This window comes from Paenibacillus sp. FSL R5-192 (genome assembly GCF_000517845.1).
Lineage (GTDB): Bacteria > Bacillota > Bacilli > Paenibacillales > Paenibacillaceae > Paenibacillus > Paenibacillus amylolyticus.
Genome location: NZ_ASPR01000075.1, coordinates 1 through 230686 on the forward strand (window position 1 = coordinate 1; position 230686 = coordinate 230686).

Consider the following 230686-nt stretch of genomic DNA (forward strand, 5'->3'; position numbering starts at 1 on the left):
ACGAAATTGTAGCTTGGCAGTTGTCTAAACGGAACGATGTTCAGCTCGTATTGGATACGGTAGAACAATGGACACAAAGAAGAGACGTTTCGGAAGCCGTGCTCCATTTGGATCAGGGCTTCCAGTATACGTCTCAGGCGTACAACACACGATTAGAAGAATTTGGCGTCAAGGGCAGCCACTCTCGCAAAGCAACCTGCCTGGATAACGCATGCATCGAATCCTTCTTTTCACATCTCAAGACAGAGAAGCTGTACCTTAACCAGTGTAATTCAGAAGCAGAGATTCGACAAGCCGTGGAAGATTACATGTACAATTACAACTACCGACGATTTCAAGCCAAACTCAAACAGCGCGAACCGATTGAATATCGATGCGCGCTGGCAGCATAGCTTTTTTCATCTGTCTACTTGACAGGGGTATGACCATGTATGACATGTTTTTTTTGTTTATTCATTTACTCCTGATAGACAACTATACTTACATTAGAATTGTTATCTTCTGGCGTACTTGCTGTAAAAATGACATTATGATCCATCGTGGTGACATTCCACCCGGCCATCGAATTCTCAAATGCAGAACCAATTTTCTCAGCCAGTCCATTTAATGTCTCTGTTCCTGACAATCTTAAACGTTTGGAAACTTCATTCGTACCGTCTCGAAATACAACTCTAATAATCCCTGGCGCGCTGGGGCCAGAATCAATTTTTAAACTTATAGCTTGCTTTACTCCTGCAAAGGTCTCCGATCCTGGTGTAGTAATCGAGCTTGATACCAATCCAATACCTGTTGTCGCTTCCACGATTGCCACGGATAGTTTAGGATTGTTAGCCGAAGGTGCTCGGGCTGTAAATATAACATTTCTATCATTTGACGTAGCGTTCCAATCAACTAAAGACGTGTTAAATGCCCAAGCTATCTTCGTTGCTACTTCGGCAGCAGTTTCTGTACCTATTAATTCAATATCTTTAAGAATGGTTGTGCTACCGTCTGTAAATGTAGCAGTAATCGTTCCGGCAGCTGTAGCCCCTGAATCTATCACTAAGGTAGCCACTTGTGCTTCGCCAGTAGGGTATGGAGCTCCTACGGTTGTTATTGTACTATCTGGCATGCCAATTCCTGTGTTTAATCCCGAAAGTCTCGCCATAGCTTTTATGTTATTCTCTGCCGGAAACTCGGCTGTAAAAATTACATCTGAGCCCCGTGACGAAACGATCCAATTCGGAATCATGCTCCCGAATGCTGCTGCTATCTTGTTAGCAAGATCACTTCCTGTTTCAGGACTTCCCATCATAGACACATAGGCTGTCCACGAGGAGACTCCATCCGTAAATTTGACGCCTATCGGCCCATGATCACTTTCTGAATTGGGAAGACGCAGCGTAATCACTTGGGATGTGTTAGTCGTAAGATTTCCTGGAACTTCAAGTGTACTTGAAGGCGCCCCTACTCCTGATGCTTCCAAAGCGTATATTCGAACATTTTCATTATTAGTACCTGGCGTTTGCGATTTGAAATGTATTCGACTCCCATCAGCTTCTGCACCCCAACCAGCTACAGATGTTCCAAATGCGGCTGCTATTTTAGATGCTACTTCAGCCGCTGTTTCTGTTCCCAAGATGTAGATATTTTTTTGAACTGGCACTCCTCCATCTGTAAAATAAACATAATATGAACCCGGAGCCGTTGCACCGTTCTCTATCACTAGTGTTGCTATTTGTGCTGTACCCTGTAACGGTGCTGTTCCTACAGATGTAATCGAACTATCTGGCATACCAATCCCTGTGTTTAATCCCGAAAGTCTCGCCATAGCCTTTATGTTATTCTCTGCCGGAAACTTGGCTGTAAAAATCACTTCTGAGCCCCTTGACGAAACGATCCAATTCGGAATCGTGCTCCCGAATGCGGATACTATCTTGTCAGCAAGATCACTTCCTGTTTCAGGACTTCCCATCATAGACACATAGGCTGTCCACGAGGAGATTCCATCCGTGAATTTGATGCCTATCGGCCCATGATCACTCTCTGAATTGGGAAGACGCAGCGTAATCACTTGGGATGTGTTGGTCGCAGGATTTCCTGGAACTTCAAGTGTACTTGAAGGTGCCCCTACTCCTGATGCTTCCAAAGCGTATATTCGAACATTTTCGTTATTAGTACCTGGCGTTTGCGATGTGAAATGTACTCGACTCCCATCAGCTTCTGCACCCCAACCCGCTACGGATGTTCCATACGCGACTGCTATTTTAGATGCTACTTCAGCCGCTGTTTCTGTTCCCAAGATGTAGATATTTTTTTGAACTGGCACTCCTCCATCTGTAAAATAAACATAATATGAACCCGGAGCCGTTGCACCGTTCTCTATCACTAGTGTTGCTACCTGAGCCGTACCTACATTGTTATAAATACTACCTGGGACAGTTATGACACTTCCACTCGAAACCACACCTGTCATAATGCTTTCAACGGTGGCTTTAACATGATCGTTGTTAACAGCTGGATTTAATGATGTAAAATAAATGTTTGCACGCTCAGCATCCACATTCCATCCTGTTAGTGCATTATCAAACGCTTGTACGATTTTAGCAGCTACCTCAGTATCCAATTCAGTTCCATCAAGCTCTACGTAAACGGTCACTGGATTGACTCCATCCGTAAATGTGGCACGCAATGAACCTGCCGTATCTGCACCACTTGTTATTGTCAGAGTGGCAACTTGAGATATACCTTGAACGGCTTTGACTCCTTCAGTGGCGATTAATGTGGAGGTCTTCACTCCAGTAGTAATCGAAGGTGAACCGGATCCATTAGATGTAGTGTTTGAATCTGAATTTAAACTCGCAGTAGGTATAGATGGTGAAGGTATATTATCTTTATCTTCACTTTCTGTCTCTTGTTCTTGTTCTTGTTCTTGTTCTTGAATCAAGCTTATCGCTTTATCCAACATCACAACTGCCTCAGCTCGCGTAATTGGAGATGCCGGTTTGAATGAACCATTTGTATAACCAGTAATGATATATTTTGAGAATGTAGCACCTATGGCACCCTTACTCCAATATGTAAACTCTGAAGAATCCTTAAATGCTAAAGCTGCTTTTTCATTACTAGGTAATTTCAGTAAGTCTGCTACAATAACTGCAGCTTCTTGACGGCTTATCGGTTTAGAAGTACGTATAGTTTGATCTTTATAACCTTGTATGTAACCTGCTTTTACCGCTTTTTGCACTTCTAGATAGCTCCAATTTGAAGACGACAAGTCAGTGAAATGTAGTTCTTCTACCTCATTAAAATCAAACTGACGATTAACCAATGCCATAAATTCTCCACGTGTAATTACATCGTTGGGTTTAAGTGTTTGGTCGGAATATCCTTTAATCAACCCTTCTGAGAGCCATTTGCTAAGGGTATACTCGGCCCAATGTCCTTCAATATCTAAATTGGTTTTCTGACCATATGCTACCCCACTCAAGACGGATACCAAACTGGTTGCTAATATGAATGTGCTTACTTTTTGAATCACTTTTCTATAAAACATATACTTCCTCCAGTTCAAATATAAAGCTATTTATTTACTCAATAGAATAGATTAGTCTGTGCCTCCCCTCCAGTTACTCTTCCTTAAAGCGAATTTGAATTAAGGTATAAGCTTCAACCATCCGCCTTTTTCTTAATGCTATCTTATTATATCGGTTTACACTAGTTCACGAGTTATACTTATTACTTATGTTCTTTTACTCAGCACTATTTTTTTCTGAATTAAGCGAGCCTTGTACTCAAATTTGCGTTCTTATAATGAGCTATCTATAGGGTGGTATCAACCGCCCCGGCATTCGTGATGATTAATTTCTTGGCTGAAGCTTGCTCATAATTAAGTTACCGGTTGGGGAGATTGTTGGGGTAGCAATAATCATGCCACCTACCAAATTGTTTATCGTTACAGTGTATTATTCTATTTTAGTAACTACGTTAATTGTAGCGTTGCCCGACTTACTGCCGTTGGCCGTTGAGATCGCGGTGATCGTATAAGGACCAGGTGGAGTATTTGCTGCTACACTCACCAACCCATTCGCATCTACAGTAACATTGTTGTTCGTGTTACTACTGGTCCACGTAACGGTTTGGACTGCTTCACCGCTGACATTCACGTTAGCTGTTAACTGTTCCGTATTGCCCTGCACCACACTCTCACTGGATGGACTGACTGTCACACTGTTCAATACAGGTGCTGAAGTCACTGTAATCGTTGCACTATCGGACTTAGTCCTGTCAAACGTTGACGTTACTGTAATTGTATAAGGACCAGGTCGGGTATTTGCTGCTAATGCTTGATGAAATTGTAACAAGATCAATTTTATTTTTGAAATCCTCAGATCCATTTAACTCCATTTTTAATCTTTATAAAACTATGATGACATCGTCTACTGATAGTGAATTAGATTCAATTCTACGTAAAAACATTATTGTAAGCTCTCTCACTGGCAATATCATTTGTTAGGTAATGTAAATCAACGTTCACCTTGGTTATCTTTATAAAGGGATTGTTACTGTTTGCAGTTCTCCAATCTCTCATCAAATTTAAAACAACACCTAATGAATAATAAATCTCTGTGAGTTTTTTTAATCTTTTCTTCTCCCACTTCTCCCTGTATATTTGGCCTACAGTATCAAATATAATGAAAGTCAAAAATGCTTCCTTGATTTTAGGTAAAAACTCTATGTACATACTGTATTGATTTAATGTGTATTCCTGTCCTATCATCATACTCACCCAGCAAATAGTGTTATAAAAAATATTTGAAAAGATTGCTGATGTAAAACCATCTTATTTGGAATTTTTTTATATTTATGAGAAATATGTTTACTATCTTTTAGCCTCTTTATCCAAACACTTCTTTACGCCCACCTCACTTAATGTTAGATTTTATAACATATCATTATGAAAGCGAGTGGGTTGAAGATGGATCTGCAACAGTTATTGACTATCCCCATTCTCTCCAAAGCAAAGGTTATTACCGGACATCGTGGCCTTGATCGCTTGGTGCAATCGATTAATATTATGGACGCGCCAGATATTGTCCAATTCCTGAAGCCGGGGGATATGCTGCTGACCAACGGTTATATCCTGAAAGACCGCCCTGATGCTCATCTTGCATTCATTACAGACATGCATGCAATTGGTTGTGCAGCGCTTGCTGTCAAGACACAGCGTTTCTCTCTTGAATTATCTCCGCAACTGCTTGAGACAGCCGACAGACTGGGCTTCCCGATCATCGAACTGTCTGAGATAGACAATACACTCGGTGAAATATTTCAACATTCGATCAGTGCCATCCTTCAGAACAAAACCCATGAGCTACACTACGCCTTATCTATTCACAAGCAATTTTCCACGATGGTGATGCAGGGAAAAGGCATACCATCAATCGTAGATACATTGTCTCACTTGCTATCCTCACCTGTACTTCTGCTTGGTTCGAAGAAGCAGATTACGGCAGGCTCCCATTATGCACAACAGATGGATCACCAGTCCCTTGCCGCGCCCATACTGACATTTATTGATGAGCACCCTTCCTTCCACACCGCAATCTCGATCTGTCTGCTTACTGCTGATAAATATCGACACGCCGAGCTTCATCCCATCTTCACGGATCGGCACGAGGGCTATTTAATCGCACTATATGACAGTTCCGCAAGCTCTAAGCTCTCCACTCTGGCACTGGAGCAAGCCGTCAATGTGATCGGCCTGGAGTTAACCAAGAAGCAAGCCGTCAAAGAGCGTTCCCGCCGTTACAAAAATGAATATTTCTCCGATCTCATTCAGGGTTTCATTCGTTCGGAACAAGAAGCGCTGCATCGCGGCAAGAAATATGGGCTGCAAGCCAAAGGAAGTTCCGTTCTGATCATTGCCAAAAAGGATGAATCCTTAGCGGGCATACCTAAACAGAACTCTACTTCCTCCGGGGAAGAGCGATTAATCTCGGAACGAGACGCTAATTATGAGCTGATTAAACAGGAATTCGCCAGATTGGATCTCTCCTTTGTCATGTTCACTAAGAACGACCAGTTCGGCATACTCGTTTTTTTGGCTGAATCGTCTTGGGACGAACACACCGTTGTTCAGCAGCTTGAGCGGATGGCGAGCAATCTGTATACAGAGTCGCAGCTCAGCCTATCCTTCGGCATAGGTAATTCCTACACCAATGTATTGGATATTGGACTCTCCTATAAAGAAGCAGTCAAGGCGCTCCAATCCGGTTATCAGATGCGAAAGACACGCTTCGCTCATTCCTATCAAACCATGGATATAAGCCGTCTGCTGCGCATGATCCCCCACGATGAGATGCTGCAGTTCCATCAAGAAACCTTTAAGCCCTTCAACGACCGAGATCCAAACGAGCGTAACGAGCTGATGAAAACCTTGTCCTCCTTCTATGAGAATCATTGCCAGATCGTTGATACAGCCAAAGAGCTGTTCGTACATCGCAATACAGTGATCTATAGGTTGGAGAAATGCGAGAAACTAACCGGCAGGAACATTAAGGACCCGATGGAGAGCCTGCGCTTTCGACTTGCCTTCGCACTTGAGTCCCTTTTGAATGTTAATCCAGCCCCTAGTGAAACTAATCATACGTCTTAAATCGAGAACGTGTCATGTTTAATGACACGTTCTTTAATTTTTCTTTTCATATTTAATTCATGTTCAATCTTCATTTGTGCATTTTAACTGATTTAATTCTATTTTTATGTTCAGAGTAACTAATGACAATTATGCAAACAGTCTATATGATTAGGAATATATTCATTAATGTCATGTTAATTAACATCAAATTACATCAAGAAACGAAAAAACATCAGGCTGTAGGAAAGGGGCTACCTATCATGGCTATACAGATACAAGGCGTATCCAAATCATTTGTCAGTGCAACTGGAGAAGATATTCAGGTCCTGGCTGAGGTTTCGATGCAAATCAAGAAACAGGAGTTCTTCAGTATCGTGGGACCGAGCGGGTGTGGCAAAAGTACGATTTTCAATATTATCGCAGGTCTGCTTAAGCCAACAAATGGCAAGGTTATTGTCTGTGGCGAAGAGATCGATCAGACCACCGGGCATGTCGGCTATATGATGCAGAAGGATCTGCTGCTTCCTTGGAGAAGCATCCTGGATAATGTCACGTTAGGCTTGGAAGTGAAGGGCATGTCCAAAAAGGATCGCGGCGATATTGCCATGGATTATCTGGATCGTTATGGCCTGGCCTCATTCGCAGAAGCCTATCCCTCCACACTATCAGGCGGTATGCGCCAACGTGTAGCCCTCATACGTACCCTCGTTACCCAGCCCGATATTATATTACTGGACGAACCCTTCTCCGCACTTGATTATCAGACCCGACTCATTCTGGAAGATGAAATCTTGTCCATTCTCAAATCCGAGGGCAAGACAGGCGTTCTGATCACGCATGACATTGAGGAGGCCATCGCCATCTCCGACCGTATTGCCGTTATGAGTAAACGACCAACAACTGTGAAGCAGGTGTATGACATTGGTCTCGCCTCGCAATATGGCTCAGCACTGAAAGCCCGCTCCGACCAGAAGTTCAAACAATATTTTGAATCGATCTGGTCAGAGCTTGATATCCAAATGGGGAGGATCAGCTAATGAAGAGCACATCACCTGAAATTACCCTTGCCGGAAAGCCTGCTGGAGTTACGAAGAGCAAGAGCAAACGCAGACAGTCCACCTTCTCCAAAGAATGGCTGATGACGATGCTGTGGCGGTTCATTATTGTAGCGGTCATCCTGGTGATCTGGGAATCCGCTGTTCGCTTGAAACTCGTTAACGGATTCCTCATGGGATCACCAAGCGCCATTCTTGATGCCGCCATCACCATGGCTAGCTCAGGACAACTGCTTACAGACGCGTTTGCAACGGTAAATGCCACCGTTATCGGCTTTGTAGCCGGAAGCTTAATTGGCTCATTGGCAGGACTACTCATGTGGTATTCCAAGTCCGTTGCCCGTGTGCTCGATCCATTCATTGTAGCGATGAACGGTATTCCGAAGATCGCACTTGCTCCCATGATTATCATCTGGTTTGGTTCAGGCATCGTCTCCAAGATTGCTCTGGCCTCCGTAGCAACATTTATCGTAGCGCTATTATCCGCCTACCAAGCGACTCATCAAATCGACGAATCCCAGATTAATCTGATGAAATCCTTCGGTGCGAAGAAATCACAAATTTTCCGCAAAATTATCGTTCCTTCCTCTCTGCCATGGATCATCTCGGCCTTCCGGATCAATATCGGTTTGGCATTGGTGTCTGTCGTAGGTGGAGAATTCATCTCTTCTGACAAAGGACTTGGACACATGGTATTCGTCGAAGGTAACCTGTTCAACCTTCCGGCCGTATGGGTCGGCGTGTTCATGCTTATGCTGGTCGCCATGCTCCTCTACACCTGTGTCGGTTATATCGAATCCCGTCTCCTTCCATGGAATGACAACAAGACCAGCAGCAAATCCACATCTGTATAGCTGACCTACAACGATTAAAGGGGACTGATGACTAATGCGTACATTCAAAAAGATAGCTTTTCTAGCAACCATGACGGTTATATTGACTTCACTGCTCAGTGCATGCGGCAGCAATGCCACAACTCCTGCGAGTGGCGCAGGTGCATCTGATAGCGGGGGGCAAGCAAATACGCAGGTAGACAAAATTATGGTCTCCGAGGTGTATCACAACCTGCTCTACCTTCCCTTGTATGTAGCGAACAACCAAGGTTTTCTAGAGGAGAATCGCATTGAGCTATCTTCCATCCGTGCTGCCGGAAGTGGCCCAACAGCATTGTCTTCGGTGATCTCAGGCGAGTCTGCATTCTCCTTCCACGGTCCTGAGCATGTCGCATTTGCTAATGCAAAGGGCGGAGATGCTCGCTCACTGGTCCTTCTATCCGGCAGTGCTCCAGTATGGGCAGTTGCGCGAGAAGGAGTAACCGTGAACTCGACAGCGGATTTCAAAGGTAAAACCATCGTTGTGGGCTTGGCACCTACAAGCTCGAACAGCTTACTGCGGAAACTATTCGCTGACAATAACATCGATATCGACAAGGATGTGACGATCACTGAGGTTCAGAATGGCTCCGAGCTTGGTGCTGTATTAGCCGGCAAAGCCGACATTGCCATCGTTTACGAGCCGCAGCTGGATCAAGGCATTGCTGAGGGACTGCATATTGTCCATGATTTTACGAAGGATTATCCTGACTTTGCCTTTGCAACCATGAATACAACTGCAAGCTTCATTGAAAAGAATCCTGATCTCACCCAGCGCTTTGTCACCTCTATTGAGCAAGCTCTGGACTACATTCAATCGAATCCTGAAGGCGCAAAAGCAGTTGCCGTGAAGGAATTTCCGAATCTGGACAAAAACGTCGTGGAGCAAGCGGTACAACGCATGATCGACAGCAAGGTATATCCTGCGGAGGGGCTCATCAATGAATCAGCCTTCGAGACCGCAATCGACATGCAACGCTTCATCGGCAATCTGAAGGAAGACCTCGCTTACGAGGAGATTATCGATTCAAGCTTCACCACCAAATAGAGAGAGAAAGGGTGATTACTCTGAACCAGGACGACTATCTCACACACCGCCGTACAGAAAGCGCCAAATATGCGGACGGAGTTATTACAAGCGAGGAGCTTGCCCTATTTACAGCAGACTTGGAGCTGATTCGAAACTTCAAGTTGCCAGAAGAAGTAGGGCCCAATCCCCCGCATAGGAGCGTGCCTCTGCGATGATTACGAAACCACTTAACGAGCTGACGATTGCTGAAGCCGCAACACTGATTAAAAATAAGTTGATATCTCCTGTCGAGCTTACAAAATCCTATTTGAATCGCATTGAGAAAGTAGAGCATGCTGTGCAAGCCTTCGTTACAGTCACCGCCGAACAGGCTTTGCAGGCCGCAAGAGAGTCTGAACAAAAACTGATGAATGGCGAATATCTCGGTCCTCTGCATGGCATTCCCTATGGAGCCAAAGACATTATCCATACCGCTGGCATACGCACCTCGGCTGGATCAAGTACCTTTCCAGACTTCGTACCTGGAACGAATGCAACTGTAATTAATAAGTTGCAAGCTGCAGGTGCTATCCTGCTCGGCAAGACAACAACGACGGAATACGCCTTTCAGGGAGGAGAACCGCCAACCCGCAACCCATGGAATTTAGAACATACCCCAGGCGGTTCCAGCTCCGGCTCTGCCGCTGCAGTAGCGGCTGGCATGGCTTCCTTCACACTCGGGACACAGACCTTTGGATCTCTGCTTAGACCCGCAGCTTACAACGGATTAACCTGTATGAAACCCACTTACGGCAGAGTTAGCCGTAATGGTGTCATCACAGCCAGTTGGAGCCTGGATCATATTGGCGCATTCACTCGATCGGCACAAGATAACGCAATCGTTCTGGAAACAATGGTCGGACAAGATGAGCTGGACCCCTTCACGCTCCCTCATGGCAAGCCAGATTTAACAAATGCTCTTGAGCATCCTATTTCAGAAATGATGGTCGGGCTACCGAGCAGCTTCTTCCAAACCGATGAACCGGCGATCTTGTTAGCAGTGGAGTCAGCAATCGCTGTACTTGAGAGGCTGGGCATGCAATGGAAGAAAGTTGACCTGCCCTCTTATATGGAAGAGACCATTGCTGCTCATCGTACGGTTATGCGGGCAGAAGCTGCCGCCTTCCATCAGGAACGCTTCGCGGAAGCCTCTGATCGTTACGGCCACACGATGCGGGAGCAGCTTGAACTCGGTTACCAGACGAGTGCCGTTGATTATTTGCAGGCACAACGCATCCGAACGATATTCCGGAGCGAGATGATGATGCTTTTCGATGAAGTTGATGTGTTATTGACTCCATCAACACCCTATGTGGCCCCATACGGCTACAAGACGGGGAGCCCGATTTTTAACGGACCGTTCACCAATACGGGTCTACCGTCCATCACCGTACCCATCGGGTTTGATACCACCTCAGGGAAGCAATTACCTATCGGCATGCAGCTTGCTGGTCCACTCATGCGAGAAGACCGCCTGTTGTCCATCGCTCATCATTATCAGCAGGCTACGAACTGGCATCAGTTAACACCAATCATACACATTCATTAGGAAAGGAATGACCGCTACGATGTCTACCATCATACATGCAAGTGCAGCACCCAAGTTCCCGCTTCCTTTCTCCCATGCTGTCCGCGCAGGAGATTTCCTCTACGTCGCAGGTCAGGTAGGTGTCGATCCACAGACGCTTGAGCCCATTGGCGGCATTAAGGAGCAGACGGAGCAGTGCATTCGTAATATTGAGGTGATCCTGCAAGAAGCCGGACTTACACTCGATCATATTGTGAAGGTAACCACTCATCTGGCCCGAGTCGAGGATCAACCCGAATACAACGAAGTGTATGCGCGAATGATTAAACAACCCTATCCCGCCCGTATTACCGTATTCAGCGGTTTAGGCCCTTATTTAATTGAAATGGAAGTGCTGGCGTATGCGCCTTCCATTCGAGGAGAGTAACACATCACCAAAGAGCACCTGTAGCCATAGATGGGTACAGGTGCTCTTTTTGTTCTAGAAACCCGGTTCTCTTTTGAGAAACGGGTTTCTTTTCGTATTCCTATTTTGTTTTGAAGCGAGATGCTTCTTCGGCAAGTTGTTTGGTCAGTCCATCAATTCTCTGCACCATATCCGTCAAATGTTCCGTCATGCCGGACTGTTCCTGCATTGTTGCTGTGACTTCCTCAACAGAAGCCGACACCTCTTCACCGGAAGCAGACAAGTTCTGTGCCGCCCCAATGACGTCATCCTTATCACGTTCAATGGATTCGATCTCTGTGGCAATAGCTTGAACCTGGCTCATCATCTCATTCATATTCTCGGTGACAAAATTGAATGTCTCCTTGGTCTGGCTAACGCTGCTCTTATGCTGTTCCGCAATCGCTTCAATAGCCTGAACACTTCGGTTATTCTGCTCCACGTGATCAATGGTCTGCATCACAATTCGGTTGATATCCTCCGATTGAGCTGTCGTCTGCTCTGCCAGCTTGCGGATCTCAGAAGCAACGACTGCGAAGCCACGTCCCTGATCACCAGCTCTCGCCGCCTCGATCGAAGCATTCAACGCAAGTAATTTCGTCTGATTTGCGATTTCGGCAATCGTACCTGTAATCTGGTGAATGCCCGAGGAGCTTTCGGCGAGTTGCACTGTAATTTTGGAGATGTTGCCAACTTCAATCTCGTTCTGGCCGTTCACCGCAATGAGTGCATCAATAACTTCATGATTATTTTTGAATGCATCCGTAATTTCATCTGCCTTGAACTTCACTGCCTGCGACATTCCATTCACATTGGCAATCTTGTTACCCACATTCATGAATTTGTCCACAATGGCTTCCGTATCGTTCGCCTGGGACTCCATCGCTCGTGAAATCTCAAATGCTGTTGTCGTTGTTTCGGCAATCGTGGTCGAAGTTTGCTGAGTGGACTGTTCCAGCTCGGATGTACTTGTTTTCAGGATGCCGATGGAATGGTTCATGCTGGAGATCAGCTGTTTATTGCCTGCTGCCATGGTATTGAAGCTGTCCACCAATTGTTTGAATTCTCCGCTATATTTACCTTGAGCCTGCACCGTCAGATCGCCGTCAGCAAGCTGTCTGAACAACACAGTTAGTCTGGTAATTGGTCTGGTTACCAGCAAAGAGATCAGAATACCCGCTACGACGGAAACCGCAATAGCACTAAACAGAACAATATACATCTGTTTTGCCATCGCACGCAAAGGCTTCTGCACATCACTCAGTTTATCTTCAACAACGACGGTCCAGTCCGATCTTGGGATTTTGGAGTAATACGCCACTTTCTCATCTGTGCTAATATCCCCTTGCTGTAGTTCAGCGCCAGGAGCCAGATCTATCAATGATTGGTATTCGCCGGACTCCATCTTCTGGCCTGCCAACTTCTCATCCGCTGAATCGTAGATGACCGTACCTACACGGTCCAGAATGATCACTTTTCCCTCATCATTAATATTGATATTTTGTAGCTGATTAACGAAGAACGAGGTGGATGCCGCTGATACGAGCACTCCCTGTACTTCTTGATTCTCATTGTAGATTGGCATGGCAAAAGCCGTACCTAGTTGTCCTGAGGACTTGGCTACAATCCCTTCGCTAATCACGTTTTTACCCTGAATTGCTTCTTGAAAATATGCCCGATCTCCGCGTTCTGCCTTGATAACTGCCGGATCATTCGCTGCAATAATAATGCCATTCCGATCCAACAAAATCAGACTGTTGTTACCTTCCATACCTGCCAGACTGTCCGCGAGAATACCACTTGCCTTATCCAGCAGTTCATTGTTTTCCGAGAAAAAATTCTCCCCTTCCTGTCCATCCGTATTCCGAATCTCCAGCAAATCCTGGAAGGTCCGATGTGTTGTGATCAAAAAGGTGGATTGTTCTTCCAAACTTAGTGAAGCATACAAACCTGCCCCCACCCGGTCCGAGGTTGCTTTAATCTCATCTTTGCTTTTGTCGAGTGTGATGACAGCCGCTACAGTGTAGGATACTACTGCAGTTACCGCCAGTACGATACACACCAGCAGACTGATCATAAGTGGCAGTTTGACTCTGAACGACATGTTGCGCATGCGTTCTCTTGCCTTGCTAAATACCATGATTACATTCACCATCCATTTTCATTTTCATCATTATGAAGTCCAAATTCTATGTATCTACTTTATATCGGTCGATATCAAATAATCTGTAAGCTGTTTCGCCAGTTATACTAGGTCAAAGGCCACTGCAAACGATTGGAAAATGAAGACTTTGGGTTAATACAAAATATGACATCAACATCGTATAATATATGAAATACATATCGTGCAGGAAGAGGGACAACGCATTGAATCCGAAAATGCCTACTTTATTAAATGTCGAATAGGAGAAGTGATATGGCAAAAACAGCATTACCTACGCTATTAAATGTCGTGCGTATTTTATTGAGTGTGAAACTGATCTACGTGATTGTGTCCTTTATCGTGTTCCTCATTGACTTCAACCAGAACATGGAGGCCTATCTGGGTTTCTTACGTAAAGGAGATGATCTGGCTTACGCCTCTGGCGTAATCTTAGCCAGAATGTTGTTTATCATCGGTCCCAGCCTGCTCGCTGTTATATTCATCACCAAAAGAAAGTTCAAGCTCACCGTGACGTTTCTGAGTCTGGCGCTATTCGTTTCCATTCCAAATGAGAGTAACCTGTTCACCCTGATTCATCTCTTTGCCCTGCTTATCGTGCTCTTGCATCGTCCAAGCAAGTTGTATCTGAAACGAAAGGATACCCCCGTCAATGAAGCCGTAGTTGAACCGAAGAATTAATTCGAAAAGGGGATCACATGATATTGAAGTCCAGATAAACGGTGGAGCGCATAAGATATGATGTCATAATAAAAAAACAAGGACGTTCCTATGTATTACAGGAAGGTCCTTGTTTAATGTGACTCATTATACAAAGTGATTGTGAGATTTACAATTACAATGCAGCTTGATAAATTTGTACTACATCTTCACGTTGCAAGTTTTTGAAGAATCCGAACGGACCAAATCGCATCGCTTTATCAGCCATTACATCAATCTGACTGTCGTCGATGTCATAGTCCGCCAGACGGCTAGGGGCACCAATCGAAGTCCAGAATGTACGCAGCGCTTCAATGCCTTCTTCAGCAACTTGTTTGTCCGACTTTCCAGTAGGATTAATATCAAATACATTAATGGCCATACGTTTGAATCGATCTACATCCACATCCAGATTATGCTTCATCCAGTGTGGGAAGAGGATTGCAAGGCCACCCCCATGCGGAATGTCGTACACAGCCGAAACGGCATGTTCTATATTGTGAGAAGCCCAATCTCCGGCAAGCCCCATATTCAGGACATCGTTAAGCGCCATTGTTCCGCAGTAGAGAATGGTTTCACGCAGTTCATAGTTTTCCGGATCTTTGATCAGACGAGGGGCTGTATCGATAACGGTACGAAGAATCGTCTCACAGAATCCAAGCTGAACCGGTGTATTCGTATCCAGATGGAAATAATGTTCAAACACATGAGACATCATGTCTACCATGCCGTATACAGTCTGATCCAGTGGTACGGTGTATGTGTACTCCGGATCAAGAATGGAGAACGCTGGGAAAGAATACTCGCTGAACCATGCCCATTTTTCCTGCGTGTCCTGATTGGTTATTACTGAACCGTTGTTCATCTCGGAGCCTGTCGCTGCCATCGTTAGAATTGTACCCAGTGGAAGTCCGCCTTCCGGGGTTGCTTCGCGCACAACAACATCCCACATGTCTCCATCGTATTTGGCTCCTACTGCGATGGCTTTCCCGCAGTCTAGTACACTGCCGCCGCCAACCGCAAGAACCAGATCAATGTTATGTGTTCTGCATAGTTCTACACCCTTATGAACCGTAGACAGACGAGGGTTCGGTTCCACACCAGCCAGTTCCGTAACCTCTGCTCCGATTTCATTCAACTGGCTGATTACCTGATCGTACAGCCCGCTACGTTTGATGCTTCCACCACCATATACAAGCAAAATACGCTTTCCGTATTTTGGAACTTCGGTTTGTAGTGCTTGAAGTTGCCCTTTGCCAAAAATCAGCCGGGTCGGATTATAAAACTGAAAAGATCTCATAACGTATGTTCCTCCAAAGAAATCTGAAATTTTGTGCATCCACCATTATAGTTCTCTTTATTCGCAAAAACAAATACAGGCAAGAAGGAGATAACAAATGAGTATGGAGTCTGTCATGGCTAAACACTGTTTTCCTGAACAAAAAAAGCTCCTGCCAGCAAAGTGGCAGGAGCTTACGTGACAGGGATTAAGCATGAACATCACATGATTCATGCTTTCATGACAGGCATGCTATACGTCCCCTCAGATATTAATAATTCGGTACTTAGGTTCTACCCCAGATCGGCAATCCGCTGTCCAATACGCGGAAACAGCCCGAAGGCATTCTCATAGAAGACTTTATCATGATGCTGTTCCGGTACAAGTCGGCGGACAAATTCGGCATACAGATCGATGGGCGCAAGCGGCCAGTCGGTGCCAAACAGCATTTTCTCGTAATGATCCGAATAGACCAAGGCCCGGCGGAAATGATCCATGAACAAAGGCTCGTTCATGAACCGTTCAAAATGGGGCCGATCCCCCACCACAAGACCAGACAAATCCGCATACACATTAGGATTCTTCGCCACCACTTCAGCTGCATCCATCACCCAGGGATCACCCAGATGACAGATCATGAAGTTCACACCGCGTTGCTGCAAGGCTAATTCATCCACCGTCAACGGATGCGAATATTTGAGCAATCCATTCATGGAGTACGTGTCACCCGTATGAATCACGACAGGCAGGTTGTACTTGGCTGCGAGTTCATAGACTGGGGTATAGATTTTGTCGTACACATAATGATGATAGTATCCGGCATAGAGTTTGATTCCGGCTACCTCCGGGGATTGCAGTCTAGCTTCAATCCGGTCAAGCTCGTCCTGAGCGTTTTTACCGTCTAACGCATTGGGATTGATCCCCACACATTCCATGAGGAATGACGGAACCTTCTCTTCCAGATCTAACCCCATCGGGTTAGGGGAACTGGAATCCGGGAACGCTCCCTTCGTCTGCTCCGTAACCCCCATTCCGATACCCATAATGACGTCGTTCTTATCAAACTCCGCTTTAAGACCAGCGGCAGAGTAATCCACTTTAGACAGATCGATCGCTGTTCGGTGAAAGCTGTCGATGTCCGACAGATGAATGTGAATATCAATGATCGACATGTGAAGCCTCCTTTTCATCGGTAGAAGTTACAAAATTCAGTTTGAGAAGGTCATGCACATCCGCTGAACTCAGCGGGATCTGTCCCAGAACCAGATATGTCGGCTCCGTCCAGACCGTCTCCCCCTGCTGGAGTGTCATATGATGATGTACGTTCAGACCCGTCACCTGATTATTGGCAAACCCCCACGCACTCTGATTCGGGTAACGATGGACCGCATGCAGCATGTTTTCACGCGAAACCGATCCTACTCGCAAAAGATCTTCAAGTGGCAGGCCCACATCCACCTTGCCCAGCGGGAATCGATCTTTACCCGGTTGTTCTATCCAACCTTCCGCAAAGACAGATGAAGGCCGGAGGAAACGTTCCTCCGCAAGCGAGTAATCCGTCAGCGTCAGGCCGCTTTCGTTTGTCACGGCAAGTAGCGTGCAGAGTACAGGGACACCCGGCAGCATCAGATAATGCTGGTGGATCGTGATCCCACGATTCGCTTCATGCTTCTCAATCCGGGTAGTCAGCTTTATACCCTTCCAGACGTTGCCGTATTGATCCTTCTGCTCTGTCCAGGAAGCGGCTCTTTGTTCCAACTGGCGGCTGAAACCATTCATGCCTGGAACCCCGACACCCAGCCCGCCATACCACGGATTCCACCACGAGCGTGGAGCCGGTTCAGGGTACGAGCTATCCAGCCATTCTTCTCCTGCATATTGCAGGGAATGTACTACACTCCCGAATACAGGAGCAACAGCGATCGACAACACTCCATTGTCTACAGTGTACAAAGGTCCAGCAGAACCTTCTTCAATCTTCTGCTTCACCTCTGTTCCGCTCTGTGGGAACCAAAGGGCCGTTCGCTCCTGAATCCGATCTTCGCCCCGGTATAGCCCACGAACTTTCCAACCACTCGCGTGCTGGTCTCGGTCCGCTTCGTCTGGTGAGAATGTCAGCTTGGCTGAGTTTAGATTCTGCTCCGGATTGAATTCCTTAGCATTGGCCATAACCTCCGGTTCGCCACCCTGCTGCACATATAGCTCCAGCTTGCCCGCAAGCGGAACCAGTTTATGTTCAGTCAACGTTGCTTGCAGCACGTCTGGGGCAAATGGATTCCCCTCACTCAGTGTCAGATCCAGATGACTGTCCAGCAACGGAATGACCGGGTTACGCTGCTTCCGTGCAAACGCACGGAAATCATGCCATTTGGCAAACGTGTTCAAAGCATATACAGTTGCTTTGGTCCGCACAACGGCTCCTGCGGCAATACGGCCAAGCTCATGCTGCAACCCCAGCGTGTATTCCGGGCGAAGCAGCTTCAGAGAAGGGTCCCAATAGATACCGCTGGCACCATACTCTTCTTTGCAGAACAGCCAGTTCTCCGTAATCTGTGAGCTATTCCAATGGCTCGGATCGCCAGCGTAAGAATCCCCCATATCCACGAAGCGCCCCTGATAAGAAAGGATTAACCTGCTACCATAGAACCCAAAGTTATTCATTAGATACAGGTCCTCTTCCCAGGCGGTATCTCGTGTATTTTCAACCTCATGGTGGAATTCGGCGATTCCATTCGCAGACAGCTTGACCACAGACTTAATCTGCAAGCCAGGGAAATCCTCCGAGTCATACAGTGCTTCAAGAACCTGACGTTCCCCTTCGGGATAAATATTCACTTCTTTTGCTTGTTTCTTGGATAACTCTTCGGCAAACGGCTTACCCAGCTTCGGATAAGTCCACCAGAACGAATGACGGGAGCCCGGGTATTCAATCCACATGAAATTATCATGTTTGTTCATATGAATAGAGAATGCACCATTAACAGCCACCCATTGATCCTCAATCTGCCCACCATATTTCCCTTCGATTCCCTTCATTAATACAGAAAGTTTGCTTGTAAAAGAGATCGCATGGTTGCCCACTGGGACAGCCGTCACTTCTACTTCTTGGGAATAGAGACCATATGAACGCAAGGTGAAAGGTACTGGCACAGACACTTTGCCTTTGGCAGGCACCGTAAAGCGCACCGAACGCTCTGCCCATTCCAGGAATTCACCCTCAGGCAGGTCCAAGCTGAACTCCGTTTCTGCATCCACATTATTTTCCACGTTCAGAACCAACTCAGCCGGAATACCTGGATAGAGTTCCTTCACAGGCAAGATGGTCTTGATCTTGGCCGGGAATTTCGGGGCAATACCTAACCTGAACTCCGCTTTCTTACCGCCGATCAACCAGGTGCTGGCAACCACGGGATGAGTCTTATTGTTATTCTGTTCCTCTGTAATTGGATCAACGTGGAACTCACCTTCCACGATGATGGTTTCTCCCGAAGCCACTGCTCGTGCAACGTCCAGCGCAAATCGAATGTTTTTGTTATCCTCACCCTTGATCTCAACCGCCAGTTCGGACGCAGAATTGTTCTTAATGCGATAGCGAACCTTATAGCTGGAACCGAATACCAGATCATGATCATCGACTTCTGTTGAGATTTCGTAATCTGGTGTTTCGAGGGCAGTCAGCCCGCGACCCGACTTTTCAAATTCAGCCCGCAGGGAGACATCTCCCTTTTTCCACGTGTAGTCAAAGAAATCAAAACCACGCTCCCGTCGGCCATCCGGCTCGACCACGAGTTCACGCGTGCTGTCTGCATACCAATCCAACTCCTCAAAATAAGGAGCGAGTGCTTCGGTCTGCAAGATCGTGGGGATGAAATTCATCAGATGCACATTATCATCTTTTTTCTCCCAGAAGAATCCACATTTCTTGTACATCGGTACAGCCTTTGTATTCCCTGCCCATGTGAACAGATCCAGGCGAGGCCATCCGGCCTCCACGGTCTTGCGCACAGCATTCAGGATCAGGTTACGTCCAACCTTATAACCGTGATAGTCGGGGCGTACGTTAAGCAGCGGTACATATAGCGCTCTCTCGTCATAGCGGTAATGAGCAAAACTGCAGAAGCCAACAACCTCTTTCTCATGAACGGCTAGAAACACATAAAGATTGGACGAACTCTCCATCTCCCGGCGAACTGTTTCCTCTGTTCTAAGGTTGGTGCCCCCTCCCCAGCTTTCATTACTACGATTCCACATATCCGCGAGTGCGGCAGCGTAAGAGGGATCGTATTCAATAATATGGATTTGATCAATAATCGAAGTTACTGTCATATTTGGATCTCCTTATCTTTATCTATAGGATGGTCTTTGTGAACTTTCGATATGGCCTTTGCCCGATAGCCGCAGAGATAATACAGGCCATGTTTGAAGAAGCTAGCGATAGTCTTATCATACTATAAATGGAAGCATTTTCAGAGAATTAAAAATCTTTCTTTCCAACTTATATGTGCCTTTCGGAAGCTCTTGTTAGAAGCGTCAAGGATGGACGAATCTATTTAGGCATGAAAGAAAAAATCCACGTCTTTTAGTTAGACGTGGATTTAGGAATATGATCAGCTACTAATTTTCAATTATGCCAATATAGAACGGACATTGCGTAGAACTGATTTCATAAATTCAGAGGTTGGTTCGGCATGCCCCGCAATTTGGATACGTCGTTGCCGCACATCAAGACTCTTCAACTGATCCGTCAAAACAACACCTGAAAATGGCAGCTCTTCTGGTAGTGTAACTTCAAAAGGATAATCCTTGGCTTGACTCGTTATGGGACATACAACGGCAAAACCCGTTATTTCATTGAATTCAAGTTCCGATAGAACAATAGCCGGTCGTCTCCCGGCTTGCTCGTAACCCGCTTGAGGATCAAAGTCAAGCCATATCAGATCGCCTCGTTTGGGAATAATCAAAGTAACTCGTTCCCTTCAGTACCAAAGTCTATTTCTTCATGTCTTGTATCCCGTTTCACTTTAGAGAGCAAAGTCTTTAGATGGTTACGTAGTTCCTCATTGGACTCTACAGGCTTGGTTTTTGGACGCAACAACAATTCATTATCTTCTGTCACCAAAATCTCGATTTCCGAGCCTTCTTCCAGATTAAGACGCTTAAGCAATTGGTTAGGAATGCGAATTGCACTGCTATTTCCCCATTTGCTAAGTGTGGCTGTAGTCATGGCAATCCCACGCCTTTCGTTTGATTGATGCTCCAATTATACCTCACCTCCCTACAGTTGTATATCTATATGATATACATGAAACAATAAAAGGATACATTGGAGCTATAGTCCCTCGGTAGCTTACCCTTGTATAATGTGCCTTGATCTCGACTGCCAGTTCGGACGCAGAAGTGTTCTTAATGCGATAGCGAACCTTATAGCTGGAACCGAAAACCAGATCTTGATCATCGACCTCTGTAAAGATTTCGTAATCCGGTGTTTCGAGGGCAGTCAGCCCGCGACCCGACTTTTCAAATTCAGCCCGCAGGGAGACATCTCCCTTTTTCCACGTATTCGGTATCCACTTCCGTATGAAGTGTCAATGAATCCATATCAACCTTATGTACGGGTAAACATATCGCCGAGTGTGTCCTGAAATGGACATACATGTGAACTTTGACAAGCTCTATTCGCTATTGTTACTCTTTGTACAGGAGTGTTTCTTTTATATATAAAAAAGATAGATTCATGGAGGGAAAGCATGACAGAATGGATCACGCAATTTATACTCTTTTTTAAAGATTTGTCATACGCAGGTCTGGTCATTGCCTTGTCGTTTGAATTCGTACCTGCTGAACTTGTACTGCCCATGGCGGGATATTGGGTGTATCTTGGGGATATGAAGCTTTGGCTGGCTATTCTGGCTGGTACCGTAGGTGGTACGTTTGGACCTCTGACGTTGTATGCCCTGGGACGATACGGCGGCAGACCGATGGTCGAAAAATTCGGCAAGTATTTCTTGATTCGCCCCCACCATCTGGACGCTTCCGATAAGTTCTTCGAGAAGTATGGCAGCGGGGTAGCTTTCTATGGACGTTTTGTCCCCGGCATTCGGACCGTGATCTCCATCCCATGTGGAATGGCGAAAATGAATGTGTTTAAGTTCAGTATCTTTACCTTCTTGGCCATGCTTCCGATCACCTCATTGTACATCTACTTAGGCTTCAAACTAGGCTCTCAATGGGAGCATGTGGATGAGATTGTTAAACCTTATATCGTTCCGGCAGCGGTGGTTTTCTTAGGTGCTTTTGGATTTTACGTGCTTTTGAAACGTTGGAAAAGAAGAACGGCTCAAAGCGAGTCATAGGCTAGTTGAAGTAAGGTAATGAGATGGGAAGTCAGAGGTGCTTGTTACTCATTGACTGACTGATAAGAATACATGTAAAGCCCCGCCGATCGTGAGAATCAGCGGGGCTTTTGTTCTGGAAAAAAAGAAAAATCCACTATATGCGGATTCCTTTTTTAGCCATTATGGACTTAAAGTCTTGATTTATTTTATTTATATGTTTTTCGTAACCCACCGTACCGAGGTCACCCCTGTATGCCTCACGTATCCTTTTCATTTCAAGCTCCATAGAATGCTCGGCGCCTATCGGTGGTGGAACGATCATTACGCCATCTGACATACTTCACCCTCCCAATATTTCTAAATCAGTTCCTGTCGTCTTTTCAAATACACATACAACACTACTCCAGATGCCGCACAGATCACAGCACATAAACCAATGAATCCATATCCCGCTTGAAGTCCGCGCAGCAGCCCCAACTGAGTCGTTGAACCGTACAAATTCTTCACGCCCTCAATTACCCAGCCAATCACATAGTTACCAATGACACTACCAACCCCCATCAAGGTAACCGTGAACGTAATCGCGGTGTCACTGCCGTTCGGATATCTGCGTGCGATAAACGCCATAACTGTTGGATAGATCATCGCTATGCCCGCGCCAGATATTGCAAAGAAAATCGCAAGACGCTCTCCCCCTGCAAGCGCCACGAACGTACATACTCCCGAGAAAGCCGAGAACAGAATCAGTGACAATACAAATCCGATCCGGTCCGTCAATGGTCCAAGCAGCAGGCGTCCCAGCGAGAACGTGAGAAAGAACGCAGATAATAAGCCGGAGGCTTTGACCGTGTCCCACGTGTAGGCTTTTTCCAGGAAATTAACCAGCCAACCCCCAACCGCCAGCTCCGATACCACGCCAAAAGAAAGAATAAGCACCATCAGCCATAGGGCTGGATCACGTGTTAACGTCTTCAGTGATGTCCGATCTTCATGAGCAAGATCATCCCCCGGGAATTTGCTGCGCAGCGCCGCAATGATCGGCAGCAGACAGAGTGACAACATCACCAGGTACATGCCGCGCCAGTCCAGTTCGTGTCCAAACACTTTCAAGGACATGACACCCGTCGCCAGCAAAGGAGCCACCGTTGAACTCAGTCCATAGAAGAAGTGGGACAGGTTCATCATCGTACCTGTGTTTTTCACAAAGATCCGCGCACCCAGAATCGCCAAAGCAATCTCCAGCATACCGTTACCAATGTACATGAAGAAGTACGATGAAGCAAAGAGTGGATAGGTATGCGACACATAAATGAACACACCCGAGAGGATCATCGATGCAAACGATATGATGCTAACCGCCTTGATGCCCCATTTGCGAACCAGAATAGCCGTAAAGGAGCAGGCGATCAGGTACCCCAGTGCGTTCAGGGACAATAAAGTCCCGAGCTGTTTCTCATCCAGATTGAAGTCGAATTGAATGCGCGGGATGGCTGGTCCCTTAATATTTTCCGATATGCCAAATACGATAAATCCCAAAAAGATCGTTGCCAGTTGCATGGCGTACAGCTTGTTGAACTTTCGTTTGTTCCCTTGCTTACCTGCTTGCTGATTCAAAATAAGTTCCTCCAGTGTGTTCAGGAAAATGATTGCACGTTATAACTACGATTGCAGTACCATCTTCCGACCGCTGTTATCCCTGTATTTTTTTGAATCTTTTCTAAAGGTGAAAATACAGTGATAAAGGCGTTCTTCAGATTGGTTCTGCCCTCTACGTTACCGTGTCAATAATTTGTACATTCGAGGCAGGAAACATGGTTAAGCTTTATTCCTAAAAATAGAATACTCGTAAAAGCTCCTTTTTCCTTTACCACTGCTTCTCAACCACCTGAATGCGGTAGGTCAGGCTCTCCAGCGTCACCGCGACCAGCCCAGTTACATATTCGCGCCGAGTGTCTCTTTGGATGATTAACTCCGGCATGTGCTCCAATGGAATCATTCGATCCAAACAACCTTGCGTCAGGTCATCCCGCATCGCCGGGTCCATCGTATCCCCTGTAACCACAATCGTAGCCGGGTTAATGATCGCGATAATGGACACAAGCGTCTGTACGACGAGTTCCTGCAAACCCTCTGTCGTTTTCAACATGCGCAATTGCTCTTCCCGTGACACGCCAAACGGTAGAAAAGATACCTCGCCCCCAAATTGTGTGTTCCCGGTCAGCGGACGACCATCAATGATAAAGCCTGCACCCGGAAAATGGTTCTCTGGGAAAGTCACCACCGCAAAGTTCTTCTCTTCCTCAAATTGCTGCTGGTTATACAGTCCATAGACCGTCAGGTTCATGTCGTTGCCAATGACCACTTCCACGTCTTCATACTGCTCCTTAAGCCTTGGCCCGAGTGGCTGATACATCAGCTCCGGTACGTCGCAAATCCCAATCACGCCGTTGTGTGCCACACCGGGTATGCCGATACCAATCGCCTGCACATTGTGGTGTTGTTCAATCAGGTTTGCAATTAGATCCTCTACCACCGTTACATTAATCTCTTCCAAAATGAGCGTCTGTTCGTCCGCCATCTCTCCGTTCAGATTGGCATATGTATGTGTGATCGAGTGAATTCCGCCCTCTGTTCGAATAATCAGGCACAGTACGCTGGCGTAGTCCGCATTGAATTGATATCGACTCGCCGGTCTTCCCCCACTCGATTCGTCTGGACCCAGATCGATAATTTCACCCGTTTGGAGTAATTCGTTCAGGATCGTGCCGCATGTCGCTACGCTGAGTTTCGTCAGGTTAGCAATGGAAGCTTTCGTGCCGACGCCCATGGACCGGAGCGTATTCTTCACCAGTTCAACGTTAATACGTTTGACCTGCTGAGTGTTGTGTGATGTGGGTAACATGGTAAGTTATATGCCTCCTTTCGTTCATTTCGAACCATTCAATGAATGTTTTTAAAAGTATTTTAATAATTGAATTTTAGGGGGATTTGGGAGGAAAGTCAATGCTAAATTGAGAGCGAAAAACGTATGAATGGACAGGCAAAAAGACAGTTCAAGATCATCTTGTGTGATCCTGCACTGTCCTTTAGTTAGGGTGGTTTTATGTAGACTGGCTCATTTGATTTGCCAAGATGCTCTTCTCCAGTCGGACTTCAAATAACTTTCGGTTCAGATCCTGTTCCATGGAATGTAAGTGATATGCTGCCTGTTTCACCGTGTCCATGTGTAGCACTCCTGCTCGCTTCGCGATAATGTCCATTGCGTCTAGGATGAGTTTGTTGCATGTAACCAGTTGGTCGACGTAATCGTCTTCTTGTTGGATGAGTTGTGCGTACTGCGAAGACAGCTCTTCACTGTTGGTACTTGTCATGTAACCACTCCTAAAATTGGTACGCATAAGAGTACCAGATATACAAAAAGTATATGGTACGCTCATGCGTAACGTCAATACGATATGGAAAATTCAGGAGTGATTTAGCATGGCAAAGAAAGTCGTTGTTAATATTCATAAGCTCACGGAAAAACATAATATCTCACTGCGCGAACTGGCACGTTTGTCTGATATCAGACACGCTGCGTTAAGTGAGTTGCAGTCTGGGAAACGAGAGAATATCAACTTTGCTCATATTGAACGGATTGCAGAGGCGTTGGGTATTGATGATATTAGGGAAATTATTGAGATTCGAAACATTTTGTAATACTTAATACTAACCATAACCCAGTTCCTTTTGAATTGTGTTGCTTAGATAAATATTCATTTCCAAACTTTAATTATATAAGGCATATTTTAGAATTAGTTAAATGCTTCACCCCGGCCGATAACATTGAAATATAGTATTAAGCAATTAATCTTAGCGTACGGGTTTAGCATCCATCAATAAGCAGGACACTAAATCCCATTAAAAATCATATTCGTTTTTTCAATCTACGTAGCCATGCGCCAGATCTTTGATAAATAAAGACATACCTTTAGCATTTCTCGTAGTGCTAAGGACTTTTTCAAACTGATAGGTCGCGATAATGGGAAATATATTATTTATAAACCACTCTTCGAAAGATGCCTCCAGATTTTCTTTCTCGAAGGCTACTTCGAATTCTGTCTTTTTACACTTAACCTTTATCCTTTGGTGTCACAATCTATAGGTATATTAAGCAAATACTTATGAAAATTTCAGAATATCATTTTTTTTCTTTTCTCGTCCTGTTTGCCCCTTTTTGTTTTCTATTTAGGTCAACCTTATTTTCCAGCTTAATATTTCTAATCATTTCTTTCCAATTTTGAATAATATTTTTTTTAGAATCATTTGACCAAGGTAAAAGAACCATTGCCCATTCTTGACCAAATATTGAAATTGACATTAGCAAAATAAGTACAGCTATATAAATTGCCATAGATTCATCATGTACAATTAAATACACTATAAGAGGAAGGAATCGGGCAACTATATTAAGAGAAATAAAAAGAAAGATTAATTTGACCCAACTTTGCTTATAAGCTCTCTTACTACCTAATTCCGTATCAAATCCAAGCAATTTTGCTAAGAACATCGTTAGTAAACTCCAGAAAAAAATAACCGAATTATATTGATTAATAAATGGCATCCCTTGATCCTTATATTCAATAAAGAATACTACTGGTGCTGATGCAAAAGATAAAATTTGAAAAAAGACAGCCATTACTAAACGAGTTTTTCTAAAATGATTGTACCGTGATCTCTGAAGGTCATGATATAACATCATATTAATATTCATATAAAAAACCAATAAAAAAACACTAATTAATATAATACTACTTACATTTTCAAAACCTTTAGTAAGAATAAAAAGTAATGGCACAAAAGTCACAAAATATTCTAAAGTAATGACCGTACTGCTGTGCAATGCTTCTTCTTTAGTTAATCCACTTTGCAATGAAGCACTATTTGAAATTCTTATTATTTCACTTATTACTACCAATGCTGTAAAGGTTGAATTTGCAGTCACAACTGCTAACCATATGTCTTCATTATGAAATATTACTGCATATCTCATTGTTGGATAGCCTAATTGCAAAGCAATTAAAATAGCTATAATGTAAATCAAAAGAAAACTTAATGTAACACTAGTTTTTATTTTTCTGAAATCTGTTCCAAATATATTGTTGAATAATGCTTGCCCCAGTTTTTTCCCAAAAACAAGATTCATCATTTCACTAATATTATTCATGTTAAATACAAAGGATGTTGAATTAGTTAATTTATCTAGAGGTGAGATTAATCTGTTTAGGCTAATGAAAACACAAAAACCGATTATAAAAATCAGAAAAGGACTAAAAAAAATTTTAATGCCATTAAATTGTTCTATCATTAAAACCAAAAATGCTAGTAAACTATTCGAAATAACTACTGGTAAAAAATGTTTTAAATACTCACTTTTCATTTTCTTATTAATCAGAAATGAGCTTCCCAACAATAAACTCATAATCACCAAAAATGCCAGACCTCTCAAAAACTCCTGAGTCCAATCTAATTTTAGCCCACCATTGTTGGCGATGATTAAAGAAACCGTTAAGAAAATGATAAGTGTAGATTTTTCTATACGTTTTGATTTCACTATTTTTAAAATTCTCAACGAGAAGTCAAGAGTTATTGTCATAACTAACCATATAGCTAGAACAGTGAAAAAAACGTTAAAATTATCATATGATGGTATTGCCGCTATGATTGGGCCAAATAATGCACCCATATATTTATATTTTTCTATAATTTGAAAATCTGATAAGAAGAGAACAAGCAAGATTATAATAAGAAAGAAAAGTTTCTCAAGTGTATTTGAAGAAGCTCCTACAAATATAATGCTAAGTGCAGAAACACAGGCGTATAGTAAGTTTTCAATCATTTTTTCGTTTCCTGAACTAAAAAATCCAATTTTTGTTAGTATTAGAGAAATAATTCGGAAAATAATTGGTATCACAATAAGCAGAATGGACCAAAATTTTAATTGTGAGAGAATTACAAATGGTACAACAGCGATAAGATAAAATATCACTGCTAATATAGCCCCTCTAGTTCCCCATCTTATAATTCTAATTGGATGGTTGTACATAAGCAGAAAAATAGGTAAACATATGGAAGCCAAAATATAAGAATACTGCAAAATAACCACCCTGTTAAAATCCCCTCTCTATAATTTAGACAGTATACAAGTTGTGTAAATTAATTATGTAATCTTCACCTTTTTACGAAGTATGTATTATCGAGGCTTTGAATCAAATCTCTCTCTAACTAGGCCTATACCCTATTGGAATATATCGAATTTTTATACCTACTTCCTAGATTAAATTTTTCAAAAACAAATTAATCCTAAAAACTGCTGAAAGAACCGAACGTAGAATGGAAACATAAATTCCATCTTCGAAAAATTAAAATAATGAAAATTGAAATGTCTGGTGGAAATAAACTCTAAGCATCTCCTAAAACTATTCCAATAAGTTATAGTTAGACTTGCTGTTCCTCATGAACATTGTGAGTTAAAACACTTGTTAATAAGCCTTTTAAAAAATGCTGAAAAACTTCCATTGCTATGATCGCTTAATTATTTATTTACGGATAACAAGCCAAAAAACTTTTGTTAATTCTATTAGCATTTCAAAAAATTATTCCCTCCCCTTTTTTCAATCTGCGACTGTTTGTTCCATTCCCCTAAATATAGGTGCATTATACCTTTTTTTTGATATGTTAGTAAGCTTGTATTTATTGAGATAGTTCGTTTCAACTCTCACAAGAGACTGTAGTCCTCAAGAAAGGGAAAAAGAACCTCTATAATTGAACCCCTAGATAACTTTGACTTTAAACGTTTAGTTAAATTATTTAAAAAAAAGAAAAAAATGGTGACTTATTATTTTGTCACCGAAATGTTAAAGAGTATTTTCGAATGACTGTTAAAGGACAAAAGTTAGAAGGTCAAGGTTGAGATGGAGTTCCTTACACTAATAACATTAAGAAGCGTATTGATAGTGCCGAAGGTGTAGTATATCTAATTATCCCCCATTTGACACCCACCCTCAAAAAGGTCTAACCTAATAACGAACCACCCATTCACTATTAAGGAGTCGTTCCAAATGGTGCAAGCCAAGAAAGACGAAGTCAGGAAAGAGATTGAATACGCGGCGCTCAAGGTCTTTTTTGAAAAAGGCTATGTGGATGCCAAGATGAGCGATATCGCGGAAGAGATCAATATTTCTGTAGGCAATATCTATACTTATTTTAAGAACAAGAAAGAACTCTTCTACGCCGTCGTGCCGCCGGATTTGGTGGATTATCTGAAAAATGTGCTGGTGGAGACGATTCACTTTGATAACCAGACCTTATTCGAGGAAACGGATAGCAAGCGAAAGTCGGCGCTGTTGCAGGAACAGGTAGACGTATTACGGAAATACCGGAATCAGATTGTTATCATCTTCGAAAAGAATAAAGGCACCATCTACACCAACGCCAAGAATGAGCTTGTCGAGCTGATGATCGAAACCAAGAAGGCCTATCTCAAGAATCAATATAAACGATATGAGATTGGCACCGAGGAGAACTTGATCTTACTGAACATTCTCGCACACAATGTGATCGACATGAACCTGGATCTATTGAAGCGGGATATGAGTGAGGACAGCCGGAAGCAAATTTTCGAAGCGTTGTATGTATACAGGCTGTATGGTATGAAGAGTCTCAACGAATAACACTCCATCTCATCATTTATATAATAAAAAGTTGGACGGATGAACGTAATGTTCTCCTCCCAACTTTAAGTATTTGTTCGTCTGCAATCTCTTCGTTCAAAGAATACTATTTGTCTTTCAATTCTACTACCACGCTGTCAATTTGCAAATTTGTATCCCCTAACGCTGTTTGGGAGAATGTAATCTTCAGGCTGCCATTCGTCACTTTTACGGTTTTAGAAATGGTTGTATATTCCTCTCCATGAGGGATAGATACATAAACTGGCTTTCCCCCATAACCCGTTAATTGCATGCGACTGCTTGAGGGGTTACCGGTATTCTGCTTTACCTTGGCGCTAACGGTGTAGGTGCCCGGGTTCAGACCAGAGACCGTTTGGAATACGCTGGCAGTATACGGCTCAGAACCATAAATCCAATACTTACTTCCTTCATAGGCATCATTAGAATCTACGCCATGATCAGCTGTTCCAGTATATGTCCATCCCTGTTGTCCATTCTCAAATTTACCGTTAACCACGTACTCCTTCATTGACGGATCTGTCTCACAGCCCGAATCTTCAGCACTCATATAAATCATATTCCAATACTCCAAGGAAGGGACAGTAACTTTTAAGTATTTTCCATTTCTATCTTTCCCCTTCGTAAAGGCCAACGGTTTCGATCGTCCATCATTGGCATCGGGCGAAGCCAGCCATACGCTGTTTACTTCATTCGAGTAATAATACTTCATTTCGAAGTTGGAGATTTGCTGCGGTGTTTCCTTTTGTCCGTCATTGGCTCTCCAATCCTTCCGGCTTACTCCGAGCAAATTGATCATTTGAACGATCTCATATTGGCTATCTTTCTTGCCATAAGCCCAAATTTTGTTGGCATCTCCATAGGCACTGCTGGCATATGCCGGAAACTCAATACGATTCGTTGTCTCTGTTTGACCATCGCGAAGCAGGTTTTCGTAAGCTACAATGAAGTCATACAACTTGCTTGTGCGATGCTGCAATTCTTCTGTCATGTACAAGTTCTGATCGGGAAAATACTCGTTGCTTAGCATATTGCCGTTATCACCAAGCTCCATCCGTGCACCGCCAGCAGCATACACACTGGCACCTGTCAACATGACGGCCGCTGTATTAAACGGACTGCCTGGGTTCTGCTCACCGTAGTCGTAGCTCATATAAGCGGGAACGACAAGTGATTTCCCTCCGCTCTCTCTACGAGACTGTTCAATTTCTTTTTTTAGAGAGTAATAGGTGTCATACAGCATGCCGTCACTATCTCGGTCCCATGGCCAAATCTCAGCATAAAGTGCATCCACACTGGATTTGTTAACGTTTTCAATCCCTTGTGCGCCGACCGGGTTAAAGACAAGTTTCTTGTCACCTATCGCTTGTTTGGCATTGTTTAAAAATTCCGTGTACGTGTCTTTTACATATAGGGTCTGGTTGTCAGCGGTTTTCATTTTTCCCCATTCGCCCACAGTATCACCATGCCATCCGTCAAAATCAAAGGTCTGAAACACCTTATTCATTTCGCCAAAAATATAGTTCTGCCACCCTGGATTTCTCGGATTAAAAAAATAGAGATGTGTTATACCTGTCGATGTGGAATCCGACATTTTAAAACTGAAATTCCCCTTCCCATTCGGGTTATCATCTGCATAATAGAGGGCCCAATCCCGCTCAACTCCATCTAGGTCATAACCAGATGTCGCAGCATAGATCATATTGTAAGCCATATTGGATATCCCTTTTGCTTTTGCCTGCGAGATGTAACTTTTAATTGTATCTTCGTAAATTACCCGACCTGACCAGTCTTCCCACTGAACCAGGTTCGATGAAACAGGCTTGTGATGCCGGTACTTCCAATCATAATATTGCAAAACATTAATATGATAGTTTTTAAGCTTGTCGATTCTTTCCGTGGTATTGGTATTTAGACTGAAGTCCCAAACATACCCGTAACGAGGGAATTTAGTCCACGTAGAAGATACGTCAACGCCGACCGTGTCCGAGTCAACAATCGCTCCGGCAGCGTCTTTCACGTGCACTTCAATCAGATATCCTTTAAAATCGGACTCCGGGGCAATCCAGTTGGCCATCATCATCAGATCTGTATTGTTATTCAAATTTAATGCCTTCGTTATGGTTTCACCGACCTGCTCCTGTAAATACTTTGCTTTAATCTCTACCGAACCTCCAACAATATTCCGTCCTAATTTGTTTTTCAGATCAATGCGGAGCTCGACCTTCGATCCAGGATCATACATTGCCTTATCTGTCGTTACATCATACAACAGCTTCCCCGTACTTGCTGCTTCACTTATATTCGGATGTAAAGCAATCTGGCTAAAAAGTATAACTCCTATTAATAAAATTATTCGAGGGACTTTAATTCGATTTTTTCTCAAGAAAATCATCCTTTCTTCATTCGTATGTCAAAAAAATGGAAGCGTATTTATAATTTCATAATTAGAAGAAGGGGGCCGATTAAACCTGCCCTCTTCGGATTTCGTTCCTTATTCTTTCACTGATCCGATAACCAATCCAGAAACAAAGTATCTCTGCAAGAATGGATAGATTAACAACACAGGGATAATGGAAACTACAATTTTAGCTGCATTCAGCGTTTTATTCGAAACGGACGCTAGCGATTTTAATTGTGAAGGGTCCGTAACCTTCGTCACATCAACAGTCAATTGCTGAATATAGGTTTGAAGTGGATAGTTAGACGAGCTATTCATATACAGCAAACCGCTAAAGTAATCATTCCAATGACCAACCATTGAGAATAAACCGATCGTGGCCAATGCAGGCAATGAAATGGGAAGGAATATACCAAACAAAATTCTGAGTTTGGATGCACCGTCCATAACGGCAGCTTCTTCAAGCGCATCCGGAATACTTTTGAAAAAATTCATCAATAAGATGACGTTAAAGATCGGTACCGCCCCCGGCAAAATAAGCGCCCATATCGAATCGATTAGTCCTAAACTCTTAATAACCATGAAGATTGGAATCATTCCGCCAGAAAAAAGCATGGCAAATATCATGCTATTCATATACATATTACGTGCATGAAAACTATGCTTATTTTTGGACAATGGATAGGCCATCAGAACAGATAACAATAAATTCAAAGCAGTACCAAGGACTACCCTCTCCACGGAAATAACAAACGAACGCCAAAACTGTGTATCATCGAGTAAAAGCTTATAGGCATTCAGATTAAAATTAACAGGCCATAGACCAACCAGATTGGCTTGGGCAGCTGATTTATCACTAAAGGAGATCGACACCATATTAAGCAGAGGTAAAAAGCATAGTGCGGTCAATAATAATAAAACAATCCATATACACGCATCCGCAAAGCGGCTTCCGAATGTTTTTGATCTCATTGGTCTCTCCCTTCCTTAAAAAATCCGCATTTTCACAAGTTTAATGGATAATTGATTTGCGGCTATAAGCAAGGTAAAAGACACCACTGATTTAAGCAAACCAACTGCAGTCGCAAAACTATATTGTTGTCCAAGCAGACCAACACGATAGACATAGGTATCAATAACATCCCCGGTTTCATAGACAATCGGATTATACAGGGCAAAAATTTGATCAAAACCGGCGTTAAGGATATTTCCTAAGTTTAAAGCTGAAATAAGCATGATCGTAGGCAAGATTCCTGGAAGTGTAATATAGAGAAGTTGTTTGAATCTGCTGGCCCCATCAATTGACGAAGCTTCATAAAGCCCCGGATCAATGCCCGTTAGAGCGGCGAGATACACAATAGCCCCATATCCGAATCCTTTCCATACATCCGTACCAATGATAATTTCTCTAAACCAATCATTGCTTGCCAAGAAAAGAACAGGGTCTAATCCGAATAATTGTACGATTTGATTGACGGGTCCGTTGTAGTCGAATACGTTAATGACAACAGCAGCCACAACCGCCCAGGATAGAAAGTTAGGTAGATACACGATGGTTTGCATCGTTTTTTTCGCCCATTTTAGTCGAATCTCGTTTAATAATAAGGCAAACACGATAGGTACAATGGTTCCAAAGATGATTTTCCCAAGAGCGATTACCACTGTGTTTCTTAGAATCTTCATGCTATCGGGAATCTCGAACATATATTTGAAATTTTCCAAGCCCACCCAAGCTGATCTAAAAAGCCCTTTCGCCGGAGTATAATCTTGAAACGCCATCAGGATGCCAAACATCGGGACAAAGCTAAAGATGATCAAAAAGATAAAACCTGGCGCCATCATCAAATGATACCCAAGCTGTCCCACCACTTTTTTCCCTTTTCTCATACTTTCCCATAACCTTCTTTCAAAAATGTTAGAAGTGGGCACAAAGCTTGACTTGTCCCCACTTCAACCCTATTTATTTATTCATGATGGCCTGTGTAACTTCGTTGGTTATGTCACTTCCCCCGGTTCTGTTCCAAGTATCGACGAAAGTATCAAAATAACTCAATGGCTCCTCCCCCATCACAATCTTAAGAAAGGCTTCATCCTCCAATTTAACCAGGTTCGTCCATTTCAGCTTCATGCTCTTGGTTTGACCAAAGAATACAGGGTGTACATCATTCACCTTTGTTTCCGCCATTAATTTAGCTCCTACCATTCTGGACATGTATCCACTCCATTGATTGGCATCGGCTTTCTCCGGGTCTTTCATGTAACCTACGATTTTATCGTACGATGTTCGGTCATCCAGCGTTAACGTTTCATATTCTTTCTCCCCGTCAACGGTCGCCTTCAAATCCTTGTACATTTGTGCGGTTGCATCGTTATAGTTCACCATAATTCCCAGCGGTTTGCCGCCATCGAATCCACCTTTAATAAATTCGACAACCGGTTCATAGTTCAGATCTTCATTTACCAGCTTGTCATTCAGTGCGCTGGTGAGTTTCGGAAGCAGCTCCGGATGCTCGAACCCTTTTCTAACCACATAAAATTCAGCGGCTGGATTTTGGGTGTATGCCGTTACTTCTCCGCTGCCATCTTTAGAAATAATATAGGGTCTCCAATCCGCATCATTATTTTGGCGTTTGGCATCATTTAGCGGATAATCTGCCGACCACCAAGGACCGAAGAAAGCGCCTGCTTCCCCGCTGATAATTACGGATTCAATGCTATCGCGCACAGCCATTTGCCGATCAATCAAGCCTTTTTTATACCAGTCGGCAAGCAATCCTAAGCTCTGTTTGGTTTCCTCCGTAGTAGACCCGTATACAACTTCCCCATCTTTATCCAGCCATTGGCGAGGGAAGGATTGATAGGTTGCAAAAATATTATCGGCCTGAAATAGTGAGCCGTATAAACCACCGATAGATTTTGCAAGCACTAATCCTACGGTTTTCCCTTTTCCGTTGCCGCCAGGATCTTTTTGTACAAACTCGGTGAGGATCTTCTCCATATCTCCAACCGTCTTAGGTTCGGACAAACCCAGCTTATCAAGCCAATCTTTTCTTACCCATAACATCGTCGGAATATTGGCATTAGAGGTTGATGGCATAGCCATCAGCTTCCCATCAAACGTGGCTGCTTCCAGTACTCTTCCCCCATAGGAAGCATATTTCTCTTTCACGATATCCGAAGTGCTCGACTCATATACTTCTGTTAGGTCAGCGATCATATCATTATCAACCAATTGACGTAATGTTTGCTCGTCTACTGCCATGATGTCGGGTAAATCGTCTGAGGCTACAGCCATTGCTACTTTCTGATCATAGTTATCTCCAGATTGAGCCTCGAATTTATTTTCATTTTGAATATTCAGCGTTTCTTTCAAATACTGTGTAAAGGCATTGTCTTCGTAGCTTTGGCCTCCAGGCAGCTTAGGAATGCCTGGTGTCGATTTTCCGACGGTATAGGTAACGGTTTCAGCATATTTCCCATATGGCGTTAGTTCTTCGGCTGTCGCTGTTGAATTTGCGCCTTCAGGACTGGAACTTGTTGAACACCCCGCCATAAGAACGCTTACAGACATGAACACTGCAGTCGCTGATATCAATATTTTTCTCATTCCATGCTACCCCCAACACTAAGATGTATTACAACAAGGTTCTGATCATTAATTTACACTTCAACAGCAAAAGCTTCGTAAGGATTTAATAACAAATTGGCAAAATCAACGGATTCCCGATCATAGTTGCTGATGATTATGTTCTGGCTTTGACCAAAGTTCGGCATATTCAAAGTCGCCTTTTCTGGACCGAAATTCGCAACTACGGCCCATGTTTGGCCTTGATAATGCCTTAGATACATGAATACGTGCGCTGGTGTATCTACCAATTCATAATCTCCCCATACGAGAATAGGATTAGCTTTCCTTAACTGAATTAGTTGTTTATAACAATAAAAGATCGAATTCGGGTCTGCCAGACTGGCTGTCACATTCACTTCCCGATGATTAGGGTTGACGTGCAACCACGGAATTCCTGATGTGAAACCGGCCTGTTCAGAATCATCCCATTGCATCGGAGTTCTGGAGTTATCCCGCCCCTTAGCATTGATAGATTCAATAATTTCTTCATGTTTGTATCCGCTTTCGAATCGTTCATGATACATGTTAATGCTCTCAATATCCTGAACCTCGTTAATATCCGTTACAGGGTAGTTGGTCATTCCGATCTCTTCCCCCTGATAAATGTAAGGCGTCCCTTTCATGAGATGAAGCAGGATGGCAAACATTTTTGCACTTTCGACCCGATATGCAGAATCGTTCCCCCAGCGCGACACAATCCGTGGACAGTCATGATTGTTCCAAAACAGGCTATTCCAACCTTCGTTCCCTAAGGAGACCTGCCACTTACTAAGAACCTGTTTTAATTCGTTCACATCCAGTGGCTTAAGATCCCACTTTTCCTTCCCTTCTTGTTGATCCAAACCAATATGTTCAAATTGGAAGACCATGGACAACTCGTTGCGCTTGGGGTCCGAGTACAGCTTGGCGATTTCAGGTGTAGCCCCCCAGGTTTCTCCAACGGTTAAGACATCGTATTTCCCAAAGGTTTCTCGGTTCATTTCCTGCAAATAATCGTGCAGCTTAGGCCCATTTCCGGTTACTCCCAGATCGGGGATTTTCCCCACCAAATCGATAACATCCATTCGGAAACCGCCGACCCCTTTTTCCAGCCAGAAGTTCATCATGTCCCATACTTCTTGTCTGACTTTCTCGTTCTCCCAGTTAAGATCCGGCTGTTTTTTACTGAAGAGATGAAGATAATATTGATTGCTCTCCGCATCGTACTCCCATGCACTTCCACTAAAAGTTGAACGAAGGGAGTTGGGGACGTCGTTGTTTAGTGGATCTCTCCAAATGTAATAATCACGGTATGGATTATCCTTGCTCTTCCGAGATTCAATAAACCACTTATGTTCATCTGAGGTATGATTGACAACTAAATCCATAATAATTTTGATATCGCGCTGACCTGCTTGCTCAATTAACTCATCCATATCTTCCATTGTGCCAAACTCTGGCATAATAGCTTGGTAGTCGCTGATATCATATCCGTTATCATCATTAGGAGACTGATAAACAGGACTTAGCCATATAGCCGTAATCCCCAATTCTTGCAAATAATCCAATCGGTTGATAATGCCTCTCAAATCTCCAATACCATCGCCATTGCTATCCTGAAAACTTCGAGGATAAATCTGATATATGACCGCAGTCTGCCACCATTTTTGTTTCAAAGCTTCCACTCCTTACTGTCCATCGTTTTGTGATAATTACTTAAACGTTTAAGTTGACTCAATCTCTCTAAATGTGCTTAAAACACCTTGATTCAACATAATTACCCTACCGAATGAATCCTTTTTAAACTTAAAATAATGTAAATCACTTGGATTTTACGTAAACGTTTACTCTATATTGCAAAAAAAGATTCTCACCTCCAAAGCAGAATTACCTCCGATATTATAGAGCGATTATCTACATACCGGAGCGTAACCATTTGCCTTATTACAGAGTTAAAGTTATGTCTTAGATTTTACGGTTTGTCTTTCCACAATGGAATGGCTGACGATACTGCTAGAAACCTCTCCCTGCTCTTCAATTAATGTTATTAATTTTTCAACAGCAATACGTCCCATTTCAGCCAATGGTTGATGAATCGTTGTCAAAGGCGGGTAAATGATTTTTGCTAAATTTAAGTCGTCGTAACCGATGATAGAAAGCTCTTCTGGAACCTTTATCCCTTTTTCAAAAGCCATTCCCATAGCTCCAATCGCCATTTCATCACTAGCTGCGAAAAGGGCTGTGAAAGGTGGTGCTTCCTCCAATAGCTTCGCCATAGCTGATCTTCCACTTTCCATATGGAAATTTCCGTAAGCTATTTTAGTTTCTTCAAAAGGAATCCCGTGATCTGCAAGAGCTTGTCGGTAACCCTCAACGCGAGGAATACCTGCTACAGTGTCCCAAGGAGTTCCACCGATCATCGCAATGTCAGTGTGTCCTTTTTCAATTAAGTAGGCAGTTGCTTGATAAGAAGCTTGCCGATCATCGACCTTCACATACGGGATTGAGTATTTGGCAGAATGTGTGTTAACCAATACAACAGGCATCTTCATATTTTTCAACTGATGATAGTATTCATCTTTCAATATCTCACTTGTGAATACAACACCATCCACCTGTTTTTCCCGAAGAACCTGTAAATATTTCATGGTCCTTTTTCCATCTGCTGCTGTATTACATACGATTACACTGTAATCCTTCTCATTGGCAGCTTCCTCAATACCATAAAGAATCTCGGACGTGAACCCACTGGACACATTGGGAAACAAAACGCCAATGGTTTGTGTCCTTTTATTGATGAGTCCCCGAGCAATAGCGTTAGGGTGGTATCCAAGTTCTTCAACAGCTTCAAGGACTTTAACCTTTGTTTTATGAGAATAGCCATTTAAATTATGGAGCACTCTCGAAACTGTGGCTACGGATACGTTTGCCGCTTTGGCTACATCCTTAATCGTTGGAGTAATAGTCTCACCCCATTTCTTAAATATACGTCTTACGTAAACGTTTAACTGAAGTATAATTACAACCCTTTCATTTGTCAACGACTCTTGTAAATGGGACAATGAAATCGCATTCACACCAATCAATCCATTGAAGCCCTGAGATACATTGGATATCGGCACACAGATCAAGGAAGTAGATGAGGTACTTAACTCCGTATGGTGAGTCAAGACTGGGATTGGCACGCTCATTATTGGCAACATCCCCTCAGTCAACAAAAAAACATGACCACCCGCCAGATGGGTGGTCATGTTCGGTTCATATTTTCTATTGTTCCATTAATCAAGTTCAAGAACGATTAATGACCCTGTTCTTGTATCTCCGCTTTTTTCTTGATTCGTATCAATGCACTGCGTGTTATTCTGGCATCGTGGTACACAGCGAAGGCTTCGCTGAAATAGTTCAAGTAATCGGACTCGTGGGATTTGGGGGATAGAATAATCATTTTGCGTGCCAATTCGTCACGGTACAGTTCAAATACTTTGGCTTTCCTGCTCTCGTCCAAGGCACTGTCGAATTCATCCAGCATAATGTAGCCCGGATTCGCGTCAATGGTTTTCATGAGTGCCAGTGCAAACAGCAACGAACCTAGCGATTCCTCGCCACCGGATACACCCTTGCCAACCTTGCCGCTTCGACCTTTCATGCTGATCTCTTCCAGTGTACCCCGATGCCCTTGCTTGCGTGCTTTAATATGAAGGAAATACTTAACGTTCCCCTGTTTCTGCTCCTGCATGTCCCAGCTGACTTCACCATCGAAGGAGAACTTGTCCATATAATGCACAAAGCGCTGATGAATTCGCCTTACTTCATAATGAATGGTATTCATCAGCTTTTCCTCCAGGTCCTCCAGACTCTCTTCGAGCTGCTGCAAAAGCGAACGCGCCTCCAGCACCCCCTGAGCTCCCCGGTCATATTCCTGTTTCACTTTCTCATAATTTTCAAGTGCATTCTCATCTATCGCCTCTCTGCAAGCGAGCTGCAATTGCGTTAAAGCCATTTCCTTCTCATGTCGAGCTTCCGCTTCGTTCCATTGCATCTTGACGGGAAAGTCCGGCTGCTCTTCTGTAATAGCTGCAAATACGGCGGGAAGCTGCTCTGCCCAATTGAGATAAAATTGTTGTTCGGCTGCATAAGCTTGCTCCGCTACACCACAACGCTCGCTAACCTGTTTCTTTTCCAGCTTCAGATCGTCCAGAACCCGATTGGTTGCTGTGATAAACTGCGCTTTTTCCCTAAGTCTTCGGGCCGTTGATTCCAGCGCACGCTCCAACTGATCGCTCTCCGCCAGCTTGTCCTCCAACTCGCGCTCTAGCTGTTTAACGTGTGACTTGCTACGTTCCAGTTCATGCCCCAATTGCCGGAGACGCTCCAGTTCCACATTCTGATCACTAGCCTCATGATAAATGCTCATGTATTCTTGCAACGTCTGGAGCTTTAAACGCAGCATCACAATAGGCTGACTTAATGCCTCTTGCTCCAGTTGGAGCTGATCTCTCTTCTCTTTCCATCGTTGGAGTTCATTAACTGTACGTTCCCACTCCTGCTTGGCCCAATCTCTTCGAGCCACATCCGCGATCACACCCTCGGCTGTCCGAATCTGATGCAGTATGGATCGAATCGACTTCAAGCGCTCTTCGCATGTATCATATTGCTGATGGACACCCTCCAGACGTTGCTCCAGCTTGAGCACTTCTTCATCCGTTTGTCTGATTCGGAGCGCAACGCCGCGCGGATTAAGCAGCCACTGCTCTTTTTCCTGCGCTCCCCGGCGGCCCCATGAATCTAGAAGCTGTCCGTCCTGTAAACCTGATTTCTGTTCTTTCACTTGCGAATGCAGAGTATGAATCCACCACAGGGCTTTCTGCGCAGCCGCATATCGTATATCATCCAGTCCCTGCTTGACCCTCAGACCCTGCTCATCTAACACATCGAGCGCTCTTTCGGGTACAACCTCTGGCAATTCGACGTGATACAGATCGGTTGGCGCCCGGAAGCCTTTCCCATTCACAAACAACGTATATTTGACGGGCTCCAGCCTTTTTTCCAGTTCCAGCGGCGAATGCTCATCCATCTCAAGCAAATCCCTCAACGTATACACCGTGAGTCCCCGTTCTTCCAAACTCCGAATCGATGTATCTTGTCTAATGCTTCTGACTTCATCCCTAGTTAATGCTTGTCTCTCCTTACGGAGCAATTGCAGCATATCTTCAAGCTTGCGCCGTTGATCCTGTAATTCAATGCGTTTCTTCTCTAGTTGCTGCGCTTCCAGCTCCAGGCTGCTGCTTGAGCCATACTGCGCAACCATCGCTTCTGCTTCTGTTAGTTTGATCTCATGCTGCCTGAGTTCATAATCAAGCTTGGCCGAAACCTTCGTTAGCGCATCCCACTTTTCATCCGCATGAATATGCGCCTGTTTCTTTTCTATGAGCTCTTGCTCCAGCCGATCAAGTTCAGCTTGATGGATCTGCAATCGTTCTCTTACCTCTGCTTCTGCATAGGGTACATTCTGAATGCGCTCTTGCAGCTCCTGTAGCTGATCCGCTAACTTTCGGTGCTCCAGCACCCGCGCATCATGCTCTTCGTTAAGGTGATTCACCTGGATCTCCAACTCATCCAGTACACAATCCATGACCTCTTTTTCCTGAGTGCGTTGCTTCATTTCCTCGTCATAACGTTTATGGTCACTCTCCAGCTTCACCCATTTGTCTATTTCCTCACTATGACGATCCTCGATCTCTTCCAATTTGTCCTTCAGCCTGAGATATTCCTGTTCATATTTCTCACGGAGTGTAGCAGAGGCCGTTAACGTAAGCTGCAGACCAAGTAAGCGACGTTCATTACGGCTGAGTAAACGTTCCTTCTCCTGCTGCCAATTGCCCAAATTCAGCTTATGTTGATGCTGGTTGCTTTCTGCGGTCTGTAACGCTTGCTGCGCTTCTTTTTGTTCTTCTTTTACACTCTCCCAATGCTTCTGCATCCGGTCAATACCTGTCATTTCGCTGAAGATACGGAATCGTTCCTCCGGACGCATCACCGCGAACTGATTCACGTCCTGCTGATACCAGATGAGATAAAACGTATCCGGGTCAACTTTGTACTTATGTTGCAATTGATGTCGATATTCATGTAGATGGTTGGTGCTATCACCTGTGACATAGCGAGTTTCCTTATCCCAGTTCCACGCTTCTTCTCCTTCGTATATCCAAAACTCTTTCTTAACGGGATCTCCAGGTTTTTGTTCCATATTAAGCCGAAAACCAACATAACCGGCAGCTTCCACTTGATGATTGCCCACATTCTCAAACACCAGTTCGATCGTTGCTCTCCAGACCTGATCAGGTGGCAAGTTACGGGAACGCAAACCATCGACTAGCACCTTTTGAGAAGCCAGCACAGCGCCTATGCAAAAGCTGATTGTCGATTTACCCGATCCATTCGGTCCTCCAATCAGAACATGATCTTGACGATCACCCAGTTCAAGCTGGGTATCCACAAAATCCCGAATGCCGCTAAAACGAATAGCCCAAGGTGTCATGAGTCTGCACCTGCCGTCAGGTTGTAACGTTTGAAGAACTTCAACACATCGTCCATATGAAGCTGCTGAGAATGACTAAATTCGGCAAACCGTTTCAAATACGAATCCGAGAACAGACGACTTCCAATCGTTGTCAGCGCGTAAGCTTCCTCGTTGGAGGGATTCTCGTATTTCACAACTGCCCCAAGTTTCATCAGCGCATCCAGGTTCATCAGAATTTTACGCCGCACGTCCAGCGATTCATGCCCGAAGGCCTCGAGCAGCTGTGCAAATAACGTATATTCATTCTGTAAAACCTCCTGATGATAAAAAATGAACATCAAGAGCGCAAGGCTTTCAGATGAAAGCAAATCTCTGGCCTGTCTGGCTGGGACATGAATCAGGGCCACGATCCGGTCTCTGCGTTCATCATAGACGACCTGAAAGTAGCGGCTAATGGATTGGTTTACCCTTTTCAAAAAAGAAATAAGTCCTTGCTCATCCTCCTGCTTTAACTTCAAAATCTTCATCACCTCACGCTTGGACAATCCAAAACTGTCACTTCGCACGGATGCGGAAGAAGAAAACATAATCTGCACAAACGCATATTCCTCATCCGGGCTCAGTACCGCGGTCAGTCGTTCCATCGCTCCCAATGGAAGCTGCCTGTGTGTTTCCTCCAGTTCGTTGAACGGCATATTTACCCCTTCCTCTCTCTACAATCTCCCATTCTTTGTCCTGAATTGTTCCTTCCGTTAAACTTTCAGGCTGTACTTCTGTACTCTCGTCAATCGATGCTTTCTGAGCACCAGTAAGTGCCGCGACAGCGAGCAACGCATTGACTGCATCTGACCAATGATGCGATCCCGCCTCCAGCAACAGCTCCTGTAATCCCAAACGCTCTTTCTCCTCCAATACACGCTCCACTTCATCCGTTCGAATGTTCGTCTTGGTCATATGCCATTCCACTTCCTGCAACCTAGCTTCCAGTTCCTCTTCCGTCCATTCCTCTGCCTGAATATACTGCGGCTCAGCGTATTCCTGAACGGGCTCCGTAGAAGGAACATAATTCTCCAGATAGTGCACGGTATCGGCCAGTTGACGGTTGGAGATGGGAGAAGCAAACTGAACCGGGACCCACATGCCATCCAGTCTCTCACCGGAAATACGATCCTGCTCCAGAAAGCTCAAAATCTCATGACCACTCGGCAACTCCGAATCTGAACGCTTGAAAAATGATTGAATAATAAATTGACGAATCGCTTGTGGAGATATCTCTTGTCCAACCTCCGTCTGCTGCAAGTGTGAGAATTTCAGAAATTTGTTCAACGTCCCCATCGATACTTGAGTCCCCTCGAACATGACTTCCGTCCCCCTCTTCAAAATCGGCGCAAAAGTAAAACCTTCTTCAAATGTAGAAAACCGTTCCAGACGTTCATCCATCCGGGCATTTAATTCCTGCATAAGCTCCACAATGATCTGAATCTGTGGCAGCGCATGTCGATCAGCGAGAAATTCCAGTTGGCGTTCTTTCAATTTCTCTACAGCATCTTCAACATTACGAATCATGCTTGCAAGCCGATTACCTCCCGAAATGCCTTTGTCATCATAGGCCTCACTTAGGTCCGCATCTCGCTTCGCCTGAAACAAGGAACGGGCAATTTCATCCTGCATGTAATACGCGAGTGAATCATTGGCAAGCCGGATGAGCATGTCCATCATGCGTTTTCCCGCATCCATCATCGTCAAACGTTTCTTGCCGCGAATGATCCAGTTATATTTTTGCAACACATTTAGCAAACGCTCCATCGGAATATTCGGCTCAGTTCCATAACGATTCCGAAAGCGATAAAACAAAGCCTCCAGATCCTCCAATGGCTCGTCCAGTCCAAGGGCTTCACGTTGAATGAGATTCAACATTTTCAGAACCTCTAGCACTTTCAGCGGCTCCTCGAAATATTCACGCAGTTCGGTTAACACACCTGCCAGCTTGACGATATCCCTTAGCGCTTCCTTTTGAAGATGGTCCGGGGTATCAGCGCCCAGAATTGAGATCATACTGTTGCCAACCAACTCATCCAACGCTCCGCACCTCCCATCTCGGCTTCCTGTTCTCCAGCGTGCCCGAGAGCAAGCCTTTTCTCCATTTCGGTCTCGAAAGATGCCCATTGGTGAGCTTCACCTTGAAATTGCTCCCTTTGATTGGCGGACGAGATCGGAAGAATCCATTTGGTGATTAAAGCCGTGTGAGACTGCAACAAGGATTCCACATTTTTCGTGATAACGAATCCCGCATGATCGATGTCACACCAGACTACCACTTGCTCCAAGTGTTTAGAATGTGTTAGCACGTCAGTAATAAATTTGCGGTGTCCACCTCGTAGTTGACCATCTATTCCCAACACCAAACTGTCTGAACGCATCAGAAAATCAGGCTCTGCTACCATTCGTGTAACAACCGCACGATTCTCCACAATCCACAGAACACGACATGTCGTATAGAAATGAGTGCTAAATACCGTCAGATCCGTCGTCGCATGCAGGAAACCCTGTGGATACTGAAATCCACCCGTTCCGCTTAATTGACCTGCAAAATAGACAGGTGTAATCACACCTTGACTGGACAAACCGATGACATGCAACGGAAATCCGAGATTTTGCTCGAATTGCTCCAAAAAAGAGAGCTTGTGTATATCAAAACGTTTGGAGCCACCAATCGTACGATAATGTCGTGCCCCAATCTCTTTCCAGTCAAAAGAGGTCTTGATGGAAACAATCTCGGCAACAGCTATAACGAACTCGACATACAGTAAAAGTTTCTTATGGGTCCAGGCTGAACGATCCATCTCCAAAGAGTCAGCAATTTCGTTCATGCCAGATGTTTGCTTCAATACTGAAACGAACTTCTCCACAAAGCGCCAGAAGGCTTGGCGGTACTCATATATTTGATTCGTTTTCGCTGAGTCTTCTGGGAAAATGTTGGGGTCCTCTTTTACAGCATTCAGTACAGTCGTTAAAGCACTGCACCAATCCTCAACTAACTCCTGGCTTTTTTCTTCTTCTTGCAACTTTTTCAGTTCCAGCAGTTGGTATAACCTGTAGCCCATCCTGTATTCACTTTGTTTTCCCGTCTTTCCGTCGGGTTCATATCGTACAATTCGTAAAATAAAACCTCGGTGCAACAACGCTTGTATATCTGATTCCAGTAATCCGCTTCGCTTCAGATCCGTGTCTGTTTTTCGAACACCTGTGCTGTAAAATAAATGAATTGCCCTCTCTTCTATGTCGCTAAAAGCATTTAGGCTATGATCTTCATCGTCCTCCATCATCATAGCCGTAATTCTAGCAACTCTTTTCCTGATTCTAGCGGATACCTGATAGACATCCAATGCATATATTATTCCAGCGTCTGTGACTGGATTGTCTTCAAGCTCCAGACCTTTCTTCAGATAATGCTTATATATAAACTCTTTCATCTCGGGATTCATGATCCATGCTCATCCTTCATCATTAATATCTTGTATTGTTAACATAACACTGGTATAACTACATGCAAATAAAGTCCGCTAAACAAGAAAGCTCGAACGCTTCTTTACGAATTTGACCAACAAACAGGTCATCGACATGGTGACTCGAACCAATGCGAAGATCCTAGGTATTGATCATGTTACAGGGACGGTGGATATCGGGAAAAATGCCGATCTGATTATCATGGAGCAAAATCCGCTGGAACATATCGAGGCCTTGTCAGACATCGCTATGGTCATGGTCAAAGGAAATCTAATTCAAACACCATCTGTCACAAGAATCAAAGAAGTTGACGATGTTCTATACTCAGTTTGGTAAATTCAGGAGTTAAATCATGCTTGGGATATTGATCAACTGTTTTTCCATTATATGCGGAAGTACCTTTGGAGCCATCTCCAAAAGGTTCATGAATGACGGTTACAAGTCCATACTCAATCAAGTGATTGGGATCAGGGCGCTCATCATAGGCATGAGTACAACCATGAGCAGCATATCGACCAGCCAATATCAGATTATGTTTATCATCTTCCTCACATTAGGCGGGATCATTGGGCAACTGATTAACTTCGAGAACATTTTGTCCAATATCATGACCAAATTCTCGTCCAATGGTTTAAATGAAAGATTAACGGTTGCCATCTCATTGTTGTGCGTGGGATCGATCCCAATTCTGGGACCACTACAAAGTGCATTACAGGGGGGGTAATACCTTTTTGCAAATCAATACGATTTTCTCGGGCATTACGTCATTAATTCTGGCATCCACTTTCGGGATCGGCATCATCTTTTTTATCCCGATCTTTCTGCTGTAACTTCAGCATACTGAGGTCTTTTCATAAACATAAAAAGATATTCAAGTGGCGGCCTTGGTCCTGTTCATCAGGACTGAGGTCTTTTATGTCCAACCTGAGACGGAGAGCACATTCAATCTGGCGTACGATTTGAATCAATGACGAATCACGTAAGATAGAGTTATGAGTTTATGAACAATAATCACTTCAAGACATTGAACCAGAGGAGACATATCCTATGAACAAAATGAAAAAAACAGGTTTGTGGCTTGGCGTTACTACTTTAACACTATCACTCGTTGTTCTTTACTTTGCAACATGGACGCCAAAAATAAAAGGCACAAACCCTATTCATGTATTGGAACAAGTTAAAATCAACGTTACGGGACATGAAATCATGATCAGAGGACAGGATCTGGACAACCCAGTTATCCTTTATTTACACGGTGGACCGGGTGCATCTGAACTTCCGTACGCGAAAAAGCACCAAGATTTATTAGAATCTCAGTTTACGATTGTGAACTATGATCAGAGAGCAAGCGGCAAATCCTATCATTTTTTCGAGGACTATTCCAATCTCTCAGCTGATGTGCTGGTTGAGGATCTACTAGCCGTCACGGATTATATTACTCAACGTCTGGGGAAGAAAAAGGTAATATTAATTGGTCATTCATATGGAACATACATAGGAACTCTTGCTGCGCATCGGGCACCCGATAGATATGAAGCCTACATTGGGATCGGGCAGATGGCAGATACACAACAGAGCGAAACGGACGGATGGAATTACGTTATGGAGCAAGCCCAACTGGCCGATAATCATGAAGACATAAACCAGTTGGAGCAGATCTATGAACCGATCAAACAAGGACAGGCATTCACGCCGCGAGATATCGTTAAACGTTATGGAGGCGCATCAAGGTTGATGGACAGCCCTGACACCAGCTTCCTAGGAATGACGTTCAGCCATGAATATAATATGCTGGATGCCATTCGTTATAATAAAGGAATCATTTATTCGCAAGAAATACTGATAAGGGAAGCCATGAGCCGTCCTTTGCCTTCCTTGATTACGAAGCTGGATCTCCCCTTTTATTTTGTCATGGGAGATTACGACTTTATGACTTCAGCCCATGCCGCCAAGGTGTTTTTTGACCAGATTGAAGGAAAACAAAAGGAATTCATTGCCTATAAAAACTCGGCTCACTACCCACATTATGAAGAGAAGCTAAAATTCTTTGATTGGATGGTAGATACCTTTATCAAGCAAACACCTTAATCAAGCATTCCTTTGCCGTCCGGGTGTCAGTACTTCAAATGCGGCCTGGAAGGCAGGATTCTCATCGAACTGCTGCTGAAGTTCCTCGGGAACAGTGTATCTCTCTGTCTTCTTTTTCTCCACTAGCAGACCTGCTTGTACATTATCTTTTTGCTGGATTAAGATACCATGGGTATTTTTCAACAAAACATCTTTATAAATAGGATGTCACAGTAATCCTTGACGTTTTTCCCGTTCAACGTGTAGCACAGATGTATCCATTTATAGTCTTTGGTCAGCTCCCAATCTCTTTCGATCAAGTACTCTATGCTCTCGGGGGAGTTGAGGGGTGTACTGCGGGTAAGTAGGGAATTGTTCTATAACTTGCCCTTTAGTTTCATGAATTAGAGCAATGGTGTATGTCTTGAATACCACCTCAAGAAAGGATATTTCAATAAAAAAAAAACTAATACCCCAAAAGGATATCAGTTGTTTTTTTACAGCATCATGATTTGATATTTTCAGAAGCTTCGCTAATTTTTGTTCATTGACAGAAACAATCAGATTGTAACCTATATATTCAGAAATATCCTTGGCCTTTATTAAGGATTGGCTACCATATACTTATCGATCCCCGCTTTAACCATTTCAGAATTGGCTGGAGAGAACCCATGGTTAAAGTTCTTTTGTTTAAACCTTAGTGTGGCAGTAGCATCGCTATAACTCACCCAATAACTAATGTTACGATAAGTTTCAAACGATGTTTGTGTTTTCACTCGAACTTTATACAAATAATTATAAGTCCTGTAATCAAACGTTCCTCTAAAATAATCAATTAGAGCACCTGAACCTGTAATCAAAAGACTTGTAATGACCACTGTAGACCATGCGCCTCCAGTGAAAGCGCCCACTATAATGCTTAGAATAGTGGAAACAGCCGTTCCAGCTGTAAAGGTAAATTGATGCGATTCATGCTTAGTCATTGATCCAATTTTTCTAAATAAATAACCCAAATCATCGAAATACCATACCCCAGAACTTCCAAGAAATTTATAACCGTCACCATATACTGAGTCTACCAATCCATCGTCAGTAACAGGTTCATTAACTAGAGCTTGAATTGTAACATCAGATAATTTTTTTTCAACCAGGCTGTTCTGGCCCTGATTTAATGAGTTTTCTTCAATTGCCTTAGATATATGTTCCTCAGGAATGCTAAGGGTTACTTCTTCAACATAGTCATCGAAACGAGACAGTTCCACTGTGCCATCACTTTGAGTGAATGTTACTTGACCAGATTTTAAATCAAGCTTTGTTGCGTCTACAAAGTTCCCATTTGGATCAAAAACCTCCGTATTAACATAATTTGTAGTTTCTACAACTTTAATCGTGTAACCATCATCTGTGATAGCCGTCTCTTCTTTTACAATTTTATTCTCCACATCTGCAAAGATCGTCATAGGAAATATAGCTGTTAACATAGCGATAATTAAGATAATACATAAACTTTTTTTCTTCATTGTAGAGATTCTCTCCCATCATTGAACTTCATATTCTTCCAAGACTCGTTCTCCAGTGACTTCTTCAAACTGACCACTTAGAGGATTGAATTTAAATACAAGAGGCTTATCATCAACATTTAAATAAATATAATAAGTGTGGTTCGTCATTTGCAAAAATGATTCTTTGCCTACACCCAGCTTATCTTCTCTATACATCGGAATCTGAAGCTGAACTGATTTTCCTTTCTGCTTCTCGGCATTCGCCACTTTCTTAGCAGCTTCTTCATAGGTATATTGCGGTAAATTAGAGTAAAAGTATACTGCTGAAATGGTGAAAATGATGATGGAAAAAAAGATTGTCATCCATAACTTTTTTCCGACACTGCCTTTTACAAAAAAGAAAATAAGTAAAGTGATGGCAAGTAACACAATGCAGCTGGTTACATAAAAATCATCAATGTTTAGAATGTTTAAATATCTTTGATTAGGGATCATAAAAATAAGTCTACCTAGAACACAAATTATCAATAGGTACAGAACAACAACAATGCGTAATCGTTTCTCATTTTTCATAACTTAGCCTCCATCAGGTAAGGATCTTTGTAGTAGGTTAGGCCTGTTAAAGGTTTTATCCCCCCTTCTGCCCAAACAGAGCTCCCTACTTATTTGATATGTACAATTAATTCTTGATGAATATGCGTGGGTAACTCTTGTTCGTTTTTAAAGTCCATACTTATATAACGTTTCGCGAGCCGATTACCTAACGATAATTTACAAATTACTAAAGATTTTTTTAAATTTATTATAAAGAACTTTTTTTTCCATATAGAAGGTATAATTGTCATAGAACTTATACTTCAAATTAATTTTAATATTCTTGTTTGGAGGGAGTCTTATGGACAACTGGTTCCATTTATTATTATGCAAATCGCTCTATGAATTAGATATTAGCAAACAAAAGATGATATATCTTTCATTCCACCGCTTTGTTTATTGGGATGTTTATTTAATAACTCATGACCACTCAATTACAGAAGATATAATTCATGACGCCTTTATAAAAATCATCACCAAAGGTTCTGAAATACGTTCTCAGACAAACATCCTAGCTTGGATCAAACAAATTACTCGCAATACTGCTCTCGATCATTTACGGAAATTAAAACGTGAGCATCAGATGGTAAATCACCCGCACAATTATGTTGATATACATAAGGCTTTTTCTGAAAAAAATTGTGTAGCAAGTGAGGTAGAAGCTAAAGAAAAAAGTAAATTGCTCCATCAATCAATTGAAGAATTAAAACCAGAATATCGAGCAGTTTTAATTCTTTTCTATATGAAAGAAAAATCTTATAGAGAAATCCGTCAAGAACTGCATTTGACTGAGTCTGTCCTTACTCAACGGTTGGCAAGGGCACGAAAAAAATTACTTCAACATTTTTTAAAAAAATGGAATCAGGATGATTAACACGAGTTGCAAGACAATAAAGTTTGCAGCAAAAAATCATGAGTGAGCAAAAAAACTTTCAAATTTCAAAGAGAAAAACAATCACCCAAATCGGCCGCTAATATAATCCTGAGTACGCATATCCACAGGCTTGGCGAACATACTCTGGGTAGGAGAATATTCCACGATCTCTCCGCTCAGGAAAAACATGGTCTGCTGGGAACTGTAGGCTGCTTGCTGCATGTTATGTGTAACGATCAAGATGGTATAACTTTCCTCCAGTTTATACACATGCTCCTCAATCTTGAAGGTTGAGAAGAGTTCAAGCGAAGTGGCCACCTCAACCATCAGCAGAATATCGGCTCCACTGCGAGTGCACGAGCGATACAGAAACGTTGCTGCTGCCCACCGGACAGGTTTAACGCGGAACGCCTCAGGTTTTGACTTTTACCTCATCCCACTGAAAAGCGGCACAGAGGCTCACAATCTCTCATATAACTTCTTCTCGTCTCGAATGTCGTGCTGTCTTGGGCCGTAGGCTACGTGATCGTAGATGGATTTTGGAAAATGATTAATCTACTGAAATAACAAATCCTATTTTAGCAAAATTAGACATAACATAGTGTTGATATGTCCTAATCACGTAAAACAATTTCCTTTATCAACTTTCCGTTTATATAAACAACACACGAGCAACGCATAATTTCAACCGTTTTTAGATAAGTAGATTATTATCATATCTTACACATTCAAGTAAAGCATTGGCTTTATACAAACTGTTACTTGCCCGCTAATGGAAAAACAGCAAAAAGCCTCTCGGATTATATCTGAAAGGCTCTCAACTCGTTTAACTCTTAATTTCCCTCAAATATATTGTTATAAGATTAATCATTCAATCCTTTGCCCTCCAGGATCGGCTGCATGCACTTCTCGATTCGTGACACTTTTGTTTTGGATTGCTTCGGTTGTGAGAAATAATAGAGATATGCCCGCTGCCGTCCGGGTGTCAGTGCTTCAAATGCATCTCGGAAAGCAGGGTTCTCATCGAATTGCTGCTGAAGTTCCTCAGGAACGCTATATTCGGCAGTTTTTTTCATTTCCACTTGCAGTCCGGCTTGTTCCACTTCAATCGCTTGCTGGATATAGGCTTTGATCATAGCCTCCTGCTCCTCAATCTGCTCCAGACTGGTGAAGCGAAGCTGGCGTTCTGCCTGTACATTCTCCGTTTGCTGGACCAAAATGCCGTGTGTATCCTTCAGTAGAGCACCTTTGAAAAATAGAATGGCTACGTACTCTTTGAATCCATGGATTAAAACGATGTTTTTTCCATCCAGCATGTAACAAGGGTGCATCCATTTCATATCCTCTGTCAGTTCAAAATCCAGAATAATCTCTCTCAACTTCGTGGACTCTTCCTTCCACGTTTTGAGTTTTTTTAGATAGCCATCAACTTTGCGATTCCCGCTTGTATCGGTCATGGAGAAATCCCTCTCTTTATCTCATGGTTTTATAGGTTCAATTGTACTGGTTTTCAGTGGATTGTACAGCATTGCTTACAGAGCTTTTATTGACTTTTCCAAATGAATTTAAACCTTAATAATAAAGTAGGGGAACCACTCTCATGGCTCCCCCCTTATCGAACCGCACGTGCCCTACTAAGGCATACGGCTCACCAACGTGATTCAACTTGTAATCAATATGTCGCTAAACGTTGTGCGTATTGCATCTTACGGACGAGTTCAGGAGTGTAATACTCTTGCCCTCGTTTCTTTGCTTTTTGCACCTTCCGGGCATGCTTTGTCTTCTGTCTGTTCTTCATGTAGTCGATATAGTTTTCCAGTGTATAACCATACTGCGCATTGTAATATACCCAGAACGCAGGAACGAGTCCAATTCGAGCAAAGAATTCGTTGTTCCATTTCGTCTTCATCGCATGCCCTTTTCTTTGGCTTGGATGGCTGGGAATCATGGCGACTCGCAGTCGTTGTCTTACATACCCGTCCATATCCAAGAGCTGGTTTCTGCATGCATTCAAGAAACAACGACTTTCCTGTCCATATCGTTTGTTTTCCTCTACGGCTTTGTACAGGTTTAGGTAGTAGTTTACCTTTCCATGAATAATCGGATTGACGCGTTCGAGCCATGCTTTCTTGTTCAGCGTTAGTGTTTTCCTCGTTTTAGCCTTAACCTTCTGCTTGAAATCCTTCCACGTGGTGTCCTTTGGCTTTGCGATGAAGTAAGGTTTCCCGTCCTTCTTTCGTTTTCGCCAATGCTCAAACGTGAAGCCCAGGAAGTCAAAGTCGTCTTTCTTGAAGTTCACTGTTTTCGTTTTCTCCATGGCCACTTCCAGTCCAAGCTCTTTCAACGTTTCACGGGTGACTTCTGCCGCTTTCCGGATTTCTTCCTCCGTTTTCGCGAACAACAGAAAATCATCAGCATAACGCACGAATCGAATGCCTTTTTCCTCCAACTTCCAGTCCAACTCATTGAGATACAGGTTGGCTAGTATTGGGGAAATGACACCGCCTTGCGGCGTTCCAGCATCCACTTCATGGTATTTTCCTTCTTCCATGTATCCAGCCTTGAGCCACTGCCAGATCATATCCAACACTGTTCCGTCCGCTATGTATTTCGTTAACACTCCCATCAATTTCTTATGCGGGATATTATCGAAGAAGCCGCGAATGTCACAGTCATAGATAAAATTATGGTCCGTCTCGATGTTCCACAGGATAATCTGGGCGACGCGTTTCGCTCCATAGTTTGGGCGATACCCGCATGACCAACGATGGAATATGCTTTCCTCACACTTTGGCTGTAACACGTTCACAATGGCTTGTTGTACAATCCGGTCTTCTATACCTAGCGGACGCATCTTCCCGTTCTTCTTTGGGATATATCGTCTGCGTACGGGGGATGGAACATAAGCTTTGTCCCGGAGTTTTTGCAAGAGTTCGCTTAGATTTTCGTCTAGCTTCTTCTCATAACTCTCCAAGGTTTCGCCGTCGATTCCACCTGCACCTTTGTTTTCCTTCACTTGTAACCATGCTGCGTGAAGTTTTCGATCAAACAGAATTTGCCCATAAATACTGTGCCATTTTAGCTTCAATTCTTGATTCAAGTCTATCGCTCACCTTTCATCGTACCCATTCCATTCCGTTCGTTCTTACCGCAGTAGCGTGACGGTTGTTCAGCACCATATTCAAGTGTTTGTCCACGAGGTCATTCCCCTTCCGTTCAGCAAACGTTTAGTCATCTGCCTACTTCCGTACTATGAGAACGTCTGAATTCTCTACCATGTCTACAACTTCGGTGAAACCTTATATGTAGCCATCCTGTTTTTTTTTCCAGGGAAGCAGAGAACCTCACGGGGTCATCGTATCTTCCTTCTGAACATGCCCAGCACCTTCACTTGATAAGCCATCGTTGTTCGTCTGGTTCATTGGACAACTTTTTTTCCTAGGCTTCCCGTTATTTACGCACAGTCGCCGACTTATCCTGCCGCTACGTGCTTCACGCTTTCGCATTTGGGTCTGCTCATCCGCCTGCGGGTCTCTCGATTATCCGCATCTCCTTCAGACAAGTACCTCGCGATATTGCCCTAGATTAGGCTTCTCAAGTCGCACCAGAGCGCTTGAGGAGGGACTTTCACCCTCCAGAAAAACATCCTTCCAAGCTCTCGGCTCGTGTTTACCTAAGGTAACGTAGCCGCCACTTTTAACAGATTGCTTATAGCGAATAGTTCGCTAAAGAAACGACTGCCCGTCGCACGCAACAAAGACCATCCTGTTAGATGGCCGATAAATTTAATCCAATCTCATCTAATAAGTTTCAATCGACAGTTTACCATCCCCATAGTAAAATAATGGAATGTCTATTGCCATAATTCCAACATACGAAAGGAAGATTTAAATGAGAGAGTACACAGTCGTTCCAGGTCCGAAAAATGTTCAAGTAAACCGAGGTGATACTCAGGCTGCTGTTAATTTATTTGCGGATATCATTAATCACAAAGCACAATCTGGATGGACCTATCAATCCATGGAGTCGCTATCCGTCACTGAGAAACCCGGTTGTCTCCAGCAACCTGTTACAACGCATCATTATATGCTGATTTTCTACAGAGAGATTTAATAATAGTACAACAATCATGAGAAACTCAGAATCTGAGGAACTGATATATAATAACATGCCATCCGAAGAAGAACTTATTAGACTCTTACATACACATCATGAAAAAAACGACCCTCGAAGCAGTTTCTATATAAGAACTCATGTTATTCCAGAAATCGATTGGTTGAAGTCTTTGCTTAACGTTACACTTGCATTATTCGCAGGTCTAATCATCTCTATGATATGTTTCTATCTCTTGAATCCATTCATTCCAGTATATGCTTTGCTGAGTGCCCAGATTGTTTTCATAGCAAGTATGTTATTCATAGTTCTACGACGTGTTAGAGCAATCCTGATATGGAGTATTAGAATTTATCAACGTTTTGCCCCCATTGAAGTGAGGAACAAATGTCGTTTTGAACCAAGCTGTTCTGTGTATATGATTCAAGCTATTGAGAAATACGGGGCGATTAAAGGTCTTTCCTTGGGCATTCATCGTCTTCGCAAATGTAATATCAACGGTGGAGGATATGATTATCCGTAACAGCAAAAGGTCCATAGACAATCTATGGGCCTTTTGCTTTGGTTAACATTTCTGGCTTAAGCTAATATCCAGTAGTGATAATGTCTCATTTTCCAACATGGAGGAAGCTATCATCATGAAGTCTTCAGCCCCAATTTCAAAATGACCTTTACGAAATGGAAACCCCCAATTGCGATTCCCGCGTGTAAAACTGAGTTGGTCTAACAACGTTGCGATCTTTACTTCTCGACACGGAAGATAACGAAGATCTCGGCGAAAGGGTACAAATGATTCCGACATCTGATATTGGTAGATCCTGTCGTCGGTAATTTGACCAATAGCAGTAAAAGCCTGAAGTGGCTTGCCAGTTGATATGTCTGTGCGTGGAGAATAGTATATCAGCCAATCACCCGCAGACATTTGTCGCAACAGCGCTGACTTGCCATGGCACAACTGCGCAAACCCTCCCTCTACCGCTACATTCACATGAGAAGCAGATACAACGCCAATCCAATATTTGCTGTCCTGATTTGGTTTCATGGATACATCCCATTCCCCTCTCTCGTTTACATTTCCAGATTCGATTTCAATCGATCCAATTGTAAAAAATGATGTCTGTAGTGCATCTCTATCAACAAAAACCACTCCTGAGCATTTAGAGCGCCAAGCCTTGGATGACGTATTTTGTTGTTTACGGACGCTTGGTATAAAAGGGATTCTGTACTCCTCATTCGTTTCACGACCATGTGAAGCCCATCAATCAAGGACTCCATGCTCTCGGATGGTTGCGGGGTATACTGCGGGGAAGCAGGAACCTTAATTGGAACGGGAGGGAATTGTCCTAATTCGAACACTCTCCTACCCAGTTCTGTTTTTTCCTCACCTGAATTTAACGTCGAATCCTCGCTGCTCAAACACTGCTCAATATTATGCAGATGCAAGAAAAGCGCTGATTGAATCAAATGTACATACATCTGTCCAATAGACCATTCCTCTTCACTTTGTTTTTTAAGTAAGCTACCCATATCCAATTTGTTCAGTTCTGCCAAATATCGTTCTACTGCCGTTTCAAATGATTTCAATACTTCCGTTGTACTTCTCATCCTTCAACCCACTCCTCTTGATCTGTGATATATCAAAGTATAAAAAAACACTACTGACAGGTGTATGTCAGTAGTGTTTTAAGATGTTTTTGGCTACTTCCTGCATTCGGAAGCGCAAAGACTCCGGCTCCAAGACCTCGATATCTCCACCCCAGCCAAGTAAATAATGCAAGATTTCTTCCGGGTAGCGGACACGAAAATGAAAAATGACACCTTCCTCTTGCTCCTCAAATGCATCCATATAAAAATGTAGGGCCTCCATAACTTTGTCAGCAATTTCAGGTTTTGCTCTGATTAATACTTGTTCGTTACGGTCGTCAGGAGGTCGATAACTGTTTAGATCAAAATCCGGTGGCAAAAGGAATTGATCCTCCAGCACGGAAAGTTCAGTCATCCGTGACAAACGAAAATGACGGATGTCTTGTCGCATATCACAACGTGCAATTAACATCCAATTCTCCTGAACCAGTGAGAGTCCGTAGGGTGAAACCTCACGCATATTATACCGATTGCCATCCGTTCCTGGCATTTTTTTCAGGTACATAAAACTGATTTTACGTTGCTCCAAAATGGCATTACGAATCTGGTTAAGGTATGTTTTCACCCGTGCTCGGGTTAAAGGTTCAACCGTATGAAGCAGTCGCATCGTTTCCCGAACACGTATTGATTCGTTTCGAACGGCTTCTGGTAAAATCGCTTCAATTTTTCGTTGAGCCGACTTAGCCTCCATCGCGTATTCTGTATCCAATCTCTGTTCGATAAAATCAGCTCCCATGAGCAGGGATACGGCTTCCTCTGCGGTGAAGCTTACCGGGGGCAGAAAATATCCTTCCATGAGGGAATACCCATGACCCGGAGCACCCATAATCGGAACACCAGCTTCGCTTAACGCCTGTATATCTCGATATATCGTACGTACACTTGTCTCAAATTGAGCAGCTAAATCTTCTGCTCGTAGCATCTTTCTTCGCTGCAATTCAAGCGTAATCGCAAGTTGCCGCTCCGTTTTGTTCATTTTCTAGCCCCCACCGTTTCATCATCCAAACCTAACTTATTCTAACACAGTAACTTGTCTTTTCGTTTCGTGAATTAAAGCAATGGCACGTCTCAAATATCATCCAAGATGAGATATTCTTAATCCCCAAAAAAACTGATACCCCAAAAGGATATCAGTTTTTTGTTTACTTTATATCTGCTCTATATACGGTTAATTCTCTTTGTTATTTCTTACACGTACATGGCCAGCAACAAGTTATAGATCATCGTCGCAGCTTCCGCTCGGGTCGTTTCACTTCCTGCACGAACCGTATGGTCCGTATATCCACTCACAATCTTGGCCTGCACCGCTGCATCCAGTGCTTCTTGTGCCCAAGATGGCGTCTGCGATGCATCGGTGAAACTTGGTTTAACGGAGGTATTACCGGACATTCCGGCTTGTGCATCTGAACTTACTTTCAGCGCATTCGCCATCATAACAGCCATCTCGGCACGGGTAATGGTCCGATCAGGCTTAAATGTGTTATCACCGTAGCCGTTCACAATTCCGGCTTGCACGGCTGCGGCAATATCACCTTTTGCCCAGTCTGGCAGACTACCTTGATCTGCAAATGTCAGATCCGACTCCACGGACTTCAATGCCAGCGCCTTACTGAGCAACGTAACAAACTCTGCCCGTGTGATCTTCTTCGATGGTTGGAACGTACCATCTGTGTAGCCTTGAATCACGTTCATGCCCAACAAACGATCTGCGTAGTCGGAAGCCCAGTGTCCATTCAGGTCAGACAGATTCACCGGTGTGTAACTGGACACAACGAATGTACCCAGATGATTAACATTGGCCGTTATGCTTCCTGCTGCATTCATCTTGCCACCGATAAATACCCAGCTCTGACGAGCTTCATTATAGTAATAGATTGCAGGTTGGGTGCCATTAGGCAGCACTGCCGAATCCACATTCAGGCTCAATGCCGCCTGATCATTCAACGTTCTTCCGCCACTGCGGCTAATCTGTACAGCTTGTCCAAGTACATTCAGGGAAGCTGTATTCTGCAACTTGTCCTTGGTAACCACAGACACTTGCAGCGTATCCTTGGAACCAATGGCTCCCGATGGAACATTGAATTGCACGATGTCTTTCAAACCCGTTTGGACCGGCTGATTCACTTCCACCTCTACCTTCACTTCAGTGGATGAATCTGACCCCGTTTCCGGGTTCGTTGGTGTGGTTGGAACGGTAGGCGTTGTTGGTACACTTGGTGTACTTCCTCCAGAATTCCCACCAGAGTTGCCTCCATTACCTCCACCTGAACCCCCGCCGCCATTGCCTGAGCGGGCTTGTACAGTCACGGTACGGATAACTTCCTGTGCCGCATTACCAGCGATATCCTTCACGTTATACCGAAGGGTGTAGATCCCTGCTGCTTGTGTGTTCACCGTGCCATCCACCTGCACGGAACCACGGATGCCGACATTATCAGAAGCCTGTGCTCCAGGCTCGTTGTACGTATCTCCTACGTTCAGCGTCATCTGGCTGCTACCTTGCAGGGTGATGACGGGAATCTCACGGTCTATTTTAATGACCAGAGGTAAAGTATACGTTTGTTCCAGATCGTCTGTTGCTCGGAATAAAAGGTTGTGCTCTCCCGGCTCCGTTACCTCCAAAGGTGTATTCTCTGTATAAAGTTCATACGTCTGCCCTCCATCACGGGACAACTCGATAATTGCGGAAGTAGCAGGCGCGTATACTGCGCTGGTTACACTAACCGTTACGGACTGGTTCGTCCATGTATCCGTGTGATACGGCTGGCCGTCAGCGGTAGTCATGTTGCTTTTTAATACCAGCGCCTGATTATTCTTGCCTTCCACAATGACAGTGAACGTTTTGGGTTGTGACTCCGTGCCACGTTGCACGGTTGCCGTCAGTTCCAATCGCTCATTATTGTCCGGTTGCGTTAGCAGCTTGCCCTCGTTATTCATTAGTTCCGGGTTGGAGCTGGACCAGCTAATCGTTGCACCATGCTTCCCTTCAACAGGAAGGGTAAGATCGGAATGGACCGCGTTCAGATCGCCCAGATCGATTGCTTGAAGTGTATCGGTTACCGCCTGTGCATCACTGTAAGGTGTGGCACTCATGAAGATTGGGTTGGAGTAGAACCACAGATCGCGATAGTTGCTATCGTTAATTTGATTAAAACGGGTCGTTGCATCAGCTGTCGTATTTTTCGGATCAAGTTGTGGTTCACCATTTACAGTCTCACCTGTCACGTTCATCCCCAGATTCGTACCGCGCAGGCGGAAATACTTGTCTTGGTCTGTGGCTTTGATCTTGGTTGTGATGACATTATAGCCTTCGGCATCTGTCGTCCAATCGTTGGATGTGAAGGTAGCCAGTACTTTGGTAGAGTCGTTGGTGTCTTTATTATATGCGGCTGTACCCTTCTGGGCCTTGGCTGTCACATCCCCAGCGATGAGATCAACGTGATCCACCACGGGTACTTGTCCAGCGGACGTACCACTGTTGATTGGATTTTCATAGTTGTTGCTCGTCGTTGGACTCTTGAAGCGAATCTTCAGCTCTACTTCATCGCCTTGAGTCACATTAAGGTCTCCGCCCATCTCAACCTGAGCACCCGCTCCGGAAGCTGTAAAGTCCAGTGCGTTGATCAGGTCGCCGAATACGGAAAATGATTTTCCCGAACGCAGTCCATTCAGAACAGCCTGCATACCTGTACCCTCAACCCACGAATAGGTCTTAGCATATTCGCCAGGAAAATAACCACTGGAATTCGTGCCAATCGTCTTGAAGTGGTAATCCGAATTGCCATAGTTCCAGAAGTGACGTCCTTCTCCCAGCAATGCATCCCATAGCCCGCCAACCTTGGCAACCATATAGTCTACACCGCCGTATGTACGGTATTTGTATCCATCATCTGCGGTCGGATTAGCTACATTGTAGCTTGTGTTGTACCCTCCACGATCCGGTTCCATCTGGTTACCCAACATGCCTTCGATACCAAATACCACTTGTGGAGCCAGATCGTTGAACTCACGGAAGTCCGCGATGGTATATTTGTTTTTGCCGCGTGAAGGATGGTTGATCATCGCATAACTTGTCATTGGATAGTTCGTTGCGAGCCAATTGATAGCGGTTAAGGCATCCTGATGAGACGTGTAAGCACGCCCTCCGTTCTGATCCCATTTCGCTACGTCAGCTGCATTAAACAGATTCGCTGCGCGATTCGTGAAGCGGTACTCGAATTCCTTGGCAGCGTTCAGCGCTTCGGTTGAGTTCGGCTCATCCGTAAGAATCCCCACCCCAACGTGTTCATGTGTTGGCATGTCCCATTCGAAACCGGAGAAGATCGTTTTCCCTGCGTATTTGCCCGCATCCTGAAGGGCCTTGATCTGTGGTACCTGATATTCATTCATCCCTTGGGACATGGGTATTGGTCCACCCGAAATGTCGTTCCCGTTGTGATCTCGCTTGGATAACCGCAAATGATCCGTAAGCGCGATCCAGTCCAGTCCATATTTTGTTAGACCCGCATCGAGTACGTCCTCCAGTGAAACCTGTGCATCATCAGACTCAAACGTATGTACATGCAAATCTCCCGTTTGCCAAGAACCTGTTGCCGAGCTGTTGATTGATGTGTTATCCCCCGCATCTGCATACGTTATCGCAGTAGGGAAAGCCCCCATGACCATCCCTGTAGCCAAGGGTATAAGTGTAAGCATAGCGAGCATTTTCTTGCCTTTATTAATGAACAAAATCATCCCACCACCCGTTCTGAGTTGTTGTGTCGGGAGTAAATATAAGAGACTTTTGGGGGCAGGGTCAACGGCCTGGAAGTATGTATTTAAAATTTTACATATACCTGCATTCTTTCATATTCCCTTAAAGGTTTTTCTAACTTATCCTAACGAAGTTATACTCTATACTGCTCCATATTGGGGGAGTGAATCTAGGGATAACGCTGCAAATAGGAGGTGATACAAAATTCAGAGATTGTTCACGATTCAGGAAAGTTCCACCACTGCTGTGGATCATTAGGAGGAGAATTGGTGTAGGCGAAATGATGAAGTGGAGAAGATAGTGGGTTTTGTAAAAAAAATCAGGGTTACGTATACGCTGAGCATAGAAAAAAAGCACCCACGAACTACAGGCATAATATGCCCTGAAGCCGCAGGTACTTTGGATTGAGCAGGATTTTGTATCAGCCTTTACATCTTTACTTTTGTGAACTGGGGACGAGTTGTTTGTGAAATCCGACCTATCTCCACTTTATAATTAAACTGGAAAAATACGATATATAAACCGATAATGTTGAAGATAGCTAACAACGCAAAGATCATTATTCATTGAAGGAGTTGCACATTTTTGAAAAGATTCTATCTAGGTTTTGGATTAACGATCACCATTATCATTGTACTATTATCAAGCTCTACTCCAACAGAAGCAGCATCGAAGAAAGTAACCTTAAAATTGTCAGATGGAGCGACGTACTATGGTGAAGTTTTAAACGGGAAACCTCATGGTAAAGGAACCGCGAGATGGGGAAAAACCGAAGTTTACTCTGGAGATTGGGTGAGTGGTACACGGCAAGGAAAAGGCAAGTATACATATACATTAGTTGAAGGTGGAGGTGTCCCCTTTGAGGATTACAATGAATCTAATATGGGCCATGGAACAGGTGAATTCACTACAAAAACCTACACCGGATCATGGATTAATGATACATATCATGGTAAAGGAAAAGAAATTACGCAATGGTTAGAAGTACAGTATCTTACTTCTGATGGCAAGGTTTACCCTGTACATGACCGTTACAACAACACCATTAACGATGGAACATTCAATCAGGGCAAGATGTCTCAGGGATATTACGCAATCCACTCTTCAGATACTGTCTCACTAGGATATACTGATCATACAACTACGATTACTCTCAAAAATGATTATTTCAACGAAAAGTTAACCGGGGATAAGGACTTTTTTGACACGATTATCAATTATAACAAGAAACACGGTTCTTCAGAAAAATATATCGGGATTAAACCATCCGAATTCTCCAAAGGCACATTAACTAGTGGCAAATTCACGGGGGTTACGCATCTAATCGATTATAGTGATTCAGTTAGTTATTCTAAGCAAGTCATAATGAACGATAACGTATTAAAAGAGAATCACATAACATCTACAGCCTTTCATAAAGATCGCAAGAAGACCATTAATGAATTCCTGCAAGCTATTAAGCCCTATTCAGTCAAAATCAATACCATCTCTGACGAGATTATGTCATTAAAAGACATTAACTATGAGCAAATGATTCCCTAGGTAGTGGAGGTCACAAAATGAGAAAAAAGCGATGGATTGTTAGTATAGTCATTTTAATTATCATACTTTTCATGAGCGAATTGATGATTTTGTCCTCAGGAAAGGTTGGCGTTCTCAACATAACGCAGAGAGTCATTTCAGGTGCACCTCATGTTATCGTTCAAGGGCAGACACTGTCTTACCAAGGTAAGGTTCATTGGGAGGATATCCAAAGTAGTATCGAAGAATATTCCGCAAGCGATGAAGGAACGGTCTTGTATAAAGCACTAGGCACCCCTGTCCCACCACCTTGGATATATGTGAGAAAAGGAAACCATCAGGGTTTCCGATATAAAATCCCGCAGCTTCCCTGGAAACTATAAAATGATCTGGGAACTTCACGAGCGGACATCACCAGATGTCCGCTTTTGCTATGAATTTGTAGTCTACCTCGCTCAATGGTGACATGTCCTATGGTTCGGGTATCAAATACAATCCACACTATAGAACCTCTCACTTTTCTTCCAATCCGTTAAACTGCCTGAGCATGGCGGTGAAACGCTCCAATTCCTTATCATCCCATCTGGATATACGGTCATAAAAAGCTGACTCCTTCTCCTTGAGCGCAGCAACCGTCGATTGTTGACCAAGTTCCGTAAGAGACAGTAACACCCCGCGCCGATCCTTGGGGTCTTGCTCTTTGCTTACATATCCCGACTTTTCGAGTTGTTTGATTAATCGGCTGACCGAGCTGCGGTCCATTGCATTCGCTTCTGCCAAAGCCGCGGCGCTTGTTGGGCCGTAGGAGTAGAGCCACCGTACCAGTTGAAAAGCGGCAGGTTGCAGGTTCGCATCAAAACGCTCGGCAGATCGAACGTTAAGCGCATGCGATGCACTGATCAGTGCATGAATCTGCTCACCCAGCGCTAGCTCGAGGGTTGCTCTATCTTTGGTTTTGACTGGATTTTCACTCATTATTGTAAACTCCCTCTCCTCGATACATGAAAGTAGACTCCTGAAATATAGTTGACAAATATCAATTAATGTTTATAGTTGATTTATGTCCATTATATAATTCCGAATCTATTCGTGTCAAAAGGAGATCTTCTCATGAAAACTAAACATCCCATTATTGTAATTACCGGAGCAACAAGCGGTTTAGGGCAGCTTGCAGCCATGGAACTCGCCAAACGCGGGGCACATCTTATACTTACAGCCCGAAGCAAGGAACGTGCCGAGGCTACCAGGTACAAAATCAAGGAGATCATGCCTTCTGCCAAAATCGAATTTTTCTATGGAGACTTATCCTTACTGAGTGATGTAAAACGTGTTGGGCTTGAGATTGCAGCCGCTTATCCGCGTATAGACGTACTTTTGAATAATGCCGGACTTCATGCTTTTGAACAGAGAGTCACGTCCGAAGGATATGCCGAGATGATTGCCGTCAACTATTTGGCACCTTGGCTGTTAACGCACACATTGCAATCTTCTCTGATTCAGTCGGGCCATGCCCGTGTCGTCAATATTGCATCTGAAGCTTCGCGGAATTACGGCACTCTGGTGTTGCCAGATGACTTAACGGATATCACTCCTTTTACTGCACGTGGTTCCTCTCCAATCTATGGCAAAACCAAACTGCTCAATATTATGTTTACTGGTGAACTAGCCAGACAATGGCGTGGAACCGGAATTCGCGTAAATGCCTTGAATCCTGGCTTTAATGTTACGGGTCTTGGACGAGAGCTATGGTTTGCAAGTGTGCTTGAACGCATGTTAACCTTTTTGCATATTGGCGACCCGCGCCGGGGTGCGGATATCATTACTCGGTTGGCTGTGGAATCGAAATATGGCGAGGTATCAGGAGGATATTTTAATGTGGGAACTGGAGCATCTATTGTTCCTATACATCCTGGCGGAGATGAGGCCATGCAAAACAAACTGTGGATCGTTACGAAACAACTGATGAAAGATCACGGCGTGCTGGATTAATCAAAAAAGAACAGGGGTGTTCCATAAGCCATAAACACAGCTAGGAACACCCCCTCCTTTTTTCAGTAATTAGATTGCTGCAAATACCTTGTCAAAACCTGCTTTCGTCTTAGCGAACAGTTCACTTGAACTTAGATTCGATGCCGGTGCCAGTACTTCCTGAGCCACCACACCATTGTAGCCAATCGCCTGCAGGTTTCTCAGAAACCCACTCAGATCAATGACCCCTTCTCCGGGATACAAACGCTCATAATCCAATAATTCCTCGATCGGCAAATCATAAGCATCATTGATATGCACATGAACAACCTGTTCTTTCTTCAGCTTCAGCAGATCTTCCATCGGTAAACCATTTGTATGCCAGTGATAGGAATCTACGAGCAAACCTACGTTAGGTGCATGGATCGTCTCAATCCAGTCCAGCGTATCTTCCACACGCCAGATAAACGGATTCTTCCATTGCGTCCGCAAGTGATGGCATCCCACAAACTCCAGACCCAACTTAATCCCGTAAGCGTCCAAGATATCTGCGCAGAGTCTCAAACGTTTCGTAGCCGCTGCCATAAATTGCGCTGCCGGTTGATCCGTTGAGGGTAAAATATACGTGCAACAGCTGTAACAGTCCAACGAAGCAGAAGCTTCTGCCATAGCGACCAACGATTGCAATCCCTCACGGAATTGCTCATCTGTCGTCCGCCACTCTACCGTCAGACCCGATGAACCGATGATCACCTGATTACTCTCTAGCAGATGTTGTGCCTGTTCCTTGCCATACGTTTCAATCAATGAGAGCGGATTCAAATCTACAGATCCGAATCCGTGCTTGGCCGCATCTATGATATATTGTTCATCAGACTCGAGATTGCCCAGTCCCGCATTCGTTAACCCTCTAATCATCCCAATTTCCTCCTGTGACTCGTCTGGAATTGCTGCTTGTGTATCATTTTCTTTATCATTTTATAATAGCAGTACTCTCCGAAAAAGAAACCATCAAAAAAGAGCCGCAACAACGTTATATTGACGTCCTTACCGCTCTATCTTTTTTATCTTACACTCTCTAACGTATACCGGTTACGCGGAATCTCAAGACCCAGATTCTCCCTTAGCATCTCATGTTCATACTCCGTACGGAACAGCCCTCGTTCTTGCAGAACCGGAACAACTAGCTCCACGAAATCTTCCAAGCCATTGGGTACCACGGTACGAACATTGAATCCGTCTGCCGCTTCGCCTTCAAACCATTCCTGAATCTGATCTGCGATCTGATCCGGTGTACCAATGAACGATGTACGCGGGGTAGATGCCAGCAATGCCACTTGGCGCAAGGTCAGCCCCTGTTCTCTTGCCTGCTGCTTGATCTTGTCCGTTGTACTGCGGAAGCTGTTGCTGCCAATCTCCCCAATCTCGGGAAAAGGTTCGTCCAGCGCGTGCTGGGAGAAGTCATAATGATCGAAGTAACGTCCCAGATAATTCAACGCCTGATCAATATTCACCAGTTCGGCAATTTCCTGATATTTCTGCTCCGCCTCTTCCGCTGTTCTACCCACAATGGGGCCGATGCCCGGGAAGATCAGGATATCCTCTGCCTTGCGTCCATAAGCCACCGCACTTGCTTTCACATCGCGGTAGAACTCCTTAGCTTCCTCCAGTGTCTCATGTCCCGTGTAGACGGCATCTGCCGATCGGGCGGCCAGATCTTTACCAGATTCAGATGAGCCCGCTTGGAAAATGACCGGATGACCCTGCTTCGAACGCCCCACATTAAGCGGACCCTGCACCGAGAAGTGTGTTCCCTTGTGATTCAACGTATGTAACTTGGCAGGATCGAAAAATACGCCCTGTTCCTTGTCTCCAACAAAGGCATCGTCTTCCCAGGAATCCCAAAGGCCTTTGACCACATTCAGATGTTCTTCCGCAATTTCGTAGCGTAGCGCATGGTTCGGATGTTCGCCTTTGCCAAAGTTCAGTGCCGAACCTTCCAGAGGCGAAGTAACCACATTCCATCCGGCTCTCCCACCGCTTAATTGATCCAACGAGGCAAATTGCCGCGCAACCGTGAAGGGTTCACTATAGGAAGTAGACAATGTAGCAACCAGCCCGATGTGGGAAGTTGCCCCGGCGAGTGCGGACAGAAGCGTGAGAGGTTCGAAGCGATTGAGAAAATGAGGATTGGACTTCTCGTTGATGAAGAGGCCATCTGCAATAAAGAGCAGATCAAACTTCCCTTTTTCCGCGATACGCACCTGCTTCTTGTAGAACTCCAGACTAACGCTCGCGTTAATGGGAATATCCGGGTGACGCCAAAAGGAAATGCTGTTACCCACTCCGTTCAGATTAGCTCCCAACTTCAATTGTCGTTGCGACATATATATTCCTCCCTATGTTGTGGTGATGACACTGCCCAAGCCGCTCCAAGCAATACAACTCCTGTGAAGAGAAAAATAAACGAAATGCCGATCCATCCACCGAGCAAACCACCGATTAACGGACCGAGCACAATACCGAACTGACTCGCCGTTTGACTCAGACTGACAGCCCTCCCACGAAAATCGTGATCAGCATACTTGATGATCAGCGCATTAAACGCCGGATAGACTGCGGCAAAGAACAAACCATAAACAAATCGCAGGCTGCCAAAATAAATCAGATTATTTGCTGTCATTTGCAGCAGACTGCCAATTCCGCCGCCAATCAGACCAATAAACAGTGTTTTCTCGTATCCGATTCTTCCACCAATCTTCCCCCAGCGCGGCCCCATAATGACGGTTGCCACACCAATCGCCGAGAAGACAATCCCTGCACTAAGTGTTGCACTGCCAACATCTCCGCCAATCTGGACCACATAGAGCGTCAGCACCGGTTCGATGATGAGCACAGAGGTCGAGACTAAGAGAATCAAACCGTAGATTCGCATCAAACCCGGCGTGGAAGCCGCTCTTTTCAAATCCCCTATGATCTTCGTTGGAACGATCGTACGAGCTTGTCGTGACTCCTTAACACCGAGGACCATCATAGCCGCGAGTAATGTAATAATAGCCGATGCAATGAAACATCCCCGCAGTCCGATCCAGTGACTCAACACACCACCGGCCAGAGGACCAAGAATCCCGCCCGCAGCGCTGGCCGTGGAGATCACACCAAGTGCATAACCCACCTGTTTCTCTGGGGTATTGGTACCGATCAGTGTAATCGAGGCGGGATGAAAACCAGCCATGAGTCCCTGAAAGATCCTCACCGCGATAAACGTATATGGATCGTAAACAAAGAAGTTAGCCAGATGTGCAATACCTAGCCCCACTCCTGAACGGACGAGCATCAGTTTGCTGCCATATTTATCAGCCAGCGATCCCCAGAAAGGTGCGCATAATCCACTGATCAGAAAGCTGATGGAGATCGAAATCCCGGACCAAGCTTCCAGGCCACTCTGGATACCTAGATCATTTTGCAGGAATATAGGAAAGAACGGGACGGACAGCGAGTAGGCCATATGATTGAAAAACAGGCCGAACCACAGAATATACAGATTTCTCTTCCATTGTGGCATCTTGGCATTCTCCATACTATATAATTCCTATATAAAAAGTAGGTTATTATCCATATTAGGGTAACGTCATCGGAAAGTATAATAGAAAAGTTCAATAGACCCATTCAAGAATTAAATGAATGGGTCTACTACGTATGGTAATCGTACTATTCCTTCAATTGGACCGACATAAATACATCGACCTCATCTTCACTGTCCAATATAAATCCAAATCGTTCATACAATCGCCGAGCAGGGCTTCCCTGCAAAACATTTAAAATAACACGTTTCCCCTGAACTTCATCCTGTTCCAGCAGGATGTTCAGTACCTGAGTTCCTATTCTCTGGCCTTGATAATCGGGATGTATGTAGAAATGTTCCAATAGATAGGCCTCAGACTTGGGCTTCAATGCTACACAACCCACCATTGATCCTTCAAGTTCAATAATCTGTGTCTGGGCAGGATTGAATGTATTCCGGAAACGTTCACGCACCTTCACATCATCGTACCTTCCCAGTCTGGTTAGATCATCGTATAATACCAAGGCTCGCAAATCAGCGAGTTGCTCTTGGTCTGCCTGTACAGCTTGACGCATTGTTATTGGGTTCATTTGTTGAATTCCTTTCCATTAGAGACACGTTAATTTTTGAATGTCTTATCGCACTATAGAACACTAAAAATCATACCTTTGGCAGCTCACTTGAGCAACATCGGATTTTAGAACGCACTATATTTTTCAAACATACTGAACTCCTCAAAAAAATAAAAAAGCCCAAAAAGGACGGTGCAGTCTTGCTTATACCAATAAGCGAACCTGCAGCCATCCCTTCTGGGATGTAGATTATTGTAGAAAACTATGAAACATGTGAAGCTTGTGCTGCATGTTGCAATGCTTCCAGACCCAATGCTAGCGCACCACACAGGCCTGCATGCTGGCCCAATCCGGGCTGCACAATATATTGGTCGATATGTTGCGTGATTGGGGCAGCATTTACATAACCATTGAGATTCCGCACTACCTGCTCCCGGATCATAGGAAACAGATGATCTTGCTGCATCACACCACCGCCCAAGATGATCTTCTGCGGTGAATGAAGCAAGATGGCCGTAGTAATCGACTCCGCAATGTAAAAGGATTCGATCTCCCACGCCGGATGATCTGCCGGCAGTTCACTGCCAGGGATCTGCCAACGAGCTTCAATCGCTGGACCTGCTGCCATTCCCTCCAAGCAATCGCCATGATATGGGCATAATCCGGCAAAGCGATCGTCTGGATGGCGTCTTGTCCGAATATGTCCACCCTCGGGATGTAACAATCCGTGTACTCGTTTGCCCCCTGCCACAAGTCCGACACCAACTCCTGTACCAATCGTGTAATATACACAGTTGTCCAGTCCTTGCGCCGCTCCCCACGTCACTTCACCGAGCGCGGCAGCATTCACATCCGTATCCCATCCAAAAGGAACCGGAAATTCATGCTTCAAGGTTCCAACCACATTACAGTTTTCCCACCCAGGCTTAGGTGTGGTCGTAATATAACCATAGGTGGGACTATCCGGTTGCAGATCAATCGGACCAAAGGAGCCGACCCCTATGGCTTCCACATCTTTATCCCTGAAATAGTCGATCACCTTGGCAAGAGTGGTCTCCGGATGTTCTGTTGGAAAGCTGATCCGATCTTCAATCTGTCCATGCTCATTCCCTACACCACATACAAACTTTGTTCCGCCCGCTTCTATAGCTCCAATACGCATCGTTTTGGGCTCCTTTCCTTCATTACAATTAACCTTTAGCCTTGGTTGATGATATCTCATAGATATGAAGTGAAGAGAAGACCAGATCTGTATTTTCGGCATGAGCAGAGATGCCTTGGCAATCCGTATCCGGATAGATCAGATCCGTAATAACCGCCTGACCATCATTTGCAAATACCTCCACAGATGAATGATCTACAAAGATACGCAAACTTTGATTTCCGTTCACTTCTTTTAACTCAGCTGTATGACGACTCAGGAAAAGTTCATGAAAATTGCCGATGCCCGATCGACTACGATCAACGTACACTTCACTTCGGATCGAGTCTACACCAACGACCGTTTCGTGATCTGCGCCGCTTCTTAGTGCAAAATGGAACGACTGATCCTGAGTCCACTCTGCATGGATCTCATAGTTCACGAGTTGCAAAGCGTTCAACTGCTCACTCACTTGCTGAATCGAAGCATCCTGTAGGGAAATTACTGGAGTACGGGCTTGCTCAAGTTCACGTGCAGGACGTTGAATCAATATAACTTCTCCCGCTCTTGTCTCCAGTGTCAACTCCCGGGCAATGGTCATTGCTCCACGGTAATCATTGGTTGGCGTCTGGTTGGCATACATCCAGTTGCTCATCCAGCCGATAATGAGGCGTCTTCCATCTTCCTCAGGAACGTCAGACCAACTAACTCCTGCGTAGTTATCCCGACCATAATCAATCCAGCGAATCGTCTGGGATGCCTCGTCTGGGACAAATGTAGTTCCATCAAAATCTCCGGTAAAATATTGTGTTCTGGAGCCTTCAATAAAAGCAGGATCTGCACCGATGCTAACAAGCATCACCCATTTCTCCTGCCCTGAATCTCCATCCACTGCAAGCGGGAACAGGTCGGGGCATTCCCACACGCCATCGTGAGAACCAATCCCGGCGCCAAATTCACTTCCTAGCGTCCAATCCTTCAGATTGGGAGAACGATACAGACATACCGTTTGACCACAAGCGATAATCATAACCCACTCCTTGGTCTGCTCATGCCAGAACACTTTGGGATCACGGAAATCAATAAAGGACTCATGCTTTAATACCGGATTACCCTCGTACTTAGTCCAGGTTCTGCCGTTGTCTTTGCTATACGCCAGACTCTGGGTTTGTATGGCATCACGGTTTTCAACTTCAAGATGATGGGTGAAAATAGCAACCAACCCTGGCTCACCCTCAAAAAATCCGCTCGTACTATTCCAATCCACTACGGCACTTCCCGAGAATATAGTGCCATTCTCATCGGGGAGTAAAGCTATCGGAAGTTCCTCCCAGGAGATCAGGTCCCTGCTCACTGCATGGCCCCAATGCATGGGCCCCCATGTGGTTCCATGTGGGTGATGCTGATAGAACAAGTGATACTCCCCATTGAAAAACACCATGCCGTTTGGGTCGTTCATCCACTTCTCTTTCGGTGAAAAATGGTATTCATTTCTGTAATCTTGTTTAAGAATTGTCGACATTATGGTTTCTCCTCCGTACTTTTCTTTATTTGTTATTACGGTCATATCCCGCTTGTTTAATCTGTAGCCATTCTTGCAATCCAAGGCGATCCAGCTCTTTCAAGTAAGCATCCCATTCCTGATCTATTTTCCCGTTCTGATACCACTCTGTACGCAGACGTAACACGTAGGCGAAGAGATCGGTCTCAATCGTGGACAATCGATCCAGTTCATCGATGGAGAAGAACACACTTGGATATACGTTCTCCGCTTTCATATGCGGAACCATAACCTTGTCGAGAAGTTCCATCCGCCAAGCCGCATCTTCCGGTTTGGTTGTGTATTTGTCATAATAACTGTCGAGTATGGCCAATGGTCCTGCGATACTGGTTTTTTGTCTGAGTTCAACTGGTGCAGAGCCTTCCAGCGGAAGATGCTTCAGCATGCCTTTGGCTTCATCGAATTCAAAAATATTTTGCTGGCTCTCGTCTCCATAGGTACCCCAGTTGTTCTGCACAGATTGGAGCGGATCGTACAGTTGGTCTACCCACTTCGCTGTGGATTCCAGGTTTTTATTGCTACTGGTAATGACCATGCGACCACGATCAAGTCCTATTCCGTTTGTTCTTGTGACATTAACCTCTCCGTTAGGCCCGGCAACCGGAGGCAGAACATCATACGTATCATTCATGCCTGTAATGTTAGCCTTATCCCATGTGAAGTACATGCCGTACTTATTATCCTTGCCTTTCGCAAGATACGTGTTCCAATCCTGCTGGTACGATTCGACATCGATCAGCCCTTCTTTAACCAGCTCATGAATGTATTTAACCGCTTCCTTGTATCCTTCATCAGCTGCCGTGAAGACCACTTTCCCATCATTGGTTACCACGGTATGATCCCAGTTCTCTCCGAGTCCAAATGCCGCAAAGAGAAATGTCAGATCTTCTCCGCCCGGTTTGTTAATGAAAGATAACGGAATTTCGTCGGCCTTACCGTTGCCGTTTGGATCTTGAGTTTTGAACGCGATCAATACTTCTTTCAGCTCTTCGGTTGTCGTTGGCATCTTCAGTCCAAGCTTGTTCAGCCACTCCACATTAATCCAGGGCAAGTTATCCACTGCCTGAATCCGTTGTTTTCCACTTCCGAGTTCTTCAATCCATGGGAATGAATAGATATGTCCGTCTGGGGCCGTGATCATGCTCTTGTATTCGGGAGCTTCCTCCAGCACCTTTTTCAGATTGGGCATGTGTTGTTCAATCATGTCCTCAAGTGGAATGATCGCCCCGTCCTTCGCCAGTTTCAGGAGATCATAGTCCCCGTAACCTGCATCAAAAATGGCATCCGGCAAATCACCGCTGGCAACCGCCAGATTTCTTTTTTCTGCAAACACATCACTCGTATAGTTCTTCCAGTTGATATGCACATTGGTTTTCTCTTCGAGTCGCTTGTTAATCAGCTTGTCGTTTGGATCAGCGGGAGCCAGCGGAGAGCTCTGTGTTATAAAATTCAATGTCACCTTACCATCAGGGGATTGCGCCTCACTTGCCGCGCCGCCTCCACCTCCGCCACAGGCGGTTAAAAAGAGCATTGCAGATAACATGGAAATGGATGCCGTTGTAACGGCTTTTCTGGATTTGTTTACTTTTTTCATAATAATGACCTCCATGAGTTGGATTGGATCAACTTACTGTATCGCAGGCTGTTCACTATTTGAGGGAACCGACCATGACACCTTTTTCGAAATACTTCTGGAAGAACGGATACATGATGATGAGTGGCAGACTCGAAATGACAATCGCTGAGTATTTAATCATCTCGGAGAGCCGTTTCAGTTCTGCCATCGCGAGCTGATCACTGATCATGCCCGGTGCAGCCTGATTCTGAATCAAAATGGAACGCAGAACGAGCTGTAACGGATGCAGGTTCGGATTATCGAGATAGATCATTGCATCAAAATAGGAATTCCATTGCCCAACGAACGCATAAAGTGCGAGTACAAAAATGATCGGTTTCGACAACGGAATGACGATCTGGAAGAAAATCTTCATCTCAGAGGCGCCATCCACGTTTGCAGCTTCTTTCAGTTCTCGAGGGACTCCTTTGAAAAAGGTTCTGGAGAGAATGATGTTCCAGACGTTAACGGCTCCAGGGATGATGATCGCCCACACCGTATCCAGCATGCCGAGATTACGTATGAGTAGATAAGTAGGGATTAATCCCCCGCCGAAGAACATGGTAATGATAAAGATAATCATGAAAAATCCACGTCCCGCGAGCCTATCATCCGACAATGCATAACCTGCAAATATGGATACAGTCACGGTGATCAATGCAAAGGAAACCGAGTACAATACCGCATTTGCAAACCCCCGGATCATGGCTGGATTGGACAAAATCATCTGATATCCGTCCAGACTCCAGTCCGATACATTAAAGGACAGTCCACGATTCAGTAACACCGTGGGGTCCATGAATGAGGCGATAACAATATAAATCAGGGGAACAACCACAACCAGTACAGCACAGGTGAGAAAGATGGCATTGAGTGTGAGGATCAACCGATCCATTCCCGTGTGTTTAACAACCATGGATAATACTCCTTTCCTAATAGAGGCCTTCGCCTTCATTCAATTTCTTCACAATCAGGTTCACCGTCACCAGCAAAATCACATTGATAACCGAGTTGAACAATCCAACTGCCGCAGAATAAGCGTAATCTCCAGACTGTAGTCCCACCTTGTAGACATACGTGGCAATAATCTCGGAGGAAGGCAGGTTCATGGACGTCTGCATCAGATAGGCCTTCTCAAATCCAATGGACATAATCCCGCCAGCTGCAAGGATAAAGACGATGGCCATAATCGGACGAATCGTTGGAAGGTCAATGTGGCGAATACGCTGAAGGAGATTGGCTCCATCCAGATTAGCCGCATTGTGAAGCTCCGGATCCACATTGGCCAAAGCCGCCACGTATATAATGGAAGCCCAGCCCGCTCCGGTCCAGATATCGGACAAAATGTAGATCCAGCGGAAATATTCCGGTTCAGACATGAACATGATTGGCTGACCTGTAATCCATGTGGCTAATTGATTAATCGGCCCTGTCGGTGAGAGGAAGATGAACAGCATACCCACAACCACAACAACCGAGATGAAATTGGGTGCGTACAGAAACAATTGAATATTTTTCTTGATGCCAGCTTTGCGTACCTGATTCAGCATGAGTGCCAGTAAAATGGGCACCGGGAAACTGAATATCAATCCCAAAAAGCTGAGTTTAAGCGTATTCATTAAAATGATATCGAAATTGGGTGAAGCTATAAATTTCTCGAAATGCTTCAGTCCTACCCAATCACTGCCCATGATGCCTTTGATCGGACTGAAATCCTTAAACGCAATGATGGCTCCGTACATCGGAATGTACTTGAAAATAAGAGTCAAAATTAAGGCTGGTGCGAGCAACATATATAAAAAGTAATTTTTTTTGAGCTGCTGTAACCTATGACCGCTTGTCGTCCTCACTTTCAGTACCCTTCCTTCGCCCTTTTTGCTGTCGGCTATGTTATCCAACACGATACCCCCGTTCATTCTAGAAGTTGACAATTGTTTTCAGTAAGGGCTTTCAATATTTACAATTGCCTATTTGATAATTTACAATTTATCAGGTTTCAACGGATTTAGTCAATACGTTTTGTAAAAAAACATTTGTGCATTTGATCATTTCATCTTTGCATTAATGTAACTAAAGAGGATTAAATTTGCATATATACAGCACTGAATCGTTAATACCCGCATAGATATTTCTATATCATTACTGTAATAGATTATCATTGTTACACTAGTTAACAAAACTTCTGGAACAATTATGAACATAGAATTCGCCTATCTAAATGTAAATACAATTGTGCATTTGTAAAACAGAGATTGCTATTTGTCCCGTTCTATTATACATTTGACTTAGAGAAGAATATGGATGACTATTGAGGATTAGAGGTGAAGCATTAGATGGCAAAGGAAAAAGTCACGATACAAGACATCGCTGATGCTTTGGGGATCTCCAGGAATACGGCTTCCAAAGCATTAAATGATAGCGGAAACATCCCGGATGAGACCCGAAATCGTGTAATTAAAAAAGCAATTGAACTTAAATATAAACAGTTTGCCTATATGGACAATGAGCATGTTCTAACCAAGGCTCCGGGCAATATCGCCCTGTTAACTGAAAACCTGCCTAATACATCTCACTTTGGTTCGTTGTTAATCAGCGGTCTGGAGAAAAGAATCAGTGCGGAGGGATACAATCTCTCGATTCATATCGTGCGTGAAGACGATCAAGATACACTTACACTTCCCAACAATTTTGATATAGCCAAAGTGGACGGCATCATTTGCATTGAATTATTTGATCTGGAATATACACAGCTGATTACCGATCTGGGCATTCCCACCATCTTTATCGATTGCGCTTCCAACATATGTTATCCCGAATTCAAAGCAGATCTGCTACTCATGGAGAATGAACATAGCATCTATCAGTTGACCACAAAATTATTTGAGAGCGGCTACACAAGTATTGGATTCGTCGGAGATTACAATCACTGCAAGAGCTTTAATGAACGATGGGTTGGATATCAGCGTGCTATGCTGGAGGCGGGGTTGCAGGTCGACCTGTCCCATTGCATCGTAGATAATGATCGCCTGTGTTTCTCCAAGCCAGGATGGTTGAACCAGCGAGTGGCAGAGCTAGCCTCCCTACCTTCCGCTTACGTATGCGCTAATGACTTTATAGCAGTTGATCTGATCAGGGCGTTAAAAGACAGAAATGTCGCTGTGCCACAGGATATTGCGATATGCGGATTCGATAATGCACCCCAATCTCGAATTATTGAGCCAGCATTAACAACGGTTCATATTTATAGCAATGAGATGGGCATTAAGACTGCGGAGATGCTGTTATCCCGGATTAATAGCCCGACACAGCCGTATCAGGTCTCTCACATTGTGACCAAACCCATCATCAGGGAGTCCACACCAGCAATCATGGCCGATCATTCTCAGATGGTTCATAGTTCTGCAAAATAAAAAAAACGTATGTCTCACGAGTAACAACTCGTGAAACATACGTTTTTTTGTGGTTTCGATTTGGCTGGATGAAAACTCTATCCTATCCATCGTGGCCTAGATAAAAAATCATCTCGCGATTAGATCTCTTTCAAGATGCCTTTTACAAGTCCGATAAAGGTTGTTTTCACTTGCGCAGCCACTTCAATAACTTCATCATGACTTAACGGCTGATCCAGAATACCACAGGCCATGTTGGTCAGACAGGAAATGCCTAGCACCTTCATACCGCCATGAATGGCAACAATGGCTTCAGGTACCGTGGACATCCCCACTGCATCCGCACCCATCGTACGAATCATGCGAATCTCCGCTGGTGTCTCATATGCCGGGCCACTCCACCATGCATAGACTCCTTGCTGCAGGCCAACATTCTGCTCTTCTGCAACCTTAAGGGCAATACTGCGCAGTTCACGATTGTATACCTGTGATACGTCTGGGAAACGAACACCCAGTTCAGCATTATTAGGTCCCATCAACGGGTTATTGCCTACCAGGTTAATATGATCTGTAATGAGCATCAGTTGACCCGGCTCAAAGCTGGTGTTGATGGCTCCGCAGGCATTGGTGATAAGCAATTGCTCGACACCTAGCGCCTTCATGATCCGAACGGGGAAAGTCACTTCGTCCAATGTAAAACCTTCATAATAATGAAGGCGGCCTTTCATCGCTACAACCGTTTTGCCCATCAGTTCACCAATAACCAATTCATTGGCATGACCGATAGCCTCCGATTGGGCGAAATACGGAATATCTGTATACGGGATAACGGTCGCATTTTCAATCTCGTCCGCGAGCGCTCCCAGTCCAGAACCCAGAATCATGCCTACGGCAGGTTTGGTATGGATTCGGTTTAATATGTAATCTCTTGCTTCCTGAATATGTGCGGATTGATGCATAATGATATCCTCCTGATGATCTGAATTGAGTTAACAAAAACTGAGTTAATGAGGTACTACTCATCAAGTGTAATGAACAATGGTCATGATGTAAATGGAAGCTGTTCTATATACAATAAAAAAACGACCCTATGCTCCAGAATCGTTTAAAAACATGGACATACCCTAATCCAATGTATATTTGTTTCTACTTTTCATGTAATCGATAGTCATAATCAGCAACAACATGAATGTAGCAAACATCAGCGGTTTGGCAAAAGTACCTTCTTCAAAGATACAATAGGCAGCGACCAAGTTTCCTGCAAATATTAACAGATAATTGCGGGTGCGATCCATCTTCTCAACTCATTTCGGAAAAGAATATTGTTCGAGATTGCCTTTCTTTTACCCTATCATGAACTTCCATAAAAAGCCATATACTTACACACATACAAGCGTGGTGTTCAATCACGATCGAGATAACCGTACTGTACAATCTATATTGAGTACAGCAAAAAATCGGCCACAACGTGACCGATTCTCTCCACTTATCTGATGTTCAGGACATAGAATTAATGATACGCCAAAATGATTCCTTTGGCTGCAACTGCTGATCAAAAACAAAGGGCCAGTTTTTGCGTCCGCGTACCGGGAAATGGTCTAACCAGGTATAATTGTCCGCTACTCCCCAGAACGTCACAGAGGTAATGGATGATTTATACTCACGGAACAAATTAAAGATTTCTTCATATCGACGCTCCTGTAGCTCAGCCATCTCCGAAGTTGGCGCGGTGAGGTCCGTTCGACGATCCTCATGACGAAACACGGACATATCCAGCTCCGTAACATGCAACTGCACATCCAGTGAAGCATAACGCTCAATAGCCATTCGGATCTCCTCAATCGAAGGACCATGAATATTCCAATGCCCCTGCAACCCAATCCCGTGTACAGGCGCTCCCTTGTCAAGCAAAGACCGAACCAGATTGTAGATCTTCTCCCGTTTGACCGGATCCGTCTCATTGTAGTCATTATAGAAAAGAAGCGCATTGGGATCAGCTTCATGAGCCATACTGAACGCTTGCATCAAATAATCTTCCCCCACCAGCTCTAACCACTTCGTGTCCCGCATGAACAGGTCGGTCTTATCTTCAACAGCTTCATTGACGACATCCCACGCATATATTTGCCCCTTATACCGACCTACTACCGTATCAATATGTTGCTTCAAGCGAGATAATAACAGCTCTCTGGAAGCGGGAGCACCTGAGGTATCCTCAAAGACCCATTTCGATGTTTGATTATGCCAGACCAAAGTATGTCCGCGAACCCCAATCCCTTGGGCAACAGCAAAATCAACAATTTTATCCGCCGCCTCAAATGAATAACGATCCTCTTCCGGGTGAATTTCTTCGAATTTCATCTGATTTTCAGCCGTGATACTATTGAAGTGTTTGGCGATGAAATCCGCTTCGGACTGCAACATTCTGGTATGTACAGCAGCACCTATTTTGAACGTATTAGCGTACGTAGCATGTAATGATGGAATTTCAGTTGGCATTTACAATTCCTCCCTGCCAGTTTTTATCCATCATATCGTTTGTTGAATACGCTTACAATGAACAAATTATACTTCTTCCCCCTCATATTTAACTATTTATGATCCTCGGCCCTGTTTGCACAACAAAAACACCTCCACGTATGTCCGACTGCTCATCTAAACAGAACATTTCTCGGAAGGTGTTTTGTGATCGGGCTGTTCAATTAAATTCAACTCATATACAAAGAGGATATGAAGCGTTACAGCTTGTCCACCTGTAACAAGGTCACCTGTTTCACTGTGCATGCCGGGTTAATTTGCTCCTCGGACAGAATGTTCAGCTTGATGAGGCTTTTCAGCTTATGGCTGTCTACCTTGGACAACAATCGCCAGATGTCCGGGTCTGGAAGAGAAGCATACAGCTTCTGATCATCGTATTCCTTCCGGTTCTGAAGCACTGTTTTCACGGTGTAACCACCAACCTGCGTCTCATAGACCCCTTGTTCTGCACAATACGCGACAATCTCATCTCGTAGTACAGACAACTGCTGCTCAATATCTTTTTGCTGCTGTTTCAGTTCAAAGTAAGTTTGCACTTTCTGCTCCATATCGATCACGCTCCTCTACTATCATAGGTATGCGAGAATCGCTAGTTTAGGACTGACTGTTTATTTTATTCGAAAAAAGTGGTCTTTCTATTACTTAATCGTATACTGTCGTCATTGTGTATCCCCGTATTACGATTACAGCAGATGTTCATTCAAATACGGATTATGGACAGCCATGCTGTGAACCTTTTCCATTACATCTGTCCCCATGGGGACATCCCCAACGCGCTTTAACAGAATCCAGCGAAGACAAGCTACAGCTTCAAAAACCTGCTCCTCTTCCAGCGTGTACGTATAACTTGCAGAACGTGCAAATTGAGCGCGATACATCTCGCCATAACTTTCCCCATTATAGACGGTGATCAGAAACACAGACCATGCCATATCGTACCTTGGATCACCATATTGCCCATTAGTCCAATCGATGATGGTGTAATGGTCGTCCATCTCAAGAATGTTTCCCAGATTATAATCGCCATGAATCAAGCGGTCCTGTCTGATCTGGACCTGCTGGATCAAGTTTGCCAGAAGATCATTTATATCGTCATGTAACTCAATTTGAGGAAAAAAGTATTGAACAAAATCGTACCTGAATATGTATTCTTCATCTTCTCCAGTACCCACTTCATTCACCGGATAACGATGGACCTCCATTAATCGCTCAGCCAAATGTGTCAGTTTGGTCTGTGTTAATTGGGTAATCCGCTCTCCATCATAGCTCGTTAACAGCACTTGATTCTCTTGCTCGTCTAATCCCCAACCGTAGGGTTTGGAAACACGAATTCCACTTTGATAAAGCTTGGACAATAATCGATATTGTTTGGCGATATCCGGTTTGGAATCCTTGTCCCAGACTTTCAATACGTACGACTGATCTTCCATTTCGATTCTCATCACACTCGCTTCCAGTCCAGGTGGCAAGGGAATGATCTGATACTCCTGTTTAATCACCTGCTGAATACGTTCATCCAGTTCTACCCAATTCACCTGGCTAAGTTGAATCGTCATCGTTCTCCTCCTTCCATGATACACAAGATTAGATTATAATCGTTTATCAAATACCTTCTGCCATTTCGTCTCTTCATATCCGATAGCTATATAAAACCGATGTGCAGATTCCCTTTTTCCGTTACAACGTACCCGAATCTTATCAAAGCCGTTAACCCGAGCCCATTCCTCGCATTCGCTCATGATTATCTTACCAATCCCCATCCCTTGATGAATCCCATCCACAACTAGTCCACCAATCTCGGCAAAAGATGGACTCTCAATGGAATGTCTTCCCTGTACATGGCCCCAGCCTACGACCCTCGAATCAATCTCAGCTACACATACATAATGGTCTGGTAAGGAAGAGAGAAGAGTTAGTCTCTCCTTGATTTCTTCAGTTGTGCTGACATAACCCAGTTGATGGGATAATTGGCTCATCACTTCGCCATCCTGAATCGTAGCTCTCCTGCAATGAATCATAACCTCTCCTCCGTTCATTCATGTCATGCCGCTCTCTCCCTGTTAATCAGGTATAATCAGGCCTTTGCCAATGACATTGGCGGATACTGGCTGTTTGCCCAATTCTCTGGCCCATACCGACAGCTGTCCCATATGGTGAATCTCATGGGCGATCACATGTCGCATAACTTCTCCCCATGAATATGTACTGGTCTTGCCAGCTGAGCGATAATCAATAAAAGCTCTTTTTTCCATACTTGAATCCCATGCTGTAACCAATGCCTCCACATCAGGACGTAACTTGCGATCGAGTCGCCTTACCGCCTCAAGATTCTGGTAGTTTGCAAAATCTTCTGCATCATCCGGTTTGCCCTGAAGCAGCTGAAGCCAGCTCCACTCTACATCAATGATATGAAATAATGTTTGTAATATGTTGCCTACTCCGCCCGTGCGAGGCCGAAGCAATTCTTCAAGCGGTACATCTTCACACCACACATACCATTGCTCACGCACCATCCAGTTATAACGAAAGAATGTTTCCATTGGTATATTCCCCTTTATCGATGTTTTTCATAGAGATTTGATCAATTCTGTATGGGCAAAGGTATCCTCCGAATGTTTACACTTACCACTCCGATGACAGAACAACCTTCCGATCGCTGTTATCCCCAGAGTTTTTTGATTCATTTTATAATGGGAAACTCCGGGGATAAGCCTATGCTTCCGATGCAGCTTTCTTTCAGAAAGCTATTAGGCGAACACTTCGCTTCTTCAGTTTTTTTCTGTCCTCTCCGTTTCGTGTAAATATTCAGTTCAATTTATTTAGTTATTTTCTTTTTTATATACAAGATTACATGAATTCCTGCATAAATAAACAGAACATTGAACAAATATAGAAGTACATTTAAATAGATGCCCGATATAAACCAGATAGTTCCCTCAGAATTAGCATAATGATAATCCGTAAAGAATCGGAGCGGGAAACCATACTCTGTTCGGAGCGGTCCATCTTCAGTATGTAAAGTTCCAGGAATACATAGGATGGCTAATACAGCAAGCCAGGCTGATAGATTCATTATTCTTTTGTTAATCGTCAATACATCTCCCCCTTATTCAACACTAACGGTATCTTCACCAAAATACGTCCCTTCCAACTTTTGATCCATAAAGTCTCTTAAGTCCTTTTGATCAAGTATATATTTCGAATCTCTATTAAATCTGCTTTTTGTGGATACAATAATCTGTTTCCGATTGTATTGAATTTTAATTTCAGCGTTATGTTTTAATCTCAAAGCAATTCCTGCACTAATGCTTCCTGTGACATCATCTACTGGTATTTTGGCTGTTTCCGTGGCTGCATTCAGCCAGCCGACTATACGGCTAATGTCTTCTTTACTTAACGTAACATTGTCAATGCTAACGTGTGCTCCACCGTCACCTGTCCTGGTGTACACGACTATGCTCATCTCTGTGCTAATCACTTGATTTCTCGAAATCGGCTTATTTGGATCAGGGTTACTCGTGATTAGAAGATACAGAAACATGATTGCCACACCTATGAAAAACCAGAATCGCCTACGTTTTCCTAGCATTACAGCGCATTCTCCGTATCCACCACGTTGGCAAACAGTCTCAGTACCGTATTGTGATGCTCAATAATCTGCTCCGCTTGAAGTGTCTTTGAATTCCATGTGCTGTGCGCATCTTGAACCAGATTGACCGTGTAACCCAGACTGAACGCTCTGCGGCAAGTCGTGTCCACACATACCTCAGTCTGCATACCCGCGAGAATCAACTCCGTCACGCCATCTTCTTGCAATTTCAGATGCAGATCGGTTTTGTGAAACGAATCCGGTGTCTCTTTTTCGATAACGAAGTCACCAGCTATAGGTGCAATGGACGGATGGATGTCCCACCCCGTTGTTCCTCGTTCCAGTGGACTGCCTGCCCCTTCGCAGTGTTGGATATATATGATGGAATGCCCTGCTTCACGGGCCCTGGCAATTAACACCTGGATCTTCTGAAGCAATCGTTTCCCTTGATATACGGGATCTGCTTCATCAAACATCGCTACCTGTACGTCAATGATTAGAAGTGCACAATGCGTTGTCATTTTGCTTTCCTCCTGACAAATCAATTTAATTCAACTCTTTTTTCTTCGTACCTTTAACAAAACTTCCAATCCCATATCAATCAGTACAAATAGGATAGCGGCAAGAACGCCAAATAAGGTCAGAACTAACGTCTCTTTGAAATCCAAGATTGCTTCTCCTGCGCCCATGACCAGATAATAGATGTACATGCCCAAAACTCCAGCACATGCATAGCCTAATATCCTCGTACTTAGATACAACACATGATTAGGGAATTGTATTCGGCTGAGCAGATAGTCTAACAATATCGATAAAGGTAGCCCGATCAACAGGATCAATGGAGTCGCGTATATCGGATAAATAAGAATGTAAAAATCAAAACTGTAGGTTTCATTCATCGATATGAGACTTGCAGCCAAAGTAAAACAAATGATGGTTAGAACGGTTGTCATCAGCTTTCTTCCCATGTTCATCTCATCACTCCAATACAGTTATCTCTATTCATTGGATGTGCTCATGCGTCAGATTTTGCCGGCTGCCATCCGATTTCTTGAGACCAACGATGTGCTCTCTGTAATATGCTCCACACCATTGGTCCTTTTCCTTCAACATATTTGGGACGCTGATCTTTATACAATGACATGAGTCTGTGCTTTTCTTCTGCATATTTCAAACAATCTTCTGGATGCTCCCTTAAATAGTCTCTGAACAGCAAGGTCATCTGCTCGGAGAAACTGCCTACTTGTCTAACGTGTATATGTATCCTTCTGTTTCCGGGTTCTTCACGAAAGTAACGTTTAGTCTTATCTGGATTTTCTGCTCTGAATACAAATCCGACTGTTTCAATCTCATGTTTGTAGTCCAACAGATTCTCATAATTAGAAACAGATATTTGTATATCTATGATGGGTTTGGCATCTATTCCAACAATTGAAGTGGACCCAACATGGTCAATCCGCACGGCCTTTTTTCCTAACGCTTCTCTTAATTTCGAACCCGTTTCGAGAAACAAATCACGCCATGCCGGATCATACTTTGCAATTCTCCATTGATCCTCCATACAACTCCTCCTTGGTTATTCAATCAAGCTATATAATTAAATAACACGTTCTTTTAACCTTTTGTTACATGTAGATTATTTAGTGATGCCATATAGAGATCATGCAAAATCATCATTGTTTATCCCTAGTTCTATTTGTTTTTGGGATTCAACCATATATTCGTACACATCATCAATTTCTGTTATACCTTTAATATTCTCTTTTAACAGTTCAATAATTAATTGATTATCACTCTCTCGCATCTTTATATCTTCCATATAGTTATCGTTATAGTCGTTCATAAAATCTAATTTGTTCTTATAAAATCGAAATCTCTCCAAAACATATACTTCCTTAAGAATAATAAATAATGCTACAAAATCCTTAAAGTTTCTGGCCACTAACGTTACTTGATTCCCAAATGCCGTAGGTTGAATAAAGATAATAGGCGCTTCTTCCAAATCACTAATGGATCTGTTGAACGTGAAAAAAGCAAAATGGTCACCATCTGCCCCTGTTCTTCCAAATATGATGGCATCATCTGGCGTACAGTAGTATCTATCATCATCATTGTTAAAACTAATATAAAAACCCATATAATCGTCGATGGTTCCAACATGTTGTTCACGTAATTTCTTATCTATTCGAACGATGTCTACTAAGGATTCTGGCATTTTATAATGTACTTGCAAGTTTAAATCCCTCTCTTCTATTGGCATTTATTAATATATCTATATTTTGACACAAATTAAAAAAAAGAGAAGGACCCTTAGGCCCTTCCCTTAACTTCTTAATGATAATCACACTTGAAATTTGTAAACTCAGCTGAAGCATCTTGCCCGCTCGTGTATAACCCAATAAGTACGCCTGTAAAACCTCCTGCCACCTCCGAGGATAGGTATCTCGTCTGTGCCGTGCCCAGCAGAATCTCTTCACCATCTACTTGAAACAGGAAGCTGTAGCGTTCCTGGCTTGAACGGATTACCAGCGTTGCATGCTGTTTATTTCCCAGATCCACTTCATGTTCTCTCGATTTGATATCACCGATGTTTAGACGCTCGATCACCTTATAGCCGTCCTGCTCCCCACGAATAGCCACTTCATAATGATGATTCTCATCCATGTAGATCGTGATCCCAGCTTCTCCAGTCGTCAGACTGACATCGACTGAAATTGTGGCATTAAAGTCTTTTTGACGTAACCCAATGAACGTCGGGGATGCCGGAACGTCCAGCGTTACATCGGTTCCTGTTAGCGTAAGCTTGTCTGATTCAAGCTGATAGTGCTCTGTATTTGGATGACGAAGGTAACACCAGTCGAGGTTCCAGTCTGTATTTTCAAACGTATAATGCTTCTTGTCCTGCTGGATCACCGTGTCCGGGATACGATTAGTCTCAAAACTCGTCAGCGTTGTACCTTCATGCCCGGCTGTAAACCATCCGTCTTCATCAAACGTAATCGGAGTCAGAAATACTTCTCGGCCCAAATGATGGTACGTAGCCCATCTGCCGATCTGTCGGAATCCCAAGTGAAAGAGCCACCAGTTCCCCAGATCATCCTGAACCAGATCACCATGCCCCACGCCCTGGAGCTCATACCCGCCCAGATTGCGATTCGTTAGAACCGGATTGTGCACGTAGGCTTCGAACGGTCCCGAAGAAGAAGTCCCCCGAGCATAGGTAACCATATGACCATATTCGGTGCCGCCTTCAGCTGCAAGCAGGTAATAATAACCGTTCATTTTATAGAGATGCGGACTTTCCAGATATCGTCCACCTGTTCCGTTCCATATCGAACGACTTGGGCTAAGTTTGCGACCAGTTTCAATCTCAAGCTCACACTGGACAATTCCGCCAACGCCTTCATCATCCACGCCATTACTCATAAATAAGGTTTTTCCATCTTCAAAATACAAATCGGGATCAATCCCACCTTGATCCACATAAATAGGCTCAGACCATTCTCCGTAAATATCGTCCGTCCAGACATAGAAGTTCTGATGCGTCGTATCATTCGTTGTGACCATATAAAAACGCCCGTCATTATGCCTGATGGTTGGGGCAAATACACCCCCGGAGCTGTTCACCGTCTCGAGCTGAATCTGGCTTTTACGAGTCAGGCAGTGACCAATCTGCTTCCAATTCAGCAGATCCTTGCTTTCAAAGAGCGGTACGCCCGGAAAATATTGAAAAGAACTGCACACCATATAGTATGTATCGTGCACCTTAATCACACTAGGGTCTGGATAAAAACCTTTTACAACAGGGTTATTGTATTTCATTACTCCACTCCATCTCTTATCATAAAATTCACAAATATAAGAATTCAACTTTGTAACAACTACAAAAATTAAACACCATTGGGTGTGAACTTGCAATGAATCTGGATTGCATCTTGGAGCTAATTTTATTAAATTAATATATGTGTGATTTTAGAAGAGTGAAGATAGGGAGTTGTACAGATGATCAAAGCAAATGGAGAGCCCCAGTTCCTTCCTTTATATGAGGCGCTGGCAAGTGAGGTCAGATGGAGAATCATGGATATGATTGCAGATCGCGAAATGAATGTGAAGGATATTGCCGCAGTATTAGAGCTTAGCCCCTCCATTGTCACGATGCATATTCGCAAACTGGAGGATGCGGGTCTAATTGGGAGCAGGCGAGTTCGGATCAACGGAGGGACGCACAAATTATGTTACCTCAAGCAAAATCAGATTGAGATCGAGTTGCCATCCGCAAGCCAAACTTCACGAACCAGAGAACAGACGATAGCCGTGGGACACTACACTGCTTTTGATATTCATCCTACTTGTGGGCTAGGGACACTTGAGAAAGAAATCGGCGTATGGGATGATCCCCGTTACTTCCTTGATCCCGAGCGGGTACACGCCGCTATCTTGTGGTTTGGGAAGGGCTATGTTGAATATAAAACACCGAACTTTGTCCCTCCTGACCAGACAACCGATGCTATTGAAATTTCGATGGAACTGGCGTCTGAAGCTCCGGGATTGCGAGATCATTGGCCTTCGGATATTCGCTTCACCTTCAATGGCGTTTCTCTTGGAAAGTGGACAAGCCCTGCCGACTTTGGCAGAGCAGCACGCGGCAAATATACACCAGAATGGTGGCATCGTAATGTGAATCAATACGGTTTATTGAAGACCATTCGCATTGATGGTTCCGGTACGTATATGGACGGTGAGTGGATGTCAGACGTTACTCTCGTGGATATTAAGCTTAGCGAACCGTTCTGGACGCTTCGCTTCACAGTTGACGAGGAAAGCCCCAATGTAGGGGGATTAACGATCTATGGTGCCGGTTTTGGTAACCATGATCAGGACATTGTTATACGTGTATTGGGTTAAAGTGGCTAGCTGCACAAGAATTCTCCCTTTCCTGACCTACAGGAGAGGGAGGCATCGAAAATGCTGCTCCTCAGTTACTTTTGAAGCACAAGCCTAATCAATCTTTACCCTCGTTCTTTTAACAGTTCCTTAATTTCCCTTAACTCTGATAATATTTCTTTGGTGTGCTGGCTATTCTTGGAGTTATCTATTCCAACTTTCACAACATAAATACCGAGGAACAGATACACCACCAACATAATGATCATTCCCATGTATATCTCTCCTTTCCAAAGTAGCAGCACATTGCTACGAACGTTCACTATCCTCTCTCTCCAACTGATTCCCATGGAATGCCTTCAAAATAAATGGCAACCTTCATTGTGATTCCTCCTCAGGAATATACATCGTCTGAATCTCCTGCACACCCGGAATAAATCCCAGATTCAGATACACGGACTCCGCATCATTTCCTTGCATCACATACAATCGCAGCACGGGATATTGACCCTTAAGCGCATTCAAAGCTCTCTGTAACATCAGTGTAGCAAGCCCTCTTCCTCTATATGCCGGCCGAACCCCTATGCTATATACAGCAGCCTGATTATCTTGCAAGCACAAGCGACAATTTGCAATAAGCTGTCCCGTTTCCTTGTCGTATACAAGCGTGGACGCTTGGGTCAAAATCTCATTGGTATAATTAGGGTCATCGCTTGGTGTAAAATCTGCAAGCGTGGTATGTTTTCTTCGTGTAGCTTCAAGACTTCCTGCAAAACTTTCTAGGTCACATTGAGCAATCTCATCTTCATTCACATATTTTTTGGTGCCGGTTTCACTTTCAATAATCTCTGGACTCTTCACGGTTACCCTGTTGTCCCATTCGACTTCAAAATGATCTGTAGGCCGCTGCATCCAGCGACATCTGAACTCCACTGGCCAGAATCCAGCTCGTGCGTATAGATCGACTTGGTCTGGAAGAATCTCAAAGGTCAGAATGCGTTTGGTGCGATCCGACCACTGTAATAATTTATGCTTCAGAAGCTTCAATACATCAAAGCACTGCTGGAATGGCGGGACAAAAAACAAATGATACATCCGGTTAGGCTCCATTCTCACGCCACCTATTTTGCTTTCCCCTTTGTAAATCCAGTACGCACTGATCTTGGAAGAACTGAACTCTTCTTCCCTGAAAAATCCGACATAACGCATATCATAATAAACCGTGCAATATAATCCCCATTCGGCAAAATCTGCTTTGCGAATCGAATATTCATCCGACAGATCATATTGAAGAATATCTGTAGACCACTCAGTTAAAACCATACGTAATTCCTCCTCAGTTTTAATTAAATGCCAAGCAATCAAATCATTTTTCTATACGCCACCCCGTGAACATCAAAATACCAGTTTCCCGTTAATTCTTCTTCTCCATGGATCACATCCGTATTGGTCAGCATATCGTACGCACCTGCCAGGATCTCCATGCGATCAGGCTGATCCGTTTCCATTATCAGTTGGTCGATCAATTGCCGCGCGATTCTTTGGTACATATCCATCACAGCCAATAATTCTTCCGTGATTTCTTGGGTTATCGCCTTCACACCTTCATATCCTTATCCGGGTATCCAATTTCTGCAATTTCACCTTCGATATCACTTAATTTCAGTTCATCATTTAATTGCTGTATTAAGACCTCATCGATCGGCTTCATATCAAATACCTGTTCAACCAGATTGATATCCAACGCTATCTCGTAGTAATCCTGTGCCCAAGCATGATAATATTTCGCGCCGCCTACCAAAATCTCTAACAGTTCGTATTCATGATCCCCAAGCTCCTTGCCCGCAGACCACCCTTCCTGATCCGCCACACTCCAGATACAGAACGTCGTCTGATCCATTACAAAAGCCGGCTCTACCACAAAAGTATTAAATGCTTCTGGAACGCTTTTTACCACCTCACTTCTATCAACCTTATGCTGAAGTGTATACTCTTTATCAAAGCCTTTAATAATCAGCCCATTCGGACTGAATATTGCAAAATAATGATCTCCTTGCCCATCTCTCATGGATGCCATTTGCTCATTCGTGTCCCACTGGGAATTATACGAGTAATACCTGTACTCCCATTCCGGCATCAAAATGGCATCCAGCATAGCTGCTGCCTTTAGAATCTGTTTGCATTCACTAATGTGAGGAAGTTTATCGATAAAATTAAGATTACCCATCGTGTGATATTGCCTCCTTCACCCTTTCAAATGGAATAATTAGTTGCCCGACCTTGCTGTTAGCAAAGATAAAATAACGTATCCAAAAAGTTGAACCGCAAATACAATGACAACAAACTCAACCATTATGCTGTTCGCTGCATTAAAATCATTCACAAGATCCACAAAGATCTTCTCAGGTCGGGATAATACATCCCACGAATTCCACCGATTAAATCTCCCAATGTAAACCCCTATACTGCTCAATAGCAAAATAACACCGACAACCATCATGCTAATGTACTTATTTATTAATTTGCTTAACATGCCATGGATTTGAATGATCGAACAAGTCGAGAGCAGCAATCCGATGATCGCTACGGCAAACGTCAGGGTGAGTCCATACCAAAAATCAATATTAACCCAAAATCTAACCTCCCCTTGAGCATCAAAATATCTGAATGAATGCAGAATCTCCGTAAAAAGGTAGGCCGCATTGGGCAGAAAAAAGAGCCATACTCCACACATCAGCCCCATACATATCATGCTCGTTGTGGTTAATTTCTTATTAAATATGTATCTAATGCAGGATGAGATGATGAAGGGTACCCATGCCAGGAACATGTCCCAACTTAAAAATCGATACATATTTGTATCTGATTGGGCACGTAAATACATCACAACACCTAGACAACAAAGAGTAGCCACGAGCAAGGTAACGATGAGTCGGACATCTTGAACCGGATGTTTGTTATCTTTCATTTCTTTGCTTCTACTTCCTTTTCCTTGATGAATGTTATAAGTTATAAATACTTTTTAAATGCCTTGCTGGATTCTCCGTTGTACCCCAATTTCGTATAAAAGTGATGTGCTTCGTTTCTGGATGATCCGCTCGTAAGAAACACCTTCACACAATTTTTCTGCACACATACATGCTCTATATGTTTCATCAATTCAGATCCATATCCCTTGCTCTGCACATGTTCCGTAATGATAACCCGCTCAACTACGCCGAATGGTCTAATTTCCACCAAAGCATCCAGACAAATATGTAAATGAGCCGTGCCGATCACCTGATCACCCAGTTCATACACCAACAAGAAACTGTTTGGGTTATTCCGAACTTCTTCAATCCGTTCTGCCAGTACCTTCGTGTTTAAGTTGTTCGGCAATAATTCTTTATACAGCCTTTCAATAACCGCTGCATCCCTAGCCTCTGCCTCTCTTATCATCAAGCTTCCCCTCCCTGTTACCTCACTTGATAACTTAAAATGATATCACCGTTGTCCTCGAATTCACCCGTGTCCTGAAATCCGCAACGTTTATACAGCGCATTTGCCGCAATGTTAAGTGGAACATGGGATACCCTGATTTGCTGGCAGTCACTTCTCTCTTGCAACATACGAACCACTTCTTGAATGGCAAGTTTACCGTAACCCTTCCCCTGGTACTTCTCGTCAATCATGAAGCGCAGAATCCAGTAATACCCATCATTGTAGATCTCGTTATCAAATAAAATAAAACCAACCATCTGATCCTCTGCCAAAATGCCGTATGGTTTGGACGTAATTTCCTTCGTCGCATGAATCAATGAATCCGCATTGCTTGCGACCAAATCCAGCTGATCTTCCCGTGGTTTAAGGTGGATGCACTCAAGTTCATTTTCTTTGGTTATAGGTCGTAACGTCACTTGCTCCATACCCACAATCCTCTCTCCTTGCAGCTTATTTACTAGATTTTCTTGATCAATATAATCTCCAGAGGTTGTGTATCCAGCAATAGAGCCCCTGCATCAACATACCCCAGCTTTCGATAGAAATGTTGGGCATGTTCGTCTGATTGTGTTGAAGTCATCACCGTATCGAAGCCTTGTTGCTTCATTAAATTTTCCCAGTGATGCACGACTTTTTTGCCATATCCGCCGTTTCGATAGGGTTCATCAATCCAGATCATATTCATGAAGGGAAGGTTATCCCAAAAGTAACCGTACCTCATCCATCCAACTCTTGATCCCTCGTCCTCGTCCCATAGGATGAATATTTCTTTCTCACTAATCTTCGTTTTCACAAGTGGCAGATGGATATGCCGATCTCTTTCAATGATGTAGTCGTAGTCAGCTTCCGTTGCATACTCAATCTTCATTTGTAATACTCCCTTCATTAACTACGTCCATCATAACCCAAAATGTGGTATATGCGAACAGTTCTTTCCTCTTTTTCTCCCATGCCAAAAAACCACGGTTTCCCGTGGCTGCACTCGCTCTATTTTCCTCAATCCGCTGTTGATCCGCTGACCAATTGCCCCTTGTACCATACGGCCTGCCGCGCAGATCGCCGCGCAACGGCTTCCGCCGAACAACTCGCATGCACCAATACAAAACTCGCGGTGTCGCCTACCTTCGGCCATACCTGTTCCCCTTGTGAATCCAGCGGTGTCATACCCCCTGTTACGAATGCCAAAGATTGAGATAAGGACAGTTCGTCACTATATCCGTACAGTTCTGCGAATCGTCCCGCTTTCTCAAGCATATCCCCATTGCCAAAAGGAGACCAATGATCCGTCAAGCTGTCTGTGGCCAGCTTCACGTTCACACCCATACGGCGGAGCATGGGAAGAGGCATCATCGTTCTGCCAATGGGCACCGTGGAAGCAATGCTCATCCCAAGCGAGGCCATTCGCTGCGCCATGTCTTCTGCTTCTTGGTGCTCTGCGCGGGCGAACCAGAACGCATGACTTACCGTAACTTTACCCTGAAGCCCTGCTGCTTCGGTCAGATTTGCGAGTTCCAACAGCGTTTGTTTGCCAGCCTGCCCGCCATCATGCAGATGAATATCGATGCCCGCCTGGTGCTGAACAGCCAGTTCAACCATAGCGTTCAGTGATTTCTCGATCTGTTCGTCCACCGTATGAGGATCAAGTCCGCCCACATGCGTTGCACCTTCCTTCATCGCTTGGCCCATAAGCTCCACTGAATGGGAGCGAAGCAGTCCATGCTGCGGGAAAGCCACGATCTCCGAAGAGATTTTGCCCGAAAATGATTCCAGAGCCTGCCGCGTCGCTTCCAGTCTTTTCAAGCCACTGACAGGTTCAATATTGCAATGACTACGTACATGAGTGGAACCGTACCCCTGGATCAAGGTCAGAATACTCTCCGCTTGACGCTGGGCATCTGGTAACAACTTGGGCAACAGAACCTTTTCTTCTTCAATACGATCGAAAATACTGGAGATACGTTTAACGGCTGTCCACGGCCCATCGTAGTAGGTTTTATCCAGATGAATATGTGCCTCCTCGAACGAAGGCAACAGCAGAAGTCCCTTGCCATCTACTTGTGGTAGATCGCTAGACAGCCGGTTGTTTCCTTCCACAATCTCCGCGATCACTCCATCTTTAATCCGCAGATGAGCGGGGCTTGTCCGTGTCCCCGTCACCTGTTCTCCCTCCCGAACATAACCCCGCTCCACAGTCACGTTTGTTAACCAATAAGCCTGCTTCATCATGTCATCCCTCTTTTCTTACCCGGCATTACGTCCCCCGGATACAGATTGATCTATGATCCATGGTACCATACGGTTTCACAGGGCAAAAATACGTAAAACGTTGGTGTTCCATATGCGGAACGTTTGTATTACTCTACTTAATACATGTAAAAAAACAGGCACAATACGTGCCTGCCCCGTCCACTCACCTTAATCTTCTTGATTACGCGAGTCTATTAAAAATGAAACCGCGCATGTCCTCCATCGGTCACGCCTTCAATCTGTTCGATATCCAGCAGTCTGCGCTTCATCTCCAGGCCTCCACGGAACCCGGTCAGCTTGCGATTAGCCCCAATAATGCGGTGGCAGGGTAACAAAACCGGAATTGGATTGGCCCCATTTGCAGCCCCAACTGCTCGCACAGCCGAAGGTCTGCCAATTGCAGCAGCTATATCACCATAGGTCCGAATTTCACCATAAGGCACACGCCCTAGCTCTCTCCATACCTCTTGTTGAAAGTTTGTTCCAATCAAGTCCAGTGGGATCGCATCTGTATAAGCCATGGATTCTCCTGCAAAATAGGACTGCAACCAGTCCATCATACCTGTTTGTTTTAGAGCATGTTTGTTCTCCTCCAGTTCCACGCCAGGTGCAACCTTCTGTATCCAGCGGTTCCAATCTTCCAATGTTTCGTTTGGCATGACCACTCGGCACAATCCCTGTTCCGTAGCGAGCAGTACCCATGGACGACCGTCCAACTGCATCGTGGTGTACATCAACTTTTTTCTCATTCGTTTACCGCCCTCTCCCTGGTGGAATGCTTAATGCTAGAACTAGGAGGTAATCTGCTTCTTCACCTTACGTTTCATACTGCGGATCATCTGCTTGCTCTCTGGATCCACGCGATAAGATTCCGTGATTTTCTGAAGTGCCTTATTATACGTAAAATCGTCCAGGGTATTATGGTTCAAATAACGCATAGTCACCTCAGGTTGTTTCACATAAGCCATTGAGATGGCCCAAGCAACTGCCATTTTCACATAATACGCCTCGTGCCTAATCTGATCCAATGCAGATAGAACCTGATCGATATATCTCTCATTCAGATAAAAATTCAACAGCATTACCACACCAAACCGGATTTCATATTCCTGATCAGATCTCAGATACGGCTGCAAGAACGCCCACATGGGCTCCGAATGAACCTTCGTATATTTCAGTCCAGCACAGAAGCTGTCACACACCGACCAGTTGTCAATCTTCGGTACAAATGTTTCAATAGCCTTTAACAGTTCGTCCAGATCAGCCTGTACATGCCCAATGACCATCGCTTGCAACATCACTTCTTCAAAATATTCATCCTCTGCCGTTTTCAGATACGTGCGCCAGTCCCCGGCGGCAAGTTGCTTGGCAATTTTTCGTAAGGCTGGCAGCCTTACACCAAGTACATTCGTGATGTTGGGAATAAGTGCGGCCGAGAATTTCTGATACTCCGGCTCAACCATGCTGAGCAATTGTGTTCTGATATCTACTTCCACTAGCGCATGTCCTCCTCGTCTGTTGCTGTACAACAAGTATATCCTTGAAGTGGCTGTTTGTAAGCCCATATCGAATGTTTGAGCAAGATTACAATATCATTTTGGGACTCTCATTTTTTCTCCATTTGTTTAATTCCCAACCCATTTCGTTTAAAAATATGAAGCTGACCGAATAGAAAGGAGTGTCGATATGAACGGACCTCATACCAAGAAAGATTTCTCCGTGGAGGAGATCACCAAACAACTCGTGCAACATGTACAATCCCGGAACCTTCCCGATTTCTATAAATTGGTGAAAGAACTGCATCCCTACGACCTCTCACTTGTATATAAAAAGTTCCCTGAAGAAGAAACCAATCGGTTTCTGCTCCTATTCAAACCCGATGCTCTGGCGGATCTCGCCGAGACCTTGAAGCTGCACGAACAGATTCAACTGTTTGAACGACTTGGGCCGGAACGAACACTTGAAGTCATGCAGCAGATGGACAAAAGTGATTTGATCCGGTTCATGCACGATTTGCCTGCCAAACGCAGAGAAGAATTGCTGTCCAATATGAACCTGGATCACTCTGCCATTATCCGATCCGTGCTTAATTACCCGCCGGAAACGGCAGGACGCATCATGACAGATCAATATCGGACCCTGCTCGCTCATGAGACAGCCAAGGAAGCCTTACGACAATCACAAGGTACCATGCATATCTCAGCCTCCAGTTATCTCTATGTAACCGATAATGAAGGCAAACTGGTCGGTGTCGTGAGTTATCGATCCCTTGCCCTGGCTGACGATAAGACCCAGGTTGAAGAACTGATGACCCGGCGGGTGATCCATGCAACGGTAGATATGGACCAGGAAGAAGCAGCACAGCTTCTACAGCGTTATGAGTTTATTGCACTTCCGGTGGTGGATGAAAATCACAGGTTATGCGGTATCATTCAGATGGATGATGTCATCGATATTATTATGGATGAAGCCAGTGAAGATTTGGCCAAGATGGGGGGCGGTAGCAAGGATATCGACTTTGATACCAAACCACTCGTGGCCGTCAGACGCAGGCTTCCCTGGCTCATCTTGCTTCTATTTATTGGTCTAATCTCGGGAAGTATTGTGGATTTCTTTGAGGATACACTCAATCAGGTTGTGGCATTGGCATTTTTCATGCCGATGATCGCAGGTATGACCGGTAACACAGGAACGCAGTCTCTGGCTGTTGTGGTACGCGGACTAATCGGACGCAAACTCGACAAAGCCACCGTACTCGCACTGATTGGTCGGGAGATCAAGGTAGGCATAATGATTGGCTTGGTATGTGGATTACTGATCACCGTCATCGCTTATTTCTGGCAAGGGGACTGGCTACTGGGCGCCATTATTGGGGTGTCTCTGTTCCTCACTCTGGTCATTGGTACACTGACCGGTACATGCATCCCGCTTCTGCTTAGTCGTTTCAAAGTCGACCCGGCTGTTGCCTCTGGCCCGTTAATCACCACATTGAATGATATCTTGTCCCTGTTTATCTATTTTGGCATCGCCACACGTTTCCTCGATGCCTTAATGTAACTAAGTTGTGCATACAGCAAAACAGACCTGATTCTGAGATCAAGGTCTGTTTTTTCATTTTACCAAGTGTTACGCTGATCTTTTATTTTTATTATAGATATCAAACGCTACAGCGAGCAGCAGTACCAATCCCTTAATCCCCTGTTGCCAGTCAATACCGAGACCAATCAGGGACATCCCGTTATTCAGCACACCCATAACCAAACCACCGATGATGGCACCAAATACCGTACCTATGCCCCCTGAAGCGGAAGCACCACCGATGAAGCAGGCCGCAATGGCATCCAGCTCGAAGTTGGTACCCGCTCTTGGCGTAGCTGCATTCAGACGTGCGGCGAAGATCAACCCGGATACCGCGGCAAGTGTACCCATGTTCACGAAAACCCAGAAGGTTACCTTTTTTGTTTTGACTCCGGACAGACCTGCGGCCTTCTCATTACCTCCAAGCGCATACACATGCCGTCCCATGACAGTACGATTCATAACGAAGGAGTACACAACGATCAGGACAAACAGCAGGACCAGGATATTCGGAATACCTGCATAACTTGCGAGTACAAACGTAAACAGATTTGTCACAACAGCCACCACAATCAACTTGAGCAAGAACAGTCCCTGTGACACGACTTCAAATCCATATTTTCGCTGGGAACGGCGTTCCCGCAATTCATTGACAATGTACCAGACAGTGAGCACAAGACCCACAATGATAGATACCAGACCAAAACCTGAGAATTGAATGTCCGCCAGGAAGCCAGAGCTTATTTTCTGGAATCCACCCGGGAAAGGAGAGATCGATTGTCCCTCCAGCACGATCATCGTCAAGCCTCGGAACAGCAACATACCTGCCAGCGTCACGATAAATGCCGGAATTCGCACATAGGCGATCCAGAAGCCTTGCCATGCACCGATCAAAGCACCAACCAGCAAGGAAGCGATGACTGCAAGCCAAGCCGGAAGCTGCCAATCAACCATCATAATCGCGGCAACGGCACCAACAAAGGCTGCAATGGAACCAACAGACAGGTCAATATGCCCGGTAATGATGACCAGCACCATTCCGATCGCCAGCACCAAAATGTAACTGTTCTGCAAAATCAAATTTGTAATATTAATCGGCTTGAGCAACAGCCCGCCTGTAAGTACCTCGAACAAAAGCATAATCACTACCAAGGCAATAATCATGCCGTATTGACGGATATTATTTTTGAACAGTTTTGTTATCATTTCCATGCTTGCCGCCTCCAGACTTGGTCATATATCTCATCAACGTTTCCTGCGATGCTTGCTCCCGGCTGACTTCACCGGTGATTCGTCCGGCATTCATCACATAGATCCGGTCACACAGGCCAAGAACCTCCGGAAGCTCGGATGAGATTACCAGTACGCCCTTGCCTTCAGCAGCAAGCCGATGAATGATCGTATAGATTTCGAATTTCGCTCCCACATCGATACCGCGGGTAGGTTCATCCAGGATAAGAATATCTGGTCCGGCAAAAATCCATTTGCTGAGCACCACTTTTTGCTGGTTGCCTCCACTTAGATTACCGGTCTTCTGCAAAATACTTGGTGCTTTGATGTTCATGCTTTTCTTCATCTTTTCCGCCACCAGTACTTCTTCACGCTCGTTCACTACTGCGTTTCGCGTCAGCTTGCTCAGACCCGTTAAGGAAATATTGCGCTTGATGTCATCCATCAGAATGAGTCCGTATTCCTTGCGGTCTTCTGTCACATAAGCAAACCCATTCTGAATAGCCTCTGTGACGGTATTGTTGTGGATCGGTTTACCATTCTTAATGAGTTGACCCGAAATATTCCGGCCATAGGATTTGCCAAATATACTCATGGCAAGCTCGGTACGCCCAGCGCCCATCAGCCCAGCAATACCTACAATCTCACCACGTCTGATATTCATATCGATCTGATCCAGTACTTTTCGCTCGGCATGATGTTCGTGATATACCGTCCAGTCCTTTACCTCAAGGATAACTTCACCAATGGTGGCATGACGCTCCGGATAACGGCTAGTGAGATCACGTCCTACCATTCCGCTAATAATCCGGTCCTCCGTCACTTTTTCCTTCTTCATATCCAATGTCTCAATTGTCTTGCCATCCCGTAAAATAGTCACCGAATCGGATACCTTGGATACCTCATTCAACTTGTGTGAGATCAGGATACAGGCGATGCCCTGTTTCTTGAATTCCAGCATCAACTGCAGCAGATTTTCACTGTCGTCCTCGTTCAGCGCAGCGGTTGGCTCATCCAAAATAAGCAGCCGCACCTTTTTGGAGAGCGCTTTCGCAATTTCGACCAGTTGCTGCTTGCCTACCCCAATGCTGGATACCAGCGTGTTTGGATTTTCGCTCAGTCCCACCTTCGAGAGCAGTTCTCGTGTACCTACAAAAGTTTCCTTCCAGTTGACAATTCCTCTGCTCGCACGCTCGTTGCCCAGATATATATTTTCCGCGATTGAAAGGTAGGGAATAAGGGCCAACTCCTGATGGATAATGACGATTCCCAGATCCTCGCTCTGCTTAATATCCTTGAACTCACAATTTTTGCCCTGAAATAAAATGTCGCCTTCATACGTGCCATGTGGATATACACCACTCAGTACCTTCATCAACGTAGATTTACCTGCGCCATTTTCACCACATATGGAATGGATTTCGCCTTCACGGACTTTCAGATTGACATTTTCCAGCGCTTTGACGCCAGGAAAGGTTTTGGTGATGTTTTTCATTTCCAGAATGATTCCGGCCATGGGATGTGCTCCTTTCATTTATTATTTCAGTCCGATCTCTTCCTTCGTGTAATACTGTGTACCAACGATATCCTGCTCCACATTTGTACGGTCCACCGAGATGGGATCCAAGAGATACGCCGGAACAACCTCAATTCCGTTGTTATATGATGTTTTATCATTAACTTCCGCCTGTTTTCCTTGCAAAATACTATTGGCCATCTCTACCGTCTTCTCCGCTAGCTTCCGTGTATCCTTAAACACCGTCTGCGTCTGTTCCCCGGCCACAATCGACTTGATCGAGGCAAGTTCTGCATCCTGTCCTGTAATAACGGGCAGCGGTTTGTTCGAAGTACCATAACCAATCCCTTTCAAGGATGAGATGATACCAATACTGATTCCATCATAAGGAGATAATACTGCATCCAGATTATCACCCGAGTAATACGCACTCAGCAGGTTATCCATCCGTGACTGGGCCAGTGCCCCGTCCCAGCGTAAGGTCGCAATCTGGGCCATCGTCATCTGCTTGCTGCGTACCACCAGTTTGCCGGAATCGATGTACGGCTTCAGCACAGACATCGCACCGTCGAAGAAGAAATAGGCGTTATTATCATCAGGAGAGCCACCAAACAGCTCAATGTTATACGGTCCTTTTCCATCCTTGAGCCCAAGCTTTTGTTCGATGTAGGAGGCTTGAAGCACACCCACCTTAAAATTGTCGAACGTGGCGTAATAGGTTAAGTATGGCGTATTGCGAATGAGCCGATCATACGAGATCACTTGTATCCCTTCGTCATGCGCTTTCTTGATTACATCCGTTAATGTGTTGCCATCCACGGACGCGATGACCATGACATCCACACCTTTGGTGATCATGTTTTCAATCTGTGAAATCTGATTCTCGACCACATCCTCAGCATACTGAAGATCAGTTTTGTACCCCTGCTCCTGAAACAGACGGACCATGTTCTCCCCGTCTCCCACCCATCGTTCTGATGATTTGGTTGGCATCGATATACCGACATATCCCTTTTCTTTACTGCCTGGCCCACTCTCTGCCAGATTGCAGGCCGAAAGCATCAAGGTCATCACCAGAAGCCAGATGAGCATTGCTCCTTTTTTCATATGAAGTTCCCCTTTCCTCACGTCATACGGTTCTGAATGAGTTATAAGATAACGCTTACAATGCATGTAGTGCATCCTGTTGCTTGCTGTTCCTGTCTGAGACTATGGTAGCATTGGAGATGCCGCAAGGTCTTTGCACGTTTTGAACCTTTTTTATAAAAATTTAACTTTTGATGGAAACGCTTAATGTATAAGTGTGATCCACGAGATACCATACCAGAGTCAAAAAAAAAGGACATGCTCCACTTCGCTTCACACGAAGTAGAACACATCCATCTCATTTATCACACGTCTGAATGAACAACTGTATTACGATATTTAATTCGCGGAAGGATGATAAGCCGTCCCCCCGTTTTTTCGATACTGCACAGGCGAAATGCCCATTGTTTTCTTAAATGCAGTGCTGAAATAATGCTGGGTATCATAACCTACACGCTCAGCTATGGTGTGAATCGGCAGTGTTGTTGAATCTAATAACTGTATAGCCTTGCGAATGCGAGCATGCGTGACAAGTGTGACAAAGGAATCATTCAGCTCTTTCTTCAGCACACGGCTAAGATATACGGCAGATACTTGTAGACGGGAAGCAAGCGATTCCAGGGTCAGTTCCCGTTCGGCATATTCTTCGTGAATAAGCTGTCTTGCCCGGCGAACCAGAGGCGACAACTGCACTTCCCCGAATACCCTTTCACGGCAATGACGGTACGTATCTGGCGTTTCTTCCAGTGTCCCTGCATGTGTCTCCACATGAGCATGAATGGCAATATTCAGGCAAGAACTAATCTGCTGTTCCAGAAGGGACTCTATTTCTTCAGGGGCTTCCTGCCACAGACACATGCCGATCAAGCCGCTTACGTCCCGAAACAGGACATGTGGCACGTCCCCCAGCAGTTCACTAATTATATTTTCCACTGCAAACAGAAATAACTGACGATCATTCTCTCTCAGTATCGTCTGACGAGCTTCAGCGGCAGGCCAGCGTACGACCCCGATCTGCACAGGTGGGACGGCGGGCAGCCGTAAAAACACAAGCTGCTCCGTCAGATCCCTCCCTTCAGCCTGCCCCTCCAGCCACTCCAGCATAAATCGCTGGCGAAGCAACGGGATATTACGTTCAATCTGATGAGCTGCCTGTTGTACATATGCCGTCCTCTGGTGCTCTTCAGTAAGTCGCTGATGCAATCGCTCAAGTGCAGCATATAATTGTTCTGCTTGCACAGGTTTCAAAATGTAATCCTCTACGCCAAGACGAACCGCCTCCTGCGCATATGCAAATTCATCATGTCCCGAGATGATCAGGTAACGACAGCCCGGGCACTTCTGCTGAAGGGCACGGATTAGTTCGATTCCGTTCAGGAATGGCATATTCATATCAACGAGAACAATATCCACACCCAAGTCAGCCGCCCGTTCCAGCGCTTCCTCGCCATCTTCCGCTTCACCAACAACCTCCATCCCGAGAGTTATCCAGTCAATGGCATCCCGAATCCCCTCACGAATGATCGGTTCATCATCAGCGATGAGCACGCGGTATTTCTTCGCCACATCGCTATCCGGTGTAATCTCCATTACTGTAGTCAATGCGGATGTCTCATCTGTTTCAGTGGAAGTTGTCACGGCCGATTTCATGAATTTTCCCATTCACTCTCCTGCCTCTCTTCGTTATTGAATTGCTTGGTTGGTGGGAGCTCTCGCATCAACGGATGAATGATGGTCACACTCGTTCCTTCACCTTCCTGGCTCTCCAGTTCAATTCCGTACTCATCACCAAAGGACAGCCGAAGACGGGCTTGCACGTTCAACATTCCATAACTTTTACCTGTTATCCCCGGCGAAGACGCTTCCAAACTTGCCAACGGAGCTTCGAGCAACTGCTGCATCTCGGCAAGCCGTTCGATGGACATGCCTGCTCCATTATCATGAATGGTCAGCAGCAGTCTGTTATGTTCCAATCTGGCCTCCACCCGAATGTGTCCCGGCCCACGCCTGCCCTTGATTCCATGATAGATTGCATTCTCTATCAGGGGCTGAAGCAGCAGCTTTAACACCAAAAGGTCCCGCAGTTCCTCTGGAATATTCAATGTATACTGAAGACGATCGCGGTATCGTGTCTGCTGAATTTGCAGATAACTGGTCATATGCTCAATCTCGGAATGCAGCGGAATGTAATCCTGTCCTTTACTAAGCCCTATGCGAAATAATCGAGATAACGCACCAACCATGCCGGATACATCTTCTGCACCCTCTTTGCGTGCCATCCAATGAATCGTATCCAAGGTATTGTACAAAAAGTGTGGTTTGATATGCTCCTGCAAACTTCGCATTTCAGCGTCGCGCTTCTGCCGCTCCCGCAATTCATTTAGTGATATCAGTTGTCTGATCTGTGCCAGCATTCGGTTATAACTGTTGCCAAGCATGCCAATCTCATCAGCGCGATCGCTCCAGCGGCCTGGTCTGAGATTGCCGGTCTCCGCCCTGCGCATGTAGGACATGAGCCGGAAAATAGGCTGAGCAATTGAACGGGAGAACCATAAAGAGGCGCTCAAGCCAAACAAACACACCACAAATACAAAGCTAACCACGTAAAACTGGATTTGGCGCACTTCGGATATCGAGTCTCTTGTAGGAAATACCCCTACCGTTCTCCAACCCGTAAAGGTAGACGACTGATACATGAATAATAACGTTCCACCTTCTGTATCGGCGGTAAACGTTCCACTCTCACCGGAGGGGAACCAGTCTGTGGGAATGTGTTCTATTAGCGGATGCTCCGGCTTGTATACACTTTGACCTTCTGCATCCGTCACCATCACATAACCGGATTTCCCCAAGGTTACATTACGGGCAGCCTGAGAGACGGACCTAAGTTTAAGATCAATCATAATAACGCCCCGCACACGTCCTGACGCTTCATCCGTTATGGAACGCGCAACCGATACAATCTCATCATCCTTGTACCGTACATGTGTCGTGAGATTACGCTCTTTCGGCTGACCCAACACCGTGAAGATGCCCGGATTGGCCGAAGCTTTTTGATACCAATTTTCCTGAATCAGGCTCTGTTCCGCTCGGGGATACATCTCGTTGCTAATATAGTCACCACTTGCATTGACGAGAACAATCCCGGCGATTTCAGGATACAACGTTGTGAACCCCTGCAAGGTTTGTTTGATGCCATATAACCGATTTTGCTCCGTTTCGGCATTGGTGTCCATGTTCATCGGTTCGATACCTGCATCATCATTCGGTGGCATTTTGTCGTTCATAAAAGCGTCAATCTCCGGGTCAAATGCAATCAGATAGGTCATGTTTTGCAAATTCTCCATTTTGCTGTTCAGAGCTTCATTCACTTTGCCAATCAGTTGCATGGTATGCCCTTCAACCTGTCGTTCAACAACCCGCTCCACCGTCCAGTTCACAAGCAACCCAAGCCCTACGGAAGGTACAATGGCGAATAACAGAAAAAGCAGCATCAGCTGGTACCGAAGGGGCATATTACGCAAGCGTAAACGCCGAATCCCGTTCCTGAAAGTGGAGAGAATTGTTCTCCTGCTCCAAGGCCTTGGACTCTTGAAATATTCCTTGTTATTTGGCATAGTAATCATCCACATCCGAGCGTGTCACCACAGAGATCCCTGTGTCCACCATCACGGGAAGCGGTGCATTTTCACCGGATGAGGATGGGGCAGGAACCGTTAACTGGTGATGCAGATGGAACAGATATTGGAGTGACCAATATCCCATATTCCAGGTTCCCTGTGCAATTGTAGCTGAGATCGTACCGTTCTTGATCATATCCAATGTAGTCTTATTTGTATCAAACGAAATAATCTGCAATGGATGTCTGTCCCCGGCAGTTTGAGCGGCTTCCCCCGCTCCTGCCCCTCCGGTAGCTTCAGTCACAAAAATTCCCGCCAGCTCGGGATGTTCCTTCATCATTCTGATTGTTTCGTCTCTGGATACCATCGCATCACCGTGTCCGTCTGCAACTTCAACAATCTGCATGGAAGGGTATCTCTCCTTGATCGTATCGCGGAAACCCTTCGTGCGCTCTTCATGATTTTGTTGTCCGGGCAAGGTTAATACCGCGACCTCTCCCTCACGACCCAGCAGTTCAGCCATTTTATCGGCAGCCATTACACCCGACTTGTAATTATCTGTCCCAAGAAAAGAATAGGCCTGGCTATCGGGTGCATCCGCGTCAAATAATACAACAGGGATATCTGCGTCGATTGCCTTGTTAATCGCTGGAACTAACGATTGAGGATCGATTGCAGATATAGCAATGCCCGCGGGTTTACGAGCGATAGCCTGCTCGATCACCATGGTCTGCTCCTTCGCATCATACCGGGTAGCCCCGCGATATTCTACGGTCACGCCAAGTGCATCCGCGGCATCCTCGAAACCTTTGAGCGGGCTCTTCCAATACTCCAGCCCGGACTGGAATGTAATCATGATATACGTCTCTCCGATATCACCGCGCAGCCCCCGGTCCTCCCAAGAACTGTTTACCTGACTGGTGTATTCAAACCTCAATACATACAACGCAAATGCTGAGATTAGCAAAATGTAAACAAGTAGCATTTTTTTCATTCCGTTCACTTCCTCAAGTCGTCTGATCACCTTGTACATCGTCTAAATTGTAAACGCAATCATTCAAAAAGAAAACTCCCCCGTATCTTTTAAAAGCAAACTCCTGTTGCTAACGATGCACCCGCTGCAATAATGTACTATATGGTTTCTCCCTCTGGACGTATGATCATGGAACTAAACTACAACCAGAGGAGAGCATCATCCTTATGAATCTTGCATCTTTTTTAATCTACTGTATCGTCGTAACATTTACCCCCGGCCCCAGCAATATCGTAATTCTTTCTTCTACACAGATAGTTGGCGCGCGAAAAACAATGCGTTATGTCTGGGGAGCTACGTTGGCATTTGGTCTGTTGCTTACCGCTTCAGCTTTTCTTAATCAGCTTCTTGCGGGAGTGTTACCCGGAATTCTGAAGGTGATGCAGATTGTCGGCGGCCTGTACATGGTGTATCTGGCGTACCAGATCTACAAGATGGGTACCACCGAGGATGCACCGAAACAAGTTACCGGATTTTGGAACGGTTTCATCATGCAATTTGTGAACCCAAAGGTCGTCTTGTTTACTTTCACTGTCATTCCAAGTTATGTATTGCCCTTTTATCAAAGTTCATTCTCATCGTTTCTGTTCGTGGTGCTAATTACCTTCATTGGATTTCTGGCCTATTCCAGTTGGGTTGTTTTTGGTACGGTTTTCAGAACGTTGCTGAATCGCCACCAAAAATTACTGAGTATTCTCATGGCACTTTTTTTGTTATACTCAGCCATTATAGTATCCGGATTAATCTAAAGCTTGGGAGGTGTGCTGCATGGAACGGTTTAACTATAAAAAGTCGCAAGACGTGCTGGCACTATCCGCCAGCTTTACTGATTTTGCATACAAAAAACATTGCCATGAAGAGTATGCGGTCGGCGTAACCCTGCGTGGCATTCAACAATACAACCTGGACGGACAATATCAGGCATCTCACCAAAATGGTGTCATGTTGTTTAACCGTGAACAGTCTCATGATGGAAGCTCCTATGATAAGGCTGGCATTGACTATGTGATGCTGTATTTGAAGCCTGAATTGGTAGAGGAGATTATAGGCAAAAAGGAATTGCGTTTTGGAAGTCCCATCGTCTATGATCCCGAGCTTGCACGTAAGATCCTGATGCTGAACGATGCCGTTCAACTCAGACAGGACGAAGCCGAGTGCAGCGAACGGGTCTTCGATCTCGTTCACCTGCTGGCTCAGAAGGAAATGGACACCAAGCTCTGGTTGCCTCAGGACAACCTGGTCCGCAAAGCCAAGGAAATCATGTTTTGCAGCACCGAAGATGTGCTCAAGCTGGACAACCTGAGCTCCGAATTTGGCATGTCCAAGTTTCAATTTATCCGTGAATTCAAAGCACAAGCAGGCATATCCCCCTACCAGTTTTTCTTAAACTGCAAAGTGGAGCGTGCCCGTCAATCCATCGAAAAGCAGAAGGACGTATATACTGCTGTTGCCGATTGTGGATTCGTTGATCTGACCCATCTGAACCGTCATTTCAAACGGGTATTTGGTGTCACAGCTTATGAATACATGTTGCAGCTGAACTAGCTGCATCGGATCGATAATCTCGACTCCAAATGGGTGAAATTTTGACGCCACTCCTGAAAATCCCCGTATGGAACGCGGATGTACCTCGACGTTCTTACGGGGATTGACTTGTTTTTCAATCATACAAACCTTTTGTTATACAATCCAACTTTCAATTTTCATCAGACCTGCAATCAGATTCTTTTCTTTCGTTTCCATATCCACACGATTGCCAACGCTGCCAATAAAATGACTCCACCATATAATATGAGTTGGATATATTCACTTCTCCCATCGGTGGTTTCTCCAAAATCTTCTTTACTTACAAGCTTTCCCGCACCCAGCAATTTCAGATCGTCTCCAGCCTGTTCAATTGGAACATTGCCACTGCACAGATTCGTATGAAGCTTATGATCCACTTCATATTGATAAGCATAGATCAGGTAGGATTGATTCTTTTCAAATTGAATGCCACAGGATTCAGATCCACCGTCACTCGCGAGGATTTTCATCTTTTTGGCATTAACCCCCTTCCATGCAGTATCTACATCAAAGGTATACTCTCTTAATAAGCCATCATGCTTCGACTGTTGAGAACGTCCCTTCTCCACCACTTCTCCTGTAAATACAGTTGTGTTTGTCTTCAATCTCTCCTGAACATCACTCTCGACACAACTGCAAGCATACACTCTCTCTCCTGGAAATAGAGCTAACCCAGACGTAACCAACAGTAAGATCAACATGCACATCACCAAACGTCGTTTCATTCCGACCGCTCCCCTCCTACATTCTCTGCTTGAATAAGCGTTGTTAAGGTTACATATTTTTATTGCTGCTATATTTATTGTAAAATTATAGCACAATACAAATATCGTTATGTCCGACATACACAAGGACACAACATACGAAATCAACCATCACGGAGGAACTCAACATTTGATGCACAACTGGAAAAAGAATATCTCCTTCCCGCTGCTCGTTGCAGCGTTATGCATGATCGCCTTTATAAGCATCGCCTTGTCCATCAGCGACAACCAAATTCATCGATTTGATGACACGCTGATCGGCTGGATTCAGGGGTTGGAATCCCCTGGTATGACACAATTCATGCACCTTTTCACCTGGATCGGCAGCGAAATGCCAGTGGTCTTCATTACCATCATCGCCATGATTGTGTTGTACGTTTGCCTGCGACACAAACGCGAACTGCTCTTCCTGGCTTGTGTGCTTGCAGGTTCAACCCTGTTAAATGCATTGCTCAAGCTGGTATTCCAGCGTGCCAGACCTACCATTAACCGGATTATCGAAGTGAGCGGCTATAGCTTCCCCAGTGGGCATTCTATGGCAGCATTTAGCCTGTACGGTGGACTGGCCTTTCTAATCTGGAAACATGTACCCACCGTCACAGGACGTGTGCTGATGATTGTTGCCAGCGCCGTATTTATACTTACCATTGGGATAAGTCGTATCTACTTGGGGGTGCATTATCCAAGTGATATCGTAGGCGGATACTTCTTGAGTGGTTGCTGGCTCTCCACATGTATATGGTTTTATCGGCGGCACTTGGAGCGCATGTCCCAACTGCAAAGCAGAAGGCTGGCATAGGCGGCCCGCTATTGAACTACACAAAGAAATACCCGGCTTTCCTTAACTGAAGGATAAGGATCGCCGGGTATTTTTATATTCATATATTGTAGTCCTGAACACGTTCAGGACCACATGGACCGCTTGTCCCATTTAAGGGAACAGACGGGTCTGGTTTTTTTTAGCCAATTTATAACTCTTCACCATTGGATTCAATGACTTTTTTGTACCAGTGGAAACTCTTCTTCGGTGTTCTGCTCAAGTCTCCGTTACCGTCGTTGTCTTTATTGACATGAATGAAGCCATAACGCTTCTTCATCTCTCCAGTGGATGCACTAACCAGGTCGATACATCCCCACATGGTGTAGGCAATCAGATCTACGCCGTCAGCTACCGCTTCTTTCATCTGTTCAATGTGACCTTTCAAATAATCAATGCGATAGTCATCTTGAATGGAGCCGTCTTCCTCTACCACATCGACAGCACCCAGACCGTTTTCAACCACCATCAGTGGAATCTGATAACGATCATACAGATGATTCAGCGTGTAACGCAGTCCTTTTGGATCGATCTGCCAACCCCAGTCGGAAGCTTCGAGATATGGATTTTTGATACCGCCCAGCAGATTACCTTCTGCTCTCTCAAGGGACTCATCCGCACTTTCAACCAAAGACATATAATAACTGAAGGAGTAGAAGTCTACGCAGCCTTCACGCAAGGTCTGCTCGTCTCCCGGTTGCATCTCGATCTGGATACCTTCTTCGGCGAAGAAACGTTTGGCGAATCCAGGATACGCGCCACGAACCTGTACATCACCGCAGATCATATTGGAGATTTGGTCTTTCTTCTGTGCAAGCAACATGTCGTCCGGGTTACATGTGTTTGGATAGGTGGTCATGAAAGCGACCATACAGCCGATCTGGAAATCAGGGTTAATCTCATGTCCCAGCTTCACCGCTTTGGCACTCGCAACGAATTGGTGATGTAATGCCTGGAAACGAGTCTGAGGATCATCCACTCCGTCGACCAGTGTTTCTTTACCTTCAAACAGAATACCTGCAGCCATATAAGCACCCATCGGCATCGTCAGACAGTTAATTTCGTTGAACGTCAGCCAGTATTTGACCTGATCCTTGTAACGGTTGAACAGGGTTGTACAATAACGGATATAACAATCGATAACTTCACGGGAAGCCCAGCCGTTATACTTTTGTGTCAGACCGAATGGCGTTTCATAATGGGAGATCGTTACGAGCGGCTCAATATTGTATTTTTTCAACTCGGCAAAAACATTATCGTAGAACTGCAATCCCTCTTCGTTTGGCTCCAGATCATAACCGTTCGGATAGATCCGGGACCAGTTGATGGACATGCGGAACATTTTGAAGCCCATCTCTGCCATCATGGCAATATCTTCTTTGTAATGTCCGTAAAAATCAACCGCTTCATGGCTCGGATAATACGTGCCCTCTTCCAATACAGGCGTAATCCGGCGTGGGGTCGTGTGGGTTCCCCCTGTCATCATGTCAGACGTGCTCGGCCCTTTGCCACCTTGATTCCATCCACCCTCGAATTGATTGGCAGCCGTTGCGCCACCCCAGTAAAATCCTTCTTTCATTGTCATGACCAGTTCCTCCTTAATAATTAACTCATTTCGGTATAAAGTGCTTGATATTATGCGAGTAGCCGTTCCGGTCACGAATCGTTCTTCTGATCGCTGTTATCCTCGGATTTCTTTTATTCCCATTTCTAAATGGAAAAATCCCATGATAGCGTTTGCTTCCGAAGTAGCTTTCTTACAGAAAGCTTTTAGCGAACACTTCGTTTTTTCAGAATCGATATCGTCCCCTTCACTACTCCCCAATAAATGAAGAACAAATTATAAATCTGAGTCAAAATGTCTTGGTAAGACTTTTACACCAGTGTACCACCCATACCCTGACACCTGTTGTCATGGTATAATCAGAGCATGGAAAATAACCGACTATTTCGAATGTTGCTTTTGTTATTGGAGAAAAAGAAAGCCACTGCACCCGAACTCGCCCGTATGTTCGAGATTTCTGTACGTACGGTGTACCGCGATATCGATCGGTTAAGTGCTGCGGGCATTCCCGTCTATACAACGACCGGCAAGCATGGCGGTATTCATCTGATGGACAACTATGTCATGGACAAGTCCCTGTTGTCGGAAGAAGACCAGAATGAAATTTTGATGGGACTATACAGCATCAGTGCGATCCCCCATCTTAACAGTGCCCATATGCTACAACGGCTAACCGCCCTTTTTGATCACAAGCTGGATTGGATCGAATTCAATTTCTCACCATGGGGCAGCATCCCTCTGCAGGAGAGAGAGCTGTTCAATCAGGTGAAACAAGCTATATTAACGAATCAACTGATTACGTTTCATTATGTTAATTCGGATGGTGAGAAGAGCATTCCGACCGTGGAGCCACAGAAGCTTATTTTCAAAAACAGTACATGGTACTTCAAAGGCTACATTCATGATGATCCTGATCGGAAAGAATTCGAGACATTTAAGATGAAACGGATCACCCAGTTGACTTTTCTGGCGAGAAAACACGATCACTCTGTTACTGCCGGATCAAACGACCCTGAATCAGAAGCAGCTCCTGTCCTGACTCCTCTTACACTCTCGTTCTCCAGCAATATTGCATACCGAGTGTATGATTTTTTCGAACCCTCCCTCATTAAAAAAGAGCCTGATGGCAGGCTCCGTGTGTCTCTCGAACTGAATGTAGGGGAATGGCTCTACTCCTTCCTGCTGTCGTTTGGTTCCGAGCTGACCGTAATCGAGCCTGTTCATGTTGGACAGGAATTGCTCAGACGTCATATCAAAGCCGTTGAACATTTGCAGAACGTCATGAACAAACTTCCCAACAATGAATGATATAATATAGGCCTATACAACTTTTGATCACAGCTGACTCTCCGTCATCCATCTGACCGAAGGAGGTTTATCCATGCAAGACATTAGACGCAACAATGTGGAACGTTTCAAAGGTTTTGGTACGTTATACGATCAGAATCGACCAGCTGCTCCCACTGAAGTGGTGGATATTCTAACGACATATCTTGGCAGCACTCCACGTATGGTCGCAGATATTGGTTGTGGCACCGGCTTATCCTCGTGGATCTGGCTTAATGAAGCTGAACGTATCATCGGCTTTGAACCCAGCGATGACATGAGGTCTGTAGCTGAATCCAAGTGGGAATCTGCCGGGAAGCCGGATAACCTGCGGTTTGTGTCCGGCTTGTCTCACGACCTCGGACTACCAGATGGCAGTGTGGATGTGCTGACCTGCTCGCAATCGTTTCACTGGATGGAGCCGCAACCCACACTACGCGAGTTTGCACGTGTACTTCGTACAGGGGGCATATTTGCAGCCTACGATTGCGACTGGCCGCCAATGTTAGACTGGCAGTTAGAACAAGCTTATCTGCAGCTGAATAAGGAAGCAGATCAACGAGCAGCCAGTCTGGCTCCCCAGGATAGTCAGGCACACAAATGGAGCAAGGATGGGCATTTGCAGCAGATTCAGCAGTCCGGGCTGTTCCGATATGTTCGGGAAATCGTATTTCATCACCACGAGACATTCACTGCCGATCGATATGTCAATCTCGCCCTGAGCCAAGGCGGCCTGCAAACGGCGTTGAAGCTGGGAGCGGATGATCTATTAACAGCTGCTGACGAGTTCAGAGCGCTGGCTAATCGTGTATTTGATGGAGAATCCAGAAAAGTACTTTTTTCTTATCGCATGCGCCTTGGTATTGTTTGAAAACCGTCCGTTGCTTGTATCTCTCATACATACCAAAATGAAAAAGGAGGTCCTACACGTCATAAACATGATCTGTAGGACCTCCTTTTGTCTACATCCTCAGGAAGAGAATAAGTCACTTAATTGTCGCTCCTGTACATTCAATGCCAACACCAATTTTGTTGGGTCTTGTCTTGAATAGATGATATTAATGATATGACCTTGCTGCACCTGGGGCAGCGCAGATGACAAAATTTCTTTTTGCGTTGTCACATTGAAGGTTTCACCGTTCGTCTTTGTTATACTGAGTTTGAGCTGAAGCTTGATCTTGTTACTGCCTCCACTCCCAAGTGGAGTGACATCAAGGATCTTGGCCATTGCTTTTTCCCCTGTTCTTGCAATATCCATCATTTCAGGTGATACACCTTGCTGTACCATCTTTTCATCCAGCAATTGCTGCATATCTTCCTGTGACAGTTGCCCTTTCAGATCAAGCCCTACCTTGCGCTCATCCTTTACGGAAACCACTAATGGAATGAAACTGCCCGGCTGAAACTGTGCCATGGAAGTCAGCGGAATGACGGTTTTCATCTCGGTATCATATTTCTCTCGCCCTTTAAGCGAAACTGTCAGACCCAATCGAACCTCCGGTTGTTCATTAATATACGTACCCGTCTGTTGTATAGTCTTAATGACCCCAACTGCTGGTAAACCTGTCTTCACTCGACCTACGCCAAAAATATTGCTCAAAATCGCAGGAACAAAGATCAGTGCAAACCCGGCAAAGATCGCCGGAGTGTACCACCATGCCTGCATAATCATAAACGGATCATTCCACAGCTGCTGTGCCAGAAATGGGGAGAACCCCACCCCGAATACCGTTAATACGCCAATGAATCTTAGGAAACCTACCATATGATCCACCCTTTCTTAATCCTTCTCTTAATATCTCTATCAACACCTCGAATAATATATCTATTATTCGTTGTTATATGCATTATTCAATTAAAGTATCACTGTCCTATAACCAAATACCTTCTAGATGGATACTAGACCCATGTAGATCAGCTCGGAGGGATTCGCTGGATTCTGACCCAATCCCACTCGATCGCCTACTCGTGGAATCTGCATTTTGGATACCAGTGTCTCTAATGTTCGCTGATACTGGTTGCCATTCGTTTCTGTCACATCCAATACAAGCACAACAATCGGATCAAAGTTGATCAGTTTGCCTGTATCGGTGATTGTCACCACCGTAGCCGTAGCTGTTAAAGGCAGAGAACCACTTGCCGCCAACTGTGCCTGCTTTGCCGAATCCAGACTTTGGTTGATCGCATCCCGATGTTCCTTTGATACAAAACCTTTCATCATCATGCCAGTGAGTCCTTTATTCATCATTTTATCCGCTTTAGCAATCGCATCTTCCTGTTTGTTCTTTTTACCGAACCATCCCATATCAAGCACCTCATTTGTTTTATTTGTTTTTAGAAGTTGTTCAAAAAGTCCACTTTTGATTACGAATCATGCCTAGCAGCATCATCAGCATCGAATATGAAATTCAGCCGAATAAGCATATGCTTACGAAGTATGTTTCCTTCGGAAACATTTTAGTTGCTCACGTAGGTCTCCTACGCTCCGCTACTCCATTTCTAGCTTCATTCCATCTTCTCGGTACTAAAAACCAGACTTTTTGAACACGTATTTATAATTAAATTATAAACACCGCGGCTTGTCCTTGAATACCCTTCTGGCGGCATACAAAAGAAACGAAAAATCCGGTCATTGAATGACGGGATGATCGCCTCTTTAGTAAGGAATGATGCTAATTCCGCAAAAAAAGATCTGCTAATCCGATCTTCATTTCACGATTGGCGGCCATATTTTGTGCCAAGAGTTTTGGTAATGCACCAAATCATGCCATAATGAGGCTCTTCCAAGCCGATTTCCACTCTATTTTTTGCGTAACAAATATACCAGCTTCCGATAATACATCGCCGCTTCTTTGTATTTCCGCTGATCCTCCGATACTACAGCCATCCCCTCATATAACGGTTCAAGCCGCATGACATGCTGCGCTGATTCAAAATAAGGCAGACACGCAAGTGCCCGCTCCATGAAAACTTCGCGATCTCCATGCGCAAGAGCCAGATGGCTCTGGTAGAAGGTTGCGCTCATCTGCTGGTCCTGTGTTGTTGCACATTTCAAAAGTTGATCTACACTCTGCGCGAGCACGCCCCAGTTCTTCCGTGCCAGAGCCACTTCGCATCGATACACACTGACGAGCGGCTGCATGGCCTGCTGTGTTTCTTCCGTTTCCTGCTGCAATAGCGATTCAAATCGTTCAATCTCTGTCTGTGCCTGATCCAGTTCACCTGTCATTGTTAACATGACAATCCGATTGTTGGCAATCGCCGTTACCAGATCTCCCTGGTTGCCAGCATACACGAGGTTTGCCTCCGCCATGGTTAATGCCGAGAGTGCCTCCTGAACCAGCCCCATCGCAAAACAATAGCCACTATATGCCACATATAACCCGGACAACCGATGGAACATCCGCTGATCATAGACATGACGCATTGTAAGCTCGAATACCTGTTTGGCCTCTTCATACTGTTTGACCTGGATGTAGGCTTCCATCTTGATATTTTGCACAGACAGCCAGAATTCACTGCCAGGAAACGCTAGCTCACTGAGCCTGGTTGCATGAGTTAATACATCCACAAAAGCCATTTTGGAGCGATAATATTGTATTTTATAGAATAAAAGTGCTTTGACTAACGGACGTGGCAGATCAATATCGTCTGGACGACCGTATTTCTCCAGGTAAAAATTGAGGTAGGACGTATGTATATACTCATGAGCCGTTGCATCGTTTAATTGCTGATAATAGACCGCCTTCATCAAGGCCGTTGTCAACTCTACGGTCATCGTGTCATCCCGATCTGCCAGTGCATGCACCGTATCTTCGGATATCGCCGACGCTGGAACAGACATTTGTTCGAAAATAACCTCTGCCCGTTCAAGTGTTTCCTCGTCCTGAGCCGCAGCCTTTAGAATATAGGAAGGGGATACCCCAAGACGCCCGGCGATGGCTTCTGCCAAGTCCTCAGGGAGAGGATAACGATCCGCCAGGATATTGGCAAAGTGGGCCTGCGTGACCAGACCTTCCACAAGGTCTTTACGGGAAATTTGTTTTCTTTTGCTTAGCAGTTCAATGCGTTCCTTCAGCATGGTATCCCTGTCCTTTCTATCCTAACAAGCGAGTACATTCTATTCACATCATCGCAAAATTAGAGATATAACGCCACCCTTCCGGCGAAATCAACGAAACGGTTTCCGTTTCCAAGGTAATTGTTTTACAATAAGGAGGTATGTGTACGAGCATTTTATTGAAATGCTGAAACATGAGCTGAATATGAAAGGATGCAAATAAATGATTATTAAACCAAGAACACGTGGTTTTATTTGTACCACTTCCCATCCTGTAGGTTGCGCTGCGCAAGTGCAGGAACAGATTGATTATGTGAAATCCCAGCCTGAGCTGAAAGGACCGCGTAATGTACTCGTGATCGGTGCTTCCACCGGATACGGTCTGGCGTCACGCGTTGTTTCTGCCTTTGGAGCTGGAGCGAATACAGTCGGCATTTATCGTCCAAGCAGTTCCACAGAGAAACGTACAGCTTCTGCAGGCTGGTACAATTCCGCTGCATTCGAAAAAGCCGCGGAGGAAGCAGGCCTGAAATCGTACAGCGTTACAGGTGATGCATTTGCAAACGAAACACGAGACAAAGCCGTTGAACTGATTCGCAGTGAACTCGGTCAAGTCGATCTGGTTGTATACAGCGTAGCCTCGGCACGCCGTACCGATCCGAACACGGGTGAAGTATTTAACTCTGTGCTGAAGCCTATCGGACAATCCTACACAAACAAAACGGTAAACTTCCACACAGGCGAAATCAGCTCCGTTACCCTTGAACCGGCAAACGAAGAGGAAATTCGTCAGACGGTAACCGTAATGGGTGGAGATGATTGGGAACTGTGGATGGATGCCCTGCAACAAGGCGGTGTGCTTGCCGATGATGCAACAACCATCGCTTTCTCTTATATCGGTCCTGAACTTACGCATGCCATTTATCGTGATGGTTCCATCGGTCAAGCCAAGAATCATCTGGAAGCGACTGCACACAAGCTGAATGATCGCCTAAGTGCCAAAGGTGGACGTGCGTACTTAACTGTAGCCAAGGCGCTGGTGACTCAATCCAGTTCTGCGATTCCAGTCGTGCCGCTGTACATCTCAGCATTGTACAAAGTCATGAAAGAAAAAGGCTTGCATGAAGGATGCATCGAGCAATTGCAACGTCTGTTCGCTGATCGCTTGTATGCGGGAGGAGAAGTTCCAACCGATGCCGAAGGCCGTATTCGCATTGACGATTGGGAGATGAGAGCTGACGTTCAGGAAGAAGTGGCGAAGCTCTGGAATGAGTTGACCACAGAGAACATCTACGATCTGTCCGATCTGGAAGGTTACCGTCGCGAATTCTTCCAGCTGTTTGGTTTTGAAACCGATGGTGTGGATTATGAAGCAGATGTTGATCCCAACGTTGAAATGCCTCATCTGGTGAACTAAAGAAGTTTTGGCGTGGACGTGAACCTAGGTTTTTGTTTTCGTTAGCACTTCTAATGTAATGCTAGAGATATGATATTAAAATCAAATGAAGAAGGAGGGGCCCTCTGGCTCCTCCTTCTTTGTCCTTTTTAGATCCTTTACCCCCTCAACAATTCCAATTTCCGTGTCCATACACTCTTTCATGTATCCCCTAATCAAATCGATTTAAGCTGCTTTTTCAACTCTTTTGGTACCGTCTTCTCGATAGTAATGGAACGTGCTCCATGCATGGACGCAAAGAATTGAAGCCCCTCCCGAAAATCCGTAATCCATTCCTCCACAGGTGGAGCAGTCTCTTCCATCGATAACAAACGAACGGTAAGTACTCCAGTTTTGCGATCAAGTCGTGGGTCCATACGTCCAATCAACCGATCACCGTGAAGAATAGGCATGGCATAATAACCGTAGGTTCTTTTCACCTCTGGCGTATAAATCTCCCATTTATAATGAAAATCAAATAAATCAACAATACGTTCTCTTCTCCATAACAGGTTGTCCAGCGGCGGCAGGAAACGTACCGGGCCAGACGGATCATAGTGTGGCTCTTCCCTTTCCATGCGTAGCAGCAAATCCTCATCTTCAGCACGAATATAATAAGGCGTCGCCACGTCCTCCACCTTAAGCGGGATCATTCGCCCATCTGACACACGGGCAGCAATATCGGCGCGTCGTTCAGCCGCTGTAGATTTCAGCCAACCCAGACGGGGATCACGGGCATCTACGACACGATACGCATGAATGTATTTATCCAGCAGAGCCTGTCTCTGGGCCAACACATCGATGTCATCTTTCATCGGAAGTCCCTGTTGTTGCAATTCGGATTCGGTAATATGAAAATAACGTTCATTCCCCTGCCTCGCCACCACACGAATGACAGCGGAGTCCAACAGTAAATTCAGAGCAAGTGTTGTATCCTTTGTCTTTGGCACATCTGCACTGTCCCAATAACCACTTACCCGTTCAACAGCACGGAAGGCTCTGGAAGGTAAAGGACCCTCTTCCTTCAAACGCTGTAACACATGCTGCACTGTTTTCTCTAGACCTTGTAAGGACGGAGCCAGACGCTCCCTTAATCGGGCACGCACAGGTTCAAAGAGAGCATAATCCTCGATTGGAATGACACAGGCAGCATTTGCAAAATATTCAAACACCTTGTGATCACTCAGCAACGTATTTAAGCTGTCAGCATTATAACCAGGGTCACGAGCCCCCAGCACCAAATGCTGGTTTCCGGTTACAGCAGCCACAGGATCGATCTGCACGCAACCAAGGGAGCGAATCAAGCTCAAAACTTGGTCGGGTCCCGAAGGTAAGGAAACTGCGGGCCAACGTCCAAGTAAAGCTTGCGTTTGCAGCAAAAAACGCCGAACGATTTTTTTATTCATGTGCAGCGCTGTTGTCATATGTATAGGTTCTCCCTTCATTTAGTGTACAAAATTCTATCGTCTTACTTATCCAGCAATCGGCGCCTCATATATAAAATAAAAAGAAGCACCACCATCCTGGATGATCTGCTTCTTGTGTTTGACCTTTTGCAATTTTTCCTGCTTCGTAGGCATGAGCCGTACATGCTGGGATAACGCGCTATAATCCCCGTTAACTCTTCGGCTCTGTTCCGAGCACCATTGACCTGACCGCTCTGCTTTACGTAATGCTTTTTGTGTTTGTGTACGTGCCATAATGGATCACACACTCCTTTGGTTGATATACACTCAATATATCATGTGCAGCTACGCAAGTGAAGGTGCTTCCTACTGGAATGAGATGTACATCATTAAAAAGGCTTCCACCCAAGTACTTAGCGGGATTGCCGCTTTCGCCGGGACTGCCACGTCTCGATTGGTTCATGATCATCTTCTTCGATCAGTTCCAATGCTTCTTCCACTCTTCTGGCTTTGAATAACAGAATTAATTCCATCAGGTCTTCCCTGTCCAGCAGCTTCACTCCATTAACCGCTGCAAGCGTCCGACAGGCTTCGGTGTAACGGGCGGACGTTAATACAATCGACCGGTCGGCTTCATAATAACGCATCGATGTATATATCTCCTGCACAGCACTCAACCCTACGGGATGGTTCGCACCATATCGCTTCGCTTGTATCACACTTCGTCTGCCGAGTCTATCAACAAACACCAGATCTGCCCCAAAATCCCGGCTGCTTGTTGTCTTATGCACCTCATCGTACCCGAGCTCTTCGAATAAATGATAGAGATATAATTCAAATTCCGAACCATCCTCCATCTTGTCGATGTCCTTTATTGTGATCTTACGAGGATTCGCTTCACTTCTGATCCGCTGCCCGCGCCCGATAACCCTCCGAATAATCCAGGCCAGCAGCAACAATATAATGATACATCCAATGACCCATAGGGTCACATTTTCACTCCAGTTCATAGCTATTCTCCTTGTTTCATTTCCTATGTTCTATCCAACGTCTTACGCAGATACGGCTTGTCACCGCACTAAATATATCAGACTTCCACCTTCATCGAAAGAAGATGAATTCCTTGTAACCGTTATACTTCCCCAAACATAGTCATTTCGACAAACCAATGATAAAAGGTTACAGTGCGTTCGGTTGAATTCAGCTTGACTTTAATGGTAAAATTCAACAATCGGTTCTATTTTGAACCGAAGAAGAAAGGTGGTTTATCACTTGCATACATTGACCAAACACAAGTCCAAAACATGGGCTGCCCTCATTCTCAGCGGCATGCTCCTCTTCACCATGAATACAACAGGTTACGCCGCTGCTTCAACTGAATCCATGCCCAAACCGGCGTGGACGTCATCTTCCCTGATGTTATCTGAGGCTAATACAGAGAAAGATGTCCTGATCAAGGGAATCCATGCCGTGCCATCCAAAAATCTTGTATATGTACATGCCTCCCAGCCCGTGACCAAAACAAGCAGCAAAACAACACTCGACTGGCAATTGGACTCTCTCCAAGCATTCGATGTTACGACTGGACAATTGAAGTGGAATACGATATTCCATGAGAAAAGTGGTCCTTATACCACCTACTCTGATTCGGTATATGCCAGCAACGGTACAGCTTATGTATATATGGAATATTCGGACAAAACCAAAAAATTGTACTCATTCAATACATCCGGTAAAACCAACTGGGTCAAAACGGTGAATTCACCTGCAAGCATATCCCTATTGGATAACGATACGCTGATGGTTGCTTCAAGTCAGGGCGTGCAATCAAATGGTTCGGTTCGCTCAACCATCTCGTTATATGACAAAAAGGGCAAGCTGATTACTGAAAAAACCATCAACGGTAACGTACTTAAGGCTGACCATGGTCGAATTGTAGTGGATGCCAGTAAACAAACGAAGGTAGGCAACTTCTGGCAGCAAGCTGCAAATCCCAAAGTAGAGATCTATGATCGTACGTTGAATCGTCTGTCCTTCTACCAATTCCCTGCCAATGCAAATACATTAGGAGATGGCGGCGGTGAATCGCTGGCCATTCTCGACGATGGTTCCATCATTATGCGCGCCAATTTTGAGAACACCGGTAACCGACTGATGGGCTTTGGCACCGATGGTAAGCTTGCTTGGGGACGTGCCATTGCTGGTGATGCCTACATTCAGACGGCTGGCAACGGTTATACAGTCTTTACAGGGCAGAAGCTGGAACTGTACACGATGAAAGGCAAAGTGACTGAGCGTACATTCAAAGACGCACAGCCTGCACTTATGCGTGTTGACCAGACACAGGATGGTCAGTATCAGCTTGATTTTGCCAAAACAGGATACATTCTTGATCCACAGACGCTGGAAGACGTGCATATCTACACGACCAGTGCCTCGGTTCCTTCATTAGAAGGTGTTTCAACCTATGTGGATGATGTCATCTATTCCTTGAACGATGAGACATTGTCCAAATATGTACTGAAGTCCAATTCTGCAAAATAAATTTAATAATAAGCCGGGAGAGTTCCATAAGGAGCTCTCCCGGCTTATTACATTGGCAAATTAGAATATCATCCTATTTCCAATTCTCGTCTATAAATTCGTCCCGTCCGGATAACGCACGGTCTTCCTTATAATGTTTTTCGTTTTTCTTGTGGTAATCCTGATGATAGTCTTCAGCCGGATAGAATATAGCTGCATCCCGAATTTCCGTAACAATCGGTTGAGTGAATCGTCCGCTGGCTGACAGTTCCTGTTTGGACTGTTCAGCCAGCTCACGTTGACGTTCATTATGCACAAAGATTGCCGTACGATACTGTGTCCCCCGATCCTGGAACTGACCTCCGTCATCCGTCGGATCAATCTGAGGCCAGTACAGCTCTAGCAGTCGTTCATAAGGGAATACATCTGGATCAAATGTAATTTCAACCACTTCGACATGACCGGTCTCCCCGGTTTTGACCTGCTCATATGTTGGATTCTCGACGTGACCGCCAGCATAACCCGATATAATGCCATGAATGCCCGGTTGTTCTTCAAACGGTGTAACCATACACCAGAAACATCCGCCGGCGAATGTAGCTTTTTCCATTCCGTTCATCCCCTCTTATCGAAACTAGCTATAGAATACTGATGCTAAGTTACGCATACATTCTTATATTTTAAAACAACAAGAGGTTGATTGAAAGCCATGGTTATGGCTCTCAATCAACCCCTTCATTGGTAATGCATTTAGCTGACAACTAATTCAAGAAATTATCTTGATTAAGTTACCCGCGGCTACGTCCCATCGAACGGAAGATCAAGCTTACGATGGCTACAAGAACGATCGCACCGATCAATGCAGGTACAATGTAGAATCCGCCCATCTCAGGACCCATATCGCCCAAGATTACTCCACCTAACCATCCACCGATAAAACCAGCAATGATGTTACCAATAACACCACCTGGAATGTCACGACCAACGATCAAACCTGCCAACCATCCAATGATACCACCGATAATTAATGACCATAACCAACCCATATCATTCACCTCTAATTAAAGTTTTTGTTGTTGTCTGTCTACTATTAACCGCTACAGAAGCATTTAAACAATTGGCATAAAAATTTTTGCATATTACCTTTTGTCCCCATGCATCTCTCTCTGCAAAACAAGCCTTAGTCAGGTATGGAAACAGATCGCGTTACTTTCCGGCATCTCACCAGCTCAGGGCTGCGTTATGTACCTCCCGAAAGTCATTGTATGTTAGAGCAGACAAGGTTAGTATCACCAAATGAGATAGGATTATTTATAAAATTGCGTCATATTATAGGATGGATGGGTTAGGTCTGATCAATAAAAGCCTGCACGGCCCTTACCTGGCTGCGCCAGCCAAGTATGTTTATGGCTCTTATCCAGCTCGCCACGCATCGACTGAATGACTTTCACAATGTCTGTCTGTCCATTCTGATGCCATTCCAGCGCAGCGCTCACATACAACTCACCTAGCTGTGCAAGAGAAAACGTGTCGGTCAGACGAGCTGCTTCTACTGTGCCTTCTTCACCCGCAAATACGGTGAAGCCTCGTTGGCGCAAGTATTGCAGACGCAGCGCTTCATCTGGCAGCGGAATTTCGTAAGCCCGGTCAAACCGCCCAGCACGGTTCATGAGGCCAGGATCTATTTTCTCCGGATAATTCGTTGTCCCGATCAGGAAAATGCCTTCTTTTGACGTAGCTCCATCCAATGTATTCAGGAAAAAGGAACGGACTTCATCTGGCATCGAATCGATGTCCTCAATGATCAGTACCATTGGTGCCAACCGTTTGGCAGCCTCGAACACTTCACGCACCGATTCACTGTTGGTATACTCCGTAATCTGCCAATACGCAGCCGGGCCCGGGATACTTCCCGCAATGGATTTTACCAACGTGGTCTTACCATTACCCGGATGCCCATACAATAAAATGCCTCTTTTGTACGGGATATCGTAATCTCTGTAGAATGAACGATCCGCTTCGAAGAACTGATCCAGCGAGCGGAAAATATCCTGCTTGATCTGTGCCGATAGAACAACATCTTCTCGTCCCACGGAGCGAGTGATGGATTCCACATGACGATCGCTGCCATTGCGGGCATCGGTGTAGACCGTTACTTTTTTCATATTTTGTTGACGTTCCCGTTCCCGGACACTTCCCAGAAATTGCTTCATCTCCTCATCACCGATGGCAAAGACAAAGTCTTCACTGTAGATCCCGTTCTCTCGGAAAAATGGAACCCGAACAAGTGCTACGCCCCATTTCGGATAAGCAAATACGTTATTGCGAATGGAGTAATGCACACCATAAGTGGGTACATCTCCATCATCGTCGTAATGCAACGTCTGAAGTTCCAGATCCTCGAATATGCGGGCTACCAGTTCCACTTCGTCACTGCCATTTTGCAGATCTTCCCGGAGTAACTCCCAGTATTCATTGTTCGGGTCAGAACTGGCATAGAGCTTGTACTCAACCCCATAGCGCTGATGGAGCGCCTCACTGATTCCACGAATCAACCTTGAATAGATGGCGTACCCTTCCACTCGAATTCGGGTATCATGTTGTTCGTCATAGGTATAGATCGCCTGGGTTGGATCTGTTTGTTTTTCGTTTATTGTCATTATTTCGCTCCCTTTACCGCTACAAGCGGTTTGCATTTGGCTACAACTTGAGCCAGGCCTGCGCCGGTAACACTGTCTATAATTTCATCTACATTTTTATAAGCCTGAGGTGATTCATCAATAATGGATTCAAGTGAGCGTTGATTTACCACGATCTCATCTTCTGTACCCACACCCAGTGCCGTAGCAAAATCCTCCACGCTAATCAATCGTTTTGTTGCCGTCCGTGAACGGATTCGACCCGCACCGTGACATATTGAATAATAATTATCAGCACCCTGCGGCTGACCTACCATGATATATGAAGCAGTTCCCATGGAACCCGGAATAAGTGCCGGATGTCCAGTTGCCAGATAAGGCTTTGGATTGTCCGGGTGACCTGCTGGCAACGCACGTGTCGCCCCTTTGCGATGTACAAAAACGGAACCTTGGTCTGCGTGAGATTCCTCCCAGGCATAGTTGTGCATCAGATCGTATAACGTACGAAATTCACATTTGGAGCCAAACACATCCCGGAATGCTTCGCGAATAGCATAAGCAATCAGGTGACGATTGACAACAGCGTAATTCAATGCAGAATACATCATGTTCACATAATGACGACCTTCTGCATGCTCAAGTGGAGCAAATACCAGTCTGGGATCGGAAGTACCCAGGTTAAGCCGCTGCATGACTTTGGCAATCGCTGACGAACTCGTCTGGCTTACATACCCACCCCATGCACGAGAGCCGGAATGAATCATGACCACGACCTGTCCATCATACAATCCCCAGGCTTCGGCTATTTCACGATTCTCTTCAGCGATCTCAATCGCCTGGATCTCGGCAAAATGATTCCCCCCACCCAGTGTTCCGAGCTGACGATGCGAACGATGCCATGTCATATCAGGAACGTGGTTTAACACATCCTCATCGTAACTGAACTTGCTGCTTTCCACATGTGTCATCGCGGTTGATTTTTTCGGTGTATAGCTGTCCGGAATATACTTATTGGGTAAACCATGCAGGCCTTTACGAACAATATGCTCCAGTCTGATATCCGAGTAATGACCTCGCTGGTTCGCCTCCATCGGCAATACTTTCTCAATGGCCTTGACGAGTTTGCGGCGAAGCTTGATGTCTTTCAATTCGTCCTTGTGCAAGTTTGTCATATGCACTCGCATGCCACAGCCGATGTCACTGCCCACGATGGAGGGAGAAACGTATCCGCTCTGCGCATCCCACACGGCTGTCGTTCCAATGCACGTACCTACACCGACGTGTACGTCTGGCGTGTAACTCATATAAGAGATTCCCGGAATCTGCAAATTATTGTTTGCCATCTCGAACACCTTGTAATCAAGCGAGGAGAAGAGTTGTTGCGCCGCGTATACGGTTAGATTACCTGCAGGCAATTTTACTTCATGCCGGTAGGCACCTGTTAATTCGTTTGGATTAGTAAATAAATTAAATTCTGTATTCATAAAAGTGTATTATTCCTTCCTGTACGTTCAGCAAATTCGGTTTGCTGATTCATCTGTAAAATAAATATTAAAAAAAGCCATAGGCTAGTCGCCCATGACTTCTACTGAATGACAATAACGGAGAACAGAACAGCATAAACATGCTGTGTGTCTGTCATCCATCGCTATAATATAAGCGAAGAACGCATATCGATTATAAAACCTGCTAAACGATATGCCTATCCCCTATGTCGACCGTATGAGGCCAATGAAACGATGAGCCGGATATGCTATTGTGTCTACGTTGCGCCCTGTTTGAATCAAATCATAACCAAGCATCATGTCTCTCGGCCTCCCTTCGTTAATGTTAGTCTTATATTAAGGGGACTAGAATTCATGTGTCAACCCTTTTCTTGGAAAATGGTCCATGGTGTAGATTGCATATGTAAACAAAAACAGGAGATTGTCCTAGGACAATCTCCTGTTTTCCAAATAATAATGATGTTGTTAGCGTAACATGATTATTACAGTCCTGCTTGTTTTTCTAACTCTTCAACCGGATTTTCGTCTTCTTTTTCAGGAACTTTGGAAGACAGGAACCAACCACATACCGCAATGGTGATCAGTACAATATAGAATCCGAATTTCCAAATTTTATTTTCCGGGAAATGCTCATCCAGAACACCCAATGAAGGGTGTGCGAGTGTAATAACCGCCAGCTTAACCCCTACCCAACCTACGATGACAAAGGCCGCAACTTCAAGTCCTGGACGGGAATGAAGCAATTTCACAAAGTATGAGGCTGCAAAACGCATGATCACAAGCCCGATGAATCCACCGAGGAAGATAACGATAAACTGTCCACCGTCGAGTCCGCCAATTGGAGGCAATCCACTTGGTGGCAACGCCACAGCCAAAGCAACAGCAGCCAGAATGGAATCAACTGCAAATGCGATATCCGCTACTTCGACCTTGAAAACGGTCATCCAGAAACCGGATTGTTTTTTCGGTTTCTTCGGCGTTGAATCAGCTGCTTCATCTGTCTTATTGCGACTACCCAGTATCTTTTTAACGATATGGTTAATCGAAATATACAGGAGATACAGGGCACCGATCGCTTGCACCTGCCATACATCGACGAGGAAAGAGATCAGGAACAATGAACCTAAACGGAAAACAAATGCACCCATCAGACCGTAGAACAACGCTTTTTTGCGCTTATCTTCAGGCAAGTGTTTAACCATGATTGCGAGTACCAATGCATTATCTGCTGCGAGTAATCCTTCAAGGACCACTAAGACAGCAAGCACCCACCCATATTCTAATAATAATGAAACATCCAAAATTGACTCCTCCTTAATATTCTTATGATGTACAAAAAAAAGGACCTTTACCATCACTGGTAAGGTCCTTTTATATCCACAAAAAGAGACCTTTACCGAGCATGAAAACTTGGTAAAGGTCTCGCTAACAACAAAATTGCTGCCAATAAAGCCGGGGATATGATCCCGAATTGACGACTTTACTGTAAAAGCTACTCCCCTTTAACAGGAATATGTAGTTTTAGTTGGAACGGGTTGTTTAACCTGTACTCATCATATTTCATAACGTTAAATAAAGTCAAGCTTTATTTAGTTGACGATACAGCTTACGGAATACGACAACATCGTAGATCATATTCCCCAGTGGAATGAAAGAAACAAAGAACAGAGCAATTGGACGGCGCAGACGCCATTTCTGTGAGGTGTACATAGTCACCATAAATAACAAATACATTAAAAACAAAAAACCGTACAGATTCCCAAACCATGTGACAGCCTGCGGCATAACCCCGGCATCTCTCAACGGAAAAGCAACAAACAGTAACAACACGTACGAAATGCCCTGCAACCACAACATCAGCCGGAAGCGCCCCAGCGTAGAATGTAACATTATTTTCCTCCTGCTTTTATACATGTAACGAATTCAATTGTTCCCGTACAGTATATCACAAAAGCTGAATATCTCGCTTGATGCCATGTAGCAGATTATTCCTGCACGCTTATATGGTTGGCTCACCTACCATTTCGCAGGAGCCAAATGCTTTAACTTCTCATAAGATATATGACGAAGATTGTTACAGATGTCGGACAAGGAGGAGCCGGATCATGAAAATAGCTATGGTTGCACCCGAGAAATTGCCTTTGCCCGGTAATGGTTCCGTGGAAATCTGTATCCTGGGCATCGCTCGTGAACTAGCCCATCGCCATCAGGTGACCATTATAAGTCGTCAAATGCAAGGTCTCGCCGCCACAGAACAGATCGATGGGATCACCATTCAACGTGTCCCTGCGTCGAGTCCTGTCATGTACACCAAAGCAGTCATACGTTTGTTATCCCAACAACCCTATGATGTAATTCAAGTGGATAACAGGCCACGAAGTATGGCTACCATCAAACGAGCCTTTCCACGCACTCCCGTTGTACTCTATCTTCACTCATTAACGTTTGCTCAGCCCGGGCCTTCCAAACTCACATTAATGAAAAAAGCTGATTGGATTGCCGTCAACAGTCATTCCCTACGACAAAGGTTAGGCCGCAGATTTCCGTTGGTAAAACACCGGATGAGTGTTGTTCCATTGGGTGCAGATCTAAGCCGCTTCAGACCTGTTGAATCCAGCGAAGAACAGATTCATCTGCGTACACAATTTGGAGTAACTAAACCATTCTCTATTCTGTATGTCGGCAGGCTGATCCCTGGAAAAGGTGTAGACGTATTAATTCGTGCGACTGCCCTCCTTCAGCAACAGGTATCTGTTCAACTGGTTGTTGCAGGCAAAGGACCTCCGTATTACATGCGTAAACTTCGCGAACTTGCCCAAAAACAAAAAGTCCATGTTTCCTTCCGTGGTCAGATAAACCATGAGCATATCGATCAGTTGTATCGGGCAGTGGATTGTCTGGTCTGTCCGTCTCAAGAACATGAAGCTTTTGGCCTGGTTAATGTTGAGGCGATGGCTTCAGGATTACCCGTCATTGCTTCGGATAACGGAGGTATTCGCGAGATTATTGAATCAGGTATCAATGGATACCTTGTCACTGCTTATAAGCGCCCTCAACGTTTCACCTCTTACCTGTACAAACTTGCAAGCAATCCCACTTTTGCCGAGAAGTTAGGAAAGGCTGGCCGAGACAGCGCAAGGGCATATTTCAGTTGGGCAAGAACAGCCATGCATCTGGAAGCGACCTATACCAGGCTCATCCGTAAATGAGCCTTCTTTTGTTACGATGATCAAGCTTTTTCACGAAATTGCCATCCCTTAATCAAAGAATCCATCTGCGGAACAGGAATGTGACTCATCTCAATTAACTCTATAATCACCATATCTCTCATCATGAATCGTACTTTGGCACACGTTAGTTGATGAAACACATCGTAGAATGCCGTCCCGGCCCAACATCCATGAGGTACGACCAGCGGATCATTAACGATATAACCCACGGCTCCAATCGGGGGAATAACAACCTTAATTGCTTGATGATCCAAACGATTATCTGGATCTTTGACGAGATACACGGTATCCCCCACATGTAGAGCCTGTACTCCATCGTAGTGGTCCATCCCATACATAGCTGCGAATAATTTGGTGCTCATATTACCTGCTCCTTTTCCTGTACTTCTCCATGATTAAAATTTTTACAAAGATACATCGGTTTCATAATGTTCCAACCACTCGACAAGTTGCCTGCGTATCTCTCTACGGAACTCACGAGGTTCAAGTACCTCTGCCTCGGGTCCAAATTGATACAACCATTTCAAAAATTCTCTGCTGCTATTCAGTGTCACTTCAAATAACAATCCCCCATCCGACATATTCGTCATTCGCGGGCGAACAAACATTTCTTCTTCTTTTATGTAGGGGGCCACTTTCTCAGAGAATCTTACCTTGAAATGGATATTTTCGTCGCCACGGTCAATAGACCATGTGTTCTTCATGTACTGTGTTATGTTGAAATCACCCTTGTCGAAACCGGCATTTGTTCGTGTCACATCCAAAAAACGGCTGATCCGAAACAATCGAACTTTTTGCAGCAAATGACAGTATCCAATCAAATAAAAACGTTGATCACGTGGAATGAGATAATAGGGATCGATATCCCGGACTGTGATCTCATTTCTTGTCAGCGTATGATATTGAGTACGAATGGTTTGCTGGCTTAGAATAGCTTCGATAATGGGAATCAGCAAATTAGGGTCTTTTCCTTCCTCACGATAAGCTGGCGTGCCCATCCGAATAATTCCCGCAATATTCTCTACAATGTCACTGTTTCTTGATTTTAATTTGGTATGAGCCGACATAACCTTGTCAAACGCTGAATCAAACTCAGCAGGTAACTTGGAGGTATCAACTACGGACGGGAGCAAGGAGAAAACCATTGCTTCCTGTTCAGTAAAATCTAATGGATACATCGCAAACTCACCAATAAATCGGTAACCTTTGCCGTATCCTTCATTCATAATCGGGGCGACCCTATCCAAAATCCGGAGATCACGATAAATCGTGCGTACAGTCGTACCGCATTTCAGCGCCAATTCCTTGGCCGAAATTCCAGGATTTGCTTGTATAGCCTGAAGTATACGCAGCAGACGAATTAATTTCTCTGTCATGTAGTTTCTCCCCTTCGATATTTTATCGGCAAGGAAAACTAGTTCCTTTAGTACAGAACTAAATCTTTAGTCCCAATATTATTTTCGCAATTTCACCATTTTTGTATAGTCCAATTGCACTCTTACCCCCTTTTAATATACATTCTCTTACTCGCTTGCGTAAAACATTAACCTAAAAGACCTTAAACCTAAGCCTGAAAGCCTATACAATTTTCTAAAAATAATACAAAAAAGCCCTGATCTCCACAAAGAGACAAGGCTTTTCTCGGAAATACTAATTATTCAACTGTAATAATTGATTCATCACATTTGCCATATGCTCACAGAGTTCAGCAATGTCCCCCATCTGGTCTTCATTCACACTGCGGTCAAAACAAACGTGAGCCATGACGTTATAAATGATTGGCTGTTCATCAAAGATATACTGGATAGTCTGGCATATCCTCTGCTCAGGCCAGCTCTCCTGTAATATCGAACGAATGGCTGGGCACTGCCTCTCAGGCTCTTTCATAACCATGCCAAACCGGATTTCCAAACGACAACCTGGATGAGCGCCAGGCGTCTCCAGGATCTCCGCTGCGAGCTCATTTAGGGAACTACTTAACACAACCTCGCCTGTTACTTCCGGACGATCCCTGAGACAGAATTGTAATGTGAACTCTCTGGACATCACTGCCATCTCCAGCCGATCTTTACGCCCCGTAATCTGAATACGTTCGTCCAGGTTATCCATATCATAGAGATAATTCTCAAACCCGACTTTCAGATTGTCATACACCGTTGGATCAAACATTGAATTAAACCTACTTTCTTACCCTTTAACATGTATTGTAGTACATTCTCATTTTTCATGCGAACGATGTGTCTATTGAACTCTCTTGCTCGGAAAATAAAAAAAGCCCAGTCACTAGGACTGGGCTTTGGTTAAGCATGAGATCTGGCAAGATCCCGTAGCTTGGCTTATTCTTCTGTAGCTTTTTCTTCAGCTGCCGGCTCAGCTTCCTCAGCAGAGGCCGTTGGCTCTTCCTCAGCCGCTTGTGGCGGCATGACGGAAGCGATGATGGATTCAGGTGATGTTACGAGTGTCAAACCTTTATCGAGTTTGATATCCGCAGCAGTCAAGCGATCGCCGATGTCCAATCCGCTCACATCCACTTCAATGGACGTTGGCAGATCCGCAGGCAATCCTTCTACTTCCAGCTGTGTCTCCTGTGTCTGGAATACACCGCCAGCTTTCGAGCCGGCCGCTGTACCTTGGAAGTCGATCGATACACTTACGCTGATCGGCTTGTTCTTGGAAATTTGCAAAAAGTCTACGTGCAGCAAACGTCCGTTACGCTCTTGCTGATCCTTGATCAGCACCGGAAGCGTTTTACCGCCCTCAACATTCAGGTTGAACATTTCGGAGCGGCCTGTGCGTGCCACTTTCAGCATTTCTTTTTCATCTACATGTATTGAAGCACCTTCAAGTCCCGGGCCGTAAACGACTGCGGGAACTCGTCCGCCTTGTCTTAACAGGCGCAGTGCTGCACCTTTCTTTTCCGTTCTTGGCGTTGCTGTAAGTTGAGCCATTTTTCCGTTGGATTTCATGATTGAACATCCTCCTTCAAGGGATCACTACATTATATTTGTTGGAAAGCGCTGAGGCTTATCTCATAGACCATGATGGTCTTTTTTCCTTTGGCCGAATCGTGGGCCATATCTATATTTACCCCAATGATAGAGGATCTCAAACACGAAACAGGACAATTAATTATTTTTTGGCAAGTTATGTGGCTTCTAATCAGAGCAAAAAAGCAGTCGGAATCTCTTCCAACTGCTGATTTATCAAGGTTTTGACGAACTACATTCGACGTTATACATAAAGAAACTATGCGCTGTTACGATCCTCTGTTTTTTCGCTTTCACGAATGATCTGCATCTCGTCTGATCCGCTACGGACAATAATGTGTACGTCCCCGTCTTCAGGTACAATGTCCACGTAACGGTCTCCGCACGTATCTTTAGCTTCCCATTCGTTCAATCGAATGATCAATCCCAAATGATGCAGACCCGGAGCAACGCGGAAGCGGGCTTCGGTGGCATTTCCGACTTGTTCCAGCCGTACGGCTCCGTCCTCCATACCTGTGCCCCATACCCAGACATCCCAACCTTCATAATGCTGGTCTTCCCGTTCGTATCGAAGCGTGACGGTTCGCGAAATCTGTTTATGAATCGTTACGCCAAGCGTTGCCCGAATTCCTCCAGCCTCAGCAATAATATGGGTTACTCCAGGTGTCATCGCACGTACGATCCCTGCTGCACTCACCGCTGCAAGTTCTGGATGAGAAGAGCTCCAGCGTATATTGGAATCCTGAAGCGGCTGACCAAATTGATCCAGAACCAAGGCACGGAAGCGACTGATTCGAGTCATGTACATGACAGGTTCACCCACAATTTCAATTCGTTCAGCATGACGATAATCCACTTGTAACATACAGCTTGCCGTTATGTCCCCACAGTGGACTGTAATCGAAGCTTCCCCTCGTTCCAGTGCATGGATTGTTCCATCAGGCTGGATCTGAATAATATCCGGATCAGAAGAAGTCCAGGTAACTGGAGCTTTTTCCACCACATTGCCAATACTGTCCCGTACGATCGCTCGTAGTTGAGTGGTCTCCTTCGGACTATATACCTGGCGAGGAAAACTAATCTCCACTGTTGATGGTTCAGCGCCTCCAGCATGCTCTGTGTCATACAGTACCATTAAAGACCATCGTTCTACCTGAACAGTACCACGAACAGTCTCGATCACGTCTGTGCCTGCCTGATGATCATTGACCACAACATGCCAGTCCCCTTCCCCCAGGTCGACATGCTGCTCATGTTCCGTTCCGTTATAGATGACCATAATCTGATTCCAGGTGTCCTGATTCGCACCATTCTGAAGTATAAAGGCAACTACATTGCCATCCGCACGAATAACACGAAGGTGATTTCGTACCTGTTCAGCATCGATCATACGAAAAGCGGGATGTGTTCTCCGCAAATGAATAAGACCACGATAGTAATCAAACACTGGTCTGAACCGTGATTTGTTGGCCCATGTGATGGCGTTCACCGCATCCCCGCTCCGATAACTGTTATGATCACCGGCTTTGGATCTGAGTATCTCATCCCCTGAATGCAGAAACGGAATTCCCTGAGAAGTAAGCAGAATGCCGGAGGACAGTAACGAGCGACGAACCATCTCATGATTCAAAACATCATCTGCATCCACATACCGATATGGATCTGCTGCTTTTACCGCGGACTCAGCACTCCCTCCACCCACGGGCTGTCCGTCCTTCCATACGGGAAATCCTAATTCATGTCTAAGGTTCATTGTTGTCGCAATTTTATCCCACAGATTGAGATTGTCATGGGCAGTTACATAATTGACAACTTCCACAGGTGAAGATGTGAAATCATCCAGTGCTCCCGCTAATCCCCTAATAAGCTCATATTCCTGCCCTCCGGCACCCGTGACAAACCCTCTGCCACTGCCATCACTATCACCCTTGATTGCACTGCGAAAATGATCATTAAATACTGCAAACCCCTGACCTCGCTGGGTTCCTTTTAATGTTTTGCGGTCCAAAGGTGAATCTCCACCCATCCAGGGTTCCCCATAGATCAGAAACGCCGGATCGATCTGTTCCTTCAATTCGCGTGTCAATTCATTCATCGTTTCCGTATCAATCAGGGCCATGAGGTCAAATCGAAATCCGTCCACATGATATTCTTCTGCCCAATATCGGAGAGAATCCAAAATATATTTTCGCACCATTGGACGTTCTGTCGCCAATTCATTGCCTACACCAGAACCATTACTGAGGGTGCCATCCTCCCGATAACGGTAATAATAGCCTGGTACAATCCGTTCAAAAGGTCCCTCTTCCACGCTATACGTATGATTATAGACAACATCAAGTACAACGCGAATGCCTTGTCTGTGCAGCGATTGAACGAGGGATTTGAGCTCCCGAATTCGAACTGCCGGATCACGAGGGTCGGTAGCATAGGAACCTTCGGGAACGTTATAATGTTGCGGATCATATCCCCAGTTGTATGGTGCTCTGACATTCGAACCCACTTCTGCTGTAGCAAGTTCATTCACCGTCTGATAATCCGCCACAGGTAGAAGATGTACATGAGTAACTCCCAGTTCGGCAAGATGGTCTACGCCAATACTATTGCCTGCTCTATCCGTCAGACCGGATGCTGTGAATGCCAGATATTTTCCCTTATACGGAATATCTGCATGTGGGTCCGAGGAGAAATCACGAACATGCAACTCATATAACACGGCATCAACAGGACGCAGAAAAGCAGGTTTGACATCCAGGTCCCAATCGACTGGATTGGTGGTCTCCGGATCTATAATAGCCGTTCGTTGCCCATTAGCCGTTACCGCTCTGGCGTAAGGATCAACAACCACTTCAATCCGCTGATCATCATGGATAATTCGGTACATGTAATAATATCCTGCCCAATCCCCGCTGAGCTTTAGACTCCATATTCCGTCCGCATCGCGCGTCAGAGTATGATCCTGCCCATTTTCATGATCTTGTACTTTACCACTATCGTTGTAATGCCCTTCATCGTCAAAAACCAATATATAAACCTGTTGTGCCGTAGGTGCCCACAATTTAAAAGTACTTGCAGCACGAGTATATGTTAAGCCAAGATCGTTGCCATCGTAACGAAAAGAAGTCCATTCCGGCATCGTTCCCACCGCCTTTATATCCATTGATTTCGTGTTGTCCCGATGTTACGGAGTGGGACGTTGTTTGTCAACCCGGGGTTGTCTGTACTCATCATATCGGTCCAATTTGCGTATTCAATTAGCAATCGCTTTCAAAATATAGGATATGAAAACAAGCGCCATAGATTGACAGCATTTGTACCTGTCCCGACAAAAAAAGTTTGGAATATACGAGAATAAATTGCAGGATGTCATTTGGTTGAGATTAAAATGCACCAACAGTTGCACAGTATAAAAAAGCTCCAGACATGACGATGTATAGCCCTGCGACCAAGGCATTGGTTTCTGACGCATCAACAAATCCCCCTTTCTTACGGGAAAGGGGGATTTGTTTTATCTCAATTTATTTGATTAGATTTGATTGGATATCTAGAACGTGGCCTTGTTAGCGATTTTACTAATGCTTTGTTGGTACCCTTCAATTCTTGGCAAGCATTGCGTTCATTAGGAATTCGAATATATCACCGTTAGGGATATCGCATTCACATTTACCTTTCCATCCTGTATGGTGCGTATCATATCAACGCCTGCTTGTCCTTTTTCTACAATCACATTCCATGTCCCTGTGGGGACAGATATGTCACGGTTTTCTTTTGCCGCGTTATAGATGACAACCATACGTTCCCATGAATCGCTGGCTGCTGTACCGTTCAGTTCATACGCTAACAGCCCATTACCTTTTTCTATTAAACGAACATGCTTCTCGATCTCTTCCCGTGTACGAAGCCGAAAGGCTGGATGTTCTCGCCGAAGACGGATCAGCCCACGATAATAATCAAATACCGGCTTGAACAGCTGCTTCTGCTCCCAATGTATGGCATTGACTACGTCTCCACTCTGGTGGCTGTTGGCGTCCCCATATTTGCTGCGAAGCAACTCATCTCCGGCCGCGATCAGGGGAATACCCTGGGAGGTTAAAACGATACCATTGGCAAGCAGACAACGCCTAACGGTCTCATTCTCCAGAATGTGTTCTGGATCGATCTGCAGGTAAGGTTTAGCCTTCTCTACGGCCTCCTCCACACTCTGGCATCCATGAATACTTCCATCCTCGTGATAGGTGAGGAAATTCAAGGTATCGTGGAGTCCTTGTGTACGTGCAACTTTGTCCCACAGGTTGAGATTATCATGCACTGTTACATAGTTAATCGTCTCAGATGGACCATCCGTAAAATCCTGAATGGCTCCCCGGACGCCAGTCCATAATTCGTCTTCTTTTCCGTCCGCCCCCGTCGCAAATCCCGTACCCATGCCATCGCTGTCTCCCTTGATTACTCCGCGGAAATTATCGTTAAACACAGCAAAACCCGCCCCGCGCTGCGTTCCTTTTAGGGTCATATCATCACCAAGCGGCGAATCCATTGCGCCCCATGGTTCACCATATAACAATATGGAAGGTGACACTTCGGTGTGCAACTCCGCTGCAAGCTGTTTCATCGTAGTTGTGTCGATCAGACCCATCAGATCAAATCGAAAACCATCCACATGGTACTCCTCTGCCCAGTAACGGACTGAATCGATGATAAACTTGCGAACCATGGTGCGTTCAGTAGCCACCTCATTGCCCGTACCTGAACCATTGCTGTAGGTCCCATCGGCGTTTTGACGATAGTAGTACCCTGGTACAAGTTTTTCAAAGGAGCTGCCTGCTGTATTAAAGGTATGATTATATACCACATCCATAATGACACCTATTCCCTTGTTATGAAGGGCAAGCACCATTGATTTGAACTCACGAATTCGTGTCTCCGGATCATCTGCACGTGATGCATAGGAACCTTCCGGTACATTGTAATGGAGCGGATCATATCCCCAGTTATAGTTGGAGGCATCAGACGTATCACCATCCACCCTGGATTCATCCACCGTCGCAAAATCAAATACTGGGAGCAGATGCACATGGGTAATCCCGAGTTCAACCAAATGATCGATCCCCAGTGTGTTGCCCTCCGAATCATGCAGGCCCGTCTCGGTGAAAGCCATGTATTTGCCTTTATTCGTTATACCAGATGATGGGTGAATGGAAAAATCACGTACATGCAGTTCGTACAGGACTGCATCTACAGAACTGGTCAATTCCGGGCGAATATCCTCACTCCATCCCTTCGGATGTGTCTGCTCCAGTCTCACAATTACACCCATTTCTCCATTCATGGTCACTGCTCGGGCGTAGGGATCTACAGCAGTAGTTGAATGTCCATCTTCGAAAGTAGGCTTGTACATGTAACGGTAGCTACTTAAATCACCTTCCAGTTCCATAACCCAGATGCCTTGTTCTTTCTTTTGCATAGGTAGCGCCTGCTGTTTCCGTTGATTGGGCTCTTCCTCCGGGCTCCCCCCTGTCAAAGGTGGGTACAAAAGTAGTTCCATCTGAACAGCTAACGGTGACCAGACTTTGAAGTGACAGGTTTGTGCTCCAAATGTGACACCTAAATCTCTTCCTTTGTATGTATCTTCTGAAATCAATAGTTCCTGCTTATCCTCTTCTATCATATGTGTTGTTCCCCTCTCGTTGAGAAAATTGATGAACATGGATGGTACGAGTGCTCCTTACCCTTTATACCCGTTCTGCTACCCAACCATAATCCGAATTACACAAAAGAAGACAAACGTCATGTAGATTCACATGACGCCTGCCTTCTTTATGGGTAAAACGATATCTCCCTAATGCGGTACCTGGGATTGGAAATCATTCCGGCTGGATTGATCGGCGTGGTACAAAACCACGTCCCCATCTTGCATCGGCCAGCTTTTTCCCTGACCATCTACCGGGCTGTTATCAAAACCTTCCATTTGCCATTGATTCATCAACGGTGCATGAATATATTGCAGATGCGGTGCACTCGTATTGCCACTGCGCAATGTTTCGATATTGAAGTTAACCGCAATGTAACCGTTCCTCAGAAATACCATTGCCTTCTCATCCAACTGGTTTTGTCTGGCAAGCGACTCGAGATCGGTTCCTTTGGGTACAGCATATACATCTGCTGGCAAGCTATATTCCCCATACCAGCGCTGAATCGCTGCATTCGCTCGATCCACATTAACACTGGAGGGAATATCTGCTTTTGGGCCAATGAGTGTACGGATCTGTGAAGGAAGAATCATCCACTCATAACGACCTACCCACGTTTTATGATGCGAGGTCTGATCCACGAAACGAACCATATGTTCCGCCATTGTACCCTGATTGCGTTCCTCCGCTGACAGTTCATAGGTATACTGATAACGCGCTGTATCACCTAACTCCGTACCGGGGACATTCCGCAACCGTGAGTTCAGGACAACAAAGCGTTTTTCTAAATCTTGTGCCGATCCGATACGAATGAGTCGTTCCTGTCCTCGATGGTAGTATAAATCCACTTCTTGCCGGGTGGTGCCATCTTTACTCACAAAAGAGAACGTCGGCGTAATTCGGATACCATCCTGTTTCCCAAACATATTACCCTTGGTTTTCAGATCAAACTTGAAATGGTAACCCGTCTTCACTGCAGCATTTCGGAACCCCTGTACCGGATGACTGCCAGGACGAATAGGCAGGACATAGGGAGCCAAATTACCTCGGGGATCTCCGTCTATACTGTTTCCTCCGGTCCAGTAGCTTACACCCGTTGGTTCGGGGCTGCCTATCCACTTACGGAACACAATCTCCCAGTTGTAGTCTGAAATATCGGTGATGTGAAAATCATACAATCGTCCGATAACATCTACAGCAACGGTATCTGCTGCGACATGATGAGTCAGATTCGTATTGGCATCCTGTTGTTCTGTGTAGTTTGCAGGTGCATTTTCGGCGATATTTCGAAACTCGATCTGGTAATTCCCTTCATCTACCCATACAGGAAGATAAAAAGGGGTGTCCAACTGATTTACCGGAATATCCACCCATGTCATGGCCGGAATAAACTGACTTCTGGCACCGTTATAGACATCAAATGGGAAACGAACCTGTTTGATCCGGAAATATTTCGCATAATCATGGTTTCCATAACCAGGGTAACTCGCTACATCCAGATGCTGCCCTGAAGTTGGGATGCGTACAATAAACGGACGCTCTAAAATAAGTGCAGCTCTTGTCGGATCAGGCGTGGTCTTCTGGTTATGCGGCTGATCATCTGACACCCAGGCATAGTTCACAACTGGAGTATGTACTGTCACCGAGTTGATGTCCAGAATGGGGAACTTCTGATCCTGACCTCCGTTAACATTACCAGGGAGCAATCCATACGTTATCTCACCCGTGGTTGGCTGGTTAGCTTTGTTCATCAATGTGTTTTTGATTGTCAGACGGTTCTGGTACAGAACATCGTCTCCGATCATGCCAGGCTGGGGGATCGTCCCAGGTCTTGGAGCTGTTTTTTCCACCGGGGCAGAATCCATAATTGTCGCTCCATTAAAGGTTACCTTGTCGTTATTAACGGTGTTCTCTCTAACCTCCGCTTCAGCTTTGGATTGAAACAATGATGTCTCATCTGGCGTAGGCGGTTCATCCGAACCACCAGGAACCCCTTTGATGCCAAGATCAATTTCTCGACATGGCGCAGGTTTCACATGATTGGTAACCGCAGTATCCATAGCCGATTGCAAAGTCGGTGCTGTATATGCATTGGGCGTCAGGGTCACGGTGTTACCATAACCGCCTAGCGCATAGTTAGATACCTTGGCCTCATTTAACTTGTATACCTCCAGGTTATCGATCTGCCAATAGCTATATGTCCTTGTTACTTGCATAGTTTTATCCCCGGGCACATCACGTTCTCTGGGCTGAGGAGGTGTCCCTGGATCACCCTCACCACTAGAGGCTCTTCCTGGGATCGTCCAGGTTTTATGATAAACCCTTTTCACTTTAACGGTGTAAGTCACCGTTCCTGTCATGTTAACCCAACGGTGCTGAAACAGATATTCCTTGGCTAAAACATTGGCATAGAGATCTTCCGAAGTCGGAATACCACGGGTAACATCAAACTTCTCAGATCCCCGATCGTCTGCCTTCAACACACCTCGAACAGACGGGTCCATAACCGATGCTTCAATAACCGTGCCTCTACTCGGTGGGCTGATGGTCACAGGGCAAGTGTTCGCAGGGTCACCCCCCGGATCGCCATCATTACCACCCTCTCCATTATCCGTGCAGTCCTTCACCTCAAGCACCTGAGTCCCTTGTTCATCCAGTTGCTGAGCAGAATCAAGAAAATGAGCTTTGATGGTAGTGCTACCCACGATCCCTTTTGTCGTGATTTTGCCATCAGCACCGATCGTTGCCACAGCCGGATTCGAGCTCTGCCACGTCAATTTGGGATGAGCCGTCAGTTTATGAACAGAGCGATCCGGTTTGGTTAGAACTGCTTCTGCCTGTAAAGGTGTCGTATTGGCTTTACAAGCATTCGGCAGATTCACAACAAGTCCTGGCTCAGACGTGACTGTTATGGTGGCGGTATCCGAGATCAGATATGTACCATTGTTCCAGATCGCACGCACAGTGACCGTGCCTGGACTTTCGGCTGTTAACATCCCTGTTTTGAGCTCTATACTCGCAATCGTCTCGTCAGAAGAAAACCATTTGATCTCCGCTTCCCTGCGGGATACGTCAATGCCCCCATTAAAATCTGTTTCGCCATAATGTCTTGTGCTAACTTCGGCTTTCATCTGCTTTGTTTGTCCAATAGTCAAAACCGAATCTGGTGTTACATCGATTTCTTTTTCTTCAACCAGATCGCCTTCCCAGATGATATCCATGGGCGTATGGTATGCAACGATTTGCTTCACACAGTTTCGAATTGTTTTACCACCATTTTCATAGTCCCTTCGATTAGTAACTGTGTGTGTGCCTCCTGTTTTGGTAATAATTTTTACGATTGTATTTCCTTCTCTTATAATCGTATTACCCACACCAGTATAAGACGACTGTAGTGTAGTTAATTGGTAATCTACGCTTTTAATACGGATTTTATCTAGCATTCTCTGTGTAACAGTCTGTGATTGAAAATCTGGCCAAGATATTGCAGGCCATTCAGAAAAATCGACCTCATTAGGAATTTCCTTCTCATCTGGATATGGAATAGAACATGAATTAGGATTGAGGTTATTCGAAAAAGTTGGTCCAGTAGTGTGATCTGCTTTGAAATTACCATCATCAAGTTGATACCAGTAAACACCTGGATTTGCTATCCTTTTTTCAGACTGTACCGTATTAGATATTTTTTGTTTCTTAGGTCCATATGGATCTGAACTTGCAGCTTCTATTGAGGATGTTAAATTCAAACATAGTATAGTAATAAGAAAAATTGAGATAAAAATTAAGGATTTCTTCTCAACATGAGCACACAAAAATATTCCACCACCATTAAGTTTGACTTACATATTCTGAATTTTAAGTATATTTCCACTTTTTTGATTAAAGGAATATGCTCCATTCTTACCTTCTAAAACAGCTGTCACCCAAAATCTCTTCTTTATATCTTTCTTAATCAAATCACTCGATCTCTCAGGGATAGTCACTAGGCCATTCTTGAATGCTTGCTTAAGATCCAAACGATTAAATTGTAAAAAACCACTATATAACCCTCCATTAAAAGTAATTGGATCAGATCTCTCAATTTTGGATGTAAAAGATATATCTGCAAAAGCCATATAATTACCTTTGAAAAGATGAGTTTCTGGACCAATAAATAATGGTGCATAGATACCTTTTGCTTTACCTTGAGTAACATCTACAACAATATATCTATGCAGTGTAACTACACCGGAATTATTGGATAATTTAATTTCTTCTCTTGCTAAATCACTTACTTTAGCGGAGTTATTACTATACCTATAATTACTAATGGTCGTTAAATTCGTCCCCGTCGTACCGACCTCTCTCATCTCATTCAGGTCACTGTACTTCCCGGCATCCGTGCCCTCTACGTCCATATAACGCAGTAAAATGGCCGATACTTCTGCACGAGTGGTGGAATCTGCAGGTTTCAATGTGCCATCCTGAAACCCACCTACAATGCCTGTCCCACGAACGAGAGCAAGATACGGAATCTGCTCGGCACGAATCGTGCCGCGGTTCACTTCCGGTGTGGGGAGCAGCGTATTTTTTGTATCGTTAAAAGCATCCTGGAAGCTGGCTCCGGACTTGATCAGTCCATTTGCAATCCATTTCATCATCTCGTAACGCGTTAGCTCCGCATTTGGATTGAACCCTTTGGCATAATCGCCAGCGTTAATGAATCCTTGTCCAACAAGTTGGCTAACCGCCGCTTCAGACCAATGTCCCTTGAGATCAGCAAAGGGATTCTGTCCCTCTACCTTCTCCAGTCCAGTCGCACGGGCAAGTATGGTCGCATATTCCCCACGCGTGATTTTGCCATTAGGACGAAACGTTCCGTCCTGGTAACCTGAGATCAGATTTTTTTCATACGCTTTGGCAATTGTCGCTTGAGCCCAGTGGCCCTTGATATCCTTAAACTTGCTAAGGGCAGTGTCACTTGTTCCCGATGCGGCATTCGCTTTTGACGTCAAATGTACGGGTCCAACGGGCAATAGTGTTCCTGCCAATACAGCTGTCGCTAACAACCCGACAATCCAACCGTTCCGTTTTTTCTTCTTCTCGTGTCCATTAATCAGCTTCTTCAATCTACTCACGCTCCTATGTACCTTAGTATGGGGATGCTTTACTTGGTCAACCTAGTCAATTCTCTTCATAAACAAAACCTAAATTTGCCATAATAATCAATATTCTACCATGTTGTACTAGGCTATTGGTATTATTTTTCGTCCATCCCCATCACTTCAAGGCGTGCACCCCTCCTTCCATAGACCCACTTCATTCGCCTAAAAACACAAAAAAAGGCCATGAATCCGCAGATTCATAGCCTTATGCTTTAAGGGTGTGGTCTTTCTTATGATATTGAAAAATGAACTCACTCATAGAATAAACCATATCATTCCATTTGATCAACCTTTTTTATTTCCCCCAGCTTTATTTTCCGTTTAATTCTTTGTAGGATGCTTCCAATTCCGTGATCAATTGATCACCACCGGCTTTTCTCCAGCTTGCGATTTCCTGCTCCCAACCTGCATCATCGATTTTACCCATAATGTACTTGGTCTGCGCATCCCAGATCATCTGATCCAGCTCCTGACCACGCTCAGTATAGATTGCCGAAGACAAGGTGAGTGCCGGATTGGCGATGGCGTATTGCTCATTCTCACGCGCCATCTTTGTACCTTTCATACCAATGGGAACATCAACCAGTTCAGGTACGTTATATCCTTCAATGCTTAACAAATTATCTCGATATGGCTTCACTTCACGCTGATAAGCGTCAAAATCTTTGAGTTCGGTTTTCCCATCAGCAGTCTTGCTGTAGTGCACATCGAGCAATCCACGGAGCTGCAACGTGCTTAATTCCTCATCCATCAACTGATCCAGGAACGTAAGAACCTGCTTCAATTGCTCTTCGTCCGTAACGGATGCCTTCGGTATAACCAGCATTCCGTAGTTCCCTGGCTCACCGGCGATGCGAATACCATCGGTTCCCTGGAACGGAGCCACATCAATTTCTCCATCCGGAGCGTTAGGTGTAAGCCGCTGCTGAGAAGACTTTCCGTTCTGAGCCACACCATTCAGCTTCATGCCAACCAGGCCTGAATCCATTTTTTTGTCCGCATCAGAAGGGTCCAAGGCAGGGAAATCACTATTAATCAGTCCCTCGCTGAACAGTCGCTTGAAGAGTTTCATCGTATCCACGTATTCCGAGGTCAAGAACTCCGGGGTCAGTTTCCCAGCATCATCCACACCCCATTTGTTGACACCGCCAATACTTACAGCGATCCGCGTCAGTGGAGAAGAGACACCCTCATTATACTTTTTGAAGAGCAGTGCACCGTACGTATCTTCCTTACCATTCCCGTCAGGGTCATCCTTACGAATAGAGCGTATCACTTCATACCAGTCATCCAGCGTTTTTGGTATATCCAGCTTCAATGTATCAAACCAGTCCTTGCGATATACGATCGCAGTCCGTCCAATATCCCGGAAGTTCGGAATACCGTAGACCTTGCCTTCAATTTTGATATTGTTAAAATAAGCTTCGGATTGGGCAGACAGGTTCTTATAATCCTTCAAGTAAGCCCCCAGTTCCCAGAACAGTCCCGTTTTGGCGGCATTAAATGTGGTCGGTACATAATTCACACGCATAATGGTCGGCATCTCGCCTGAAGCAACCATAACATTCACCTTATCATCAAAAGCAGACTGCGGAATCCACTGTACATTGACATCCGTATTTGTATATTCCTCAATCTTCTTTTCAATCCCGTTCTCCTTGGCCGGTATATCTCCTACCTGCATTAAAGAGATGGAAATGGGAAGTTTACCTTCCCCTGCAGCAGGTGCTTTTTCTCCCCCGCAACCTGCAAGCAATCCAGCGGACATTGCACCAATTACAACGATTCCGCCTAAACGGGACATTGGACCTTTTGGACTCATGAACCATCTCTCCTTTTGGATAAGGTTATGTACATAGACCACTCCGATGACAGAACAACCTTCAGATCGCTGTTATCCCCAGATTTTTTGATTCCCTTTTAAAAAGGGGAAAATCCGGGGATAAGCCTATGCTTCCGATGCAGCTTTCTTTCAGAAAGCTTTTAGGCGAACGCTTCGCTTCCTCAGATTATTTCTGCCCTCTCCGTTCTCATGTACATGTTAGTTGGACTTGTAAAGTTCAATCTCCACTCCCGCCAAAATGAACGGAGCGACCGACTTCGGATCATTAATCCGAATGGACTCGGTCACATAATACTCATAGGACCCGTCACGATACGGGCTTCCTCCAAGACCGGCTCCGCCGTTACACTGCGTCAAGGACAGTACGCCTTCACGGTCCGTTTGCAGCAGATGCTGTAGCAGACCCTGATACCCTTTTTCCGCAACCGCTTTGAACTTGCCACTCAGATATCCTTTACGCATACCTTTGGCCAATGCATAGACAAACATTGAGGTCCCGGAAGCCTCCAGATAGTTCCGCTCACGTCCCGGTTGATCCAACAAATGTGGCCATAGTCCGGTCTGCTGATCCTGCACATGCACTAGTGCGTTTGCTACCCGTTCGAAGATACCCACAATCTGCCCGCGTTGCGGATGATCTACCGGCAGATAATCCAAGGTATCCACAACCGCCATCACATACCAGCCCATCGCCCGACTCCAGACATGTGGTGAACATCCCGTCTCACCCGAACTCCAGCGCTGCTCTTTGCTCTCGTCCCAGGCATGGTACAAGAGACCACTACGCGGATCACGTGTACGTTGCTCCACCAGCAAGAGCTGCAGAGCCGCCTTGTCAAACCACTTCTCTTCCCCCGTCACTGCCCCATACTGGGTCAGATACGGAGTAGCCATATACAATCCATCCAGCCACATCTGGAAAGGGTAAATCTTTTTATGCCAGAATCCCCCTTCACTCGTATGTGGCTGTCCCTTAAGCTGAGTCATAAGCAACTCCGCAGCTTTGCGATACTTCTCTTCTCCCGTTTTCTCATGCAGCAGGAACAGTGATTTCCCCTGATTGATCTGATCCAGATTATATTCCTCGATCGTATAGGAGCGAATAGAGCCATCTTCCTGAACAAAATGATCCATCAGCTCACGGATGTAGTCAAAATACTTTTGCTCCCCCGTGTGCGTATACAGCTCCTCCAGCGCTTTCAGTAAGCAGCCGTTCTCATAATGCCAAGTGGCGTACAGCCCATGGTTGCGATAACTTTCCATGAACTGCTGTGCCATGCGCACGGATGTGAATTGCATTGTTTCCTTCATAATCAAGCCTCCGCTTCCGGCTCCTTATTGAGCCTGTTTTTTATAATCTTCGGCATATTCCTCACGAATCTTGTTTCCACCCGCATTGCCCCAATTCTCGATTTCCTTCTCCCAGCCACTTTGATCGATCTTGCCCATAATGTATTTGGTTTGTGCATCGGCAATCACCTGATCCAGGTCTGCCCCACGGTCACCATACGTTGGAGAATATAACGTCAGCGCAGGGTTTGGCACAGCGTGCTCCGCCAGTTCCTTGGCAAGTGCAGTACCTTTTTCACCCAGTTCGGTATCCTTCAATTTCGGTACGTTATACCCTTCGACATAAGGAAGGTTGTCACGGTAAGGCTTCACTTCACGCTGGAATGCATCGAAGTCACTCATCTCCACCTGATCTTCGCCCACTTTGGTGTAATGTTTGTCTTCCATACCACGCATCAACAGGGTCGCCATCTCAGGGTCCATCAGTTTATCCAGGAAGGAGAGCAGGTTTTTGAGTTCTTCTTCCGATTTCACCGTTGATTTAGGGAATGCCAGAATCCCGGAGTTACCCGTCTGTCCTGCAACACGATCTCCGTTCGCGCCAAGCAAACCAGCGATGTCTACCACACCATCCGGATTGTTTTTGGACAGACGCTCTTGCTGACTTTTTCCGTTCTGCGCAACACCAACACGGATACCAACAACACCGGAATCATACTTTTTCTCCGCTTCCGTAGAGTCGAATACGGCAAAATCTTGATTTAGCAGTTTCTCATCGTACAAACGTTTCAGCAGATCCAGCACCTGCATATATTCCGGTGTCATGAATTCCGGCGTGAAGCTGCCATCATCCTCGACTTTCCACTTATTAGGTGCACCAAAACTTACGCCAAGGCGCGTCGTGAAGGAGTATTGATCCTCATTATATTTTTTAAAAAGCATTAGTCCAAACGTATTATCCTGACCATCTCCATCCGGATCGGAGGTTGCCAGTGTTTTAATCGTTTCATACCATTCATCCGGTGTGGCCGGCACCTTGAGATTCAGCTTCTCGAACCAATCCTTGCGATAGATCACTGTAGCCCGCGCAATATCGGAGAATACAGGAACCCCGTAGATTTTTCCCTCTACCTTGATGTTGTCAAAAAAACGCTCGTTCTGTGCCGACAGATTTTTGTAGTCTTTCAGCAATGGGCCAACCTCCCAGAATACGTCATTACGCATCGCGCTGGTCACCGTTGGGTTATATTGCACCTTCACAATTTTTGGCATATCGCTTGAAGCGATCATCACGTTGATTTTGTCATTGTAGGCCGAAGCCGGAATCCACTGGATATCCAATTTGGTATTGGTATACGCTTCAATCTTTTGCTGAACTTCATTGCCTTTGCTTGGCACATCACCCACCTGTGCAATGGCTATGGACACATTTTGTACGCCGCCCTCGGCAGCCTGACCCTCGTCTGATCCGCATCCTGCCAGCAAACCTGTCACCAGTGCCAGTGTGCTCAAGACAGCTACGGCTTTCTTTTTTGTTGCTTTCATAACATGAAAACCTCCCTTTTTTTATGCAGTCATAGTGAACTGACTTTGAACCATGTGCCGACTCAACCTTTCACCGAACCCAGCATCACTCCTTTTGCAAAGTGCTTTTGCAGGAATGGGTATACCAGCATAATCGGGATTGTGGAGAACACGATAACGGCCATGCGAATGGTAAGCGGCTGGATCTCGGTCTCTTCGATACTTGTGTCTCCGATTCGGCTCTGTGCCAGAATAACAATCTCACGTAGCCAGACTTGGACAGGCCACTTCTCACTATCATTGATATAGATAACAGCGCTGAAGAAACTGTTCCAGTGGGCCACCGCGTAAAAGAGTGAAAATGTCGCCATGGCTGGCATGGACAATGGCAGTACAATCCGGAACAATACGCTGACATCGTTACATCCATCAATTTTGGCTGCATCCTCCAGCTCGTCGGGAATGGCCTGGAAGAAGTTTTTCAGTACGATCAAGTTAAATGCACTAATAGCGGTTGGCAGCATCAGTGACCATAACGTATCCGTCAGGTGCAAGGATTTCACGACAAAGTATGTTGGAATCATCCCGCCACTGAAGAGCATCGTGAACAATACACCGAGCAATATGGGCTGGCGTCCACGCAAATATCTTCTGGAGAGCGGATACGCCATAAGTGATGTAAACAGCAGGTTAATGAAGGTACCGATCACGGTAATATAGACCGATACACCCAGACTGCGAATCAAAGTATCTGTAGAGAAAATGTAACGGTACGCGGCCAGAGAGAACTCTTTTGGAAAAAGAATGAATCCTCCCTTAGCCACTTCATGCGGACTGGTAAACGAAACGGCCAAAATATACATGAACGGAATGACCGTCACAATTCCAATCAACAGCAGCAAGCCGTGATTGAGAAAATCAAAGATCCGGTTGCCCCACGTTTTATCCTGTTGCATTTTAATGTTCACTCCTGTCTGGTGAAGAACGTCTACTCCCGAGGGTTAGTACACGCCTTCCTCCCCGAATTTTTTGGCCAGCGTATTGGCACCAAGAACAAGCGCCAGCCCGACAACCGATTTGAACAACCCGACAGCAGCACTATAACTGTACTGTGCCTGGGTAAGACCCTTCGTGTACACGTAGGTATCAAATACCTCGCCCACATCCCGGTTTGTCGGAGTTAGCATCAGGAAGATCTGTTCAAAACCTGTATCCAGGAAATTTCCCAGACGCAGAATGAGCAAAATGACGATGGTACTGCGAATGGCCGGCAACGTAATGTGCCAGGTTTGGCGCCACCGATTGGCACCATCAATCCGTGCAGCTTCATAGAGCTGTGTATCAACACCGGAAAGCGCAGCCAGGAAGATAATTGTGCCCCAACCAACTTCTTTCCAGATGGATTGTCCAACAATCATCGTTCGGAACCAACCGGGTTCAAGCAGGAACGCCACTTTTTGTCCAGTCAGGTTATAGAGCAATTCATTAATCGCACCACCCTCGGTTGTGAACAGCATGTAGAACACACCGACAACAACAACCCAGGAAACAAAGTGTGGAACGTAAACAAGAGTTTGTACAAATCGTTTGAATCGTTCACGGCGAACTTCATTCATCATCAGTGCCAGTACAATCGGCAGTGGGAAAAAGAACACGATGTTATAAATGGCAAGCAAAAACGTATTTCGAAATAATGTCCAGAACTGCGGTTCTCCGAAGAAACGCTGGAAATGTTTGAACCCTACCCAGTCACTTCCCAAGATGCCCTTGTAAGGCGTGTAATCCTGAAAAGCCATCGTGATGCCATACATGGGTATGTATTTGAAAATAACAAAGTAAAGCACACCCGGTATTAACATGATATACAGCCACCGGTTTTTGATAATGTCCCTCCACAGCAGGTTTTTGTCACTGCGGGTAGCGGGCCGTGTTCGAGCCGCCGTTTCGGCTTTCATATTGTCTTCCTCCCCACATTGGAAACGATTACAAAATATCACTTCCTGAATTCATGTCTTCATTGTGGAGGATAAACGAATGACTGGCTATCGTCTCGTTTTAGCCTTTTGTTTTTCCTTATGTAGCAACGGTTTAGCTCATTTACATCACAGAGTTCAAAGGCGCAATGAACTGCTTTCAACCTCTATATTCCTGTCTTAACTTCATAGAGAAAAGTGGTCTTCTTCCTTCATCCAAACATAAAAAAGCCTGCCTGCCATGGCGGGCAGAGCAGGTTTGTTTTATCGCTGCTGCTCCCGGTACTTGCCGGGGGTGGTTCCTGTGATTTTGCGAAATGTACGGATAAATGCGGTTGGGTTGGTATAGTTTAATTTCTCGGCAATCTCCGATATTTTAAGATTTGTTGTTTGCAGCCATGTCTTTGCTTTTTCCATACGATACTCTGCGAGATATTCCGTAAAATTGACTCCAGCTTCCTTCTTGAATACCCGACTTAGGTAAACAGGGTGAAAATTAAGCTCAGCGGCACAGGCTTCCAGCGACAATTCACGATCATAACGTTCCTCGATCAAACGAATCATACGTCTCGCAATATTCATGTATTGGGATTCTTCCTGCTCTCGCCAGAAACGAATGACGGGCAGGAACAGCCGCTTGCGGAACCAATTGGTCATTTCGTCCAATGTGGACAACTTCAGCAAATGTGACATGGATGCTTTTTCACCCAGTACTTCGGCTACATCCCCGCCTTGCTCCTGCACAAGCTGATATACACGAGACAATAACTGAACCATAATGACGGGGTATTCACTGAAATGAAGCTTTTTGTCTGCAAGCAGTCCCAAATATTGCTTAAAGTAGGTGTCCGTCTTCTCTTCATCTCCTTGCTTGAGCGCAGATGCGAGCTGATCCTCGATCATACGTAACTGGGTATACAACGCGGCCTCCATCTGACCACGTGGCTGAATATCCTCGTAATGCAAAATAATACGGCTGCCCAGACTGACCCGACCTTGCAGAGCCTCGCGGCTCTCCTGAACCGCTCTTGGCGTATCTCCGATACAAGCGTAGGAACGACTGATGCCGATACTTACGGGCAGATTAAGATAAGTTACGACACGTTCACGAATCCAGTCTGCCTGGGTATGCATCCATTCCTTCAGCTGCACCTCATCCGTCAGTTCGGAGGCAAGTACGGTGACCTGAGCATCATCCAGCATGACCGGGGTGAACCGAACTGCCGAAGGAAGGAGCTCACCTACCATATTGTTGACAGCAAACAGCAGCAGATCGCGATCCTGTTCCTCATATCGGGTCCCTTCCAAGGTATCGATCTGGAGCATGAGTACACCAAGACTCGCCCAGCCTGTCGGGAAATCGTACAATTCTCCCTGATATCTGAAATCTTCTTCCGAGATTTTACCTGTCAGCAGTTTGGTCATAAAAAACTCCTGGAGGTGCACATGCTGCCCCTTCATCTGCTCACGCATCGTTTTCTCCGAACTGAACAAGGTTGACAATTGCTCCTCAATATAGATAAATTCATCTTGACGGCGTCCCGACGGGGCAACTGGGGAATCCAAACCCTTTGTAAATTGCAGCAGTCTGGAGATCGGTGAGTACATCCGCCGACTGCCGTATATGGCGAACAATCCCGTTACACATAACATGACCAGTGTAGCGATACCGGTAACCAATGCAATTTTCTGTGACTGGGCCGTGATCTGTCCAAGAGATACAACGGACACGTATAACCAGCCATTGAGCGGAGATTGCCTATAACTAACTGCCACTTGATTACCTTCCACCTCCGCACTGAAGAAACCCTCTGGCTGGCCCGTCGTTTGCACCATTTCCTGAATTTCCTTATTCAGCCCGTCATATTTCCCGCCTTGCTGCATATCGTTCAGAAAATACTTCTGCTCCCGATCCAGAACGTACATATCTCCAGAATTCGTATTTCGGCTCAAGTATGTACTCAGTTCCGTATCGGCGATATCAATTACAAGAAATCCCTTTGGTTTCACATTGGTTGGTATCATCGGGATTTTGAATACCATACTGACCACATTATCCGATGATATAAGAGCAGGTGCCTGTTCGGGTGTTAGTTCACCCATACCTGCTGACACAGGTACACTTTCTTTGGCTGAATTGGCATTCTGAGTGACCCAGAACAGGCTGTTGGTATAACTTAGGTAGGAGCCAATTCGGTCTCGAATGCTGAAATCATCCAATTTGCCAAAAGAACGCATCGAAACAACCCAATCTTCATCCAGATTAACCAGATAGGCTTGGTCAATGTTCGTAACCGCTTGCAAGTTGTTAAAACCGGAGGTCAGATCACGAATCTCCTGAAACTCGCTGCTGTCTAGTGGTTTCTTCATCGCTTGTAGTACCAAGGGCGAATTAACATACTGGATGGAGGATAATTGCAGGCTGCGCAGAACTTGTTCTACCCTCATTTGGGTCTGATGTAATATCTGAAGATTGCTCTCACGCACTTTCTGTTCAATGTCACGTGATGCAATCGTATACGAGACCGAACCAATAACAATGACCGGAAGGGCTCCAAGGATCAGGGTAAAACAGAGCAAACGCAGTAAATACTTCGGCAAGAAGAGCATCCTCCTTTATACGTATGTTTATTAAAATAAATCGCTTTCATTGGATTAATTTACTATTGTTATTTTAAAACCCATTCTTATTCAAGTCCACTCATTTATTCTAAAGGTTGACTTCAAACCAATTTCCAGTTTATATTGGTTGCATATTCCTCAATCAAAGGAGAGATTTTTAATGTCGGTGAATGTTCTTAACTAACCAAGTTTCATATTCAGGAGTTTGGCCTTTCATTGCGCTTGTGCCCATATGGCATACGTGTATTTCATGATGCGCCAGATCCCTGTACTTAGTTAAGAACAGCGGATATCATAAATCGCCTCCGGGATTGTAATTGTCCGGGTCTATTTCCGCGCTGAGTTCAGCGCGGATTTTTTAATATAGACCTGTAGTGGACTCTGCTTTCCCATACGTTTAGGGCGGAGAATGACGTTTGTTCATTCTCCGCCCTTTTTGCGTTTTCCAGGAATATGTTTCAGCGCGTCAACTGAAATCCCAATTCAAATTCAAGGAGAGATTACGCATGAATGAGAACACATTAAACAGTTTGGGCTATCCACAAATTCAAAAAAATGTTGCAGACTGCGCCCTGTCTTATCTGGGCAAACGTTATGCGAGAGAACTAAAACCGATGGTAGATGCTCACCTGATCGAGATTCGCCTGGAAGAAACAGCAGAAGCTGCTGCATTGATTCGCTTCGGGGCCAGTATCCCCCTCCCTTCACTCGACGGAATGGAAACCATTATGGATCTGCTTGGCACCGGTTATCTATTCAGTGAACGCGACTTCAGTCATCTCGCTCAGTTCCTGCGGAGCTGTGCACAACTTATGAAATACATGGAGGGCAAATCCGGGGCCGCTCCCACCGTCAGTCGTTATGCAGCATCCATGATTCTAATCGAACCTTTGCTGAGTGAGATCGAACGTTGCATCCATAGTGGACGCATTCAGGATCAGGCGAGCAAGGAACTGATTCGTATTCGTAAAAAAATAACGGTGAATGCGGAACGCATGAAACGAAAACTTGATTCTCTGGTGAGTAAACATCGCTCCATTATGCAGGAATATGTCATCAGCCAACGGGGAGGAAGAACGGTGCTGCCCATTAAGAAAGAGTTCCGTAAACAGGTGAAAGGCAGTGTGCTGGATGAATCGGGGAGCGGGCAAACCGTGTATATTGAACCCGTTGAATTAGTAAGTCTGCAGATGGAATTGGCCGCTCTACAAGCGGAGGAGTCCCGAGAGGAGATGAGAATTCTCGGTGATTTAACCTCTCTGGCCGAATCGTATAACCGTGAAATCGCTCTGAACACCGAAACGGTAGGTGTAATGGACTTCCTGTTTGCCAAAGCCAAATATGCGGCCACCATGGATGGGCGTACCGTTCGAGTCAATAAACAAGGCCACATCAGCCTTCAACGTGCACGTCATCCATTCATGGGTTCTTCCATGGTTCCACTTGATTTTGCAATCGGCAGAACGTATTCGTCGCTCATTATTACTGGCCCGAATACCGGGGGTAAAACGGTCGCACTCAAAACGCTAGGTTTGCTAACCCTGATGATGCAATCCGGTTTGCTTATTCCGGTGGAAGAAGGTGGCGAGATGGCCGTTTATAACGAGGTAGCGGTTGATATTGGTGACGGACAGAGTATGGAACAAGCGCTCAGTACATTCTCTGCACATATTCGCAATATGATTGGCATACTGGAACAGGCCAATACGTCGACTCTGGTGCTCATTGATGAGATGGCTTCCGGCACAGATCCCGGTGAAGGTGTTGGACTGTCCATCGCCATACTGGAGGAACTTCACAGCCGCGGAGCAACCGTTGTGGCGACAACACATTTTGGTGAAATCAAACATTTTGCAGCTGCCACACCAGGATTCGAAAATGCCCGTATGGAATTTGACACCGTTTCTCTCCAGCCGCTGTATCGATTGCGTATCGGAGAAGCTGGTGAAAGTTACGCCTATTCCATCGCATTGAAGCTAGGCATGCCACAGCGAATTATCGAGCGATCCAAGTCCCTGTCAGATCAAAGTATTTCAAGAGATCGTACATTCGTGTTCACGTCACCTCCTTTGGAAACTCCGGCCCTGACGCCTGATCGTTCCGTTGCAGAATCAGTCAGCCCAGCAGAGTTATCCAAGCTGAATCAGCCGAAGCAGTCAAAGGATTCAATCGGTCTCCACAAAAAGACAACAACCAGAGAGTCGGATTCTCCTGCTCCTGCCAAAACTTTTCGCAAAGGGGATCGGGTGTATGCGGCCTATCTCAATCAGTCGGGCATCGTCTGTGATGTCGAGGATAGCCGTGGAAATATCGGGGTCATGCTGCGAGGACGCAAAGTCAAAATCCATAAGAAACGCCTGACCCTGCATATATCTGCCAATGAGCTTTATCCAGGTGAAGATTATGATTTGGACATTGTGCTGGAAACAAAGGAAAATCGTAAGAAACGTAAATTGATGGGACGCAAACATGTGGAAGGCCTACAGATCGAATTACCGCCTGAAGAATAGCCGATGGGAGAAACAGATGTGGTGAAATGGAAGTCATATATACACAGTGAAATTCATAATGACCGGTGTATTTCTGTTATACTGGGACCAGTATGTTCAACGTCAGCTCGTAGCTATTCCACAGGGAGGGAAGAACTGTATGTCTGCAGAACAAGACGATCAAGAGTACATCCATATCGATGTTCTTGTCTGCCCGTTATGCGGGGAAGCTAATCGCTGTTCCTATGCCGAAGGACATCCTCATTCGGAATGCTGGTGTAACCGGGCTACTTTCCCCGAAGGTGTATTTGACCGCATTCCGGCAGAGCAGCGCCGAAAATCGTGCATATGTCAACGCTGTTTGGATGACTATGCCGATAAAAGCCAACCAAAAGAAGAGCCACACAGTTAACAACTGTATGGCTCTTCTTCATTATGTCTCATCTATACTATTAGCTTACAGCCATTGCTCTTACATTTGGTTATACTGGGCAACAGCCTGTTCAAGCACCGGATGATGCTCATCCATAGACGTATAATGGTGGAGCGCAGCTGTTATCCCCTTCTGGCGGATCATGTCCTGTAGTTCAACTGCTTCCGGATCATCGGAGACATCGAACTTGCAGGCTGCTGCCATGCCCATAGCCAGATAGGTCGTTTCGCTTCCATCCGCATATGCCTGAAGGGCCGGGCGAACCAGACGATCATTCGGAGATAACTTGCGCAGCGGGGAACGACCAACACGAGTAACCTCATCGGTAAGATACGGGTTGACAAACCGTCCCAATATTTTGACAATATACTGCTCATGTTCTTCCGGGTTGAATGCAAAACGTTTCACTAGAACTTTTCCAGTTTCCTGCAAAGCGCCGTATACAATGGATTTCACCTTTTCATCAGCAATAGCCTTCTGAATCGTGTCATAACCGTGCACATTACCGATGTACGCAGCAACGCAGTGTCCTGTATTAACAGTGAACAGCTTCCGTTCGATATACGGCTCCAGATCATCGACATATACAATGCCCTCAATCGGTTTGAATGCAGGAGCCATCTGGGAACGATCCACCACCCACTCGTAAAAAGGCTCCACCTGTACATGCAACGGGTCTTCATGATGCTGAATAGGCACAATCCGGTCTACGGCCGAGTCTGGAAAATAGACAAACTGATCTGCAAGGGAACGTACCTTTTCATTAAGCAGAGCATATACATGCTCTTTCAATTGCGTACTGGCTCCAATGGCGTTCTCGCAAGCGATAATGTGAAGAGGGTTTTGAGCAGGACCTGAATTCAGTCTTTTCTCAAGTCCTTTCGCAATGCCTGGTGCAATATGCTTTAGTACTCCTACACCCACTGCGGTTGTAATCAGATCCGCTTCCACCACGGTTTGGGCAACCGTCTCCAGCTGGGTTCCATCGATTGCATTTACGCCTGTGACAGTCTCCTGATCCTTGCTCTCGTTAGCCAGTTCTACCGTATACTGCCCCTGTTGCTGGAGAGCTGTTACCAAGGTCTGATTCACGTCTGAGAAGACCACCTCATACCCCGCACGGGACAGAATCAAGCCGATAAACCCGCGTCCAATGTTACCTGCGCCAAAGTGTAGGGCCTTCATAGCTCCATTTCACTTTCCAGAATAGCAATAACTTCTTCGGCTGTTTTCGCCAGACGCAGGGCCTCCATATTCTCATCCTCAGCACAGATCACCGCGATGCTAGTCAAGATCTCCATATGTTCCCCGCCTTGAGCCGCGATACCAATGACCATATAGGCTTTTTCTTCGCCAAAATCAACACCCTGTGGATACTGAATGACAGAGATACCTGTCGATAAAATGAAAGCTTTGGATTCCTTTGTACCGTGCGGAATAGCCAGACCGTTCCCTACATAGGTCGAGACAATCTCTTCACGTTCAATCATCTTCTCAATGTAATCAGCGGTAATATGTCCCGCATCCTTTAGAATCTGTCCTGCCATACGAATCGCTTCGTATTTGTCCTGAGCCGTCGCATTCATGATGACTTTATCTGTTGTTAACATACTCATAATGGTTGACCTCCAATTTCGGTTTTACTGCGATAAAATCCAACAAGTTCCTGGGACAGGTAATGAATGAGTTCATCCCTGATACCCTTTTCCAGCAATGTAATCATTTCCTCCTGTAATAACAGTGCGCTGATCTCACTGAGAACCTCCAGGCTTTCCTTGGATAATTCTCTGGGACCGAGCATCAAGAGGACATGGGTAACTCCTGCCGGATCATCCGGCGTACGAAGGAGTGGCTCAGTGAGCTGAAACAAGCTAATGGACGGCCTGTAGATCCCCTGACTGCGTGTATGAAACAGCGCAAGTCTTGTGCCGGGAATCTTCTGACTCCCCACTGCCTCACGTGCCTCCAACCGTTTTGCGATCTCCCCCGGTTCCTTCAACACACCAGATCCATGGAGTACGTTGCACATCGCATATACGGTTTTATAGAAACCGATATCTTGGTTATCCAACGGATACACCTGAAACTTGCCAATAATTCGGACGATTTCAACTAAAATAGCTTCCATTCCATCCGGGTCCGAGTAACGACTTGTCGTCTGAACCTCGGCTTCACGGGGTTTATTATGCTGTCGTTGTAATGTTGTTGTTCGGATAAAATGACGCAGACGTTCGCTCTCTTCTGCCGTAAGCAGTGGACTCACTTTGTAATACTGATGCTCATCCATCGGCAGATCAACAGTGGATAACACCAGATCATATTGATCTGTAGGCATCCGGGCAGCTTCATACCAGGACACGCTATCCATGATCCGAATCTCGGGAATCTCCTTGGACAGTCGGCTGGAGAGCATACGTGATGAGCCGATTCCGCTTGTACACACGATGATCGCCCTGATCTCCCGTTTCAATGCACGTAACCTCTCGATGGAAGCCCCAAAATGCATGACCAGGAAACCAATTTCTTCATCCGGAACGTCTGTACCTGGCCAAGCTTGATGCACGGATTGTTTGACCTCTTCGAAGAGGGAATCATAATCCTTGCGAATCTGCTGCAGTAGCGGGTTACGAATCATCTGTTGTCCTTCAATTCGCTCCATGACAGGTTGCATATGACCAAGCAGACCTTCACGAAGCAAACGATCCTCATGAAAGGCGTAATGCGTTCTCGCCTGCATCTGATCAATCAGTGAATGTACCCTGTCCAGTAAAATCAAATCGTCTATTGGCAACAGCCGCGAAGAATGAATCCGCTGCTCTGTCTCAACTAATAGTCTGTGAAAATAAGCTTGCTCATCTTGGGAGAATGTCAGCCCCAGCTGGGTCGATAACACACCACACAAGCGGGAAGCCATATAAGGTGGAACCTTCATCTCATCCTGCTCTGCGACTTCATCTCCATTGTTCTCCAGGGGAGGTATACGGCCAATGCCAGAGCCTTTACGAATACGTACAACCGCTACGGATAATTGAATCAGCAACTTCATGTATTGGCGTTCCGGGATGTTCTCCAGCCATTCGATGTCTGGTTGCCATAATGCATTTTCGACCGTAAGCACATCACCGTGTCCAATCATATCCAACAATTTTTGGTTTACGATGGAGCCTCCCTGTTCTGGCTGTCTTCCGAACAGGTCGGACTCATCCAGAAATTCCAGAGCAAGTGCAGCTATGGCTGTGCGATGAATCGTCTCACTTCCGTTAATCTTGACGCCATATCCTCGTCTGCGAACCAGCTTTAGTCCCGCCTGACGAATTCGTGACTCCAGATCGTCCAGATCAGTGGTTACGGTGGATACGGTCACTTTCAGATCCGAAGCCAAGGCGAGTAACTTTACAGGCTCCGGTTCATCCAGCAGGATGCAAAGCATGAAGAGCTTACGCTCTTCTGGCGTAAACTCTACATATTCTTTACCCTCTAGTTGCTGGCGCAATACAGCCAGATCATCGGAACCGGCATCGATTCGGATACCGGTTCCTGATTTTTTTTCCAGCTTCATACCCAAAGGTTCAAGCCATTGTTCAATCATTTGCAGCTCCCGGTGAACCGTTCGGGTACTGACCTTTACTTCAACGGCGATTTCGCCGGCTGTTACTTCATGTGGATGCTCTAGCAAGAACTCCACGATTTCACGTTGTCTTTTGGTAATACTCATATCTCAGCCTCCGGCTCAGGGAAAACAAATGCGTGCAATTACTTTAGACGTTCAACGAGCGCATCGTATTCCGGGCTTTTTAGGAAGTTGTCGATGGATATATGTTCTGCATTCGGTGCAACGGAGCGGGCACGATCGGTCAATACTTGTTGTGTGATCACCACGTCTGCATCCGGCGGGATATCACTGATAGCCGTATTGGTCACCGTAACGTCAATCCCCTCTGCCTTCATCTTCTTGCGTAGAATGGAAGCACCCATGGCACTTGACCCCATGCCTGCATCACAGGAGAAGACAATTTTCTTCACGTCTGTTTTGACTGTAGAAGAAGCCATATCTGCGGCTCTGTCTGCTTCACGTTGATTAGCCGTAATACCAGCGTTTGGCACGGTTCCTTGACTCTTCATGTCTTTCATCCGACTGGATGCGGACTCCAGATCTTCGTCCTTTTGTTTACCCGTTTTCAGCAACACTGCTGCAACCAGGAAAGAAACGACGGCTGCTACAAGCACCCCTGCGAACATCGGCAGGTATCCACCTTTTGGTGTTAAGAAGAAATACGCGATAATACTACCCGGTGATGGTGCTGAAACAAGTCCTGCTCCGGTGAGCATGAATGTTAATGTACCTGCGACGCCACCCGCAATTGCGGCAAGAATCAGAATCGGTCTCATCAGAATGTAAGGGAAGTAGATCTCATGAATGCCCCCGAAGAAATGAATGATTACGGCACCCGGTGCAGAAGATTTGGCCATTCCGCGTCCGAAGAAACAGTAAGCAAGTAAGATACCAAGTCCCGGACCCGGGTTTGATTCAAGCATGTATAATACGGATTTCCCTAATTCTCTCGCTTGATCTGTTGCAATTGGTGTAAGAATCCCGTGGTTGATTGCATTGTTCAGGAACAATACTTTACCTGGTTCAATGATTAGGTTGACCAGCGGCAGCAAACCAAGATTCATTAAGCCCTGTACACCGGCAGATAATACTTTGCTAATCGCTTCTACAGCAGGCCCGATGCCCAGTAGCGCAAAAATCCCCAAGATCCCGCCAATAATACCAGCTGAGAAGTTGTTAACCAGCATTTCAAATCCGGCTTTAACTTTACCTTCAATGGATTTATCGAACTTTTTAATGATCCATGCTGCCAGTGGTCCGGCAATCATGGCACCTAGGAACATCGGGATATCACTACCCACGATGACCCCGATGGTCATAATGGCACCCACGACACCACCACGCTGACCATGCACCATCGTACCTCCGGTGTAACCAATTAACAGTGGCAGCAAATATTTGATCATCGGATCAACTAGCTGTGCAAGCGTCTCGTTAGGGAACCAGCCTGTTGGAATGAACAGAGCCGTAATTAATCCCCAGGCGATGAACGCTCCCATATTTGGCATGACCATACCACTCAGGAATCGGCCAAAACGCTGAACACCAACCCGTAGCCCACCTTTGGAATTGGACGATTGGTCCAAATTACTCATTGTATTATCCTCCTTGGATCAAGTGATTATGATTTATGAAAGGGGTATCATTTCTCCCCTGCTGTAATCCTAAGCGAGAATGCTCTCCTGTTCAATGAAATGAAAGCGTACTTTCGTCATGAACAATGATGACAACATTAGGTTATGTAATCGTTTTAATGGATGCATAATGGCTGAACCTATTGGTACACAAGGATTTTCTTGCCTATGACTTTTGTCATTTCCAGAATCATTTTCCAACCTATAGCTTGGTCCAATCAGGTGATTTACATCCACAATCTGCTTCAATCCACATTCAAAACCATTCTTGGAAAGCACAAAAAACCTGTGCAAGCATCCGGCTCACACAGGTCGAAACAATATGAAGCTCATATCATTTAATTATAAAATATATGTTAATAAGTACAAGTTCGTTGATACTATTCTTCCGTATGTTTCCGATACGCGTCTGCATTCATCAATGTAGACAATGCTGCTGTCAGATCTCCCTCAACACGGATCTCAATCATCCAGCCTTCCTCGTAAGGAGAGCTGTTCACAAGTTCAGGGAAGTCCTGCAACGAATCATTCACTGCAATAATTGAACCTGTGACGGGAGAGAACAAGTCCGAAACCGTTTTGACCGATTCGATCGTTCCAATGCTGTCCTCTGCTTTTACATTGGTTTCAAGGTCAGGCAATTCCACAAACACAATGTCACCCAGCTGATGCTGCGCGAACTCGGTAATGCCAATACGTACAGTATCCTCCCCTACGGTTTGCACCCATTCGTGCTCTTCACTGTACAGGAAATCACTTTTCAATTCGCTCATCGATATCCGCCTCGCTTTTCATTAATGAGTACATGCGTTCTTTGACCTTAACCTTTTTCCCAGAACATAGCGTATGATATTTATGAATCAAATGTCAAGATACCTCACAATTTATTTGCTGAACACCTCTAAATCCTGTAACCGGATTACACTCTTTCTTCATATACTGGTGAATATTAGAATAGTAAGCGTAGTCTTTTTAAATACACGAACAATAAAATAAAAAATAAATTAAATATTCGGTTTTAAATTATTATCAATGATATCGTTCTTGACATCAGTAGTGGATTCACGTTTTAATGAGAGGAGTAAATGTGTTTATTGGACTATGTTATACCCGCGGATGAATGTAAAGGGAGAGATTACCCGTGACACCCGATTCGGGATGTACATGAGGTAACGCCGAAGGAGTAAACCACCGATAAGCGGGGGTGAATCTCTCAGGCAAAAGGACTTTTACGGGACGCAACTCTGGAGAGCATCTATTCGCCCTGTGCGGGCGTTATGATCACCCAAGGGGAAACCTGCTGCACAACGTAGCGGGGTAACTCTCAGGTACAAGGGACAGAGCCTTAGAATACAGCGTGCTACTTGGCATGCCGATTCTTTGGCCTGTCCTTTTCCTTTTTCCCAAAAAACGAAAAACAGGATGTAGAATGGCGCTGCCATAGCTGCCTTACCATACTTATATGATGAAAATATCTAGCTGAAAATTTAAAAATACTCTGGTTCATTGATCCACGATTGTATATCCGGCCGGCTGACGGCCCATGACGAGGTGATTTGATGTCTGATTTGCTTAGAACACCACTCTTCCCACTATATCAGCAATATGAAGGCGTACGGTGCATTGATTTTGGAGGCTGGGAGCTTCCGGTACAATTTAGCGGAATCCAGAAAGAACATGAAGCGGTACGCGAGCGCGCGGGACTGTTCGATGTATCCCATATGGGCGAATTCACGGTACAGGGTGAGCAGGCTGAAGTTTTTTTGCAACAAATGATGACCAATGACGTGACCACGCTAGTTCCCGGTCAAGCCCAGTACACCCTGATGTGTTATCCAGATGGCGGTGTGGTGGATGATCTGCTCGTGTATAAGCTGGAAGATCAGCATTATATGCTTGTGGTTAACGCCTCCAACATCGACAAGGATTGGGCGTGGCTGCAAGAGCACTTGATCCCCGGCGTAAGTATGACCAACGATTCGGAGCAAACGGCGCTGCTCGCCTTGCAAGGTCCACTGGCTGTAGATATTATCGGGAAAGTTACAGATACGGATGTAAGCTCGATTGAACCGTTTCGTTTTGTGCAGGATGCTGAAGTATGTGGAGTAAAATTACTGTTGTCCCGTACCGGATATACCGGTGAAGATGGCTTTGAACTATATGTTCCTGCGGACCAGGCTGCTGTGGTCTGGAATGGATTAATGCAAGCCGGTGAAGGTCACGGACTTGTACCGACAGGCCTCGGTGCTCGGGATACACTGCGCTTTGAAGCAAAGCTCCCTCTGTATGGACAGGAATTGTCGGCAACTATCTCTCCGCTTGAAGCTGGCGTTGGCATGTTTGTGAAGCTGAATGCCGGACCTTTTATCGGACACGAAGCCTTGTTACAGCAAAAAACTGACGGGCCCGCCCGCAAACTGGTCGGCATCGAAGTGTTGGAGCGCGGTATTCCCCGCCCCCACTATCCGATTTACGCCGAAGGCGTACAGATTGGTGAAGTGACAACAGGCACGCAATCACCTACATTGAAGCGTAATCTGGGGCTTGCCCTCATCGACAGCAAATACGCTGCGCTGGGAACCCCGCTTGAGATTGAGATCCGCGGCAAGAAACTAAAAGCCGAGGTCGTGAAGACCCCTTTTCATAAACGGACACGTACGTCGAAGACACCTACTCAAGGAGCTGATCAAGCATGAGCAAGCACCGTTACATTCCCATGACTGAACAAGATCAGAGCGCCATGCTCGCAACCATCGGTGTGGATACGCTGGAAGATCTGTTTCAGGACATTCCAAAAGAGATTCGTTATCAGGGCGAGCTACCTGTATCCTCCAAACTCGATGAATATGCGCTGACACGTCACATGTCCAAACAAGCCGGCGCCAACGCCAATTTCGAAACACACGCCAGCTTCCTCGGCGCAGGCATATACGATCATCATGTTCCTTCCGTCATCAATCATGTCATTTCCCGTTCCGAGTTCTACACTGCCTACACACCTTATCAGCCTGAGATCAGCCAAGGTGAACTACAGGCCATTTTCGAATTTCAATCCTACATCTGTGAATTAACCGGTATGGCTGTAGCCAATGCCAGTATGTATGACGGTGCAACAGCTTTTGCGGAAGCCGGTAATCTGGCCGCAGCGGCAACTCGTCGCAAACAGCTCATCGTATCCCGTACCGTTCATCCGGAAGCCCGTCAGGTATTGCAGGCATATGCGCACGGACTCCGTCTGGAGATTGTTGAGATTGGTTATAAGGATGGCGTCACTGACTGGGATGCCCTGCAAACCGCCATATCAGACGATACCGCTGCTGTCATGATACAGAGTCCGAACTTCTTTGGTGCCGTGGAAAATGTGAAGCAGGCTGCCGACCTCGTGCATGCGCACAAGGGCCTGCTTGTTGTAAGTGCAAACCCGCTATCGCTGGGTCTGCTGGAAGCCCCAGGCAAGCTGGGTGCCGACATCGTTGTAGGTGATGCGCAACCCCTTGGCATCGCCGCTTCACTCGGCGGCCCGACATGCGGATATTTCGCCGTATCCCAGCCTCATATGCGCCGAATTCCTGGCCGAATTGTAGGCCAAACAACCGATCGCAATGGCAAGCGTGGTTTTGTACTGACATTGCAAGCACGTGAACAGCACATCCGACGCGAAAAGGCGACATCCAACATCTGTTCCAACCAGGCTTTGCTTGCACTCAGCGCATCTGTGTATATGTCCATCATGGGTAAACAGGGTATGATCGATGTCTCGGATCTGAATTTGCAAAAGAGTCATTACACCCTCAATACATTAACTGCGATTCCTAGAGTTAGCCTTACTTTTAATGCACCAACATTTAATGAGTTTGTTATTAAGCTTCCTGAAGGAACCAACGTGGATACTCTTCAGTTGAAACTGCTGGATGCAGGCTTTATTGGTGGTTACGAACTCGGACGTGATTACCCGGAGCTTGCCGGACATATGCTGATTGCTGTTACCGAACGGCGCACTAAGGAAGAGATTGACGAATTCGCACGAGCATTGGAGGGATCGCTGTGACTCAAGAAACGACAACGACAACATCGTTACAAGGACAATCGGAAACAGGTACCTCAGTCTCCACTTCGGTTCAACCTGAGACGAATACAACATTTAGTGCACAGACCTTAACTCCTGCTCCGGAACAATCATTGATTTTTGAACTCAGCAGTCCTGGGCGTGTCGCTTATTCCTTACCAGAATGTGACGTTCCTCGTCAGGCTGCCGATACGTTGATTCCCCGGGAAATGCTCCGTTCGGAAGCAGCAGCACTGCCGGAAGTGTTTGAGGTAGATGTTATTCGACACTATACCGCGCTGTCCCGCCGCAACTTCGGCGTAGATAACGGATTCTATCCACTGGGCTCTTGTACGATGAAATACAATCCAAAGATTAATGAGGATGTTGCCCGTTACAACGGTTTTGCCAAAATCCATCCGTACCAGCATGAATCCAGCATTCAAGGTGCACTTGAACTGTTATATACGTTGCAAAACGACCTTGCAGGTCTGACAGGTATGGACGCTGTGACCTTGCAACCAGCCGCTGGTGCCCATGGAGAATGGACTGGACTTATGATGATTCGTGCCTACCACGAAGGTCGTGGCGAACAACGTACCAAAGTCATCGTGCCCGATTCTTCGCATGGTACCAACCCGGCAAGTGCAACCGTTGCAGGATTTGAAACTGTGACGATTCCATCCCGCGCAGACGGACTGGTCGATCTGGACGCACTCCGTGCAGCAGTCGGTTCGGATACGGCAGCATTGATGCTGACAAACCCGAATACACTTGGTTTGTTCGAGAAAGACATTCAGGAGATTGCATCCATCGTACATCAGGCTGGTGGCTTGTTGTACTACGATGGAGCCAACTCCAATGCCATTATGGGCATTACCCGTCCGGGTGATATGGGCTTTGACGTGGTGCATCTGAACTTGCACAAAACGATGAGTACACCTCATGGCGGTGGTGGACCAGGTTCCGGACCAGTTGGTGTGAAGAATCGCCTGGTTCCGTTCCTACCTAAGCCCATGGTTATCAAAAATGATGACGGTATGTATGCATTCGATCGTGAAGGCGATCAATCCATTGGTCGGGTGAAAGCCTACTACGGCAACTTCGGTATTCTGGTACGTGCCTATGCCTACATTCGCACCTATGGACCGGAAGGGTTACGCCGAGTCTCTGAATGCGCGGTACTGAATGCTAATTATATGATGGCCCGTCTCGCACCTTACTACGAGATTCCGTATCCAGGCGTATGTAAACATGAATTTGTCATGTCTGGTCGGGGTTTGAAGCAATACGGTGTGCGCACACTTGATGTTGCCAAACGATTGCTTGATTTTGGATATCACCCGCCTACGGTGTACTTCCCGCTCAACGTGGAGGAATGCATCATGATCGAGCCGACAGAAACCGAAAGTAAAGAAACGCTGGATGGCTTCATTGATACGATGATACGGATTGCCAAAGAAGCGGAAGAGACACCAGAATTGGTACTCAACGCACCTTACGGAACACCGGTCACTCGTCTGGATGAAACCACCGCCGCTCGCAAACCTGTACTGAACTGCGCTTGCAGTTAAGCACTAAGTGTATTACTAATCATGCTCTTGCTGATGTTAACTACACCAGTAAGAGCATTTTTTTGGCTAGACATTACAGGACCTTTCTCCTCGTACTCCCCTTCTAATTCCTATACGTTCGAGCAACAAAAAAAGCCAGTACCCGCTGTAACAGCGGATACCGGCAAAATCGCTGCATCAATGCAGCTCATTATCGGAAAAAGAAAAACCTCAAATCCGGAGGAAACCCCGGCAAAATTACGCTTTAATGCTTTGAACCAATTCAACGACTTGTTCAGCCGTTTGCATATCCAGAGCTTTAGCAGCCAGTTCCTGCATATCCGCACGGGACAGCTTGGTGATCTGACTACGAGCTGGCAGAATGGAGGTTGCGCTCATGCTGAACTCATCCAATCCAAGACCAAGCAACAATGGAATTGCCGTTTCGTCTCCTGCCATCTCACCACACATGCCAACCCATTTGCCTTCACGATGCGCTGCATCGATAACCATTTTAACCAAACGCAAAATGGCTGGGTTGTAAGGTTGATACAGATAAGCTACTCGTTCGTTCATACGGTCAGCAGCCATCGTGTATTGAATCAGATCGTTCGTTCCGATACTGAAGAAATCCACTTCTTTGGCAAACTGATCCGCCAGAACTGCAGTCGAAGGAATTTCGACCATGATTCCGAGTTGGATGCTGTCAGAAACAGCAATACCTTCAGCAACCAGCTTCTCTTTCTCTTCGAGCAAGACAGCTTTTGCTTCACGGAATTCACCGAGTGTTGCGATCATTGGGAACATGACACGCAGGTTTCCATGTACGCTTGCACGCAGCAATGCACGCAATTGTGTACGGAAGATATCCAGACGGTCCAAACACAGACGAACTGCGCGGAAGCCGAGGAATGGATTCATTTCTTTTGGCAGATCCAGGTATGGAAGCTCTTTGTCTCCACCGATGTCGAGTGTACGAACAACGACAGGTTTGCCTTCCATTTTTTCCAGTACCGCTTTGTAAGCATTATACTGAATGTCTTCGGAAGGAAGCTTGTCTCTGCCCATGTACAAGAACTCGGTACGGTACAGGCCTACAGCCTCGCCGCCGTTTTCCAGAACACCCGTTACGTCATTTGGTGTACCAATGTTAGCTGCAAGTTCAACATGAACGTTGTCCACCGTTACCGTTGGCTCATCACGAAGTTTTCTCCACTCTGCACGTTGTGCATCATACTGTTCCTGTTTGGCACGGTATTCAGCAATAACTTCATCAGTAGGGTTAACTAGTACGTGACCATCCAGACCGTCAACAATAATCATATCGCCTTGTTTCGCTTGAGCCAAGATGTCCTTGGTTCCAACAACAGCCGGAATCTCAAGAGAGCGAGCCATAATTGCCGAGTGAGAAGTACGTCCACCAATGTTGGTTGCAAAACCTTTAACAAATTGGCGGTTCAATTGAGCCGTGTCGGAAGGTGTTAGATCCTCCGCAAGCACAATCACTTCTTCATTGATCTCAGCCGGACTCATGAAGTCGATACCAAGCAAGTGATTTAGCACACGCTTGGTAACGTCACGCATATCTGCAGCACGTTCCTGCAGGTAAGCACTCTTCATGTTCTCAAACATGGAGATAAATTGCGATGCCGTTTCGTTCAAAGCAAATTCTGCATTGATCATGTCATCCGCAATTCTAGCTTTAACCGGATCAATCAGTTCCGGGTCATTCAAAATGAGCAAATGCGAAGCAAAAATCTCTGCTTTTTTCTCGCCAAGCTCTTGTAAAGTGCGCTCTTTGATCGCCTCAAGCTCAGCCTGGGATTTACCCAGAGCTGAGTCGAGTTTCGCGATCTCTGCGTCAACGTCGTTAATTTGGCGTTTTTCTACAGAGTAGTCAGGATGCTCCAAGATAAACGCCTTGGCGATAGCAATACCCGCCGAAGCCGCGATCCCGGAGACATTAAGCATTAATTTCGCCCAACCCTTCGTTAACCATAACGTCAGTCAAAGCTTGAAGAGCTTCAGCTTCGCCTTCGCCTTCAACGATGATGCTGATGGTGTCGCCTTGTTCCAATCCGAGGGAAAGAACACCCAGAATGGATTTCAAAGTTACTTTTTTACCGTTAGCTTCTGCAAAGGATTCTGCACCTTTGAATTTGTTTGCTGTATTAACCAGGGCTGTCGCCGGACGTGCGTGGATACCATCTTCGTCTGTAATTCTGAATGTTTGTTGCATTACAATCATCTCACTTTCAGTAGTTTGGTTTAGGCATTGCATATATTTACACTTGCTTGCCATCGTCGTAACACTTCTTATTTTATCTCAATGATTGGCTGTTCGCCAACTTTCAGCACTCCACTCTTCTTCAGAGTTACTGTGGAGCCCTCTGGCAGGTTAGTGAAAATAACTGGTGAAATGATCGAAGGAGCGTTTGCTTTGACATACTCCAGATCCACTTCCATAATCGGCTGACCTGCCGATACCAGATCACCTTCCTGTACCAGTACGTTAAAGCCTTGACCTTTCAGCTTCACCGTATTAACACCTATATGAACAAGCACTTCCTTACCACCATCGGACATGATGCCCACGGCATGTTTGCTTGGAAATACATTAAACACTTTACCATACACAGGAGAGGTTATCGTACCATCATGTGGCAAAATTGCGAATCCATCACCTGTCATTTTCTCAGCAAAGACTGGATCAGGTACGTTTGTAATGTCCAGCAATTCACCATTGACTGGCATGACGATATCCTCAGCAACGATGCGCTCGCCCTGCTCACCTTGTGCCTTCTCCTCTTCAGGAGTTGGTTTGGCAGCTGCTGGCGTTGGTGCTGGTGTTCGACCTGCAATAATATCCTGCATTTGAGATTTGATCGTGTCGGAACGTGTTCCGAAGATGGCTTGAACATTATTACCCACTTCAAGGACACCAGATGCACCCAATTGTTTCAAACGATCTTTTTTCACATTGGATTTCTCATTAACTTCGATCCGCAAACGAGTAATACAAGCGTCCAGATGTTTGATATTTTCCTTGCCACCGAAAGCTTCGAGAATGTTATGTGGCAGGTCATCCGTTGAACCAGAGCCTCCGCCAGATTCGGTTTCAGGCGTTGCATCTTCACGTCCTGGTGTTTTGAGATTGAATTTGCGAATGATAAACCGGAAACCGAAGTAATAGATCACCGCAAGAACCAATCCGACAATAATAACGTCCCACCAAGGTGTACGGTTCGGAATAATCCCGAAGATCAGGAAGTCAATGAACCCACCGGAGAAGGTCATACCGATCTTTACACCCAGAATTTGCATGGTCATGAAAGACAAACCTGCAAAGATACAGTGTACTGCAAACAGGATTGGTGCTACAAACAGGAACGAGAACTCAAGTGGCTCTGTAATCCCTGTCAGGAACGAGGTCAGCGCAGCTGAACCCATGATCCCTGCAACATACTTTTTGTGCTCCGGTCTTGCTTCATGGTACATCGCAAGTGCCGCTGCTGGCAAACCGAACATCATGAACGGGAATTTACCAACTTGGAATGTTCCTGCTGTGAGAGCAACGCCATCACGTAACTGGCTGAAGAAAATCTTCTGATCCCCACGAATAACATCTCCGGCTTTATTCACATACTCACCAAACTCAAACCAGAATGGGGAGTAGAAAATGTGATGCAAACCGAACGGAATCAATGACCGTTCCACAACTCCAAAGATGAACGCCGACAAGGTCGGACTTGTATCTACCATGAAGTGAGATACAGCATTCAGTCCATTTTGAATCGGAGGCCAGATAATCACCAGAAGCAACCCGATTACAAGGGATACTACCGATGTGATAATCGGAACGAAACGTTTACCTGCAAAGAAACCGAGGTAAGACGGCAGTTCGATTTTGAAAAATCGATTGTAACACAGCGCGGCGGCAATACCTATGATAATACCTCCGAACACGCCTGTACTTAATGTTGGGATACCCAAGATGCTGGCATAACCCGGTACTTCACCGATCATTGCCGGAGTAACACCTACTGCAGATCCTAATGTAACATTCATGACCAGGTAACCGATGATCGCTGCAAGACCTGCAACGCCTTCGCCACCAGCCAATCCGACAGCTACGCCGACGGCGAACAGCAATGCCAGATTATCAAATACGATCTGACCTGCGTTCATCATAATTGTTGCGATCGAGTTCACCCAAGGGGTGTCGAGCGCCGTTACATATTGCAAGAAATCTGGATTAACCAGCATGTTACCAATTCCGAGCAGCAAACCTGCCGCAGGTAGAATGGCTACAGGCAGCATGAGAGCTTTACCTACTCTTTGCAATACACCAAAAAGCTTTTTGAACATCGCGTCGTTTCTCCCTTTCGTCTAATTTATATGTTGTGATGCAAGCAAGGGAACACAAAAAAGGCATGAATTAATAAAGTAAACTGTGCCAACCTTGGGGTATAGCATACCCTGTGCAAGGAAAGAACAATCACACTTTAATTAACTCATGCCTGATCGAGTCAGTAACACGTCGCTTATGTTTATTCAGTTGCTTGATTACGGAAACCATTGTAGCACCAGTTCTAATCTATTGCAAGCCTTTACACCAAAAAAATAAATTCCACATTCCATCACTGGAATGATCTCACTTATTCTCTTCTTCCTTCCGCTGATTCAGCCTTTGCAGATGAATGGTCAGATAACCTACCTCTGCAGGATAAACCGGCAGTTTCAGTCTTTTCTCCATTACTTTGGTCAGTTTCCATGCAAGCGAGTACATTTCGGGATACTCTAACTTAAGTAGGGAATCCAACTTATGAAGCTCTTCCACTTTGTCTCCACGGCGAACACGCTCAAGGGCAAAACGAAGATGCGTCAGCAAACGAGAGTAATCCAGCGATTCCGTTTCAAACGAATAATCGAGTTGATCAGACACCAGGTTCACCAAATCAGTGATCAATTGTGAATGCTCACGTACCTGGGATATATTTTGATTGGTCATTGCGCTATAGATATGGAGGGCAACAAAACCAATCTCATCCATCCCCAGATCTACACCCATTTTCTCTTTGATCAGACGAACAGCGTATTCTCCCATTCGATATTCTTCAGGATAAATCTCGCGGGTTTCATATAAAAATGGATTTTGTATGATAATGCCCTGCTCCTTGCGTTTTAACGCGAAAGAAATGTGATCGGTTAATGCAATATGGATATGTTCATTCAGAGGAACGTCCGTACGCTCTGCAATATACGTAATAACTTCGTTAATAATCTCGATCAGTGCTTCATCCACCTGTGGAAGAAGCTGTTTGTACTGCTCTTGCTCCTGCTGGTTTTTCAAAATGAACATTTTCTCCACAGCCATCAATGGAATGTGATCACTCGGTTTTCGGTTAAAGCCAATGCCTTTACCAATAACAACGACTTCCCCGTGTTCTGGATGCTGTGCAATGATTACATTATTATTTAGCGCTTTATCTACATGCAAGTTGCTCATTGTTTGCACCTCTTTTTCACACCATCTTAGGTGTGATTAAGTCACACCCTGTTACGAACGAAAAGACACCCGGAGCGGGCAAACCGCGCCGGACGTCTCGCTTAAAAAGTAACAAAAATTCGCCTTAAGGTCAATAGAGCAACCATGCAAGATTCGAAGTGCTTCTTACTCGTCAACTCCAGCTCTTTCCACAATCTTGTCGATTATAGAAGGAGTTGTAACAGCCTCGCTCTGTTGAATGGCAACTGGCGCAGGTGTTTTAGACTTCGTAAGGCCCTTAATCAGCTGCTCTACATCGATGCCGGATACACTTTTGAGCATCTCTGGAGCGGTCGCCATAAGTTCGGTAACATAGTTACTCACTCGTGCTGCACCTTCACCTTTACCTGTATCTACCACCGTCAGTTTATCAATGGATGCAATTGGCTCTGCAATTTTACCAGCCAGTTCAGGCAGCATTTTGACAATGATATCGAGTACAGCTGCTTCGCCAAACTTCTGGAACGCTTCGGCCAGTTTTTCTTTTGCTTCTGCTTCTGCAAGACCACGCAAACGAATAACTTCTGCATCTGCTGTACCTTTGGCAAGTTCCGCATCCGCCATGGCCTGACCTTCAAGTCGCTTCTGCTCAGCTGTTGCTTTGGCATGTGTTTCGATGGAATACTGTACTGCATCGGCTTCACGCATTCTTTTGGCTTTATCCGCTTCGGCAGCCTGCTCTACCGCATAACGATCCGCTTCTGCCTTTTTCTTCACTTCGGCATCGTATTGCTTCTCACGTACGACGATTTCTTTTTCCTGGAGATCGATCTCACGTTCTTTACGAACGAGTTCAACCTTCATTTCTTCTTCCACCACGGTCTGTCTCGCACGAGCTTCATGGATATGGTAAGCCTGGTCGGCTTCCGCTTTGGCTGTATCCTGATCCCGCTTAAACGTGGCTACTTTCAGTTCTTTCTCTTTGGCTGCCTCAGCGATATTGGTATCACGCAGCAACTCTGCTTTTTGACCCTGCTCTTCCGCATTAGCCTTCTGAATACGTGCATCACGCATCGCTTCCGCTTCAGCTATCTCGGCATCACGCTTCACTGCCGCAATTCTCGGTTTACCAAGAGCATCCAAGTAGCCCTGTTTATCACGAACATCCTTGATGGTAAATGAGACAATTTGAAGGCCCATTTTCTTCAGATCTCTAGCTGCTACGCCTTGAACCTCTTGCGCAAACCGATCTCGGTTACGATATACTTCTTCCACCGTCATCGTACCAAGGATGGCCCGCAAATGTCCCTCCAGAACCTCCTGTGCTTCGCTTCTCAGCGCTTCTACAGGTTTACCGATGAATTGCTCAGCTGCCGTAGCAACGTCCTCTACAGCGCCCCCTACCTTGATAATAGCGACACCGTCAGCGATAACCGGAACACCCTGTTCCGTGTACACTTCAGGTGTGGAGACATCCAGCTTATGGGATAACAAGGAGATAAATTCGGATTGCTGGAATATCGGCAGGATAAATGCACCGCCACCACGAACAATTTTAATTTTCCGTCCAGAATCATCATCGGAGATATTTTTGCTACCCAGGAATGATCCCGTAACGATCATCGCCTCATCCGGTCCAACCGTTTTGTATCTCGCCCAGAAAGCCAAACCTAAAATTAGAATGACACCGACTACAACTATAGGAATCAGCAATACATCCCAATTCAAATTCAAATTATCCATTCCACATCTCTCCCCTTATTCATTCATGATGAGTGCTTAAACTACTTAGGTGATAAGAATACTTTATAAATCTTTAAGTACATTTTCATCCCATTCCGACACACGCAGTACACCATCTACAACATCCACTACGACAACACGGGCTCCCGCCGCAATGGGGAGGTGTTCAAAACTGGATGCCGTTTGAATCGTACTGCCGGAAGCAAAACGAATCATCACTTCGCCAAAACCTTTTTCCGGCACCGGAATGGTGATTTCCCCAATTTTCCCAGATAACTCTTTCATTGAAAACGCAATCGAGACATCGCTGTTACGCATCGGTTTGATATATGCGAAGAATACCAGCATGGCTGCAGCAATACCTATAAGCAGGGATAATATTAGACCCGACATCGCACTTAATGAACTATAACGTGTTAACATAATGCCTGCCCCACCGAAGGTTGTAATGGAACCAGCTAACACAACGGGTTTGAAAAAATCAAGACCTGGCATTTCGAAGGCTCCGTCCAGCAAGCCGTCAATCAAGTCACCAAGCACAAGGCTGACAACCGCAAATATTGCTCCTCCGATCAGACACCCCCAATAAATTGTCTCCATCCCCTGTTCCTCCTCTCTCTGCCGCAAATTCATCCTAACTGGGCATTCCACATGTAAATAAATACGTAGCTAACATCAAAATGTTTCAAAATCTTTCCTCAAATGTATTCTGAACCCGATAATGGGTATTATCACGACATTCTGTTCTTCTTGCTTCATGTTCCTCCATCATTCACGTGTACAGCCCGAATACATGAAAAAACCGCAAGGCCCCCATGAAGGAGACTTGCGGTTTATTGGACAACAGGATGTGTCCGTTCACTTGTCAGTGATTATAGAATTACAGAGAAGCCGTGTAGATGGATACAACATCTTCCCGTTGCAGTTTCTTGAAATTACCGAATGGGCCAAACAGCATCGCTTTGTCTGCCATTACGTCGATCTGGCTATCATCGATATCGTAATCAGCCAAACGGTTAGGTGCACCAATGGATGTCCAGAATTTGCTGAGCGCATCGATACCTTCTTCGGCAATCTGTCTGTCCGACTTGCCTTCAGGGTTCACTTCGAATACATTAATTGCCAGACGTTTGAATCGATCCACATTCACGTCCAGGTTATGTTTCATCCAGTGTGGGAACAAGATTGCAAGTCCACCGCCGTGTGGGATATCATACACTGCGGAAACCGCATGTTCAATATTATGTGTTGCCCAATCTCCTGCGAGACCCATATTCAGCACGCCATTCAGTGCCATTGTTCCGCAATACAGAATTGTTTCGCGCAGTTCAAAGTTCTCCAGGTCTTCAACCAGACGTGGCGCTGCTTCCATGACAGTACGCAGAATCGTCTCACAGAAGCCGAGTTGAACCGGTGTATTGGCATCCAGATGGAAGTAATGCTCCAATACGTGGGACATCATATCCACCATGCCGTATACCGTTTGGTCCAGCGGAACAGTGTATGTATTCACCGGATCCAGGATAGAGAATGCAGGGAATGAGTATGCGCTACCCCAGCCCAATTTTTCTTGTGTATCCTGATTCGTAATAACCGAACCGGAGTTCATCTCCGAACCAGTTGCCGCCATGGTCAATACGGTACCGAGTGGAAGAGCGTCCTGTGCAACGGCTTTGCGCTGAGCAAAATCCCACATATCGCCATCATATTTGGCACCTACAGCAATAGCTTTGGAGCAGTCCAGTACACTGCCGCCACCTACAGCGAGGATCAGGTCGATGTTATTTGTTTTACAGAGGTCTACCCCTTTATGCACCGTAGAAAGACGTGGGTTAGGTTCCACACCTGCCAGTTCAGTCACTTCTGCTCCAGCTTCCTTAAGCAAACCGATCACTTGATCGTACAGACCACTGCGTTTGATACTGCCGCCACCATATACAAGCAGAACCCGTTTACCGTATTTCGGCACTTCTGTCTTTAATGCTTCCAGTTGTCCTTTGCCGAAAATCAGCCGGGTTGGATTATAGAATTGGAAAGATCTCATATCTATTGTCGCCTCCAATGGAGTTTAGTATTTTTGTGCAACTCCAATTATAGTACCCTGTTTATAGAAAAACAAATCGATAGTCACTCACTTTATAACAACCCGTTAATCTCCAAATGAGCTCGAAACATCTCGCTAGATGAAGGCAAATTTTCAGCATCCACCCATGTTTCTGTGGCCCATAATCCAGCCTGTTTGAATGCCCGCGGACAATGGATAAAACACTCTTCCACATCTACAATGACAGCCGCACCTATGGTTTTACCACTCCAGCCCATACTGGCGATGAATTCCTCATCCTTGGTAATGGATGCTGTGCCATTAATACGCAGCACTTCATTCATACCCGGAATCAAAAAGAGCATACCAATACCAGGGTTCGACAACATGTTCAACAACGAGTCTATCCGCCGATTGCCTGGGCGTTCGGGATAAACGAGCCGATATGTATCATAGACTTTCACAAATCCTGCTCCATCACCCCGAGGTGACACATCACTTTTTCCATCACGATCGGAGGTGGAGAGGAAAAATAATGGTGACATGGATATAAAGTTCTGAACATGTGAATCCACAAATGAAATTGCCTTGTTACGCACATGTTCATGCGGTTCACCCACCATGCCTTGCAGTTCCTCAGCATCTGTAATCAACGGAATATTCAATGCCTTCTTTTCCAATTGTTCGTCCCCGTTTCTTCATTGAGTTATGTATTCAATGGCTTTCCACCATTATACATGCGGGAACTGACATCTTCCATTTCTGAGAACGAATATGAGTGCCGTCATTCAAATACCGCGCCCCCATGTCCCCTCGGGTCACCTATTGGAGATTCAGTATTGTTAATATCATCTAACAGTTGTACTGTAACCAAAAGAACTTCAAAATTCTTAATATAAATATAAGGAGGTTATTGGATTGAAAAAAGCAAGCATCTTCGTCTTTGCTCTGCTAATGTTCCTCGTACCCTGGGGACAGATGGTTATGTATGCTGAGCCGAATAAAGAAAAAGACTTCATAACGAGCGCTAATGCTCATGGAATCACAATAAACGACTATGTGGGCACTTCGAAAGATGTCATTATTCCCGAAACCATTGGCGGTCAACCAGTTACTTCTATTGGTGAAAAAGCATTTTACAGCGATCATTTGACTTCTGTAGTTATTCCGCATACCGTCTTCACTATTGGAGAAAGGGCATTTGAAATCAATCAACTGACTTCTATCGTCATTCCAGAGACTGTCACGACTATTGGAGACTTGGCATTTGCATACAACCCGCTGACCTCTGTCGTCATTCCGGACAGTGTATCCACAATTGGGAACTCCACATTCACTAACAACCAACTGGCCTCTGTCGTTATTCCCGAAACTGTTATGTCGATCGGAAATAGTGCATTTACAAACAATAAACTGACTACTGTCGTTATCCCAGAGAATGTCTCAACTATTGGATACTGGGCGTTTGCATCTAACCAGCTGACTTCCATTGTTATTCCAAATCGTGTCTCTTCCATTGGACATGCTACATTTATGGACAATCAACTCACTTCTGTCGTCATTCCGGATAGTGTCTCCTCTATTGGGGCGATGGCATTTGCGGACAATCGGTTGGCGTCTGTCTTCATTCCAGCTAGTGTCTTGTCAATTGGTTTCTTAGCGTTTGATGGTAACTCATCCCTTATTATTACGGGTTTTGATCCTTCAGAGGCTCAAAACTTCGCTAACTTTTATAGCATTCCCTTTCAAAAATTGAATATGGTCGTCTCCTTCGACTCCAATGGAGGGACCCCGGTTGCGGTCACTCAAGCCACTTATGGGCAAACCATTGTACCTCCCACTCAGCCTACCAAGGACGAGTTTTTGTTTGAAGGCTGGTACATAGATTCGGTATACTCCCTTCCCTGGGATTTTGCCAGAGATACCGTGACTGGGGACATCACGCTATACGCCAAGTGGACGAGTTCAGTGACAACTGCGTCCAAAGATACGAATAAGGACGATCCCATTTCAACTTTGACCGTCTCTTTTGATTCTCAAGGCGGAAGCCCCGTTTCCTCTACTATTACTAGGAATAATCAAGCAATAGCGCCTCCCACTCAGCCCAGCAAGAGCGGGTTTTCATTTGATGGATGGTACATAGATTCGGCATTATCTCTTCCCTGGAATTTTGACCGAGATACTGTAAGTCGGGACATAACACTATATGCCAAATGGGTAAAGACTGATAGCTCTGAAAACCATGGTGGCAGTCCTTCTTTCTGGACAAGTAGCTCTATTACTGACGCATCATCCCAGGAACCTGATACAGGAACGGAACTTAAAACCGAACCTAAACTTAAAGTTGAACCTAAACCTAAAGAACCAACAACACCTTTGACCCCAGTTGTGTTCAGTGATATTTCAACCCATTGGGCACGCTTGATGATTGAAAGTATCGCTGCACGTGGACTGATAGAGGGATATCCCGATGCCACATTCAGGCCTAATCAGCCAATCTTGCGTAAACACATGGCTGGTATAATCAACGGAGCGTTTGAGCTACCAATAATCCGAAAGGCTACTCCCTTTGAAGATGTAGAGCCGACACATCCCTACTTTGATGCTATATCTCGACTACAGGAGGTTGGCCTTATTGATGGATTCCATATTTCGAACGGCTTAAATGATTTCTTCCATCCGGATGCTGTACTTACACGTGCTGAGGCAGCAAAAATTCTGGTACTCGCGCTGGACCTGCCGCTGATCCAAACGAGTTCTTTTGAGGATGTGCCCTCCTCCCACTGGGCTCACGACTACATAGCCACACTGGCCGAGACTCGAATGGTTGTGGGATATCACGGACAGTTCAGGCCGGATGACTCCCTAACCCGAGCCGAGCTGGCTGCCCTGATCTATCGTTCAATTCCAACAGAACAAACGACTGGCTCACAACTCCGTTAAAAATCATATTCAAAAAAACACCAGCCCTTGTATTATGGGCTGGTGTTCATCGTTCTACCTGTCTATTCAGTGTATCCCATGCTGCTCACAAAACGACGGAAAGCCTGGCGTCCTGCTTCATCATATTTGTAGACCCCTGCATGTTCCAGAATCTCGGCGAATTTCAAGCCGACTTCCTGCTGTACAATGGCAACGGCTTGTTCTTTGTCCAAGTTAGGACCAAACCGTTCAATCAATTCTTCCGCCCAGCCCAGATGTTTGTTCAACACATGATCAGAAGCTTTGGCGGCTTCAGCAAGTTTGGCATCTCCAGCGAGAATATCCGCGATACTGTCGAGTTCTTCTTTCAAACGACCTGGCAGGATGGCAAGCCCCATCACTTCGATCAGACCAATGTTTTCTTTCTTCAGATGGTGCATTTCACGGTGCGGATGGAAAATGCCTTCTGGATGCACATCATTCGTACGATTGTTACGTAATACAAGATCCATCTCATAACCACCATCTGCACTGCGACGAACGATTGGTGTTACCGTATTGTGTGGTACTTGTTCCCCGTCCACTTCACTGAATGCTTCGATATCCACAGCAGAATCACTGTAGACCTTCCACGCTTCATATACGGCGTTACCCGCTTCAAGCAACTCTGCAGGATCGTGTGAAGCCAGACGCATTACGGACATTGGCCATTTCACGAGACTCAATGTAAGTCCAGGTGCATCCGCATGGCGGAAGACCGCCTCTGGCTGTGCATTTTGAATAGCGAATGTATGACGTCCACCCTGGAAATGGTCATGTGTCAGAATCGACCCACCTACAATCGGCAGATCCGCGTTAGATCCGATAAAGTAGTGTGGGTACTCCCCGACAAAGGCAAGCAGTCTGCGCAGTGTATCTTTGGTTAATTTCATCGGCACATGATCATGATGGAAAATGATGCAGTGCTCGTTATAGTACACATACGGCGAGTATTGGAACAACCAAGGCTCGTTGTTAAGCTCCAACGGAATAACTCTCAGATTCTGGCGGGCCGGGTGATTCACCCGACCAGCGTAACCTACATTTTCACGACACAGTTGGCATTTTGGATATACCGGAGGCGGAAGCAATTTCGCCATGGCAATTTCCTTTGGACTTTTCTCCGGTTTTGACAGGTTGATAGTAATCTCCATGTCTCCATAGACCGTGTCCTGTGTCCAGTAGACGTTCTTCGAGATCCGATCCATCCGAATGTAGTTGGAGTTAATCGACAAGTCATAGAATTGAGATGTGGCCGCCTCAATGCCTTCCGTCTGCTCCGTGTGGCGGAATGCGCGTACCACCTCGGATGGGCGTGCCATCAGATGACCCATGATTTTGGCATCCAGCAAGTCACGGAACGTATCGCTATTTTCAGGAATAAGTCCAATGGAAAATCCATAATCGATCAACGTATCCAGCATAGCCTGTGGGCCATCGGGCACATTCGTGTCCAACTCGCCGGCATAAGGCTCTGAGAATCCGAATTGTTCCAGCAAGAGGTTGCGGCTATAATCCCAATCCGCTTCCTCGATTAATTGTTTCTGCAAGGCAAATGCAACCAGACGTTCAATGGCATGCAGTGCTTCCTGCTGCTCCGGTGTCGGCTCTGTGGCACCTGCTGCAATATGAGTCTGTGACATAAGGTGTTCGCCTCCTAGTTTTTTCCGTAGCCGTCAGGACGTGATTGGTGCCAGCTCCAAGCGCTTTGAATAACATCTTCCAGATTGGTCCATTTTGGATTCCAGCCCAGGACAGATCTTGCTTTTGCAGATGAAGCTACCAGCACAGCCGGGTCACCTGCACGACGTGGTTCCTGTACAACCGGAATATCAAGGCCAGTCACTTTTTTGGCTGTTTCGATCACTTGTTTTACCGAGAATCCTGTGCCGTTACCCAGGTTGAACACATTACTGTTCTCACCTTTGCGAAGATAATCTACTGCACGCAGATGTGCATCAGCCAAGTCGCTCACGTGGATATAGTCACGGATACATGTCCCATCTTCTGTTGCATAGTCGTCACCAAACACGGCGATGTGCGGGCGTTGTTTCAATGCTGTTTGCAATACAAGTGGAATCAAGTGACTCTCTGGTTGGTGATCTTCACCAATTTTTCCGCTGTCATGAGCACCGGCTGCATTGAAGTAACGTAGGGAAACGTATTTGATATCCTGAACTTTATCAAACCATGACATCATGCGCTCCATCATCAGCTTTGTTTCGCCGTATACGTTGGTTGGTTCTGTACGATCGCTCTCTTCGATTGGCACTTTCTCAGGCTCACCGTAGGTAGCTGCTGTAGAGGAGAAGACGATGCGGCGTACGTTCGCTGCATTCATCGCTTCCAACAGACAGAGTGTACCAAACACGTTGTTGTCATAATATTTAACCGGGTCTTTCATACTCTCGCCTACGAGTGAGTTGGCTGCAAAGTGAATGACTGCATCGATTGAATTCTCAGCAAACAGCTTCGCCAGAATTTCTTTGTCACGCAGATCCCCTTCATACAACTTACCGCCGAGCAACGCCTCACGATGCCCTGTCTGCAAGTTATCCAGTACAACAACCTCTTCCCCACGTTCCAACAATGCTGCTACCGTATGAGAACCAATATACCCTGCTCCACCTGTCACCAAAATTGCCATTTTACTTCGCCTCCTTCAATTCTTTAACACCATCACCTACACCGCATACATAGAAATCACCTTTGAGACGGGTACGCGCTTCATATGCAGCGCCCACTTCACTTACAAAACGCTCGACATCATTCTCATGCACAAGTGATACGGTACAACCGCCAAATCCTGCGCCAGTCATCCGAGCACCAAGCGTGCCTGGAATCCGCTGAGCTTCTTCAACCATAACGTCCAGCTCATCACAGCTTACTTCGTACAAGTCACGAAGCGATTCATGAGAAGCGTTCATCAGCTTGCCGAAGGTTTCCAGATCGTTACCCTGCAATGCTTCGACTGATGCGAGCACACGAGCGTTCTCTTCCACAACATGTTGTGCACGCTGTCTTACTTTCTCATCCTTGATCTGATCCTGGAGTGTTACGAACTGCTCTGGCGTCAATTGAGCCAGGTAATTCAGTGCAGGCAGCTGTTCCTTTAAGATGGCAAGTGCCTGCTCGCATTGGGAGCGACGTTCATTGTAGGCCGAATCCACCAGACCGCGGCGTTTGTTTGTGTTACCGATGACCAATTTGTAGGAGCCTGTACGGAAAGGAACCTTTTCGTATTCCAGTGTGTCACACATCAGCAGGATCGCATGATCCTGAGCACCGTTTGCGACAGCGAACTGATCCATGATTCCACAGTTGACGCCTACGAACTCATTTTCCGCTTTCTGGGACAAAAGTGCCAGTTGAACCGTATCAATATCCGATACACCCTCCAGAGACTGAATCGCAAATCCGGTGAGTACCTCCAGAGATGCAGATGATGAAAGTCCTGCCCCGTTCGGAATCTCCCCGTGGTACAGGAAGTCATACCCTTTTGTTACATTCACGCCCTTGCCTTGCAGTTCAACCATGACACCAACAGGATAGTCGGTCCATTCTCCGGATTTTTCCTTACCGATGGAGGAAGTGTCTAGTCCCCCTTCATAAGACATGTTCGTGGAAGCCAGTTGCAACTTGTTGTCCTCGCGCTCACGAATGATCAATGTTGTTCCGAATTCAAGTGCTGCCGGAAGCACGTATCCACCGTTATAGTCAATGTGCTCACCGATCAGATTCACACGCCCAGGGGCATGAAATACACGGATGTCCGCTCCACTCTCTCCGTACTTCTCAATAAACTTTTGTTTCAATTCAGTTACGTTCACTGCTGGTGCACCTCGCCTCGTTGTTGTGGTTTTCTTAATGTTATTATATAAGAAAGCGGTGCCTCTTGTAATGCAACCATGTGTGTTTCATATGGATAAATGTGACCTTAAGGCGTATAATGATCGGAGCATCCCGGAAAGAAGGAAACGACCATGTCAGATCAATCCAACCCCAAGAAAGAATCCCTTGCATCTTCTAACGAAAAAATACAGGAATCACCTTCCGGTAAAAGCGGAGCACTCAGTTATTCGGTTGCCTCCAATCCGGTCTATTATGAACAAGGCGCACTGCATGTCCTGTTTGCCGGGGCAAGCCAGACCCTTCCGGGTCACGCCCTCGGTCCTAAATTGTTTGATTATTATCTGCTGCATTATGTAGAAAAAGGAGCGGGTACGTTCCGTACCGAATTGCACACCTACGAGTTATCCGCAGGTGATTGTTTCCTCATTCATCCCGGGCAGCTGGTAAGCTACCAGTCACATGCCCGCAACCCATGGCAATATCGCTGGATTGCCTTCACAGGCAGCCAGGCTGGCCAACATGCCGAGGAGGCGGGATTCCGCCCCGAGAAGTCCGTTTTTCATGCCGGACCCTCTTGTGGAATATCCAATTGGCTATCCGTGATGCAGGATGCTTTTGCCGAGCGCAAAGAAAGCTCTCATTTCACATCACTGGGTACGTTATATATGATTCTAGCCGAAGCACAGAATCACCTTTCGCAGGGCCAAACCTTAATTCCAGGTGAATCCTCCATCCGACGTACGGTGAAACAGATGATTCAATATATGTCTACCCAGTATGCCTATCCTGTCTCCATTGAACAAATGTCTGCGAGTCTCGGGTACAACCGCGCGTATTTATCCCGTATTTTCAAACAGGAAACTGGACTTTCCCCAGTCACGTATCTGCTAAAACTGCGGATCGACAAGTCGCGCCAACTCCTGAGAGAACGCCCGGATCTGTCCATCGAACAGGTATCTGCATCAGTGGGACTGCCAGACGCGCTGTATTTCTCCAAACAGTTCAAACGATTTCACGGTGAAGCGCCTAGCTTGTATCGAGAGAAAATACTGTCCCGTCCACTACATCAGGGGTTACAGAAGAATGCTCAACAAAACAAACGATGAGCAACATAACGGACGGAACACGTACGACAAAAAAAGGTGCATTCCGCCATTATGGCTAAGATGCACCTTTTGCACTTTATTTATTTGTCATCAGGCTCCGGAGACAGGATGGATTCAATCCGTTCCAATTCCTCTGTAGAGAAATCTAGCTGACTGAGCGCAGCCACATTCTCTTCAATCTGGGAAGGACGACTTGCGCCAATCAGCGCGGAAGTTACCCTGCCATTACGCAGCACCCATGAGAGTGAAAATTGGGCCAAACTCTGACCACGGGCTGCTGCAATCTGGTTTAGCGCACGCACTTTGCGGAGCGTCTCTGGAGAGATGTTGTTCTCATTCAGGAATACCGACGGTCCTTTGGCACGTGAGTCTTCCGGGATACCATTCAAGTATTTGTTCGTGAGCACGCCTTGTGCCAATGGACAGAATGCAATACTGCCTGTTCCATACTCATCCAGCACGTCCTGCAAACCATCTTCAATCCAGCGGTCCAGCAGCGAGTATTTCGGTTGATGAATTAACAGTGGCGTACCCAGACTTTTCAGAATTTCGGCAGCCTGTCTAGTCTGCTCTGCGGGATAGTTGGAGATCCCTACATACAGGGCTTTGCCCGAGCGAACAATATGATCCAGTGCCATCATCGTTTCTTCCAAAGGCGTTTCGGGATCATAACGATGTGAGTAGAAAATATCCACATAATCCAGGCCCATACGCTTCAAGCTCTGATTCAGACTGGATACCAGATTTTTGCGTGAACCCCACTCGCCATAAGGCCCCGGCCACATATAATAACCCGCTTTGGTGGAGATCACCAGTTCATCCCGATAAGGTTTCAGATCCTGGGCCAGTACCTGTCCAAATAACTGCTCTGCCGAACCTGCCGGTGGGCCATAATTGTTGGCAAGATCAAAATGTGTAATACCCAGATCAAATGATCGGGTAATCATATTACGGCCATTCTCAGCATTATTGATACCGCCAAAATTATGCCACAGCCCCAGTGAAATCGCTGGCAGTTTCAAACCTGAACGTCCAACGCGGTTATATTTCATCGTTTCATAGCGAGTATCGCTTGCTACGTAGACCATTATGAATCCCTTCTTTCCCCAGGTTCCGCCTCTTGTATCCGGTCTATGCCGGAGAATGCGGTTATTCAGTCCATACGTTCAACCAAGAAGCTGGTCCACAATATTCATTACCTCACCAATCGGCTCTGTAATCAGCAAATCAGCCCTGCTGTCGTAAGCGGTAGGTTTAGCGTTGAGCAGAACGGTATGTTTTCCCTGAAAATACGTAATTAACTGGGCCGCCGGATATACCGTCAGTGACGTGCCTCCCACGAGTAACAGATCTGCAGAAGACAGTGCATCAATGGAACGATACAATGTCGTCTGATCCAGCTCCTCTTCGTACAGCACCACATCCGGTTTGATCACACCACCACATGTGGTACAGCGAGGCACGGTATCTTTGGACTGTATAATATCATTTAGCGTATAAAACTGCTTGCAATCCATGCAGGCATTACGATGAATTGAACCGTGAAGTTCAAAAACATTGCTGCTACCTGCCTTCTGATGTAGTCCGTCGATATTTTGCGTGATCACTGCCTGAAGTTTTTCCGCCTGCTCCAGACGGGCCAATAGTCGATGACACCCATTCGGTTCAGCATCTGGATGAAGCATTTTGCCACGATAAAAATCATAAAAAATATCGGCATGTTGATCAAAAAAATGTCGGCTTAACAACTCTTCCGGTGGATAAGGCGAATGCTGCTCCGTCTGATACAGACCCGCAGCGGAGCGGAAGTCGGGAATCCCGCTTTCCGTTGAAGTCCCTGCCCCTCCGAAAAAAACAATCCGGGAGCTTTCCTGAATCCAGGCAGCCAGTTGTTCTGTTGCGTTCATCCTCTCTCCTCCTTTTATTTACTATATAAATTGAACTAAAGAATATTTACACTGACCACTCCGATGACAGAACAACCTTCCGATCGCTGTTATCCCCAGATTTTTTTTGATTCCTTTCCTAAGGGGAAAATCCGAGGATAAAGGCGAACACTCCGTTTCTTTAGGTTATTTCTGTCCTCTCCATTTGGTGTAAATATTAGTTCAATTTATATAGTCCAATCAGGTCAGGGTGACTTATAAAATAACGCTTATCTCATTATAATGACGAATAATGGCATGGGCATCAACCAGGTGAGATCCTTGATCTAACTGCGGACCGTAACCGAGCGTATAGGATACCTCTGCGTGCCGCCCCATCTGCATATCCCCATTGCTGTCTCCAACTACAACGGCCTCCGCAGGATCGATATGTAATTCACGGCAAGCCAAGAGTGCTGCTTCTCTATCCGGTTTGCCCTGGGTCACCCGATCACAGCCCACAATGGAGGTGAAAAAGGAACGAATCCCCATCCAATCCAGATGTGTTTCTGCTGCCGCTGTACTATCTGAAGTGACGACCGCCAGTGGTATGTCTGCTGCCCTGCATTTCTGCAAGAAATCCAGCAATCCTGACATTGGTTCAGCGGATTTGCGCTCTCTTACCGATCTCATGGCTACACTTGAAAATTGGCGTATCGTTGTGATCGCTTCATTCCATGGTATGCCTGCTGCATATAGCTGCCCGGCAAGCAATCCCGTGCACTCATCCACAGTCGCAATGGCAAGTGGGCCTTGCGGATCATATCCAACAATATGACCTTGCGGATTATGGGTAGTGCCCAGAACATGCTCCCGTTCAACTGTAAATGAAGCTCCGAGTTCATTCATACGTGATTGCAACTGATCCAGTAATGCCTCTGCCCACGGCCCCCATAGCTGGAGGAATTCCAGCAGTGTTCCATCTTTATCGAACAGGATACCTTTACATGGGATCTGCACTCCATTCACTTGAAGCATGGTCATCCATATCACCTCCATTAAGTTATGCTATAAATGCATTCAACCCTTAATGCAGAATAATTAAATCAAAACCTACTTGATGGTACTTAACCAAGCCAGCACCGTCTTGACCGTCTGATTCAGCTGTTCTTCTCCACTCACTTCCGGCTCGCCATCTCCTTTTTGATGACCATAATCACCAAACTGGGCGTGGTTACCACCTTCAATGGTGTAATATACCGTGTCTTCTGGAAGATACATCCGTCCACTCTGATACTTCGTAGCATTCACGACTTCATCTTTAGTACCTAGAATAGATAAAGCAGGTATTCCAAGTGACTTTACGCTCCCTTTTTCATCCGGGTAAGATGCCAAGAAGAAAATCCCGTGAAGTGCATCTGGATGTGCGGCTACATAACGTGCAGCCATGGACCCGCCGAGAGAGTGTCCACCCATAACAAATTGTTCGTCTGGATATGCGGCCAGAATCTCATCTGCCAAGTTTGGCTTAAGCACTGCCAGGTTAACTGGCATCTTGGCAATAATCGTGTGATGACCCGCAGCAGCCAGCTCATGCGCAAGTGGTGCATAACTTTCCGGTTTTACCAGTCCACCAGGATAGAAAAGTACACTTTTCCCAGACGGTTTGTCTGGCACAAAATCAATCCAGTTCTCTTGTTCACTCACTGTCACCGGATTGGCTGTTTCCATGGCCGCTTGGGCTGTTTCCTGTGGACCGTATGGTGTGAATAATTTCCACGCAACAAATCCACATCCAATGACAATGAGCGCCAGAAGTACGAGCAGGAATTTCCCGATGCCCCTCTTCTTGCGCCCTATATTATACCGATTTCTCAACGTTAATCACCTTTCTTCACTTCCGCAGGTGCCGCGGCTCACAGAATTGGGAGCCTTTGTTTATCAGGCTCCCCTTCTACGAATTGAAAAAATATTATTCAGCCTTGGCCTTGCGGTAAGCATCCATATATTGTTCCGCTTTGCGACGGACATGACTCAGGTCACCCGTCTTCACAGCTTCCGATGTCAAGTCGGAGCCGATCCCTACAGCGACTGCTCCACCCTTGATCCAATCCCCCAGATTAGACAAGGATACCCCGCCAGTTGGCATAAAATTCGCCTGCGGCATAGGGCCCTTCATCGTTTTGATAATCGAAGGATCATACAGGTTACCCGGGAACAACTTCACAATGTCCACGCCGAGTTCCAATGCGCGTTGAACGTCAGCAATCGTCATCACACCAGGCAGAATCGGAATTCGATACAGGTTGCAGATCTGAACGGTATCCGGGTTCAGGGAAGGTCCGACTACAAACTCGGCACCCGACATGATGGCCGCTCTTGCCGTTTGCGGTTCAAGCACCGTTCCCGCACCAATAATCGCGAATTTCTCTGGATCTTGTGTGTTCCAATGGTATACACGGCTTAATTTTTCAATGGCTTTGAGTGCACTGGGTACTGTCATCGTAATCTCGATAACTTTAATGCCACCCGCAATCGCTTGCTCGGCCATGGCAATGACTTGATCAGCAGAATCTGCACGCAGAACTGCCACAACCCCATTGTCCGTAATCTTTTGCAACAGCTGAAGCTTCTTCATTTCATTCTCTCCCTTGTCAATGTGGTGGTTGTGTATACAAGCCTTACATTTAAGAACGAAGATGAGCCATATATGATTTAGAGCGACTAACGCTCAACATGGGCAACGTTGTTCAGCTTGGCCTCGACCTGCCCCCACGTCGGGAGCGCCTCCCAATCGCCAACAGCCTGTATAACCATGGAACCGGTCAAATTGCCGAGACGGGTTGCTTCCTGCGGGGAGTATCCTTTTAATATACCCGATAAAAATCCCGCGCAGAATCCATCTCCTGCTCCTACCGTATCCAGAACATTATCCGCCTTAAAGTACGGAACTTCAGTTAGGGTACCATTCGCCAATACGTAGGTCAAATCAGGGCCACCCTTCACGATGCACACAGCATTCATGGCAGATAAACGCTCAAGTACTTTTTGATCATTTTCTTCGTTATATAGAAGTTTCATCTCGTCCAGACCCGGTAAAAAGTAGTCCGCCAGTTCAGCTAAACGCAGTATAACCGGACGGGCCTCATCCGCAGACCATAGTTTGAGACGCAGATTTGGATCAAAGCTTACTTTCACACCTGCCTGTTTGGCAATATGTATGGCAGCCTCTACCGTAGCAAGTCCGGACGGGCTTATTGCTGCCGTTATACCCGTAACGTGCAATATCTTCGCCCCGGCAATATAATCAGGATCCAGATCATCAGGTGTGATCGCACTTGCAGCAGATAGCTTCCTATAATAATGCACCGAGGCTTTCCCGGAAGCGTTCTCACGAATCATTAAACCAGTGGGCTCGTCATCACTTAACCTTACCCGGGATACATCTACGCCTTCACCGCGAATGGCTTTCAGAATCATACTGCCGATCGGATCATTGCCCAAACGTCCAAACCAACCACTGGTATGCCCCAGGCGGGATACGCCAATAGCCAGATTGCTCTCAGCACCCCCGAAAGACTTGTCCAGTGTGGCTGCATATTCCAGCCCTCTTGTATCCTTGGCAGTCAGCAAACCCATACTCTCCCCAAATGTAATAATTTCCGGGCTTGGATAGGGACTCGTTGACATGATTTCTTCCCTCCTTATAGTTACATTCCCTCATCTTCTTTTTCTATTGTCATCCTCTATGCAACCGTTGTCAATCCCGGAGCGTTCATTTTGTTGTCACAGCTTTGATAAAAGATAACGCTTACTAATGTGAATTAAATCACAATAGATAATGCACATCCATATTACCCTTATTACAGATGCAAATGACCTGGCAACCAGGGTCTACAAGGGGGCTACACCATGAAAAATCAGACACTGATCCGGGATGATCAGGAATCTTTCTTTTACAATCTGCGCTTTATGCTTATCGTCTGTGTCCTTGCTGGTAATGCACTTGAACCACTCATCACACGTTTTGCAGGAGCGGAAGCTCTGTTCCTGTGGATATATACGTTTCACATGCCACTCTTTGTATGGGTAACCGGGTATTTTGCGACACACTCACTCCAGGGTGAATCTGGGCGAAATGTCCTGAAGCAGATTGCACTACAGTATGTACTGTTTCAGTCCTTATACGCATTGATGGACTTTACCGTATTCCACACACCCCATATGCGGCTATCCTTCTTTGCACCTTACTTGCTGTTATGGTTTCTCGCGAGTCATTTCTGTTGGCGACTGTTGCTTCGTCTGACGATTTCCTGGAAACCGATATATCGGCTGATTGGATCGATTGCGCTTGGTGTAATTGCCGGGTATTTGCCCATCGACGGGTTCTGGCTCAGCTTCAGCCGTACGTTTGTATTTTTGCCGTTTTTTGTCATCGGTTATGACTATGGAGCAACCATCCGTTCACATTTATTATCCGGTTGGGGGCGAAAAACCGCAGCCATCCTCTCTGCTGCACTGTTGGTATGGATCGGGTATGGGGGTTTGAATATTTCATCCGGATGGTTACTCGGAAGCATGACGTACGCCGAATTGGGTCACCACGAATGGTATGCCGGCATCTTCCGGGTGGGTGTCTACTTGCTGGAAATCGCATCTGCAGCACTGTTCTTGGCTTGGGTACCTTCCTTGACTTCCAGACTGACGGACCTTGGACGACGCACACTCTATGTGTTCCTGCTGCATGGGTTTCTCGTTCGTCTCGCAATCTGGTCCGGAGTCTACAGTTATATGGGAAGCTCGGCGTATATTCCAGTCATACTTGTCATTGCCATACTCTTCGCAGTCACACTGGCTCTGCCGGCTGTACGTCACACGTTCAAACCCGTAATTGAACCGAATATATCCCGATTTTCTTTCAATCGACATGAAGTGTTTAAACGGTCGGCCTAATGCTCTGACGGATCTCTTCACCATCGATTCTATCCTAGTGAATTGTTTCAGGCTGGAAATAAGGTGGTAAATTAGGGATACGCGCTACAAAAAACAACTTATCGTTGTAAGGAGTGATTTGTAATGGCACGTCAACCGACGTCAGAACACAAGATGAGCCGTGAGGAAGCTGGCAGATTAGGTGGCAAAGCGACTTCCAAGAACCATGATCGAAGCTTCTACCAGATGATTGGAAAAAAAGGTGGAGAAGCGACTTCAGATGCCCATGATACTGACTTTTACAAGCAGATTGGTCGCAAGGGCGGAGAAGCAACCTCCGAAACTCATAATAAGGAATTCTATCGTGAGATTGGACGCAAAGGCGGAAGCAACTAATGAATTCCGCTCGCCACATCGAAACATGATCATAGCTTTCCCGCAAATCAAGAAGTCTAATTCCATGAAAATGGTTTGAGGCTTCTTTCTATTGTTTGTAGAAATATGACGACGGTTGTGATAGACTCAATAGAAAAACCGGGTGTTCACGGGTTTAAAGCAGCAAAGAATTTCACAAACTACGGGGAGCTCGACACCGGCATGCCGGTCCTTTTTTTTAGAGTACGGATGAAATTAAACGACAGATGCACTGCCATTTACTTTTCCATTCATGTTGCTCAATATTATATATTTGGGGGGAATACACCATGTCAGCCAAGAAGATGCGTTCCGATATGATCAAAAAAGGTTTTGACCGTGCACCACACCGGAGTTTGCTCCGCGCAGCGGGCGTTAAAGAAGAGGATTTCGGCAAGCCGTTTATTGCCGTATGTAACTCATACATCGATATCGTGCCCGGCCACGTCCACCTTCAGGAATTCGGTAAAATTGTAAAGGATGCTATTCGTGAAGCCGGTGGCGTTCCATTCGAATTCAACACCATCGGAGTAGATGATGGTATTGCCATGGGACACATTGGTATGCGTTACTCGCTGCCAAGCCGTGACATTATCGCGGATTCCGTGGAAACCGTTGTATCTGCACACTGGTTCGACGGCATGGTATGTATCCCGAACTGTGACAAAATTACACCAGGCATGATGATGGGTGCGCTTCGCGTAAACATCCCTACCCTGTTCGTAAGTGGTGGACCAATGAAAGCTGGTCGTGACAGCAATGGTAAGGCTCTTTCCCTGACTTCCGTATTTGAAGGTGTAGGGGCTTACCAAGCAGGTAAAATCGATGATAAGAGCTTGCTTGAACTTGAACAGTTCGGCTGTCCAACATGTGGATCATGTTCCGGTATGTTTACGGCAAACTCCATGAACTGTCTGGCTGAAGCGATGGGACTGGCTATGCCAGGTAACGGAACCATCCTTGCCGTTGCTCCTGAGCGTCGTGAGTTTGTTAAACAATCCGCTACCCAATTGATGGAACTCATCAAAATGGACTTGAAACCACGTGATATCGTAACTGTAGAAGCGATCGATAATGCGTTTGCACTGGATATGGCGATGGGTGGATCTACGAATACAGTACTGCACACGCTGGCACTGGCTCATGAAGCAGGTATCGAGTATCCAATCGAACGTATTAATGAAGTAGCGAACCGCGTTCCGCATCTAGCGAAACTTGCACCTGCTTCCGATCTTCACATCGAAGACGTTCACAATGCAGGCGGCGTAAGCGCAGTGCTGAACGAATTGCTCAAGAAACCAGGCGCAATTCATGGAGACTGCATTACGGTAACAGGTAAAACTATCCGTGAGAACGTTGAAGGAAAAGAAATTCAGGATACAAATGTCATTCATCACCTGGATAACCCGCATTCCGAAAAAGGCGGCCTGGCTGTATTGTTTGGTAACCTTGCACCACAAGGCGCTATCATCAAAGTTGGTGCAGTTGATGCTTCGGTTGGCGGATACCACAAAGGTCCTGCCATCTGCTTTGACTCCCAGGAGCAAGCGCTCGAAGGTATTGCTAACGGCAAAGTAAAAGAAGGACATGTTGTTGTTATCCGTTATGAAGGACCAAAAGGCGGACCAGGTATGCCTGAGATGTTGGCTCCTACTTCCCAGATCGTAGGTATGGGATTGGGTGCCAAAGTTGGTCTGATCACCGATGGACGCTTCTCTGGCGCATCCCGCGGAATCAGTATAGGACATATCTCTCCGGAAGCAGCTGAGGGTGGTCCAATCGCCTTTGTTGAAGAAGGAGACATCATCGAGCTGGATCTGAACAACCGTATCATCGAATTGCACATCAGTGACGAAGAGTTTGAACGTCGTCGCGCAGGTTGGAAAGGCTTTGAACCGAAAGTAAAAACCGGTTACCTGGCTCGTTATTCCAAACTGGTTACCAACGCAAGCAACGGTGGCGTACTGAGTATCTAATTCACTAATAAATAAAGGGTTGCTCTTCTGCCAAATCTGGCGAAGGGCAACCCTTTTCTTTTGCTGGTTGGTGTGATCAGTCCGTTTAGTTCCGCTCTGGCAGTATCTCTTGTTCAATTAACAACGATTCATCTCTGGATTCTTCTACCGTTGCTGCTACCTGCATCGTATGTTGACCGTAACGTTCCAACAGTAAATCCAGCGGCATGGCAATCATCTTGGGTACCAGTTGTTCAGTACGCTGTTTCAAACGTTTGGTTCCTGCCGGGTGGATTACACTTAACAGCAGCTTCAAGTATACTTTGGATGCAGCACTGAACGGTCCAGGAGGCAATTCTTGTATGGTAAATCCGAATTTTTCTGGGCCTCTGTTAATCATACTCACACCGTATATCGCCTTGGCAGAGCGTAACTCAGGTTCGAGTGCCACCATGCGTGCCAAATCCGGCAATTGCTGTTCCATCGTCCGAATCATGCGAATAGCCAAATGCATACTGGAACGTGACGTCACTCCAAGTTCAAACAATTTCTGATTGTCAAAATGCAGTTCTATTACCGGATCTCCATTTTGAATGACATGGCCATCATTCATCTCCACCCGTGCTCCGTGATATACACGTGATCTGAAGTGCAGCATTGGGTCCTCTGGCGAAGCCGTCCGTAGATGATATACCCAGTGGAACAACTTCTCCCAGCCCAGCCATAGGGCAACAACAATTCGTTTCCATAGCTTCAGTGGTGTCTGTAATTGCGTTTTGTTCTGAGATTCGCTCACTATGATACCTCCCATCAACGTATCAACGCGTACGCTTTGCAGGCCTAGCCGTTCGGCTTCCTGTAATACGACTTCCAGCGCCTGAAGCATCTGCTCCGGCGCGTGTGCATCAGCACCAAGGGTCGTTCCTCGATCATGCAGTAGCATGACCTCTCCGCCTCTCAGTTCCTTCAGCATCCGTTCAGTCAATCTCTGGGCACCTACTCGGCTTCTCCAATCTTCAAACATGGAAGACCACAGTACAATCTTTCGTTCTTTCTTGCTGAAAAAATCAAACAAATTCATAATCCCCCACGGTGGACGATAATAACAAGTCTTCACGCCGGTTACTTTATGAATAATCTGACCTGTTCGCTGAATCTGATCGCGAACGGTACGTGGCCGCATGAGCCAGTTCGTCTTGTGAATATAATTATGAATGCCAATAAGATGACCATCCTCATGTATGCGCTGTATGAGTTCAGGATGACTCGCTGCATGTTCTCCAACGACAAAAAATGTGGCTTTTGCTTGATGCTGACGAAGCAGATCGAGCAGTCTTGGCGTATAATGTGGATCTGGCCCATCGTCAAACGTTAATGCAAATTGTGTATCACTTCTTCCCCGTCGAAATACACGAAAACCAAAAAGCCTACTGATCAAACTTGGAATAAAGGCGTAAAAAGATGAAAGATACAATAACCACAGTAGAATACTATGAAGTATCGTTGTCATGTTGCAAGCTCCCCACTTCTCCTGCTGAATTACGGTGCACTATGGCACTATCTAAAATAAACCGCCTTTAATTTTATCATAGTTCAGACTTTTCTTGAATCCTGTTTTCCCAAAAAGATAGCTATCGTGTACAATAAATACAATCTAATTATTGCCATCAAAGGAGCCATGTCCATGCTACCGCTTTACAAAAAATACGGGCGAACTGTCTTTGACATCGCATTGCTCGTATTAACCGTGTATGTGATCATGTACGGTTTCAGTCAATTATACCATGTGGCTGCACCGGTCTTTCTATCATTCATTGTGTATTGGATGATTGAACCGCTGGCCAAATTTTTACATCGCAAAGGATTGCCCAAGACACTTGGAGCCGCCATCTCCGTCTTGTTGTTTCTTGCATTAATTGTCGCTGCCTTTTTTGGGGTAGGCTTGATTATCATTTCACAAATTTCCAATCTTCAAGATAATTTCCCCGTATACATTGAAATGATACAACGTGAATTCACCAATCTGGTGTTATTCATTCAGGACAAGTCAGACGCTCTCCCTGATGGAGTTATGGAAAAAGCGAATGATTATTTTGCAACACTGACCGGGTTCCTGTCCAAATGGGTAACTAGCGGAGCGCAATTCGTAGTAGGTTTCCTCAGTTCATTCTCTTCGTTTATTACGAACTTCGGAATTGCGATTATTCTGGCATTTTTCCTCAGTATCGAGATTGAATCCTGGCGCAAGTTCGCCCGTGCGAAAACGCCCAAAACATTAAAGTTAGCTATTGAATTCATGCGTAATCACGTGTTCAAAACAATCCGCTCGTATCTGAAGGCACAGATGATCATGATGCTCATTACGTTTGTATTGATTTATGCAGGTTTGTTGATTTTGGGAACCTCTAACGCCTTTACCATTGCAGCAGTCTGTGCGGTTTTTGATCTGGTACCCTTGCTTGGCGTTCCTGTTGTATTTATTCCATGGATCGTCTACTTATTCATTATTGGCAATAGTAGCCTGGCGATTGGCCTGATTGTGATTCTGGCAGTGACGATGCTGACACGGCAATTGCTGGAACCGAAAATATCAGGTAACTCGATTGGTGTATCTTCGGCGTACTTGATGCTTTCGTTTATGCTGATCTCCCTTTCGATCTTTGGCCTGGCTGGTGTAGTGTTATCTCCAGTGCTTCTGATCCTTCTGAAAGAACTGTTACAACAAGGATACCTGCAAAAGTGGATTCACCTGCCAAAAGATGAATTTGAATCCTCTCCATTGGTCATGGACCCACCCGTTAGTAAGGCCTCTGCGAATTCTGCCGAATCTACTGTACAACGTCCCGTTCCTGCGAAGGATCATGAGGACTCCGCCAAATAGTCCATCACCTTCCTGAAGAGAGCTGTCGCCTGATGTTGGCTGTCAGGAGAGACATTTTGAACAAGAACAGCTACAGCATATTGGGGTTGTTCTACCGGTCCATAACCAATGAACCATTGATTGTTGCGCTTCTCTCCATGTTTCTGTACCTGAGCTGTACCTGACTTCCCTGCAACATGCCACCGCGCACGCTGCAGGGATTTTCCTGTTCCCTCACGGACTACCTTATTCATCCAGGATAACAGTTTATGCGCTGTTACGGGAGCAATCTGTCCTGATGCTGAAGGTGAATCATGCAAGGGCATCTCCAGCATGGTGCCACCATCCGCATATCGGATGCGCTTAACGAGACGTGGGGCACTAACCTTTCCATCATGTAACAGTGTAACGATCAGATTGGCAGCTTGCAGCGGTGTGACCAAGACATCGCGCTGACCAATTGCTGTCTGTATTTTCGCACCTTCATCAGCAGAAGAAACAGCCTCTGTTCTCACACGCCCGTGATCCTCATGATCAAAGTGTCGTAACACAGGCATTCCTGCCATCTGCTTCCCTTCCCAGCCAATCGGACGCGCGAGTCCCAGACGATCAGCCGTGTTCTCCAGTTGTTCCATACTCAGCCTGCGCGCCGTTTCCGCGAATACGATGTTGCAAGACTCAGCGAATCCTTGCTCCAGATTCAGGTCTCCATGCCCATGCTCCTTCCAGCAAGACAACCCATATCTTCCGTACTCACCACCACAATGGAATTCTTCTCCGTTAGAAACCGCATGATACTCCAAAGCAGCAGCCGCAGTGACAATTTTGAAAATGGAACCCGGTACGGCTCCCTGTACTGCACGATTCCCCCAGGCCGATTCTTTAGGGTCCACATGTTGTGGCTGATAGAAAGGACGGGAGATCATGGCGCGAACATCTGCGTTAGCGGCATCTAACACAACAATGGCCCCTTCTTGTAATCCAGATTCTTGCGTCAACCCCTCCAACCCACGCTGTAACTCAGCATCCACTGTGGTTTCTACACGTAAAGGATAATGGCTATTGGCCGGTGCAATGACGTGCGGCTGAATATCAGGGATAATCTCCCCACCTCCCGAGACCATGCGTGATACAAGCGTAGGGCCAATTCCCCTTACCAGCGGTTCAAGTGTCCTCTCCAGTCCAGCTGCTCCTGCTTTCATGGCAAATGGCTGTTTCACTTCATCCTGATGCCCAGTTAGAACTTTGGAGGACTCAGGCTGTTCAGCCAGATATCCCATCCACTGCATTCCTGTATGCCCATGAAGATACCTTGTCATCATCGGATAGATGCCAGCTCCTTGCAGGTGCAAACTACGTAGGCGCTCCACCTGGGCAACGGTCAAATGAACAGGCTGATGTGTACCTGCTGTCCAGAAATGAGGTATACTTTCCTGATTCCATTCCTTCTTCAATTGATCCGGATCGGTATGTAATATAGCTGCCAACTGTACCATCTCGGAGCCTTCTAATGCCCCTTGCTTGCGTAATTTCTCTAACGGACTTGCCTGTGGAAAAAGAACCAGTCCCCATTGCAGCTTACCGGTCAACGCCTCACCCTTGTAATCCGTAAATTGCCCCCGCCCCGGGTCAAGCATCACCCCGCGTTCACGCTGCAATACAGACATTTCACGTACCGTTCGGTGAAATCCAGGCATCGTCTGATTCACCTGAACGATCTGGACCCATCCCAATCGTAATATAAGCAATCCAAAGACAAGAGTTAGAAGAATACAAGTTATATAGATTCGCCGTTTCGCAAGGAGATGCATCCCAATCTCACCTTTTGTCGTTTTGACATATTATTGCTGATATGGCTTGGAATTATCCGGTAAACAAAAAGAAAACCTGTCCCATGTGCGGGACAGGTTCTCCTCATTTCAACCTTGACTTGTTACACCGTAAAGCGTGACAAGGTTTCTTTCAGTTCAGTAGACACATTCTCCAGTTTGCCAGACAGATTGACCAGCTGGTTACTGATATTTTGCTGTTCACTGCTCAAGGAAGCTACTTCTTGGGACGTTGCAGAAGATTCTTCAGCTACAGCGCTGACATTGCTCATGGCTTCAGACAACGTACCTTGAGATTTGTTCAAATCTCCAATAGAACCTGTCACCATACCCAGACGTTCCACAAATGCACCCATCTGTTCCTGCACGGAAGCAAAGATGACATTGGTGTCTTTAACCGCATCCATCTGTTCCTTGAATAACGGATAAGCTGCCGACAAAGCATCCACGGTCTCATTCATTTCAGTCATGATTTTGTCTGTAATCTCTCCAACCATCTCAATGGATTGTCTGGATTGAGCCGCGAGCTGACGAACCTCATCAGCCACCACCATGAATCCGCGTCCGGCTGCACCGGCACGTGCTGCTTCAATGGTTGCATTCAGGGAAAGGATATTTGTCTGTTTCGTTATGTTTTGCAGCACTTCAAGCACTTTCAGAACAGAAGACGTACTCTCTTTCAGCGAATCAACCTTATTCACCAGTGCACCAATCATTTCTTCTGTCTTCTGCGTTTTGGTCATCAACTGATTCAGATGTTGTGTTCCTGTCTGACTGGACTTCTCTACATGACGAGCAGAATCACCCATCTGTTCATTAGCAGCGATTACACTCTGCATCTGACGAGAGATATTGTCAGTTAATTCATTGCCACGTTCCGCTTCGGTTGCCAAACTGCCTGCACCGCCTGCGATCTCTTCTGTAGCTACGGCAATCTCCGAAGCAGATACAGCCGTTTTCTTGGATGCACTGCTCAGCTCAGAGGCCGTATCCAATACTTCCTGCGCAGAACGATTGGTTTGTTCAACCAGCTTAGTGATCTGCTCCATCATCAGATTGAAGGCGGTCGAGAGCTGACCAATTTCATCCTGGGAGCTATATGGTGTACGAACTTTAAGATTACCTTTCGCACCTTCCTGCATCAGGTCTTTCAATTTGCCGAGTGGACGAGCGATCATACGCACCATCCAGATCCCGATCAATACTGCAATCCCCGCATCAACCAGCGCCATCCACAGGGTCAGAGTCAGAATGCCTTTTGCGTCCTGAACCAAAACAGAGGTAGGTATCATACCAACCAGTTTCCAATTGGATGTATCCATCGTACTGTATACAGCCAGCATTTCCGTAGATTTGCCATCTACCGTATACTCCGTATTTGTACTACCTGCTGGTTCGGTCAACTCTTTGACAAATGCAAGCTCTGTTTCTTGTCCTGTACGATCCGAGATGGAGGATGCAACCACTTTATTATCCGGAGCAATTAGTTGAAGAATAGCTCCTGGCCCAAGATCAAGCGATTTCAATTGTTCCTCCAAAACTTCCAGTTTCAGTTCAATAACCAGAACATACGACTGAGTAGTCCCCTGCAAGTTTTTCATGGAACGTGCAATTTTAAACGTTGGCGTTGAGCCATCTTCTTTGACCTCTGTTGGAAGCCAGCGATAACCGCCCGCCTCAATTAACTCACTGTACCATGCTTCCTGGCGAATGCTGCCCATGGATGAACTGTTGCTGCCGGTACCCATAATGGACTTTGTATCGTCCGTAGGTACCAAATAAATCGCTTCCATAGATTTATTTGTAAATGCAACATTGGACAGTTGCTTGTTGATTGAACTTGAGTTCACGAATGTATCATACGCAGTCAAATTCGTATCTGACATTTTTTGTAGCAAGGACTGCATTTCCGGATCAAAGAAAATCTGTGTGGATGTATCGACAAACCGCTCCAAAATGATGTCCATTTTTTGCTTGGTCTGATCAATGGTCTCCTGATTGGCACGCGAAGCATTTTTCTCTATCGTACCTTTGGCCTTCGAATAGGATAATAGACCTAAACTTACTACAAAAATCATAATTCCCGCAAAAAAGATTAAAAACAGTTTAACCCCTACGGATTTAACCGGATTTGCCTTCTTAATCTGTTGGAAAGAAGACCCTCCAAGGTTTTTCCAATCCCGGTTTTTTAATTGTTTTTTTACCCAATCGGTCTTGATCCAGCCCAGCTTCAATTTACTACGGTCAAACTTAAGTAATTTTTTCCCATTCCCTGTAATTTTACTTTTACCTACTTTTTCTTTCTTCACTTTCTGAACCTTCTCAGGGTTAACCTGCTCGACTTTTGTCACTTGCTCCCCACTGTCTTTCTGCTTCTTTTGAACCAATCCCATTCACCTGCCAGTAATTTACTTGTTAGATTTTTCTTTCTCTCCCCTATAAATATGTAGTATTCGACAGCTTTCTTCGTTCCCCTTTCACTTTCCAGAAATATTTTACAACTTTATTCCTATTTTTCTATAAAAAAAAGACCCCCATCTGCCGATATACGGAGGTCCCCATGCTAATTCCATAACACTATTTTGTTAAATCATAATACAATATTGGCGTAATGTAGGTATTTGAGCCTACTTCTTTTTTCTCATCATATCGAAATACGAAACCGGCTGATCCACCTTCATTTTAACTAGTTGCAACGGGTGACGGGCCGCATCTAGAACATTACCTTCTTCATCCTGTATTTCGCCGACAACCTGTTTGAAAAAGTGACCTCCCGGGCCGAAAAATTCAATTTCCTGTCCTGGTTTGAAATGATTGCGCTGTTGAATGGTTGCCATTCCTGTTTCAGCATCATACCCCATGACCAATCCAGCGAAGTCAAAAGGTACAGCCTTTTCTTCCGGTTCATAGATATGATCTTCATGGTCTGGTGTATCATAGAAAAATCCGGTATTCAGCGGGCGATTCGCCGCTTTGTTCATTTCTTCAACCCATTCAGGTTTCAGAACATAATTTTCCGGGTCTGCCATATAGGCGTCAATGGCTTGACGGTATACGTTAACCACGGTTGCCACGTAGTGGATCGATTTCATACGTCCTTCGATCTTGAAACTGTCCACACCCACATCAATCAACTCGGGAATATGGCCAATCATGCACAGATCCTTTGATCCCATGGAGAATGAATTATCCTGTTCCTCGAACAGGGGAAGCTGATTCTCACCTAGTTTGAATGGCGCAGGGGCCTTCATCTGCATGTCCTCTTCGCTGACCCACACCGTATCTTCTCTCGCATCCTCGAACAGATCATACTTCCAGCGGCAAGACTGGCAACAGCCGCCCCGGTTGGAGTCCCGATCCGTAAAATGGTTGGAGAGAACGCAACGTCCGGAATACGACGAACACATCGCCCCGTGAATAAAGGCTTCAATTTCGATATCCACATTGGCCTTGATCTCTTCAATCTCTTCAAAGCTAGTCTCACGTCCGAGAACAACACGTGGAAGTCCTTCATCTTTCCAGAACTTCACGGCTTGCCAGTTGAGTGTGGATTGTTGAGTACTTAGATGTACCTCAAGGCCTGGCACAGCACGAAGCGCTACTTCAATAATAGCCGGATCAGCTACGATGATCGCAGAGATTCCCGCATTATAGAGGTTTTGCAGGTACGTTTCGATACCCTCAACATCCTCATTATGTGCATAGATGTTTGTCGCTACGAACACCTTGGCTCCATACTTTTTGGCAAACTCCACACCTTCACGCATCTCTTCAAAGCTGAAGTTATCCGCGTTGGAACGCAGTCCATAGGCTTGTCCACCGATATATACGGCATCTGCACCGTAATGGATCGCAAATTTCAGTTTTTCCAGATTACCCGCCGGAGCTAGCAGCTCCGGTTTGTCCAGACGGTTACGTTTACCCGAAAACTTCCGCTGTACCGCCACTGTTTCCATTCTGTTCACCTCGTCTATTAATACACTTGTTCTTTATAGAAAAATCCAAACGACAATTCACGTTCAGGGTCCTGTAACTTGCGCACCTCAGCGAGCCACTCTTCAGAGAACGCATATGCATCAGCATCGGCTACATAACTGTCAATCGCTGTCCGATATGCACGTACAACAGCTTCATTGTAGGTAAGTGATTTTAACATACCTTCAATTTTGAAACTGTGCACACCCGCCTCCATCAACAGATGAAGATCTTCGAGGATACATATATCCTCTGAGCTCATAATGTGTGTACCGTTAATATCCTCGTAGATCGGGAATTTCTCATCCCGACGTTCAGCCTCGATCAGGAACAATCCCCGCTCTTTCCCCAGATGTCCCTCAACCGGCCGCCCTTGATGAGCCATGTAACTTTGTACCAGACTGCGCTTGGAATGATAAATATTCGTCATGCCATGCACCTGAACCTGAGCTTCCACCTTCAAAAAAGGAACCATTTCCGTCAACTCGTCCATATTCAGCTCTCGGGCAAGTACAACGCGACTAGCTCCCTTGGTTCCCCAATAGTTGGCCGTCGCATAGTTCGTTGAAGTCATCTCCGCATTCCAGTGCAGCTTCACATGTGGAGCGTATTCCTTCATGGTAGCCAGCACGGATGGATCATTAAACTCCACACCATCAATACCGATTCTGCCAAGTGCTTGAACATATTCAGGCAATTCTTTCAACAGTTCGTTGGACATCAGATTAGTCATGGATACATACACACGCGCCTGATGTTTGGCTGCAATGGCAACCACCTCTGCTGTCTCTTCCACGCTAAAGCTACCTGGAAGACGCATGCCGAATCGATCATCTCCAATGACCAGAGCATCTGCTCCAGCCTGGAGAAGCACTTCTGCCTCTTTCACATTCGCTGCTGTAACGAGCAGTTCATGTTTCTTACTCATATAATCCCCTCCGCTTATTGCGCAGCCTTACTTTTGGCTATATTTTGCTGGTGTTCCTTATACGTTTTGGCAAATAGATGTCCAGACGAGCCATCCTTTTTTGTCACATAGAACAGATACTCCGAAGCTTCCGGATTTAGCGCTGCCTCAATGGACGGAAGACTTGGACTGGCAATTGGACCTGGTGGCAAGCCCTTGTTCAGATACGTATTATAGGGACTTTTCACCTTTAGATCCTTGAAAAACAATCGTTCCTTCGGTCTGTCGAGCAGATATTGCACGGTAGCATCAATCTCCAGCTTCATATCCTGATTGATCCGATTGTAGATTACACCTGCAACCAGAGCACGTTCCTCGTCCACTACAACTTCTTTCTCCACGAGTGACGCGATCGTCAGCAGTTCATGCAGGGAAAGGTTCTTTTCCTGGAGCTTGGCTTCCAAATCAGGAATGGAATTAATCTTGGTCTGGAATTCTTCCAGCATCCGTTGCATCACATCATGCGTGGAACTTCCCTTTTTCAGCTCATACGTCTCCGGGAATAGATACCCTTCCAATACGTAGCGAAGTTCTTCATCCACTGGAATATCTTTGATGATATCTACATCAAAGGCCGAAGGATCATTGGCCAGCTTGATGAATTCATCCCGATCTACTACATGCTCATAAGAAAGCTTACCCGCCATTTGCAGAACGTTATAACCCTCCGGAATCGTAAATTTCACCATTTCTTCCGGTACAACTTCGCCACTACTCAGCTTGCTAACAATCTCATCATATGTCACGCCAGGATTCATTGAATATGTACCCGCCATGAAATTAGAACCTAGTTTCTTCCACTTTAAATACCCTTTGAAGGTTAACCCACTTCGAATGAGGCCTTCTTCTTGAAGCTGATCCGCGATTTTCGAAGTTCCCGATCCGCTCTTAATCTCGAATACGACCGGTTCTGTAGAAGCTTCCACAGGACGCATCATACTCCATACGTAACCGCCTGCGCCTCCGGCAAGAACTACAATGATAAGCAGTATGACTACAATTGCTTTCCCTTTCAAAAAAGAAACAACTCCTTTACACAACCAAAAAGAGCGGACTTCTCCGCCCTCCCGGTTTCTTCAATTTGAAGCTGATTTAATCTTCGTCAATGGGGAGTGTACACTCATCATACAGTTCCGAGATGTTCTCCCACTCATCATCATCGTCGATCGTAACTAACTCTGGCATGATCTGGTCTTCACTTCCAGGTGATACCCGCAGAAGTTCAACCTCGTCGTAAGGTCGCAACGAACTGCGGAGCACCGCGTACTGCTGACCGTTCACTTCGAACTCAGCCAACAAGTCATACGGTTGTGATTTACCGTTCTCTTCCTCGAGCTCAACATGAGCACCGAATGCCAGACGCAGTGAATCTGTCCATTTCAGGTCTTTGCGATTATATTCCGTCATTTAGTTCGCTTCCTCTTCATCTTCAGCAAGAAATGTATTAAACGTCTCCTCGACGATATCCCATTCGGCATCATCTTGGATGACGAAAAGTTTAATATCGTCGCCCTCTTCTTCATAACGGAATGCATATACATCCGTTTCGCCATCTTCAGGTTCAACCGGAGCAACCATCATGTACTTGGCCTCCGAACCATCTACTTCAAACTTCATGATGACTTCGAATTCCTCTTCATTACCCTCGTCATCCGCAATGTAAATAATTTCCGCTTCTTCTTCCATACCCAGTTGATCTTCAGCCATTGTTGATCCCCCTCACCTTCTACTATTGGCATCCAAATAATTTTGCAAAATCAAGCTTGCGGCCATTTTGTCCACAACCTGCTTGCGTTTTTTCCGACTGACATCCGCTTCAATCAGCGTACGTTCTGCTGCCATGGTTGTCAGCCGTTCATCCCAAAGGTGAACAGGTAAATTCAGTTCATCCCGCAGGCGATCGGCAAAAGCAATGCATATCTCACCGCGCGGTCCTACGGTGCCGTTCATGTTTTTGGGAAGTCCGACTACGATCTCACTAATCTCATGCTCACGCACAAGTTCGGCAATCCGAGCGAACTCGCCTTCATCACGGCGGCGTTCTAGCACTTCCAATCCCTGGGCAGTCCAACCGAAGGCGTCACTCGCGGCAACTCCGATTCTTCGGTCCCCATAGTCCAAACCTAATATTTTCATCCATGCTCTCCCATCCTGGGGCCTGCTCAGGTCGATTACAAATAATCGCCTTCTCAAGCTTCAGGCTGTCTTCTGTCGGTTCATTTCCCGCTGCCTGCAAGGCTGCAACACAGCGGAAGCGGCGTACATTACCGGTGATTGGCCAGATAGGAACGTACAAGCTCTTCAATCAGCTCATCGCGCTCCTTTTTACGGACCAGACTACGTGCGTTGTTGTGACGAGGAATGTATGCCGGGTCTCCAGAAATCAGATACCCAACAATCTGGTTGATCGGATTATACTCCTTATCGACCAATGCATCATATACCGTGAGAAGAATCTCTTTGGATGATGCTTCCTGTTCGTCACCTTTCACATTAAATTTAACCGTCTTATCCATGGAGTCCATTGATGACACCTCGCTCCTGCATGAACATGGGGACCATGTCCTGCCGAATTGATTTCTGTTTATATAATAACATATTCTGACTGCCACAAGTAAACAAAGGATAAGGCAATTGTGTTTTTTGCTTGTCCTTTACTGGCTTCAGCATATTGCATCATTCGATTCCACACGCTCTCGGGTACAAAAAATAAACGAACAGAACCATTTCGATTTATTTTTTGACGATTGAAAGCCACTCAATGGATTTATGCATTATGCCCGCTAACCAGCGAAACTGCCAGTTTCAGCGCTTCATCCAGCTTGGTCGCATCCTTACCTCCGGCTTGCGCCATATCTGGACGTCCGCCGCCACCGCCGCCGCATATTGCTGCGACTTCTTTGACGATTTTGCCTGCGTGTAATCCTTGTTTTACTTGTTCAGCAGGTACTGCTACAACAAAATTCACTTTGCCGTCCGCTGGAGCACCCAATACGAGTACCGCGTTAGGCAATTTTAATTTCAACTCATCTGCCACTGTACGCAGCGCATCCATGTTCGGAGCATCTACGCGTGCTGCCAGCAATTGTGTATTTCCTGCTTGTACCACTTGATCGGTCAATTGACCCGCTTCCATGGCACTCAGCTTGCTTTGCAGGGATTCAGTCTCTCTGGCTGCTTCTTTCAATTGTTGGTTCAGACCTTCAATCCGTTTAGGTACATCAGCCACATTTGCTTTGAGCAGTGCTGCTGATTGTTTAAGCAGTTCCAACTGGCTTTCCACATACAGATATGCGCCGCGGCCAGTTACAGCTTCGATCCGGCGTACGCCGGAGCCAATTCCGCTCTCGCTCACCAGTTTGAAGATTCCAATCTCTGAAGTATTATTTACGTGACAGCCGCCACAAAGTTCCAAACTGTAGTCTCCGACTTGAACAACACGTACAATATCTCCATATTTTTCGCCAAACAGGGCCATTGCACCCATTTCTTTAGCTTCATCAATAGCTTTCAGCTCGATGTTCACGTTCAGACGATTCCAGATCTGTTCATTCACCTGACGTTCAATCTCTGTCAACTCTTCCGGCGTAATACTACCGAAGTGAGAGAAGTCAAACCGCAGACGCTGTGGCTCTACGAGCGATCCTGCCTGGTTTACGTGTGTTCCGAGCACATCTTTGAGTGCCTTGTGCAGCAAGTGGGTAGCCGTATGGTTTTTGATAATGTCGCCACGTTTCGCTGAGTCTACTTCGGCATTAATCACATCGCCTACACGCAGTTCACCAGACTCCACATTCACCAGATGTACATGTTGTCCAAGTGGAGCTTTGAATAAACCTTGTACTTTCGCTGATACACCAGCACCTCGCAGCAAGCCCTGATCACTCACTTGACCGCCACTTTCCGCGTAGAACGGAGTCTTGTCCAGAACAACCTGACACGTCTGTCCTTCGCCTACAGATTCAACAAGGGCATCACCGGCTACGATGGCTACCACTTTTGCTTCCGTCAACAGGTCAGTATAACCAACAAACTCGCTTTTAACCTCCAGATCAGCAAGTGGTCCGCCTTGAACTTTCATGCTCTCGTTCTCTTGACGCCCAGCACGTCCAAGCTCACGTTGTTTCTGCATGGAAGCATCAAATCCTTCTCGGTCCACAGTCAGACCATGCTCTGCTGCATAATCTTCTGTCAGGTCAAACGGGAAACCGTACGTATCATACAGCTTGAAAGCTTCAGGTCCGCTAATAACGGTGCGTCCTTCGGATTTGGCTGTGCCGCTGATATCAGCCAGAATAGCCAGACCATCTGTTAGTGTTTCGTGGAAACGCTCTTCCTCGGTTTTGATTACTTTGGCGATGAACTCCTGTTTGTCTACTACCTCAGGGTAGTACATGCCCATCACTTCACCAACGGTTGTTGTCAATTCATACAGGAATGGACGGTCAAGTCCAAGCACTTTTCCATAACGAACTGCACGGCGAAGCAAGCGACGGATGACATATCCACGTCCTTCATTACTTGGCAGAACGCCATCACCTACTGCAAAAGCAACCGTACGGATATGATCGGCAATGACTTTCAATGCAACATCAATCTCTACGCTGTCGTTATATTTCACACCCGCAAGAGCGGCTGTTCTTTGAATCATCGGTTGGAACAGGTCTGTGTCGAAGTTGGAATCCACATTTTGCAGAATGGAAGCAAAACGCTCCAAACCTGCACCTGTATCAATGTTTTTGTTAGGAAGCGGTGTGTAGCTGCCGTCCTTGTTATGGTTGAACTGGGAGAATACCAGATTCCATACTTCCAGGTAACGTTCGTTTTCCCCACCTGGATACATTTCAGGATCGCTCATGTCGTTTCCGTAAGCTTCGCCGCGGTCATAGAAGATCTCGGTACAAGGTCCACATGGGCCTTCGCCGATATCCCAGAAGTTTTCATCCAATTTAATGATACGCTCAGCAGGCAGTCCTACTTTTTCGTTCCACAGTTTGAAAGCTTCTTCATCTTCCGGATATACCGTTACGGAAAGACGTTCCGGATCGAATCCGATCCACTCTTTGCTGGTCAAGAATTCCCAAGCCCATGTTACGGTCTCTTCCTTGAAGTAATCTCCAATAGAGAAGTTGCCGAGCATTTCGAAGAACGTATGGTGACGACGCGTTTTACCAACATTCTCAATATCATTGGTACGGATACATTTTTGGGAGTTCGCTAGACGCGGGTTCTCCGGCTTCTCACGTCCGTCAAAATATGGTTTGAGCGGTGCCATACCTGCATTGATCCACAGAAGGGAAGGATCGTTGTGAGGTACGAGCGATGCGCTTGGCTCGATTTTGTGACCTTTACTTGCAAAAAACTCTATCCATTTGGACCGGATTTCACTGGCTTTCATACTGGATGCCCCCATTAAATTATAATAGTCCGTTGCGTATTCGCTCCGGTTGGTCAACATTGTTTTTGTAAAAATAAACACAAAAAACGCCCCTGAATAATCAGGGACGATGTTATCGCGGTACCACCCTGGTTATTGCTGTTCATCCCTTGCTGCCCGGACAAACAAACAATCTCCTCGTTCATGCGAAATAACGGTCGCTCCCGGCAGGGTTGTCCTGCACTCCGAAATTAGCTTTCCGCCGCTTCATCTTTCAAGACTCTTCCAGCCATCAGTTCAGGCTCACCCTGATCCGATGAAGTCTATTCTCTGAGGAAAGGAACCCTCGGCGTACTTTATTTCATCATCGATTTCATGTTCTCAACATACACACTCATTATATCGGTAGCACAAGCGGGTGTCAACGCGGCCTCGTTGATGTTTTAACCCTGCTATTTAGTCGGTCCTTCGTTTGATGTAATAGGCGAAAAAGTGTTGCACAATCACCTTCAGCACGGCAAAAACGGGTACTGCCAAAATTAAACCTACAATGCCTGCCAGTTCACCTCCGACGAGCAGTGCAAATATAATCGAAAGTGGATGCAGATGCAACGTACGTCCCACCACCTGAGGAGAAATAACATTACTCTCCAACACCTGGCACAGTGTGTTCACAATGACAACAAGTAGTACCATTTTAAACGATACAGTTGATGCCATGACCACAGCAGGAGCAGCTCCAAGGAACGGCCCCAAGTAGGGCACAATGTTAAACACAGCTACAATGCTTGCAAGTAGCAGGGCATACGGCATATCAATGATGATATAACCAATGTAGGCAAAGATACCAACAATGACACAGACAATAAACTGTCCCCGAATGTAGTTCCCCAGTGCAGTATCGATCTCTTTCATCACCGAGACAATCGCTTTACGACGTGAACGCGGCAGATACGCCACAATGGTGCGCTCAAATACCTCAAAGTCTTTTAACATATAAAAGATCAGAAATGGCACGATAAACACATTGAATAACACATTAATGGTCGCCCCGATATTGTCCATGAGCACAGTAATTCCCTGAGTTAGTCGATCCTCCATCTGAAAAAACCAACTGTTCATGCCTGTTCGCACACTTGGCGGCATTAATTTGTGATCCATATTGTTCATCAGGCTCTGGGCACGCATGGACAGTTCCGGCATATGCTCGTTGAGTTCCCCTAGCTGTTCAATCAATACCGGAATGACATTCATCAGAATGACACCGAGGCAGGTCAGGAAAAAGGCATATATGAGTAGTACCGCAATCGTACGCGGCACCTTGCGCCCTCCCAGCATGCTGACAATCGGATTAAGTACATAGGATATGATAAGGGCTACGATAAAGGGTGCCAGCACTGTTTTCAGGAACACATATATGTGAAGCAGTAAAGGCCGCAGCAGCCAGATAAAATATAAAATGATCAATCCGAGCAGCAGCCAGATCGCGTAACGGAACAGCTTGTTTTTGGTTAATTGCTCCACTTGCATCTCTCCTTTTGGACTGGCTCTGAGAGTCAGTATATGTAGGAAAGGTAATATTTATTAACCCAGCGCAAAAGTGGAAAGGAGTAATCCGAACATTTTTTCTTAAACCCAAAAAAACGCCTCCTTCATCAGAAAAGGAAGCGCATTTTGCAGTACGGGTTAGCATATAATCAACCATACACCAGCCGAACCACTATGTAACCGCATCTATATACATCTGCCAACAATTAACGACAGCCTCCCATGACAGACATTGTCATGAAACCGCATATAGAGGAAGTTATTCTGCTTATTAAGAAGAAGCGTGAAGATGAGGGAAGTCTTGTGGCAGCTCGTCCCCGAAAAACAGATCATCCAGGGAACTCAGCGTACCGTCTTCTTCCACCTGATATACAGACATTTTCTCACCGTTCACCGTTAATTCGATAAAGCATCCCCAGCAATAAAACTGGTGGGAACCAATTTTCCCGATATCTTTGGAACTACAGTTTGGACATTTCATATTCATTCACCTATCCATTAACAGAATGAATGGCATTTTCCAAGCGTTGTTCACTCAGAGACGGCACCATAATGGCACTTTCCCCGATGGACATATCGCTTGTACATGGCAGCCATTTGCGGCCCTCGATCAGATCGGACACAAAACCGTCCGTAATTTCAATCCCTATTATTGTATTTCCCAACTCTTGGTCAAAATAAACATCGGAGACACGCCCGAGCAGCAAACCTTCTTCGGTGAGCACGGACATCTCCTTCAATTTAGACCGACCGAGGAGGTACGTGTATTTTATGTCGTCGGCTCCCGTCTTGCGGACAGCCTGTTGATTACGGATCATGACGGCATCTTCGCCGTAGGCAACGATATCTTGCCACTGCACGATTTTGACATGATTGGTAAACAGACCTTTGTTCTCAAGCTCAATGCCTTCGATCTCCCAATCATCATTCACAATGAAATCCTGGATTTTACCGACCTGCTTCCCGTCCTCAACATCAAAAACGGCAAGTCCGATCATTTCCTGAAGCTTCATCGCTGGGTCCCCCTCATCTTCTTATCATTAAATAGGCGCGGCGCTATTGCTAGGTATGCCCAAAGTTGATGAGTGGCAATCAGACGCCGATCATCAAAACCGCTTCTATCCAACCGATGAAATGGAACTTCTTCCCTCCTTCTGTTCCATGTGTAAAGTTCCCCTTAGGGTCTATTACGCAGTCGTCCAAGAATGGTTCCAATTTTTTCGGCGGTTATCATGATTTCTTCCGTAGTATTACCCAATCCCCAGCTAAATCGAATCGCAGAGTGTAAAAATGTTTCAGGCAATTTCATCGCTTTGAGCACATGAGAGACTTCGAGTGAACCGGAAGTGCAGGCAGAACCGCTTGCAACAGCAATCCCTTCCATATCCAGATTCATTAACATCGTCTCTGTGGACACTTCCGGAAAGCTGATATTCAAGATGTTTGGCAGCGTATGCTCCAGGTGTCCATTCACGTGAAAGTGCTCCGTACCCACATGAATTTCAAGCTGTTCCAACAAAAGTTTACGCAATTCCAAATCATGCTGACGATGCACCTCCGTCTGTGCTGATGCAATCTTGAGAGCCTCTGCAAATCCTGTAATACCTGCGATATTTTCCGTACCAGCCCGACGCTGACGCTCTTGCAACCCACCGTGAGCTCTTGCTTCCAGCACAATTCCTCGCCGTACATAGAGTGCACCCACGCCCTGAGGTCCGTTGATTTTATGCGCAGAGAAGCTGATCAGATCCACAGGCAGTTCCTTACAGGAAATATTCTGGCTGCCCAGAGCCTGAACCGCATCGGTATGGAAAAGGATATTATGCTGACGTGCAAGCTCACCTACCTCGCGAATCGGCTGAATGGTGCCCACTTCATTGTTGGCATACATCATGGTAATCAGCACCGTATCCGGCCGAATGGCCTCTTGCAACTCATCTAGATTTATTCGTCCATGACGATCCACAGATAGATAGGTTACTTCATAACCTTGCCGCTCCAATTCCTGACACGTATGCAAGACAGCGTGGTGCTCAATTGCGGTTGTAATGACGTGTTTCCCCTTATCCTGCCTGGATGAGACTGCTCCAAAGATTGCCAGATTGTCGCTCTCCGTGCCACCTCCGGTGAATACCAATTCGTCCGGGAAACAGCCCAAAGACGCCGCAATGACATCCCTTGCTCCGCTGACAGTCCGTTTGGCCTCACGCCCAAAGGCATGGATACTTGATGCATTGCCAAATTGTCCTGTCATGACGTTCATCATCGCTTCTGCGACTTGTGGATGCATAGGTGTCGATGCGGCGTGATCCAAATAAATTCGTTTCATTTATCTTCACCCCGTTATATGTTAAATTTCTATCTCATGGCAAACTATCAAAATTGGAAACTGAAACGGATGCTCTATTGTCGCATCTTCGTGTATAATGTTCTATATCCATTTCAAAAAGGAGAGAGAGACATGAGTGATCCCATTCTCGGGCAGATTCTAAATCAGCTTCAACAAATGGACAAACGATTCGACAGCATCGACGTACGTCTTGAAAAGATGGAAGACAGACTGAATACCATGGAAAGCAGATTGGACACCATAGAGGAACAAACTAAAAACATTCCGCTTCTTCAACAAGCTGTTCTGGAAACATTGACTATTACGAAACATCTTGAAGCTTCCCACTCTGTCTCTGAACGCAAAGTAACTACCGAATTAAATACCCATCAGCACAGCATTGATATTTTGAATCGCCGTCAGTTACGCATGGAAGCTGATATAGAAACCTTAAAAAGTCGCTGATTTACAAGTGATCCAGTTAAGTTCACACTTGACCATCTTGTTAATCCCGCGGCTAAATACATAGCCCTGCTCAATTAAAATGATCTGTAGAAATTGAAGAACAAAGTACCCATTGGCATGTCTAAAGCCCCCAAATTGGAGGCTTTATTGTGTCTTCTGTGATGCGAATTAATGATCTTAAATGTAAAACATGTAGCTATCTTTTTTGTCCTGATCCTGGAAGGTAATCAGGTCTTTCAGTGTTGTGGAATCCAACACTTCCGCAATGCCATCACGAATACGCAACCACAGATCACGTTTCGCCGGATCATCTTCCTCTGTGAAATCTACTGGAGAGATTGGCCCTTCCAGTACACGGATTACATCGCCAGCAGTTACGGTTGCAGGATCACCCGCAAGGATATAACCGCCGTAAGCACCTCTAATGCTTTTCACCAGTCCTGCATTACGCAGTGGAGCAATCAGTTGCTCCAAGTAATGCTCCGAGAGCTGGTTGCGCTCAGCAATGCTTTTAAGTGATGTAGGGCCTTCGCCTATTCTGGCAGCAAGCTCCATCATGATTGTGAGGCCGTAACGGCCTTTTGTCGATATTTTCAAAGGAGTCACCTCTTTCAATTTTCAGAAACGATTGGAAACTTTTATTTAATCCTATGGTCCATGACCGTCTGTTTCACGATCTGTCCACAGCGGAGATGCATTGAGATTAGCATAAACCTTCTAATCCTCCGTATTCCGATCATAACCCTCAGCTAATGTTAACATATCTGCATGCTTTATGGAAAAGAAAGATTGACGATATTCCAAAATGTGCGTCTGTGGTGGACACTATCCAAAATTGGCCGGGTGTATCGTATCTTGAGTCCGGTTATGCTAGAATAAGAAACGAAACACATTTATATATAGAAATGGTGATAACGATGTCCAAAACAATTGAAAATACACGGGTCGTCGTTGGCATGTCCGGAGGTGTCGATTCTTCCGTTACCGCACTGCTGCTGAAAGAGCAAGGGTACGATGTCATCGGCATTTTCATGAAAAACTGGGATGACACCGACGAGTTCGGCCACTGTACCGCTGAAGAAGATTCAGAGGATGTACGCCGCGTATGTGAACAGATCGGCATTCCTTACTACACTGTCAACTTCGAGAAAGAATATTTTGATAAAGTATTTACCTATTTCCTTGATGAATATAAGTCGGGCCGCACGCCAAATCCGGATGTCATGTGTAATCGTGAGATCAAATTTGGTGAATTCCTGAACAAAGCTCTGGATCTCGGCGCAGATTATGTAGCTACAGGACACTATGCTCGTCTGATTGAAGAAGATGGCACACTCAAGTTGCTTCGTGGTGTGGACAACAATAAGGATCAAACGTATTTCCTTAACGCACTCAATCAGAACCAGCTGTCCAAAGCCATGTTCCCGATTGGTCATCTGCCCAAACCCGAAGTACGCAAAATCGCAGAAGCGGCTGGTTTGTATACTGCCAAGAAAAAAGACAGCACAGGTGTCTGCTTCATCGGTGAGCGTAATTTCAAAGAGTTCCTGAGTAACTATCTGCCTGCCAAAGGCGGAGACATGGTTGATATCGCAACCGGTGAAGTCAAAGGTCGTCATGACGGTCTGATGTACTACACACTTGGACAGCGCCAAGGTCTTGGCATTGGCGGTTCCGGCAATGGTGAACCTTGGTTCGTTGCAGACAAGAATCTGGAGAAGAATCAACTGCTTGTTGTTCAGGGCGATGCCCATGCAAGCCTGTACTCCACAGGTCTAACCGCAACGGGTGTGAACTGGATTGCTGGTGCAGAGCACATGCCTAATGTGCCATACCGTTGTACTGCCAAATTCCGCTATCGTCAGCCGGATCAAGGTGTAACATTGACCTGGCAAGAAGATGGAAGTGTCGATGTCCAATTTGACCAGCAGCAAAAAGCCATTACACCAGGACAAGCCGTTGTTTTCTACGACGGAGAGGTCTGCCTGGGTGGGGGTACGATCGATCAGGTGCAAAAAGTACCTGTACCCGCAATGCAATAATAGAGCTTGTCCATTAAAATGCGGATTATACACAATACCGTGTATCCCTATTAAAAAAGCCGTCTTTCATGTATACCATGAAGGATGGCTTTTTTCCTGCTTATTTTTGCAAAAAAATTAAAAATAGTTCGTTATGCAGTCAACCAGACCCCTGCCCAGGCGGCAAACACCCCAACTAGAACCGAACTGACAACGTAGAGCGCCGCGCTTGCGTATCGTTGTCGACCCATAAGCCCTAACGTCTCATAACCAAGGGTAGAGAACGTCGTGTACGCACCGCAAAATCCGGTTCCCCACATCAACCAGATTCCATCTGAGATCATTGCAGATTCATGCCACCCATATAACAACCCAAGCAACAATGAACCACTGATGTTGATGATCCATGTTCCCCATGGAAAGGCCATTCCCAGCAAGCCAGAGACCCATTTTCCCAGACTGTAACGCAGTACCGCACCCAGCACACCTGCAAAACCAATCCACAGGATCATGAGGCATCACCCTCTTGTCTTTGTGCTCCCAACATACGATGTCCAAGGCTCATTCCCAGCGCACAAAGCAACAATCCTGCCAACAGACTCACGATCATATAAATAGCGGCACTGATCCATTCGCCCCCTTCGGATAAACGAACAATATCCAGTGTAAACGTGGAGAATGTCGTAAATGCGCCTGTAAAACCTGTACCAATCGCCAGTCGAAGTTGTGGTGTTATTTTGCCTGGAACAGCTATGGTAAAGAACCAACCCAAAAAAAGGCTGCCCATCGCATTGATTAACAGCACTGCCCATGGAAATCCCCCATGGACAGTTGGTATCGCTAACTGTATAGCATATCGGGTTAATGTGCCGAGAAATCCACCCGCCCCTATATACAAAAGCTCTTTCATGTTGTATGCATCTCCCGAGTGATCTGACTGATCTTATAGATCTCTGCGCCGCTGTTGGTTCAGCCTGATCTTCGATTCGTTACCCTGCTCCGTTGCCTCATAGAATACTCTCCGTGAGAGCTGCTTTGGCAAATATTCTTGTTTCACGTAATGCCCCGGATAGTTGTGTGGATATTGATAACCCTCATGTCCAAGCTTCACGGCACCCGAGTAATGCGTATCTCGCAAGTGAAGCGGAACTTCTGCCGATTTTACCTCATCAATCGCGTTCATGGCTTTGGAAATGGCGGTGTACACCGCATTGGATTTTGGACTTTCTACTGCAAACAAAATCGCTTGTGCAATGTTCAGCTTGGCTTCAGGCCAGCCGTTATTTCGGTACGCATCAAGTGCTCCAATGGCCTGGGTCATAGCTTGCGGGTTTGCAAGTCCAATATCTTCACTACTTGCTGCAATCAGGCGCCGAATGAAGGTCATCGGGTCCATGCCGAGCTTCTCCACCGCGTATAGAAACCAGAACAACGCCGCATCACTGGAACCCCGAATACTCTTGTGAAATGCAGACAACACATCATACTGTGTCGATTCATCCGCCTTCACAATGGGACGCCGAATAGACTCTTCAGCTACGCCAAGCGTAATATGAATGGATCCATCCTTCTCCGGTGGCGTCGTCAACGCAGCCAGTTCAAGCGCATTAAGCGCACGCCGAATATCTCCGTTGGCCATCGTAGCAATATGTTCAAGCGCCTCATCGTCCGCCTGCAGTTCCATGAACCCCAGACCTTTGTCCGCATCACTCAATGCTCTGTGCATTGCAATTAGGGAATGATCCTTATTTAGCGATTCTAGCTGGAACAGAGTAGAACGGCTCATCAAGGCTCCATTGACATAATGAAAGGGATTCTCTGTTGTTGCGCCGATAAAAATAATCGTGCCCTTCTCTACCGCTGGCAATAACGCATCCTGACGTGAACTGTTAAACCGATGTACCTCGTCGAGGAACAGAATGGTTTTGGTTCCATACAGCTGTTTGTTCGTTTGCGCCTGTTCGATGACTTCACGCACATCCTTAACGGAAGCTTCCACTGCATTCAGACGTACGAACTGTCCTTTCGTTTGCTGGGAAATAATATGTGCCAAGGTTGTCTTGCCACATCCCGGAGGGCCGTATAACAAGATGGACGAAATCTGATCAGCCTCGATGGCGCGCCGGAGTAATTTCCCCGGTCCAATAATATGTTCCTGTCCAATATATTCATCCAGATGCTCTGGCCGCAAGCGGTCCGCGAGCAGTCTAGCTTGTGGTTTTGAGTCCTGTTGAAACGAAAATAAATCCATTGCTCATCACTTCCTTAACGGATTGCCTTGCCTTGAATACAATTACACTTCTGATGGTTCTCCACTCTCTATCATATCATACTCTCGCGGTAACATAGCCATAAATGCATGAAGTGCACTGCTGACAAAGGCATCCTTGCGAGTAATAAAATGAGTCATCATGCGATTCATACCTACGGGGAGTGTATGCGTGCGCAATAATCCATTTTCGATCTGATGCCTAATCACAATCTCTGGTAATAAGGAAATTCCCATACCGGACGTAACTCCACTAATAATCGCTTCAAGGGTTCCGAATTCCATAATTACTGGGCGGGTAACACCACCCACCTCTAACCATTCCTCCAAAACCTGACGATAGGAACACCCCATGCTGTAGACAAGAATAGGTTTACTCTTAAGATCTTCATCCGTAGGACCCATACCAGAATAGACAACAAATAGTTCCTCATCAAATACGGGAATAGAAACGATATCAGGATGATCACAGGGACAGCCTATAAACGCTCCCTCCAATTCATACCCAATAACCTGATCCATAAGCATCTGCGAATTGCCAGTAACCAGTGACAAGGAGACATCTGGATACTGTTTATAATATCTGACGAAAAGTTCAGGTAGTCGCACGGCCGCTGCGGTTTGTGTAGACCCTATTCGCATTGGACCCGATGGTGTGCTCGTCGCCCGAAGTGCCTTGGAAGCATCATTCAGCAAACCAATAATTTTATCTGCATAGGTCAGCAACATTTCTCCGGCTGGAGATAACGTCATGCCTCGGTTATGACGAATAAACAACGTTGTACCCACTTCTGCTTCCAGATGCCGGATTCGTGCCGTTACGTTGGATTGAACATACCCCAGTTTAGAAGCAGCTTTGGTCAGATTCCCTTCCTGTGCAACACACTGAAATATTCTAAGATCCCCGCTCTCCATGGTCCCCCCACTCTGACATCATTCAAAATGATATCCGCTTCATTACCAATCATTATACTTCATGTGTAAACCGGACTACAATTCATGTAGATCCCAAACCAGTCATCTGACTGGATGATGATAAGGAGTGTTCAGCATGACATACTGGAAAAATAGAGTTGCTCTGATCACAGGTGGTGGAACAGGTATAGGACGTGCTGTAAGTGAGTTGCTCGCTGAACGCGGAGCCTTGGTCGCTGTCAACTATTCCCGCTCACAAGATGCAGCAAACGAGACTGTTCAACACATTTTGGATACGGGAGGCCATGCATTCGCCGTTCAAGCTAATGTTGCCAATGATTTTGATGTCCGGCGAATGGTCACTACAATAACTGAAACCTATGGCCCGATTACTGCACTCGTAAATAACGCCGGAATCACACACCATATCCCCATGCACGATCTGGAGTCTGTTACAGATGACGTCTGGAATGAGCTGGTTGATGTGAATGTGAAAGGCATGTTTCATTGCGCTCGTGCAGTGACAGAAGGCATGAGACAGGCTGGCGGTGGTTCTATCGTAAATCTGGGCAGCATCGCAGGCAGTACGGGCTCGGGCTCCTGCCTCCCTTACGCCGTCTCCAAAGCGGCAGTTCATGGGCTGACCTTATCACTTGCGCACGCACTCTCACCACACATTCGGGTGAATGCTATCGTCCCTGGCGCAGTTGCTACAAGGTGGTGGGCTGGAAACGAGGAGCGAATGTATCGTCTTGGTGGAGAAGTGTTATTACAGCATATTGCCTCACCTGAAGATATCGCACACATGATCTGTGCTGCGCTGGAACAGCAATCCATGACCGGGCAACTAATTACTGTAGATAGCGGACAGACGTTATGAGCTCCAGTCATGATAAAGATACCCGGATCATAAAACCATTGAAATATACACTATTGATCATTTTGACAACGTTAATCATGGGCACTTCTTTTCCAGTTGGCAAGATCGGCATGTTATATGCCCCACCTCTCCTGCTCATGGGCATACGTTATATACTGGCAGGTGGCTTGATGGCCTTGTTCCTTCGTAAACGTCCTTTGCCTACTGGATGGCAGTCTTGGTTGAAAATAATCCTCATTGGCCTGTTCCAATCCGCCGGAGTGATGGGCTGCGCCTACTACAGCATGAACTGGATTACATCCGGTGAATCCGCCATTATTACGTTTACCAATCCGCTACTGGTCATTATCCTCAGTGCTCTTTTATATAGAGTGACCTACCGTTTCAGTCAGTGGATCGGTGTTATACTCGGTTTCATCGGGATTATGTTAACTTTTGGATGGCAGATGAGCTTTAGTCCTGGAACCTGGATTGGATTTGGTGGTGCGATCTCCTTTGCCGTGTCCACATTGCTCATCAAACGCTGGGGCAATGGCTATGATACTTTTGTATTAACAGCCTATCAGATGCTTGCTGGAGGTGCTGCGTTGCTTCTGCTGAGCGTATGGACTGAACAGCCTCACTTTATGGTCAATACCACCTCGGTTATGGCGCTGCTCTGGTTAACGCTTGTTTGCTCCATCATTCAGTTCTCACTCTGGTTTTATCTGCTTCAGAATAGTGACCCAGCCCAAACCAGTTCGTATCTGTTTCTGGCACCGTTCTTTGGTGTATTATCGAGTTGGATTTTACTAGGAGAACACGTTCAGTGGTTTGCATTGGCAGGCGGTTTATTCATTGGTGTTGGCATATTCCTAGTGAACCGTCGCTCGTCCAGAATGAGAAATAGGGTGCCCTAACTAAACTCTCCCTGTCTTTCTTCCTTGGGAGATTAAATCGATAATGCCTCACCTATGTTTGGTGAGGCACGTTTTTCTTACTTGTGCAAGAGGCAGAGTTGGCATAAGAAATTGCAATTATTCATTTAGCCACGATGGTATCCCCATACCCGAAATATCTACAATGTCAAATCTTTCTTTAAATGACATACCATTTGGATCAGAGACCAAGTTAGCTCTAGTCAACAAACCAATAACTAGATGCCCCTCTGGATCATCATTAATCGCCAACTGACTCCACCAATGGAGTATTCCAGTAAAATCATCAATTTTCTCAATTAAATTCTTACACTCTTCACTATTCGTTTCCATGATATTTAATAAAAGCTTATTGATAATAGCGAAAGGTTCATTATTTTTCAAAGCTGGAGCTAGTAAAACCTCGTGACTCGGTACGTTATTTCCAGTTACTTCCCCTCTTCTAACCATAAAAGATAGGTTTGATCCTGAAATTTCCGATCCACAATTAAAAGCTAACATAAAGGCATTTTTACTTAATTCATACTGTTTAGTAGTATAGGCTTCGAAACCTATAGAGTTGATCTCACCAAGAATACTCGCGAAGTAATCTTGACTCATAGTTCCAATTAATTGCTTAATATCCAAAAATACTTCAAGTGCTTCTTTTAATTTCCCCAAACCTCTCAGGCAATCACTTTTATTAATTTTAAATGAATATTCAAATGATTCCTCATGTAATTCTGTATCACTGTAATAAGTACTCTCTATTAAATCATGTGTCATGAGAGACTCTTCATATCTCTCTAAATTGCATAATCCTATTGCTCTAGATAATAAAGATTTTTTTGCTATAATTCTCAAATCGTACTCTGTTTCGTCCTTTAATTTGATATAAAGAGAATTTAATTCTTTAACTGATTTTGATTCATCTCCTAGTCTCCCCAGAGTCAATGCTTTTTTGTAAAAACTGCTTTGAATTATTTCATTTAATATTTTATCTTTACCAAAGTTTTTGAATTTCATAATGATTTCTTTATAAATATTAAGCGCATTCGAATCATCCTCCAAATTTGTAAAATTTAGAGCTTTATTAGATAATGCAAATGCAACATATCTCTTAACCTTTATTTCTTTAATTTTTTGGACTTTTTCGATAAAAGTGTCAATAACCGTATTAGAGGATTCATACTTCTCTGCCTTCGCTAACGCAAATACTTTACCTAAATAAGACTGTGCGAACAAATCTACATTCGAATTATTAAGTTTTTCAACCGTAGAAATAATCTCATCGTATACAGTCACAGCTTCATTAAAATGTCCCATTGCAACATATGTATCAGCTTTCTTAAGCTGTACAGTATCTGATATTTGATCTGACTGGCTATAATATTTGTGAATTTTTTCATACATTTTAATCGCTTCACTATGATTACCAATATTATGTAAATATCGTCCTTTATTCATCATTGCATTTGCCGCAAGTTCTTTCAAAGACGACTCATCATCATCAGTGTATCTTTTCGTAATTTCATCAAACGTATCTAATGCCTCATTATGTCGCTGAAGTTTGGTCAAAGTTTCTCCTTTATTCTTTAAGGATTTAGCCACTGTCTCTTTTATATTGAGTTCTTCACTTTCACCAAATAAAATTAGCATTTCATTATAAACTTCTAATTCTCTATCTAATAGATTTTTAGAATTTAGGATTATTGATTTTATATATAGAGATAGACATATAAAGTGTTGAATTTTCGGATGACTATCATTACAAAATTCAAGTTTAAATGTATCTAGAACTTCTAAAGATTCAAATATGTCGGTATTTTCTTTAAACATAGTTGTAGCTTTCTTTAGATAGGATGTTGCTACTATATTCCTAACATTTTGTGTCTTAATATCTGAATATTCTTCAATAATTAAATTATAAGCTTTGATTTCATCTTGAAATTTTTCCATGCCTTCATAGATAAGACCTTTACGAAATATTGCTCGAACCACGTAATAGACAAATTGTTCCTCAATGAAATTTAACATTAATTCATCATATACCACTAAAGCTTCATCATAAGATAATTTTTTTTGCAAAATATCTCCTTTACCTAATAATGCTTTGCAAATGATTTTTTTTATAACGCTCAAATCATTATCTTTCTTACTTCTTGTAATAACTTCCATTGATATTTTTTTTATTAAATCGTACCCTTCGTAATTTTCATATAATTTATCAGAAGCAGATAAGATAACATTCAGCAATTCCACATGCTCTTGAAAATCAAACATTGAGTAACTATAATTCATTTGTACTTTATTAATTAATTCTTCGTATTGTGATTTCTTAAGTAACTCTTTAAGTTCTTCTAAAAATAAATTTGTGGTATATTCCTTACTTGCCTTAGCTCTTTCTAGTCTCTCAATAACTTCTTTGAAAAAATACTTACCGTCCTCATTCTCACTCAAATTATCGCTGTCAACCGAACTATTTAAGGACTTCACATAAAACCCTATAGGATCACGTGTGATTTCTGGAGATTCAATGTTAAATTTATTGATGAATTGTTCAAATACTTCTTTAGCATCAAGAAAACCATTATTTTCAACAGAATCTTTTACTCCAAGTAAAATTTGATCGAGATTTTCTTGTGGAAGTTGTTCAATATTTGAATCAGGTACAACAAACTTTACATCACTATTAAACCGAAGCCATTTTGGTAAAGAGTATATGTCATTTTCAGTATAACAAAACCAATACAAGTTAAAAGGTAACGGACTTTCAAGTCTTCTCTTCAATGCTTGCATAAAGACATCATTTTCCCATCCGCTGTACCCAATAACTATTGGAACACGTCTATAGAGCAATGAATCAATGAAAAATGCCATAGTTCGGTTAGTATTTAATTGGCGTTCTGCTCTTTCAATGATTTCTCCACTTAGATTGCAACAATCATAAAACCAATAAGTCCCATGAATATGTACAATTTGAATTTCATTGTTCTCAGGATCTATTTTTTCTACAGTGTGCGGATGATCCGAAACAATGTGTTGTATTCCAAACATACTTAAAGACCTTGATAAAAAATCATCAAAGTTAGTAGTAATAACTAAATTACTTACTACTTTTTGAGACAATAAATGTGCTAATTTTATATTCGCGAGATTAATAGGACGATTATGAAGAATATTTTTTATATAGTTTTGTCTCTGAAATCGATTAGGATAGGCTAATTCAAACCAATCAGAATATGCATCTTGAACAGAAGAACTGTCTGGTGTAAGTTCTCTATTATATTTCAATGCATGTTCTTTACAATGAGTTATAATGTCTCTTGCTAAAGGTGCACTAGGAGAAGAGATCCCTGCTCCTACAAGAAAAAAGTAAGGAGATTTTTTCTTTAAGTGTAGCATTTCATCACAAACTTGTTTAATTTCAAGTATTCCATCATCTAGCATTATTTTTTTTGTTTTATCTGTTTGTTCCATATTATCTACAACTCCCAAGTAATTTTTCATAACAAAATTTTACCATCTAGACTATAATTATTCCATGTGATTTTTCAATATTAACTGTGAATTACATAATTAACTGATTTTTCGTATTCATCCATCCCTCTTACATACATGTTATTTTTCAAAACCATTAAACTTTTTGGCACAAAAGCAAAAAAGGCATGCGCTTATGGGACTTTCCCATGAACGTCATGCCTTTTGTTGTATAAGTAAACTCTATCTAACCAAGCTCTGGCCAACCCTGAATGGTTACGGGTTCGCCATCGGGATTATGTGTTGCAGCCGCATAGATCGGCAGTACACCGTCATGGAACAACCACAACTCGTGCAAGGCCCGTGTACAACCAACGTACAACAGCTTTGCATCACCTGCATTTGGCAAATAATGCTTCTGGTCTACGTCTGCCACAATAACGGCATCAAACTCCAACCCTTTGGACAAGTAGACCGGTAAAACGGAGTGTCCACCCGTGTACTGCTTTTTGCCACCATCGATCAGGTTTAGATCCCAGCCTGCGTCCTGAAGTTCACGATGAAGTTCCTCTGCTTCATGCAGTGTACGGGTCAGGATGGAGACCGTTCGGTAGTCTTTGACCGTTAACAGCTTCAAAGCCTGTTCCAGACTAGCCGTCCGCCCTTCCCCTCCATAAGCCAAAGTCCGAACCGGATCACCACTACGGAAAACAGGAATCGCCGTAATTCCGCTCTTGACGCCACGTTCCAGAATCGTGTTTGCATAGTCGATAATTTCCATCGTTGAACGATAACTTCGGGTCAATGCAAAGTATGCATTCTGTTCCTCAGGAAATAGAGAACTCATCTCTTCCCACGCATGAACACCACGGTACTCATGAATCCCTTGGGACAAGTCACCCAGTATGGTGAAGGAATGCCCTTTGACGAACTGATCCAATAACGCCACATGAAATGGTGAAAAGTCCTGCGCTTCATCGATCACGACATGATCAAACCGCTCCGAACCCTCGATATCATGGACCAATGTATGAATGTATACCAATGCAGGCAGATCCTCTTCACGGACGATATCCTGTTTCAGATCTGCTGCCGTTTGTTTCATTACGCCTTTGGGGATAAGCCCGCTGAGCGAAGCTGGCACAGAACCACCCTTTGCAGCTTTGAACAACTGTTTATATAACGTAAGCGGCTCGTATTGAGGCCATTTTTTGGCATAAGCTTTCTCACGAGTAGACGCTTTTTTCTTGCGTTCTTTGCGCACAGCTTCTGGCATCGGTTTCTTAAGTTCCATCTCAATCCAGCGGTGAACCCGCGCCATGACCCGTTCTTTGCGTTTGGCTAGTGGATAATGCTTATATTCCTCACCGAACCAGTTCTCGATCTCCGTCTTGCTGAGCACCTTACCATCCCATGGACTGAAGTCCATATCCGGTACGGAATCCGCTTCCATGCCCGAGAGCCACTCTCGAATAAGCTCCATGAAACGGATGGATCCTTTGTAACGTCCAGGTACATCATCATTTAATTCAGGCCGCGCATCTGGAGTTTCGAACCAGGTGTTCAATGTATCCGACGTATTCGCCAAAGGCATTTCCAGCCCCAGCAGGTTCATCGCCCAATCCGGGAATGTCCGCTGTTGAATGTCCCCTACTCCAAGTTCCGGAAGCACATCCGAGATGTAATCCAGAAACATGTGGTTGGGCGCAAAAATAACCATTTTCTCTGCAGATACCTGCTCCTTGTACTGATATAGCAAAAAGGCAAGCCGATGCAGGGCAACCGTCGTTTTCCCGGATCCAGCTACACCCTGAATGATCAATGCAGTGTTTCTCGCCGCACGAATAATCAGATCCTGCTCCGCTTGAATCGTAGATACGATATCACGCAGTTTGTTATCCTTGTTCTCTCCCAGACGATAAACGAGGAATTCATCAGATACCGCTGGCTGGTCGCTGTCACGGTTATATGTATCCGCCACACGTTCCAATATCCGCTGCCGAATGACAACGTTTCGTTTCAGATATACGAGACCTTCAATAAGCCCTTCCGGGGCTTCATACGTAGCGGAGGCTTCCCCTCCCGTAAATGAGTAAAACAGGCTTGCGACAGGAGCACGCCAGTCGATGACGAGCGGATGCTCTCCCACCTCTTCGCGGTCTACGCCAATTTTGCCAATATACAGCGGTTTCCGTGCACCACTGCCCTGTTCTTCGAAATCCAAGCGTCCGAAATAGGGTTGCTGCGCGCTCTTGGACAAGGCGGTGCGGCGCTCTTCGCGTCCAGCTTCCAGCACTTGTTCTGTGAAGTCGTGGCCGGTGTATACCGGAATGTTCTGCAGTCGTTCCAGCTGACTATCCACTTCCTCCATCGTTCGCTCTAACCTGTACTCTTCTTCTTGATAGGCACTTTGAAAGCTGTCTGACATGTTTCAGTTACCTCCTAAGAATATGTTTTGCTCTGCATCGCCTAGATCTGGCAATACAAAAGGATACTTACTATATCACATAGGGCAATTGAAAGCCACATCCGTTTTTGTAGGCTTACTTTTATAATATATGAGGCTCATCTGAATTGATAATTAATGATGGCACTGACAAGCGCACAACAACCAAACAGAATAAACCACCAGGCCCACTTGTTTCTGGCCAGCCTGCGCCTGCTGTTTAATGCGCCGTAAATCCCGATTAGCAGTACGATGGTGGAAAAACTAATCCCTACAATCCAACCAGCCATTATACCTACCGCCCCCCTTTGTTTTCAGTACACACGAACAGTCTCTCATTTCCTGGATTTTAGATGAAAAGCTCCTCCTCGAATATCCACTTGGAATTCACTTTTTCCACTTTTGTGTATTAGACAGTTGCTGTCCCCATGAAGGGGAGTTAAATCAAATTCGCTTTTTAACGCTCCTGATCTTCTTTTAAGTAAAATTCGGAAACCTTCGTTATCTGGAATGGAAACCACTACTTTTGATCCTGTGGATACGGAATGCAAGCTCTCCGGCATCTTGAGACAATCCATATTCAATCCTCTGCCTGTAGTTGTATACTGCAAGTGACGGAATTCCCCTGATATGTCGATCTTGGCTGAACTGGATTGAAGATTGAATTTATCTGCACTAAGGTGCTGCCCTTTCACTATCGATGCCAATGCGCACAGTTCAAGCTCATCCATCCTCCCTGATAGGTCTACACTACCTGAGGTGATCTTACATTGACAGCGAGTGGCCAGAAGCCGATTCAACCGGAGTTGTCCTCCTGTGGAGTTTAGTAAAATACGATCAAAAATACGATCAGGAAGCTGAATCTCCAATGCTGTTCTAGCAATATTTATTCCAACGAGGCCTCTCCTTTTTCTCCCGTCCACAATGCTTAAGGCATCCCCTCGTATGTTAACTTGCATCAGCCTTCGCTTGGAAAACCACGCATCCGCAAATTGTATGACGTGGATAAGTTCATCCACACTCGGAAGAACTCTGATATCTCCTGACAACCAATTTAACTGTATATCATGAATGGGTTGATCAATGTCTATGCTCATGCATATGGAAAGCTCACTACTTTTCAACATCTTTTCCCTCTCCATTTCAAACAACCAGGTATATGTTTATTCCGCCTCCGCATAACCTCCTGTGCTGGCATGGCGATTCGTAATTCGCTGAATGAGCTGTTCGCTAACGATATCTGCTCCCAAGAGCTTCATCATGTGTTGCAAAAACTTAAGCCTTTCCAATGTCTGCTCCTGATCTCTGCCAAATAGAAGAGGGTTGATCCAGATGTTGACGAGCAGCATGAAGATTTCAGCACACTCCAGCGGATATTCGACTGAAATGGACCCATCTTCCTTGCCTTGTTCCATAATATTGGAAATAATTCGTGCATCCTTCAGAACACCTTTTCTGATCCCTCCAAGAACAAACTGCGGATTCTTGATCTGAGTGCTTAGAACTTGATCAATTGAGTTAGACTGGATTCCAGGATCAACGATAATATTTTCCAAAATACTGATGAGCTTCTGTCTGGCATTCGGAGCATGCGTGTTCTGGATGAGTTCCATAAACATGTCTTCTGCCCGCCCGAGCTCCTTCTCCATCACTGCACTAAGGATATCCTCCTTGGACTTGAAATGATGATATATTGCACCTTTGGACATACCTAATTCATCTATAATGTCTTGAATACTGGTCTTTTCATATCCCTTTTCAGTAAACATTTGAGTTGAGACTGCCAGAATCAGGTCCAGTGTCTGCTCAGGGTATTTATTTCTGGCCATAAGTTCCTCCTTATACATACCAACGGTCGGTATCTATAATATAGAGTATGTTGGTCTTACTGTCAATATGAGGAATTTTAGAAAAAGAAAAAGGATCTCCGTTGAAATACCTCATGGGTATTACGGAGACCCTGCATTAATGAGAATTACTCTTCGTTTTGTACTGTAGTTGCATTGCCTTCCTGTGCCACAAACTGTTTTTGAGCTAACTCACGGTATACCGGATGATTGCTAATTAATTCCGTATGCGTTCCTGTTCCGGTAACATGTCCATGCTCCAATACAACAATCTGATCGGAATCCACCACTGTGGACAATCGGTGCGCGATCACGATCGTAGTTCTTCCTTCCATCAGGTTGGACAAAGCCTGTTGTACTTCATACTCTGAGGTACTGTCCAGACTGGATGTCGCTTCATCCAACATAAGAATATCCGGACTGCGCAGTAAGGCACGAGCAATAGCAATCCGCTGACGTTGGCCCCCGGATAACTTGATTCCCCTCTCGCCCACTTCCGTGTCATAGCCCTGTGGCAGCTTGTCGATAAAGTCGGCAGAATAGGCCATCTCAGCAGCTCGTCGGATCTCATCCATCGTGGCCTCACGACCTAATCCGTACGTGATGTTGTCTTTGATCGTACCCGCCATAAGTGGACTTTCCTGAGATACATACCCAATCTTGCTGCGCCAGGAGGCCAAAGAATAATCTGTTATGGCTTGTCCCCCATATGAAATATGGCCTGAATCGGGCATATAAAACTGCTCCATCAAAGAGAACAGTGTTGATTTGCCGCTACCGCTTGGACCGACAATGGCTGTCACTTTTTGTGTAGGTACCATCAAATTGATTCCGTGCAACACTTCCTCACCTGTAACATAGGAAAAATGTACATCATGGAATGCAATCGTCTCATTTCCTTTTGGAGCTACCTTGGTGCTGTCATGTGGCTCTTCCTCATCGGCAAGGATCGCTTGTATGCGCTCCGTTGCACCGACGACTTTTTGCAAACGGGAGTATAAGGTCGTGAATTGTCCCATTGGCATAATGACCTGGAACAACAGTAAAATGAACGCAACCAGTTCACCAGGCGACAAAAGTCCAGACGCTACGCGCATTCCCCCCACACCCAGAATAACGACCAGTACGGCAGTCATGACAAATGTAAACAAAGGACCGATCAGAGCAAGAATGCGCGCTTCCTGCAAGCCAAAAGCAAACATTTTACGAATCCGGGAATCTCCTGCTTCCACTTCCTGTTTCTCCGTTCCGTAAGCTTTCACCAAGCGGATCTCGCCAATAACCTGACTGAGCACGGACGTAAGACCTGCCATCTCATCCTGCTGCTTCTTGGAGATCTTGTACATTTTCTTCCCGACCGGCAACAGAATCAACAGCGTAAGTGGCACCAGACTCAGAATAATGAGCGACATCACCCAATCCAAGTAAAATAGTAATGCCACGCCACCCACAACAGCGACGATGTTGGACACAAAGGAAACCAGATAATCTGCGATCAACGTCATGATCTGGCTTGTATCATTCGTAATCCGGCTCATCGTATCGCCTGTCCGATTGCGATCAAAATACGGCATTCGCAGCGACAATACCTTGTTCCACAGCTTGGTGCGAAGTGTTGCGACCACGCGTTGTCCGGCGTAATTTAACATATAAATGCTAATACCCGAGGCAATCGCCTGAATCACAAATGCCCCCAGCAAAAATAAAATTACAGATTTGTTCAATGCCGAAGTGGTAAGTCCATCAATCAGACCTTTGGTCATCAATGGCACGATCAGTCCCGCTGTAGTTTGAATCAGGGTTAAGATGAGGGCCAGAATCAGGATCAGTTTTGGCGGGTTCGTGGAAGCGATAAGCTTGACGAAATCCTTAAATCCCTTTTTTCCTACCTTCGGTTCATTCTGCCCTGCTTGTTGCTGCTCTTCCATTCCCGTTCCTCCCGTTCTCCATCTGCTCACCAGAGATCATACGTATGAACTTACATGACGTTGCCTTTTGTTATTACAAAACTCCATGCAACACAAAGTTGGCTAAAAAGAGGATGGAAATTCCATACATGACCACAGGTACCTGTTTACCTTGACCTGCTGCCAGCTTCGCTAATGGATAGGCAATAAATCCAAACGCCATACCGTCTACGATGCTATATGTAAATGGAATCATGACCATGATCAGAAATGCCGGGAACGCCTCTGTAAAGTCACCAAAATCCATATCTTTCACACCTTGCACCATCAGGCCACCAATAATGATCAAAATGGGAGCAATTGCACTGTCAGGAATGTAACCGAGTAGCGGGATGAAGAAAAAAGTAGCTCCGAATAACACGGCTGTAACGAGCGGAGTTAAACCTGTGCGACCGCCTGCCGCAATTCCGGCTGTAGTCTCGGCTGCAGCAACCGGAGGACTACTTCCGAATATACCTGCCAGCACGGTGCTAATGGATAGAGCACGCAGACTACCTTTGAACCGCTCTGGACGACCAATCATCTGTGTCTGAGCCGTAATTAATCCGATATTTTCGAACACCACAATGAGCAGTAGCAAAAATACCGCGATCCAGAACGCAACATCAGCCAGTTTCATCAAAGACAATTCGCCAAACAACCCACCGTATTGACGCAGCGCATCCATAGCTGATACGGACTCACCCGGGTCCACTGCACCAAGTACATAGGCAAGGCCTGTCCCGACCAGAATACTGATCAGAAGTCCACCCTGTACGTTACGTATAAATAAAATCAAGGCAAGCACCAGCGTAACGCAGGCTGTAATGACATTGGGATCATTGAAATGCCCAATCGCAACAAACGTGGTCTGATGTGCGATAACGATTCCACTTTTTTGCAAACCGATAAATGTCAGAAACAAACCAATCCCGACCGTAATGCCATGCTGTAGATTTTTCGGGATTGCTTCGCTGATCATTTTGTATAGTGACGTAAACGCAACAATGGCAAACAGTACACCTGTAACGGTTACAACGGCCAGCGCTTCTTGCCAGCTTAATTTCATGGAATGTACAAGTGTATACGTGAAAAATGCATTAATCCCCATTCCGGGTACTACGATAATCGGTGATTTTCCGCCAAATGCCATGAGCAAACATCCTGCAATGGACGTCAGCAGTGTTCCAACCATAGCTGCCTGCAAAGGCATCCCGGCATCGGAAAGAATTGTAGCATTGACCATAACGATATAGACCACGGCAAAATAGGAAATGGCTCCCGCCACAACTTCCTTCTTCCACTGGTCTCCTGGCTCCATGCCAAGACGTCTGGTCATCCATCCGTGTTTCATTTCGTTCTATTCCCCTCTCTGTAGCCGCAAATTCATTATGTATGTATCATCATTTCGCGCAGCAGTGAATATCATACACGGTTTTGACTTTGAAGTACATGACGTAACTCTGACATTTATCTAGAACACAGTTCGGCTATCATAGACGATTGACGTCCCATCAGCCCCTCTCTTGCGAAGTATGATCATACAAAAAAGCGCAGATGCCTTATCAGCATCCACGCTTCTTCAGTTGGCAGCAAGTTACTGCTGCTCGTTCTCTGCAATCTCTAACAAATCCTTAATCGCAACACTGACCATGATCAGTCCAGCTACCGGAGGCACAAATGAATTACTCGCAGGTGGCTGTTTAGCCTTGCGAATTTCCGGAGCATTCTCGGGAACGATTTTTTGTGTTACGTCCTCACGCGGTTTCATCGGCTTTTCAGTCGAGAAGACCACTTTCACACCTTTTTTGATGCCGTCTTTACGAAGTGTCGTACGCACAACACGGGCAATCGGGTCCATGGTCGTTTTCGAAATATCTGCAACCTGGAATTTCGTCGGGTCCATTTTATTCGCCGCACCCATACTCGAAATCATCGGAATTTTACGTTTCAGGCACTCTTTAATGAGATGGATTTTGTAGATAATCGTGTCGGATGCATCCAGCACATAATCCAGATCATATTTGAACAATTCCTCATATGTTTCTTCCGTGTAAAACATATTTAGGGCAATTGCATCACATTCCGGATTGATCAGTTTCACACGTTCCACCATCAGATCCGCTTTTTTCTGCCCCACTGTCGTAGTCAGAGCATGAATCTGGCGGTTAATATTGGTGATGTCCACGACGTCCTTATCAATCAGGATGATACGCCCAACGCCGCTACGGGCAAGAGCTTCTACAGCAATACCACCTACGCCGCCAATACCGAGCACAGCGACTGTACTATTCTTCAACGTGTCCAGACCTTCAGGTCCGATCGCAAGTTCTGTTCTTGAAAATTGATGGAGCATTGAGAATCGATGCCTCCTTTATTTCTTTTCCGCTACCGGTTTACGGGCTACGCGGATATGCAGTTGTTCCAATTGTGAGTCATCCACTTCGGATGGTGCATTCATGAGCAGATCCGTTGCACTTGCCGTTTTCGGGAAGGCAATCGTTTCACGCAGATTCGTGCGGCCCGCCAGCAACATCACGAGGCGGTCCAGACCAAAGGCAATACCACCATGCGGTGGAGTTCCATATTCGAAAGCTTCCAACAGATAGCCGAATTTCTCATTCGCTACTTCTGTAGAGAGTCCAAGGGCAGCAAACATTTTCTCCTGAACATCACGTTTGTAGATACGCATTGAACCGCCACCTACTTCATAACCATTGAGAACAAGGTCATAGGCTTGAGCACGGATTGCACCCGGATCAGTGTCGAACAGATGTACATCTTCGTCTTTTGGACGTGTGAAGGGATGGTGTTCTGCCACATAACGTTTCGCATCTTCATCATATCCGAGGAGTGGGAAGTCCACAACCCAAGCAAATTTGAATTTGCTGTCATCGATCAGTCCAAGTTGACGGCCGATTTTCAGACGCAATGCGCCCAGAACGTCAGCAACCACTTTTTTAGTGTCTGCGGAGAAGAGCAACAAGTCGCCATCTTCAGCACCAGTACGTTCTTTGACAGCTTCGATTTCTTCAGGCGTGAAGAACTTCACGATTGGCCCTTTGAACTCGCCGTCTTTCACTTGAATCCAAGCCAGACCTTTCGCACCGTAACGTGCAGCAAATGGTCCGAGATCATCGATCTCTTTACGGCTCCATGTACCACAGCCTTTAGCGTTCAGCACTTTGACTTCTCCACCTTTTTCGATGACAGAAGCAAATACTTTCACACCACTGTTTGCTACGATATCATTCATTTCAACCAGTTCCATACCAAAGCGCAGATCTGGTTTGTCTGAACCGTATTTACCCATTGCATCTGCATACGTAATCCGTTGGAAAGGCAGTTCCAGCTCAATTCCTTTGGTTTCACGCAGCAATTTGGCCATCAGTTCTTCCATCATTGGCAGCAGGTCATCCTGTTGCAAGAAAGAAGTCTCGATGTCGACTTGAGTGAATTCTGGTTGACGGTCTGCACGCAGATCCTCATCCCGGAAACAACGAGCGATCTGATAATAACGTTCAACGCCACCCACCATCAGCAACTGTTTGTAGATTTGTGGGGATTGTGGCAAGGCGAAGAATTCACCTTCAT

General features: G+C 45.3%; 199 protein-coding genes, 2 pseudogenes and 2 riboswitches (1 of these 203 cut by a window edge). Of the genes and pseudogenes, 47 read left to right on the forward strand and 154 right to left on the reverse strand.

From position 1 onward, the window contains the following. The coding region (locus C161_RS27745) for an IS3 family transposase (RefSeq protein WP_036674341.1) at nucleotides 1-392 on the forward strand (392 nt) is incomplete at its 5' end. Between the two features lie 65 nt (nucleotides 393-457). On the opposite strand, the gene C161_RS31780 is transcribed toward C161_RS27745, so the two are convergent. The 3 genes from C161_RS31780 to C161_RS27760 all read right to left on the reverse strand — a co-directional run bounded on the left by C161_RS31780 (nucleotide 458) and on the right by C161_RS27760 (nucleotide 4768). Then, complete coding sequence (locus tag C161_RS31780) at nucleotides 458-3535, reverse strand: S-layer homology domain-containing protein (protein WP_051449993.1); 3078 nt, start codon at nucleotides 3533-3535, stop codon at nucleotides 458-460. Nucleotides 3536-3944: 409 nt separating this feature from the next. Then, a complete protein-coding gene (locus C161_RS31785; protein ID WP_180361830.1) occupies nucleotides 3945-4343 on the reverse strand; it encodes an Ig-like domain-containing protein in 399 nt (132 codons plus the stop codon). 101 nt (nucleotides 4344-4444) lie between these two features. Then, nucleotides 4445-4768, reverse strand: a complete 324-nt coding sequence (locus C161_RS27760; protein WP_235193965.1) for a hypothetical protein — start codon at nucleotides 4766-4768, stop codon at nucleotides 4445-4447. Nucleotides 4769-4936: 168 nt separating this feature from the next. Here C161_RS27760 and C161_RS27765 point away from each other — a divergent pair, with 168 nt between their 5' ends. The 7 genes from C161_RS27765 (at nucleotide 4937) to C161_RS27795 (ending at nucleotide 11570) form a co-directional block, all read left to right on the forward strand. Then, nucleotides 4937-6637 (forward strand): PucR family transcriptional regulator, encoded by a 1701-nt coding sequence (locus C161_RS27765; protein WP_084650501.1) that lies wholly within the window; start codon nucleotides 4937-4939, stop codon nucleotides 6635-6637. 242 nt (nucleotides 6638-6879) lie between these two features. Beyond that, nucleotides 6880-7656 carry an ABC transporter ATP-binding protein gene (locus C161_RS27770; protein WP_036617567.1) on the forward strand — a complete coding sequence of 259 codons (777 nt, stop codon included), beginning with the start codon at nucleotides 6880-6882 and terminating at the stop codon, nucleotides 7654-7656. Then, a complete protein-coding gene (locus C161_RS27775) occupies nucleotides 7656-8528 on the forward strand; it encodes an ABC transporter permease (RefSeq protein ID WP_036674346.1) in 873 nt (290 codons plus the stop codon). Before C161_RS27770 ends, C161_RS27775 begins: the two co-directional genes overlap by 1 nt. A 34-nt stretch (nucleotides 8529-8562) precedes the next feature. Continuing rightward, entirely contained in the window at nucleotides 8563-9594 is a 1032-nt protein-coding gene (locus tag C161_RS27780; RefSeq protein WP_036617262.1) for an ABC transporter substrate-binding protein, read from the forward strand. Nucleotides 9595-9605: 11 nt separating this feature from the next. Next, the gene (locus tag C161_RS27785; RefSeq protein ID WP_036674348.1) at nucleotides 9606-9791 is read left to right on the forward strand and encodes a hypothetical protein; all 186 of its coding nucleotides are present in this window, start codon (nucleotides 9606-9608) and stop codon (nucleotides 9789-9791) included. Next, entirely contained in the window at nucleotides 9788-11164 is a 1377-nt protein-coding gene (locus C161_RS27790; protein ID WP_036674349.1) for an amidase, read from the forward strand. Before C161_RS27785 ends, C161_RS27790 begins: the two co-directional genes overlap by 4 nt. 19 nt (nucleotides 11165-11183) lie before the next feature. Further along, nucleotides 11184-11570 (forward strand): RidA family protein, encoded by a 387-nt coding sequence (locus C161_RS27795; protein ID WP_047843941.1) that lies wholly within the window; start codon nucleotides 11184-11186, stop codon nucleotides 11568-11570. Between the two features lie 100 nt (nucleotides 11571-11670). On the opposite strand, the gene C161_RS27800 is transcribed toward C161_RS27795, so the two are convergent. Further along, nucleotides 11671-13743, reverse strand: coding sequence for a methyl-accepting chemotaxis protein (locus tag C161_RS27800; RefSeq protein ID WP_084650502.1), 2073 nt, complete (start codon nucleotides 13741-13743; stop codon nucleotides 11671-11673). 261 nt (nucleotides 13744-14004) lie between these two features. Here C161_RS27800 and C161_RS27805 point away from each other — a divergent pair, with 261 nt between their 5' ends. Beyond that, a complete protein-coding gene (locus C161_RS27805) occupies nucleotides 14005-14430 on the forward strand; it encodes a hypothetical protein (protein ID WP_036674350.1) in 426 nt (141 codons plus the stop codon). A 154-nt stretch (nucleotides 14431-14584) separates the two neighbouring features. On the opposite strand, the gene C161_RS27810 is transcribed toward C161_RS27805, so the two are convergent. From C161_RS27810 to C161_RS27830, 5 genes are all read right to left on the reverse strand, one after another. Continuing rightward, nucleotides 14585-15748, reverse strand: coding sequence for an iron-containing alcohol dehydrogenase (locus C161_RS27810; RefSeq protein WP_036674351.1), 1164 nt, complete (start codon nucleotides 15746-15748; stop codon nucleotides 14585-14587). 272 nt (nucleotides 15749-16020) lie between these two features. Next, nucleotides 16021-16899 carry an amidohydrolase family protein gene (locus tag C161_RS27815; RefSeq protein ID WP_036617253.1) on the reverse strand — a complete coding sequence of 293 codons (879 nt, stop codon included), beginning with the start codon at nucleotides 16897-16899 and terminating at the stop codon, nucleotides 16021-16023. Continuing rightward, nucleotides 16886-20053: a GNAT family N-acetyltransferase gene (locus tag C161_RS27820; protein WP_036674352.1), complete on the reverse strand. Its 3168-nt coding sequence runs from the start codon at nucleotides 20051-20053 to the stop codon at nucleotides 16886-16888. Before C161_RS27820 ends, C161_RS27815 begins: the two co-directional genes overlap by 14 nt. Nucleotides 20054-20352: 299 nt before the next feature. After that, nucleotides 20353-20688, reverse strand: a complete 336-nt coding sequence (locus C161_RS27825; RefSeq protein ID WP_036674354.1) for a type II toxin-antitoxin system PemK/MazF family toxin — start codon at nucleotides 20686-20688, stop codon at nucleotides 20353-20355. After that, the gene (locus tag C161_RS27830) at nucleotides 20685-20987 is read right to left on the reverse strand and encodes an AbrB/MazE/SpoVT family DNA-binding domain-containing protein (RefSeq protein WP_051449997.1); all 303 of its coding nucleotides are present in this window, start codon (nucleotides 20985-20987) and stop codon (nucleotides 20685-20687) included. The genes C161_RS27825 and C161_RS27830 overlap by 4 nt, the downstream gene beginning before the upstream one ends. Nucleotides 20988-21474: 487 nt before the next feature. On the opposite strand from C161_RS27830, the gene C161_RS27835 reads away from it, so the two are divergent. After that, nucleotides 21475-22080, forward strand: coding sequence for a DedA family protein (locus C161_RS27835; protein ID WP_036674356.1), 606 nt, complete (start codon nucleotides 21475-21477; stop codon nucleotides 22078-22080). Nucleotides 22081-22216: 136 nt separating this feature from the next. On the opposite strand, the gene C161_RS27840 is transcribed toward C161_RS27835, so the two are convergent. From C161_RS27840 to C161_RS27855, 4 genes are all read right to left on the reverse strand, one after another. Then, nucleotides 22217-22399, reverse strand: coding sequence for a hypothetical protein (locus C161_RS27840; RefSeq protein WP_036674359.1), 183 nt, complete (start codon nucleotides 22397-22399; stop codon nucleotides 22217-22219). A 20-nt stretch (nucleotides 22400-22419) separates the two neighbouring features. Continuing rightward, nucleotides 22420-23619, reverse strand: coding sequence for an MFS transporter (locus C161_RS27845; protein ID WP_051450021.1), 1200 nt, complete (start codon nucleotides 23617-23619; stop codon nucleotides 22420-22422). A gap of 307 nt (nucleotides 23620-23926) precedes the next feature. Next, nucleotides 23927-24964 (reverse strand): ROK family protein, encoded by a 1038-nt coding sequence (locus C161_RS27850; RefSeq protein ID WP_036674363.1) that lies wholly within the window; start codon nucleotides 24962-24964, stop codon nucleotides 23927-23929. Nucleotides 24965-25163: 199 nt separating this feature from the next. Further along, complete coding sequence (locus C161_RS27855; RefSeq protein WP_036674365.1) at nucleotides 25164-25433, reverse strand: hypothetical protein; 270 nt, start codon at nucleotides 25431-25433, stop codon at nucleotides 25164-25166. Between the two features lie 109 nt (nucleotides 25434-25542). On the opposite strand from C161_RS27855, the gene C161_RS27860 reads away from it, so the two are divergent. Beyond that, the gene (locus tag C161_RS27860) at nucleotides 25543-25761 is read left to right on the forward strand and encodes a helix-turn-helix domain-containing protein (RefSeq protein WP_036674370.1); all 219 of its coding nucleotides are present in this window, start codon (nucleotides 25543-25545) and stop codon (nucleotides 25759-25761) included. A 481-nt stretch (nucleotides 25762-26242) separates the two neighbouring features. On the opposite strand, the gene C161_RS27865 is transcribed toward C161_RS27860, so the two are convergent. After that, entirely contained in the window at nucleotides 26243-28207 is a 1965-nt protein-coding gene (locus tag C161_RS27865) for a hypothetical protein (protein WP_036674372.1), read from the reverse strand. Between the two features lie 955 nt (nucleotides 28208-29162). On the opposite strand from C161_RS27865, the gene C161_RS27870 reads away from it, so the two are divergent. Next, complete coding sequence (locus C161_RS27870; RefSeq protein WP_036674373.1) at nucleotides 29163-29774, forward strand: TetR/AcrR family transcriptional regulator; 612 nt, start codon at nucleotides 29163-29165, stop codon at nucleotides 29772-29774. A 106-nt stretch (nucleotides 29775-29880) separates the two neighbouring features. Here C161_RS27870 and C161_RS27875 read toward each other — a convergent pair whose 3' ends face one another. From C161_RS27875 to C161_RS27920, 10 genes are all read right to left on the reverse strand, one after another. Then, nucleotides 29881-32178 carry a glycoside hydrolase family 66 protein gene (locus tag C161_RS27875; protein ID WP_235193966.1) on the reverse strand — a complete coding sequence of 766 codons (2298 nt, stop codon included), beginning with the start codon at nucleotides 32176-32178 and terminating at the stop codon, nucleotides 29881-29883. A gap of 108 nt (nucleotides 32179-32286) precedes the next feature. Beyond that, the gene (locus C161_RS27880) at nucleotides 32287-33165 is read right to left on the reverse strand and encodes a carbohydrate ABC transporter permease (protein WP_017686990.1); all 879 of its coding nucleotides are present in this window, start codon (nucleotides 33163-33165) and stop codon (nucleotides 32287-32289) included. Between the two features lie 15 nt (nucleotides 33166-33180). Beyond that, nucleotides 33181-34080 carry an ABC transporter permease gene (locus C161_RS27885; RefSeq protein WP_036674375.1) on the reverse strand — a complete coding sequence of 300 codons (900 nt, stop codon included), beginning with the start codon at nucleotides 34078-34080 and terminating at the stop codon, nucleotides 33181-33183. Between the two features lie 73 nt (nucleotides 34081-34153). Beyond that, a complete protein-coding gene (locus tag C161_RS27890) occupies nucleotides 34154-35800 on the reverse strand; it encodes an extracellular solute-binding protein (RefSeq protein ID WP_036674376.1) in 1647 nt (548 codons plus the stop codon). Nucleotides 35801-35853: 53 nt separating this feature from the next. Further along, nucleotides 35854-37476, reverse strand: coding sequence for a glycoside hydrolase family 13 protein (locus C161_RS27895; RefSeq protein WP_036674379.1), 1623 nt, complete (start codon nucleotides 37474-37476; stop codon nucleotides 35854-35856). Nucleotides 37477-37758: 282 nt separating this feature from the next. Continuing rightward, complete coding sequence (locus tag C161_RS27900) at nucleotides 37759-39051, reverse strand: LacI family DNA-binding transcriptional regulator (protein ID WP_327196810.1); 1293 nt, start codon at nucleotides 39049-39051, stop codon at nucleotides 37759-37761. A 47-nt stretch (nucleotides 39052-39098) separates the two neighbouring features. Continuing rightward, nucleotides 39099-42338 (reverse strand): AAA family ATPase, encoded by a 3240-nt coding sequence (locus C161_RS27905; protein ID WP_036674382.1) that lies wholly within the window; start codon nucleotides 42336-42338, stop codon nucleotides 39099-39101. Then, the gene (locus tag C161_RS27910) at nucleotides 42335-42964 is read right to left on the reverse strand and encodes a hypothetical protein (protein WP_235193967.1); all 630 of its coding nucleotides are present in this window, start codon (nucleotides 42962-42964) and stop codon (nucleotides 42335-42337) included. The genes C161_RS27905 and C161_RS27910 overlap by 4 nt, the downstream gene beginning before the upstream one ends. Continuing rightward, nucleotides 42930-44399 carry a hypothetical protein gene (locus C161_RS27915; RefSeq protein WP_200869441.1) on the reverse strand — a complete coding sequence of 490 codons (1470 nt, stop codon included), beginning with the start codon at nucleotides 44397-44399 and terminating at the stop codon, nucleotides 42930-42932. Before C161_RS27915 ends, C161_RS27910 begins: the two co-directional genes overlap by 35 nt. After that, a complete protein-coding gene (locus tag C161_RS27920) occupies nucleotides 44372-45805 on the reverse strand; it encodes a hypothetical protein (RefSeq protein ID WP_036674386.1) in 1434 nt (477 codons plus the stop codon). The genes C161_RS27915 and C161_RS27920 overlap by 28 nt, the downstream gene beginning before the upstream one ends. A gap of 112 nt (nucleotides 45806-45917) precedes the next feature. Here C161_RS27920 and C161_RS27925 point away from each other — a divergent pair, with 112 nt between their 5' ends. From C161_RS27925 to C161_RS27935, 3 genes are all read left to right on the forward strand, one after another. Then, entirely contained in the window at nucleotides 45918-46163 is a 246-nt protein-coding gene (locus C161_RS27925) for an amidohydrolase family protein (protein WP_235193968.1), read from the forward strand. A gap of 16 nt (nucleotides 46164-46179) precedes the next feature. Then, complete coding sequence (locus tag C161_RS27930) at nucleotides 46180-46551, forward strand: DUF554 family protein (RefSeq protein WP_051450000.1); 372 nt, start codon at nucleotides 46180-46182, stop codon at nucleotides 46549-46551. A 323-nt stretch (nucleotides 46552-46874) separates the two neighbouring features. Continuing rightward, nucleotides 46875-47915 carry an alpha/beta fold hydrolase gene (locus C161_RS27935; RefSeq protein WP_036674389.1) on the forward strand — a complete coding sequence of 347 codons (1041 nt, stop codon included), beginning with the start codon at nucleotides 46875-46877 and terminating at the stop codon, nucleotides 47913-47915. Here C161_RS27935 and C161_RS33530 read toward each other — a convergent pair whose 3' ends face one another. From C161_RS33530 to C161_RS27950, 3 genes are all read right to left on the reverse strand, one after another. Next, nucleotides 47916-48098 carry a YdeI/OmpD-associated family protein gene (locus C161_RS33530; RefSeq protein ID WP_051450001.1) on the reverse strand — a complete coding sequence of 61 codons (183 nt, stop codon included), beginning with the start codon at nucleotides 48096-48098 and terminating at the stop codon, nucleotides 47916-47918. Between the two features lie 398 nt (nucleotides 48099-48496). After that, nucleotides 48497-49414, reverse strand: a complete 918-nt coding sequence (locus C161_RS27945) for a hypothetical protein (protein ID WP_036674391.1) — start codon at nucleotides 49412-49414, stop codon at nucleotides 48497-48499. Nucleotides 49415-49432: 18 nt separating this feature from the next. Beyond that, on the reverse strand, nucleotides 49433-49969 hold the full coding sequence (locus C161_RS27950; protein WP_036674393.1) for a hypothetical protein: 537 nt from the start codon (nucleotides 49967-49969) through the stop codon (nucleotides 49433-49435). A gap of 322 nt (nucleotides 49970-50291) precedes the next feature. On the opposite strand from C161_RS27950, the gene C161_RS27955 reads away from it, so the two are divergent. After that, nucleotides 50292-50864 (forward strand): RNA polymerase sigma factor, encoded by a 573-nt coding sequence (locus C161_RS27955; RefSeq protein ID WP_036674394.1) that lies wholly within the window; start codon nucleotides 50292-50294, stop codon nucleotides 50862-50864. Nucleotides 50865-50945: 81 nt separating this feature from the next. Here the strand turns inward: C161_RS27955 and C161_RS32205 are convergent. The 3 genes and pseudogenes from C161_RS32205 to ltrA form a co-directional block, all read right to left on the reverse strand. Further along, nucleotides 50946-51416 (reverse strand): annotated as a pseudogene (locus C161_RS32205) (phosphate ABC transporter ATP-binding protein); the annotation flags it as partial. A 311-nt stretch (nucleotides 51417-51727) separates the two neighbouring features. Then, nucleotides 51728-52321: a YdeI/OmpD-associated family protein gene (locus tag C161_RS27965; protein WP_036674395.1), complete on the reverse strand. Its 594-nt coding sequence runs from the start codon at nucleotides 52319-52321 to the stop codon at nucleotides 51728-51730. A 215-nt stretch (nucleotides 52322-52536) separates the two neighbouring features. Beyond that, nucleotides 52537-53964 carry a group II intron reverse transcriptase/maturase gene (gene ltrA, locus C161_RS27970; RefSeq protein WP_036674396.1) on the reverse strand — a complete coding sequence of 476 codons (1428 nt, stop codon included), beginning with the start codon at nucleotides 53962-53964 and terminating at the stop codon, nucleotides 52537-52539. Nucleotides 53965-54755: 791 nt separating this feature from the next. Between ltrA and C161_RS27975 the strand changes: the two genes are divergently transcribed. Both C161_RS27975 and yidD read left to right on the forward strand, forming a co-directional pair. Then, a complete protein-coding gene (locus C161_RS27975) occupies nucleotides 54756-54977 on the forward strand; it encodes a hypothetical protein (RefSeq protein WP_036617217.1) in 222 nt (73 codons plus the stop codon). Nucleotides 54978-55272: 295 nt separating this feature from the next. Next, nucleotides 55273-55500 carry a membrane protein insertion efficiency factor YidD gene (gene yidD / locus C161_RS27980; protein WP_036617551.1) on the forward strand — a complete coding sequence of 76 codons (228 nt, stop codon included), beginning with the start codon at nucleotides 55273-55275 and terminating at the stop codon, nucleotides 55498-55500. A gap of 42 nt (nucleotides 55501-55542) precedes the next feature. Here yidD and C161_RS27985 read toward each other — a convergent pair whose 3' ends face one another. From C161_RS27985 to C161_RS32210, 4 genes are all read right to left on the reverse strand, one after another. After that, nucleotides 55543-56019, reverse strand: coding sequence for an EVE domain-containing protein (locus tag C161_RS27985; protein ID WP_036617214.1), 477 nt, complete (start codon nucleotides 56017-56019; stop codon nucleotides 55543-55545). Between the two features lie 26 nt (nucleotides 56020-56045). Further along, nucleotides 56046-56582 (reverse strand): DinB family protein, encoded by a 537-nt coding sequence (locus C161_RS27990; protein WP_036617212.1) that lies wholly within the window; start codon nucleotides 56580-56582, stop codon nucleotides 56046-56048. 67 nt (nucleotides 56583-56649) lie between these two features. Further along, nucleotides 56650-57597: a helix-turn-helix transcriptional regulator gene (locus tag C161_RS27995; protein WP_036617209.1), complete on the reverse strand. Its 948-nt coding sequence runs from the start codon at nucleotides 57595-57597 to the stop codon at nucleotides 56650-56652. Nucleotides 57598-57809: 212 nt separating this feature from the next. After that, a complete protein-coding gene (locus C161_RS32210) occupies nucleotides 57810-61349 on the reverse strand; it encodes an S-layer homology domain-containing protein (RefSeq protein ID WP_155985155.1) in 3540 nt (1179 codons plus the stop codon). A 610-nt stretch (nucleotides 61350-61959) separates the two neighbouring features. Here C161_RS32210 and C161_RS28005 point away from each other — a divergent pair. Continuing rightward, nucleotides 61960-62916, forward strand: coding sequence for a hypothetical protein (locus C161_RS28005; RefSeq protein WP_036617206.1), 957 nt, complete (start codon nucleotides 61960-61962; stop codon nucleotides 62914-62916). Nucleotides 62917-62933: 17 nt separating this feature from the next. Then, a complete protein-coding gene (locus C161_RS28010) occupies nucleotides 62934-63278 on the forward strand; it encodes a hypothetical protein (protein WP_036674398.1) in 345 nt (114 codons plus the stop codon). 130 nt (nucleotides 63279-63408) lie between these two features. On the opposite strand, the gene C161_RS28015 is transcribed toward C161_RS28010, so the two are convergent. Beyond that, nucleotides 63409-63870: a MarR family winged helix-turn-helix transcriptional regulator gene (locus C161_RS28015; protein ID WP_036674404.1), complete on the reverse strand. Its 462-nt coding sequence runs from the start codon at nucleotides 63868-63870 to the stop codon at nucleotides 63409-63411. Nucleotides 63871-64005: 135 nt separating this feature from the next. On the opposite strand from C161_RS28015, the gene C161_RS28020 reads away from it, so the two are divergent. Then, on the forward strand, nucleotides 64006-64884 hold the full coding sequence (locus tag C161_RS28020; RefSeq protein WP_036674406.1) for an SDR family NAD(P)-dependent oxidoreductase: 879 nt from the start codon (nucleotides 64006-64008) through the stop codon (nucleotides 64882-64884). 69 nt (nucleotides 64885-64953) lie between these two features. On the opposite strand, the gene C161_RS28025 is transcribed toward C161_RS28020, so the two are convergent. From C161_RS28025 to C161_RS28065, 9 genes are all read right to left on the reverse strand, one after another. Beyond that, nucleotides 64954-65781, reverse strand: a complete 828-nt coding sequence (locus tag C161_RS28025) for a sugar phosphate isomerase/epimerase family protein (RefSeq protein WP_036674408.1) — start codon at nucleotides 65779-65781, stop codon at nucleotides 64954-64956. Between the two features lie 146 nt (nucleotides 65782-65927). After that, nucleotides 65928-67250: an LLM class flavin-dependent oxidoreductase gene (locus tag C161_RS28030; protein ID WP_036617193.1), complete on the reverse strand. Its 1323-nt coding sequence runs from the start codon at nucleotides 67248-67250 to the stop codon at nucleotides 65928-65930. Beyond that, nucleotides 67232-68428 carry an MFS transporter gene (locus C161_RS28035; protein ID WP_051447486.1) on the reverse strand — a complete coding sequence of 399 codons (1197 nt, stop codon included), beginning with the start codon at nucleotides 68426-68428 and terminating at the stop codon, nucleotides 67232-67234. The genes C161_RS28030 and C161_RS28035 overlap by 19 nt, the downstream gene beginning before the upstream one ends. 146 nt (nucleotides 68429-68574) lie before the next feature. Continuing rightward, nucleotides 68575-69018, reverse strand: a complete 444-nt coding sequence (locus C161_RS28040; protein ID WP_036674410.1) for a GNAT family N-acetyltransferase — start codon at nucleotides 69016-69018, stop codon at nucleotides 68575-68577. Between the two features lie 244 nt (nucleotides 69019-69262). After that, nucleotides 69263-70162: an ROK family protein gene (locus C161_RS28045; RefSeq protein WP_036674414.1), complete on the reverse strand. Its 900-nt coding sequence runs from the start codon at nucleotides 70160-70162 to the stop codon at nucleotides 69263-69265. Nucleotides 70163-70190: 28 nt separating this feature from the next. Continuing rightward, nucleotides 70191-71663, reverse strand: coding sequence for a glycoside hydrolase family 32 protein (locus C161_RS28050; RefSeq protein ID WP_036674416.1), 1473 nt, complete (start codon nucleotides 71661-71663; stop codon nucleotides 70191-70193). Nucleotides 71664-71688: 25 nt separating this feature from the next. Beyond that, entirely contained in the window at nucleotides 71689-73296 is a 1608-nt protein-coding gene (locus tag C161_RS28055; protein WP_101314522.1) for an ABC transporter substrate-binding protein, read from the reverse strand. A gap of 55 nt (nucleotides 73297-73351) precedes the next feature. Then, a complete protein-coding gene (locus tag C161_RS28060; protein WP_036617174.1) occupies nucleotides 73352-74233 on the reverse strand; it encodes a carbohydrate ABC transporter permease in 882 nt (293 codons plus the stop codon). A 16-nt stretch (nucleotides 74234-74249) separates the two neighbouring features. Then, the gene (locus C161_RS28065; protein ID WP_223200008.1) at nucleotides 74250-75110 is read right to left on the reverse strand and encodes an ABC transporter permease; all 861 of its coding nucleotides are present in this window, start codon (nucleotides 75108-75110) and stop codon (nucleotides 74250-74252) included. Nucleotides 75111-75650: 540 nt separating this feature from the next. Here C161_RS28065 and C161_RS28070 point away from each other — a divergent pair. Then, nucleotides 75651-76727: a LacI family DNA-binding transcriptional regulator gene (locus tag C161_RS28070; RefSeq protein ID WP_036674421.1), complete on the forward strand. Its 1077-nt coding sequence runs from the start codon at nucleotides 75651-75653 to the stop codon at nucleotides 76725-76727. 119 nt (nucleotides 76728-76846) lie between these two features. Here the strand turns inward: C161_RS28070 and C161_RS28075 are convergent, their stop codons facing one another. The 13 genes from C161_RS28075 to C161_RS28135 form a co-directional block, all read right to left on the reverse strand. Then, nucleotides 76847-77665: a purine-nucleoside phosphorylase gene (locus C161_RS28075; RefSeq protein ID WP_036617166.1), complete on the reverse strand. Its 819-nt coding sequence runs from the start codon at nucleotides 77663-77665 to the stop codon at nucleotides 76847-76849. A gap of 165 nt (nucleotides 77666-77830) precedes the next feature. Beyond that, entirely contained in the window at nucleotides 77831-78001 is a 171-nt protein-coding gene (locus tag C161_RS32535) for a hypothetical protein (protein ID WP_156946180.1), read from the reverse strand. A 202-nt stretch (nucleotides 78002-78203) separates the two neighbouring features. Continuing rightward, nucleotides 78204-79205: an endo-1,4-beta-xylanase gene (locus C161_RS28080; protein WP_036674423.1), complete on the reverse strand. Its 1002-nt coding sequence runs from the start codon at nucleotides 79203-79205 to the stop codon at nucleotides 78204-78206. 239 nt (nucleotides 79206-79444) lie between these two features. Continuing rightward, on the reverse strand, nucleotides 79445-79792 hold the full coding sequence (locus tag C161_RS28085) for a hypothetical protein (RefSeq protein ID WP_081746078.1): 348 nt from the start codon (nucleotides 79790-79792) through the stop codon (nucleotides 79445-79447). A gap of 135 nt (nucleotides 79793-79927) precedes the next feature. After that, nucleotides 79928-80800 carry an aminoglycoside phosphotransferase family protein gene (locus C161_RS28090; protein ID WP_036674425.1) on the reverse strand — a complete coding sequence of 291 codons (873 nt, stop codon included), beginning with the start codon at nucleotides 80798-80800 and terminating at the stop codon, nucleotides 79928-79930. A gap of 33 nt (nucleotides 80801-80833) precedes the next feature. After that, nucleotides 80834-81262: a GNAT family N-acetyltransferase gene (locus C161_RS28095; RefSeq protein ID WP_051450003.1), complete on the reverse strand. Its 429-nt coding sequence runs from the start codon at nucleotides 81260-81262 to the stop codon at nucleotides 80834-80836. A 42-nt stretch (nucleotides 81263-81304) separates the two neighbouring features. Continuing rightward, nucleotides 81305-81784, reverse strand: a complete 480-nt coding sequence (locus tag C161_RS28100) for a DinB family protein (RefSeq protein WP_036617157.1) — start codon at nucleotides 81782-81784, stop codon at nucleotides 81305-81307. Nucleotides 81785-82350: 566 nt separating this feature from the next. Further along, nucleotides 82351-82785 (reverse strand): hypothetical protein, encoded by a 435-nt coding sequence (locus tag C161_RS28110; RefSeq protein ID WP_156946181.1) that lies wholly within the window; start codon nucleotides 82783-82785, stop codon nucleotides 82351-82353. Nucleotides 82786-82832: 47 nt separating this feature from the next. Further along, nucleotides 82833-83354 (reverse strand): cysteine hydrolase family protein, encoded by a 522-nt coding sequence (locus C161_RS28115; RefSeq protein WP_036674432.1) that lies wholly within the window; start codon nucleotides 83352-83354, stop codon nucleotides 82833-82835. A 30-nt stretch (nucleotides 83355-83384) separates the two neighbouring features. Continuing rightward, complete coding sequence (locus tag C161_RS28120; RefSeq protein WP_036674434.1) at nucleotides 83385-83807, reverse strand: hypothetical protein; 423 nt, start codon at nucleotides 83805-83807, stop codon at nucleotides 83385-83387. A 41-nt stretch (nucleotides 83808-83848) separates the two neighbouring features. Further along, nucleotides 83849-84394 carry a GrpB family protein gene (locus tag C161_RS28125; protein ID WP_036674436.1) on the reverse strand — a complete coding sequence of 182 codons (546 nt, stop codon included), beginning with the start codon at nucleotides 84392-84394 and terminating at the stop codon, nucleotides 83849-83851. A gap of 99 nt (nucleotides 84395-84493) precedes the next feature. Beyond that, complete coding sequence (locus tag C161_RS31805; RefSeq protein ID WP_051450005.1) at nucleotides 84494-85066, reverse strand: hypothetical protein; 573 nt, start codon at nucleotides 85064-85066, stop codon at nucleotides 84494-84496. Nucleotides 85067-85164: 98 nt separating this feature from the next. Next, nucleotides 85165-86655 (reverse strand): glycoside hydrolase family 43 protein, encoded by a 1491-nt coding sequence (locus tag C161_RS28135; RefSeq protein WP_036674437.1) that lies wholly within the window; start codon nucleotides 86653-86655, stop codon nucleotides 85165-85167. 180 nt (nucleotides 86656-86835) lie between these two features. Here C161_RS28135 and C161_RS28140 point away from each other — a divergent pair, with 180 nt between their 5' ends. Then, complete coding sequence (locus C161_RS28140) at nucleotides 86836-87738, forward strand: ArsR/SmtB family transcription factor (protein ID WP_036674438.1); 903 nt, start codon at nucleotides 86836-86838, stop codon at nucleotides 87736-87738. 104 nt (nucleotides 87739-87842) lie between these two features. Here the strand turns inward: C161_RS28140 and C161_RS32840 are convergent, their stop codons facing one another. The 11 genes from C161_RS32840 to C161_RS28190 all read right to left on the reverse strand — a co-directional run bounded on the left by C161_RS32840 (nucleotide 87843) and on the right by C161_RS28190 (nucleotide 94940). Then, nucleotides 87843-87992 carry a hypothetical protein gene (locus C161_RS32840; RefSeq protein WP_164783341.1) on the reverse strand — a complete coding sequence of 50 codons (150 nt, stop codon included), beginning with the start codon at nucleotides 87990-87992 and terminating at the stop codon, nucleotides 87843-87845. 103 nt (nucleotides 87993-88095) lie between these two features. After that, nucleotides 88096-89040 (reverse strand): GNAT family N-acetyltransferase, encoded by a 945-nt coding sequence (locus tag C161_RS28145; RefSeq protein ID WP_036674444.1) that lies wholly within the window; start codon nucleotides 89038-89040, stop codon nucleotides 88096-88098. Between the two features lie 38 nt (nucleotides 89041-89078). Then, a complete protein-coding gene (locus C161_RS28150) occupies nucleotides 89079-89318 on the reverse strand; it encodes a hypothetical protein (protein WP_051450006.1) in 240 nt (79 codons plus the stop codon). Next, nucleotides 89315-89944: a hypothetical protein gene (locus C161_RS28155; RefSeq protein ID WP_036674445.1), complete on the reverse strand. Its 630-nt coding sequence runs from the start codon at nucleotides 89942-89944 to the stop codon at nucleotides 89315-89317. The genes C161_RS28150 and C161_RS28155 overlap by 4 nt, the downstream gene beginning before the upstream one ends. Before the next feature lie 39 nt (nucleotides 89945-89983). Continuing rightward, nucleotides 89984-90685 carry a DUF1361 domain-containing protein gene (locus tag C161_RS28160; protein WP_051450007.1) on the reverse strand — a complete coding sequence of 234 codons (702 nt, stop codon included), beginning with the start codon at nucleotides 90683-90685 and terminating at the stop codon, nucleotides 89984-89986. 41 nt (nucleotides 90686-90726) lie between these two features. Further along, the gene (locus tag C161_RS28165; protein WP_036674446.1) at nucleotides 90727-91155 is read right to left on the reverse strand and encodes a GNAT family N-acetyltransferase; all 429 of its coding nucleotides are present in this window, start codon (nucleotides 91153-91155) and stop codon (nucleotides 90727-90729) included. A gap of 17 nt (nucleotides 91156-91172) precedes the next feature. Beyond that, nucleotides 91173-91622, reverse strand: a complete 450-nt coding sequence (locus C161_RS28170; RefSeq protein ID WP_036674591.1) for a GNAT family N-acetyltransferase — start codon at nucleotides 91620-91622, stop codon at nucleotides 91173-91175. Between the two features lie 32 nt (nucleotides 91623-91654). Continuing rightward, nucleotides 91655-92065, reverse strand: coding sequence for a GNAT family N-acetyltransferase (locus tag C161_RS28175; RefSeq protein WP_036674447.1), 411 nt, complete (start codon nucleotides 92063-92065; stop codon nucleotides 91655-91657). Between the two features lie 128 nt (nucleotides 92066-92193). Further along, entirely contained in the window at nucleotides 92194-93420 is a 1227-nt protein-coding gene (locus C161_RS28180; RefSeq protein ID WP_036674593.1) for an amidohydrolase, read from the reverse strand. A gap of 218 nt (nucleotides 93421-93638) precedes the next feature. Then, entirely contained in the window at nucleotides 93639-94193 is a 555-nt protein-coding gene (locus tag C161_RS28185; RefSeq protein ID WP_036674449.1) for a methylated-DNA--[protein]-cysteine S-methyltransferase, read from the reverse strand. A gap of 42 nt (nucleotides 94194-94235) precedes the next feature. After that, entirely contained in the window at nucleotides 94236-94940 is a 705-nt protein-coding gene (locus C161_RS28190) for a DNA alkylation repair protein (protein ID WP_036674451.1), read from the reverse strand. Nucleotides 94941-95130: 190 nt separating this feature from the next. On the opposite strand from C161_RS28190, the gene mgtE reads away from it, so the two are divergent. Continuing rightward, a complete protein-coding gene (mgtE, locus tag C161_RS28195; protein ID WP_051450009.1) occupies nucleotides 95131-96501 on the forward strand; it encodes a magnesium transporter in 1371 nt (456 codons plus the stop codon). A gap of 69 nt (nucleotides 96502-96570) precedes the next feature. Here the strand turns inward: mgtE and mmsB are convergent, their stop codons facing one another. From mmsB to C161_RS28225, 6 genes are all read right to left on the reverse strand, one after another. After that, nucleotides 96571-97734 carry a multiple monosaccharide ABC transporter permease gene (gene mmsB, locus C161_RS28200; RefSeq protein ID WP_036674453.1) on the reverse strand — a complete coding sequence of 388 codons (1164 nt, stop codon included), beginning with the start codon at nucleotides 97732-97734 and terminating at the stop codon, nucleotides 96571-96573. Beyond that, nucleotides 97703-99268: a multiple monosaccharide ABC transporter ATP-binding protein gene (gene mmsA / locus C161_RS28205; protein WP_036674456.1), complete on the reverse strand. Its 1566-nt coding sequence runs from the start codon at nucleotides 99266-99268 to the stop codon at nucleotides 97703-97705. Before mmsA ends, mmsB begins: the two co-directional genes overlap by 32 nt. A 21-nt stretch (nucleotides 99269-99289) precedes the next feature. Further along, nucleotides 99290-100375, reverse strand: coding sequence for a multiple monosaccharide ABC transporter substrate-binding protein (gene chvE / locus C161_RS28210; protein WP_036674459.1), 1086 nt, complete (start codon nucleotides 100373-100375; stop codon nucleotides 99290-99292). Between the two features lie 318 nt (nucleotides 100376-100693). After that, nucleotides 100694-101992, reverse strand: coding sequence for a response regulator (locus C161_RS28215; RefSeq protein WP_036674597.1), 1299 nt, complete (start codon nucleotides 101990-101992; stop codon nucleotides 100694-100696). Nucleotides 101993-102000: 8 nt separating this feature from the next. Next, nucleotides 102001-103848, reverse strand: coding sequence for a cache domain-containing sensor histidine kinase (locus tag C161_RS28220; RefSeq protein WP_235193969.1), 1848 nt, complete (start codon nucleotides 103846-103848; stop codon nucleotides 102001-102003). Nucleotides 103849-103960: 112 nt separating this feature from the next. Beyond that, the gene (locus C161_RS28225; protein ID WP_036674465.1) at nucleotides 103961-104968 is read right to left on the reverse strand and encodes a substrate-binding domain-containing protein; all 1008 of its coding nucleotides are present in this window, start codon (nucleotides 104966-104968) and stop codon (nucleotides 103961-103963) included. A gap of 206 nt (nucleotides 104969-105174) precedes the next feature. Between C161_RS28225 and C161_RS28230 the strand changes: the two genes are divergently transcribed. Beyond that, entirely contained in the window at nucleotides 105175-105756 is a 582-nt protein-coding gene (locus C161_RS28230) for a LysE family translocator (RefSeq protein ID WP_036617102.1), read from the forward strand. A gap of 19 nt (nucleotides 105757-105775) precedes the next feature. Beyond that, on the forward strand, nucleotides 105776-106552 hold the full coding sequence (locus C161_RS28235; protein WP_036674467.1) for an AraC family transcriptional regulator: 777 nt from the start codon (nucleotides 105776-105778) through the stop codon (nucleotides 106550-106552). A gap of 173 nt (nucleotides 106553-106725) precedes the next feature. Here the strand turns inward: C161_RS28235 and C161_RS28240 are convergent, their stop codons facing one another. Continuing rightward, a complete protein-coding gene (locus C161_RS28240) occupies nucleotides 106726-107298 on the reverse strand; it encodes a hypothetical protein (RefSeq protein ID WP_036674473.1) in 573 nt (190 codons plus the stop codon). A gap of 172 nt (nucleotides 107299-107470) precedes the next feature. Here C161_RS28240 and C161_RS28245 point away from each other — a divergent pair, with 172 nt between their 5' ends. Continuing rightward, nucleotides 107471-108136, forward strand: a complete 666-nt coding sequence (locus tag C161_RS28245; RefSeq protein WP_036674475.1) for a phosphatase PAP2 family protein — start codon at nucleotides 107471-107473, stop codon at nucleotides 108134-108136. A gap of 169 nt (nucleotides 108137-108305) precedes the next feature. On the opposite strand, the gene C161_RS28250 is transcribed toward C161_RS28245, so the two are convergent. Beyond that, the gene (locus C161_RS28250; protein ID WP_036674478.1) at nucleotides 108306-109739 is read right to left on the reverse strand and encodes a glycoside hydrolase family 1 protein; all 1434 of its coding nucleotides are present in this window, start codon (nucleotides 109737-109739) and stop codon (nucleotides 108306-108308) included. A gap of 345 nt (nucleotides 109740-110084) precedes the next feature. Here C161_RS28250 and C161_RS28255 point away from each other — a divergent pair, with 345 nt between their 5' ends. Together C161_RS28255 and C161_RS28260 are read left to right on the forward strand one after the other, a co-directional pair. Continuing rightward, nucleotides 110085-111026: a helix-turn-helix transcriptional regulator gene (locus tag C161_RS28255; protein WP_036674480.1), complete on the forward strand. Its 942-nt coding sequence runs from the start codon at nucleotides 110085-110087 to the stop codon at nucleotides 111024-111026. A 73-nt stretch (nucleotides 111027-111099) separates the two neighbouring features. Continuing rightward, nucleotides 111100-111915: a class I SAM-dependent methyltransferase gene (locus C161_RS28260; RefSeq protein ID WP_036674482.1), complete on the forward strand. Its 816-nt coding sequence runs from the start codon at nucleotides 111100-111102 to the stop codon at nucleotides 111913-111915. Nucleotides 111916-112014: 99 nt separating this feature from the next. Here C161_RS28260 and C161_RS28265 read toward each other — a convergent pair whose 3' ends face one another. From C161_RS28265 to C161_RS28275, 3 genes are all read right to left on the reverse strand, one after another. Continuing rightward, nucleotides 112015-112809: a hypothetical protein gene (locus C161_RS28265; RefSeq protein WP_036674600.1), complete on the reverse strand. Its 795-nt coding sequence runs from the start codon at nucleotides 112807-112809 to the stop codon at nucleotides 112015-112017. A gap of 123 nt (nucleotides 112810-112932) precedes the next feature. Next, nucleotides 112933-113349: a hypothetical protein gene (locus tag C161_RS28270; protein WP_036674484.1), complete on the reverse strand. Its 417-nt coding sequence runs from the start codon at nucleotides 113347-113349 to the stop codon at nucleotides 112933-112935. Nucleotides 113350-113844: 495 nt separating this feature from the next. Continuing rightward, nucleotides 113845-115125, reverse strand: coding sequence for a hypothetical protein (locus C161_RS28275; RefSeq protein WP_036674485.1), 1281 nt, complete (start codon nucleotides 115123-115125; stop codon nucleotides 113845-113847). A 202-nt stretch (nucleotides 115126-115327) separates the two neighbouring features. On the opposite strand from C161_RS28275, the gene fabV reads away from it, so the two are divergent. Next, a complete protein-coding gene (fabV, locus tag C161_RS28280; RefSeq protein WP_036617082.1) occupies nucleotides 115328-116521 on the forward strand; it encodes an enoyl-ACP reductase FabV in 1194 nt (397 codons plus the stop codon). A gap of 194 nt (nucleotides 116522-116715) precedes the next feature. On the opposite strand, the gene C161_RS28285 is transcribed toward fabV, so the two are convergent. From C161_RS28285 to C161_RS28295, 3 genes are all read right to left on the reverse strand, one after another. Beyond that, nucleotides 116716-117963 (reverse strand): DNA glycosylase AlkZ-like family protein, encoded by a 1248-nt coding sequence (locus C161_RS28285; RefSeq protein WP_235193970.1) that lies wholly within the window; start codon nucleotides 117961-117963, stop codon nucleotides 116716-116718. A gap of 48 nt (nucleotides 117964-118011) precedes the next feature. Then, a complete protein-coding gene (locus C161_RS28290) occupies nucleotides 118012-118239 on the reverse strand; it encodes a hypothetical protein (RefSeq protein WP_036674487.1) in 228 nt (75 codons plus the stop codon). A 119-nt stretch (nucleotides 118240-118358) separates the two neighbouring features. After that, complete coding sequence (locus C161_RS28295; RefSeq protein ID WP_036617077.1) at nucleotides 118359-118955, reverse strand: restriction endonuclease; 597 nt, start codon at nucleotides 118953-118955, stop codon at nucleotides 118359-118361. A 262-nt stretch (nucleotides 118956-119217) separates the two neighbouring features. Between C161_RS28295 and C161_RS28300 the strand changes: the two genes are divergently transcribed. Next, entirely contained in the window at nucleotides 119218-120489 is a 1272-nt protein-coding gene (locus C161_RS28300; protein WP_036674488.1) for a PQQ-binding-like beta-propeller repeat protein, read from the forward strand. Nucleotides 120490-120562: 73 nt separating this feature from the next. Here the strand turns inward: C161_RS28300 and msrA are convergent, their stop codons facing one another. The 6 genes from msrA to C161_RS28330 form a co-directional block, all read right to left on the reverse strand. Continuing rightward, nucleotides 120563-121078, reverse strand: a complete 516-nt coding sequence (gene msrA / locus C161_RS28305) for a peptide-methionine (S)-S-oxide reductase MsrA (protein ID WP_036674489.1) — start codon at nucleotides 121076-121078, stop codon at nucleotides 120563-120565. 178 nt (nucleotides 121079-121256) lie between these two features. Next, nucleotides 121257-121514: a GlsB/YeaQ/YmgE family stress response membrane protein gene (locus C161_RS28310; protein ID WP_017686880.1), complete on the reverse strand. Its 258-nt coding sequence runs from the start codon at nucleotides 121512-121514 to the stop codon at nucleotides 121257-121259. Between the two features lie 309 nt (nucleotides 121515-121823). Continuing rightward, on the reverse strand, nucleotides 121824-123128 hold the full coding sequence (locus C161_RS28315; protein ID WP_036617070.1) for an AAA family ATPase: 1305 nt from the start codon (nucleotides 123126-123128) through the stop codon (nucleotides 121824-121826). Beyond that, on the reverse strand, nucleotides 123128-124591 hold the full coding sequence (locus tag C161_RS28320; RefSeq protein ID WP_036674491.1) for an RtcB family protein: 1464 nt from the start codon (nucleotides 124589-124591) through the stop codon (nucleotides 123128-123130). The genes C161_RS28315 and C161_RS28320 overlap by 1 nt, the downstream gene beginning before the upstream one ends. Before the next feature lie 503 nt (nucleotides 124592-125094). Beyond that, the gene (locus C161_RS28325) at nucleotides 125095-125913 is read right to left on the reverse strand and encodes a TerC family protein (protein WP_036617064.1); all 819 of its coding nucleotides are present in this window, start codon (nucleotides 125911-125913) and stop codon (nucleotides 125095-125097) included. 277 nt (nucleotides 125914-126190) lie between these two features. After that, the gene (locus tag C161_RS28330) at nucleotides 126191-126502 is read right to left on the reverse strand and encodes a DUF3817 domain-containing protein (RefSeq protein WP_036617062.1); all 312 of its coding nucleotides are present in this window, start codon (nucleotides 126500-126502) and stop codon (nucleotides 126191-126193) included. A 215-nt stretch (nucleotides 126503-126717) separates the two neighbouring features. On the opposite strand from C161_RS28330, the gene C161_RS28335 reads away from it, so the two are divergent. Further along, the gene (locus C161_RS28335) at nucleotides 126718-127821 is read left to right on the forward strand and encodes a glycosyltransferase family 4 protein (RefSeq protein WP_036674492.1); all 1104 of its coding nucleotides are present in this window, start codon (nucleotides 126718-126720) and stop codon (nucleotides 127819-127821) included. 20 nt (nucleotides 127822-127841) lie between these two features. Here the strand turns inward: C161_RS28335 and C161_RS31810 are convergent, their stop codons facing one another. From C161_RS31810 to C161_RS28405, 14 genes are all read right to left on the reverse strand, one after another. Next, nucleotides 127842-128204, reverse strand: coding sequence for an HIRAN domain-containing protein (locus C161_RS31810; protein ID WP_051450011.1), 363 nt, complete (start codon nucleotides 128202-128204; stop codon nucleotides 127842-127844). 42 nt (nucleotides 128205-128246) lie between these two features. Next, nucleotides 128247-129218 carry a helix-turn-helix transcriptional regulator gene (locus C161_RS28345; RefSeq protein ID WP_036617058.1) on the reverse strand — a complete coding sequence of 324 codons (972 nt, stop codon included), beginning with the start codon at nucleotides 129216-129218 and terminating at the stop codon, nucleotides 128247-128249. 274 nt (nucleotides 129219-129492) lie between these two features. Continuing rightward, on the reverse strand, nucleotides 129493-130011 hold the full coding sequence (locus C161_RS28350; RefSeq protein ID WP_036674493.1) for a hypothetical protein: 519 nt from the start codon (nucleotides 130009-130011) through the stop codon (nucleotides 129493-129495). 167 nt (nucleotides 130012-130178) lie between these two features. Beyond that, a complete protein-coding gene (locus C161_RS28355; RefSeq protein ID WP_036674494.1) occupies nucleotides 130179-130808 on the reverse strand; it encodes a 50S ribosomal protein L25 in 630 nt (209 codons plus the stop codon). A gap of 280 nt (nucleotides 130809-131088) precedes the next feature. After that, the gene (gene pulA / locus C161_RS28360; protein ID WP_036674495.1) at nucleotides 131089-133965 is read right to left on the reverse strand and encodes a type I pullulanase; all 2877 of its coding nucleotides are present in this window, start codon (nucleotides 133963-133965) and stop codon (nucleotides 131089-131091) included. A 483-nt stretch (nucleotides 133966-134448) separates the two neighbouring features. Continuing rightward, nucleotides 134449-136497 carry a type I pullulanase gene (pulA, locus tag C161_RS28365; protein ID WP_051450012.1) on the reverse strand — a complete coding sequence of 683 codons (2049 nt, stop codon included), beginning with the start codon at nucleotides 136495-136497 and terminating at the stop codon, nucleotides 134449-134451. A 171-nt stretch (nucleotides 136498-136668) separates the two neighbouring features. Next, the gene (locus C161_RS28370) at nucleotides 136669-139962 is read right to left on the reverse strand and encodes a DUF5704 domain-containing protein (protein WP_235193971.1); all 3294 of its coding nucleotides are present in this window, start codon (nucleotides 139960-139962) and stop codon (nucleotides 136669-136671) included. A gap of 396 nt (nucleotides 139963-140358) precedes the next feature. Next, nucleotides 140359-141636, reverse strand: a complete 1278-nt coding sequence (locus C161_RS28375) for an S-layer homology domain-containing protein (RefSeq protein WP_442789440.1) — start codon at nucleotides 141634-141636, stop codon at nucleotides 140359-140361. Nucleotides 141637-141973: 337 nt separating this feature from the next. Then, complete coding sequence (locus C161_RS28380) at nucleotides 141974-143485, reverse strand: extracellular solute-binding protein (RefSeq protein WP_051450014.1); 1512 nt, start codon at nucleotides 143483-143485, stop codon at nucleotides 141974-141976. A 219-nt stretch (nucleotides 143486-143704) separates the two neighbouring features. Further along, nucleotides 143705-144817, reverse strand: coding sequence for a glycoside hydrolase family 88/105 protein (locus tag C161_RS28385; RefSeq protein WP_036674497.1), 1113 nt, complete (start codon nucleotides 144815-144817; stop codon nucleotides 143705-143707). 24 nt (nucleotides 144818-144841) lie between these two features. After that, on the reverse strand, nucleotides 144842-146341 hold the full coding sequence (locus tag C161_RS28390; protein ID WP_036674498.1) for an extracellular solute-binding protein: 1500 nt from the start codon (nucleotides 146339-146341) through the stop codon (nucleotides 144842-144844). Between the two features lie 62 nt (nucleotides 146342-146403). Continuing rightward, nucleotides 146404-147276 (reverse strand): carbohydrate ABC transporter permease, encoded by an 873-nt coding sequence (locus tag C161_RS28395; RefSeq protein WP_017686862.1) that lies wholly within the window; start codon nucleotides 147274-147276, stop codon nucleotides 146404-146406. Nucleotides 147277-147321: 45 nt separating this feature from the next. Then, the gene (locus C161_RS28400; RefSeq protein ID WP_017686861.1) at nucleotides 147322-148275 is read right to left on the reverse strand and encodes an ABC transporter permease; all 954 of its coding nucleotides are present in this window, start codon (nucleotides 148273-148275) and stop codon (nucleotides 147322-147324) included. Between the two features lie 282 nt (nucleotides 148276-148557). Next, a complete protein-coding gene (locus C161_RS28405; RefSeq protein ID WP_162163218.1) occupies nucleotides 148558-150894 on the reverse strand; it encodes an AraC family transcriptional regulator in 2337 nt (778 codons plus the stop codon). 527 nt (nucleotides 150895-151421) lie between these two features. Between C161_RS28405 and C161_RS28410 the strand changes: the two genes are divergently transcribed. Both C161_RS28410 and C161_RS28415 read left to right on the forward strand, forming a co-directional pair. After that, the gene (locus C161_RS28410; protein WP_036674500.1) at nucleotides 151422-153425 is read left to right on the forward strand and encodes an endonuclease MutS2; all 2004 of its coding nucleotides are present in this window, start codon (nucleotides 151422-151424) and stop codon (nucleotides 153423-153425) included. 46 nt (nucleotides 153426-153471) lie between these two features. Further along, nucleotides 153472-153816, forward strand: coding sequence for a cysteine-rich CWC family protein (locus C161_RS28415; RefSeq protein WP_156946184.1), 345 nt, complete (start codon nucleotides 153472-153474; stop codon nucleotides 153814-153816). 60 nt (nucleotides 153817-153876) lie between these two features. Here C161_RS28415 and C161_RS28420 read toward each other — a convergent pair whose 3' ends face one another. The 5 genes from C161_RS28420 to gcvH form a co-directional block, all read right to left on the reverse strand. Continuing rightward, on the reverse strand, nucleotides 153877-155022 hold the full coding sequence (locus tag C161_RS28420) for a mannitol-1-phosphate 5-dehydrogenase (protein ID WP_036674502.1): 1146 nt from the start codon (nucleotides 155020-155022) through the stop codon (nucleotides 153877-153879). After that, nucleotides 155019-155453 carry a PTS sugar transporter subunit IIA gene (locus C161_RS28425; RefSeq protein WP_017686856.1) on the reverse strand — a complete coding sequence of 145 codons (435 nt, stop codon included), beginning with the start codon at nucleotides 155451-155453 and terminating at the stop codon, nucleotides 155019-155021. The genes C161_RS28420 and C161_RS28425 overlap by 4 nt, the downstream gene beginning before the upstream one ends. Continuing rightward, the gene (locus C161_RS28430) at nucleotides 155450-157552 is read right to left on the reverse strand and encodes a BglG family transcription antiterminator (RefSeq protein WP_036674504.1); all 2103 of its coding nucleotides are present in this window, start codon (nucleotides 157550-157552) and stop codon (nucleotides 155450-155452) included. Before C161_RS28430 ends, C161_RS28425 begins: the two co-directional genes overlap by 4 nt. A gap of 38 nt (nucleotides 157553-157590) precedes the next feature. Continuing rightward, nucleotides 157591-159045 carry a PTS mannitol transporter subunit IICB gene (locus C161_RS28435; RefSeq protein WP_036617026.1) on the reverse strand — a complete coding sequence of 485 codons (1455 nt, stop codon included), beginning with the start codon at nucleotides 159043-159045 and terminating at the stop codon, nucleotides 157591-157593. A 419-nt stretch (nucleotides 159046-159464) separates the two neighbouring features. Next, nucleotides 159465-159857 (reverse strand): glycine cleavage system protein GcvH, encoded by a 393-nt coding sequence (gene gcvH / locus C161_RS28440; RefSeq protein ID WP_036617023.1) that lies wholly within the window; start codon nucleotides 159855-159857, stop codon nucleotides 159465-159467. Nucleotides 159858-160200: 343 nt separating this feature from the next. Further along, nucleotides 160201-160323: riboswitch (glycine riboswitch) on the forward strand. A gap of 3 nt (nucleotides 160324-160326) precedes the next feature. After that, nucleotides 160327-160427, forward strand: a riboswitch (glycine riboswitch). Between the two features lie 216 nt (nucleotides 160428-160643). On the opposite strand from gcvH, the gene gcvT reads away from it, so the two are divergent. The 3 genes from gcvT to gcvPB all read left to right on the forward strand — a co-directional run bounded on the left by gcvT (nucleotide 160644) and on the right by gcvPB (nucleotide 164703). Continuing rightward, nucleotides 160644-161780: a glycine cleavage system aminomethyltransferase GcvT gene (gcvT, locus tag C161_RS28445; RefSeq protein ID WP_036617019.1), complete on the forward strand. Its 1137-nt coding sequence runs from the start codon at nucleotides 160644-160646 to the stop codon at nucleotides 161778-161780. Beyond that, on the forward strand, nucleotides 161777-163132 hold the full coding sequence (gene gcvPA / locus C161_RS28450) for an aminomethyl-transferring glycine dehydrogenase subunit GcvPA (protein WP_036617016.1): 1356 nt from the start codon (nucleotides 161777-161779) through the stop codon (nucleotides 163130-163132). The genes gcvT and gcvPA overlap by 4 nt, the downstream gene beginning before the upstream one ends. Nucleotides 163133-163263: 131 nt before the next feature. Then, nucleotides 163264-164703, forward strand: a complete 1440-nt coding sequence (gcvPB, locus tag C161_RS28455; protein ID WP_036617511.1) for an aminomethyl-transferring glycine dehydrogenase subunit GcvPB — start codon at nucleotides 163264-163266, stop codon at nucleotides 164701-164703. A 237-nt stretch (nucleotides 164704-164940) separates the two neighbouring features. Here gcvPB and ptsP read toward each other — a convergent pair whose 3' ends face one another. From ptsP to C161_RS28495, 8 genes are all read right to left on the reverse strand, one after another. Then, the gene (gene ptsP, locus C161_RS28460; RefSeq protein WP_036617013.1) at nucleotides 164941-166653 is read right to left on the reverse strand and encodes a phosphoenolpyruvate--protein phosphotransferase; all 1713 of its coding nucleotides are present in this window, start codon (nucleotides 166651-166653) and stop codon (nucleotides 164941-164943) included. Next, entirely contained in the window at nucleotides 166646-166921 is a 276-nt protein-coding gene (locus C161_RS28465; RefSeq protein WP_036617010.1) for an HPr family phosphocarrier protein, read from the reverse strand. Before C161_RS28465 ends, ptsP begins: the two co-directional genes overlap by 8 nt. A gap of 77 nt (nucleotides 166922-166998) precedes the next feature. After that, complete coding sequence (gene ptsG, locus C161_RS28470; RefSeq protein ID WP_036617007.1) at nucleotides 166999-169050, reverse strand: glucose-specific PTS transporter subunit IIBC; 2052 nt, start codon at nucleotides 169048-169050, stop codon at nucleotides 166999-167001. A 286-nt stretch (nucleotides 169051-169336) separates the two neighbouring features. Continuing rightward, complete coding sequence (gene glcT, locus C161_RS28475; RefSeq protein ID WP_036617005.1) at nucleotides 169337-170191, reverse strand: glucose PTS transporter transcription antiterminator GlcT; 855 nt, start codon at nucleotides 170189-170191, stop codon at nucleotides 169337-169339. A 165-nt stretch (nucleotides 170192-170356) separates the two neighbouring features. Beyond that, a complete protein-coding gene (locus tag C161_RS28480; RefSeq protein WP_036617002.1) occupies nucleotides 170357-171913 on the reverse strand; it encodes a flotillin family protein in 1557 nt (518 codons plus the stop codon). Nucleotides 171914-171976: 63 nt separating this feature from the next. Next, nucleotides 171977-172513 carry a hypothetical protein gene (locus tag C161_RS28485; RefSeq protein WP_017686844.1) on the reverse strand — a complete coding sequence of 179 codons (537 nt, stop codon included), beginning with the start codon at nucleotides 172511-172513 and terminating at the stop codon, nucleotides 171977-171979. 280 nt (nucleotides 172514-172793) lie between these two features. Continuing rightward, a complete protein-coding gene (locus tag C161_RS28490; RefSeq protein WP_036616999.1) occupies nucleotides 172794-173957 on the reverse strand; it encodes an iron-containing alcohol dehydrogenase in 1164 nt (387 codons plus the stop codon). Between the two features lie 92 nt (nucleotides 173958-174049). Continuing rightward, nucleotides 174050-174637, reverse strand: coding sequence for an MSMEG_1061 family FMN-dependent PPOX-type flavoprotein (locus C161_RS28495; RefSeq protein WP_235193972.1), 588 nt, complete (start codon nucleotides 174635-174637; stop codon nucleotides 174050-174052). A gap of 238 nt (nucleotides 174638-174875) precedes the next feature. Between C161_RS28495 and C161_RS31815 the strand changes: the two genes are divergently transcribed. Beyond that, on the forward strand, nucleotides 174876-176900 hold the full coding sequence (locus tag C161_RS31815) for a leucine-rich repeat protein (protein WP_051450016.1): 2025 nt from the start codon (nucleotides 174876-174878) through the stop codon (nucleotides 176898-176900). Between the two features lie 62 nt (nucleotides 176901-176962). On the opposite strand, the gene C161_RS28505 is transcribed toward C161_RS31815, so the two are convergent. Genes C161_RS28505 through C161_RS28515 form a run of 3 tightly spaced genes read right to left on the reverse strand, consistent with a single transcriptional unit; the run spans nucleotide 176963 to nucleotide 180748 of the window. Then, nucleotides 176963-178561, reverse strand: a complete 1599-nt coding sequence (locus C161_RS28505; protein WP_036674506.1) for a UDP-glucose--hexose-1-phosphate uridylyltransferase — start codon at nucleotides 178559-178561, stop codon at nucleotides 176963-176965. Between the two features lie 14 nt (nucleotides 178562-178575). Next, entirely contained in the window at nucleotides 178576-179565 is a 990-nt protein-coding gene (gene galE / locus C161_RS28510; protein WP_017686840.1) for a UDP-glucose 4-epimerase GalE, read from the reverse strand. A gap of 1 nt (nucleotide 179566) precedes the next feature. Then, nucleotides 179567-180748, reverse strand: coding sequence for a galactokinase (locus tag C161_RS28515; RefSeq protein ID WP_036674508.1), 1182 nt, complete (start codon nucleotides 180746-180748; stop codon nucleotides 179567-179569). Between the two features lie 153 nt (nucleotides 180749-180901). On the opposite strand from C161_RS28515, the gene C161_RS28520 reads away from it, so the two are divergent. After that, nucleotides 180902-181876, forward strand: coding sequence for an AraC family transcriptional regulator (locus C161_RS28520; protein ID WP_235193973.1), 975 nt, complete (start codon nucleotides 180902-180904; stop codon nucleotides 181874-181876). An 80-nt stretch (nucleotides 181877-181956) separates the two neighbouring features. Here the strand turns inward: C161_RS28520 and mgrA are convergent, their stop codons facing one another. The 6 genes from mgrA to C161_RS28550 all read right to left on the reverse strand — a co-directional run bounded on the left by mgrA (nucleotide 181957) and on the right by C161_RS28550 (nucleotide 187431). Continuing rightward, nucleotides 181957-182964, reverse strand: a complete 1008-nt coding sequence (gene mgrA, locus C161_RS28525) for an L-glyceraldehyde 3-phosphate reductase (RefSeq protein WP_036674510.1) — start codon at nucleotides 182962-182964, stop codon at nucleotides 181957-181959. Nucleotides 182965-183042: 78 nt separating this feature from the next. Beyond that, the gene (locus tag C161_RS28530; protein WP_036674512.1) at nucleotides 183043-183783 is read right to left on the reverse strand and encodes an NAD-dependent protein deacylase; all 741 of its coding nucleotides are present in this window, start codon (nucleotides 183781-183783) and stop codon (nucleotides 183043-183045) included. 234 nt (nucleotides 183784-184017) lie between these two features. Next, complete coding sequence (locus C161_RS28535) at nucleotides 184018-184785, reverse strand: HAD family hydrolase (protein WP_036674514.1); 768 nt, start codon at nucleotides 184783-184785, stop codon at nucleotides 184018-184020. A gap of 69 nt (nucleotides 184786-184854) precedes the next feature. Beyond that, nucleotides 184855-185619 (reverse strand): alpha/beta fold hydrolase, encoded by a 765-nt coding sequence (locus C161_RS28540; protein WP_036616983.1) that lies wholly within the window; start codon nucleotides 185617-185619, stop codon nucleotides 184855-184857. A 94-nt stretch (nucleotides 185620-185713) separates the two neighbouring features. Continuing rightward, nucleotides 185714-186379 (reverse strand): bifunctional 2-keto-4-hydroxyglutarate aldolase/2-keto-3-deoxy-6-phosphogluconate aldolase, encoded by a 666-nt coding sequence (locus C161_RS28545; RefSeq protein ID WP_017686833.1) that lies wholly within the window; start codon nucleotides 186377-186379, stop codon nucleotides 185714-185716. A gap of 86 nt (nucleotides 186380-186465) precedes the next feature. Then, nucleotides 186466-187431 (reverse strand): sugar kinase, encoded by a 966-nt coding sequence (locus tag C161_RS28550; RefSeq protein ID WP_036616981.1) that lies wholly within the window; start codon nucleotides 187429-187431, stop codon nucleotides 186466-186468. Between the two features lie 222 nt (nucleotides 187432-187653). On the opposite strand from C161_RS28550, the gene C161_RS28555 reads away from it, so the two are divergent. The 3 genes and pseudogenes from C161_RS28555 (at nucleotide 187654) to ilvD (ending at nucleotide 191063) form a co-directional block, all read left to right on the forward strand. Further along, nucleotides 187654-188694 (forward strand): acyltransferase family protein, encoded by a 1041-nt coding sequence (locus C161_RS28555; protein ID WP_036616979.1) that lies wholly within the window; start codon nucleotides 187654-187656, stop codon nucleotides 188692-188694. 123 nt (nucleotides 188695-188817) lie between these two features. Further along, nucleotides 188818-189060 (forward strand): annotated as a pseudogene (locus tag C161_RS28560) (KGG domain-containing protein); the annotation flags it as partial. A 317-nt stretch (nucleotides 189061-189377) separates the two neighbouring features. Then, nucleotides 189378-191063, forward strand: coding sequence for a dihydroxy-acid dehydratase (ilvD, locus tag C161_RS28565; RefSeq protein WP_036616973.1), 1686 nt, complete (start codon nucleotides 189378-189380; stop codon nucleotides 191061-191063). Nucleotides 191064-191148: 85 nt separating this feature from the next. On the opposite strand, the gene C161_RS28570 is transcribed toward ilvD, so the two are convergent. After that, nucleotides 191149-192552, reverse strand: coding sequence for a polysaccharide deacetylase family protein (locus C161_RS28570; protein ID WP_036674516.1), 1404 nt, complete (start codon nucleotides 192550-192552; stop codon nucleotides 191149-191151). Between the two features lie 174 nt (nucleotides 192553-192726). On the opposite strand from C161_RS28570, the gene C161_RS28575 reads away from it, so the two are divergent. Continuing rightward, nucleotides 192727-193923, forward strand: a complete 1197-nt coding sequence (locus C161_RS28575) for an AI-2E family transporter (RefSeq protein WP_036616967.1) — start codon at nucleotides 192727-192729, stop codon at nucleotides 193921-193923. Here the strand turns inward: C161_RS28575 and C161_RS28580 are convergent. The 15 genes from C161_RS28580 to C161_RS28645 form a co-directional block, all read right to left on the reverse strand. Next, nucleotides 193902-195713 carry a peptidoglycan D,D-transpeptidase FtsI family protein gene (locus C161_RS28580; protein WP_036674518.1) on the reverse strand — a complete coding sequence of 604 codons (1812 nt, stop codon included), beginning with the start codon at nucleotides 195711-195713 and terminating at the stop codon, nucleotides 193902-193904. The two genes, C161_RS28575 and C161_RS28580, sit on opposite strands and share 22 nt — an antisense overlap. 122 nt (nucleotides 195714-195835) lie before the next feature. Then, on the reverse strand, nucleotides 195836-198124 hold the full coding sequence (locus C161_RS28585; protein ID WP_036616963.1) for a methyl-accepting chemotaxis protein: 2289 nt from the start codon (nucleotides 198122-198124) through the stop codon (nucleotides 195836-195838). 234 nt (nucleotides 198125-198358) lie between these two features. After that, nucleotides 198359-199687, reverse strand: a complete 1329-nt coding sequence (locus C161_RS28590; protein WP_036616961.1) for a peptidase U32 family protein — start codon at nucleotides 199685-199687, stop codon at nucleotides 198359-198361. Nucleotides 199688-199704: 17 nt separating this feature from the next. Then, on the reverse strand, nucleotides 199705-200634 hold the full coding sequence (locus tag C161_RS28595; protein ID WP_036616959.1) for a peptidase U32 family protein: 930 nt from the start codon (nucleotides 200632-200634) through the stop codon (nucleotides 199705-199707). 14 nt (nucleotides 200635-200648) lie between these two features. Then, nucleotides 200649-201689, reverse strand: coding sequence for an endolytic transglycosylase MltG (gene mltG / locus C161_RS28600; RefSeq protein WP_235193974.1), 1041 nt, complete (start codon nucleotides 201687-201689; stop codon nucleotides 200649-200651). A 76-nt stretch (nucleotides 201690-201765) separates the two neighbouring features. Continuing rightward, nucleotides 201766-202080, reverse strand: coding sequence for a DUF1292 domain-containing protein (locus C161_RS28605; protein WP_036616957.1), 315 nt, complete (start codon nucleotides 202078-202080; stop codon nucleotides 201766-201768). Further along, a complete protein-coding gene (locus tag C161_RS28610; protein WP_017686820.1) occupies nucleotides 202081-202380 on the reverse strand; it encodes a DUF1292 domain-containing protein in 300 nt (99 codons plus the stop codon). It lies immediately after the preceding gene. A gap of 12 nt (nucleotides 202381-202392) precedes the next feature. After that, nucleotides 202393-202809: a Holliday junction resolvase RuvX gene (gene ruvX / locus C161_RS28615; protein WP_036616953.1), complete on the reverse strand. Its 417-nt coding sequence runs from the start codon at nucleotides 202807-202809 to the stop codon at nucleotides 202393-202395. Between the two features lie 128 nt (nucleotides 202810-202937). Beyond that, on the reverse strand, nucleotides 202938-203198 hold the full coding sequence (locus tag C161_RS28620) for an IreB family regulatory phosphoprotein (RefSeq protein WP_036616950.1): 261 nt from the start codon (nucleotides 203196-203198) through the stop codon (nucleotides 202938-202940). Further along, nucleotides 203182-203343, reverse strand: coding sequence for a hypothetical protein (locus C161_RS33240; protein WP_235193975.1), 162 nt, complete (start codon nucleotides 203341-203343; stop codon nucleotides 203182-203184). Before C161_RS33240 ends, C161_RS28620 begins: the two co-directional genes overlap by 17 nt. A 97-nt stretch (nucleotides 203344-203440) precedes the next feature. Next, the gene (gene alaS, locus C161_RS28625) at nucleotides 203441-206071 is read right to left on the reverse strand and encodes an alanine--tRNA ligase (protein ID WP_036674520.1); all 2631 of its coding nucleotides are present in this window, start codon (nucleotides 206069-206071) and stop codon (nucleotides 203441-203443) included. Between the two features lie 435 nt (nucleotides 206072-206506). Beyond that, nucleotides 206507-207574: an AI-2E family transporter gene (locus tag C161_RS28630; protein WP_036674522.1), complete on the reverse strand. Its 1068-nt coding sequence runs from the start codon at nucleotides 207572-207574 to the stop codon at nucleotides 206507-206509. Nucleotides 207575-207869: 295 nt separating this feature from the next. After that, nucleotides 207870-208079 carry a hypothetical protein gene (locus C161_RS28635; RefSeq protein WP_017686815.1) on the reverse strand — a complete coding sequence of 70 codons (210 nt, stop codon included), beginning with the start codon at nucleotides 208077-208079 and terminating at the stop codon, nucleotides 207870-207872. A 10-nt stretch (nucleotides 208080-208089) separates the two neighbouring features. Next, complete coding sequence (locus C161_RS28640) at nucleotides 208090-208611, reverse strand: PRC-barrel domain-containing protein (RefSeq protein ID WP_017686814.1); 522 nt, start codon at nucleotides 208609-208611, stop codon at nucleotides 208090-208092. Between the two features lie 164 nt (nucleotides 208612-208775). After that, nucleotides 208776-209927, reverse strand: coding sequence for a cysteine desulfurase family protein (locus tag C161_RS28645; protein ID WP_036674524.1), 1152 nt, complete (start codon nucleotides 209925-209927; stop codon nucleotides 208776-208778). A gap of 132 nt (nucleotides 209928-210059) precedes the next feature. Here C161_RS28645 and C161_RS28650 point away from each other — a divergent pair, with 132 nt between their 5' ends. Continuing rightward, the gene (locus tag C161_RS28650) at nucleotides 210060-210392 is read left to right on the forward strand and encodes a hypothetical protein (protein WP_036674526.1); all 333 of its coding nucleotides are present in this window, start codon (nucleotides 210060-210062) and stop codon (nucleotides 210390-210392) included. A gap of 177 nt (nucleotides 210393-210569) precedes the next feature. Here C161_RS28650 and cymR read toward each other — a convergent pair whose 3' ends face one another. After that, nucleotides 210570-210989 (reverse strand): cysteine metabolism transcriptional regulator CymR, encoded by a 420-nt coding sequence (gene cymR / locus C161_RS28655; protein WP_017686811.1) that lies wholly within the window; start codon nucleotides 210987-210989, stop codon nucleotides 210570-210572. Nucleotides 210990-211309: 320 nt separating this feature from the next. On the opposite strand from cymR, the gene mnmA reads away from it, so the two are divergent. Continuing rightward, nucleotides 211310-212434, forward strand: a complete 1125-nt coding sequence (mnmA, locus tag C161_RS28660) for a tRNA 2-thiouridine(34) synthase MnmA (RefSeq protein WP_036616942.1) — start codon at nucleotides 211310-211312, stop codon at nucleotides 212432-212434. 131 nt (nucleotides 212435-212565) lie between these two features. Here mnmA and crcB read toward each other — a convergent pair whose 3' ends face one another. From crcB to C161_RS28680, 4 genes are read right to left on the reverse strand one after another with little or no spacing between them, the layout of a single operon-like run. Next, nucleotides 212566-212925 (reverse strand): fluoride efflux transporter CrcB, encoded by a 360-nt coding sequence (crcB, locus tag C161_RS28665; RefSeq protein WP_036674528.1) that lies wholly within the window; start codon nucleotides 212923-212925, stop codon nucleotides 212566-212568. Beyond that, nucleotides 212922-213323 carry a fluoride efflux transporter FluC gene (locus C161_RS28670; protein WP_036674530.1) on the reverse strand — a complete coding sequence of 134 codons (402 nt, stop codon included), beginning with the start codon at nucleotides 213321-213323 and terminating at the stop codon, nucleotides 212922-212924. The genes crcB and C161_RS28670 overlap by 4 nt, the downstream gene beginning before the upstream one ends. Before the next feature lie 33 nt (nucleotides 213324-213356). Continuing rightward, the gene (locus C161_RS28675; protein WP_036674532.1) at nucleotides 213357-214664 is read right to left on the reverse strand and encodes a replication-associated recombination protein A; all 1308 of its coding nucleotides are present in this window, start codon (nucleotides 214662-214664) and stop codon (nucleotides 213357-213359) included. A gap of 42 nt (nucleotides 214665-214706) precedes the next feature. After that, nucleotides 214707-215597 (reverse strand): LysR family transcriptional regulator, encoded by an 891-nt coding sequence (locus C161_RS28680; protein ID WP_036674534.1) that lies wholly within the window; start codon nucleotides 215595-215597, stop codon nucleotides 214707-214709. Between the two features lie 136 nt (nucleotides 215598-215733). On the opposite strand from C161_RS28680, the gene C161_RS28685 reads away from it, so the two are divergent. Together C161_RS28685 and C161_RS28690 are read left to right on the forward strand one after the other, a co-directional pair. Continuing rightward, nucleotides 215734-216477 carry an SDR family NAD(P)-dependent oxidoreductase gene (locus C161_RS28685; RefSeq protein ID WP_036674536.1) on the forward strand — a complete coding sequence of 248 codons (744 nt, stop codon included), beginning with the start codon at nucleotides 215734-215736 and terminating at the stop codon, nucleotides 216475-216477. Then, nucleotides 216474-217376, forward strand: a complete 903-nt coding sequence (locus tag C161_RS28690; protein ID WP_051450017.1) for a DMT family transporter — start codon at nucleotides 216474-216476, stop codon at nucleotides 217374-217376. The genes C161_RS28685 and C161_RS28690 overlap by 4 nt, the downstream gene beginning before the upstream one ends. Nucleotides 217377-217493: 117 nt before the next feature. On the opposite strand, the gene C161_RS28695 is transcribed toward C161_RS28690, so the two are convergent. From C161_RS28695 to aspS, 9 genes are all read right to left on the reverse strand, one after another. Further along, nucleotides 217494-220853, reverse strand: coding sequence for an SIR2 family protein (locus C161_RS28695; protein ID WP_036674538.1), 3360 nt, complete (start codon nucleotides 220851-220853; stop codon nucleotides 217494-217496). Between the two features lie 247 nt (nucleotides 220854-221100). Next, nucleotides 221101-223281, reverse strand: a complete 2181-nt coding sequence (locus C161_RS28700) for a HelD family protein (RefSeq protein WP_036616927.1) — start codon at nucleotides 223279-223281, stop codon at nucleotides 221101-221103. Nucleotides 223282-223418: 137 nt separating this feature from the next. Then, on the reverse strand, nucleotides 223419-223589 hold the full coding sequence (locus C161_RS32845) for a hypothetical protein (protein ID WP_164783408.1): 171 nt from the start codon (nucleotides 223587-223589) through the stop codon (nucleotides 223419-223421). A gap of 45 nt (nucleotides 223590-223634) precedes the next feature. After that, nucleotides 223635-224441 carry a DUF4097 family beta strand repeat-containing protein gene (locus C161_RS28705; RefSeq protein ID WP_156946185.1) on the reverse strand — a complete coding sequence of 269 codons (807 nt, stop codon included), beginning with the start codon at nucleotides 224439-224441 and terminating at the stop codon, nucleotides 223635-223637. Between the two features lie 21 nt (nucleotides 224442-224462). Further along, nucleotides 224463-225128: a TetR/AcrR family transcriptional regulator gene (locus C161_RS28710; RefSeq protein ID WP_036616921.1), complete on the reverse strand. Its 666-nt coding sequence runs from the start codon at nucleotides 225126-225128 to the stop codon at nucleotides 224463-224465. A 146-nt stretch (nucleotides 225129-225274) separates the two neighbouring features. After that, nucleotides 225275-227074 (reverse strand): ABC transporter ATP-binding protein, encoded by a 1800-nt coding sequence (locus tag C161_RS28715; protein ID WP_036674540.1) that lies wholly within the window; start codon nucleotides 227072-227074, stop codon nucleotides 225275-225277. 73 nt (nucleotides 227075-227147) lie between these two features. Continuing rightward, a complete protein-coding gene (locus C161_RS28720; RefSeq protein WP_036674542.1) occupies nucleotides 227148-228446 on the reverse strand; it encodes an NCS2 family permease in 1299 nt (432 codons plus the stop codon). A 243-nt stretch (nucleotides 228447-228689) separates the two neighbouring features. Next, the gene (locus C161_RS28725) at nucleotides 228690-229448 is read right to left on the reverse strand and encodes a tRNA threonylcarbamoyladenosine dehydratase (protein WP_036616913.1); all 759 of its coding nucleotides are present in this window, start codon (nucleotides 229446-229448) and stop codon (nucleotides 228690-228692) included. An 18-nt stretch (nucleotides 229449-229466) separates the two neighbouring features. After that, nucleotides 229467-230686, reverse strand: the 3' portion of a protein-coding gene (gene aspS, locus C161_RS28730) for an aspartate--tRNA ligase (RefSeq protein WP_036616911.1). It continues 559 nt past the right edge of the window; the window shows 1220 of its 1779 coding nt (coding positions 560-1779); the start codon falls outside the window, past its right edge; the stop codon is at nucleotides 229467-229469.

Bases quoted from the DNA above. Each gene is read 5' to 3' on its own strand.
- C161_RS31780 (WP_051449993.1), bottom strand. From the start codon at position 3,535: ATGTTTTATAGAAAAGTGATTCAAAAAGTAAGCACATTCATATTAGCA.
- C161_RS27765 (WP_084650501.1), top strand. From the start codon at position 4,937: ATGAAAGCGAGTGGGTTGAAGATGGATCTGCAACAGTTATTGACTATC.
- C161_RS27770 (WP_036617567.1), top strand. From the start codon at position 6,880: ATGGCTATACAGATACAAGGCGTATCCAAATCATTTGTCAGTGCAACT.
- C161_RS27775 (WP_036674346.1), top strand. From the start codon at position 7,656: ATGAAGAGCACATCACCTGAAATTACCCTTGCCGGAAAGCCTGCTGGA.
- C161_RS27780 (WP_036617262.1), top strand. From the start codon at position 8,563: ATGCGTACATTCAAAAAGATAGCTTTTCTAGCAACCATGACGGTTATA.
- C161_RS27790 (WP_036674349.1), top strand. From the start codon at position 9,788: ATGATTACGAAACCACTTAACGAGCTGACGATTGCTGAAGCCGCAACA.
- C161_RS27795 (WP_047843941.1), top strand. From the start codon at position 11,184: ATGTCTACCATCATACATGCAAGTGCAGCACCCAAGTTCCCGCTTCCT.
- C161_RS27800 (WP_084650502.1), bottom strand. From the start codon at position 13,743: ATGGTGAATGTAATCATGGTATTTAGCAAGGCAAGAGAACGCATGCGC.
- C161_RS27805 (WP_036674350.1), top strand. From the start codon at position 14,005: ATGGCAAAAACAGCATTACCTACGCTATTAAATGTCGTGCGTATTTTA.
- C161_RS27810 (WP_036674351.1), bottom strand. From the start codon at position 15,748: ATGAGATCTTTTCAGTTTTATAATCCGACCCGGCTGATTTTTGGCAAA.
- C161_RS27815 (WP_036617253.1), bottom strand. From the start codon at position 16,899: ATGTCGATCATTGATATTCACATTCATCTGTCGGACATCGACAGCTTT.
- C161_RS27820 (WP_036674352.1), bottom strand. From the start codon at position 20,053: ATGACAGTAACTTCGATTATTGATCAAATCCATATTATTGAATACGAT.
- C161_RS27835 (WP_036674356.1), top strand. From the start codon at position 21,475: ATGACAGAATGGATCACGCAATTTATACTCTTTTTTAAAGATTTGTCA.
- C161_RS27840 (WP_036674359.1), bottom strand. From the start codon at position 22,399: ATGTCAGATGGCGTAATGATCGTTCCACCACCGATAGGCGCCGAGCAT.
- C161_RS27845 (WP_051450021.1), bottom strand. From the start codon at position 23,619: ATGCAACTGGCAACGATCTTTTTGGGATTTATCGTATTTGGCATATCG.
- C161_RS27850 (WP_036674363.1), bottom strand. From the start codon at position 24,964: ATGTTACCCACATCACACAACACTCAGCAGGTCAAACGTATTAACGTT.
- C161_RS27855 (WP_036674365.1), bottom strand. From the start codon at position 25,433: ATGACAAGTACCAACAGTGAAGAGCTGTCTTCGCAGTACGCACAACTC.
- C161_RS27860 (WP_036674370.1), top strand. From the start codon at position 25,543: ATGGCAAAGAAAGTCGTTGTTAATATTCATAAGCTCACGGAAAAACAT.
- C161_RS27870 (WP_036674373.1), top strand. From the start codon at position 29,163: ATGGTGCAAGCCAAGAAAGACGAAGTCAGGAAAGAGATTGAATACGCG.
- C161_RS27880 (WP_017686990.1), bottom strand. From the start codon at position 33,165: ATGAGATCAAAAACATTCGGAAGCCGCTTTGCGGATGCGTGTATATGG.
- C161_RS27885 (WP_036674375.1), bottom strand. From the start codon at position 34,080: ATGAGAAAAGGGAAAAAAGTGGTGGGACAGCTTGGGTATCATTTGATG.
- C161_RS27890 (WP_036674376.1), bottom strand. From the start codon at position 35,800: ATGAGAAAAATATTGATATCAGCGACTGCAGTGTTCATGTCTGTAAGC.
- C161_RS27900 (WP_327196810.1), bottom strand. From the start codon at position 39,051: ATGACCACCCATCTGGCGGGTGGTCATGTTTTTTTGTTGACTGAGGGG.
- C161_RS27905 (WP_036674382.1), bottom strand. From the start codon at position 42,338: ATGACACCTTGGGCTATTCGTTTTAGCGGCATTCGGGATTTTGTGGAT.
- C161_RS27910 (WP_235193967.1), bottom strand. From the start codon at position 42,964: ATGGAACGACTGACCGCGGTACTGAGCCCGGATGAGGAATATGCGTTT.
- C161_RS27920 (WP_036674386.1), bottom strand. From the start codon at position 45,805: ATGAATCCCGAGATGAAAGAGTTTATATATAAGCATTATCTGAAGAAA.
- C161_RS27930 (WP_051450000.1), top strand. From the start codon at position 46,180: ATGCTTGGGATATTGATCAACTGTTTTTCCATTATATGCGGAAGTACC.
- C161_RS27935 (WP_036674389.1), top strand. From the start codon at position 46,875: ATGAACAAAATGAAAAAAACAGGTTTGTGGCTTGGCGTTACTACTTTA.
- C161_RS27945 (WP_036674391.1), bottom strand. From the start codon at position 49,414: ATGAAGAAAAAAAGTTTATGTATTATCTTAATTATCGCTATGTTAACA.
- C161_RS27950 (WP_036674393.1), bottom strand. From the start codon at position 49,969: ATGAAAAATGAGAAACGATTACGCATTGTTGTTGTTCTGTACCTATTG.
- C161_RS27955 (WP_036674394.1), top strand. From the start codon at position 50,292: ATGGACAACTGGTTCCATTTATTATTATGCAAATCGCTCTATGAATTA.
- C161_RS27965 (WP_036674395.1), bottom strand. From the start codon at position 52,321: ATGACCGATACAAGCGGGAATCGCAAAGTTGATGGCTATCTAAAAAAA.
- C161_RS27975 (WP_036617217.1), top strand. From the start codon at position 54,756: ATGAGAGAGTACACAGTCGTTCCAGGTCCGAAAAATGTTCAAGTAAAC.
- yidD (WP_036617551.1), top strand. From the start codon at position 55,273: ATGTTATTCATAGTTCTACGACGTGTTAGAGCAATCCTGATATGGAGT.
- C161_RS27985 (WP_036617214.1), bottom strand. From the start codon at position 56,019: ATGAAACCAAATCAGGACAGCAAATATTGGATTGGCGTTGTATCTGCT.
- C161_RS27990 (WP_036617212.1), bottom strand. From the start codon at position 56,582: ATGAGAAGTACAACGGAAGTATTGAAATCATTTGAAACGGCAGTAGAA.
- C161_RS27995 (WP_036617209.1), bottom strand. From the start codon at position 57,597: ATGAACAAAACGGAGCGGCAACTTGCGATTACGCTTGAATTGCAGCGA.
- C161_RS28010 (WP_036674398.1), top strand. From the start codon at position 62,934: ATGAGAAAAAAGCGATGGATTGTTAGTATAGTCATTTTAATTATCATA.
- C161_RS28015 (WP_036674404.1), bottom strand. From the start codon at position 63,870: ATGAGTGAAAATCCAGTCAAAACCAAAGATAGAGCAACCCTCGAGCTA.
- C161_RS28020 (WP_036674406.1), top strand. From the start codon at position 64,006: ATGAAAACTAAACATCCCATTATTGTAATTACCGGAGCAACAAGCGGT.
- C161_RS28025 (WP_036674408.1), bottom strand. From the start codon at position 65,781: ATGATTAGAGGGTTAACGAATGCGGGACTGGGCAATCTCGAGTCTGAT.
- C161_RS28030 (WP_036617193.1), bottom strand. From the start codon at position 67,250: ATGTCGCAACGACAATTGAAGTTGGGAGCTAATCTGAACGGAGTGGGT.
- C161_RS28035 (WP_051447486.1), bottom strand. From the start codon at position 68,428: ATGCCACAATGGAAGAGAAATCTGTATATTCTGTGGTTCGGCCTGTTT.
- C161_RS28040 (WP_036674410.1), bottom strand. From the start codon at position 69,018: ATGAACCCAATAACAATGCGTCAAGCTGTACAGGCAGACCAAGAGCAA.
- C161_RS28045 (WP_036674414.1), bottom strand. From the start codon at position 70,162: ATGCGTATTGGAGCTATAGAAGCGGGCGGAACAAAGTTTGTATGTGGT.
- C161_RS28050 (WP_036674416.1), bottom strand. From the start codon at position 71,663: ATGTCGACAATTCTTAAACAAGATTACAGAAATGAATACCATTTTTCA.
- C161_RS28055 (WP_101314522.1), bottom strand. From the start codon at position 73,296: ATGAAAAAAGTAAACAAATCCAGAAAAGCCGTTACAACGGCATCCATT.
- C161_RS28060 (WP_036617174.1), bottom strand. From the start codon at position 74,233: ATGGTTGTTAAACACACGGGAATGGATCGGTTGATCCTCACACTCAAT.
- C161_RS28065 (WP_223200008.1), bottom strand. From the start codon at position 75,110: ATGTTGCTCGCACCAGCCTTAATTTTGACTCTTATTTTCAAGTACATT.
- C161_RS28070 (WP_036674421.1), top strand. From the start codon at position 75,651: ATGGCAAAGGAAAAAGTCACGATACAAGACATCGCTGATGCTTTGGGG.
- C161_RS28075 (WP_036617166.1), bottom strand. From the start codon at position 77,665: ATGCATCAATCCGCACATATTCAGGAAGCAAGAGATTACATATTAAAC.
- C161_RS32535 (WP_156946180.1), bottom strand. From the start codon at position 78,001: ATGGATCGCACCCGCAATTATCTGTTAATATTTGCAGGAAACTTGGTC.
- C161_RS28080 (WP_036674423.1), bottom strand. From the start codon at position 79,205: ATGCCAACTGAAATTCCATCATTACATGCTACGTACGCTAATACGTTC.
- C161_RS28085 (WP_081746078.1), bottom strand. From the start codon at position 79,792: ATGGAGCAGAAAGTGCAAACTTACTTTGAACTGAAACAGCAGCAAAAA.
- C161_RS28090 (WP_036674425.1), bottom strand. From the start codon at position 80,800: ATGACGATTCAACTTAGCCAGGTGAATTGGGTAGAACTGGATGAACGT.
- C161_RS28095 (WP_051450003.1), bottom strand. From the start codon at position 81,262: ATGATTCATTGCAGGAGAGCTACGATTCAGGATGGCGAAGTGATGAGC.
- C161_RS28100 (WP_036617157.1), bottom strand. From the start codon at position 81,784: ATGGAAACATTCTTTCGTTATAACTGGATGGTGCGTGAGCAATGGTAT.
- C161_RS28110 (WP_156946181.1), bottom strand. From the start codon at position 82,785: ATGTTTCTGTATCTTCTAATCACGAGTAACCCTGATCCAAATAAGCCG.
- C161_RS28115 (WP_036674432.1), bottom strand. From the start codon at position 83,354: ATGACAACGCATTGTGCACTTCTAATCATTGACGTACAGGTAGCGATG.
- C161_RS28120 (WP_036674434.1), bottom strand. From the start codon at position 83,807: ATGAACATGGGAAGAAAGCTGATGACAACCGTTCTAACCATCATTTGT.
- C161_RS28125 (WP_036674436.1), bottom strand. From the start codon at position 84,394: ATGGAGGATCAATGGAGAATTGCAAAGTATGATCCGGCATGGCGTGAT.
- C161_RS28135 (WP_036674437.1), bottom strand. From the start codon at position 86,655: ATGAAATACAATAACCCTGTTGTAAAAGGTTTTTATCCAGACCCTAGT.
- C161_RS28140 (WP_036674438.1), top strand. From the start codon at position 86,836: ATGATCAAAGCAAATGGAGAGCCCCAGTTCCTTCCTTTATATGAGGCG.
- C161_RS32840 (WP_164783341.1), bottom strand. From the start codon at position 87,992: ATGGGAATGATCATTATGTTGGTGGTGTATCTGTTCCTCGGTATTTAT.
- C161_RS28145 (WP_036674444.1), bottom strand. From the start codon at position 89,040: ATGGTTTTAACTGAGTGGTCTACAGATATTCTTCAATATGATCTGTCG.
- C161_RS28155 (WP_036674445.1), bottom strand. From the start codon at position 89,944: ATGGGTAATCTTAATTTTATCGATAAACTTCCTCACATTAGTGAATGC.
- C161_RS28160 (WP_051450007.1), bottom strand. From the start codon at position 90,685: ATGAAAGATAACAAACATCCGGTTCAAGATGTCCGACTCATCGTTACC.
- C161_RS28165 (WP_036674446.1), bottom strand. From the start codon at position 91,155: ATGATAAGAGAGGCAGAGGCTAGGGATGCAGCGGTTATTGAAAGGCTG.
- C161_RS28170 (WP_036674591.1), bottom strand. From the start codon at position 91,622: ATGGAGCAAGTGACGTTACGACCTATAACCAAAGAAAATGAACTTGAG.
- C161_RS28175 (WP_036674447.1), bottom strand. From the start codon at position 92,065: ATGAAGATTGAGTATGCAACGGAAGCTGACTACGACTACATCATTGAA.
- C161_RS28180 (WP_036674593.1), bottom strand. From the start codon at position 93,420: ATGAAGCAGGCTTATTGGTTAACAAACGTGACTGTGGAGCGGGGTTAT.
- C161_RS28185 (WP_036674449.1), bottom strand. From the start codon at position 94,193: ATGAGAAAAAAGTTGATGTACACCACGATGCAGTTGGACGGTCGTCCA.
- mgtE (WP_051450009.1), top strand. From the start codon at position 95,131: ATGAACGGACCTCATACCAAGAAAGATTTCTCCGTGGAGGAGATCACC.
- mmsB (WP_036674453.1), bottom strand. From the start codon at position 97,734: ATGGAAATGATAACAAAACTGTTCAAAAATAATATCCGTCAATACGGC.
- mmsA (WP_036674456.1), bottom strand. From the start codon at position 99,268: ATGGCCGGAATCATTCTGGAAATGAAAAACATCACCAAAACCTTTCCT.
- chvE (WP_036674459.1), bottom strand. From the start codon at position 100,375: ATGAAAAAAGGAGCAATGCTCATCTGGCTTCTGGTGATGACCTTGATG.
- C161_RS28220 (WP_235193969.1), bottom strand. From the start codon at position 103,848: ATGCTGCTTTTTCTGTTATTCGCCATTGTACCTTCCGTAGGGCTTGGG.
- C161_RS28225 (WP_036674465.1), bottom strand. From the start codon at position 104,968: ATGAAAAAAATGCTACTTGTTTACATTTTGCTAATCTCAGCATTTGCG.
- C161_RS28230 (WP_036617102.1), top strand. From the start codon at position 105,175: ATGAATCTTGCATCTTTTTTAATCTACTGTATCGTCGTAACATTTACC.
- C161_RS28235 (WP_036674467.1), top strand. From the start codon at position 105,776: ATGGAACGGTTTAACTATAAAAAGTCGCAAGACGTGCTGGCACTATCC.
- C161_RS28240 (WP_036674473.1), bottom strand. From the start codon at position 107,298: ATGAAACGACGTTTGGTGATGTGCATGTTGATCTTACTGTTGGTTACG.
- C161_RS28245 (WP_036674475.1), top strand. From the start codon at position 107,471: ATGCACAACTGGAAAAAGAATATCTCCTTCCCGCTGCTCGTTGCAGCG.
- C161_RS28250 (WP_036674478.1), bottom strand. From the start codon at position 109,739: ATGACAATGAAAGAAGGATTTTACTGGGGTGGCGCAACGGCTGCCAAT.
- C161_RS28255 (WP_036674480.1), top strand. From the start codon at position 110,085: ATGGAAAATAACCGACTATTTCGAATGTTGCTTTTGTTATTGGAGAAA.
- C161_RS28260 (WP_036674482.1), top strand. From the start codon at position 111,100: ATGCAAGACATTAGACGCAACAATGTGGAACGTTTCAAAGGTTTTGGT.
- C161_RS28265 (WP_036674600.1), bottom strand. From the start codon at position 112,809: ATGGTAGGTTTCCTAAGATTCATTGGCGTATTAACGGTATTCGGGGTG.
- C161_RS28270 (WP_036674484.1), bottom strand. From the start codon at position 113,349: ATGGGATGGTTCGGTAAAAAGAACAAACAGGAAGATGCGATTGCTAAA.
- C161_RS28275 (WP_036674485.1), bottom strand. From the start codon at position 115,125: ATGCTGAAGGAACGCATTGAACTGCTAAGCAAAAGAAAACAAATTTCC.
- fabV (WP_036617082.1), top strand. From the start codon at position 115,328: ATGATTATTAAACCAAGAACACGTGGTTTTATTTGTACCACTTCCCAT.
- C161_RS28285 (WP_235193970.1), bottom strand. From the start codon at position 117,963: ATGACAACAGCGCTGCACATGAATAAAAAAATCGTTCGGCGTTTTTTG.
- C161_RS28290 (WP_036674487.1), bottom strand. From the start codon at position 118,239: ATGGCACGTACACAAACACAAAAAGCATTACGTAAAGCAGAGCGGTCA.
- C161_RS28295 (WP_036617077.1), bottom strand. From the start codon at position 118,955: ATGAACTGGAGTGAAAATGTGACCCTATGGGTCATTGGATGTATCATT.
- msrA (WP_036674489.1), bottom strand. From the start codon at position 121,078: ATGGAAAAAGCTACATTCGCCGGCGGATGTTTCTGGTGTATGGTTACA.
- C161_RS28310 (WP_017686880.1), bottom strand. From the start codon at position 121,514: ATGGGTTGGTTATGGTCATTAATTATCGGTGGTATCATTGGATGGTTG.
- C161_RS28315 (WP_036617070.1), bottom strand. From the start codon at position 123,128: ATGACAATAAACGAAAAACAAACAGATCCAACCCAGGCGATCTATACC.
- C161_RS28320 (WP_036674491.1), bottom strand. From the start codon at position 124,591: ATGAATACAGAATTTAATTTATTTACTAATCCAAACGAATTAACAGGT.
- C161_RS28330 (WP_036617062.1), bottom strand. From the start codon at position 126,502: ATGTTACATTCTACGCTGGGGCGCTTCCGGCTGATGTTGTGGTTGCAG.
- C161_RS28335 (WP_036674492.1), top strand. From the start codon at position 126,718: ATGAAAATAGCTATGGTTGCACCCGAGAAATTGCCTTTGCCCGGTAAT.
- C161_RS31810 (WP_051450011.1), bottom strand. From the start codon at position 128,204: ATGAGCACCAAATTATTCGCAGCTATGTATGGGATGGACCACTACGAT.
- C161_RS28345 (WP_036617058.1), bottom strand. From the start codon at position 129,218: ATGACAGAGAAATTAATTCGTCTGCTGCGTATACTTCAGGCTATACAA.
- C161_RS28350 (WP_036674493.1), bottom strand. From the start codon at position 130,011: ATGTTTGATCCAACGGTGTATGACAATCTGAAAGTCGGGTTTGAGAAT.
- C161_RS28355 (WP_036674494.1), bottom strand. From the start codon at position 130,808: ATGAAATCCAACGGAAAAATGGCTCAACTTACAGCAACGCCAAGAACG.
- pulA (WP_036674495.1), bottom strand. From the start codon at position 133,965: ATGCCGGAATGGACTTCTTTTCGTTACGATGGCAACGATCTTGGCTTA.
- pulA (WP_051450012.1), bottom strand. From the start codon at position 136,497: ATGATAGAAGAGGATAAGCAGGAACTATTGATTTCAGAAGATACATAC.
- C161_RS28370 (WP_235193971.1), bottom strand. From the start codon at position 139,962: ATGCTAGATAAAATCCGTATTAAAAGCGTAGATTACCAATTAACTACA.
- C161_RS28380 (WP_051450014.1), bottom strand. From the start codon at position 143,485: ATGAGTCCAAAAGGTCCAATGTCCCGTTTAGGCGGAATCGTTGTAATT.
- C161_RS28385 (WP_036674497.1), bottom strand. From the start codon at position 144,817: ATGAAGGAAACAATGCAATTCACATCCGTGCGCATGGCACAGCAGTTC.
- C161_RS28390 (WP_036674498.1), bottom strand. From the start codon at position 146,341: ATGAAAGCAACAAAAAAGAAAGCCGTAGCTGTCTTGAGCACACTGGCA.
- C161_RS28395 (WP_017686862.1), bottom strand. From the start codon at position 147,276: ATGCAACAGGATAAAACGTGGGGCAACCGGATCTTTGATTTTCTCAAT.
- C161_RS28400 (WP_017686861.1), bottom strand. From the start codon at position 148,275: ATGAAAGCCGAAACGGCGGCTCGAACACGGCCCGCTACCCGCAGTGAC.
- C161_RS28410 (WP_036674500.1), top strand. From the start codon at position 151,422: ATGAATGAGAACACATTAAACAGTTTGGGCTATCCACAAATTCAAAAA.
- C161_RS28420 (WP_036674502.1), bottom strand. From the start codon at position 155,022: ATGAAGGCCCTACACTTTGGCGCAGGTAACATTGGACGCGGGTTTATC.
- C161_RS28425 (WP_017686856.1), bottom strand. From the start codon at position 155,453: ATGAGTATGTTAACAACAGATAAAGTCATCATGAATGCGACGGCTCAG.
- C161_RS28430 (WP_036674504.1), bottom strand. From the start codon at position 157,552: ATGAGTATTACCAAAAGACAACGTGAAATCGTGGAGTTCTTGCTAGAG.
- C161_RS28435 (WP_036617026.1), bottom strand. From the start codon at position 159,045: ATGAGTAATTTGGACCAATCGTCCAATTCCAAAGGTGGGCTACGGGTT.
- gcvH (WP_036617023.1), bottom strand. From the start codon at position 159,857: ATGAGCGAATTGAAAAGTGATTTCCTGTACAGTGAAGAGCACGAATGG.
- gcvT (WP_036617019.1), top strand. From the start codon at position 160,644: ATGTCTGATTTGCTTAGAACACCACTCTTCCCACTATATCAGCAATAT.
- gcvPA (WP_036617016.1), top strand. From the start codon at position 161,777: ATGAGCAAGCACCGTTACATTCCCATGACTGAACAAGATCAGAGCGCC.
- ptsP (WP_036617013.1), bottom strand. From the start codon at position 166,653: ATGCTTAATGTCTCCGGGATCGCGGCTTCGGCGGGTATTGCTATCGCC.
- C161_RS28465 (WP_036617010.1), bottom strand. From the start codon at position 166,921: ATGCAACAAACATTCAGAATTACAGACGAAGATGGTATCCACGCACGT.
- ptsG (WP_036617007.1), bottom strand. From the start codon at position 169,050: ATGTTCAAAAAGCTTTTTGGTGTATTGCAAAGAGTAGGTAAAGCTCTC.
- glcT (WP_036617005.1), bottom strand. From the start codon at position 170,191: ATGAGCAACTTGCATGTAGATAAAGCGCTAAATAATAATGTAATCATT.
- C161_RS28480 (WP_036617002.1), bottom strand. From the start codon at position 171,913: ATGGATAATTTGAATTTGAATTGGGATGTATTGCTGATTCCTATAGTT.
- C161_RS28485 (WP_017686844.1), bottom strand. From the start codon at position 172,513: ATGGAGACAATTTATTGGGGGTGTCTGATCGGAGGAGCAATATTTGCG.
- C161_RS28490 (WP_036616999.1), bottom strand. From the start codon at position 173,957: ATGAGATCTTTCCAATTCTATAATCCAACCCGGCTGATTTTCGGCAAA.
- C161_RS28505 (WP_036674506.1), bottom strand. From the start codon at position 178,561: ATGTCACAGACTCATATTGCAGCAGGTGCCACAGAGCCGACACCGGAG.
- galE (WP_017686840.1), bottom strand. From the start codon at position 179,565: ATGGCAATTTTGGTGACAGGTGGAGCAGGGTATATTGGTTCTCATACG.
- C161_RS28520 (WP_235193973.1), top strand. From the start codon at position 180,902: ATGTCAGATCAATCCAACCCCAAGAAAGAATCCCTTGCATCTTCTAAC.
- mgrA (WP_036674510.1), bottom strand. From the start codon at position 182,964: ATGGTCTACGTAGCAAGCGATACTCGCTATGAAACGATGAAATATAAC.
- C161_RS28530 (WP_036674512.1), bottom strand. From the start codon at position 183,783: ATGAACGCAACAGAACAACTGGCTGCCTGGATTCAGGAAAGCTCCCGG.
- C161_RS28535 (WP_036674514.1), bottom strand. From the start codon at position 184,785: ATGACCATGCTTCAAGTGAATGGAGTGCAGATCCCATGTAAAGGTATC.
- C161_RS28545 (WP_017686833.1), bottom strand. From the start codon at position 186,379: ATGAAGAAGCTTCAGCTGTTGCAAAAGATTACGGACAATGGGGTTGTG.
- C161_RS28550 (WP_036616981.1), bottom strand. From the start codon at position 187,431: ATGTCAACGAGTCCCTATCCAAGCCCGGAAATTATTACATTTGGGGAG.
- C161_RS28555 (WP_036616979.1), top strand. From the start codon at position 187,654: ATGAAAAATCAGACACTGATCCGGGATGATCAGGAATCTTTCTTTTAC.
- ilvD (WP_036616973.1), top strand. From the start codon at position 189,378: ATGTCAGCCAAGAAGATGCGTTCCGATATGATCAAAAAAGGTTTTGAC.
- C161_RS28570 (WP_036674516.1), bottom strand. From the start codon at position 192,552: ATGACAACGATACTTCATAGTATTCTACTGTGGTTATTGTATCTTTCA.
- C161_RS28575 (WP_036616967.1), top strand. From the start codon at position 192,727: ATGCTACCGCTTTACAAAAAATACGGGCGAACTGTCTTTGACATCGCA.
- C161_RS28580 (WP_036674518.1), bottom strand. From the start codon at position 195,713: ATGCATCTCCTTGCGAAACGGCGAATCTATATAACTTGTATTCTTCTA.
- C161_RS28585 (WP_036616963.1), bottom strand. From the start codon at position 198,124: ATGGGATTGGTTCAAAAGAAGCAGAAAGACAGTGGGGAGCAAGTGACA.
- C161_RS28590 (WP_036616961.1), bottom strand. From the start codon at position 199,687: ATGGAAACAGTGGCGGTACAGCGGAAGTTTTCGGGTAAACGTAACCGT.
- C161_RS28595 (WP_036616959.1), bottom strand. From the start codon at position 200,634: ATGAGTAAGAAACATGAACTGCTCGTTACAGCAGCGAATGTGAAAGAG.
- C161_RS28605 (WP_036616957.1), bottom strand. From the start codon at position 202,080: ATGACGGAATATAATCGCAAAGACCTGAAATGGACAGATTCACTGCGT.
- C161_RS28610 (WP_017686820.1), bottom strand. From the start codon at position 202,380: ATGGCTGAAGATCAACTGGGTATGGAAGAAGAAGCGGAAATTATTTAC.
- ruvX (WP_036616953.1), bottom strand. From the start codon at position 202,809: ATGAAAATATTAGGTTTGGACTATGGGGACCGAAGAATCGGAGTTGCC.
- C161_RS28620 (WP_036616950.1), bottom strand. From the start codon at position 203,198: ATGGACTCCATGGATAAGACGGTTAAATTTAATGTGAAAGGTGACGAA.
- C161_RS33240 (WP_235193975.1), bottom strand. From the start codon at position 203,343: ATGCTGAAGCCAGTAAAGGACAAGCAAAAAACACAATTGCCTTATCCT.
- alaS (WP_036674520.1), bottom strand. From the start codon at position 206,071: ATGAAAGCCAGTGAAATCCGGTCCAAATGGATAGAGTTTTTTGCAAGT.
- C161_RS28635 (WP_017686815.1), bottom strand. From the start codon at position 208,079: ATGAAATGTCCAAACTGTAGTTCCAAAGATATCGGGAAAATTGGTTCC.
- C161_RS28640 (WP_017686814.1), bottom strand. From the start codon at position 208,611: ATGAAGCTTCAGGAAATGATCGGACTTGCCGTTTTTGATGTTGAGGAC.
- C161_RS28645 (WP_036674524.1), bottom strand. From the start codon at position 209,927: ATGAAACGAATTTATTTGGATCACGCCGCATCGACACCTATGCATCCA.
- C161_RS28650 (WP_036674526.1), top strand. From the start codon at position 210,060: ATGAGTGATCCCATTCTCGGGCAGATTCTAAATCAGCTTCAACAAATG.
- mnmA (WP_036616942.1), top strand. From the start codon at position 211,310: ATGTCCAAAACAATTGAAAATACACGGGTCGTCGTTGGCATGTCCGGA.
- crcB (WP_036674528.1), bottom strand. From the start codon at position 212,925: ATGATCCTGTGGATTGGTTTTGCAGGTGTGCTGGGTGCGGTACTGCGT.
- C161_RS28670 (WP_036674530.1), bottom strand. From the start codon at position 213,323: ATGAAAGAGCTTTTGTATATAGGGGCGGGTGGATTTCTCGGCACATTA.
- C161_RS28675 (WP_036674532.1), bottom strand. From the start codon at position 214,664: ATGGATTTATTTTCGTTTCAACAGGACTCAAAACCACAAGCTAGACTG.
- C161_RS28680 (WP_036674534.1), bottom strand. From the start codon at position 215,597: ATGGAGAGCGGGGATCTTAGAATATTTCAGTGTGTTGCACAGGAAGGG.
- C161_RS28685 (WP_036674536.1), top strand. From the start codon at position 215,734: ATGACATACTGGAAAAATAGAGTTGCTCTGATCACAGGTGGTGGAACA.
- C161_RS28690 (WP_051450017.1), top strand. From the start codon at position 216,474: ATGAGCTCCAGTCATGATAAAGATACCCGGATCATAAAACCATTGAAA.
- C161_RS28695 (WP_036674538.1), bottom strand. From the start codon at position 220,853: ATGGAACAAACAGATAAAACAAAAAAAATAATGCTAGATGATGGAATA.
- C161_RS28700 (WP_036616927.1), bottom strand. From the start codon at position 223,281: ATGTCAGACAGCTTTCAAAGTGCCTATCAAGAAGAAGAGTACAGGTTA.
- C161_RS32845 (WP_164783408.1), bottom strand. From the start codon at position 223,589: ATGGCTGGTTGGATTGTAGGGATTAGTTTTTCCACCATCGTACTGCTA.
- C161_RS28705 (WP_156946185.1), bottom strand. From the start codon at position 224,441: ATGGAGAGGGAAAAGATGTTGAAAAGTAGTGAGCTTTCCATATGCATG.
- C161_RS28710 (WP_036616921.1), bottom strand. From the start codon at position 225,128: ATGGCCAGAAATAAATACCCTGAGCAGACACTGGACCTGATTCTGGCA.
- C161_RS28715 (WP_036674540.1), bottom strand. From the start codon at position 227,074: ATGGAAGAGCAGCAACAAGCAGGGCAGAATGAACCGAAGGTAGGAAAA.
- C161_RS28720 (WP_036674542.1), bottom strand. From the start codon at position 228,446: ATGAAACACGGATGGATGACCAGACGTCTTGGCATGGAGCCAGGAGAC.
- C161_RS28725 (WP_036616913.1), bottom strand. From the start codon at position 229,448: ATGCTCCATCAATTTTCAAGAACAGAACTTGCGATCGGACCTGAAGGT.